The 230686-nt window shown below is 71.9% G+C and carries 169 protein-coding genes and 3 pseudogenes (2 of these 172 running past the window's edge); 100 read left to right on the top strand and 72 right to left on the bottom strand.

Translation table 11 applies throughout. The features are described 5' to 3' along the window. Both NQZ70_RS28310 and NQZ70_RS28305 read left to right on the top strand, forming a co-directional pair. On the top strand, positions 1-638 hold the 3' portion of the coding sequence (locus NQZ70_RS28310; protein WP_129576983.1) for an ankyrin repeat domain-containing protein. Its footprint begins 130 nt before the window's first position; the window shows 638 of its 768 coding nt (coding positions 131-768); its start codon lies beyond the left edge, outside the window; the stop codon is at positions 636-638. Positions 639-647: 9 nt separating this feature from the next. Beyond that, the gene (locus NQZ70_RS28305) at positions 648-1289 is read left to right on the top strand and encodes a hypothetical protein (protein ID WP_129576982.1); all 642 of its coding nucleotides are present in this window, start codon (positions 648-650) and stop codon (positions 1287-1289) included. Positions 1290-1523: 234 nt separating this feature from the next. Here NQZ70_RS28305 and NQZ70_RS28300 read toward each other — a convergent pair whose 3' ends face one another. Beyond that, positions 1524-1865, bottom strand: a complete 342-nt coding sequence (locus NQZ70_RS28300; protein ID WP_129581631.1) for a cupin domain-containing protein — start codon at positions 1863-1865, stop codon at positions 1524-1526. A 151-nt stretch (positions 1866-2016) separates the two neighbouring features. Here NQZ70_RS28300 and NQZ70_RS28295 point away from each other — a divergent pair, with 151 nt between their 5' ends. Next, the gene (locus NQZ70_RS28295) at positions 2017-3210 is read left to right on the top strand and encodes a BMP family ABC transporter substrate-binding protein (RefSeq protein ID WP_237244127.1); all 1194 of its coding nucleotides are present in this window, start codon (positions 2017-2019) and stop codon (positions 3208-3210) included. 21 nt (positions 3211-3231) lie between these two features. Here the strand turns inward: NQZ70_RS28295 and NQZ70_RS28290 are convergent, their stop codons facing one another. The 5 genes from NQZ70_RS28290 to NQZ70_RS28270 form a co-directional block, all read right to left on the bottom strand. Beyond that, a complete protein-coding gene (locus NQZ70_RS28290; RefSeq protein ID WP_129576981.1) occupies positions 3232-3906 on the bottom strand; it encodes a cysteine hydrolase family protein in 675 nt (224 codons plus the stop codon). Then, positions 3903-5516, bottom strand: a complete 1614-nt coding sequence (locus NQZ70_RS28285) for an ABC transporter ATP-binding protein (protein WP_129581629.1) — start codon at positions 5514-5516, stop codon at positions 3903-3905. The genes NQZ70_RS28290 and NQZ70_RS28285 overlap by 4 nt, the downstream gene beginning before the upstream one ends. Then, positions 5516-6214, bottom strand: coding sequence for a cysteine hydrolase family protein (locus tag NQZ70_RS28280; RefSeq protein ID WP_129576980.1), 699 nt, complete (start codon positions 6212-6214; stop codon positions 5516-5518). Before NQZ70_RS28280 ends, NQZ70_RS28285 begins: the two co-directional genes overlap by 1 nt. A 73-nt stretch (positions 6215-6287) precedes the next feature. Beyond that, on the bottom strand, positions 6288-7217 hold the full coding sequence (locus NQZ70_RS28275) for an ABC transporter permease (protein ID WP_129576979.1): 930 nt from the start codon (positions 7215-7217) through the stop codon (positions 6288-6290). Further along, entirely contained in the window at positions 7217-8317 is a 1101-nt protein-coding gene (locus NQZ70_RS28270) for an ABC transporter permease (protein ID WP_129576978.1), read from the bottom strand. Before NQZ70_RS28270 ends, NQZ70_RS28275 begins: the two co-directional genes overlap by 1 nt. A 200-nt stretch (positions 8318-8517) precedes the next feature. Here NQZ70_RS28270 and NQZ70_RS28265 point away from each other — a divergent pair, with 200 nt between their 5' ends. The 5 genes from NQZ70_RS28265 (at position 8518) to NQZ70_RS28245 (ending at position 14850) form a co-directional block, all read left to right on the top strand. Next, positions 8518-9516, top strand: coding sequence for a hypothetical protein (locus NQZ70_RS28265; RefSeq protein ID WP_129576977.1), 999 nt, complete (start codon positions 8518-8520; stop codon positions 9514-9516). A gap of 332 nt (positions 9517-9848) precedes the next feature. Continuing rightward, positions 9849-11144, top strand: coding sequence for a kelch repeat-containing protein (locus tag NQZ70_RS28260; RefSeq protein WP_237244126.1), 1296 nt, complete (start codon positions 9849-9851; stop codon positions 11142-11144). 180 nt (positions 11145-11324) lie between these two features. Further along, a complete protein-coding gene (locus NQZ70_RS28255; RefSeq protein ID WP_129576976.1) occupies positions 11325-11639 on the top strand; it encodes a hypothetical protein in 315 nt (104 codons plus the stop codon). A gap of 413 nt (positions 11640-12052) precedes the next feature. Further along, a complete protein-coding gene (locus NQZ70_RS28250) occupies positions 12053-13132 on the top strand; it encodes an AraC family transcriptional regulator (RefSeq protein WP_129576975.1) in 1080 nt (359 codons plus the stop codon). Between the two features lie 518 nt (positions 13133-13650). Further along, positions 13651-14850, top strand: coding sequence for a calcium-binding EGF-like domain-containing protein (locus NQZ70_RS28245; protein ID WP_129576974.1), 1200 nt, complete (start codon positions 13651-13653; stop codon positions 14848-14850). 105 nt (positions 14851-14955) lie between these two features. Here NQZ70_RS28245 and NQZ70_RS28240 read toward each other — a convergent pair whose 3' ends face one another. The 6 genes from NQZ70_RS28240 to NQZ70_RS28215 all read right to left on the bottom strand — a co-directional run bounded on the left by NQZ70_RS28240 (position 14956) and on the right by NQZ70_RS28215 (position 23741). Then, complete coding sequence (locus tag NQZ70_RS28240) at positions 14956-16377, bottom strand: PEGA domain-containing protein (RefSeq protein ID WP_165374208.1); 1422 nt, start codon at positions 16375-16377, stop codon at positions 14956-14958. 11 nt (positions 16378-16388) lie between these two features. Beyond that, positions 16389-17138: a hypothetical protein gene (locus NQZ70_RS28235; protein ID WP_165374207.1), complete on the bottom strand. Its 750-nt coding sequence runs from the start codon at positions 17136-17138 to the stop codon at positions 16389-16391. Further along, positions 17135-20695 carry a protein kinase gene (locus NQZ70_RS28230; RefSeq protein ID WP_129576972.1) on the bottom strand — a complete coding sequence of 1187 codons (3561 nt, stop codon included), beginning with the start codon at positions 20693-20695 and terminating at the stop codon, positions 17135-17137. Before NQZ70_RS28230 ends, NQZ70_RS28235 begins: the two co-directional genes overlap by 4 nt. Next, positions 20692-21684 (bottom strand): hypothetical protein, encoded by a 993-nt coding sequence (locus NQZ70_RS28225; protein WP_129576971.1) that lies wholly within the window; start codon positions 21682-21684, stop codon positions 20692-20694. Before NQZ70_RS28225 ends, NQZ70_RS28230 begins: the two co-directional genes overlap by 4 nt. 56 nt (positions 21685-21740) lie before the next feature. Continuing rightward, complete coding sequence (locus NQZ70_RS28220) at positions 21741-22169, bottom strand: hypothetical protein (protein ID WP_129576970.1); 429 nt, start codon at positions 22167-22169, stop codon at positions 21741-21743. A 213-nt stretch (positions 22170-22382) separates the two neighbouring features. Beyond that, on the bottom strand, positions 22383-23741 hold the full coding sequence (locus tag NQZ70_RS28215; RefSeq protein ID WP_237244125.1) for an ATP-binding protein: 1359 nt from the start codon (positions 23739-23741) through the stop codon (positions 22383-22385). A 320-nt stretch (positions 23742-24061) separates the two neighbouring features. Between NQZ70_RS28215 and NQZ70_RS28210 the strand changes: the two genes are divergently transcribed. From NQZ70_RS28210 to NQZ70_RS28110, 21 genes are all read left to right on the top strand, one after another. After that, entirely contained in the window at positions 24062-24640 is a 579-nt protein-coding gene (locus NQZ70_RS28210) for a DUF4255 domain-containing protein (RefSeq protein WP_165374206.1), read from the top strand. After that, positions 24637-25449 carry a hypothetical protein gene (locus NQZ70_RS28205; protein WP_129576967.1) on the top strand — a complete coding sequence of 271 codons (813 nt, stop codon included), beginning with the start codon at positions 24637-24639 and terminating at the stop codon, positions 25447-25449. The genes NQZ70_RS28210 and NQZ70_RS28205 overlap by 4 nt, the downstream gene beginning before the upstream one ends. 24 nt (positions 25450-25473) lie before the next feature. Next, on the top strand, positions 25474-26805 hold the full coding sequence (locus NQZ70_RS28200) for a phage tail sheath C-terminal domain-containing protein (RefSeq protein WP_129576966.1): 1332 nt from the start codon (positions 25474-25476) through the stop codon (positions 26803-26805). 3 nt (positions 26806-26808) lie between these two features. Continuing rightward, on the top strand, positions 26809-27282 hold the full coding sequence (locus tag NQZ70_RS28195; protein WP_129576965.1) for a phage tail protein: 474 nt from the start codon (positions 26809-26811) through the stop codon (positions 27280-27282). A gap of 9 nt (positions 27283-27291) precedes the next feature. Then, positions 27292-27741, top strand: a complete 450-nt coding sequence (locus NQZ70_RS28190; RefSeq protein ID WP_129576964.1) for a phage tail protein — start codon at positions 27292-27294, stop codon at positions 27739-27741. 102 nt (positions 27742-27843) lie between these two features. After that, positions 27844-28320 carry a phage tail protein gene (locus NQZ70_RS28185; RefSeq protein ID WP_129576963.1) on the top strand — a complete coding sequence of 159 codons (477 nt, stop codon included), beginning with the start codon at positions 27844-27846 and terminating at the stop codon, positions 28318-28320. Then, on the top strand, positions 28317-28487 hold the full coding sequence (locus NQZ70_RS28180) for a DUF5908 family protein (RefSeq protein WP_207217499.1): 171 nt from the start codon (positions 28317-28319) through the stop codon (positions 28485-28487). The genes NQZ70_RS28185 and NQZ70_RS28180 overlap by 4 nt, the downstream gene beginning before the upstream one ends. Positions 28488-28489: 2 nt before the next feature. Next, positions 28490-29206, top strand: coding sequence for a hypothetical protein (locus NQZ70_RS28175; protein WP_129576962.1), 717 nt, complete (start codon positions 28490-28492; stop codon positions 29204-29206). An 8-nt stretch (positions 29207-29214) separates the two neighbouring features. Next, complete coding sequence (gene vgrG / locus NQZ70_RS28170; RefSeq protein ID WP_129576961.1) at positions 29215-30879, top strand: type VI secretion system tip protein VgrG; 1665 nt, start codon at positions 29215-29217, stop codon at positions 30877-30879. Further along, complete coding sequence (locus tag NQZ70_RS28165) at positions 30876-31064, top strand: hypothetical protein (RefSeq protein WP_129576960.1); 189 nt, start codon at positions 30876-30878, stop codon at positions 31062-31064. The genes vgrG and NQZ70_RS28165 overlap by 4 nt, the downstream gene beginning before the upstream one ends. Further along, entirely contained in the window at positions 31054-31470 is a 417-nt protein-coding gene (locus tag NQZ70_RS28160) for a GPW/gp25 family protein (protein ID WP_129576959.1), read from the top strand. The genes NQZ70_RS28165 and NQZ70_RS28160 overlap by 11 nt, the downstream gene beginning before the upstream one ends. A 7-nt stretch (positions 31471-31477) precedes the next feature. Further along, a complete protein-coding gene (locus NQZ70_RS28155) occupies positions 31478-31939 on the top strand; it encodes a hypothetical protein (protein ID WP_129576958.1) in 462 nt (153 codons plus the stop codon). A 15-nt stretch (positions 31940-31954) separates the two neighbouring features. Then, positions 31955-36169, top strand: a complete 4215-nt coding sequence (locus NQZ70_RS28150) for a baseplate J/gp47 family protein (protein ID WP_129576957.1) — start codon at positions 31955-31957, stop codon at positions 36167-36169. A 69-nt stretch (positions 36170-36238) separates the two neighbouring features. Next, positions 36239-37540, top strand: coding sequence for a tail fiber domain-containing protein (locus NQZ70_RS28145; RefSeq protein ID WP_129576956.1), 1302 nt, complete (start codon positions 36239-36241; stop codon positions 37538-37540). Positions 37541-37562: 22 nt separating this feature from the next. Beyond that, positions 37563-39545, top strand: coding sequence for a hypothetical protein (locus tag NQZ70_RS28140; RefSeq protein ID WP_129576955.1), 1983 nt, complete (start codon positions 37563-37565; stop codon positions 39543-39545). 4 nt (positions 39546-39549) lie between these two features. Next, positions 39550-41142 carry a hypothetical protein gene (locus NQZ70_RS28135; protein ID WP_129576954.1) on the top strand — a complete coding sequence of 531 codons (1593 nt, stop codon included), beginning with the start codon at positions 39550-39552 and terminating at the stop codon, positions 41140-41142. Next, positions 41139-42614 (top strand): contractile injection system tape measure protein, encoded by a 1476-nt coding sequence (locus tag NQZ70_RS28130; protein ID WP_129576953.1) that lies wholly within the window; start codon positions 41139-41141, stop codon positions 42612-42614. Before NQZ70_RS28135 ends, NQZ70_RS28130 begins: the two co-directional genes overlap by 4 nt. 78 nt (positions 42615-42692) lie before the next feature. Further along, positions 42693-44522 (top strand): DUF4157 domain-containing protein, encoded by a 1830-nt coding sequence (locus NQZ70_RS28125; protein ID WP_129576952.1) that lies wholly within the window; start codon positions 42693-42695, stop codon positions 44520-44522. Between the two features lie 111 nt (positions 44523-44633). Continuing rightward, positions 44634-46547 carry a DUF4157 domain-containing protein gene (locus NQZ70_RS28120; protein WP_237244124.1) on the top strand — a complete coding sequence of 638 codons (1914 nt, stop codon included), beginning with the start codon at positions 44634-44636 and terminating at the stop codon, positions 46545-46547. Between the two features lie 772 nt (positions 46548-47319). Then, positions 47320-48120, top strand: a complete 801-nt coding sequence (locus tag NQZ70_RS28115) for a hypothetical protein (RefSeq protein ID WP_129576951.1) — start codon at positions 47320-47322, stop codon at positions 48118-48120. A 1216-nt stretch (positions 48121-49336) separates the two neighbouring features. Further along, the gene (locus tag NQZ70_RS28110; protein ID WP_129576950.1) at positions 49337-50179 is read left to right on the top strand and encodes a hypothetical protein; all 843 of its coding nucleotides are present in this window, start codon (positions 49337-49339) and stop codon (positions 50177-50179) included. Positions 50180-50282: 103 nt separating this feature from the next. Here the strand turns inward: NQZ70_RS28110 and NQZ70_RS28105 are convergent, their stop codons facing one another. Further along, positions 50283-50864, bottom strand: a complete 582-nt coding sequence (locus NQZ70_RS28105; protein WP_129576949.1) for an RNA polymerase sigma factor — start codon at positions 50862-50864, stop codon at positions 50283-50285. Between the two features lie 220 nt (positions 50865-51084). Here NQZ70_RS28105 and NQZ70_RS28100 point away from each other — a divergent pair, with 220 nt between their 5' ends. The 3 genes from NQZ70_RS28100 to NQZ70_RS28090 are packed head-to-tail and all read left to right on the top strand — an operon-like array spanning position 51085 to position 55378. Then, positions 51085-52185: a hypothetical protein gene (locus tag NQZ70_RS28100; protein WP_237244123.1), complete on the top strand. Its 1101-nt coding sequence runs from the start codon at positions 51085-51087 to the stop codon at positions 52183-52185. 17 nt (positions 52186-52202) lie between these two features. Next, a complete protein-coding gene (locus NQZ70_RS28095; RefSeq protein ID WP_129576948.1) occupies positions 52203-53795 on the top strand; it encodes a hypothetical protein in 1593 nt (530 codons plus the stop codon). Between the two features lie 38 nt (positions 53796-53833). Next, on the top strand, positions 53834-55378 hold the full coding sequence (locus tag NQZ70_RS28090; protein ID WP_129576947.1) for a hypothetical protein: 1545 nt from the start codon (positions 53834-53836) through the stop codon (positions 55376-55378). Positions 55379-55553: 175 nt separating this feature from the next. Here NQZ70_RS28090 and NQZ70_RS28085 read toward each other — a convergent pair whose 3' ends face one another. The 3 genes from NQZ70_RS28085 to NQZ70_RS28075 are packed head-to-tail and all read right to left on the bottom strand — an operon-like array spanning position 55554 to position 57417. Next, on the bottom strand, positions 55554-56117 hold the full coding sequence (locus tag NQZ70_RS28085; RefSeq protein ID WP_129576946.1) for a hypothetical protein: 564 nt from the start codon (positions 56115-56117) through the stop codon (positions 55554-55556). Further along, a complete protein-coding gene (locus NQZ70_RS28080; RefSeq protein ID WP_129576945.1) occupies positions 56114-56881 on the bottom strand; it encodes a hypothetical protein in 768 nt (255 codons plus the stop codon). The genes NQZ70_RS28085 and NQZ70_RS28080 overlap by 4 nt, the downstream gene beginning before the upstream one ends. Beyond that, positions 56878-57417 (bottom strand): hypothetical protein, encoded by a 540-nt coding sequence (locus NQZ70_RS28075; protein ID WP_129576944.1) that lies wholly within the window; start codon positions 57415-57417, stop codon positions 56878-56880. The genes NQZ70_RS28080 and NQZ70_RS28075 overlap by 4 nt, the downstream gene beginning before the upstream one ends. A gap of 692 nt (positions 57418-58109) precedes the next feature. On the opposite strand from NQZ70_RS28075, the gene NQZ70_RS28070 reads away from it, so the two are divergent. The 5 genes from NQZ70_RS28070 to NQZ70_RS28050 are packed head-to-tail and all read left to right on the top strand — an operon-like array spanning position 58110 to position 64709. Continuing rightward, positions 58110-59825 carry a peptidoglycan-binding protein gene (locus NQZ70_RS28070; protein WP_237244122.1) on the top strand — a complete coding sequence of 572 codons (1716 nt, stop codon included), beginning with the start codon at positions 58110-58112 and terminating at the stop codon, positions 59823-59825. Continuing rightward, positions 59822-61042, top strand: a complete 1221-nt coding sequence (locus NQZ70_RS28065) for a hypothetical protein (protein WP_129576943.1) — start codon at positions 59822-59824, stop codon at positions 61040-61042. The genes NQZ70_RS28070 and NQZ70_RS28065 overlap by 4 nt, the downstream gene beginning before the upstream one ends. Positions 61043-61083: 41 nt before the next feature. Beyond that, positions 61084-62427, top strand: coding sequence for a metallophosphoesterase (locus NQZ70_RS28060; RefSeq protein ID WP_129576942.1), 1344 nt, complete (start codon positions 61084-61086; stop codon positions 62425-62427). Between the two features lie 12 nt (positions 62428-62439). Then, a complete protein-coding gene (locus NQZ70_RS28055; RefSeq protein WP_207217498.1) occupies positions 62440-64131 on the top strand; it encodes a hypothetical protein in 1692 nt (563 codons plus the stop codon). A 2-nt stretch (positions 64132-64133) separates the two neighbouring features. After that, positions 64134-64709: a hypothetical protein gene (locus NQZ70_RS28050; RefSeq protein WP_129576941.1), complete on the top strand. Its 576-nt coding sequence runs from the start codon at positions 64134-64136 to the stop codon at positions 64707-64709. Positions 64710-64735: 26 nt separating this feature from the next. Here NQZ70_RS28050 and NQZ70_RS28045 read toward each other — a convergent pair whose 3' ends face one another. Continuing rightward, on the bottom strand, positions 64736-66004 hold the full coding sequence (locus NQZ70_RS28045) for a hypothetical protein (RefSeq protein WP_129576940.1): 1269 nt from the start codon (positions 66002-66004) through the stop codon (positions 64736-64738). Positions 66005-66183: 179 nt separating this feature from the next. Between NQZ70_RS28045 and NQZ70_RS28040 the strand changes: the two genes are divergently transcribed. Together NQZ70_RS28040 and NQZ70_RS28035 are read left to right on the top strand one after the other, a co-directional pair. Next, positions 66184-68178 (top strand): CHAT domain-containing protein, encoded by a 1995-nt coding sequence (locus NQZ70_RS28040; RefSeq protein ID WP_129576939.1) that lies wholly within the window; start codon positions 66184-66186, stop codon positions 68176-68178. A gap of 118 nt (positions 68179-68296) precedes the next feature. Next, positions 68297-69988: a hypothetical protein gene (locus tag NQZ70_RS28035; RefSeq protein ID WP_237244121.1), complete on the top strand. Its 1692-nt coding sequence runs from the start codon at positions 68297-68299 to the stop codon at positions 69986-69988. A 429-nt stretch (positions 69989-70417) separates the two neighbouring features. Here NQZ70_RS28035 and NQZ70_RS28030 read toward each other — a convergent pair whose 3' ends face one another. Both NQZ70_RS28030 and NQZ70_RS28025 read right to left on the bottom strand, forming a co-directional pair. Then, positions 70418-71047 (bottom strand): response regulator transcription factor, encoded by a 630-nt coding sequence (locus NQZ70_RS28030; RefSeq protein ID WP_129576938.1) that lies wholly within the window; start codon positions 71045-71047, stop codon positions 70418-70420. Beyond that, on the bottom strand, positions 71044-73260 hold the full coding sequence (locus NQZ70_RS28025; protein ID WP_129576937.1) for an ATP-binding protein: 2217 nt from the start codon (positions 73258-73260) through the stop codon (positions 71044-71046). The genes NQZ70_RS28030 and NQZ70_RS28025 overlap by 4 nt, the downstream gene beginning before the upstream one ends. A gap of 366 nt (positions 73261-73626) precedes the next feature. Here NQZ70_RS28025 and NQZ70_RS28020 point away from each other — a divergent pair, with 366 nt between their 5' ends. From NQZ70_RS28020 to NQZ70_RS28005, 4 genes are all read left to right on the top strand, one after another. After that, the gene (locus tag NQZ70_RS28020) at positions 73627-79395 is read left to right on the top strand and encodes an Ig-like domain-containing alpha-2-macroglobulin family protein (protein WP_129576936.1); all 5769 of its coding nucleotides are present in this window, start codon (positions 73627-73629) and stop codon (positions 79393-79395) included. Between the two features lie 3 nt (positions 79396-79398). Continuing rightward, the gene (pbpC, locus tag NQZ70_RS28015) at positions 79399-81954 is read left to right on the top strand and encodes a penicillin-binding protein 1C (RefSeq protein WP_129576935.1); all 2556 of its coding nucleotides are present in this window, start codon (positions 79399-79401) and stop codon (positions 81952-81954) included. Between the two features lie 2003 nt (positions 81955-83957). After that, a complete protein-coding gene (locus tag NQZ70_RS28010) occupies positions 83958-84317 on the top strand; it encodes a HAMP domain-containing sensor histidine kinase (protein ID WP_129576934.1) in 360 nt (119 codons plus the stop codon). Further along, positions 84314-85294 (top strand): Shedu anti-phage system protein SduA domain-containing protein, encoded by a 981-nt coding sequence (locus NQZ70_RS28005; protein WP_165374203.1) that lies wholly within the window; start codon positions 84314-84316, stop codon positions 85292-85294. Before NQZ70_RS28010 ends, NQZ70_RS28005 begins: the two co-directional genes overlap by 4 nt. Before the next feature lie 57 nt (positions 85295-85351). Here NQZ70_RS28005 and NQZ70_RS28000 read toward each other — a convergent pair whose 3' ends face one another. Next, the gene (locus NQZ70_RS28000) at positions 85352-86626 is read right to left on the bottom strand and encodes a DUF1501 domain-containing protein (protein ID WP_129576932.1); all 1275 of its coding nucleotides are present in this window, start codon (positions 86624-86626) and stop codon (positions 85352-85354) included. Between the two features lie 8 nt (positions 86627-86634). Further along, positions 86635-88980 (bottom strand): DUF1588 domain-containing protein, encoded by a 2346-nt coding sequence (locus NQZ70_RS27995; RefSeq protein WP_129576931.1) that lies wholly within the window; start codon positions 88978-88980, stop codon positions 86635-86637. A 391-nt stretch (positions 88981-89371) separates the two neighbouring features. Here NQZ70_RS27995 and NQZ70_RS27990 point away from each other — a divergent pair, with 391 nt between their 5' ends. Further along, a complete protein-coding gene (locus NQZ70_RS27990) occupies positions 89372-90673 on the top strand; it encodes a sigma 54-interacting transcriptional regulator (RefSeq protein WP_129576930.1) in 1302 nt (433 codons plus the stop codon). Between the two features lie 279 nt (positions 90674-90952). On the opposite strand, the gene NQZ70_RS27985 is transcribed toward NQZ70_RS27990, so the two are convergent. From NQZ70_RS27985 to NQZ70_RS27975, 3 genes are read right to left on the bottom strand one after another with little or no spacing between them, the layout of a single operon-like run. Beyond that, the gene (locus NQZ70_RS27985; protein ID WP_272825866.1) at positions 90953-91627 is read right to left on the bottom strand and encodes a hypothetical protein; all 675 of its coding nucleotides are present in this window, start codon (positions 91625-91627) and stop codon (positions 90953-90955) included. 59 nt (positions 91628-91686) lie between these two features. Continuing rightward, positions 91687-92847 carry a GNAT family N-acetyltransferase gene (locus NQZ70_RS27980; protein WP_129576929.1) on the bottom strand — a complete coding sequence of 387 codons (1161 nt, stop codon included), beginning with the start codon at positions 92845-92847 and terminating at the stop codon, positions 91687-91689. After that, positions 92837-93976, bottom strand: a complete 1140-nt coding sequence (locus NQZ70_RS27975) for a quinone-dependent dihydroorotate dehydrogenase (protein WP_129576928.1) — start codon at positions 93974-93976, stop codon at positions 92837-92839. The genes NQZ70_RS27980 and NQZ70_RS27975 overlap by 11 nt, the downstream gene beginning before the upstream one ends. A gap of 277 nt (positions 93977-94253) precedes the next feature. Here NQZ70_RS27975 and NQZ70_RS27970 point away from each other — a divergent pair, with 277 nt between their 5' ends. After that, positions 94254-95549, top strand: a complete 1296-nt coding sequence (locus tag NQZ70_RS27970; RefSeq protein WP_129581623.1) for a M18 family aminopeptidase — start codon at positions 94254-94256, stop codon at positions 95547-95549. A 14-nt stretch (positions 95550-95563) separates the two neighbouring features. On the opposite strand, the gene NQZ70_RS27965 is transcribed toward NQZ70_RS27970, so the two are convergent. Next, complete coding sequence (locus tag NQZ70_RS27965; protein WP_129576927.1) at positions 95564-96622, bottom strand: agmatinase family protein; 1059 nt, start codon at positions 96620-96622, stop codon at positions 95564-95566. A gap of 401 nt (positions 96623-97023) precedes the next feature. Here NQZ70_RS27965 and NQZ70_RS27960 point away from each other — a divergent pair, with 401 nt between their 5' ends. Further along, complete coding sequence (locus NQZ70_RS27960; RefSeq protein ID WP_129576926.1) at positions 97024-97968, top strand: fatty acid desaturase; 945 nt, start codon at positions 97024-97026, stop codon at positions 97966-97968. Between the two features lie 215 nt (positions 97969-98183). Here NQZ70_RS27960 and NQZ70_RS27955 read toward each other — a convergent pair whose 3' ends face one another. Then, positions 98184-98648 carry a KGG domain-containing protein gene (locus tag NQZ70_RS27955; protein ID WP_237244120.1) on the bottom strand — a complete coding sequence of 155 codons (465 nt, stop codon included), beginning with the start codon at positions 98646-98648 and terminating at the stop codon, positions 98184-98186. A gap of 367 nt (positions 98649-99015) precedes the next feature. Further along, a complete protein-coding gene (gene serC, locus NQZ70_RS27950) occupies positions 99016-100101 on the bottom strand; it encodes a 3-phosphoserine/phosphohydroxythreonine transaminase (protein WP_129576925.1) in 1086 nt (361 codons plus the stop codon). Positions 100102-100306: 205 nt separating this feature from the next. Between serC and NQZ70_RS27945 the strand changes: the two genes are divergently transcribed. Both NQZ70_RS27945 and NQZ70_RS27940 read left to right on the top strand, forming a co-directional pair. After that, positions 100307-101269 carry a ferritin-like domain-containing protein gene (locus NQZ70_RS27945; RefSeq protein WP_129576924.1) on the top strand — a complete coding sequence of 321 codons (963 nt, stop codon included), beginning with the start codon at positions 100307-100309 and terminating at the stop codon, positions 101267-101269. A 17-nt stretch (positions 101270-101286) separates the two neighbouring features. Further along, positions 101287-102486 (top strand): 1-aminocyclopropane-1-carboxylate deaminase/D-cysteine desulfhydrase, encoded by a 1200-nt coding sequence (locus NQZ70_RS27940; protein WP_129576923.1) that lies wholly within the window; start codon positions 101287-101289, stop codon positions 102484-102486. Positions 102487-102516: 30 nt separating this feature from the next. On the opposite strand, the gene NQZ70_RS27935 is transcribed toward NQZ70_RS27940, so the two are convergent. After that, the gene (locus NQZ70_RS27935; protein WP_129576922.1) at positions 102517-103149 is read right to left on the bottom strand and encodes a hypothetical protein; all 633 of its coding nucleotides are present in this window, start codon (positions 103147-103149) and stop codon (positions 102517-102519) included. 152 nt (positions 103150-103301) lie between these two features. Here NQZ70_RS27935 and NQZ70_RS27930 point away from each other — a divergent pair, with 152 nt between their 5' ends. Beyond that, positions 103302-104513 (top strand): hypothetical protein, encoded by a 1212-nt coding sequence (locus NQZ70_RS27930; protein ID WP_129576921.1) that lies wholly within the window; start codon positions 103302-103304, stop codon positions 104511-104513. Positions 104514-104522: 9 nt separating this feature from the next. Here NQZ70_RS27930 and NQZ70_RS27925 read toward each other — a convergent pair whose 3' ends face one another. After that, the gene (locus tag NQZ70_RS27925; RefSeq protein WP_237244119.1) at positions 104523-105575 is read right to left on the bottom strand and encodes a rhomboid family intramembrane serine protease; all 1053 of its coding nucleotides are present in this window, start codon (positions 105573-105575) and stop codon (positions 104523-104525) included. A 224-nt stretch (positions 105576-105799) separates the two neighbouring features. Between NQZ70_RS27925 and apaG the strand changes: the two genes are divergently transcribed. Beyond that, positions 105800-106183: a Co2+/Mg2+ efflux protein ApaG gene (gene apaG / locus NQZ70_RS27920; RefSeq protein ID WP_061627952.1), complete on the top strand. Its 384-nt coding sequence runs from the start codon at positions 105800-105802 to the stop codon at positions 106181-106183. A gap of 121 nt (positions 106184-106304) precedes the next feature. Here apaG and clpA read toward each other — a convergent pair whose 3' ends face one another. The 3 genes from clpA to NQZ70_RS27905 all read right to left on the bottom strand — a co-directional run bounded on the left by clpA (position 106305) and on the right by NQZ70_RS27905 (position 111805). Further along, positions 106305-108629 carry an ATP-dependent Clp protease ATP-binding subunit ClpA gene (clpA, locus tag NQZ70_RS27915; RefSeq protein ID WP_129576920.1) on the bottom strand — a complete coding sequence of 775 codons (2325 nt, stop codon included), beginning with the start codon at positions 108627-108629 and terminating at the stop codon, positions 106305-106307. Continuing rightward, positions 108626-108949, bottom strand: a complete 324-nt coding sequence (clpS, locus tag NQZ70_RS27910; RefSeq protein ID WP_020737250.1) for an ATP-dependent Clp protease adapter ClpS — start codon at positions 108947-108949, stop codon at positions 108626-108628. Before clpS ends, clpA begins: the two co-directional genes overlap by 4 nt. 285 nt (positions 108950-109234) lie before the next feature. Next, a complete protein-coding gene (locus NQZ70_RS27905; RefSeq protein WP_129576919.1) occupies positions 109235-111805 on the bottom strand; it encodes a glycogen/starch/alpha-glucan phosphorylase in 2571 nt (856 codons plus the stop codon). A gap of 180 nt (positions 111806-111985) precedes the next feature. Between NQZ70_RS27905 and NQZ70_RS27900 the strand changes: the two genes are divergently transcribed. Beyond that, on the top strand, positions 111986-112567 hold the full coding sequence (locus NQZ70_RS27900; RefSeq protein ID WP_129576918.1) for a hypothetical protein: 582 nt from the start codon (positions 111986-111988) through the stop codon (positions 112565-112567). A 51-nt stretch (positions 112568-112618) separates the two neighbouring features. On the opposite strand, the gene NQZ70_RS27895 is transcribed toward NQZ70_RS27900, so the two are convergent. Beyond that, positions 112619-113485, bottom strand: coding sequence for a hypothetical protein (locus NQZ70_RS27895; RefSeq protein ID WP_129576917.1), 867 nt, complete (start codon positions 113483-113485; stop codon positions 112619-112621). 580 nt (positions 113486-114065) lie between these two features. Between NQZ70_RS27895 and NQZ70_RS27890 the strand changes: the two genes are divergently transcribed. The 9 genes from NQZ70_RS27890 to NQZ70_RS27850 all read left to right on the top strand — a co-directional run bounded on the left by NQZ70_RS27890 (position 114066) and on the right by NQZ70_RS27850 (position 128139). After that, the gene (locus NQZ70_RS27890) at positions 114066-120581 is read left to right on the top strand and encodes an FG-GAP-like repeat-containing protein (protein ID WP_207217497.1); all 6516 of its coding nucleotides are present in this window, start codon (positions 114066-114068) and stop codon (positions 120579-120581) included. Next, positions 120581-121024, top strand: a complete 444-nt coding sequence (locus tag NQZ70_RS27885) for a hypothetical protein (RefSeq protein ID WP_129576915.1) — start codon at positions 120581-120583, stop codon at positions 121022-121024. Before NQZ70_RS27890 ends, NQZ70_RS27885 begins: the two co-directional genes overlap by 1 nt. Positions 121025-121309: 285 nt before the next feature. Next, complete coding sequence (locus NQZ70_RS27880; protein ID WP_129576914.1) at positions 121310-121504, top strand: hypothetical protein; 195 nt, start codon at positions 121310-121312, stop codon at positions 121502-121504. Continuing rightward, positions 121504-121722: a hypothetical protein gene (locus tag NQZ70_RS27875; protein WP_129576913.1), complete on the top strand. Its 219-nt coding sequence runs from the start codon at positions 121504-121506 to the stop codon at positions 121720-121722. Before NQZ70_RS27880 ends, NQZ70_RS27875 begins: the two co-directional genes overlap by 1 nt. Positions 121723-121947: 225 nt before the next feature. Next, positions 121948-122361, top strand: coding sequence for a helix-turn-helix domain-containing protein (locus NQZ70_RS27870; RefSeq protein WP_129572567.1), 414 nt, complete (start codon positions 121948-121950; stop codon positions 122359-122361). Then, a complete protein-coding gene (tnpB, locus tag NQZ70_RS27865; RefSeq protein ID WP_165373740.1) occupies positions 122358-122702 on the top strand; it encodes an IS66 family insertion sequence element accessory protein TnpB in 345 nt (114 codons plus the stop codon). Before NQZ70_RS27870 ends, tnpB begins: the two co-directional genes overlap by 4 nt. Positions 122703-122958: 256 nt before the next feature. Further along, positions 122959-125001 carry an IS66 family transposase gene (tnpC, locus tag NQZ70_RS27860; protein ID WP_165373741.1) on the top strand — a complete coding sequence of 681 codons (2043 nt, stop codon included), beginning with the start codon at positions 122959-122961 and terminating at the stop codon, positions 124999-125001. A 534-nt stretch (positions 125002-125535) separates the two neighbouring features. After that, entirely contained in the window at positions 125536-125937 is a 402-nt protein-coding gene (locus tag NQZ70_RS27855) for a hypothetical protein (RefSeq protein ID WP_129576912.1), read from the top strand. Between the two features lie 552 nt (positions 125938-126489). Continuing rightward, on the top strand, positions 126490-128139 hold the full coding sequence (locus tag NQZ70_RS27850; RefSeq protein WP_129576911.1) for a lipopolysaccharide assembly protein LapB: 1650 nt from the start codon (positions 126490-126492) through the stop codon (positions 128137-128139). Positions 128140-128219: 80 nt separating this feature from the next. On the opposite strand, the gene NQZ70_RS27845 is transcribed toward NQZ70_RS27850, so the two are convergent. Next, the gene (locus tag NQZ70_RS27845; protein WP_129576910.1) at positions 128220-129200 is read right to left on the bottom strand and encodes an AraC family transcriptional regulator; all 981 of its coding nucleotides are present in this window, start codon (positions 129198-129200) and stop codon (positions 128220-128222) included. A 126-nt stretch (positions 129201-129326) separates the two neighbouring features. Here NQZ70_RS27845 and NQZ70_RS27840 point away from each other — a divergent pair, with 126 nt between their 5' ends. Beyond that, a complete protein-coding gene (locus tag NQZ70_RS27840; RefSeq protein WP_165374672.1) occupies positions 129327-129917 on the top strand; it encodes an ATP-dependent Clp protease proteolytic subunit in 591 nt (196 codons plus the stop codon). A 36-nt stretch (positions 129918-129953) separates the two neighbouring features. Here the strand turns inward: NQZ70_RS27840 and NQZ70_RS27835 are convergent, their stop codons facing one another. The 3 genes from NQZ70_RS27835 to NQZ70_RS27825 form a co-directional block, all read right to left on the bottom strand. After that, the gene (locus tag NQZ70_RS27835; protein ID WP_129581620.1) at positions 129954-130268 is read right to left on the bottom strand and encodes a hypothetical protein; all 315 of its coding nucleotides are present in this window, start codon (positions 130266-130268) and stop codon (positions 129954-129956) included. A 74-nt stretch (positions 130269-130342) separates the two neighbouring features. After that, a complete protein-coding gene (locus NQZ70_RS27830) occupies positions 130343-131746 on the bottom strand; it encodes a VPS10 domain-containing protein (RefSeq protein WP_272825841.1) in 1404 nt (467 codons plus the stop codon). Between the two features lie 165 nt (positions 131747-131911). After that, entirely contained in the window at positions 131912-133678 is a 1767-nt protein-coding gene (locus NQZ70_RS27825) for an RICIN domain-containing protein (protein WP_165374201.1), read from the bottom strand. Positions 133679-134300: 622 nt separating this feature from the next. On the opposite strand from NQZ70_RS27825, the gene NQZ70_RS27820 reads away from it, so the two are divergent. The 3 genes from NQZ70_RS27820 (at position 134301) to NQZ70_RS27810 (ending at position 137650) form a co-directional block, all read left to right on the top strand. Continuing rightward, positions 134301-135398 carry a Nif3-like dinuclear metal center hexameric protein gene (locus NQZ70_RS27820; protein ID WP_129576907.1) on the top strand — a complete coding sequence of 366 codons (1098 nt, stop codon included), beginning with the start codon at positions 134301-134303 and terminating at the stop codon, positions 135396-135398. Positions 135399-135741: 343 nt separating this feature from the next. Beyond that, on the top strand, positions 135742-136104 hold the full coding sequence (locus tag NQZ70_RS27815) for a hypothetical protein (RefSeq protein WP_237244117.1): 363 nt from the start codon (positions 135742-135744) through the stop codon (positions 136102-136104). Positions 136105-136189: 85 nt separating this feature from the next. Beyond that, positions 136190-137650, top strand: coding sequence for an MATE family efflux transporter (locus NQZ70_RS27810; protein ID WP_129576906.1), 1461 nt, complete (start codon positions 136190-136192; stop codon positions 137648-137650). A gap of 6 nt (positions 137651-137656) precedes the next feature. On the opposite strand, the gene nudC is transcribed toward NQZ70_RS27810, so the two are convergent. Further along, on the bottom strand, positions 137657-138493 hold the full coding sequence (gene nudC, locus NQZ70_RS27805; RefSeq protein ID WP_129576905.1) for an NAD(+) diphosphatase: 837 nt from the start codon (positions 138491-138493) through the stop codon (positions 137657-137659). A 294-nt stretch (positions 138494-138787) separates the two neighbouring features. Between nudC and NQZ70_RS27800 the strand changes: the two genes are divergently transcribed. Beyond that, positions 138788-139834, top strand: a complete 1047-nt coding sequence (locus NQZ70_RS27800; protein WP_129576904.1) for a hypothetical protein — start codon at positions 138788-138790, stop codon at positions 139832-139834. Positions 139835-139921: 87 nt separating this feature from the next. Here NQZ70_RS27800 and NQZ70_RS27795 read toward each other — a convergent pair whose 3' ends face one another. Next, positions 139922-141427, bottom strand: coding sequence for an FAD-dependent oxidoreductase (locus NQZ70_RS27795; protein ID WP_129576903.1), 1506 nt, complete (start codon positions 141425-141427; stop codon positions 139922-139924). A 132-nt stretch (positions 141428-141559) separates the two neighbouring features. Between NQZ70_RS27795 and NQZ70_RS27790 the strand changes: the two genes are divergently transcribed. Continuing rightward, positions 141560-141988 carry a MarR family winged helix-turn-helix transcriptional regulator gene (locus NQZ70_RS27790; protein ID WP_207217495.1) on the top strand — a complete coding sequence of 143 codons (429 nt, stop codon included), beginning with the start codon at positions 141560-141562 and terminating at the stop codon, positions 141986-141988. Between the two features lie 144 nt (positions 141989-142132). Here the strand turns inward: NQZ70_RS27790 and NQZ70_RS27785 are convergent, their stop codons facing one another. After that, on the bottom strand, positions 142133-144709 hold the full coding sequence (locus NQZ70_RS27785) for an ATP-binding protein (RefSeq protein WP_272825835.1): 2577 nt from the start codon (positions 144707-144709) through the stop codon (positions 142133-142135). A 12-nt stretch (positions 144710-144721) separates the two neighbouring features. On the opposite strand from NQZ70_RS27785, the gene NQZ70_RS27780 reads away from it, so the two are divergent. The 12 genes from NQZ70_RS27780 (at position 144722) to NQZ70_RS27725 (ending at position 157087) form a co-directional block, all read left to right on the top strand. Further along, complete coding sequence (locus NQZ70_RS27780; protein ID WP_257792726.1) at positions 144722-144850, top strand: hypothetical protein; 129 nt, start codon at positions 144722-144724, stop codon at positions 144848-144850. Beyond that, on the top strand, positions 144847-144978 hold the full coding sequence (locus NQZ70_RS27775) for a hypothetical protein (RefSeq protein ID WP_257792725.1): 132 nt from the start codon (positions 144847-144849) through the stop codon (positions 144976-144978). Before NQZ70_RS27780 ends, NQZ70_RS27775 begins: the two co-directional genes overlap by 4 nt. Positions 144979-145308: 330 nt before the next feature. Further along, complete coding sequence (locus tag NQZ70_RS27770) at positions 145309-147504, top strand: tetratricopeptide repeat protein (protein WP_129576900.1); 2196 nt, start codon at positions 145309-145311, stop codon at positions 147502-147504. Between the two features lie 212 nt (positions 147505-147716). Then, positions 147717-147935 (top strand): hypothetical protein, encoded by a 219-nt coding sequence (locus NQZ70_RS27765; RefSeq protein WP_129576899.1) that lies wholly within the window; start codon positions 147717-147719, stop codon positions 147933-147935. Next, entirely contained in the window at positions 147928-148551 is a 624-nt protein-coding gene (locus tag NQZ70_RS27760) for a nucleotidyl transferase AbiEii/AbiGii toxin family protein (RefSeq protein ID WP_129576898.1), read from the top strand. Before NQZ70_RS27765 ends, NQZ70_RS27760 begins: the two co-directional genes overlap by 8 nt. Positions 148552-148885: 334 nt before the next feature. Next, entirely contained in the window at positions 148886-151201 is a 2316-nt protein-coding gene (locus NQZ70_RS27755; protein ID WP_207217494.1) for a lipopolysaccharide assembly protein LapB, read from the top strand. Positions 151202-151438: 237 nt separating this feature from the next. Then, a complete protein-coding gene (locus NQZ70_RS27750; RefSeq protein ID WP_165374199.1) occupies positions 151439-152707 on the top strand; it encodes a toll/interleukin-1 receptor domain-containing protein in 1269 nt (422 codons plus the stop codon). Positions 152708-152847: 140 nt separating this feature from the next. Beyond that, on the top strand, positions 152848-153480 hold the full coding sequence (locus tag NQZ70_RS27745; protein ID WP_129576895.1) for a hypothetical protein: 633 nt from the start codon (positions 152848-152850) through the stop codon (positions 153478-153480). Between the two features lie 520 nt (positions 153481-154000). Further along, positions 154001-154231: a DUF433 domain-containing protein gene (locus NQZ70_RS27740; RefSeq protein ID WP_129576894.1), complete on the top strand. Its 231-nt coding sequence runs from the start codon at positions 154001-154003 to the stop codon at positions 154229-154231. Between the two features lie 4 nt (positions 154232-154235). After that, on the top strand, positions 154236-154553 hold the full coding sequence (locus tag NQZ70_RS27735) for a DUF5615 family PIN-like protein (protein WP_237244116.1): 318 nt from the start codon (positions 154236-154238) through the stop codon (positions 154551-154553). A gap of 273 nt (positions 154554-154826) precedes the next feature. Next, positions 154827-156734 (top strand): serine/threonine-protein kinase, encoded by a 1908-nt coding sequence (locus NQZ70_RS27730; RefSeq protein WP_272825832.1) that lies wholly within the window; start codon positions 154827-154829, stop codon positions 156732-156734. A gap of 29 nt (positions 156735-156763) precedes the next feature. Continuing rightward, complete coding sequence (locus NQZ70_RS27725; protein ID WP_129576892.1) at positions 156764-157087, top strand: hypothetical protein; 324 nt, start codon at positions 156764-156766, stop codon at positions 157085-157087. 47 nt (positions 157088-157134) lie between these two features. Here the strand turns inward: NQZ70_RS27725 and NQZ70_RS27720 are convergent, their stop codons facing one another. Together NQZ70_RS27720 and NQZ70_RS27715 are read right to left on the bottom strand one after the other, a co-directional pair. Beyond that, positions 157135-157461, bottom strand: a complete 327-nt coding sequence (locus NQZ70_RS27720) for a rhodanese-like domain-containing protein (protein WP_129576891.1) — start codon at positions 157459-157461, stop codon at positions 157135-157137. Between the two features lie 79 nt (positions 157462-157540). Continuing rightward, positions 157541-160339: a PAS domain S-box protein gene (locus NQZ70_RS27715; RefSeq protein ID WP_129576890.1), complete on the bottom strand. Its 2799-nt coding sequence runs from the start codon at positions 160337-160339 to the stop codon at positions 157541-157543. Positions 160340-160665: 326 nt separating this feature from the next. Between NQZ70_RS27715 and NQZ70_RS27710 the strand changes: the two genes are divergently transcribed. The 5 genes from NQZ70_RS27710 (at position 160666) to NQZ70_RS27690 (ending at position 168322) form a co-directional block, all read left to right on the top strand. Beyond that, the gene (locus NQZ70_RS27710) at positions 160666-163215 is read left to right on the top strand and encodes an RNA helicase (protein ID WP_129576889.1); all 2550 of its coding nucleotides are present in this window, start codon (positions 160666-160668) and stop codon (positions 163213-163215) included. A 101-nt stretch (positions 163216-163316) separates the two neighbouring features. Continuing rightward, positions 163317-164651: an AAA family ATPase gene (locus NQZ70_RS27705; RefSeq protein WP_129576888.1), complete on the top strand. Its 1335-nt coding sequence runs from the start codon at positions 163317-163319 to the stop codon at positions 164649-164651. Between the two features lie 68 nt (positions 164652-164719). Continuing rightward, on the top strand, positions 164720-165229 hold the full coding sequence (locus tag NQZ70_RS27700; protein ID WP_237244115.1) for a hypothetical protein: 510 nt from the start codon (positions 164720-164722) through the stop codon (positions 165227-165229). Positions 165230-165301: 72 nt separating this feature from the next. Further along, positions 165302-167608, top strand: a complete 2307-nt coding sequence (locus NQZ70_RS27695; protein ID WP_237244114.1) for an alpha/beta fold hydrolase — start codon at positions 165302-165304, stop codon at positions 167606-167608. Positions 167609-167773: 165 nt separating this feature from the next. Beyond that, on the top strand, positions 167774-168322 hold the full coding sequence (locus tag NQZ70_RS27690; protein ID WP_129576886.1) for a DUF892 family protein: 549 nt from the start codon (positions 167774-167776) through the stop codon (positions 168320-168322). A gap of 273 nt (positions 168323-168595) precedes the next feature. On the opposite strand, the pseudogene NQZ70_RS27685 reads toward NQZ70_RS27690, so the two are convergent. From NQZ70_RS27685 to NQZ70_RS27660, 5 genes and pseudogenes are all read right to left on the bottom strand, one after another. After that, positions 168596-169246: pseudogene (locus NQZ70_RS27685) on the bottom strand (DNA alkylation repair protein); the annotation flags it as partial. 25 nt (positions 169247-169271) lie between these two features. Continuing rightward, positions 169272-169601, bottom strand: coding sequence for a hypothetical protein (locus NQZ70_RS27680; RefSeq protein WP_257792800.1), 330 nt, complete (start codon positions 169599-169601; stop codon positions 169272-169274). After that, positions 169590-169694: pseudogene (locus NQZ70_RS27675) on the bottom strand (chemotaxis protein CheB); the annotation flags it as partial. The pseudogene NQZ70_RS27675 and the gene NQZ70_RS27680, both read right to left, overlap by 12 nt. 74 nt (positions 169695-169768) lie before the next feature. After that, positions 169769-170119 (bottom strand): annotated as a pseudogene (locus tag NQZ70_RS53475) (chemotaxis protein CheB); the annotation flags it as partial. Positions 170120-170322: 203 nt separating this feature from the next. Further along, positions 170323-170811, bottom strand: a complete 489-nt coding sequence (locus tag NQZ70_RS27660; protein ID WP_129576884.1) for a hypothetical protein — start codon at positions 170809-170811, stop codon at positions 170323-170325. A 163-nt stretch (positions 170812-170974) separates the two neighbouring features. Here NQZ70_RS27660 and NQZ70_RS27655 point away from each other — a divergent pair, with 163 nt between their 5' ends. Further along, a complete protein-coding gene (locus NQZ70_RS27655) occupies positions 170975-171388 on the top strand; it encodes a hypothetical protein (RefSeq protein WP_129576883.1) in 414 nt (137 codons plus the stop codon). 7 nt (positions 171389-171395) lie between these two features. Here the strand turns inward: NQZ70_RS27655 and NQZ70_RS27650 are convergent, their stop codons facing one another. Next, positions 171396-171797, bottom strand: coding sequence for a hypothetical protein (locus NQZ70_RS27650; RefSeq protein ID WP_129576882.1), 402 nt, complete (start codon positions 171795-171797; stop codon positions 171396-171398). 30 nt (positions 171798-171827) lie between these two features. Between NQZ70_RS27650 and NQZ70_RS27645 the strand changes: the two genes are divergently transcribed. After that, positions 171828-172073 (top strand): hypothetical protein, encoded by a 246-nt coding sequence (locus NQZ70_RS27645; RefSeq protein ID WP_129576881.1) that lies wholly within the window; start codon positions 171828-171830, stop codon positions 172071-172073. A gap of 390 nt (positions 172074-172463) precedes the next feature. Here the strand turns inward: NQZ70_RS27645 and NQZ70_RS27640 are convergent, their stop codons facing one another. Then, positions 172464-173057, bottom strand: coding sequence for a hypothetical protein (locus NQZ70_RS27640; protein ID WP_129576880.1), 594 nt, complete (start codon positions 173055-173057; stop codon positions 172464-172466). Between the two features lie 648 nt (positions 173058-173705). On the opposite strand from NQZ70_RS27640, the gene NQZ70_RS27635 reads away from it, so the two are divergent. Further along, positions 173706-174971, top strand: a complete 1266-nt coding sequence (locus NQZ70_RS27635) for a toll/interleukin-1 receptor domain-containing protein (RefSeq protein ID WP_207217493.1) — start codon at positions 173706-173708, stop codon at positions 174969-174971. Positions 174972-175375: 404 nt separating this feature from the next. On the opposite strand, the gene NQZ70_RS27630 is transcribed toward NQZ70_RS27635, so the two are convergent. The 3 genes from NQZ70_RS27630 to NQZ70_RS27620 form a co-directional block, all read right to left on the bottom strand. Further along, positions 175376-176524 carry a hypothetical protein gene (locus NQZ70_RS27630; protein WP_165374195.1) on the bottom strand — a complete coding sequence of 383 codons (1149 nt, stop codon included), beginning with the start codon at positions 176522-176524 and terminating at the stop codon, positions 175376-175378. Between the two features lie 139 nt (positions 176525-176663). Further along, positions 176664-177785: a hypothetical protein gene (locus tag NQZ70_RS27625; RefSeq protein WP_237244113.1), complete on the bottom strand. Its 1122-nt coding sequence runs from the start codon at positions 177783-177785 to the stop codon at positions 176664-176666. Then, positions 177782-179014, bottom strand: a complete 1233-nt coding sequence (locus NQZ70_RS27620) for an RNA polymerase sigma factor (RefSeq protein ID WP_129576877.1) — start codon at positions 179012-179014, stop codon at positions 177782-177784. The genes NQZ70_RS27625 and NQZ70_RS27620 overlap by 4 nt, the downstream gene beginning before the upstream one ends. A gap of 972 nt (positions 179015-179986) precedes the next feature. Between NQZ70_RS27620 and NQZ70_RS27615 the strand changes: the two genes are divergently transcribed. The 5 genes from NQZ70_RS27615 (at position 179987) to NQZ70_RS27595 (ending at position 188074) form a co-directional block, all read left to right on the top strand. Further along, positions 179987-180931, top strand: coding sequence for a hypothetical protein (locus NQZ70_RS27615; protein ID WP_129576876.1), 945 nt, complete (start codon positions 179987-179989; stop codon positions 180929-180931). A gap of 192 nt (positions 180932-181123) precedes the next feature. Beyond that, positions 181124-182596, top strand: coding sequence for a hypothetical protein (locus NQZ70_RS27610; protein ID WP_129576875.1), 1473 nt, complete (start codon positions 181124-181126; stop codon positions 182594-182596). After that, positions 182541-183467 (top strand): hypothetical protein, encoded by a 927-nt coding sequence (locus NQZ70_RS27605; RefSeq protein WP_207217492.1) that lies wholly within the window; start codon positions 182541-182543, stop codon positions 183465-183467. The genes NQZ70_RS27610 and NQZ70_RS27605 overlap by 56 nt, the downstream gene beginning before the upstream one ends. After that, entirely contained in the window at positions 183464-186808 is a 3345-nt protein-coding gene (locus tag NQZ70_RS27600; RefSeq protein WP_129576873.1) for a CHAT domain-containing protein, read from the top strand. The genes NQZ70_RS27605 and NQZ70_RS27600 overlap by 4 nt, the downstream gene beginning before the upstream one ends. Positions 186809-186910: 102 nt before the next feature. Next, positions 186911-188074 carry a trypsin-like peptidase domain-containing protein gene (locus NQZ70_RS27595; protein ID WP_165374194.1) on the top strand — a complete coding sequence of 388 codons (1164 nt, stop codon included), beginning with the start codon at positions 186911-186913 and terminating at the stop codon, positions 188072-188074. 104 nt (positions 188075-188178) lie between these two features. Here NQZ70_RS27595 and NQZ70_RS27590 read toward each other — a convergent pair whose 3' ends face one another. The 4 genes from NQZ70_RS27590 to NQZ70_RS27575 are packed head-to-tail and all read right to left on the bottom strand — an operon-like array spanning position 188179 to position 193998. Then, entirely contained in the window at positions 188179-189006 is an 828-nt protein-coding gene (locus tag NQZ70_RS27590) for a hypothetical protein (protein ID WP_129576871.1), read from the bottom strand. Continuing rightward, positions 189003-191156 carry a hypothetical protein gene (locus NQZ70_RS27585; protein WP_129576870.1) on the bottom strand — a complete coding sequence of 718 codons (2154 nt, stop codon included), beginning with the start codon at positions 191154-191156 and terminating at the stop codon, positions 189003-189005. Before NQZ70_RS27585 ends, NQZ70_RS27590 begins: the two co-directional genes overlap by 4 nt. Continuing rightward, entirely contained in the window at positions 191147-193276 is a 2130-nt protein-coding gene (locus tag NQZ70_RS27580) for a hypothetical protein (RefSeq protein ID WP_129576869.1), read from the bottom strand. The genes NQZ70_RS27585 and NQZ70_RS27580 overlap by 10 nt, the downstream gene beginning before the upstream one ends. Next, entirely contained in the window at positions 193273-193998 is a 726-nt protein-coding gene (locus tag NQZ70_RS27575; protein WP_129576868.1) for a hypothetical protein, read from the bottom strand. The genes NQZ70_RS27580 and NQZ70_RS27575 overlap by 4 nt, the downstream gene beginning before the upstream one ends. 969 nt (positions 193999-194967) lie before the next feature. On the opposite strand from NQZ70_RS27575, the gene NQZ70_RS27570 reads away from it, so the two are divergent. Next, on the top strand, positions 194968-195753 hold the full coding sequence (locus NQZ70_RS27570; RefSeq protein WP_129576867.1) for a hypothetical protein: 786 nt from the start codon (positions 194968-194970) through the stop codon (positions 195751-195753). Between the two features lie 48 nt (positions 195754-195801). Here the strand turns inward: NQZ70_RS27570 and NQZ70_RS27565 are convergent, their stop codons facing one another. The 13 genes from NQZ70_RS27565 to NQZ70_RS27505 form a co-directional block, all read right to left on the bottom strand. Further along, a complete protein-coding gene (locus tag NQZ70_RS27565; RefSeq protein ID WP_165374193.1) occupies positions 195802-197247 on the bottom strand; it encodes an NAD(P)/FAD-dependent oxidoreductase in 1446 nt (481 codons plus the stop codon). Next, a complete protein-coding gene (locus NQZ70_RS27560) occupies positions 197244-201014 on the bottom strand; it encodes a serine/threonine-protein kinase PknK (protein ID WP_129576865.1) in 3771 nt (1256 codons plus the stop codon). The genes NQZ70_RS27565 and NQZ70_RS27560 overlap by 4 nt, the downstream gene beginning before the upstream one ends. Further along, positions 201011-204937 carry an NAD(P)-binding protein gene (locus tag NQZ70_RS27555; protein ID WP_207217491.1) on the bottom strand — a complete coding sequence of 1309 codons (3927 nt, stop codon included), beginning with the start codon at positions 204935-204937 and terminating at the stop codon, positions 201011-201013. Before NQZ70_RS27555 ends, NQZ70_RS27560 begins: the two co-directional genes overlap by 4 nt. Beyond that, a complete protein-coding gene (locus NQZ70_RS27550; protein WP_129576864.1) occupies positions 204934-205338 on the bottom strand; it encodes a hypothetical protein in 405 nt (134 codons plus the stop codon). The genes NQZ70_RS27555 and NQZ70_RS27550 overlap by 4 nt, the downstream gene beginning before the upstream one ends. Then, positions 205331-206341 (bottom strand): hypothetical protein, encoded by a 1011-nt coding sequence (locus NQZ70_RS27545; protein WP_129576863.1) that lies wholly within the window; start codon positions 206339-206341, stop codon positions 205331-205333. The genes NQZ70_RS27550 and NQZ70_RS27545 overlap by 8 nt, the downstream gene beginning before the upstream one ends. Then, on the bottom strand, positions 206338-206658 hold the full coding sequence (locus NQZ70_RS27540) for a hypothetical protein (RefSeq protein WP_129576862.1): 321 nt from the start codon (positions 206656-206658) through the stop codon (positions 206338-206340). The genes NQZ70_RS27545 and NQZ70_RS27540 overlap by 4 nt, the downstream gene beginning before the upstream one ends. Beyond that, positions 206655-207485: a hypothetical protein gene (locus NQZ70_RS27535; protein ID WP_129576861.1), complete on the bottom strand. Its 831-nt coding sequence runs from the start codon at positions 207483-207485 to the stop codon at positions 206655-206657. Before NQZ70_RS27535 ends, NQZ70_RS27540 begins: the two co-directional genes overlap by 4 nt. A 4-nt stretch (positions 207486-207489) precedes the next feature. After that, entirely contained in the window at positions 207490-208680 is a 1191-nt protein-coding gene (locus NQZ70_RS27530; protein ID WP_237244112.1) for a polyprenyl synthetase family protein, read from the bottom strand. Between the two features lie 16 nt (positions 208681-208696). Beyond that, positions 208697-210250, bottom strand: coding sequence for a sigma 54-interacting transcriptional regulator (locus tag NQZ70_RS27525; protein ID WP_237244111.1), 1554 nt, complete (start codon positions 210248-210250; stop codon positions 208697-208699). 785 nt (positions 210251-211035) lie between these two features. Continuing rightward, on the bottom strand, positions 211036-211800 hold the full coding sequence (locus NQZ70_RS27520) for a 1-acyl-sn-glycerol-3-phosphate acyltransferase (RefSeq protein WP_237244110.1): 765 nt from the start codon (positions 211798-211800) through the stop codon (positions 211036-211038). 20 nt (positions 211801-211820) lie between these two features. Continuing rightward, on the bottom strand, positions 211821-215591 hold the full coding sequence (locus tag NQZ70_RS27515) for a serine/threonine-protein kinase PknK (protein WP_129576858.1): 3771 nt from the start codon (positions 215589-215591) through the stop codon (positions 211821-211823). Positions 215592-215954: 363 nt separating this feature from the next. Beyond that, entirely contained in the window at positions 215955-217253 is a 1299-nt protein-coding gene (locus NQZ70_RS27510; protein WP_237244109.1) for a hypothetical protein, read from the bottom strand. 268 nt (positions 217254-217521) lie between these two features. Further along, a complete protein-coding gene (locus NQZ70_RS27505; RefSeq protein ID WP_129576857.1) occupies positions 217522-217866 on the bottom strand; it encodes a DUF433 domain-containing protein in 345 nt (114 codons plus the stop codon). Positions 217867-218099: 233 nt separating this feature from the next. On the opposite strand from NQZ70_RS27505, the gene zwf reads away from it, so the two are divergent. The 5 genes from zwf (at position 218100) to NQZ70_RS27480 (ending at position 223481) form a co-directional block, all read left to right on the top strand. After that, on the top strand, positions 218100-219677 hold the full coding sequence (gene zwf / locus NQZ70_RS27500) for a glucose-6-phosphate dehydrogenase (RefSeq protein WP_129576856.1): 1578 nt from the start codon (positions 218100-218102) through the stop codon (positions 219675-219677). After that, entirely contained in the window at positions 219674-220750 is a 1077-nt protein-coding gene (locus NQZ70_RS27495) for a glucose-6-phosphate dehydrogenase assembly protein OpcA (protein WP_237244108.1), read from the top strand. Before zwf ends, NQZ70_RS27495 begins: the two co-directional genes overlap by 4 nt. A 29-nt stretch (positions 220751-220779) precedes the next feature. Further along, positions 220780-221502, top strand: coding sequence for a 6-phosphogluconolactonase (gene pgl, locus NQZ70_RS27490; RefSeq protein WP_129576854.1), 723 nt, complete (start codon positions 220780-220782; stop codon positions 221500-221502). A 150-nt stretch (positions 221503-221652) separates the two neighbouring features. Then, complete coding sequence (locus NQZ70_RS27485) at positions 221653-222327, top strand: B12-binding domain-containing protein (RefSeq protein ID WP_129576853.1); 675 nt, start codon at positions 221653-221655, stop codon at positions 222325-222327. Next, positions 222318-223481, top strand: coding sequence for a PAS domain-containing sensor histidine kinase (locus NQZ70_RS27480; protein ID WP_129576852.1), 1164 nt, complete (start codon positions 222318-222320; stop codon positions 223479-223481). Before NQZ70_RS27485 ends, NQZ70_RS27480 begins: the two co-directional genes overlap by 10 nt. A gap of 42 nt (positions 223482-223523) precedes the next feature. Here the strand turns inward: NQZ70_RS27480 and NQZ70_RS27475 are convergent, their stop codons facing one another. Further along, positions 223524-224633 (bottom strand): glucokinase, encoded by a 1110-nt coding sequence (locus tag NQZ70_RS27475; RefSeq protein WP_237244107.1) that lies wholly within the window; start codon positions 224631-224633, stop codon positions 223524-223526. A 141-nt stretch (positions 224634-224774) separates the two neighbouring features. Between NQZ70_RS27475 and NQZ70_RS27470 the strand changes: the two genes are divergently transcribed. Genes NQZ70_RS27470 through NQZ70_RS27460 form a run of 3 tightly spaced genes read left to right on the top strand, consistent with a single transcriptional unit; the run spans position 224775 to position 229671 of the window. After that, positions 224775-226874, top strand: a complete 2100-nt coding sequence (locus tag NQZ70_RS27470) for a mechanosensitive ion channel family protein (RefSeq protein WP_261344322.1) — start codon at positions 224775-224777, stop codon at positions 226872-226874. Next, the gene (locus NQZ70_RS27465) at positions 226871-228175 is read left to right on the top strand and encodes a cation:proton antiporter (RefSeq protein ID WP_129576851.1); all 1305 of its coding nucleotides are present in this window, start codon (positions 226871-226873) and stop codon (positions 228173-228175) included. Before NQZ70_RS27470 ends, NQZ70_RS27465 begins: the two co-directional genes overlap by 4 nt. Before the next feature lie 11 nt (positions 228176-228186). Continuing rightward, positions 228187-229671, top strand: coding sequence for a cation:proton antiporter (locus tag NQZ70_RS27460; RefSeq protein WP_129576850.1), 1485 nt, complete (start codon positions 228187-228189; stop codon positions 229669-229671). Positions 229672-229699: 28 nt separating this feature from the next. Here NQZ70_RS27460 and NQZ70_RS27455 read toward each other — a convergent pair whose 3' ends face one another. Further along, positions 229700-230314, bottom strand: coding sequence for a Uma2 family endonuclease (locus NQZ70_RS27455; RefSeq protein WP_165374192.1), 615 nt, complete (start codon positions 230312-230314; stop codon positions 229700-229702). Between the two features lie 115 nt (positions 230315-230429). Continuing rightward, a protein-coding gene (locus NQZ70_RS27450; protein WP_129576848.1) for a hypothetical protein crosses the window boundary here: on the bottom strand, positions 230430-230686 show its 3' portion. The gene runs 385 nt beyond the window's last position; only the last 257 of its 642 coding nucleotides appear in the window; its start codon lies off the right edge, out of view; it ends in the stop codon at positions 230430-230432.

Here is a 230686-nt window from a genome sequence, read left to right as displayed (position 1 = left end):
TGAACGCGCCCGGCGCCGAGGACATGACGCTGCTCGTGTTCGCGATGCGCTGGGCGTCGGGGCAAGAGCCCGCGCGCCTCCGGATCGTGACCGAGCTCGTGCGCGCGGGCGCCGACGTGCACCGCGTGGTGCCGCTCCTCTCGAGCGCGCTCGACCTGGCGATCCTGGCGAAGAGCCCGGCGTTCCTGCGGGCGATGCTCGACGGCGGCGTGTCCCCCGACGCGCGGGTCGGCCGCGGCCACACGCCGGCGCTGTTCCATGCGGCCTCGGAGGCCACGGTCGAGAGCATGCGCCTCCTGCTCGACCGCGGCGCGGACGTGAACGCCCGCGACTCGCTCGGGACGCCCGCGATCACGTACGCGCTGCGGGCGCTGCAGCTCGACCAGGTCGAGGAGCTGCTCGACCGCGGCGCCGATCCCCGCGCGGTCAACCGCCTCGGGCAATCGTTCGCGCGCGTGCTGGAGGAGCTCATGGCGCGGCAGCTCCCGGGGTCGGCCGCGCTCCGGAAGATGGCGGCGCTCCGCGACCGGCTCGTGCGGGCGGGCGTGCGGTGGCCGCCCGACCCTCCGGAGGTGGAGCGCGAGCGGATGCGGCAGCGCGGCGAGGAGCCGATCGTCCCCGCCGGCCAGCCGAGGTGAGGTGAGACCATGGGATCCGGCAACACCATCGGACGCATCGTCGGTCAGACCCCCGCGCGCGCGGTCCCCGTGGAGCTGGCCAACCCCGTCGTGCAGCTCTTCCAGGGCGTCGAGCGGCTCGCGCCGATGTGGCGGCAGCTCGAGGGGCTCGTGCAGCAGCTCGGGGGCGGCGGGCGCGGCGGCGCGCCGGCGGCGCGCGGCGGAGCGAGCGGGGAGGGGACCGGCGCGCGGGGGGCCGGGGACGTCGCGTCGCCGGAGGAGCTCGCCGCGCGGCTCACGGCGCTCGGGCGCCTGGTGCGGACCCCGGCCGAGGCGATGGACGGGCCCGCGCGGCCGGATCAGATCCGGACGCGGCGGATCACCGAGGAGATCCTGCGGCAGGCGATGGAGGTGTCGGGTCCCCGCGGCCGGCCGGTGCACGCGCTCGCGCTCGGCGCGGCGCGGGAGCGGATCGAGGCGCTCGCGGGGACGGCTCCGTCGCCGGCGCAGGCGGCGCAGGCGGTGGAGAACGCCGCGACGATGGCCCTGATGCGCGGCGCGAACGGGCCGGTGCTGGAGATGCTCCGGTCGGTGCTCGCGGGGCTCCAGCAGGCGCTGCGCCTGATCCAGGGCATCCCGGGCAGGAACGACGGCGCGCAGATCCGGAGGTGAGGGGACCCGGGTGTCCGGATGCGCGGCCGGGTGTCCGGATGGGCGGTCCGGTGTCCAGATGGGCGATCCGGATGTCCAGATGGGCGATCCGGATGTCCAGATGGGCGGCCCGGTGTCCAGATGGGCGGCCCGGGTGTCCAGATGCGGCCCGGATGTCCAGATGCGGCCCGGGTGTCCAGATGCGGCCCGGATGTCCAGATGCGGCCCGGATGTCCAGATGCGGCCCGGCGGGCGTCAGATAAAGACGACGGGCTGCTCCCAGATCGCGAGGACGATGCAGCCCTCGGCGCTCGACACGCTGTGACGGGTGCCCGGCGTGTTCACCACCAGCGTGCCGGCGCGGTGGTGCCCGCGCTCGTCCGACTGCGAGCCCGTGAGCACGAAGATGTGCTCATGGCCGCGATGGACGTGCTGCGGCACGGACGCGCCCGGCGCATACCGCAGGAGCGCCGCCGAGGCGCCCGCGTCGCCGCTCCCATAGAGCTGGTGGATCTCGACGCCTTCCCGGAACCGACGCCACGGGATCAGATCCGGATTGGCGGTGAGCGCCGTCACATCCGAAACGATGAACGGCAGCTGCACAGGTGCTGCATCTCGCGTTGCTGCTGGATTCGTGGACATCATCGCGAATCTCCCGTGTTGAGGGGACCATGCCACAGCGCGCCGCGCGCGCTCAATGGCAATCGCGTGAGACGCGAACAATTCATGGGCGGGAAAACTTTCAGAAATGAAAAGGCGCGTACAGATCCAGGGAGTGAAGAGCACCCTGAGAACTCCGCGCCTCGCCGGCGGGGCCGACGCGCCACGCCGCCGGAGCTTCCTCGCCCTCCTTGGCCCTCTGCTCGTCTCGCTCTCGTTGCTGCCGGCGGTCGGTTGCAGCAAGGAGGCGCCTGGCGATCAGCCGCTCACGGTGGGCTTCATCTATGTCGGCGCCCGGGACGATTACGGCTACAACCAGGCGCACGCGGAGGGCGCCGCCGCGGTCGCCAAGCTGGCCGGCGTGAGGACCCGCGAGGAGGAGAACGTCCCCGAGACGGTCGCCGTGCAGAAGACGATCGAGAGCATGATCAACCTCGACGGCGCGGCGGTGATCTTCCCGACGTCCTTCGGCTACTTCGATCCGCACATCCTCAAGGTGGCGGAGAAGTACCCGGACAAGGTCTTCCTCCATTGCGGCGGCCTTTACGACGCGTCGAAGCACCCGAGCAACGTCGGGAGCTTTTTCGGATACATCGACGAGGCAGAGTACGTGTCCGGCATCGTCGCCGGGATGACGACGAAGAGCGGCAAGCTCGGGTTCATCGCGGCCAAGCCGATCCCGCAGGTGCTCCGCAACATCAACGCCTTCACGCTGGGCGTCCGGAGCGTGAACCCGACGGCGACGACGGCCGTCATCTTCACGGGCGACTGGTCGATGCCCGTCAAGGAGGCGGAGGCGACGAACAGCCTCATCGACCAGGGCGTCGACGTCCTGACCGCCCACGTGGACTCGCCCAAGGTGATCATCGAGCTCGCCGAGCGCCGCGGCGCCTTCAGCACCGGTTATCACACGGGCCAGGCGACGCTCGCCCCCAAGGGGTACCTGACCGGGGCCGAGTGGAACTGGGCCAAGGTGTACACCGACTACCTGGCGTGGATCCGCGAAGGGAAGCCGTATCAGCACCTCCTGCGCGGCGGCTTCAAGGAGGGGTTCATCAAGCTCTCGCCGTATGGCCCCGCCGTCTCCGAGGAGGCGAAGAAGAAGGCCGAGGAGGCGAAGGCGGGGCTCACGGAGGGGACGCTCGTCATCTTCAAGGGGCCGATCAAGGACAACGAGGGCAAGGTGGTCATCGCCGAGGCCGCCGAGCAGAAGCAGACCGACATCGTGCTCGAGAGCATGAACTACCTCGTAGAGGGCGCGATCGGCTCCGTTCGACAATAGAGCGATGTGGCCCTCCAGCGCTCAGAGCGCCTTGAGGACCGCGGCGGACGGCGCGGTCCAGCCGACGATGGCGCCCTGGGCGCGGACCATCTCCAGGGTGGCCACCTTGAACTCGGGGAAATAGCTCTCGGTGGCGTCCTCGATGAGCAGGCACTCGTAGCCGCGATCGTTCGCCTCGCGCATCGTGGTCTGGACGCACACCTCGGTGGTCACGCCGGCGATGAGCAGCTGCGAGACGCCGAGCGCCGCGAGCCGCGCGTCGAGCCCCGTCCGGTAGAAGGCGCCTTTGCCCGGCTTGGGGATGACGAGCTCCCCGGGAGCCGGCGCGAGCGCCGGGACGAAGTCGTTGCCCGGCTCGCCCAGCACGAGGATGCGGCCCATCGGCCCGACGTCGCCGATCCGCATGCCCGGCGCGCCGCGGCTCCGCTTGGCGGGCGGGCAGTCCGAGAGATCCGGCCGGTGACCCTCCTTGGTGTGGAGGACGGTCAGGCCGCGCTCGCGGAACGCGTCGAGCAGCAGGCGCACCGTCGGCACGATGCGCTGGAGCCTGCGGACGTCGTTGCCGAGCGCCGCGCCGAAGCCGCCCGGCTCCAGGAAATCGCGCTGCATGTCGATGACGAGCAGCGCCACGGCGTCCGGCTCGGCGAGGCGGAACGGGTACGGCTTCGCCGCGATCTCGAGGGCGCGCGCCGTCATCGGTGCCCCGCCATCGCGCGGCCGATCTCCGCGACGTCCGCCGAGGCGGCCGTCGACTCGTGGACGATGCGGCCCTCGCTCATCACGAGGATCCGGTCGGCCATCGCGAAGATCTCGTCGAGATCCGCGCTCACGAGGAGCACCGCCGTCCCGCGGTCGCGCGCCCCGAGGATCCGGGCGCGGATCTCGGCCACGGCCGCGAAATCGAGCCCGAAGCACGGGTTCGCGGCGATGAGGAGCTCGATGCCCTCGTCCGAGCCCGTCCCGAGCTCGCGCGCGAGCACCGCGCGCTGCACGTTCCCGCCGGAGAGCCTGGCGATCGGCGCGTCGACCGAGGGCGCCTTGATGGCGTACTCCCGGGCGAGGCGCTCGGCCGACCGCCGCAGCGCGGCGCGGCTCACGCCGAAGCGGAGCGCGGTGAACGGCGGCCGGTCGAAGACGCGGAACCCGATGTTCTCCGCGACCGACATCGCCGGCACGCACGCGTTGCGCAGCGGCTCCTCGGGCAGGCACCGCACCCGGTGCCGCCGGGTCTCGTCGCGCCCCGCGCCGTACGGCTCGCCGTGGACCAGCACGCGCCCCGCCCGCGCGGCGCGCTGCCCGGCGAGCACCTCGACGAGCTCCTCCTGCCCGTTGCCCGAGACCCCGGCGATCCCGACGATCTCGCCGCGGCGGACCGCGAGCGTCACGCCGTCGAGCGCCGGCCGCCCGCGATCGTCGGCCGCGGCGAGCCCCTCGACGCGCAGGACCGCATCCCCGGCGGGCGCGTCGCCGCGCGCGCCGCCACGTGCCGCGGAGACCTGCGGCGGCTGCGCGCCGACCATCATCTCGGCCATGGCCGCGGGCGTGAGGTCCTCGATCTTCCCCCGGCCCGCGACCCGGCCGCGCCGCAGCACCGTGACCTCGTCGGCGAACGCCATCACCTCGCGGAACTTGTGCGAGATCATGAGCACGCTGATCCGCTGCTCCTCGACCATGCCGCGGAGCGTCCCGAGCACCTCGTCGGCCTCGGCGGGCGTGAGCACCGACGTCGGCTCGTCGAGGAGGATGATCCGGCTCCCGAGATAGAGCTGCTTCAGGATCTCGAGCTTCTGCTTCTCGCCCGCGGACAGCTCGCGCACGGTCCGGTCGGGGTCGAGCCGGAAGGGCATGCGCGCCATGAACGCGCGGATCGCCTCGCGCTCCTTCCGCCAGTCGATCACGAGCGGGAGCGACGGGCGCGCGAGCACGAGGTTCTCGGCGACCGTCATGTTCATCACCAGGGTGAAGTGCTGGTAGACCATGCCGATCCCCAGCGACCGCGCCTCGCGCGGGCTCCTGATCGACAGGGCGGCGCCCTCGACCCGCACCTCGCCCGCGTCGGCCTGGTGGTAGCCCATGATGCACTTGACCAGCGTGCTCTTGCCGGCGCCGTTCTCGCCGAGGAGCGCGTGGAAGCTCCCGGGCGCGACGCGCAGCGACACGTCGTCGAGCGCGAGCAGCGGCCCGAACCGCTTGGTGATGCCCGCGGCGGAGAGCGCCGGCGGGGGCGTGGGCGGGCCGGGCTCGCGGGGCGTCGCGGCGGCGCGGATCGGCCTCGCCGCCCGGCTCGAGAGGGCGCGCGGGTCCATCACGACGCGATCGCCTCCAGGAGCGCGGCGGAGGTCGAGACCGCGCCGAACACCCCGTTCTGCATCGTGATCATCTTCAGGGCCGCGGCGTGGTTGCCGGGATCCGTGGCCGCGCAGCAGTCGGAGAGCAGCAGGCACTCGTAGCCGCGGTCGTTCGCCTCGCGCATCGTCGTGTGCACGCAGACGTCCGTCGTGATCCCCGTGAGGATCAGGTTCTCGACGCGGCGCTGGCGGAGGATGAGATCGAGATCCGTCGCGCAGAACGAGCCCTTGCCGGGCTTGTCGATGATCGGCTCGCCGGGCAGCGGCGCGAGCTCCGGGATGATCTCCCAGCCGGGCTCGCCGCGGACGAGCACCCGCCCGCGCGGCCCCGGATCCCCGATGCCGACGCCGGTGCCGCGCCCGCCGTCGGTCCGGCGCGAGCGCCACCGCTTGTTCGCCGGCAGATCCGAGAGGTCCGGCCGGTGCCCCTCGCGCGTGTGCAGGACGTGGTAGCCGCGGCGGCGCGCCTCCGCGAGCACGCGCTGGATCGGCGCGACGCAGGCCCGCGTGAGGGCGATGTCGTAGCCGAGCAGGTCGATGTACCCGCCCTTGCCGCAGAAGTCGGTCTGCATGTCGATGACGATCAGGGCCGTCGTCGCGGGGCGGAGCGCCCCGTTGTACGGCCAGGCGTAGGGGTCAGCGGCCACGTAAGTCATGCGTCGGGTCCTCCTGTCCTTCAGCGGTTCGCTCGGGGTCGTCGTCGTTCGGGTCGTTCGGGATCCTCGGGGCTCATCGGGCGAGCGTGAGCTCGGCGGGCTGGTCGCGCAGGGTCCGGGTCGCGGAGCTCGCGGCGACCATGATGGCCAGCGTCACGATGTACGGCGCGGCGTTGAAGAGGTGGTAGCCCCAGGTGATGCCCACCGACTGGAGCGCCGGGCCGAGCGCGCTCGCGCCGCCGAAGAGGAGCGAGGCGGCGAGGCAGCGGACCGGGTTCCAGCGCGCGAAGATGACGAGGGCCACGGCCATGAGGCCCTGTCCGCTCGACAGGCCCTCGTTCCAGCTGCCGGGGTAGAAGAGCGAGAGGTACGAGCCGCCGACGCCGGCCAGGAAGCCGCCGGCCATCGTCGCGCGCCGCCGGACGAGGTTCACGTCGACGCCCATCGCGCGGGCGGCGTCGGCGCTCTCGCCGACGGTGCGGAGCACGAGGCCGAGGCGGGTGCGGCTCAGCATCCAGAGGAGGAGCGGGGCGAGCGCGGCGCCGACGAGGAAGAGCGCGTTCACCTGGAGCGCGGCGCGGATCTGCGGGAGATCGCTGAAGGAGCCGAGCGGGATCGCGGGCAGGCGGGGCGCCGTCGGCTTGATGAGCGGCTTGCCGAGGAAGAAGGCGAGGCCGACGCCGAAGAGCATGAGCGCGATGCCGACCGCGATGTCGTTGACCCGCGGCTTCGCGCACAGCCAGGCGTGGAGCGCGCCGAGCGCCGCGCCGAGGAGGCCGGCGGCGAGGACGCCGAGCCAGGCGGAGCCGGTGAGGTACGAGACGCCGTAGCCGCCCATCGCGCCCATGACGAGCGTGCCCTCCAGGCCGAGGTTCACGCGGCCGCTCTTCTCGGTGAGGCACTCGCCGAGGCTCACGAAGAGGAACGGCGTGCTGATGCGGATGGCCCCGGCGGCGACCGCGAGGGGGATGCCCCAGAGGCCCAGCGCGGCGGCGTCGCTCATCACGCCACCGACGGCGCGGGCGCCGCCTGCCGGAGCTCGGGCTCGCGGGCGACGCGGGCGCGCCCGTGGAGCGCCTCGCTCGCGAGGATCGCGATGAACAGGATCCCCTGGAGCACGCTCACCGCGGCGTCGGGGAGCTGCGCCGTGCGCTGGAGCAGGCCGCCGCTCGCGCCGATGCCGCCGAGCAGGAGGGCGACCGGGATGATCGCGAGCGGGTCGTGGCGCGCGATGAAGGCGACGAGGATGCCGGTGTAGCCGTAGCCGCTGACGAGCGACGCGTTCGCCCGGCCGTGGACGGCCGCGACCTCGACCATCCCGGCGAGCCCCGCGCACGCGCCGGCGAGCATGCAGGTGATCACGACGAGGCGCCTGACCGGCAGGCCGGCGAGGAGCGCCGCGCGGACGTTGCCGCCGCTCATCGCCGCGGCGAAGCCGAAGGTCGTCCGGTGCATGAGCGCGTAGCAGAGCGCGCAGGCGAGGACGCCGCAGGCGAGGCCCCCGTGGACCTCGACGCCGGGCAGGTTGCCGAGCGCGTAGTCGGCGCCGATCGGGGCCGTCGACGGCTTGTTCAGGCTCGCCGGGTCGCGCAGGGCGCCCTCGACGAGGTGGTTCAGGAGCGCGATCCCGATGTAGTTGAGGAGCAGGCTGCTGATCGTCTCGCTGACGCCGCGGTAGACGCGCAGCGCGCCGGCGAGGCCGATCCAGAGCGCGCCGGCGGCGAGCCCCGACAGGGCCATCGCGGCGAGCGCCGCGGCGGGCGGCGCGCCGAGCGCCCGCGAGGCCAGCGCGGCCGACGCGGCCGAGAGCCCGCCCACGACGACCGCGCCCTCGCCGCCGATGACGATGAGGCCGAGGCGCGCCGGCAGCGCCGTGCAGAGCGCCGTCAGCATGAGCGGGGCGGCGCGCAGGAGGGTGTTCTGGAACGAGAACCACGTGCCGAAGGCGCCGCGGACCATCTCGTAATAGACGCTCAGCGGGTTCGCCCCCTGGGCGGCCACGAAGGCGCCGAACGCGAGGAGCGAGGCCGCGAGGGCCCCGACGGGGATGACGATCGCCTCGGCTGTCTCGCGCCCGAGCAGCCCTTGCGGGAGGAGCTTCACGCCGCCGAGGATAAGGGGTCCAATATTTCCTCTCTTTTTCGGGGATCTTGCGGGTCGGCGACGGTGGTCGCGAGGGCTGGTGCGATGTGGTGGCCGCGGCGACCGCGAACGATCCGCACAGCGCGCCCGCTCCCCTTCGGGTCCCGGCCTTGCACGCCGCGCACCTCGGCCTGGTGACCCCGACCGGAGGTGTCTTTGGCATGCGGTGCGGCGGATCGTTTCTGCTTGTCCTGGGCACCAGCGTCTCTCTGGCGATGGTCCCGACGCGCGCGGCGGGCGCCGTCGACCTGACCTGTGCGTCGAGCGCGACCCTGGAGGCGCTCGTCTCGTGCATCCGCGATCATCTGCCCGGCAGGGGCTCACGCAGGTTCGTCGCCCCGAGCTTCATGGAGATGAGCGCCTGGCGGAGCGTCGCCTTCGCCATGCTGCGCGGCGATTGCGGCTTCGCGCTCCCTTACAGCCTGTCGCCTCTGGCGCAGAACCGGCGATTCCACGACGCCGAGACCGGCCGCAGCTATTGCGTGCTCATGGAGACCGCCGACTGGGACGGGGACGGGATCTTCGATCGGGGCTTCGGCGCCTTCATCGTCGACGCGAGCGCGGAGCGGGAGCTCAGCCATCAGGTGGCGCACCCGATCTCCGACACGGGGACGGAGACGCAGGCCGTCACCATCTTCAAGGAGACCCGATCTCGCACATTTCTCCTGGCCGGCGCGCACCGCGATGCGAGCCCGGGCGAGGGCGGACTCCTCGGATCGTCGGCGAGCTGGGACGCCGCCCACAACACGGCGACCATGTTCCACGCGACGCACATGGAGATCATGGCGTATTACGGGGAGAAGCCGTGGTGGGCCATTCAGTGGCACGGCATGGCGGAGGACACGTGCGAGAGGGTGGATGTGCACCTCTCTCACGGCGTGGATACGCCCCCCGCGGCGGGGGACAAGATCCTGGAGCTCAGGGCTCACCTGCTCGCCCGCGAGCCGACATGGCGGATCAGCGTCGCCGGCAGCGGCCTGTGCTCGCTCGACGCGACGAGCAACGTCCAGGGGCGGCTCCTCAACATCGCGCCGGCGGGGGGGAGCTTCGGTGCTCTCGCGGCGCCGCTCTCCACCAGGCGCTTCGTCCACATCGAGCAGCACGCCGGGTTTCGAGATCCGGACAGGTGGGTCGACGCGGTGCTGGCCACCTGGCCGTGAGGCCGTCCGCCGTCGCGTGAGGAATGCCGACCTCCTGTACCGGCACGCCAAAGCAGGAGCGCATCGCGTCATTCGTAGGGCTGGAACGCCCTATTCCTCATGGGGCCGGAACCACGAACGATGTCGTGAACGGGGCCGGCCCTCCGCGAGGACGCTCGACGACACGCGCACAAAACGAAGCATTTTACCATGATTCGCCCTCGCTCCGCAATACGACGAACGTGCGTCTATCGCCGGCGTGTGCCCCGTCGTAGCGTCCCCGTCGCGTCTCGGCGCGTCTCGGCGCGGTCCGAGCCTGCCGCGGGCGCCCTCACTGGAGCCGGAGAACACCCATGACCCGTAAAGGTACGCTCATCCCGATCGCCTCCCTCCTCCGTATCCTCGTCCCGATCAGCTTCGCGCTCCTCGCGGGCGGCTGCTCGCAGGCGCCGGCGGAGATCCACGAGCGCCCCGGCGGGGACGAGGCCGCGCTGACCGACGCGCAGCGCCTCGCCGTGCATCGAGGGGGAGGCCGCGTTCACCCCACGAGCTGCGGGGACCGCCCGAGCGAAGCCCCGTCGAGCTTACCCTACTGGACCGCGATCGCGCAGAACGGAGCCATCCCCGACGCCCTCTGGGACGGTTCGAGCGCGTATCAGGACGGCCGCTTCTACATCTTCGGCGGGTTGAACGGGACCTACCCGGACGACGAGCCCGTCGCCGATTTCAGCGTCTTCGACGTCGACACGCGGACCTGGCACGATCTCGGCCAGTACACGGGCGGGCCCTCCGCCCGGGCCGAGGCGATGATGTGGAGCGTCGCCGAGGACGACGCCCTGTTCGTCTCCGGCGGGAGAGGTCCTTTCCGGCGCGGGCTCGATCTCACGCACCAGGACACGTTCCGGTTCGATCGGGCGCACGGGTGGACGCAGATCGCGCAGAAGCCGGCCGAAGTCCGGCTCGCGAATCGCTCCACGGAGGCGGTCGCCGTGCGAGGGAAGGGGAAACGCAAGACCGTCGCGTACGCATTCTCAGGCTCGTCGTCGACGTTGTCGGCCTTCATCAACCGCCCGGACGGCCTCCAGCACGACCTGGTCCGCTACAAGAACGGCTGGAAGCAGGTCGCGACCGGCTCGCCTGTCCCGCGCGCTCGAGCCCATCATCCGCTCGTGTACTCCGAGGGCTGGAACGCGCTCTTGCTCTATGGCGGATACACGAACGACGCCGTGAACGGGACCGGCCTGTTCACGCCGGAGAACTACCTCGGCGATCTCTGGATGCTCGACGTCGACACGGAGACCTGGGAGCAGATCGCCTTCGACGAGGACAGCGGACCGGGCCACCGCGACAACGCGAAGCTGATCGCCGACGAGCGCCGCCATCGAATCTGGCTCTTCGGGGGCAGCCAGTTCGACGGTACCACCCTGTCCGACGTCTGGTACTTCGATCTCGACACCGGGGATTGGACGCGCGTGGACACCGCGATGGCGGGGCCGGCGCCGGCGCCGAGGTTCGGCCAGTTCTCCTTCTCTCGCAGGACCGCCACCGCCTACGAGCTCTACATCTTCGGGGGAGCGACCGCGGAGTTCGCGCCGGTGCTGCTCAACGACATGTGGAGGTTGACGATCCCCCTCGCCGGCGACGGCTGAACGAGCAGGAAGTCGGCCACGGCCAGGAGGCGTTCTTAGGAATGATTAAGGCGACATCGGACGAGCTCGGCGTTACCAGTCGTGGGGCAGCGACATGAATCGCGTAGGAGGTCACAGGGCCTTGCTGGTCCTGGCCTCCACGGGCGCGCGCGTCGCTGACAACAAGATAGGAGAAGAGAAATGGCAACGTCCGTAGTGTTTGGTTCGGTGAGGCAGTCTGACGGCGGGATGCTGAACCCCGGCTCCGGGGGCTGGTCTTCCACGAGGGTTTCGACGGGGAGGTACAAGATCACCTTCAATGCCACGTCGTCGCAGGCTCCGATCGTCGTCGTCACGCCGGTCGACGATGCCGGCAGACAGTCCGCCGACAACCAGTTCTCGACGTACAACCACGAGCACAGCCCGCCAGCGGTGTATGTCTGCTCGGTCGACAAGGCTAGCGGTGCGCTGGAAGACGCGAACTTCTCGTTCGTCGCCTACGTCGTTCAGTCGTAGGGCGCATCCCGCCCGGCGGCTCTCCTCGGGTCGTCGGTGGCGACGATCCTCCTCCCTCCGTTGAAGACCACGCCACGCCCCTCACACCCCTCCACGGCCGCGACTCCCGACGTGATGTGCGGACCGCGCTCTCCCCACCCGGGGTGGATCGCCGCTCCCAGCCTGCACCTGCCGTGACGACCGCTCCTCCGGCGGCCGGAGGGGGGAGGTCTGCCCAAAAAAACGTCCGGCGAGGCGCGCACGATGCTCAGCGACCGGCAAATTCAGTATCTCGGCACAGCCACCCACGACGGCGAGGTCGTCTTCTTCGGCACCAGTACCCGACCCAGGCGCCGAAGAGCGCGCCGCGGAGCGCTGTCTGGCTGGCTCCCAAAATTTCACATTCTCTGACGTTTGTGCTCCCTTCTCCTCCAATGCCGGGTCGTGCGCCTCGCTTTGTCCAGACAAGCCATAGGGGTGAAGGGCCCTCCCGCGCCGCGCAGGCGCGGGGGGCGGGGATTGCGCGGGCTCAGCTTGTGTGCACCAGCGACGTCGGCGAGGCTCGGGAGGCCTTCCGCCGCGTTTACGTGGACGCGACCCTCGAGCCCAGGCGCGGCACATCGTTCGGCTGTGCGATGGAGGTCGCCTCCTTCGGCACAATCCGTGTCGTGACGGGCGACTGGCCCGGCGGAGGGCGGGCCTTCGTGCCGGCAGTCGGGGAGCAATACATCCTGTCTCTCTCGGCCGAGGGCGAGAGCGCCGGCGACCACGCGGGCGAGCCCTTCCGCATCGTGCCGGGCCGGCGGGGCGCGCTGCTTTCACCAGGGCGATCCTGCTCGCTCGATGTCAGCGGGGAGTTTCACGGGCGGACCCTCGTGATCGACCGCGGAGCGCTCGACGCCCACTTCACCACGCTCACCGGCGCTGCGCTGCGCGGCCCGATCCGGTTCGGTACGGCGCTCGACATCGAGGACGGACCGGGCCGCACGGTACACGACGTCGCGCAGCTCTTCCGCCGCCAGATCGAGCAGTCATGGGCCTCGCCGATGCTGCTCGCCGGGCTGCGTGGTGCCCTCTTCACGAGCCTCCTGATACACACCCGGCACAGCCTATCGGAGGTCCTCGATGCACCGCCGCCGCGCGTGGCCCCGGCGTGCGTCCGGAAGGCTGAAGAATACATGGCCGCGCACGCTGCGGAGCCCATCACGCTGGCCGACATCGTCGCCGCTGCGGGCGTGCCGGAGCGGTCCCTGCGAGCAGCCTTCGTGGCGAGCCGGGGAATGCCACCGATGGATTTCCTGCGGTGGCGCCGGTTCGAGCTCGCGCGCCGCCAGCTGGCCGAGCCCTCGGCCGGGACGTCGGTGGCGGGCGTCGTGGCCGCGCTCGGGCTCGGTAACCCGGGGCGGTTCAGCGTCGACTACAAGCGCCGGTTCGGGGAGAGCCCCTCCGAGACGCTGTCCGTGGGGCGCGCGGCCGCGGGCCTGCCGCGCCTCCAGTCGCGACGCCGGCCCTGAACGTCACGAGCGCTGGCACCCACGAGCAACAACTCCGGCGACAACGCCACCCCGGGCCAACCGCCCGCAGCACACCATGGCGTACCCGCAGCCGGGTTCGACCTCGACGTATCGCACAGATCGCTACCGATCGCGTGCGCGAACGATGTCGCCTGTCCAGAAACGGCAGCGAGCTGTCCACGAACGGCAAGACAAACGCGCGGACGAGCTCGTCGCTGTTGCATCCTCGCCTGAACCTATGGTGGAAGATCGCTCTGTCATCGGACTCGGCAGGGTCGCCGCGGTCGGTCACGGCGGTGCGTCGTGGTGTCCGCAGGTGAGGCATTCAGGCAGCAGCAGGCGGCGGCGCGCGACTGGACCTGGGCGACGGGAACCGGCGGAGCGCACTCACCGAATGCCATGCAGGGGCCTGCGTCAACATCACCTCGGCAAGCGCCGATTCGACACTGGCATCTAACTTGAATATACCGGCCGACCCTCCTCCAGCCAGCGCAAGCACAACCTTGAAAGGATGACCCATGCGGTATCTTGCAGGTTCACTTCTCCACGCTCTGACGATCCCGGCTCTCTCCACCCTGCTGCTCGCAGGCTGTACCAGCGCCGGCCCCTCCGCGGCCGACGGCGACGAAAACGGGGACGCCGTGGGCGGGGGACATGACGCGCTCACCCCCGAGCAGTGCACCTATTTCGATCCCGGCGGCACGGTCCAGATCTGCCACCACACCGGCTCCGCGACGAAGCCGTACACGATCCTTCGTATCAGCGACAAGGCGTGCATCAACGCGCACAGCGCCCACGACGGTGACTACATCACCAGCACCGACCCGAGCTCGCCGCTCTACGACCCGACCTGCAACGGCCAGGGCTGCCTCCCCGTGAACGCGCCGTGCGACGCCACCCTCCCGTGCTGCGATGGCCTGCTGTGCCAGAACGGTACCTGCACCGACCCCTGCGCCTCGGCCCCCTGCCAGAACGGCGGCGCCTGCGCCGCGACCGAGAGCGGTTACACCTGCACGTGCGCGCCCGGCTGGACGGGGACGAACTGCGAGACCAACATCGACGAATGCGCGCCGAGCCCCTGTGTCCACGGCACGTGCAACGATGAGGTCGACGGGTACACCTGCACGTGCGCGCCCGGCTTCTCCGGGACGAACTGCGAGACCAACATCGACGACTGCGCGTCGGGCCCCTGCGTCCACGGCGCGTGCAACGATCAGGTCAACGGGTACACCTGTACGTGCGCGCCCGGCTGGACGGGGACGACTTGCGAGACGGCCGTCTGCGTCCCCACCACCTGCGACGCTCAGGGAGCGACCTGCGGCTCGATCGCCGATGGCTGCGACGGGACGCTCGACTGCGGCTCGTGCGGGTCGGGCTTCACCTGCCAGAGCGGCACCTGCCAGCCCACGGGGCCCACGGGGCCAGCGTGCCCGTGTGATGGCATGCCCGGGTGGGGTCCCCCTGCTCCCCCCGTCCGGTGCATCAACTACTCGGGTTTCATGGGCCCCGGCAGCATCTACTACTATCTGAAGAGTGACGCCAATGGCCACGAGGGCCCCTTCGTCGAGTTCGCTGTCAACGGCCAGTTCGGTCCGGAGCCCGACCAGTGCGGATACGTGTCGGTGGCCAACACCCTCACCACCATGCCGCTCACCAGCCAAGCTCAGGCGGACCTCTGCGTGCAGAGCTTCCTGAGCTTCGCCGGCAGCTGCCCCTGAGCTGGGCGACGCTGCGTCAACATCACCTCGGAAAGCGCCGCAAGGCTCCAACGTCATCGTGGGATCTCCACCCGCGCGCGGCAGTGCGCCGGAGGCTGGTCGGCCTCAGTAGAAGTCGTACCTGGCGCTCAGGGCAGGCATGAAGAGCGGGAAGAGCGGGGCCGTGAGGGGCTCGGCCGGAAACCAGGCCGAGGCGGCGTGATCGACCCCAGCGGCGGTGTCGACGAACACCCGCTGGCTCGACGCCGGCCTCGGCACGGCGATGAGCAGGGGCACCGCGAGCCCCAGGGTGAGCTCGACCCGCCTGGCCAGCCGGACGCCGGCGCGCACCTCGGGCGCGACGTACACGAAGCGCGCCGCCGCGCTCCGCTCGAGCGGGCCGAACGACGGCGCGCCGCTCGTCGACGCCCGCGCGCTCGCGCGCGACCCCGCGACCGCGCCGAACAGCCCGCCGGCGCCCAGCCGAGCGTGGAGCAGGAGGCGCTCGCCCGACGAGTACCCGACCCAGGCGCCGAAGAGCGCGCCGCGGAGCGCCGTCGTGTCGTCGACGCGCACCGAGTACGACGCCCCGCCGGCGGCCTCGAGCGTCGCGATGCGCCCGCGGACGGCTTGCTGCACGCCCAGATAGCCCGCGGAGGCGCCGAACGAGAGATGGTCGATGCCGTACCCTCCGTGGACGAGCAAGCTGACGCCAGAGCCGAGGGGTTCGCTGCAGGACCCCACGCACCCCGTCGGCGTGTCTTCGCCGAGCGACACCACGAGCGGCGCCGCGGCGCTCACCTCGGCGAGCAAGCGGGGCGTACGGCGCGGGCCGCGCGCCTCGCGGTCGTCGATGGCCCCGGCATCTCGCGCCAGCCGGATCCGGCGTGCGTCCGGCCCCTCCCTCGGCGGCTCGGCGATCTCGAGCGTGCCCGTCTCCTGGAGCCGGATCAGCCGCGCCGTCACCGGGACCGTCTCCCCGCCGTCCACGTCGAGGCGCTGCTCGAACGGCTGGTACCCCGCCTTGACCACGCGGACGGTGTGGGGGCCGCGAGGCACGCGCAAGGGCGCGCCGAGCGGGAGCTCGCCGCGCGGCACGCCGTCGAGCAGGACCGTCGCGCCCGGCTCGGCGCCCACGATCGCGATGGCCCCGACGGCATTGTAAAGGAGCTTTACTACCAGCAGGATATCGCGCTTGTCCTCGCCCTTGAGCCGCTCGGAGAAGTCGCGCAGCGCGCTCTCGTACAGCTCGATGGCCTCCAGGTAGCGCTCGAGCTGGATGAGACACGCGGCGGCGTTGGTCGTCCCGTTCAGCGTCATGAGCAACGCGCGCGATGTCTGGAACTCGGCGAGCGCCTCGGCCCAGCGCTCCTGATCGCGCAGCGCGATGCCGCGCTGGAAGTGCGCGCGCGCATCCTCGCGACGCCGGACCTCGCCGGGCCCGCCCGGCTGCGCGGCGGCGAGCGAGCCGAAGGGCAGCGGCGCCAGGAGCACCGCCGCGAGGAGGAGGCCGCCGTGCGCGGAGCGTCGGCGCGTCGTGCCCGGCATCGCGCGCGCCCTCATTCGAAGGCGTCTCCGGCCAGCACGCCGCTGCGCGGCTTCGCGTGCGCCTCCGCGGCCGCGCCGGTCGGGCACCTGGGGGTGACCTGCGCCGCCGGGGGACATACGCACGCCGGACCCTCGCTCGGCCGCGCGGCGCCGAGCGCAGCGCCCATCGCGGATCCGGACGGCGATTCCATCGCCAGGTGACCCGCCAGCACGTCGTGCTCGGCGGCGACGCCGGGCAACATGGATTCGAGCGCCGGCTCCGGCGTCTCGGCGAGCTCCGGCGCGGCGGAGTCGACGGCTCCGGCGGCCGGCGGCTCGGCGGGCGCGGCCGGGAGGAGGCCGCGCCCGGGGCGGCGCGCCGCCCGCGCCAGCGCGGCGAGATCGAGCGAGGGCGGCGAGGCGCCGGCGTCCGTGAGGGTCACGGTGGTCTCGCCGTGCCGTGCCCCCCTGGAGACGCGCACCCGGTACGTCTGCCCGACCTTGCCCGAGAGCTCGATGACGCCGTCCCGCCGCCGCACCGGGACGCCGTCGACCTCGACCACGGCGTCGGCGGGCAGGACGAGCAGCTTCACCCGGCGCTCGCCGGCGCCGAGCCTGTGCACCGCCGGCCGCGCCGCCGCGGGGGCGCGGGTCTCGACGGCGATCTCGCCGGCGGACGTCGCCGGCTCGGCTCCGCCCTCCTCGACGCCGGGCTGCCCGCACGCGCCCAGAGCCGACACGAGCACCAGCGCCGCCGCCGCGGCCGTGTCGCGCGCCATCATCGCCCCCGGCCCTCCGCGAGGAGCGGCGCGCGCTGGTACGAGCGCTCGCACGCCGCGTGCCGATCCCGGGCGGCGGACGCGGTCTCACCGAGGTAGGTGACGCGCATGTACGGCGGCAGGCAATCGGTATGCGCGGTCAGCAGGCGTTTCTTCAGGGTGTCCACGTCGATGCTCCAGGTGTGAATGCCGTTGTCCATGGCGACGGTCATCAGCCGTTGCCCTCCGTCGAGGAAGGCCAGCGCGATGACCGGCGCCGACGCTCCGAGCACGATGGGCGCGCCCTCGCCGGCAGCGCTCCAGAGGCGGACCGTGGCGTCGGCCGACGAGGTGACGACGCGCTCGCCGTCGGGGCTGAAGAGGGCGCGGAGGACCGCGCCGTCGTGCCCGCGCAGCACGACGGGCTCGCCCTCGCCGCGCGCGCTCCACACCCGCGCCGTCCCGTCGTCGGACGCCGTCACGACGCGCTCGCCGTCAGGGCTCCACGCGCCGGCGTGGACGCCGCCGCCGTGCCCGCGCAGCACGACGGGCTCGCCCTCGCCGTCGGCGCTCCACACCCGCGCCGTGTGGTCGAGCGACGTGGTGAGCACGCGGGCGCCGTCAGGGCTCCACGCGGCCGAGGTGAGCCAGTCCTCGTGCCCGCGCAGCACGACGGGCTCGCCCTCTCCGTCGGCGCTCCACACCCGCGCCGTCCCGTCGTCGGACGCCGTGACGACGCGCTCGCCGTCAGGGCTCAACACGGCGGCGCGCACCTCGGCCTCGTGGCCCCTCAGCACGACGGGCTCGCCCTTGCCGTCGGCGCTCCATACGCGCGCCGCGCGATCGAACGAGGCCGTGACGACGCGCGTGCCGTCGGCGCTCGGCGCAGCGCTCGCCACCCACCCCTCGTGACCCCTGAGCACGACGGGCTCGCCCTCGCCGTCGACCCGGAAGACGCGCGCCGTCCGGTCCTCGTGCGCCGCGACGACGCGCTCGCCGCCTTCGACGATGGACGCCGCGTGGAAGAAGCCGAGGTCGCGACGCCGGTGCGGCATCGCCCGGAGCGGCTCGGCGCTCCACACCCTCGCGGTGCGGTCGGACGAGCGCTCCCACGGATCGGACGCCGCGGTGACGACGCGCGCGCCGTCGGGGCTCCACGCCGCGGAGCGGAGCGGCGCGCGGTGCCCGACCAGGACGAGCGGCGGGCCGCTGCCGTCCGCCGGCCAGAGGCGCGCCGTACGGTCCGCGGAGGCGCTGGCGACGTACTCGCCGTCGGGGCGCCATGAGACGAAGGTCACGGCGAGCGCGTGGCCGGAGAGCACGACCGGCTCGGCGTCGCCGGCGGCGCTCCAGACGCGCACGGTCCGATCGGCCGAGGCGGTGGCCACGCGCAGGCCGTCGGGGCTCACGGCCGCGTGCAGGACGCTGTCCTCGTGCCCGGCGAGCACCACGGGCGCGCCGGCGCCGGCCAGCGTGAAGACGCGCGCCGTCCGGTCGCGCGAGCCGGTGACGACGCGCGCGCCGTCGGGGCTCATGGCCACGGCGATCACCTCGCCGGTGTGCCCGCGGAGGACGCGGCTCCTGCCCTTCGCGATCAGCCAGACGCGCGCCGTCCGGTCGTCGGAGGCGGTGACGACGCGCGCGCCGTCGGGGCTCCACGCGGCCGCGTTGATGCGGCCTCGGTGGCCCGTGAGGACGACCGGATCGCCCTCGCCGCCTATGCGCCACACGCGCGCGGTGCCGTCGGCCGAGGCCGTGAGCACGCGCGCGCCGTCCGGGCTCGCGGCCACCGCGGTGACGGCGCCGCGGTGGCCCCTCAGCACCACCGGCTGACCGGCGCCGTCGGCGCGCCACACGCGCGCGGTGCCGTCCTCCGAGCCCGCGAGCGCGCGCTCGCCGTCGGGGCTCCACGCGGCCGCGAGGATGGCCCCGCCGCCGCCCTCCAGCACCACGGGCTGGCCGGTGCCGTCGGCGCGCCACACGCGCGCGGTGCCGTCGGCCGAGGCCGTGAGCACGCGCGCGCCGTCGGGGCTCCACACGGCCGCGGCGAGGGCGCCCGCGTGCCCGCGGAGGGTCGCGCGGAGCGCGTTCGCGTTGAGGGCGTCGCTCGCCAGCTCGATCCAGCCGCGGCGCGCGCTCGGCAGCTCCGCCTCGGGCAGGAGCTTCATCGCCAGCGGGAGCTGCGCGCGCACCGCGAGCTCGCGGAAGCCCGCGAGGATCCTGGCGTCGTGCGCCTCGGAGCGCCGCTCCTCCGCGACGTCCCGCTGCCGGTCGGCCTCGCGTCGAGCCCGGACCTCCTCGACGCGCAGGCGATCCGCGCGGAGCTTCTGGCCGTACGCCACCGAGCCGAGCGCCGCCGCGCCGGCCGCGACCACGAGCGCCGCCGCGGCGACGGCGGCGGAGCGGCGCCGCCGCGCGCGCTCCTCGGCGAGCCTCGCGTCCGCCTCGGCCCGCTCGCGCCGCCGCGCCTCCAGGTGCTGGCGCTGCCGCCGCTGATCGAAGACCTCGCGCGCCAGCCAGTCGTGGCCGATCTCGAAGTACCGGCTCCCCTGGTGCTCCGCCGCGTGGAGGATGGCCGCCCCCTCCAGCGCCCTCAGCGCCGGCCCGAGCTCGTCCGCGGGGAGGACCCGGAGCAGCTCCTTCTCGGTGCGCAGCGTGCGGCTGCCGTCCGCCGTCACCAGGTGATCCTCGAGCAGCCGCTCGGCCCCGCCGCGCAGCGCGCCGAGGCCGGCGAGCGTCGCCTCCAGGTACCGGCGCAGGATGGCCTCGGCCTCGACCGCATAGGCCGCCGCTCCCCCCTCCGCGCGCTGCTCGAAGAGCGCGCGGCACACGATCTGCGCGTACGCGGCCTGCGCCTCGGCGTCGTCGCCCGCGGCCTGGCCGGGCACGCGCACCTGGAGCAGGAGCGGGCGCATGTCCGCCGGCGCCCACGCCTGCGGCGGCTCGCCCGCGGCGGCCGCCTGGCAGACGGCCTCGCAGAGCTCGGCGACCGTGAGCGGGCCGACGCGGAAGCCGTGATCGAGGAGCCGGCGGTGCTCGCGCAGCCGATCGCGGAAGCGGCCGAGGTAGTCCTCGCGGAGCGACAGCACCAGGCGCAGGTTGCGGGTGGGCAGCCCGGCGAGGCGGTCCACGCAGTCGAAGAGCGCCTCGGCCTCGGCCGGGCCGCGCGTCGCGTAGAGCAGCTGCTCGATCTGATCGAGGTAGACGACGGCGAGCCGCGGCGATCCCCGCGCCGCGCGCTGCGCCGCCGTGAGCAGCGCGTCCGCGGGCGAGGCGCCGGCCGGCCGCTCGCCGAGGCCGAGGGCGCCGTACACCGCGTCCGCGAGCCAGCGCGTCGGGTCCTGATCCTCGGGCCAGGCGTCGACCCGCGCCACGCGGATCTCCTGCTTCTCGATGAGCGACGGGAGGACCGCCGCCTGCACCAGGGAGGACTTGCCCGCGCCGGACGGCCCGAAGACGGTGACGCAGCGGTTGGCGAGGATGGATGCCTCGAGCCGGTAGGCGAGGTCGCCTCGCCCGAAGAAGCGATCGCGATCCGAGGCGCGGTAAGGCTGCGGGCCTGGGAAGGGGTTTCGGTTCAAGGGGCGTCCTCGGGCGCGGAGGCGGCGGGGGCAGCGCACCTGTCGGGCGACTCCGAGCGGGTCACCCAGCGCCGGAGATCGACGCTCACGGTCCCCAGGCGGGCGCCGTTCAGCACGCGGACGTTGTAGGACACGCCGGGCGCCGTCTTCTGCGCCTCTCCCCACGCGCCGAGCGCGCCACCGAGGTCGCGCGCCGCGCCCCCCTCGCACGAGAGCCGCCCCGTCCAGGCGCCGCCGCCGGTGTCGAGCGCCGCGACGTTGAACGAGCACGCGCCGAGATCGCAGGTGTTGCCCGGCCCCACGGCCGCGTCGGCGCAGTCGCTCTTCTGGTAAGCGACGCTGAAGCACTCGGGATAGTCTGCGAAGAAGAGGGAGGTCCCCTGGAGCCTCCGGCCCGACGAGCTCGCCGCGCTCAGGGAGGCGCCGCCGGTCGCGGGCGCGAGCACCGCGACGGTCACGGCGCCCGCCTCCTCCGTCGCCACGTCGATCGTCGCCGCCTTGATCGCGCGCGTCAGCACCTTCACGTAGGTCGTACCGGTCTCGGCGAACAGGCTCGCGCACGCGCCGCTCGCGTTCAGGTAGACCGCCGAGAGCCTGCTCTCCTCGAGGTCGGTCAGGGTGATGGTCGCGCTCCGCTTCGAGGACGCGCCGAGCGGGGGGGCGATGCTCACGGCGGGGCCGAGGTCGGCGCGGAGCTTCCCGTCGAGCGCGTCCTCGTAGTGGAGCACCACGGCCGACCAGCTCGGGGCCGCGGTCCCCGGGTCGCCGTCGAAGCACGCGTTTGTCTCGGGCTGGTCCCCGAGCAGCCGGCGCCCGAGGCCCGCCGAGCCGCTCACGGGCGTCCGCGCGCGGTAGTCCGGCGCGAGCTCCCGGACCGCCTTGTCGATCGTGACCGTCGCGGCGCTCGCGCACGCCGTGAGCGGGAGCGCTACCAGCGCGGCGACCGCGGCGCGGGCCGGCGAGGGCGTTCTGTCGTCGGCGAACTTCACGGTGGACCTCCTTCGAGCGCGGGATGGCGCGCCCGCGATGAACGTGCGCTGCGCGGCTACGGCGAGACCGACGAGAGGGCGTCCTCGATCTCGCCGGCGAGCCGATCGACGTCCGCCGACGCGTCGCGGGCCAGCCAGTCGACGTCGCCCCTCCGGCGGTAGATCTCGGCGCGGATCCGCGGGACGACGACGAGCGCTCCATCCCCGTCGAGCTCGTCGGCGAGCAAGGTCACCGAGACGTCGCACACCTTCGTGCTGCCGGCCGGCTCGGGGATGCGCAGGGTCGCCGTCGCGGTGGCGCGCTCGACGTCGAGGCGCGCGGTCGCGCGGCCCTCGAAATGGGCCGACAGGGCCTCGCCCACCGATCGCAGCAGCCGCTCGATCGCGCGCCTCGGCGTGTCGCCTTCGCCGAGGGGAGCGCGAAAGGAGACGCCGACCGTCACCGACGACGAGCCGCCGAACGGGAGAGGTTCGTTCTGGTCCATAGGATCTTCCGTGGTCATGGGCGCGGTCCTCGGGGCGGCCCCCTCGCTCGCGCAGAGATGCCCTCATGAACCGGACGGCGCCGACTGTCAGCTTAAGAAAAATTCATGAGAGCGCGGCTGGCGACGGGGCGACCGGGAGATCCCTGCTGAGGCGGGCGACGCCGAGCTCGTCATCTCAAGAGAAATCAAGGCGAGCACCGCGCGGGCGTCCGCTCAACCCGCCTTCCCCTGCTTGGCATACTCCTTCCGGATGCCCTGCAGGAGGTCCTCTACCGTGAGGGGGCGGCCGCGCTCTCTCAGGGCCTGAAGCGAGGCGTAGCGGATCACGTTCATGATCGCGCCCCCCGCGAGCGCGTGCTCGCGCGCGATCTTCTCCAGGTCCACGGAGCCGTCGAGCCTCGCCTTGGGCGAGAGCCCCTGCCGCCACAGCCGCGCGCGCTCCTCGGCGCGCGGCATCGGAAAGTAGATGATCGACTCGAACCGCCGCGCAAAGGCGTCGTCGAGGTTGTCGCGCAGGTTGGACGCCAGGACCGCGAGCCCGTCGAACGTCTCGATGCGCTGGAGGAGGAAGGAGACCTGCTGGTTGGCGTAACGGTCGTGCGCGTCCCGCGTCTCGCTGCGCTTGCCGAAGAGCGCGTCGGCCTCGTCGAAGAACAGGATCCAGCCCCTGCGCTCGGCCTGGTCGAAGACCCGGCCGAGGTTCTTCTCCGTCTCGCCGAGGTACTTCGACACCATCAGGGAGATATCCACCTTGTAGACCTCACGGCCGGTGGACTTGCCGAGCAGGCAGGCGGTCATCGTCTTGCCCGTGCCCGGCGGGCCATAGAAGAGGCTGCGGTAGCCGGGGCGCAGCTTCCCGGCCATGCCCCAGTCCGCCATCAACGTCGCTCCGTGCTCGATCCATGTCTCGATCTCCTCGAGGTGCTTGCGGGTGCTGGGCTGCAGCACCACGTCCTCCCAGCCGAGGCGCGTCTCGATCCGCTGGGCGGGAAAGCCGGGCCCGCAGCCGAGCCGCCGCGGCTCGCCGGTGGTGAAGAGACAGAGCAGCTCCTCCGAGATCCGGAGGGGAGCCTTCATCGGCGTCACCTCGTCGCCGCCCCCGAGCCTGAGGACGTCGTGCCTGGCGAAGAGGTGCTCTGGATCCAGGAGGAGCTGCGCCGAGAACCGGACCGCGAGGTCGTCGCCGCCGAGGATGAACGCCAGCGTCTCGGCCGTGGGCAGGAGCTCGCCGTCGGCGCCGAGCTGGGCGCCGCCGAACTCGGTGAGCCTCCGATCCACGGCGGCGTCGCGGCCGAAGCAGACGTCGAGGAGCTGGGGCCGCAGGTGCGGGACCAGGGCGAGCACCAGGGCGAGGCGCTCGACGAAGGAGAGCTGATGGCGCCGCACGAAGCCGGCGTACTCCGAGCTCGACCCGCCGAGGTCGGGCGGCGCGATGTCGAGCACGCTCCCCCCGGTCGCATCGTTGCCGAAATGGATCTTGATCCGCGCCTCGAGGACGCTGCGAAACCAGAGCAGCTCCCGCTCGAGATCGGCGGCGTTCTCCACGATCTTGGTCATCCTTGCCATACCCATCGAGCCGCGGCGCTCCTCCTCGCTCCAGAACCGCTGCGGGAACGGTGGCACGACACGCCCCGGTCACGCCGCTAAATACGAGGCCTCTTAAAATGGCTTAAGTTGTCAACGCGGCCGGCCGCGGGTACTACCGATGTCGAGCTCGGCGCCGGCGGGGGACCCACGACCTCGCCCGCGGGCGTCGATGCGCTTCCATCGTGGCGATCCGCTCGACGCAGCCTGACGCTCAGGCGTCGCGCCGCGGATGCGCTGACCCAAGACCTTCAAGGATGAGAGCCAATGAGAGCGGGACAAGTTCAGGGCTCCAGGAGTCGTCAGCCGTGATCAGCGACATCCTCGTCCTGCTCAGGAACACGGTGAACGAGCACTTGACCGCGAACTCGGGCTGGCGCGGCCCGGTGCCCGACCAGGGGCCGGTCGTCTTCCTCGACAGCGAGAAGGTGGACAGCCTCGAGCTCAAGCTCGGAGCCGTCACGCTCCTCCTGGTCAACCTCGAGGAGGATCACACCCTGCGACCGGCCGACCCGTTCCGGTTGACGCTGCCGGACGGCACCACGCAGCGCGTCCAGCCGGCGATCCAGATGAACGCTTACGTCGTCTTCGCCGCCCGTTTCAAAGAGTACGAGCAAGGCCTGCGGTGCATCTCGCTGATCCTGCAGTTCTTCCAGGGCCGCCGGGTCCTCGACCACGAGAACACGCCGGCGCTGAGCGACAGGATCGAGAAGCTCACCATGGAGCTCTTGACGCCCCCCCTCTCCGAGCTGAACCAGCTTTGGGGCATGCTTCGGAGCGCTTATCAACCTTCGCTCCTCTACAAGGTCCGGATGGCCGTCTTCCAGGACGAGAACGGCCTCGGCGCACCGCAGATCAGCGATCCGGTGCTGAGGATCCACCAGTGAAGCACGTCGCGATCATCGAGGTGCTCTTGAAGCACGCGTTCTACACCGACCTCCGGTGTCCGGACCTCTCGATCGAGCCGAGCGACGCCACGGCGCGACTGCTCCGCGATCATCGCTGTCTTGTGCGATCGAGCGCTCAGGGCGTCCGGGTCCTCTCTCCGCTCGACCCCATGGGACAACCCTTCCTCCCGCTCCCGGGGGACGCGGCGCTGCTCTTTTACATCGCGGTCCGGGGTGGCGATTTCGCCGTCGTCACCGACCTCACCGGCCTCCGCGGGCACTCGGCGCCGGTCTTCACGGACGCCGGCGCTGGGACCGACGGCGAGCTGCGGCTAGCCCCCGCCGACCCGGCCCGGCCGCGGCTCCCGCCGGGCGTCTTCGCCACCGTCGAGATCCGCCCCGGGAGCGCGCCGCAGCCCGCCCGCTTCCAGGTCAGCTTCCCGGCCAGGCAGGCGCGATGGGCCTACTACTGCGTCACCGACCTGGCGCCGGCCGGGGGCGAGCTCACCGTGGTGGACGCCTCGCCCGCCGGGGCCATCGACGCGCTGCGCTTCAGCGCCGTGACCCTCGACCCTGTGGACCCGGTCGCGGCGCAGATTGCCAGTCGGTATCCCGGGATGCGCTGCCTGTGCTTCGTCTCCGATCAGCCCGTCGCCGCTCGCGCAGAGCCGAGGAAGAGCCTCGAGCTCCGGCTCGGCCCCGACCGCGTGGCGGGCCCGCTGCCCAATCCGTCGATGCAGAGCGCTGCAAAGGAGGATGTGCTGTTTCAGATCATCAAGTATCGAGCGCAACCGTTTCAAACCCCCTGAGATCGAGGAACAATGCCTGCTTATATGACGCCCGGTGTCTACGTGGAAGAGGTGTCGACCCTGCCGCCCTCTGTGGCGGAGGTCTCCACTGCGATCCCCGCCTTCATAGGATATACCGAGAAGGGCCCGAAGAGCCCGTCGATCGCCCAGGTGAGCACGATGCTCGAGTACGAGCAGCTCTTCGGCGGGCCCAATCTCGCGAGCTTTACGGTCACGGTGGACGCCGCGTCCCAGGTGACCGGGGTGACGCGGAGCTCCGATACCAAGTTCTTGCTGTACTACGCTGTGAGCCACTACTTCAAGAACGGGGGCGGGAGATGTTATGTCGTCTCCGTCGGAGACTACACGTCACCGCCCGCCAAGGACAAGATCGCCGACGGCCTTCTGCTGCTCGAGAAGGAGGACGAGCCGACGCTGATCGTCTTGACCGACGCCGTGAGCCTCGTCGCCGCGGACTACCACGAGCTTTGCCAGGCGGCCCTTGCCCAGTGCCACAAGCTGGGTGATCGCTTTGCGATCTTCGACGTCAAGAAGGACGCGGCGCCGGACAAGAAGGACATCGACGTGTTCCGCGACGAGATCGGGACGAGCAACCTGGCCTACGGCGCCGCCTACTACCCGTACCTCCAGACCTCCCTGAGCTACGCGTACGCCGACGCGGACGTCACCGTCACCATCCAGGGCGGGGCGGCGACCGGGGGCACCCTCGCCACCATCAAGTCGAGCCAGACGGCGACCTATCAGCAGGTCAAGGCTAGGCTGACGGCCGAGCGGGTCGTCCTCCCGCCGAGCGCGGCGGTCGCGGGCATCTACGCCAGCGTCGACCGGGATCGCGGCGTATGGAAGGCTCCCGCCAACGTCAGCGTCGCGGCCGTCATCGGCCCGGTGCTGAAGATCACCAACGACGCTCAGGATGCCCTCAACGTCGATCCGACGGCGGGTAAATCGATCAACGCCGTGCGCGCGTTCACCGGCAAGGGGACCATCGTCTGGGGGGCGAGGACCCTGGCCGGCAACGACAACGAGTGGCGGTACATCCCCGTCCGGCGGCTCTTCATCATGATCGAGGAGTCGGCCCGAAAGGCGACCTCCTTCGCGGTCTTCGAGCCCAACGACATGACGACCTGGCTGAAGGTCAAGGGGATGATCGAGAGCTTCCTCTACAGCCTCTGGGAGCGCGGCGCCCTGGCCGGGCCCTCTCCGGCGGCGGCCTACTTCGTCAACGTGGGCCTGGGCAAGACGATGACCAACCAGGACATCCTCGAGGGGCGAATGATCGTCGAGATCGGGATCGCGGCCGTGCGACCGGCCGAGTTCGTCGTCCTTCGCTTCTCCCACAAGATGCAGGAGGCCTAGGCCATGGCACTGACCAAGAGCGAGATCATGACCGCGTATCCTCTCCCTTCGTACAACTACCGAGTCGAGATCGCGGGCGCCGCGGTCGGCTTCTCGGAGATCTCCGGGCTCAGCATCAAGCGCGAGACGACGACCTACAAGGAGAGCCCCATCGGCGGGGCGGCGCCCGGTCCGGTGGTGATGAACATGCCGGCGCAGCCCACCGCGCCGACGCTCACGCTGAAGAAGGGCATCGTCAAGAAGACCAGCGTCGCCACGCTCTACGCCTGGATCAGCGCCATCCAGGTGAACCAGGTCGAGAAGAAGGACATCTACGTCCGCCTCTGCGACGAGAAGGGCGACGCGGTGATCAGCTGGAAGGTGCTGAACGCCTTCCCCACCAGGCTCGACGCGCCCACCTTCACGGCATCGTCCAACGAGGCCGCCATCGAGAGCATGGAGCTGATGGCGGACGCGATCCTGATCGAAGAGGCGTAGAGCGGCGCGATGGCCCAGTCGACGGACAACCAGCGGACGAGCTACCCGCTCGCTGCGTACAACTTCCGCGTGAAGGTGGACGAGGCCTCGATGAGCTTCACCGAGGTCTCGGGTCTCGCGGTCGAGCGCGAGCACGTGACGTACGCGCACGGCCTGAGCTTCCAGGAGGGCCCCGTGATCATGACGTTCAACTCCAAGCGCTTCACGCCTATCACCTGCAAGCGCGGCACCGTCCTCGGGGCAGATCCGCTGTTCCTGTTCAACTGGCTGGACAAGCGGGACAGCCGGAGCATGGAGGTCAGCCTCTGTGACGCGACGGGCGCGGCGGTGCTCGCCTGGAAGGTCGCCGTCGCAGTACCCGTCAGCCTCAAGGCGCCGACCTTCAGCGCCACCGCGAACGACGTCGTCGTGGACACACTCGAGCTGCAGGTCAGGGAGGTCTCCGTTGTCAGGCTCTGACATTCGCGACAACGGCGGTCCCTTCGGCCGAGATCCGGGGCCCCGCGCGGACCCGCCGCGCGGCGCCCCGGGCCCCGGACCGAAGGGGTGGAGGTCAGGTTCATGAGCGCTGCCATCCCGGAGCTCGTTCCGCAGAGCGAGATGTTCGTAAACTTCCGCTTCGGCGTCTTCTTCTTCGCCGGCGGCGTGGTGCCAAACCCGCTCGACATCCGCTTCAAGAAGGTGACTGGGCTCTCGGCGACAGTGAAGACGACGCCGCTCGAGGAGGGCGGACAGAACCTCTACACCCAGCCGCTGCCCTCGAGGGTCGACTACGGCAACCTGGTGTTGGAGCGCGGCATGGTGGCGAGCTCGCGGCTGCGCCTCGACTTCGACGCCGCCATGTCCAACTTCAAATTCGCCCCCTCGAACGTCCTCGTGACCCTCTTCAGCGAGGCGTACACCCCGGTGTCGGCGTGGTTCTTCTCCAGAGCCTATCCGGTCAAATGGTCGATCGCCGACCTCAGCGCCGAGCCGAAGGAGCTGCTCATCGAGTCGCTCGAGCTCGCCTACGCCCGGATGCAGATCATGAAGGTATGACCATGCCTGTGGAGATCAAAGAGCTGGTGATCCGCGCCGTCGTCGCGCCCCCGGAGGGGGCGCCGCGCGCGCGCGCCGCCGCGCCCGACGCCGCCGGGCAGGAGGCCGTGATCGAGGCGGCGGTCAAGGAGGTCCTCCGGGTCCTCAAGGCGTCGAAGGAGAGATGATCGTGGGACTGAACCTCTTCAAGCTCGAGAAGCTCAAGATCACGGCGTTCAAGGACGTCGGGCGCCGGCAGCCGAGCGGGGCGCCGTTCGAGGCGATGTTCAACCCGGCGTCGTTCTCGCAGCGCTACGCGATCGCCTGGGGGGCCAAGCAGGGGGTGGGCTCCAGCGGGCCGCAGCTCTCGTACAGCCAGAGCAAGCCGAGCGAGCTCACGCTCACCCTGGTGGTCGACGGCACCGGCGTGGAGTCGATGGGAATCGTCGCGCCGGTGCGGAAGAGCGTGAAGGATCGCGTGAAGACGTTCCTCGACGTCACCTTCCGTTACAACGGGGACATCCACGAGCCCAATTACCTCCTCGTGGAGTGGGGCTCGCTGAAGTTCTCCTGTCGTCTCTCCGCGGTCGACATCAAGTACACCGCGTTCGAGCGCGACGGCACCCCGCTCCGGGCAGAGATCGAGGTGACGCTGATCTCCGACAAGGCCGCCAAAGCGCGCGCCAGGGAGGAGGGCAAGACGTCGCCGGATCTGACCCACAGCCGGATCGTGCGCAGCGGGGACACGCTGCCGCTGCTGACCAAGGACATCTATGGCTCGTCCGCCCGCTACCTGGACGTCGCGCGGTGGAACCGCCTGGACGACTTCAGGAGCCTGATCCCCGGCCAGGAGATCTTCTTTCCGCCGCTCGCCAACCTGGGCGCCGGCACCTCCGGGGAAGGGTAGACGGCGCCATGCCCGCGGTGACTTCCACGATCCTCAGCGACGGCAAGCCGATGGACCCGGCCTGCGAGCTCATCTCCATCGACATCCGGAGAGAGGTCGACCGGATCCCCCGAGCGGAGCTGCGCGTGCTCGACGGCGACGCCGCGCAGCAGGCGTTCGCTATCAGCGATACGGGCTTCTTCGCGCCGGGGGCGAAGATCGAGATCAAGCTCCGGTACGAGGGGGAAGAAGACCGGTGCGTCTTCAAGGGGGTGGTGGTGCGGCACGGGGTGGAGGCTGGCGACGACGGCTCCGTCCTGGTGATCGGGCTCAAGGACGCCGCGGTCAGGCTGACCGGAGCGCGGCGGAGCGCCGTCTTCCGGAAGATGACCGACGGCGCGATCGTGAAACAGCTGATCGAGGCGGCGGAGCTCGAGGTCGGCACCATCGCCGAGACGAGGCCGGAGCACGCGGAGATGGTGCAATACCACGCCACGCCGTGGGACTTCATCCTCTCACGGGCCGGCGCGCTCGGCCTCCTCGTGGTCGTCGAGGACGGCAAGATCTCGCTCCGTAAGATGGAGATCGAAGGCGCGCCCAAACACTGCTTCTCTTATGGCATCAGCGAGATCTTCGACGTCGAGATCGAGGCCGACGCCGAGCACCAGTACGAGGCCGTGGAGAGCGTCGCCTGGGATCCCAAGGAGCAGAAGCCCACGCCGGCCCGCAAGGCGAAGAGCGCCCACGCCACCCAGGGGAACCTCGACGGGGGCAAGCTCGGCGGGGCGGTCGGCAACGGCACCTGTACGCTCTCCCACCCGGTCCCCGTCGTCGCCGAGGAACTCCAAGCCTGGGCCGACGCCCGCATGGCGAGGAGCCGCATGGCGCTGCTCCGCGGGCGGATCGCGGTGCCGGGCTTTGGCGACATCGGGCTCCTCGACGTGATGGAGGTCGAGGGGATCGGCAAGCGCTTCAACGGCAAGACGCTGGTGACGGGGCTCCGCCACCGGGTCGACGCGTCGGGCTGGCGGACCGACGTGCAGTTCGGGCTCTCGCCCGAGGAGCTCTCCCGCAAGGAGGATATCCGCGAGGCGCCTGCGGCCGGGCTCCTGCCCGCGGTGAGCGGGCTGCAGATCGGCGTCGTCGCAGAGTTCGAGGACGATCCCGACGAGGAGCTCCGGGTCAAGGTCATCCTCCCCGGGGTCGACGCGAAGCAGGACAAGGCCGTCTGGGCCCGGCTCGCCGCGCCCGACGCAGGCAAGGCGCGCGGGTACTTCTTCCGGCCGGAGCCCAAGGACGAGGTGGTGGTGGGCTTCTTCAACGACGATCCGCGCCGCCCCGTGATCCTGGGGGCCCTCTTCGGGTCGAAGAACGCGCCCCCGAAGGTGATGGGAAAGCCCAGCAAAAAGAACGACAAGAGCGGGATCGTGACCAAGTTCGGGACGACGATACAATTCCTCGACCCCGACGACGGCGCAAAATCGATCGTCCTCTCCGACCGGCACGAGAACTCGATCTCCATGGGTGAGGGTGGGATCGAGATCAAGAGCAAGAGCAAGGGGGATCAGGACTCGATCACTCAGAACTCGATCACCATGGGTAAGGATGGGATCGAGATCACGAGCAGCAAGCATCTCAATCTCAAGATCGACGGCAACGTCACGATCAGCGGCAAGGAGGTCGACATCAAATGAGCCAATCGAGGCAGGAGGTGAGAGAAATCCATCTCTCGGTGACGGTGGACGAGGCGAACCTGATCCTGGAGGGGGTGGGGCTGCTCCCGTTCGCCAAGGTCTACGCGCTGGTCGCCAAGGTGCAGCAGCAGGCAAGCGAGCAGCTCGCCGGCAAGCCCGACCGGGAGGAGCCGGATGCAACCTGAGAGCTCTTTCCTCGGTCGAGGCTGGGCCTTCCCGCCCTCGTTCAGCCGCGGCGGCGCTGACGTGGAGATGGTCTCCGGCCCCGCCGACGTCCAGCAGAGCCTGCAGATCCTGGTGGGGACCTCGCCGGGCGAGCGGGTCCTTGCGGAGACGTTCGGCTGCGACCTCGCGAGCCTGGTGTTCGAGGAGCTGGATCAGGGGCTGATCAACACCATCGAGCGGCTCCTTTCGGACGCGATCCTCGAGCACGAGCCGCGGATCCAGGTCGATCGGATCGACGTCGCGGCGAGCGACACCCAGCCGGGCTGCGTGCTCATCGCGGTCAACTACACCATCAGGGGTACGAACTCGCGCTTCAACATGGTCTTCCCGTTCTATCTCACGGAGGCGACCCTCCCCGGGTGGTGAGAGCGCCATGAAAAAAAAGCTCAAGAGCCCCGAGGAAGAAAGACTCATCCTCGTCGACGGCGACAAGGCGATCTTCCTGCCCAGTTTCACGCCCGCGCTCGTCCATCCCAGGCCCGGAAAGCTGGAGGGGAGCGGCCCAGGGACGCTGAACGGGAAGAAGCTCTGCGTCGAGGGTGACGAGGGCAAGGTCTCGGTCGCCAATTGCTATTACGTGATTCCGGGGTACTCCATCCCGGGCAAGGGGACGCTGAAGATCGCCGCCCTCGGGAGCGATCAGAAGGCGGAGAAGACCAAGACCGGCGACAATGCTGTCCTCCTGAAAGGGACCACGTTCACCGCGACGTTCGAGGTCCAGAACCCGGCGAAGCAGCCGCCGAAGGGGCCGGGGCCGCCGATCCCGGACTCGACCCTGAAGTACCAGGGCAAGGGCATGTTCACGACGACCAACAAGATCTTCAAGGGAACCTGAAAGGCAAAGCCATCCATGTCGAGCACGTCGAGAGAGCCTGCGGGCGCAGAGCGCGACGGTACGAGCCAGGCGGGGCGCGCGCTCGCCGCGCTCGATCCCGGCTACGTCTCGGTGGACGAGCGAACGTCCGCGGAGCTCCTTTCGTTCGCGCGCGCCTACGGCAAAGAGCTCACGTACTACGGCGCCGGCGGTGGGCCGGAGGGCGACTGGAGCGGATTCGTCGACGCGAAGCTCCGGCCCGAGGACGTCGCGGCGTTCCTCCGGGAGCCCGAGAAGTTCACCCCCGAGGCCGCGCCCGAGCTCTACCGGCCACATTTCGTCCTCTTCCTCGCGTTCCTGCAGCTCTTCGAGAAATCGCGGGCCGAGCTCAACACGCTGACAGGACGGCACCTCGACTTCTACTATCGCCAGGTCCTGCGGATGGCCCGGAGGCCGCCCGTCCCGGATCGGGTGAACCTGATCGTCGATCTCGCCTCCCGCGGCCGGGAGGTCCTGCTGCCCGCTGGGACGCTCCTCGACGCGGGCCCGGACAGCCTTGGACGAGCCCGGATCTATGCGACCGATCGGGATCTCGTCGTCAACCGGACGCAGGTCGAAAAGGTAAGCTCCCTCTTCATCGATCGACGGCGCGTGGGGCTCCGCGAGATCTCGAGCCGCCACGCGAACGACAAGCAGCGGGCCAGCGAGGCGATGTTCGCGCTCGCGATCGGAGATGCGCTTCCGCCCTATCCCGGCTCCGCTCAGCCGGTCGACTTCGCCAAGCTGACGAGCCTTCGCGTCCTCGCGAAGCGCTCGGACAGCGACTTCTTCATGTCGCCCCCCACGCTGCGCGATCTCATGGAGCAGAGGAAGGAGCGCGCGGAGACGCCCTCCGAGTGGGGCGAGATCTACGCCGCGCTGGAGCTCGCCGGCACCATGAAGAGGGGCGCTCCGTTCGCGCTCGCCCGGAGCTCGCGGGACCTGGAGGCGAACCTCCAGGAGGCCGTGGGGCCTTTCACCTACGGCACGCTCGCCCAGGTGAGCACCGTCGACGATCTCTACGAGCACCGGGCGCGCGGCGACGTGCAGGCGTTCATCCAGGGGACGCTGTACTTCGCGCTCGCCGACTTCGAACGGATGATGCAGCTCAAGAGGCGGTTCGACGCCGCGTGGGGCGAGATCAATCGCATCCTCGAGAGCGCCGGGCAGAAGCGGCGGAACGACCCCGACTACCGGCTGTTGCCCGCCGACGTCACGGCCTTCGCCGACAACGCGAAGGCTGCTGTCGGCACGGACGGCATCGAGGCGTACTGGGGAGAGGTCCTCGTGCTCGAGGGGTACTTCTACATGCCGGTGGAGAGCTTCGCCATGGCCATGGGCGAGGTCCTCGACACGCCGCAGGACGACTGGAGCCAGGTCTTTTCGATCCTCGAAGAGGCCCACCGGGAGAAGCTCCGCAAGGACCGCAGAGACGAGCTCCGGCGGCTCCACGAGGCCACGCCGCCGGCGCGCCTCGTGGACCTGATCCGGTACGTGCTCGGCGAGGACCCGAGCTCGGAGGACGACCCCGCCGCGATGGAGCGCCTCGAGCCCTACCTCGGCAAGCCGGATCTCGCCAAGCTCCAGGAGTCCGCGACGACGAGCGACTGGGAGGGGATCTATGCCCTCCTGGAGATCGCCCAGCGCAATCGGCTCGGCGAGCCGCCGGCGGAGAAGGAGGAGTGGTTCAACCTATTTCCGGCGGAGGACGCCACCACGGTGTCCATCCGCCCGAAGGGCACCGCGGGAGGCGCTCCCGCATGGGCCACCTTCGGGGCGGCGCGGCCCTCCTCGAGCACGGACCCCGCTCCCGAGCCCGTCCTCGGCTGGGCCCTCTGCTCTCCGCTGCTGGTGCTCGGCGAAGGCCAGCGCGTCATCACCCTCACCCTGGGGTTCAGCCCCGCGCGCACCCCCCTCGAGGATCTCTTCCTCAAGGGCGGAGAGCATCCGCTGCTCTTCCAGCTCAGCACCGCCAAGGGCTGGGTCGAGTGCACTTCCGTCGGGGTGCAGATCGGTTCGTACAAGGTTCTGACCGGCACGACGTCCGAGGGCGACCCCCTCGGAGCTCGATTCACGTTGACCCTGCCGCCCGGCGTCGACCCGATCGCGGCGCCGCCTGCGGGGCTCGCCGGGATGGACAGCCCGTGGCCCATCTTGCGGCTCATGCTCCGGCCGATCTGGAGCGGGGCAGACCAGAAGTACGTGGTCCGCTACCGGGAGCTCGGCGACCTCCTGATGGTGTCGGCACACCTCAAGGTGGAGGTCCAAGGGCTCAGGGCCATTGCGCTCCAGAACGACGAGATGACGTTGGATGCGAAGAAGCCCTTCGAGCCATTCGGCAGCGCGCCGGCCGTCGGATCGCGCCTCCTCATCGGACACCCCGAGATCGCAGGCAAGAAGCTCGACAGCCTGGCCATGAGCTTCCAGTGGATGGGAGCGCCGGCGGACCTCGCGTCTCACTACGCCAACTATCCGGCTGCCCCTTTCGCCTTCACCGCCAAGGTCAGCTTGATCGACCGACGCGGGGCGACGGAGCTCGTCAAGGCAGCGCCGCTCTTCGGCGCGAAGAGCTCCGATCCGACCTCGATCACCGTCACCACCGCCCTCACCGCGGCCGCGGCGGCCGACCCCCAGGCGCTCGTCGAGGGCTCGATCGACGAGGACCTGTCGGCCTCGGGGCGCACCCTGCAATGGGAGCTGAACGCCCCGGATTTCCAGCACGGGAGCTACCCCGTGGTGGCCTCGAGCAAGGCGCTCGCCCTGTCGGTTGCTGTCGCCAGTAACCCCGCGGCGGTCAACGCCGCGCAGTACCAGATAAACCCGCCTTACACGCCGAAGCTGAAGAGCCTGACCCTCGATTACGCGTCCTCGCTGGAGCTCCGCTTCGACGGCGCGCCGCGGGCCGCGGGCGTCGATCGGGTGTTCCACGTTCATCCCTTCGGCGCCTGTGACGGGGAGAGAGAGCGATCGAGCGCCGGCCTTTCCTTCCTGCCCAGATACGAGAACGACGGCGAGCTCTACCTCGGCCTGCGCGACCTCTCCCCGCCCCAGACCGTCTCCATCCTCTTCCAGATGGCGGAGGGCAGCGCCAACCCGGATCTGCCGCCGCAGCCCGTCAGCTTCAGCTACCTGAGCGGCGACCGCTGGATCCCCCTCGGGCACCGTCTGATCTCGGACACGACCCGTGGCCTCACCAACTCCGGCATCGTCGAGCTCGCCCTCGACCCGGCGGAGCCCAGCACCCGCCTGCGCGGCGATCTCTACTGGATCCGCGCCGCCGTGGAGCGGGACCCACGGAGCCTCTGTGACACCATAGCGGTTCACACCCAGGCGGTGACAGCCACCTTCGTCAACCACGACAACGCGCCGGATCACTTCAGCGAGCCCCTCCCCGCCGGGACCATCACCAAGCTGAGCTCGGCGATCCCGGAGATCGCGGGCGTGCGCCAGCGCTACGCGTCCTACGGAGGCCGGACGGCGGAGGGCGCTGACACCTGGGCCACGCGCGTCAGCGAGCGCCTCCGCCACAAGCAGCGCGCGCTCACCGTGTGGGACTACGAGCGCCTGGTCCTCGATCGGTTTCCGGAGATCTACCGGGCCAAGTGCGTCCCGCCGACGCTCGGCGAGCCCGGGAAGGTAAAGGTCGTCATTATCCCCGATGTCCGGAACAAGCTGCCGGCCGATCCCTTCGAGCCCAAGGCGCCGGCGAGCCTGCTCACGGACGTGCGGGAGCACCTCTCGGCGCGGGCCCCCGCCTCCGCCTCGATCGCGGTCGTGAACGCCCACTACGTGGCCGTCCGCGTCCGCCTCGGCGTGCGCTTCCGGGCCGACAGCAACGACGCCTACTACACCCAGCGGCTCAACGACGATCTCAACCGCTTTCTCGCTCCCTGGGCCTACGCCGAGGGCGCTGAGCTCGCCATCGGCGGGAGGATTTACGCCAACAGCATCGTCGATTTCGTCGAGCGCCGCCCTTACGTGGACTTCGTCGCTGGCATCAAGCTCTTTCGCAGCGACGATGGAGAGAGGTTCCAACTGGTGTCGCCCCCGGCCGACGGGAGCGGAGCCTTCGTTGGGACGATGAGGCCTGACGAGGTCCTCACCTCGGCCAGAGAGCACCAGATCGATATTCTCCGCGAAGGTTTGTACGAAGAAACGCGAATGACGGGCATCAACTTCATGACGCTCGAGCTCGATTTCTTCATCCACTAAGAGCCTGGGATCACGCTCAGGCGCCCGAGGCGACGTGTCGGTCGCTCGGTGAGAAAGGCAATCGCACACATGGAAATCAACAAGAAGAGCCGTTCCGAGCTGAAGGCATACTTCGTCAAGAACGCCCTGCCGACGGAGGGCAACTTCAGGGATCTCATCGACGCGGGGCTGAACCAGAAGGACGACGGCCTCGTCAAGTCGGCCGATCAGCCGGCGCAGATCGCGGCGTCGACGGCCGGCGACAAGCCGGCGATCCACCTCTACGAGAGCTTCGCGACGGACACCAAGCCCGCCTGGGCGCTGAGCCTGCAAGCCGGCGGCAAGAAGGGACTCGGCATCGGCGACGGCGACGGCCAAAACCGCCTCTTCATCGATGCCACGACCGGCGGTGTGGGCATCGGCACGGCCGATCCGGCCGGCAACAAGCTCCGGGTGGCGGGGAACGTCCTCGTCGACGGCGCCGACGGCGCCGCGATGCTCGTGCTCAAGGACGGCAACATGGGCATCGGCACAGCCGATCCGGCCGGCAACAAGCTCCGGGTGGCAGGGAACATCCTCGTCGATGGCGCCGACGGCAAGGCGCGCATGAGCTTTGGCTCCACCACTCGCCAGATGCTCAACCTGTGGGCTGAAAGGTTTGGAATCGGCATCCAGAACGGCACCATGTACTTTCGCACCGACAACCATTTCGCCTTTCACAAGGGCGGCGTGCACGCCGACGGCGCGCTCGATCCCGGCGCCGGCGGCGCTGCGATGCTCGTGATCAAGGACGGTAACGTGGGCATCGGCACAGCCGATCCGGGCAGCTACAAGCTCAACGTCACCGGCAACGTCAAGGTCGGGGGGGCGATCACGCCCTCGGTCGGCAACTCCGCGAGCAACGGCATCATGTTCCCCGCCGATCCCGGCGGTGGCAGCGGCGATGCGGCGTGGATTCGTTACATGGTCGTCAGCGGCGAGTCGACCCAGCTCCAGATCGGCACCAGCAACGACCCCGACGACACCGTTTCCATCTGGCAGTATGGCGCGGAGAGGCTGCTCGTCTCCAACGGCCAAGTCTACCTTAACGGCATGGTGCCATTTTTTTCGGATCGCCGGCTGAAACGCGACATTGCGCCGCTTGGCCCCATGCTCGGGCGGGTGCTCCAGCTCCAGGGGGTGCACTATCGCTGGATCGACGAGAAGATCAGCTCCGGCTTGCAAATCGGGCTCATCGCGCAGGACGTGGAGGCTGTCTTCCCCGAGCTGGTATCCGCGACCCACGAGGGCACGAAGGGCATCGATTACGCGCGCCTCGTGGCGCCGCTCATCGAGGCGGTGAAGGAGCTCGCCGCCGAGGTCGAGGCGCTGAAGCTCGCGCGCACCACCTGAGCGCGCCACCTGGAGCCATACGATGGACTACGCTCTTCTGCGCCAAGAGGGAATCCGTCAGCTCGAGCGGATGACCGGCGGGCAATGGACGGACTTCAACGCCCACGATCCGGGGATCACCATCCTGGAGCAGCTCTGTTATGCGCTCTCGGATCTCGGCTACCGCGCCGGGTATGAGATCCCGGATCTGCTCGCCGACGGCGGAGCCGATCCGTACCAGAGCCTCCACCTGCCGGCGGAGATCCTCACCTCGCACCCGGTGACGCCAGCCGACCTCCGCCGGCTCGTCCTCGACGTGGAAGGCGTCAAGAACGCCTGGGTCGAGCCGGCCACGGCGGACGCGCTCCAGCTCTACTACCTCCCCGTGGAGCGGGAGATACGCCTCGCGCCCAAGGACGTCGCCTCCGAGCCGGTCCGCCTGCGCGGCCTCTACCGCGTCCTCATCGAGGCGTCGGAGCACAGCCAGGGCACCCAGGTCCGGGCCAGGGTCGCGCGAAGGCTCCACCAGAACCGCCCCCTCTGCGAGGACTTCGCCGAGATCACGGTGCTGGAGCCGCAGCTCATCCAGGTCGAGGCCACCGTGGAGATCACGCCGGTGGACGACCCCGCGGCGCTGCTGAACGAGATCGGCCGCGCGATCGCCGACGAGATCTCGCCGCCCATCCCCTTCGCGACGCTCTCGCAGAGGCTCGGCGCCGGCGCCAGCGTCGAGGCGATGTTCGAGGGGCCCCGGCTCGAGCACGGGTTCCTCTCCGACGAGGTGCTGGCGAACGCGACGCGGCGGACCGTGATCCACACCTCCGATCTGATGCGCGCGATCACGGACATCGCGGCGGTGCGGGCGGTGAGCCGGATCCGCGTCTCCACGGGCGGCGCCAAGGAGGAGTGGTCCCTGCCGGTCGACCCCGATCGGGTCCCGAGGATGAACTTCGATGCATCCGTGATCACCCTGATGAGCGCCGGGAGGGTGATCGCCCAGGCGAAGCCGGCGAGGGCGCCGGCCGCCCCCCGGGGCGCGGGCGACAGCGCGCTCGCGGTGCCCGCGGGGCGCGACCGGAACGTCGGCGCGTACACCTCGGTGCAGCAGCACCTCCCGACGCTCTACGGGGTCGGCGAGATGGGGCTACCGGACTCGGCGACGCCCGCGCGCAAGGCGCAGGCGAGGCAGCTCGCGGCGTACCTGATGTTCTTCGATCAGCTCCTCGCCAGCGCGTTCGCGCAGCTCGCCAACGTCAAGGATCTGTTCTCCCACGGCGACGGCACGCGGACGTACTTCACGCAGGTGCTGGACCAGCCCGGCCTCCGGCTCGAGGAGATCCGCGCGCTCGACGACGGGCACCGGGCCCGGCTCAGCGACCTCGTGGAGACCCCAGAGGAGGTCGCCTCCCTCGAGCGGAAGCACCGCTTCTTGAACCACCTCCTGGCCCGCTTCGCCGAGCCGATCGGCGGACACGAAGCGACCATCTCGCCGGCGGAGCGAGCGCGGCGCAAGCAGCGTCTCTTGCAGCGATATCCCCGGATCAGCAGCGCGCGGGGGACGGGGTTCGATGGCCTCGCGCCCTTTGGCCCCGCCAACATGTCGGGGCTGGAGGAGCGGCTCCGCGTCACGCTCGGGCTCGCCGGAGGTGAGGAGATCACCGTCGTCGAGCACATCCTGCTCCGACCGATGCCGGGCGACGAAAAGCAGGAGCGCCCCGGGCCGACGGACGCGCCCACGGACAGGCCGCCCGCGCTGCTCTCGGCCGCGCGGGAGAGGGACCCCTACTCGCTGCGATTGACGTTCGTCCTCCCCGACGGGGTGGGGCGATTCAGCGATCCAGCGTTCAAGCAGCTCGTCGAGAACACCCTCCGCGCGGAGACGCCGGCCCACCTGACACCGTATGTGCTCTGGATGGCGGCCGACGCCTGGGCGGCGTTCCGGACGGCTCACGGGCAGTGGTTGCAGAAGCGGCGGGAGGTCCTCGCCGCGACGTTGGGCGTACACCTGGAGGAGCGGAGCTCGTAGAACCATGTCCACCGCGAGACCTATCGACGTGCGCTGCGCCCGGGACCGGCTCATCGATCTCCTCGGGCTCGGGGAGACCACCCCGATCCGGGACGTGGACGTTCAAGAAGCGCAGCTTACCGTCAACGTGGGCGCCCCCTGCGAGATCACCATCGATCCCGCCCAGGCGGGCGTCAGGTACGAGCTGTTCGACGGAGACGCGCCGGTGGTGCCCGCCTGCTCCGTGGACGGGACCGGGGAGAAGGCGGTCCTCAAGGGGCCGATCATCGACAGGGAGGACAAGACCTTCCGGATCCGCGCGAAAAAGCTCGATCCGTTGACGCGCGAGACCTTCCTGTTCCAGACCGCGACGGTGAAGGTGGGGCTTGCCACGGATCTCCCTGTCTCGACGCCCGAGATCGCCGAGGTGCCTCGCCTCGTCGACTACGGGAGCCGCGTTCTGGTGAGCATCACGGGCAGCCAGGCGGGCGCGACGTACGGGCTGATCGACGCCGCGGGGAGCCCGATCCCCATGACGCCCCCCGAGCGCGTGAGCGGGAACAAGGACGGCGCCATCACGCTGACGGCCAGCCGGGTGACCGAAGACACGGTGATCCGGGTCGACGTCCAGAGGACGTTCGACGAGGGCGAAGGGCGCGCCCCGCTCCACGCGGTGCTCACCGCGGAGCTGCCGATCGCGGTCCGCGCCGATCGGGAGCTCGTGGTGTCGGCCGTCGGATCACCGGTCCTGCCGCAGGGCAGCGCCACGATCACCATCGCTGGGAGTCAGCCGAACGTGCGTTACAGCGCCCACGTCCGCGCGCTCTCCACCGTGGACTTCGTGCCCGACGCGGGGTCTGCCCTCGTGGCGATCGCCGTCCCCGGCACGTCCGGCGTCGAGGTGTACACCCCGCGGCCTCCCGCGCTCTGGCAGGCGCCGGCCGGCTCCGTGCAGCACGGGGACGCGATGCCGGGCAACGGCGGCGTCGTAGAGCTCGGCGTGGGGCCGCTCCTGGACGACAGCATCGTCGTGGTGCAGGCACGCAAGATCCACACGGCGGCCGGCGCGTCGCTCGAGTCCGCGGTGCAGCTCGAGCAGGCGGCGGTCGTCCTGGTGAGGCCGGAGCCGGCGCCCCCGCTGGTGCTGCAGATCGCGGCGAACGCCGACGGCGCGAGCGGCACGCTGCTCGTCTCGGGCGGCCAGCCCGGGGTCTTCTACCACTTCTACCCGAGCAACGAGGCCAGCGAGCTCGGCCTGCCGGCGTATTTCCACCGGCTCGACGAGCGGGACCCGTCGATGAACAAGGGCATCGCGGCGACCGAGCCGGAAGCGTCCGACAAGGTTCCGCGTCGGGGGCTCCGGGTCGAGATGGATCTCGTGATCACGCGCGATCCGCCGGCGCCTGCGGCCTTGGATCCGGCGCACGTGCGCCCGCTCGATCCCCTGGTGGACATCGCGCCGCTGCCCCTCGGCGGCGCGGTCGACGTGATGGCCATCAAGGCCCGCACCGGGATCGGGTGGGTCGCCAAGCGATCGGTTACGGTGACCCCGGTCGCCGAGGAGGGCCCACCCAGCGAGCTCGGCGCTGCCCCCGAACCCGCGGCGACAGAGCCGTGACCGCGCCGCGCCATCAGATCCGCCGGCAGATCCTGGAGGTGACCGTCCAGGATCGCGAGGCGGCGTGGCGGCTGCAAACCGAGCTCAGCCGCATCCACGCCCAGCGCCTCGAGGCGGTCATCGATCGGTGTTGCACCGAGCTCGGCGCTCCAGATCGCCTCCAGCGGATCGCGCTGGTCGAGGTGGATCTCGGGCGGATCGATCCCGACCACCTGGAGCGCGATCTGGTCGACAAGCTCAGCCCGCTGCTGCGGGAGGCGCTGGCCGCGCGGATCCGCGAGGAGGACGAGAAGACCGCGCTCCGGGGCTTCGATCCCGAGGTGATCTCCCGGCTGGAGCTCGTGGCGTTCTTCGCCCGCACCGGCGCGCTCCCCTGGTGGGCGGACAGCACGCGACCGCGGCTCCTGGACGAGACCCTGGGGCTGCTCCTGAAGCGCGCGGCGCGCCCGCTCGCGGCGCTGATCCGGGCGCTCGAGCGCGAAGGCGGCGCGCTGACGAGGATCGTCCGCCACAGCCGCGACGCGCAGCTCTGGGCCCTGTTCGACGCTCTCGTGGCGTCCTCGCAAGCCGACCTCCCTTCGATGCCGGTGGAGCTCGTCGCCCTGCTGCGCGCGCACCGGGCGGTCGCTGGGGCCACTCCGGACGGCTTCCGGGCGTGCGTCTGGACGGGCGCGCTGCGGGCGGCGTGCGTCGAGGAGAGCCCGAGCGACGGGCGGGTGGGCTTCTGGCGTGACGCGCTGGCCCGGATCGCGCTGGAGGCCGGCGTGACCCTCGGGTCCCTCCTCTCGGGGCTCCACGGGCCCCTGGGGCCGAGCCCATCGGCCTGGCCGGGCGCGCTGGGGGCGGTCGGGCAGAGTCCCGGCGCGGTCGTAGAGAGGCCGATCCGCGAGACGCGGGGAGAGCATCCGTCGAGCGATCCGGGGGCCGCGGCTGCGGACCAGGAGCTGTCCGTCGATCCAGCGTACAGCGACGCCGACGAGGTCTACGTGGACAACGCCGGGCTGGTGGTGCTCTGGCCCTTCCTCGGGCACCTGTTCGAGCGCCTGGATCTCTTTGCCGACACGCAGTTCAAGGATCGGCGCGCCCTCCACCGCGCTGCCGGCCTGCTCCAGCACCTCTGCACGGGGGATCTCGAGCCGGCCGAGTACCAGCTTCCCCTGACCCGCGTGCTCTCTGGCATGCGAATGACAGAGGTCTTCGACTTCGGTCCTCCGGTCACCGAGGCAGAGGCCGAGGAGTGCCTCAACCTGCTCGCGGCGGCGATCGCGAGCGCGCCGATCCTGGGGGAGATGTCGATCGCCGGATTCCGTGGCTCGTTCTTGATTCGCAAGGGCGCGCTCTCTGCCCGTGACGGCGCGTGGCTCCTCCGCGTGGAGCGGGCCTCGTACGACGTGGTGCTGGATCGGTTTCCCTGGGGGATGAGCTGGGTGAAGCAGCCCTGGATGGAGGCGCCGCTCTCTGTGGAGTGGTGACCGCGGCTTCGTTGAACGCACGCTTGGCGGTGACGCGCGGGGCCGCCTCGTTTCTCCGCCCGCGCCGAGGAGAGTCTCATGCAAATCGCTGTTGACCGGTCCACTCCGAAGATCTCGCAGAGCGCCACGCGCACCTCGCGGGCCCGCTCTCCGGCGCCGCCGCTCGTGCAGCGGAGAACGACGCCGCCCGCACGACCGCCGGCCGAGTCGACCCGAGCGGCGCTGGAGCAGGCGTTCGGGGCTGAGGTCTTTGCGGCTGCGGGCCGCGGCGTCAATTCCACGGGGATCCCGTCGCCGGTGAAGGCCAAGATGGAGGCGGCGTTCCGGGCTGATTTCTCCGGCGTGCGGGTGCATCAAGGCTCGACGCGGGCGGCGGCGCTGGGGGCGGTGGCGTACACGCAGGGGAGCGACATCCACGTGGCGCCGGGGCACTGGTCGCCCGAGACGCGGGCGGGGCAGGCGCTGCTCGGGCACGAGCTCGCGCACGTGGTCCAGCAGCGAGAAGGGCGCGTACAGGCGACGGCCCAGTACAAGGGGGTGGCGCTCAACGATGATCCGGCGCTGGAGGCGGAGGCGGACACGCTGGGAGCCAGGGCGGCCGCAGCAGGGGAGCGCGCCGTCCAGCAAGACCGGAGCCGCGCGGAGCTGCAGCCCGGACCATCGCGCGGCACAACCGCGCCGCTCGTCCAGAGGGCCATCACGGGAGTCATCCAGCGCGTGAAGAGGAAACCGGAAGTAGAGGGTCTGAAAGAAAAGATGGACGAGCTCCTCGAATCGATCAAGGAGCAGTTGAAAAAGATCACCGCGCACACCGAGCAGGTTAGCCCGACCCTCGACAGCGATGACGATAAGGATGATCTCGAACAGCTCAATGAGTGGGTCGAGGCTGCCAAGGACGGCTTCGATGCCGCGAAGAACCTTCGCGACGACGCCGCGAACGTAGCTGAGCGCCCTCAGGGCCAAAGGCCCTCCCGCCACGTGAATCAAGCGAGCGCTCACGGTCAGAGCTCGCACACGTACAAGGAAGACTACTGGGACGAGATACAGGAAAAGGCACGAGAAGTCAATCGTCTACTCGTTAACATCAAAACGAGTTTTCCCGTCAACGCCGGTGGTTTCAGCGCCGCCGGTCGCGCCCACGCCATGGATGTCGAGGTGCTCAACGCTGGCACCGCGAGCGCCGGGAAGCAGCAAGACAACAGCTTCATCGAGGACATCGAGATCGACACCGAGCGACTGACCGACGCCAATGCGGTGTTCAAGGCCGACTCGAGAGTCAGGACCGAGGCCGCGGGGAGCAGGGTCGTCTTGGGCAACAAACAGGCCGGAGCTCTCCCTGGGTCTGGGTTGCTCACCCAGGTGGAAAACAACTTGAAGCCGCTCGGCGCTCCCAACTGGCGCGCGAATTTCAAGGACACGCCGGTGCCGAAGGACCGGGGACAGGGTCAATACGCCAACATGGCGAACACCAACGCCACGGGCTACGCCTGGCTGGCCGAAGTGCCAGGCTACCAACAGCAACGCTGGGAGTGGCTCCACGTCCGCGGCGCAGGGCTCGGCGGCGCCACCGACGGCACCAACCTGGTGGTCGGCACCCGCGACGCCAATACCCATATGATCCCTTTCGAGTCTAACGTCCGAATCTTGGCCACCGAGGCCGGCAAAAACGATAACTACGACCATCTCGAGGTAGACTGGTCGGTCGGAAATCCCGACAGCGACGCAAAGCACAAGGTCGAAACGATCCAGATGGAATGGAAGCTCGTCAAGTCCGCGGGTAAGAACGTCCCGGAGCCCCAGGGGAAAGCCATGTTCAAACCCCTGGAGACAGGCGCCAACATCTCCAAGAAGGAGGTGCAGTACATCGAGGAAGCGATCAAGAGATCCCGCGACACTATCCAGCCGTAGCAAGCGCGTGCACGTGGAGAAGACGCCGCCCCTCGACAAGTTCAAGGTCATCAGGAACGGCGGTGACGCGCGGGGCCGCCTCGTCTCAGTGCCCGCGCCGAGGAGAGTCTCATGCAAATCGCCGTTGACCGGTCCAGCCCGAAGACCTCGGGGAACGCCACCCGCACGTCGGGGGCCCGCGCTCCGGCGCCGCTGCTCGTGCGGGGGAGGGCGATGCCGCTGCTGCCCCGACCGCCGGCCGCGTCGACCCGAGCGGCGCTGGAGCAGGCGTTCGGGGCTGAGTTCTTTGCGGCTGCGGCGAAGGCGGCTGGGCCCGGCGTGGGGACCGGGAGCGGACCGGGCCGCGGCGTCAATTCCACGGGGATCCCGTCGCCGGTGAAGGCCAAGATGGAGGCGGCGTTCGGGGCCGACTTCTCCGGCGTGCGGGTGCATCAGGGCTCGACGCGGGCGGCGGCCCTGCGGGCGGTGGCGTACACGCAGGGGAGCGAGATCCACGTAGCGCCGGGGCGCTGGGCGCCGGAGACGCGGGCGGGGCAGGCGCTGCTCGGGCACGAGCTCGCGCACGTCATGCAGCAACGGGCCGGGAGGGTCAGGCCCACCAAGACGATCGCGGGGGTGGCGATCAATGATGACCCGGCGCTCGAGACAGAGGCCGATGCGCTGGGGGCCAAGGCGGCGCGGGGGGACCAAGTCCCTGCATCGGGCACGCGCGCCCCGCAAAGCAGCCTGGCCTGTAGCTCTCTGCAGCGCTCGCCGCTGGTCGCGCAACGAACTCCGGACGAAGCCACCGGCCCCAGGGAGCCAGGCAATTACCACATCAACGGAAGGCAGCGGAGGTTTTACCGCGATTACGGCAAAGTGGCCTGGGGGCGCACGGATCCCGAGAAATGGCCTCAGGATCCGAAGAAGCAGCGAGCGATCTTGTACGAAGCCATTGCGATCCCGGGGCAGGGGTTCAACGATCTCGTTGTGCGCTTCGGCGGCACCGAGGCGGACCCTCACGACCTCGGCCTCACGGTCATGCTCAACAAGCCGTATGAGGGGAACAGGCACGAACCGGCCGAGAAGGATCTGGACAGGATCCGCGCCGGCGTCTTCAACAGGTGGAGCGGGCCGCCCGTCAGCATCGGGACCCTGGTGTGGGATCGAGGGACAGAGGGGAACATCCGAGAGGCGGTGCCGTTCGCCACCTTGCGGAAGGAGGCCGCGGCGAGCCCCGAGGCTGGCAACATCAGAGATAAGCTGGAGAAGAATCACAACTTTGTATGGCGAAAATTGGGAGACGACGACATGCCGTTCGTGGTCCCGAACGATGTGAATAGCGCGGCCATGAAGGCGCTGGGCGAGGAGGAGTCGAAGCCCGAATATGAGGGGATCGAGGCGCATTTCGTGACCTTCGGCTACAACCTGACGACCGGCGGTGTGACGGACCTGATGCGCAGAGTCCTGAAAGCCGTCTACGGAGCAGAGATGCAGCTGCGCGACGAGATCGCCGAGGACCCGCAGATCCTCACGAGCTATCCCATCGAGCCAAATACATTTTATCGCCTCCCGCGGGACACGGAAGGCACGATCTACAACGAGATGGTCGGCACCCTTGAGGGGGTCGGCGGCGGCGGACAGATCAAGGAGGGCCTTCGACTGCTGGCTGCCGCGCGAAGGACATTGGGCCCCGTCCCGCACTCGGGCCGCCACACGACATCAGAGAACACCGCGGCCGGAGGTCGGAACGATGAATTGATCAATGTGCTGACGCCGCTCGTCAATGACGCGAACGCGGGCAACGCCCCTCCCGTCGACCGCAAGATCGAGGTCAGGGCGCGGATCGAGCGGCTGGATCAGAGTTACTTCGGTGCCGGTGTCTGGCAGCGAAACGTGAGAGAGATCACGGGTAAGGATGTCGATCCTGGCACCGTTCAAAGGATCAATGCGCTCGTGGAGAAAAAACTGGTTGCCATCGTCAATTTGATCTTCCGATTCCTGAATCAAGAGGCAGCGACGCACAGGGAGGGTGTACCAGCCTGATGAAACCACGCCTCGCCCCTCCCGAGCACAGCCGAGCGTCCGCCCCACCGGCCCGCGTGAACGCCCCCGCGCCACGGCGGCGCAGGAACGCGATCTGACCCCCGTGCGGCCGGGGCGTGCTCGACGCGCGGCCATGAAAAAATCGACGCTGACCTGTGAGCATCCGGCTGCGCTCCGGGCGCTCGTCCTCGATCCGCAGAGGCGCGACCGCGGCTTCGTTGGTCGCAGGATTGGCGGTGACGCGCGGGGCCGCCTCGTTTCTCCGCCCGCGCCGAGGAGAGTCTCATGCAAATCTCCGTTGACCGGTCCGCTCCGAAGACCTCGGGGAACACCACCCGCACGTCGGGGGCCCGCCCTCCGGCGCCGATGCATCTGCCGCGGAGGGCGCCGCCGCTGACCCGACCGCTGGCCGAGCCGGTGCGCGCATCTCTGGAGCGGGCGTTCGGGGCTGATCTGTTCGCGGATCGGGAGGGCGCCGCGCGGGCGCCGCGTTCGAGCGCGCCGCCGGCCGGAGCGCCGAGGGTCGACACGGCCGCGTTCCGAGGCGCTGGCGCAAAAGCCGGCGGAGGGGGCCGAGCGGCTGCTCGAGGCGGCCTCCTCCCTCGCGGCCGCGCGGCCGGGCTCCGCCGGGAAGGCTGCGCCACCGGAGTTCGACTGGGAGACCCACCCGGCCAACCTCCGCCTCTCGGCGCGGGTCGCCGTCCTGGAGGAGCGGTATCCGGGCCTGAAGCTCCGCTGGGTCATCGACTGGGCGCGCCGGTTCATCGAGCAGGTGGTCGCCAAGGCGGACGCCACGCCCGCGGGCAAGGGCGTCTTCGACGGTCGCCTGGAGCAGATGGCCAAGGAGCTCGCGGCGAGGATCGACGCCACGAACCCGCAGCTGCGGGCCGGGGGCGGGGCCCCGCAGAAGGGGATCTCGGGCGGCGCGGGCACCCACCTGTGGACGGGCGGGATCGACTACAAGGCCGCTCAGGCTGCCGCCCGGCGGGCCGCCGAGGCCGAGAGCCAGGGCGGCAATCAGGACGCGGCTTCGGTGGAGATGACCCTCGCCGGGGAGCTCCTCGACAGCATCAATTTCTCGGGGAATGGGATCGACTACGCGCCCGAGGCGGACAAGCTGTGGAACGAGCTGTCCCGCGCCTTTGCCGGAAACGCTCGGGGGGCGGTCCGCGTCCACACGTTGTACGGCGTCCGGAGCCCGAGCATCTTTTACTCGGTGGAGAGCCTGGCGCTGCTCCTGGTGCTCGAGGCCCAGGAGGCGCGCGAGAAGGTCGGTAAGAAGCAGGACGGCCCCGTGGTCGACGAGATCCGGATGGTGATCTACTTCCGCAAGGGCGAGATCGACCCGGAAACGGGGCAGCTTGCGGTCCCGAAGGACGAGAGCGGCAAGATGAAGGAGGAGCTCGTGAAGCAGCGGGAGGACCGCGTGACCACCTCCTACCAGCTCGAACGGGCGCGGGCGAACGCGTGGGACAAGGCGCTTGCCTGGGAGCCGACCTTCGCTGTCGCCGGCTCGGTGAAGCACCGCGCCGCGCTCCTCGACGCGCGCCGCGCAGCGGCCTCGCCGCGCTGACCGAGCGGGAAGGAGCACCCCGTTTAATTTCTCTCAAGATGACGACGCCAGGTCTCGTCGGTTTCATTCGGAGACGTCACCGCCGAAAGGGACCTGCCATGTCACGGAACGTCTTCCTTTTCGATATCGCCGTCACGCGGGGCGACGCGGAGGAGGTCGAGCGAGCCCTGCTCTCGCGCACCTCGGCCTTCGCGCTCGGAGCCTTTCCCACGCTCGATCCGGCGCTCTTCGCGCACCGGATCCTGCGCGGGAAGGGCGCGTCGTACACCTGGGAGATCGGGCTCGACGAGATCGAGGAGGCCCGGCGCGCGGAGCTCCACGCCGCGCTGCTGGAGCAGATCCAGGCGTCGCTCGCGGGCGTGGCCGAGCTCCGATCCTCCGCGGCGTACGTCGACCTTTCGCTCCCCGCGCCCGGCCCCGACATCGCTCCGGCCAGGGGGGCCCGGGCGGGGCGCTCTCGTTCGCAGGCGGCGATCTCCCGGTCTGGGAGGATCATGCGCGCGGCTCGGGCGCGGTGGAGGCCGGGAGCACGCTGCCCGAGGATCTCACCGCCGAGATCGCGCAGCGCCGTGGGTCGAGTCCCCCTGCGACCAGGCCCAAGGCCAGGCCGGACGGGGGTCGAGTCCCCCTGCGACCAGGCCCAAGGCCAGGCTGGAGGGGGATCGAGCCCCCCTGCGATCAGGTCCAAGGCCAGGCTGGACGGAGGTCGAACCCCCTGCGATCAGGCCCAAGGCCAGGCTGGACGGGGGTCGAGTCCCCCTGCGACCAGGCCCGAGGCCAGGCTGGAGGGGGATCGAGCCCCCCTGCGATCAGGCCCGAGGCCAGGCTGGACGGGGGTCGAGTCCCCCTGCGACCAGGCCCGAGGCCAGGCTGGAGGGGGGTCGAACCCCCCTGCGACCAGGCCCGAGGCCAGGCTGGAGGGGGGTCGAACCCCCCTCGAGCAGATTGTACGAGCGGAGCCCTGGTAACGCTCCCCTGAGCTACAGGCCCCTGCTCCCGGTGGACTGGAAACAGGGGCCGGATCCTCGTCGAGCGCTACGCTCGCCCGGCGATCGGGCAGCGAGCCGAAAGCGCCATGGTGAGCGGCGCCGGCTCGATGGCGCGCTGGGTCGAGCGCGTCGACTCCGTGCTATCCGCTCACCACTCCGTGCTTTCCGCTTGCCGGCCGTGGGCTCCTTCCGTGTACGTTCGCCGCTTCCCCCGAAGGGAGGATTCCATGGATGGTACACTCGAGTCGATCTTCAACCTGCATGTCCTCACCACCGGGCGCCGGCTGTTCGCGCTCCGTCAGGTCCGCGCCATCGCCAAGGAGCAGCGCTTCACGGAGCTCGTGAAGCACTGCGATGCCGCCATCGAGCACGACCTCGCCACCCGCGCGCTGGAGCGCCGCTGGGCCGGCGAGCCCGTGGCCACGGGGGCGAACCCCGCCGCCCAGCGCATCGACGTGCTCGTCGACCGCACCCTCGGCGCGATCCGCGATCATGTCGTCGCGCAGACGCAGGGCGCCGCACCCGACGATCCCGTCCACAAGGAGGTGGCGGCTTTCCTGAAGCCGATCTTCCCTGTGAGCGTGCAGGCGATCACCTCTCTGCCTTATATCGATGAGCTCGCGGCCGTCGACGATATCGTCGCCCTGCTCAAGGGCGAGCTCGCCCCGGCCGTGAAGGAGTTCGGCCTGGGCCGCCTGGTCACCCGCCTCGCGGATCTCGCCGTCCAGTACCGCGAGGCGCTGGAAGCGCCGCCGCCGTCGCTCATCGACTGGGGCCGGGTGCGCGCGGCGCGCGCCGAAGGCCAGGGGCTCCTGCTCGAGGCGCTCGCCATCATCCTGGGCAAGCACCACGAGCGCACACGCGAGGGGACCGAGGCCCGGCTCGCGCTGCTCGCGCCGATCCTTCAGCAGGACGAGGCCATCGGGCAATACCTGCGCTCGCGGCGCGCGATCGCGGACGTGAACCCGGAGACCGGCGAGGACGAGCCCGCCGCGCCGACGCCGGCGGCAGCCGCGACACCGCCGCCGGCCGCGGCGCCGGGCGCGCCTGAGCAGCCGCCGAGCGCGTGACAGCCGGACCCCACCGGTTTGATCATCAAGAGAGCGTCGATTGTCCGCTCGGCCTCGTGGTCGTCCAAGTCGCGCCGGAAGTGAACAACCAGGCCTTTGATGGTCATTGCGGCCCCACTCTCCGGGCGAAGTCCTCCATGTTTTCCCGAAGTCCGATGATGTCGCGCAGCGCGCCGATGGCCTTGATGCGTTGCTTGTAAACCACAGAGAGAGGCAGCCCCGCGTCTTCGGCGATCTGGGCCATCGAGACTCCGTTCAGATCGTGTGCCACGAGAACAAGGCGCAGCTTCGGATCGAGCGCGTTCACCGCGTCGATGGTGGCCGTCCTGATGCTGTCGGATTCCATCGTAGCAGCGGCGTCCGGCGCTGGATCGGCCACATCGATCCAATCGACGAGCATCTCCTCCGGGGTCGGGCGCTCCGCGTGAAGCTCGTGATCGTCGAACGGGGTCAGGACCTCCCCCCGACGGCGTGCGTTCCGGACGTGGTTCCGCGCCAGGTTCAGGACGATGGTGGCACCGTAGGCCGCTCGGGCCTCCCCGAGCTCGACCCGCTGATCCGCTTCCAGTTCCCGTAGCAAGGCGTCCTGCGCGAGGTCCTCCGCGTCTCGCGCAGGGACACCGAAACGCCGCGCGAGGCGCCGGAAGAACTCGAAGCCGGTGGGGGGGCTGCCTGGCTCGCCCATAACCGGTAGAACACCTGAGCCGTCTGGAGGGCTTCAAAAAAATGCAGGGCCGCCCCAGCGTCGGTCGGACAAGGTGCGACGCGTGGACTTGCGCAGCACGCGACTGCACGCGTAGCGTGCAACATTCCACGAACGGACGGGATTTTCTCGTCCGACCGTTCACCTCATGAAATTTTAACCGCCGTTGACGCCCCACGGTTGGCGCGAGTACCGTTCGCGCATGCGTTTTGTTGCGCAATCCCTCTGGATGTGCCTGACGCTCGGCGTCGCGATCGGCACCACGCATCCGGCCCGTGCGGAGGACCGCAATCCGGCATCCGCACGAAGCGACGGTTCGATCGTAAAGGACCATCTTCGCCGCGCCCGACGAGCTCGGGCATCGGGCAAGTGGACCGAGGCACACGCCGCCTACAAGGCGGCCTTCGAGGCGATCGACGCGACATCCGTCACAGAGAGAGAGTCCGCCGAGATCGCTGGAGAGCTGGGCCTCTGCGAGCTCGATCTGCGCAAGTTCCGTGACGCGGCGGAGCACCTGGCTTGGAGCCTTGAGCGGCGCAAGGCGCTCTCTCCTGAGCAGCAAAAAGGATTCGCGGACGGACTGGCCAGGGCCGTTCCGTTCCTCGCCACCCTCTATCTGTCGGTGGATCCGCCGGATGCCCAGGTGTTCGTCGACGGCAAGTCCATCGGCCAACCCAGGCGGACCTACACACTGTTCTTCGAGCCTGGCAAGCACATGGTGCGGGCCCAAGCACCGGGCCGTGAGGAAGGATCCCAGGGGCTGGACGCGCGGGCGGGGACCGAGCCGGTCATGACGATCCAGTTGCCGCGCTCGGCCGAGAGCAGCGCAAACGACGAGGCGCCCGCGGTACCCGAACCCGTGAGCGCAGCGCCCCCTGCGCGCGCGCAGGCCCCCGGGCCGGCGCCATCGTGGCCGAGGGCGGCGCGCATCGCTGGCATCGGCCTGACCACGGCGACGGCCTCTCTCGGCGTCTTGTTCATGGTCCGCGCGAGCGCATCCGACGGCGATCTCAAGGAGCGCAACAGCAAGCTGGATGCGCTCGGCTTCACGCCGTGGGCGTGCCGGGAACCGTCGCCGCCTTCGGCGTGCAACGAGCTGGCGGTCCTCCGGCGAGAGCGAGATCGGTTCGCGGCGCTCGGCACGGCGATGATGGTGGCGAGCGGCGTGCTCGGCGCCGCGACCGTCGCCTCGTTCTTCACGGATTTCTCCTTCCTGGAGTCCGAGCCCACGGGAGCCAGCGTCGCGCTCTCGCCGGCCGCAGCGCCAGGGCAGATCGGCCTCGTGGCGCACGGGGTGCGGTGATCCGAGGGGCCAGGGACATGCACTTTCTCCAGGGACGACACGTGCGGCGGCTGTGCGCCGTCGCCGCCCTCTCGACGAGTGGCGCGGGAGGGCTCTCCGGCTGCACGTACACCGAGGATTGCGGCGACGAGCGGATGTGCTTCGCTCCCCCGCCGTCGCCGTGCGAGGTGAACGAGCCGAGCGCAGGGCCCGTGATGGACGAGTGCGGGGTGTTCGCGAGCGCCAGCGCTCCCGGAGAGGGCGCGCGCTCGGGCACGCGCCTCGATCCGTTCGGCTCGCTGCAGACCGCGATCGTGGAGGCGCAAGCGCGGGGCTGGCGCCACGTCTATGCGTGCGGCGAGACGTTCGAGGAAGAGGTCACGCTGGTCTCGGGAATCCACGTCTGGGGTGGCCGTAGCTGCGATGACGGCGCGTGGTCGTTCGATGGCGCCAACCACCCGACGATCATCGCCCCGCCTTCGGGGGTCCCGCTGCGGGTCGTGGGGGACGACGGCGCGACGTCGGTGATCTTCGGCGTGCGCGTCGTGGCGGCGGACGCCTCCGCGCGCGATGGCAAGTCGTCGATCGCCATGATCTTGAGCGCGGGGGCCGGGGCGATCGTGCGGTCGAGCGCGATCGTCGCGGGCGACGGCAAGGACGGGGAGCCGGGGAAGGACGCGGATAGCGAGCGGGCGCAGGACGGCGTGGAGGGGAACGACGGCGCGTCCGCCTGCACGGAGGACTTCCCGATGGGTGCCCTTCCGGTCGTGACGGTGTGCGACGACGGCACCGAGTCCACCGGAGGATACGGGGGCGACGGTGGGCTCGACGCGGGGGGCGATGGCGCGCCGGGGCAGCCGAGGCCGGCGGGGAACCAGGACGAGGAGAAGACGGGTCTCGGGGGCCGAGGCGCGGATGCCCTCACGAGATGTAAGGAAGGGGCCCCTGGCCCCGACGGCGCCGACGCCGGTCGCGCTGACGGCGCGGTGGGGATGGGCTACCTCACCGAGGACGGATGGGTCGGCACTCGCGGTCGGGACGGGGAGAGGGGCGGCGTCGGCCATGGGGGGGGCGGCGGGGGCGGCAGCAAGGGGCGAGGCGACATGGTCGCGTGCCGAGCGGGCAGTCCTCGGGGCGGCGCGGCCGGCGGCTCGGGCGGGAGCGGCGGCTGCGGGGGCCGGGGGGGCTGGGGCGGCGGCTATGGAGGGGCGAGCATCGGCGTGGTCGCGTTGCCAGGGAGCTCGGTGACCCTCGAGGCGACCACCGTGACCGCGGGCAAGGGCGGCATCGGTGGGGTCGGCGGAACGGGCCAGCCGGGCGGCGTCGGACGACCGAGTGGGTACGGTGGACAGGGATTCGATGACCTGTGGGCTGCGTGCCCCGGCGGCCGTGGCGGCCGTGGCGGCCTCGGGGGCGATGCCGGCGGCGGCCTCGGGGGCCCCTCGTACGGCGTCGCATCGATCGGCGCCTACGTGGGCATCGGCCCGGATGCGTCTCTCCACCCTGGAAGCGCTGGCGAAGGCGGTCCCGCGGGCAATGCGGCTCCCGGCGACCTTGTGGGCAAGGGAGAGTCGGGCCACTCATTTCCCTACGTTCAGTTCGATGCACCCGACCCTGAGCCGCCCCGCTGAAGGGCCCGGAGCACGCCGCGTCACACCGAGGGAGAACCATGCGCATCACAGCAGCGATCCACCTGTCCCCCGTGCTTTTGCTCGTCGCGGCCGGCTGCGGCACCGCACCGGGACCGAGCGACGCTGGCGGAGCGGCGTGCGACGGCGCCTCGTGGTGTCCAGGTGACGCGCCGCCGGAGTCGGTCTGTCTGGAGCGTCTCGCCGCCGGCGTGCTGGAGAATGGCTGCGGGGTGTTCGTCGCGGGGATGTTCGGCAACGGGGACGACACGAACCCGGGCACGACGAGGGATAAGCCGGTGCGCACGCTGCAGCGCGGTGTCGAGCTCGCGCGCACCGGACGAGGGCGCGTCTTCGCGTGCAACGACGGATTCTACGGCCCCCTCGAGCTGCCGTCCGGCGTGGACCTCATCGGCGGATACCACTGCCTGGGCTTCGCGCGTGATCCCGGCGGGCTCCCGACGCTTCAGATCGTCGACACCTTCGAGCCCATCCTGACCGTCGTGCCCGCGGGCCCCGGAGATACGGGAGCCGCGGACGGGGTGTCGACGCTCGTCGACATGCGGTTCTCTTCGCACGGCCCGATCGGGATGCTCGTCCAGTCCGGCACGGCGGTGGAGCTCCTCCGGGGCCGGATCAGCGCCTCCTGGGGCTGGGGGGGCCGCGATGGCGAGAAATGGCCCTATCCGAATATGGCAGCGGAAGGGCCCGATGGGCAGTACGGGGGCGACGCGTGCTCGGCCGCCGTCGTCGCTGGCGCCCCTGCGCCGGTGAACCCGTGCGAAGGAGGGATCCCGAGCGTCGGCGGGAAGGGAGGGGACGGGCTCCCCGACGGCGCCGGCGACGGCGAGGACGGGCTGCCGTTCGTTGCGTCCAGCCCGACGTCCGGGCGGGGGGGAAGCGGGGACGTGCCGGGCGTCAATTGCGTAGATGGAGCGGTTGGGCGCAGCGGCGCGCAAGGTGCCATCGGTGCAGCCGGCAAGGGCATGGGGCGCATCACCGAGGCAGGCTGGGAAGGAGACAAGGCCGGCGACGGGAGCAGGGGCATGCCCGGTCAGGGCGGCGGCGGCGGTGGCGGCCGTCGGGGAGGGCTCTCCGCGTGCGGTGCGGCGTCGAAGGGAGGCGCCGGCGGCGGCTCCGGCGGTGCTGGCGGCTGCGGTGGTCGAGGCGGCCAAGGGGGCGAGAACGCCTGGCCGTCGATCGCCATCGTCGCGCTTCATGCCAAGCTGACCGTGCGCGATACCGAGATCGTGACAGCCGGGGCCGGGCAGGGCGGCGACGGCGGCCCCCCCGAGCGAGGCGGTCTAGCCGGCCGGGGCGCGCCGGGAGGCGCCTTGGGGGACGGCATGTGGTCCTGTCAGGGTGGCAACGGGGGCGAGGGCGGCCCCGGCGGCTACGGCGGCCCCGGGCGCGGCGGCGACTCGATCGGCATTGCCTACCTCGACGAGGACCAGCTCACGCTGGAGGGCGTCTCCTATGAGCTCGGACTGCCGGGCAAGGGCGGCGTGAGCTGGGATATCTGGACCGGCGACGAGGTCACGGGGGAGGACGGCATCCAGGTCGAGACGCAGCGTTTCCCTGAATAGGATCACGACGACACATCAGGCGAACCCTGGTTCTAACCTGGAGCAGATGATCCCTGCCGAGGTGCGAGCCGCCTGAGCTCCCCCCGGCGCATAGCGCCGCCGAACTCGCCTCGAGCGCCTCGACGGCGAAGCGCCCGAGTTCGGCCAAGTGGACAGCGGCCACCCAGGAGAACGGCTACGGGTCCACCCAAGTCCACTTGGGCGAGAAGAGGCACATGTAGATCGTCGCCTCGCCCATCCACACCGCATCCATGTCCACATCCGGCACCACCTCGTTCCCGAGCTCCGGCGGGATCGGCTCGTAGCCGGGGTACGTGGCCTCGATCTCTTCTGCAACCGCCGCCGGTATCTCGTCGGGCTCGCCCGTATCGTGGATCCCATAATAAGGCCCGAGGAGGCTCACGTGGAAGCTGAGCGAAGCCCTGCTGTTGGGCGAGGGAACGGGCTCCAAGTCCTTGCGGCGGTAGATGCGGGCCGAGTACGCCGGCTCGCCCCCGTCCCCGAACAAGCTGAGCGACTCGTTTTGAAGGCGGTATCGTTCGTACATGCGGTGGATCATCGCTTCCCACGTCGGGTACTCCGCTCGCCCGCGGTTCGCGGCTTCCACCAGGCGGCCGTGCTCCTCCGTGTCCTCCCAGACGGGGTCGCCCGGAGGCACATAGATGCGCTGGATTTTATGCACGCCCCGCGGGTAGAAGCGGTAAACGACGTCGAGCAGTTCAGAGAGAGTTGTCTTCATGGATTCGTCACCGAGGCGCCGAGCCCCTTATACTTGAACTTGAACGCAGCGTCCGCCGCGCCGGCAAACTGTTTGCAAAAGATCCCCGGCGGGAGGTTGTAGTCCATGACGTTGGCAACATCCTCCGTGATCTCTTCGCTGAGTTCGGCTGCACGGAGGTGATCGATTTCCCCCATCAACTCAGTCCGTAGCGGCATTTTGATGGTGACAGCGCAGGACCACTCGGTGGTGCCGCCTGAAAATACGTGCTTGAAATTCAGGTTTGTCTTGGCCTGTTGGTACCCGCCCGCATCCCCCCGGCCGTCATCCTCGACAATGGTAACAAACGTAAAGAACGACGAATCGAAATCTATCCAGACAAAGTGGGCCATTCCTGGCTTCGGACACTTCGAGCTGCATGCACCGCTACAGCTCAAGAAGGTCGCTCCGGCTCCCGCTACATCGCCGGCTCCGGGGCACTGGTCTCGCGGGCTCTCCGGGCTGTATGTCGTTGGGGTCTCCGAGCTGTCGCTTGGTGTCTCCTCTTCGTCTTCGAGCTCCCACTCGTTGCACGCGATCTTGCGCTCGCGACCACCTTGCGGGTCGGCCCCGAAGTCACCGGATGCGGCGGAGGTGTAGATGGGTCGGGGCTCCGAGCCTGGACCGGCACCTGCACCCGAAGTTCTTTCCCCGACAGGATAGCAGTCTCCTATCGTCCAGTTGCACGCCGCCAGCGCCCAAACCGATATGGGCACGATCAATAACAGGACTCTTCTCGCGTTCATTTGGCACTCCATCGAAGCACAGGACCAGCAACAACGACGACGGACACGTAGCCCGGCATCCCCAGACTGCCCTGACCGACCCAATCCACGTTGGCGCTCACCGACACCCCCAGCGGTCCAGCAACGTACGCGTTGGTCTGCACGTGGCCGCCTACGGCCAAGCCATCGACGCGGCCGCACAAGGTGATGCCACACGCCGGCATGACGTAGAACGCGACCGATGGCCCCGCGCTGACGTTGCCGTCCTTCCACGCGTACCCGAGGTCAACCGAGGTCTGGTTGTAGACCCCGGGCCCGTCCTCCTGGGTCGGGGGTAGGATCGTGCACAGGTCGTGCACCGTGAACAGGAAGTCTCGCTGGATAGGCCACGCGATGCCCGCGTGCGGCCCCACCGCGAGGCGCGGAACGGTACCGGCCTGGAGCCACCCGAGGCTCACACCGGCGCTCAACTCGGACGCCTCTCCTTGCGCCGGTACGACGACGAGCGGGGCGACGACCAGGACCGCCCATGGGATCCGCCGGCTTCTTGTGCGCATCGTCCCCCTCTCCTCTGTCCGCAACACGCAAGCAATGCGGCGACGCGGGCCATTCTTCTGATCACAGGATCGGCGTCAAACGGAATCTAGACGAGACCACTACACGGACCAGAGGTCGTACCGTCCAGAGCGTGCGCCAGTGCGCAGCTGCCTGCGCGGCTCGCGTGCTCGTCAACCTGCCGGCGCCGGAAGCCCGTCCACGTCGCGTCAGAGCGCACGGACAGCCTTGCGCCCCGGGGTTGCACGACGTCGCCCGCGTGCCGCGGCCACGACCCACCGCGACACCCTGGGCAGGCCGCCGCCGCGGTTGACGGGCGATGGGGCCGCCACGAGAGGTGGCCCGGGCTGAATCACGCACCCGACGGGGCGCACGGCATCTACAGCGGGGATGCGTGCTCAGGAGCCATCATCGCCGGCGGGCCCGCAGTGGTGAACCCGTGCGAGGGCGGGATCCCGAGCGCCTTTGGCAAGGGAGGCGACGGGCTCGCCGACGGCGCTGCAGATGGGGAGGCCGGCGAGCCCGTACCCGCGCCGGACCTCGGCCACGATGGGCAAGGAGGAGGGTGACCGTGCGCGACGGCCTCGCCACGCTGACCGAGCGGGAAGGAGCACCCAGTTTAATTTCTCTTAAGATGACGGCGCTCGGTCTCGTCGGTTTCATACGGGGACGTCACCGCCGAAAGGGACCTGCCATGTCACGGAACGTCTTCCTTTTCGAGTTCGCCGTCACGCGGGGCGACGCGGAGGAGGTCGAGCGAGCCCTGCTCTCGCGCACCTCGGCCTTCGCGCTCGGAGCCTTTCCCACGCTCGATCCGGCGCTCTTCGCGCACCGGATCCTGCGCGGGAAGGGCGCGTCGTACACCTGGGAGATCGGGCTCGACGAGATCGAGGAGGCCCGGCGCGCGGAGCTCCACGCCGCGCTGCTGGAGCAGATCCAGACCTCGCTCGCGGGCGTGGCCGAGCTCCGATCCTCCGCGGCGTACGTCGACCTTTCGCTCCCCGCGCCCGGCCCCGATCCCGCCCGAGCCAGGGGGGGCCCGGGCGGGGCCCTCTCGTTCGCGGACGGCGATCTCCCGGTCTGGGAGGATCACGCGCGCGGCTCGGGCGCGGTGGAGGCCGGGAGCGCGCTGCCCGAGGATCTCACCGCCGAGATCGCGCAGCGCCGCGCCGCCGTGCCGGTCGAGCCGGGGCTCAAGCCCTGGGGCGCAGGGCACATCTACACAGGCGGCGCAGACAAGGCTCATCTCGCCTACCTGCACGGGTATTTCGACGCCCGGGCAGCGAAGGCGAGCCCCGCCGATCGGCGGAAGATCATGGCCTTTCGCGCGTTCCAGGCGCGCGAGGGCAGCACGGCCGCCATCAACACCTACGATAACCAGATCGTCACCTGGGGGACGGGCTGGGGCGGCCTCGGCTGGCTGGGCAAGGTGATGGAGCGGGCGACCGCGAACGACGCCGTGCGCAAGGCGCTGGGCGCCGCCGGCGTCCGCTACCGCGGCAGCAACGTGTACGACGTCGTCGATCTCGACTCCGGCATGGTCGTCACCGGAGGCAAGGAGGCGCTCGAGACCCTGCGCCGCTCCGTTCCGCTCCTCCACCTGCTGATCGATCTGGCCAGGAACCCAGCCACGCGCGACGCGGTGACCGAGGCCCAGCTCCGCACGTTCATGGATGGCTCGGGCAACATCTGCGGCGCCGACGCGATCGCGACGCAGGCGCTCTTCAACCTGATCGCGCACCTCAAGCACTGGGCGCCCGGGTACGTGATCGGGTGTCTCGAGTGGGCCGTACCGCAGCTCGGCCCCGGGTCGCCGTCGGAGGAGCGCGACCGGCGCCTCGCCGCGCTCGTGGGCCGCTACTTCTATGGCAAGGCGCGCAAGCACAGGTGGATCCCGGACTTCAGGCAGTTCCGGCTCTACTTCCGGCACATGAAGGACGACGGGCTCGATTGCCTGGACGAGCCCTTCCTCCAGGCCGCGGGGCCTCCGGCGGATGACCCGTTCGCCGCCGCGATGGGCGCGCCCGCGGCGGCGCCCCCGCCGGAGGCGCCGAGCCCGCCGAAGGCTCCGCGCCTCACGCGCGCCGCCCTCGCCGGGCGACCCGATCTGGAGAGCGTCGCCTCGGGTCGGGGCGCGCTCCGGAGAGGGGCGAGGGGACCAGGGGTGAAGGCGCTGCAGGAGGCGTTGATCGCGCTGGGCGAGCGCGTGCCTGGCGGCGCTGACGGCGCGTTCGGCCCGGGCCTCGAGGCGGCCGTCAAGCAGTTCCAGGCCGAGCGCGGCCTCGCCGCCGACGGCGTGGTCGGCGCCGCGACGCTCGCGGCCCTCGACGCGGCCCTCGTCGCGAGCGCGGCGACCCGGGCGACAGGCGCGGAAACATCAACTCGAAGAGAAGAGGAGGAGCACCGATGACCGCAGAGAAGAGCGATGAAGGCGCCCCGCCGCGGGCGAGCGTCCCCGCGTGGGTGGACATGGACCCGGCGCCCGCCGAGCCGCCCGCGGAGTGGCTGGCTCGCCCGGTCGCGTTCGCCGACGACGAGCCGCCACCGCAGCTCGTCCGCACCGTGAACCTGCTGGACCCGCCCGAGCACGGCCTGCGCGGGCCCGAGGACGCCGAGGGACTCGCCGAGCTCATCCTGTCCCGCGCCAGGGAGGGGATCGGCGACATCTTCTCGCACCCCGATTACGACACCGCCTCCGGCGACCGCGAGGACTGGGCGCGGGCCATCGCCGAGCACCAGACCGGCATTCCGTACACGATGCCCGCCTTCTTCTACGGCGCGCAAAGAGGGGTCGCGAAGGCGATCGCGGGCAGCGGGCGGTACCCGATCGTGGGGCAGTGCCAGCAGTCGGTGACCACCGCGCTCTGCATCGGCGGCTGGGACGGCGGCCCGTACGGCGACGTCGGCTGCGGGACCGACGCGCTGCCGGCGGCAGCCCGGCTGGGCGACGGCTGGACCTCCGTGCCGAAGGTGCTCGCCGACTGGCCCGACGATCTCTGGGAGAAGGTCACGGTCGGCTCGTGCCTCTTCTGGTCGGCGTCCGGCGCCGCGGGCGCCGGGAGCGGGCACGTGGCGATGGTGATCCGCAAGCACCCGGTCGAGCGCAAATGGCAGCTCTGGGACACCACCACCTCGTTCAACGACCCCGCGACGCACGCCGCCGCCGGAAGGGGCGCGCGCATGCTCTGGGAGTCGCACTGGTGGCCGTTCATCCCGCCGGCGCTCTCCGGCGGTCGGTGGTCGTTCCGCGGCATCGCCCGGATCGACGGCCTCGGAGAGGTCAAGAGCGATCTGAAGCCGCGCGGGCGCGCCCGCCTGCTCCTCCGGCGCCGCGGCGACGGCGCGCTGCTCTATCGCTCGGAGTGGATGTCGATGGAGGACGAGGGCCTCCCCATCTCCTGGCTGCTCCGTTCGCTGCGCGGCGCGCCCTTCCACGACCGCATCGAGCCCACGTGGTGCGTCAACTCGAAGTCCGACGCGCCGAACAAGCTCGCCCCGGACAACCGGCCGCTGCTCGACGTCTTCTGCGATGCCAGGGGCAACGCGAAGATGTCGTGGAGCCCGGCCCAGGGCCTGCACAACCGCCCTCACCAGGCGATCTGGGCGCCGCCCGCGGCGCTCCGCTGAGCCGCGGCAGCGGGCGCCCCAGCAACCGGGAGACAACCTTCATGCGTACCCTCATCATCAGTGATCTGCACCTCGGCAACGGGGGTGACTACGACGTCTTCGCCGGGGGGGAGGCGCTGCCCGCGCTCCTCGACCGGATCGCGGGCGAGCCCGCGCGCGTCGTGGTCAACGGCGATGGCGTCGACTTCCTCATGAACGAAGACCCGCTGGAGCTCGATCCGGCGCGCGCCGCCGCGCAGGCCCGCGCGATCGCCGCCGCGCCCGCGAGCGCCGCCGTGCTGGAGGCGTTCGGGCGCGTCCTCGCGCGCGGCGGTGAGGTCATCGTCCGCCTCGGCAACCACGACGTGGAGCTCGCCGTCCCGGAGGTGCAGGAGATCCTGCGCGCGGCGATGGATCAGCCGCCCGAGGTCGCCGAGCGCCTCACGTTCCAGCTGGGCGACGCCCCCGCGATCCTCGACGTCGGCGGCGCCCGGATCCTCGTCACCCACGGCGAGCACAACGACAACTGGAACAAGGTCGATTACGGGCGCCTGGCCCGGCTCGACCGGTTCAGGTACGCGGCCGGCTCGGTCCTCGTGAAGCAGCTCATGAACCCCATCGCGCGCCGGCACGGCCTGCGCTTCGTGAGCCTGCTCAAGCCCGATTTCCAGGGCGCGGCGCTCGCCGCGCTCGCGGTCGCGCCCGGGATCGTGAAGCAGCTCTTCAGCGCGGCCTCGCTCGACATCGCCTGGCAGCTCTTCAAGAAGGCGGGGTCGGCGGCCTCCTTCGCCGAGGAGGAGGAGGATCTCGGGCTCGCCGAGCGGTTCGCCGACGCCGGCCTCGAGGCCGAGGAGGCGGCGGCGCTCGAGGCCACGCTCGGCGACGGGCCCGCGGCGTTCGCCGATGAAGAGACGATGTCGACCGCGAGCCTCAAGCTCGCGCGCGCCGGCCTGAAGCTCTACGCGGGCATGCAGAAGAGGCTCGCCGGCACCCTCGGTGACGAGTACTTCCGCCTCGAGCCCGACGAGGCCGAGTGGGCCGACGCCCGGCGCCTGGCGAAGAAGTTCGACGCCGGCGCGGTGGTGCTCGGCCACACCCACGCGGCCCGGTGGAAGGTGGCCGACGGCATCGCCTTCGCCAACACGGGCACGTGGATCTGGCTGATGCAGCTCCCGCGCTCGGACGCCGGCGACGAGGCGTGGGCCGAGTTCCTCGAAGAGCTGCGCAATAACCCGAGGCTCCTGCCCGAGCGGCAGCGGGCGGCGAAGACCGTCCAGCGCCTCACCGCCGTGCTGCTCGACGCGCACCCGGACGGCGGCGCGACGATGCGGCTCGTGCAATGGGACGATGGCAAGCTCCACGCCCTGGGGGCCGCGCGCGTGCCTTCGGGCGACGTGGCGCGCTGAGAAGGAGGAGTCATGTCCGACATCGAGCTGCTCCTCTGCCACGCCGACGATCAACGACCCGTCCTCGAAGAGGGGTTGCCGCTCGAGTCCGCCGCGGACGAGCCGCAGCCCGGCGGAGAGGAGCTGATCCACGATTTCGCCGACTTCTCCGACGATCCCAACGATCTCTCGCTCCAGCGCTGGTCCGTCATCGCGCCCGAGGGGCCCGCGGGCGACGCCCTCCTCGCGCTCGTCGAGCCCCTGATCCGGAAGCGGGAGCAGGACCAGGGCGCGCCCGTCGTGCCCTACCGCGTCCCCGCCGGCATGGACGCGGACGCGGCGATCCGGTGGAGCAAGAGCGTCTATCATGACGAGTCGGTCGCGCTCGAGGATCTGCCGCGGTATCTGCTCGTGCTGGGCGACCTCGACGAGGTCTCGCTCGAGCTCCAGCAGGCCATGGCGAGCGAGGCGCTCGTCGGTCGCCTGGTGTCCCGGTCCGCCGCCGGCTACGCGGCGTACGTGGACAAGCTCCTCTCCTCGGAGCGCGCCCCTTCGAGGGAGGCGCGGGCGCGGGCGCTCTTCTTCACCGCGCAGGACGGCACCGCGGCGACCACCATCGGCCACAGGGCGCTCGTCGCGCCCAGCGTGGCGCGGTGCCGCGACACCCGGCAGAGGGGCGGCTTCAAGGCGAGGGACATCGAGGAGATCGGGTACGACGGCGCCGAGGCGGCGAGGAGCGCGCTCCTCGAGCAGCTCGGGCGGCCGGAGCCGTCGATGCTGTTCACCATGAGCCACGGCCTGGGCGCGCCCCGCAGGGGATGGACGTCGGCGGACGAGCAGCGCGCCGTGCAAGGGGCGATGAGCCTGGGCTCCGGCGTGCGCATCGCGGCCGAGGACCTCGGCGACAGGCCCTTTCTGCCCGGCGGGATCTGGTTCTTCCTCGCGTGTTATGGCGGCGGGACGCCGGCGGCGAGCGCCTATCACCACTGGCTCGCCCGCCTGCGCGACGCGGGCGGCTTCGGCGGCCGGGTCGACGGCGTGCTCGCCGGCCTCCCCAGGCCGGGCGATCGGCCCTTCATCGCCGCGCTGCCGCAGGCCGCGCTGGCGAGCCCGCGCGGCCCGCTCGCGGTCATGGCCCACATCGATCTGGCCTGGACCTACAGCTTCCAGGACATGGGGCCCGACGGCAAGGACAGGGCGTCGCGGTTCGAGGGCGTCTTCAGCTCGCTGGTCAAGGGCGCCCGCGTGGGCAACTCGTACAACGAGCTCCTCCGTTACCTGGGGAACGCCAACCACGAGCTCGCCGCGATGTACAACCAGGAGGCGAGGGCCGAGACGGCGGGCACGCCGCTCGCCCCCGACCAGGGTCGCGCGAAGCGGCGGGCGAACCTGTGGATGCTGCGCGAGGATCTCGCGGGGTACGTCCTCCTGGGTGATCCGGCGGCGCGGCTCGCGATCGACCGCGACAGGGGAGCCGTCAAGGCCACGCCCGCGCCGGCGGAGGTGCGCTCGCCCGTCCCGCAGCTGCCCGCCGCTCCGCCGGCCCCGGCGGCGGGGCGCGCGCGGGACGCGGCGCGCATGCAGCGCGCCGTCCACGAGAAGATCCTCGGGGAGGAGGGCGACAGGAAGATCGCCGAGAGATACGGTATCACGCGCGAAGAGCTCCAGCGCTGGTACGACGCCTATTGCGAGGCCGGGCTCGAGGCGCTGGGCGAGCTGCCGTAGCGGTGCGCACGCCCGAAGAGGAGCCCGACGCCCCGCCGGCCCTCCCCCCCGCCGAGCCCGCGGGCGAGGCGCCGCCACGCAGGGCCCGGCGGCGCCTCGTCCTGCGGTCACGCCGCCGCGATCGCGTCGACAGCGTCAACACCAGCAGCCGGCTCCTCAGGGAGCAGCTCTGGACGCTCGCGCTGCTCGCCCTCCTCGTCCTGCTGCTCCTCGTGGCGCTCACGGCCACGGCGCGAGCTCCCGTCCAACAATGGCCTGCCTGGGGAGTTCGGACCCTCCTCGGCGTCTTCTCCTTTGGCGCCCTGGGAGCCACCTTCAGCGCTGCTCGATCGCTCAAGGGTTCTTCCCTCCGGGCCAGGGCTCACGCGCAGGTGTCGGACGCGCGGGTCACCCTCTCGCGCGCCGTCCTCGGGGCGCTGCCGGGGCTCGCCGCCTACGCGTTCCTCCAGTCGAGGGTGCTGAACCTCGGGGACGCCGACAACAGCAAGGCTTTCGCGATCGCGTTCATCGCTGGCTTCAGCGAGCGGCTCGTGCTCAAGGTGGCGGAGACGTTCGCCGGGGAGCAGAAGGCGAGGTAGCGACGCCGGCGGACGCGCCGCGCCCGTCACGGGGCAGAGCGCGTGTCCTGAGGTCGCGCGTGCTCGGTCCGAGGCGAGACGAACCGGACGACGGCGCGCGGCGCGAGGCGATAACCGTGCTCATGGCGCTCGATGACGTCCCTGAGCCCCATGCGGCGGAGCTGGGTCAGGGCCACGTAGACGCGGTTGGCCCCCGCGTTCGCCACCGGCCGCTCGCCGGGCCAGCCGGCCTCGAACAGGTCCTGGAGCGAGAGCGCGGCGTCCGGCGCCTCGTCGTGCCGGTCGACGAGGGCCGTCACGATGCGGCTGAGCGCGTGCCCGAGCGTGTGCTTCTCGCCGTCCTTTGCCGCGATCCAGCGCACCTCGCAGCCGAGGACCAGCGTGGGCGGGCAGGCCGGCGCCGCCTCCGCTGCGAGCGGCAGCGGCCGCCCGGCGAGCAAGCTGGCCACGAGAGACGCGAACGCCTCGGGATCAGGCGCCTCGCTGCAGGGCGCGAGGTGGTGGAGGAGGTCCGCCTCCTCGGCGCGCCTTCGCGTGTGCGCCGGCGCGAAAGGGGCGCGCCGCTCCAGCTGCTCGGGCCGATCGAGGTCCATCGAGCGGATGTTCCGGTCGGCGCCGCGCGCGCTCGCCGCGCTGCCCTGGACCGCATGCCGGAGCGACCGCGCGAGGAGCGACAGCGCGAGCTCGTCGCCCGCCGGGGTCGGCTCGCCGCCGGCCGCCACCTCGGGCGCCTGGAACTCCAGGACCCTGTCGATCTGCTGTTCTCCGGCTCTCTCGAGCGGGGCATCCCTGCCGTAGCCGACGAGATAGAAGCGCCCTTCGCGTGAGAAGAGGACGTCAGCACACGAGACGCGACCGATGCAGACGGGCCGCCCGTGCTTCGGATCGACCACCGCGTGGGCCGCCCGCATCGCCTTACGGAGGCTCGCGACGAGGCCGGCCGCGCTCCCGGGCGGCACCTTCCAGCCGGCGTCGTTCAGGAGGCTCGTGAGGTCGACGCCGTCGATCACGGCGTCACAGGCGAGCTCGATGTACGGCATGCCGTCGGCGACCCCGCGCGCCGCGACCTTCGGGATGAGCGGGTGATCGAGGAGCGCGTGGACGCGCTCGATCTCGGCAAATACGGTGTTCGCCCGCGCCGCGCTGGCGGCCGGCCCGGGCACGATGACCACGCAGGGCTCCGCGTCCCCGGCGCGCGTCGCCGCGACGACGTGGAGGCCGTCGCGACGGCGGATGGAGCGCGGGGTTTCATATCTGCCGAGCCATCGTGAGCGAGAATCGTCCGTGAGTTCCATGATTGTGTCCGTTCTTCAGTCGCGCACGCCTGCCGGCACACATCATTAATCACGTCCCAAGGACGTTCCCGCCGATGGGTTCTTAATAGTTTTTAAGGTGAGAATTCCTCCTGCTGCGGTCTACAAAGCCACGGAGTCAGGCACGGCAGGCAGCACAACCTAGCGAGGCTTGTCTTTCGATGTGGCTGGAGATCGAGCTCGACATCAGCGGTGATGAGGTGCGCGTCAGCGCGCGTGGCAGCCGGGGAGAGCGCCCCGCGGGGCACGCGATATCCTCCGAGCAGGGCCTCGGTGCCCTGCAGACCTTCGCCAACAAGATCGGGAGGGCGGTCCGGGGCGCTAAATCGCTCGATCCAGCGGCGGTGAGCGACTCGCAGGCGCTCCACGAGGAGGTCTTCAAAGGGGAGCTGCGCGACGTCCTCGTGCGGCTCGGCGAGGCGTCGAAGGGCGGTCCGCTCCTCTTGCGGCTCTTCGCCCGAGATCACGCGCTCCAGGCCATCCCCTGGGAGGCGCTCTGCAGGCCGGGGACGTCCGAAGGGTTTTTGGGGACCGACCCCAGGGTGCTCTTCGCGCGCGGCGTCACCTCGTCGGAGCCGTGGGAGCCGCGCGAGGTCAAGGGCGCCGTCCGGGTGCTCGGGATCGCGCCGGGCACCGGCGAGCGGGCCCTCGACGTGCTGCGCGAGGCGCTCGCCCCGTCGATCGACGCCGGCGAGGTGGAGTGGCTCGATCCGATCGCCGGGCCGGAGATCAGCGCGCGGGCCCTCTTCGATCGGCTCCGTCGCGGCAAGAGCCCGCACGTCGTGCACTGGCTCGGTCACGGCGGCGTGGATCTCTCGGGCAAGCCCGTCCTGCGCGTCTCGGACGACGAGGACGGCGAGGAGGCCTGGATCACCGCCGAGGCGCTGGGGCGCGAGCTCTCCGCCGCCTTCTGCGAGGAGCTGCGCCTCGTGATCCTCGAGGCCTGCGAGGGCGCCAGGGCCGGCGCGCTCGGCAGCGCGGCGGAGATCCTGGCCAGGGCGGGCGCGGACGCCGTGGTGGCGCACCTCTGGCCGGTGAAGGCCGACGTGGCGCGCGCGTGCTCGACCGAGCTCTACCGCGCGCTCACGGGCGCCTCGCTGAGCCAGGGCGACATCGGCGCGAGCGTGGCGGCGGCGCGGCGGACGCTGCTCTCCCAGAGCGCCGAGGCATTCTCGCCGATCCTGTACCTCCGCGGCTCGGACTCGGTTGTCTTCAACTTCCAGGGCCGCCGCGTGACGAGGCCGGGGAAGAAGGGCCGATCGAGGGCGCTCGCGCCCGCGCTCCAGGGCCTGCTCGAGCGGCCGTTCACGATGGTGCTCGGCGATCTCGAGGACGATCGCGCCGCGCTCCAGCGGGAGCTCGAGCAGTTCATGCAGGAGAGCGGCGAGCCGGCGGCGCAGGGGATGTCGCTGAGCGCGCTCACCCAGCGCTGCGTGCTCCGGTTCGGGCAGGAGGTGCTGCACTCGCTCTTCCAGCAGGCGCTGACCGCTTCGCCCGCCGCGACGGCCCCGCCGCTCGTCGAGGCGCTCGCGCGCTTCGTCCGGCCGGGGGTCCACGTCACGCTGCTCTGGCGGCCCTGCCTCGAGCACGCGATCGCGCAGAAGCTGCCGCAGCGGACCGTGTACGCCATCCAGCCGTCCCTCCTGGGCGCTTCCGGCAAGCCGCGCGTCGTCAAGCGCGCCGCGGGGGCGGCGACGTGGAAGATGGATCCCGTCATGCCCAGGCGCTTCGATCTCGACAGCGAGATCGTCGTCCTCCGCCTGTACGGCGGCTACTCGGCCGAGCCGCGCCCCATCTTCTCGCCGCCGCTGCTCACCGAGGACGATCACATCCACGGCCCCCTCGGCGCCGACGGCGCCCGGCCGCCGCTATGGATGGAGGAGCTCCTGGCGCGGCCGCGCGTCCAGCCCGGCCTCTTCGTCGCGCTCTCGAGCCTCGACTTCCGCCACCGCATGCTGCTGCGCTGGCTCTACGATCAACGCCCGGCGCCCCCGGACAGCCTGGCCGTCCTCGCGCCTGGGGTCGAAGGGAGCGAGATCGAGATCTGGGGCAACGGCGGCGGGCTGCCAGGCACGGGCCACATCGCGGCCACCACCGGAGATCTGGTGGAGCTCGCGGAGCAGCTCGACGCCTTCGCGCTGGAGGACGCCTCGTGACACACCCTCCCTTCCAGGCGAGTCCCCTCCGCGATCCCGCCGGCCTGCGCCGGGGCAGGGCGCGCGCCGCGGCAGACATGGATCCTGTCCACCCGGGCTCCGGGCCATCGAGGAGCCAGTGACCACGATCCCCCGCGAGGACCGGCTGGACCTCCTGCTCGCCGACGCCGACGAGCGCCGCCCCGTGCTCGACGAGGGGCTGCCTGACGACACCGCCCAGCGCGCGCCGAGGCCCAGGAAGGCCCGCGATGCGAACCACTGGCGCCGCACCGACGCCGATCGCAACGACCTCACCCTCCAGCGATGGGCGGTGATCGCGCCCGAGGGCCGTGAGGGCGACCGGATGCTCGAGGCCATCCAACCGCTCGTCGCGCTGCGCGAGGCCGAGCAGGGCTCGCCCGCGCGCGTGTACCGCGTGCCGCACGGGATGGACGCCAAGCGATCGGCGGATTTCCGGAGAGACATCTACTGGTCCGAGGAGGTGGCGGAGGAGGACAGGCCCCTTTACCTGATGATGCTCGGCGATCTCCATCACACCTCGGTGGAGCTCCAGCACGCGCTCGCCAATGACGCGCTCGCGGGCCGCGTCCACTTCGCGGACGGCGCGGGAGAGACGGATCTCGCCGGCTATGCCGCCTACGCCGAGAAGGTCGTTCGCTACGCGCAGCGCGGCACGTCCGAGACCTCGCCGGAGCTGCTCTTCTACGCCGCGCCCGACGGCTCGGCGGCCACGGCCACGGGCAAGCTCAGGCTCGTCGGCCCGAGCCTGGCCACGTCGATGGAAGCGCACGCCAGGGGCAAGCTCCCCGCGGCCGCGGTGCGCGAGATCTCCGCCGGCAGCGTGGACGATCTGCTCGCCGGGGGCGGCGGCGCGCGTCCCTCGGTGCTGCTCTCGGTGAGCCACGGCCTGGGCGCGCCCCGGCGCGGCTGGCGCCGGGAGGAGGACGCCTGGCGGCGCCAGGGGGCGCTCGTGATCGCCCACGACGAGATCCTCGACGCCGAGCGGCTGCGGGGACAGGCGTTCTTGCCGGGAGGCATGTGGTTCTATCTGGCCTGCCTCGGCGCGGGCACGCCGGCGGAGAGCGTCTATCACGCCTGGCTCTCGCAGCTCGCGCAGGAGGATCGTTATGGTGGCAGCCTGAAGGCCGTGCTGCACAGCCTCCCCGCGTCCGGCCAGCGCCCCTTCGTCGCGGCCCTGCCGCAGGCCGCGCTGGCCAACCCGGCGGGGCCGCTCGCCGTGATCGGCCACGTCGACCTCGCGTGGACGTACAGCTTCTCGGGCACGAAGAGCCTGTCGGAGAGCAAGAAGTCCCGTATCTATCGCCCGCTCGAGGTGCTGGTCCGCGGCAGTCGCGCGGGGATCGCGCTGGAGGCGCTGATGGAGTTCTACCGCGGCGCGAACGACGATCTCGCGCAGAGCTATCAGCTCGAGGCCGACGCGCGCGCGGCGGGCCGCGCGGATCCCACCGATCGCGCCGATCGCGCTCACCTGTGGATGCTGCGCAACGATCTCCGCGGCTACGTGCTGCTCGGCGATCCGGCGGCGCGGCTGCCGCTCCAGCAGCTCGCGCTGCGCGCCGAGGCGCCCGCGCCCGCGCCCGCGCCTGCCGAGGTGGAGTGTAACCCGCCGGAGGGGCCGGCCGCCGACGCCGCGCCCGCGGCGCCGGCGCGGGAGGCGGCCGTGCTGGCGATGATCCGCGGAGACGAGGCGCCGCGCGCGATCGCGGCGCGCGCGAGGGCGTCGCTGGAGACGTTGTGGAGCTGGGTCGACGCCTATCGCGCGGGCGGCCGCGAGCGACTCGGGCGGTGAGGGAGCTCCGCGGGGTCGTGCAACCCACATCATCGATCAGGCAGCGTTTGCCGGCATCTGCACGTCGAGAACGTGTGCGAACCACACGAGCCGGCGCGACGCAGCGGCCCCGGCGCCATGAGACGCGAAGTACATGAGGTCTCTCTGGTGTCATGGCGCGCTCTCGCCGAGGCGGTCCATCACCGCTCAGGAGCGTGCGGCCACGTACCTAACGCCGGCGCAGGCGTGCGCGCCATCGTCCCTTCGGACAGCTTGACGCGCGACGGAACCCGTGATGTCGCTCTGCGTTTGAGCTCAGGAAAGCGGGCTGTTCGCCACGCCCGGATCCAGCGCCCGCCGACATCGTCGATCCCGAGGCCGTATCCGCTCTCCACGCGTTCGGTCCTCGGCCAGACCTCGCAGGTCGAGAGACCCTCCCCGTCGCGGCGCTCACCCGTCGCGCCCGCGGCTCCGCTCCAGCAGCGCCGCGAGCTCCGCCGCCGACGCCACCCCGAGCTTCGCCGTCGCGCTCGCCCGGTGCTGCTTCACGGTCGACTCGGCGAGCCCCAGCTCCGCCGCAATCTGCTTGTTCAGCTGCCCGCGCGCGATCCGGTCGCACACCTGCCGCTCGCGCGGCGTGAGCGCGTCGAGCCGCGCCGCGAGCGCCTCGCGTTCCTCCCGCGCCGCCCGCGCCCGCGCGTCGAGGTCCATCGCGCGCCTGACGGCCGCGAGCACCTCGTCCGCCTCGAGCGGCTTCAGCAGGAAGTCCACCGCGCCCTCCTTCATCGCCTGCACCGACGCGCGCACGTCCCCGTGTCCGGTGATGAAGATGAGCGGCAGCCGGCACCCGGACGCCCTGAGCGCCGCCTGGAGGTCGAGCCCGCCGAGCTCCGGCATCGCCAGGTCGACGATCACGCAGCCGGCCCGCGCGTCCGGCGCCGCCGCCGCGGACGCCAGGAACGCGCGCGCCCCCTCGAACAGCTCCACCTCGTAGCCCGAGGCGCAGAGCAGCCGGCCCACGCTCCGCAGCACCGCGCCGTCGTCGTCGATCACCACGACCTTCGCCGTCACGCCCGTCATCGTTCCTCCGGCGCCGCCTCGCCCGGCAGCTCGAGGCGCGCAGCCACGCCGCCTGCTGGCGCGCGCTCGGCCCACAGCCGACCGCCGTGCGCGGCCGCGATCGACCGGCTGATGCAGAGCCCGAGGCCCAGACCCTCCGACTTCGTCGTGAAGAACGGCTCGAAGAACCGCTCGAGATCGTCCATCGCGCCCCCCTCGCCCGAGTCCTCCACCACGAGCGCCACGCGCCCGTCGGCGCGCGCCGTCCTCACGATCACCCGGCGGTCGCCGTACGGCCGCCCGGAGACGGCGTCGAGCGCGTTCGAGATCAGGTTCAGCGCCACCTGCTGGAGCTGGACCGCATCGCCCCGCACCGCGGGCAGGTCGGGCGCGAGCTCCAGCGCGATCGTCGCCCCGCGCAGGAGCGCGTCGTTGCCCACGAGCTGCGCCACCTCGCGCGCCGCCTCGTTGAGATCGCACCGTTCCCTCTGCGCCTCGCCCTTCTTCAGCAGCACGCGCATCCGCCGGATCACCTGGCCGGCCCGCCGGGCGCCGGCGACGATCTCCTCGACGGCAGCGCTCACCTGCGCGACGTCCGGCGCCGCGCGGCGCAGCAGGATCTCCGCCGCCTGCGCGCTCGTGAGCACCGCGGAGAGCGGCTGGTTGATCTCGTGCGCGATCGAGGACGCGAGCTCGCCCATCGCCGCCACGCGGTTGAGGTGCGAGAGCGCGCTGAGCGACTCGCGCGCCTGGCTCTCGGCGCGCTTCCGGCCGGTCACGTCGAAGTGGGAGACGACCGCCCCGCCGTCCTTCCACGAGAGCCGCCGCGCCCGCACCTCGGTCCAGCGCTCGGCGCCGTCGTGACGGTACTCGACCGTGCCCTCGACGTCGCGCCCAGCGAGCACCCCCTCCACGAGCTCGATGACCCGCCCGGCGCCAGCGTCGCCCGCCGCCGCGGCCCGCCGGAACGCGCCGAGGTAGCTCTCTCCCTCGGCGACACGGTCGAGCGGGCCCGGCGCGCCCGCGCGCGACGCGCGCGCCCACGCCCGGTTCGTGCGGTGCATCACCCCGGTCTTGTCCACGACGGCCACGAAGCCGACCATCGAGGCGAGCACGGCGTCGCTCATCGCCTGAGCGCGCCCGCGCCGCCGCCGCTCGATGACGAGCCCGGCGATCAGGGTGGTCTGGAGCGTGACCGCGATCGCGGCGCCCGCCGCCCACCGGCGGTAAAGATCCCAGAAGGACGGCACCCGGAAGTGGACCTCGGCGCCGGGCGGCAAGCGGTCCTCGGGGATCCGGAAGAGAGCGAGCTCGCGGGCATCGAAGGCGAGCGCGTTCGCGTCCGCGGCGCGGATCGGGATCGACGTCGCGGACTCGCCGCCGAGGAGCCGCAGCGTGAGCCCGCCCAGGTCGCGCCCGACCCGCCGGTAGTCGACGATCTCCCCGCCGACGATCCCTTTGCCGAGCCCGACGCCGTGGACGGAGAAGAACGGGCGCTGGGTCTGCGCTCGGACCCGCTCGAAGGCCTGTAGCCCGACGAAGCGGTCGCCGGCGCCATCCATGTAGAACGTGTCGAACAGGACGATGGCGTTCTCCGGGAGCGCGGCGAGGCGCCGATCGAGCTCGGCGAGCGGCAGGCGCGCGAGGTCCAGGAGCGCGACGCGGTCGGCGAGGGGGCCGAGATCGCGGGCGATCCCGTCGTGGCGCGCGCGTTCCCAGGGGCTCGCGCCCATGACGAGCGCGACCTCTCGCGTGTCGGGGAGGAGGCGCAGCGCGCTCTCCGCCGTCCGGAGCCACGCGTAGTCGAGCCAGATCCCGGTGACGTCCGGCGCGGCGGGCACCGCGAGGGCGGCGCTCCGGTCCTCGCTCAGGAAGAGCACGGGCACGCCGGACCACAGCTCGCGCCGCAGATCGAGCACGACCCGGAGCACGTCGAGCCGGAGCGCGACGATCACGCCGGGGTGATAGCTGCTGTATTTCGCCCGATAGAAGCGGCGGAGCTCGCGCGCGTAATCGGGGGTGTCGAACCACGACAGGTCGAGGAACTCGAGCTTGAAGGTGACCGGCCCGCTCCACCCGACGCGCACCGATTCCCGGAGCTCGCCGGTGATCGAGGACATGGCCGGCGCGGTCGGGTCATCCGACTGGAAGACCAGGACCTGCGCCGGCGCGTTGTCGGCCAGCGCCGGCGCGGGCGCGCCGAAGGCGATCGCGAAGGTCGCGATCAGGAGCACGAGCGCCGAACAGGAATTCCGTGGATGCCTCGACGGCGCCGCAGATCGCTCCCGATCCATTCGTCGCGCTGGTGTCGGTAACAAGAGAGATGAACTTATCACGGCTGTTTCGGCGTTCTCATCATGTCCAAAGGGGGTTACCGAGGCGCGCAGACGACATGCGCCGAGCTGGCCAGCGCGCGCCTCGACCTCCACGGCCGCCTGGCCGCGCAGCCCGGATGAAGGGCACGGTCGAGGACGCCGGGGCGGGGGGCCGCGCGTCACCGCCGCTCGTCGGGTGTGTCTCGCCTGCCACATCGCGCTCCCGACTTCCGCTGCCGACGTGCCTCTTGCGCCCGCGGCACCCCCATTGCTGAGTCGCGGGCCATGTCCGCCGCTTCGCGCCTCCGGTTCGCGCCCGCCGCCCTGGCGGCCATCGCCCTCAGCCTGGCGTGCGTTCAGGGCGCGCGCGCCCCCAACGTCCCGCCCCGCGGGACCCTCGCCCCCGGCGCGCTCGACCCCGGCGGAAGGCCCGCGGAAGGCCCGTTCGCCGTGGTGTTCGGCGCGCCCCGCGGGCAGACGACGAGCCCCGCCGAGATCAGCCTCGTCTTCAACCGGCCGATGCGGCCGCTCGACCTCGCCGGCGGCGAGGCCGCCGCGCCCGCGATCCTCAAGCCGCCCGCGCCGGGGCGCTGGCGCTGGGTCGGCACCAGCGGCCTCACGTTCGCCCCCGACGGGCGCCTGCCGCGCGGCACCGCGTTCACCGTCGAGGTCCCGGCCGGCACCCGCGCGCTCGACGGCAGCGCGCTCGCCGAGCCGTACGTGCTCACCTTCCGCACCGAGCTGCCCAAGGTCGCGCGCGTCGAGCCGTGGTCGGGCAGGGACGACCTCCGGCCGGACGCGCGCTTCGAGCTCCGGTTCAACCAGCCGGTCGACACCGCCGAGGTCGCGCGGAGCGTGTCCCTCACGTCGGGCGGCCGCGCGGCCAAGGTGGCGTTCGACGTCCGGCGCCCCGACCCGAAGAACGAGCTGCTCGCCGAGATCGTCCCGCGCGCGCCGCTGCCGCGCGACAGCGAGATCGAGCTCGCCCTGGCCGCGAGCCTCCGCGGCCGCGAAGGGCCGCTGCCGGCCGGCGAGGAGCAGCGGTTCTCGTACCGCACCTACGGGCCGCTCCGGGTGGTGCGCACCGACTGCGATCGCGACACGCCGCAGGGGGCGTGCGCGGCCGAAGGCGGGTTCTCGCTCGCCTTCTCGAACCCCGTCCGCCTCGCCGACGCCAAGCGGGCGATCTCGGTGGAGCCCGCCGTCAAGCTGAGGTGGCCGACGTGGCTCGAGGACGACGCGCTCACGAGCCACATCCACCTCGGCGGCGCCTTCGCGCCGGGGCGCAGCTACCAGGTGCGCGTCGCCGCCGGCCTGCGCGACCAGCACGGCCAGGCGCTCGCCGGCGCCGTCACCGAGCAGGTCGCGTTCGGCGACCGCTGGCCCGAGGCGCAGATCGGCCTCACCGGGAGCGTGTTCGAGCCGGCGCAGCGGCGCGAGATCCCGGTCATGTCCGTGAACGTGCGCGAGCTGTCGCTCGCGGTCGGCGCCATGACCGAGGAGGCGGTGCTCGCGCTGGAGGCCGACCCGCACAGCCCGGGGCGGAGCCCCAAGATGGACGAGATCGCGGCGCTGCCCGCCGGCAAGCGGTCGGTCCTGCGCCCGGCCGCCGCGACGAACACGCCGGCGACGCACCTCGTGCGGGCCGGCGAGGTGCTGGGCGGCGAGGGCAAGCGCGGGCCGCTCGCGATCGGGATCAGCTACACCGCCCGGCCCGGGACGCGGCACGCGCGCACCGCGTCCGAGGCGGTGATCGCGCAGGTGACCGACCTCGGGATCAGCGCGAAGGTGTCGCCGAACGGCTCGCTCGTGTGGGTGACGCGCCTGTCGACGGGCGCGCCGGTGCCCGGCGCCAGCGTGTGGATCCGGACCCCGGACGCGCGGTCGCCCGCGGCGGTGGTCACCGACGCCGACGGGTTCGCGGTCGTCCCCGCGGCGGCGTACCGCCCGTCGGCCTCGTCGGGGCCGGAGCGCGGCGTGATCTTCGCGCGCTCGGGCGACGACTGGACGTACCGCCGCGTGGCCGACGCGCTCAGCGGGTGGCGCTTCGGGGCGCCGTCCGACTTCGGCGAGGCGCGCCCGTTCGGGATGGTGTTCTCGGACCGCGGCATCTACCGGCCGGGCGACACCGTGCGGGTGAAGGGGATCTTCCGCGAGGAGGCGGCGCGCGGGACGAGGACGCCAGCGGGCAGGAGCGTCGCGTTCAAGGTCGAGGGGCCCGACGGCGAGGCGCTCGTCACGCTCTCGCCGTCGCTCAGCGCCTTCGGCACCTTCTCCGCCGACGTGAAGATCCCGGAGACCGCGCGGCTCGGCACGTACAGCCTCGCCGCCACGGTCCAGGGGGGCGACGCGGGGTGGCCGGACGTGACCGGCAGCGTCGAGGTCGCCGAGTACCGCCCGGCCGAGTTCAAGGTGAGCGTCGAGAGCGACCGGCCGAGCTACGTCCGCGGCGACAAGGCGCGCTGGATCGCGCGCGGCGACTACCTGTTCGGGGCGCCGATGACGAACGCGGAGGCCCGGCTCTCGATCACCCGCGCGCCGGCCTCGTTCTCGCCGCCGGGGATCGAGGGGTTCACGGTCCGCGAGGACGAGCTAACCGACGCGCTGCCGGACCGGGCGCCGCGCGAGTTCGAGGTGCAGAGCGGGCGCGAGAAGCTCGACGCGGCCGGGCAGGCGGCGATCGGCGCGGCGCTCGCCATGCCCGGGCAGCGCGGCACCGAGTCCGTGACGTGCGAGGCGGAGATCACGGACGTGTCGCGGCAGGCGATCGCCGGGAGCTCGACGGCGCTCGTGCACCCGGCCGAGTTCTACGTCGCCCTCAAGGAGCCCGATCGCTTCGCGAAGGCGGGCGACGTGCTCCGGCCGGAGATCCTCGCCGTCGATCCGAAGGGGGCGCGCGTCGCGCAGGTCGCCGTCCGGGTCGAGCTCGTGCAGCGGACGTGGACCCTCGCCCGCCAGGAGAGCGGCAGCGCGTACCGCAGCGTGAGCGCGCCGGTCGACAAGGTCGTCGCGCGCTGCGGCGTCACGACGGCGGCGGCGCCGCGGAGCTGCGAGCTCACGGTGCCGTCCGGCGGCTACTACCTCCTGCACGCGACGGCCAAGGACCGCCGCGGCAACCCCGTCGGCGCCGCCGCCGGGGTCTACGCGCTCGGCGAGGGCGGCGGCGGCTTCGGCGACAGCGACCAGCTCCGGGTCGAGCTCGTGCCCGACCGCGACAGCTACGAGGTCGGGCAGACGGCGCGCGTGATCGTGAAGTCGCCGTTCGCCGGCGCCGACGCGCTGGTCACGGTCGAGCGCGCCGGGATCGCCTCGCACCGGCGGGTGAAGCTGTCGGGCGCCATGCCGGTGATCGACGTGCCGATCACCGACGACCTCCGGCCGAACGCGTTCGTCTCGGTGCTGCTCCTGCGCGGGCGCACGAAGCCGCCGCCCGCGCCCGGGAAGGGCGGTACCCCGGGGCCCGACGTCGGCGCGCCGGCGTTCCGCCTCGGCTACGCGCCGCTCCGCGTGAACCCGGAGGCGCAGCGGCTCGCGGTGCGCGTCGTCCCGGACAAGACGGACGCGCGCCCCGGCGATCCGATCCGCGTGGACGTCGACGTCCGCGATCGCGCCGGCCGGCCCGCCCGCGCGGAGGTCGCGCTCTACGCCGTGGACGAGGGCGTGCTGTCGCTGACCGGCTACGAGACGCCGGATCCGATCCCCGTCTTCGGCGCGCCGCGCAGCCTGCGGGTGGCGACCGTCGAGACGCGCGAGGCGCTCGCCCGCGTGCGCAACCCGTTCGCCGACCTCGGCGCCGACAAGGGGCGCGCGGGCGGCGGCGGCGCGCAGGGCGGCACGGGCGTGCGCCGCGACTTCCGGCAGAGCGCGTACTATCACCCCGCGATCGTCACCGACGCCGCCGGGAAGGTGAGCGCGAGCTTCAAGCTGCCGGACTCGCTCACGACCTACCGGGTGATGGCGGTCGTGGCCGCCGAGGACGATCGCTTCGGCTACGGCGAGTCGCGCGTGACGGCGAGCCAGCCGCTCATGGCCCGGCCGGCGCTGCCCCGCTTCCTCCGCGCCGGCGACGCGATCGACGCGGGCGTGGTCGTCACGTCGAAGGGGCTCGGCAAGCCGGCGACGGTCGAGGTGGAGGTCGCCGCGTCGGGGCTCACGCTCCAGGGCGCCGGGAAGCGCGCCGTGGAGCTCGCCCCGGGCGCTTCGGCCGAGGTCCGCTTCGCGCTCTCGGCGCCGCGGGCCGGCCCGGCGACGCTGCGCTTCCGCGCGAGCGGCGGCGGCGCGTCGGACGTCGTCGAGGTGACCCGCGAGATCAAGGCGCCCACGTCGCCGGAGGCCGTCGCGCTCTACGGCGACACGACCACCGCGAGCGCGGAGAAGCTCGGGGATCTGTCGGCGATCCGCGACGACACCGGCGGGCTCACGGTGAGCCTCGCGCCGACGGCGCTCGTGGGCCTCGGCGGCGGCGTGGAGCAGCTCCTCGAGTACCCGTACGGGTGCACCGAGCAGCTGACGAGCCGCATGGTGCCGCTCCTGTCGCTGCGCGATCTCGCGAAGGCCTACGGGATCGCGCTGCCGAAGGACCTCACCGCCGTGATCGGCAAGACGGTCCGGGAGATCCTCTCGCACCAGCGCGGGGAGGGGGGCTTCGGCTTCTTCGCCGAGTCGGACAGGGCCGACCTGTGGACCACCGCGTACGCGCTGTGGGGCCTCGCCGAGGCGAAGCGCCACGGGGTCGCGGTGCCGGCCGACGCGATGGAGCGCGCGACCTCGTTCGTGCGGGCGCGGCTCAATGAGGCCGGCGACGACCCGCTGCGCCGGGCGACGGCGCCGTTCATCCTCGACGTCCTCGCGGCGAACGGCGCCCCGGATCCGGGGCGCGCGAGCCGGCTGTTCGACGAGCGCGACAAGCTGCCGCTCTTCTCGAAGGCGCTGCTCGCGCACGCGATGGTGATCGGCAAGAGCGACCGGGCGGCCGTCGACCAGCTCGTGGGCGAGCTCGAGGGCGCGCTGCGCCTCGACGGCCCGATCGCGCGGGCCGTCGACAACCACGGCGACGCGTACGCGGTCCTCATGGACTCCGAGGCCCGCACCTCGGCGCTCGTGCTGCGCGCGCTGCTCGCGGCCCGCCCCGCGCACCCGCTCGCCCCGCGGCTCGCGGCCGGCCTGCTCGCGGATCGCCGCGGGGGCACGTGGCGCAGCACGCAGGAGACGGCGTGGGCGCTGATCGCGCTCGACCAGTACCGGAGGGCGCAGGAGAAGGCGGCGCCCGACTTCGACGCGCGGGTGTTCCTTGGCCAGGCGGAGCTGTTCTCCGCGCCGTTCCACGGGCCCACGACCGAGCAGGTCAAGACGTCGATCCCCGCGGCGCGGCTCGCGAGCGCCGGCGGCGCGCCGCTCGCGTTCACCGTCGACGGGCGCGGCCGGCTCTTCTACGAGGCGCGGCTCCGCTACGCGCGCAAGCAGCTCCCGACGGCGGGGCTCGACCGCGGCTTCTATATCGAGAAGTCGCTGCGCGCGCTCGCGCCCGAGGACCTCGCCGCGGCGCTCGGCGGCGGCGCGCCGCCCGGCGCCGCGGCGGGCGCGGCGCCCTCGTCGCTCGCCTTCGCCGGCGGCGACCTCGTGCTCGGCGAGATCCTCGTGGTGACGCCCTCGCCGCGCGACTTCGTGGTCATCGACGACCCGCTGCCGGCCGGCCTCGAGGCGATCGACGCCCGCCTCGCGACGTCCGCGCGCTCGCTCGACGTCGACGCGGCGGAGGCCCAGGCGGACGACGAAGGCGCCGACGCCGACCAGGACGACCTGCGCGCGACCGGCCGCGCGTACGAGCCGAGCCGGTTCGTCCGCGAGGTCCGCGACGATCGGGTCCTGTTCTTCGTCGACCACATGGCCGCCGGGATGTACCGGTACCGGTACCTCGCGCGCGCCACGACGCTCGGCGCGTTCGTGGTCCCGCCCGCGCGCGCCGAGGAGATGTACAGCCCCGAGGTCTTCGGCCGCACGGGCGCCCTCGCGGTCAAGGTCGGCAGCCGGGACGCGGCGCCGCGCCCGCGCTGAGCCGTGGGCGCGCCCTCCTCGCCCGGCCCCGGCCGCGCGCGGCGCTGGCTCGCGGCCGCCCGCCCGCGCCTGCCGCTCCTCCTGCGCCGCGCGGCGCGGATCGCGCTCGCCCTCGCCGTCGCGCCGTGGCTCCTGCTCGCCGTCGCCGCGGCCCTCACGAAGCTCCCGCCGGAGCTCGCGGCCCCCGAGGAGCGCGCCGTCTCCACGGTGCTGCTCGACCGCCACGGCACCGTGCTGCGCGAGCTCCGCGCCGGCGACGGCGCCCGCGCGCGCTGGCTGCCGCTCGCCGAGGCCGGCGACCGCATCCAGCGCGCGCTCCTCGCCGCCGAGGACCGGCGGTTCGCGGTCCACCCCGGCGTCGACCCGATCGCGATCGCGCGCGCGCTCGGCCAGCTCGCGGCGGAGCGGCGCGTCGTCTCGGGCGCGTCCACGATCACCCAGCAGCTCGCGCGCGCGCTCGTGCCGCGCCCCCGCACCGTGCGCGGCAAGCTCGGCGAGATGGCGCTCGCGCTGCGCATCGAGGCGTCGCTCTCGAAGCGCGAGATCCTCGAGCAGTACCTGAACCGCGTCGCGTTCGGCCCGGGCCTGCGCGGCGTCGAGGCCGCGAGCCGCTTCTACTTCGACAAGCCCACCGCGGACCTGTCGCTCGCCGAGGCCGCCGCGCTCGCCAGCATGCCGCGCGGCCCCGCGCTCTACGATCCGCGCCGCGGCGCCGGCCCGCTCGAGCGCCGCCGGAACCGCGTCCTCGACCGCATGCTCGCGGGCGGCCTCGCCGGCGAGTCCGAGGTCGCCCGCGCCCGCGCCGAGCCGATCGCGCTCGCCCCGAAGGGCAGCGGCCTCGGCGCGCCGCACCTCGTCCGCGCCGTGCTCGGCGGCGCGCTGGGCCCGGGCGCCGGCCCCGCGGCGGGCGGCGCCGGCGCGGCGCCGCTGCGCGGCCGGGCGAGCTCGATCACCCTGACGATCGACCGCGGCCTCCAGCGCGAGATCGAGGTCCTCGCGCAGCAGACCGTCCGCGGCCTCTCGGACCGCGACGTCGGCGCCGCGGCCGTGGTGGTGCTCGAGAACGCGACCGGCGAGATCCTCGCGTACGTCGGCTCGCACGACATCGAGGACGCCGCCGGGCTCGGCCACAACGACGGCGTCCTCGCGCTGCGGCAGCCCGGCTCGGCCCTCAAGCCGTTCGTCTACGAGCTCGCCATGGAGCAGCTCGGGTTCACGGCCGCGACCGTCCTGCCCGACGTCGAGCTCTCGTTCCCGACCGCGGACGGCAGCTACGCGCCGCGCAACTACGACGGGCGCTTCCACGGCCCCGTCCGCCTGCGGGACGCGCTCGCGAGCTCGTACAACGTCCCGGCGGTCTGGACGGCGGCCGCGCTCGGCCCCGAGCGCGTGCTCGCGCGGCTCCGCGAGCTCGGCCTCGGCTCGCTCGATCGCGAGCCGTCGCGCTACGGCGTCGCGATCGCGCTCGGCGACGGCGAGGTCCGCCTGCTCGATCTCGCGAACGCCTACGCGACGCTCGCGCGCGGCGGCGTCTACCTGCCGGTGCGCGCCGTGCGCGCGCTCTCACTCGCGTCGCCCGCGGTCTCCGACGTGGCGCCCGCGCGCGGCGCGGGCGACGCCGCCACCGAGCCCATCGATCCGCCCGGGCGCGGCGCGCGCGTCCTCGACGCCGCGCGCGCCCGGGTGATCGTCGACATCCTCGCCGACGACAAGGCGCGCATCGCCTCGTTCGGCGAGGGCAGCGCGCTCGACCTGCCGTTCCCCGTGGCCGCGAAGACGGGCACCTCCAAGGGGTTCCGCGACAACCTCGCGGTCGGCTTCACGCCCGACGTCACGGTCGCCGTCTGGGTCGGCAACTTCGACGGCTCGCCCATGGGCGGCATCAGCGGCATCACCGGCGCGGGCCCGCTCTTCCGCGACGCCATGCTCGCCGCCGCGCGCGTCCGGCCGCCGCGCCCCTTCGATCCGCCCGATCCCGAGCTCCTCGCCGAGGTCGAGGTCTGCAGCCTGTCCGGCATGACGCCGATCGCCGTCTGCCCGCACCGCCGCCGGGAGCTCCTCCCGCGCGGCGACGCCGCGGCGCTCGCGCCGTGCGACATGCACGAGGCCGTGCGCATCGATCGCAGGAACGGCCTGCGCGCCGGCGCCTGCCCGGACGCCGCGGTCGAGGAGCGCGTCTTCGAGCGCCACGACGCGGAGCTCACCGCCTGGGCGCGCGCCGCCGGCCGCCCGATCGCGCCCGAGGAGGCCTCGCCCCTCTGCGGCCCGCTCCCGGGCGGCGACGGCGTCCCTCCTGCCGGCGCGCGCGTCCGCGTCGCGTACCCGCCCGACGGCGCCCGGTTCGTCCTCGACCCCTCGGTCAACTCGCAGCAGGCCATCCGGCTCCGCGCCGACGTCCCGCCGGGCGTGCGCCGCGCGCGCTTCGTGCTCGACGGCCGCTCGATCGAGGTCGGCCCGCCGTTCTCGCTCGACTGGCCGCTCGTCGCCGGCGCGCACCGGCTCCGCGTCGAGGCGGACGGCGCGTCCGCCGGCGAGGAGATCGCGTTCTCGGTGGAGTGAGCGGCGGGCGAGGGGAGGATGACGTGGTCGGGATCCAGCCGAGGTCGCGGTGCTCCTCCTCGCTCCTCGATCTGGAACGAGCGCTGCCGGGCGCCGCCTGGGGTGGAGGTGCCCGTCCCCTCCGTGAGAAGTGAGGTCCCCGTGGGGTCGCTGGACGTGGGGTCGCTGGACGCTGGGTCTGCGCTTCGCTAGCTCTACGAGCGGAAGGGATCGGTCGATGGAAGAAGATAGGCGCACGCCGCCTTCCCTGGAGGCGCGGGTTACCGAGGTCCTCGAGGCTTGTGATTACGAAGTTCAGCAAGCGGTCGGGCTTGAACAGGGGGTGATCGACTGGTTTGCCACGCCTCGCAGCGGCTTCATCCGCCCTCGCACCTACTTCCGAGTGCTCCCTCGCTCTCCCGAAGACCTGAACGAGACGCTCGCCGAGCTCGAGTCGGCTCGTGTGGCACGGAAGGCCGATCGCGCTGTCGCGATCGTGATGAGCGAACGACTGCCCGGTGGTTACGCCCCGGATCTCGTGGGGCGAACCAGCAACGTGCTGACCTTCCGGCGCTGGCTGCTGGAAATCTCCGGAATCGCCGAGCATGCCAGGCAGCGGGCGCAGCCCAGCAAGCAGGAGCGGAGGGGACAGACGTACCTGTCCAGGCGCGGGCGGCTCGCCGACGGCGCGGTGGTGCCGCTGGAGCCCTTCATCGAGGCATGGGTGGATCGGCCGGACCGACCGATGCTCGTCATCGAGGGACCACCGGGCTCCGGAAAGCAAGCCGCGTTGGAGCATGCGATCGATCGAGCGGCCGTTCGCTTCTCACACGATCCGGAGCAGGCCACCCTGCTGCTCATGCATATCCCTGATATGTCCCTCACCGCCGTCATGCAGATCGCGCTCGACGCCGGCGCATTCGTGCCGGTGATCACGCGATCCCCGCTATTGAGAGCCGCGCCGATGCAAGAGCAGGCCTGGCGATGTCTGCTGACGGCGAGCGAGGCTGACACGCTCGGTCTGCCTCCACCAGGGATAGGCGTCGTCCGCATCGCTCTCGTGCCGCCGTCATCCGAAGAAATTACCTCGTGGTACCGTGAACGCTTGGGCTCACAGGAGCTCGCCGGTCAGCTTGTGCGCGCCCGCGCTGAAAACGATAGCTTTCGCTCCTTGTCGGACGCATTGCCAAACCTGGGGCGCATCGTGTCCGCCATCAAGAGCATCGAACTTGCGGACCGACCTGCGTCGATCGACGCATGGATCGCCTCCGTCGTCGTTGCCTATGTGGATGCCATGAAGCTTGAGGAACGACCGCTCCCGCCTTCGGGGATGGAAGGGGAGGATGCGCTGTCGCGGTACCTCGAAGACATTGCGCTCGAGCAGTTCGCCATGGGGCTGCGTCGATCGGGTCGGTCCTCGGTGCCCCAGAGGCTCTGGAGGAGGAGAGGTACGCTGGACTCGCTGCTGACATGGTATGATGTCGACGAGGTCGAGCTCAAGAACCCCTTGCTGCGCGACTACTACATCGCTCGGAAGATCGCTCGCGAGGTGAGCGCCGGCAACTCCGAGATTCTGCTTCGATATCAGTTTCCGCCGTTCGTGTTCCTCTTCTTAGCGCTCGTCGCCCCCGAGGTCTCCGCGCAGGTGACTCAGGGCCGAGTCGCTCAGCTCGACGAGAAAATCCGGAGTGAGGTGGAGCGGAAGCTGCAGCTGACCTTCGCGCACCTCCTCAACCGCCCGGTGGGCATGGTGCGCGCGCGCCTCCGCGAGATCCGCGATGGCATCGACAGGGAGCGGGCGACCGCCCTGGCCCGGTCCTTCGAGCAGATCGAGGAGGAGCTGCGCTTTATCCAGAGCCTAGCGGACCGCACTCGACTCTGGGAGACGGCGCCCGACGAACCCATCGAGGAGGTTGCCGTGCGGCCTGTGATCGAGGAGATCGGAAGGGAGCTCAACGCGCGCCACCCGGCCGTGACGCTCGTCATCGACGTCGAGTCGTCGGTCCGCGTGCGCGCGATGCGCGATGCGCGAGGCGCTCCGCGAGGTGATGCAGTGCCTGATGGAGAACGCCTTCCACGCCGCCGTGACGGACAAGAGCGGCCCAACGTCGCGGGTCAGGGCTGTCGCCCGCCAGGTCGGCTCGGTGGTCCGCATCGAGATCCGCGACACGGGATGCGGCGTGCCTCCCGAGGATCGGCAGCGCATCTTCGAGCCGCTCGTCACGACGAAGAAGGGCGGGGCAGGGAAGCCGCGCGGCACCGGCCTCGGTCTGCCCATCGCCCGGCGCTATGCCGAGCACATGCATGGGCACGTGGGGCTCGATGAGGCGGCGTCCGAAACGTGCTTTTACATTGACCTCGTGGCATGGAGGGACGGCGAATGAGCAGCAGGCAAGCCAAGCGGGTCCTCATCGTGGAGGACGACGAGACGAACGCCGAGGCGGCGGTCGAGTGGCTGCGGGAGCAGCACTACCAAGTCGAGCGAGCTTCGGCCGTGGAGGACGGCCTCGCCGTTGCCGAGCGCTTCCAGCCCGACGTCGTCGTGCTCGACCTGCAGATCCCATCGAGACCAGCACGGGCGGACGAGCACACCGACAACGGCTTCCGCATGCTGGACGCGCTCCTCCGTGCCGAGCCGTTCCGACCGGTCGTGGTCGCGACCGCCCACAGCCGGAACCGCGAGCTGATGCGACAGGTGATGCAGCGCAACCGCGGCGGTCACTTCCTGTTCAAGGACGACCAGGACCTCCGCGCGGCGGTGCTCCGCGCCGTCGCGGTGGCGGTGGAGAGCCCTGCCTATGTCGCGCACAGCACGGTACGAGCCTTCGAGGAGCTGATCGCGCGGAACCCCCGGGAGGAGGAGATCCGGATCTTTCTCCGAAAGAGCTGGCGCGTCCTCCTCGGACCTCGGTACCGGGAATGCCACTCCCCGTACGAGGTCGATCGCGGTGTCAAGGTGGATCTGCTCTTCGTCCGGCACGACGGCTTCCCCGACATCTGGGAGCTGAAGCGCCCGGATCAGCAGATCTTCAAGGAGTACGGCGACCGGCTGCACCACAGCGAGGAGTGCGCGCGGGCCGTCGGGCAGGTTATGGAGTACATCGACCTCGCCGAGAAGCAGACCGGAGGGCAGGTGAGCTACGAGGTTCGCAAGAACGTGCGCGTGTCGCTGCACCGGCCGCGCGGCTTCGTGGTCATCGGCAGGACCGGAAGCCGAAGGGAGCGGGACCGCCTGGCCCTCGACAACAGCTTCATGGCGGGCATCACCTTGATGACCTACGACGATCTGATCGAGGAGGCGCGGGAGGTGCTGGTGTTCCTGCGCGACTACCGCAACGGTGGGGAGGCCCCCTCCGTGTGAGCGTGGCCTCCCCGCGCGGGCGAGGGGAGCGGCCCGCCCTCCGCCCCGCGGCGCGCGTCAGCCGAAGAACGGCAGGTCCTCTTCCTCGGAGAGCGGGAACCGCTGCGCGAGCGGGTCGTCCGCGATCTTCGCGAGCTTGCGCAGCGCCTTGTGAACGTGCCCCGGCTTGATCCGCACGCCGCCCTGCCTGGGCTCGAGCGTCACCGGATCCACCTCGAGCGGGTTGTGCCGATCGTCCGTCGCGCCGATCACCCGGTTCCCCGGGATGCCCGCGCCGACCATCATCATGCTCGTGATGTTCCAGTGGTCCTTGCCGTTGCCCTCGTTGTAGCCCGGCGTCCGCCCGAAGTCCGAGCCCACCACGATGACGATCCGGTCGGCGATGCCCTGCTCCTCCGCGGCGGTCAGGAGGAAGTCGATGCCGTCGCAGATGTCGGTGAGCCGCGGGATGTGGCTATCGTCGTGGTTGCCGTGGGTGTCGAACCCGCCGATCGTCAGGTTCGCGCTGACGCAGATGCCGGCCTGGTAGGCCGCGAGCGCGACCTGCGCCTGCCGCCGCAGCGACGCCCGCTCGAACTCCGCGGGCAGGAACTGGATGAGCTGCTTGAGCTCGTTCTGCCCGACGCGCGAGGTGAAGAGCGTGCTCATCGCCTGCTTCACGTGGGGCAGGCGCTGCTGCTCGAGCTTCGCCATGTGCCGCGCCTGCCGCGCCTCGAGGATCCGCGTCATCGTGGCGTCGGTGTGGTACTGCTCGCGGTTCTCGCTGTTCGACGGATCGGTCCTGTTCGGGTAGGCGAGCCGCTGCAGGAGGCCGGTGTCGGGCACGCGGGTGACGGCCACGACGTTCGCCGTCGTGTCGTAGCCGCCGTTGCTGATGAACCCCATCGGCAGCGCGCCGCCGTGGACGCCCGCCACGAGCGCCGCGAAGCCCGGCTTGCCCTCGCGGAGCGTCCCGGACCACGTGTTGCGCACGCCCGCGTCATGGCTGTTCGTCGACGTGTCGATGCCGTTGATGACGAGCAGCCGGCTGTAATGCTTCTTGAAGAACTCGGCGTTGCCGCCGACCGGCGCGAACTTGATGTTGCCGGCGGTCCCGATCTCTTCGTGCAGGTAGCTGCGGTTCATCGCGTCCCGCGTCTTCTGCTCCTCGACGCTCATGGCGCCCTTCGGATCGCAGAGGCTCGTCGGGTCCCAGCCGCCGCTCGCGTGGAGGTTGATCCAGAGGGGGCCCTCGTAGGGGCCGGCCGCCGCGGCGTCCCGCGACAGCGCGCCCGCCGCGACGACGCCCAGGCCCGCCATAGATGCCAGTTTGAGGAAATCTCGACGTTCCATGGCTGCTCCTACTGGTAAAGAAACCTGAAGTCCGACAGGAGATAGGTCATGACGCTCATCCACGCGCGGACCGTGTAGTTCGCGTCCCGCTGGAGCCTCTCCTCGTCGGGCAGACCGTCGCGGGTCCAGTAGTCGTTGTTCACCTGGCAGGGGCCCGGCAGCCACGTCGAGAGCCGGCCCTCCTCGCCCTCCGGCTTCTTCATGCCCGCCTTGCCCTCCTCCCACGTCTCGACGAAGATCTTGTACGTCCGCTCGATCTCCGGATCTCCGATCTCGAGCGACTCGCCCAGCACCCGCTTGTGCAGGTACTGGATGTTCTTCTTGATCGCCTCGACGGCCGGCAGCACGTCGAAATCGTTCGTGTCCCGCGGCTCGAACGTCGTCTCGACGAACGGGAAGAGCAGCCGCTCCTCCTGCGGGAGCCAGAGATCGCGCGGCACCGAGATGCACGCCATCTCGTTCGCCATCCGGTCGGCGACGTTGGCCATGATCCCGTTCGGCTCGGTGATCCGCTGGATCACCTCCTCCGAGTCGATGCCGCCGTACAGCAGGCGGTAGGCGTCGCGCCGGAGCAGGTAGTCGTAGCGGTTGCCGTCGTCCTCGAACGCCCTCGGCCGCCACGGATACCCGGTCACCGCCCAGATCTTCCGGTGCAGCTGCTCGGGCCCGAGGAACCGCGTGCCGCCGAGCTGCGCGAGCGGATCGCGCTGGGACGACGCCTGCGCGACGTTGCGCGCGCGGAAATAGGGGCTCTTGACGATGGCCTTGACGACCGTCTTCAGGTTGTAATCGCTGTCGGCGAAGTCGTGCGCCATCGCGTTGAACGCGTGGTACTGGGCGAGGTACGCCCGGAACTTGGCGCTGAACTCCGGATCGTCGTTCGTCGGCGCGACGAGCGGCTTTTGTCCGGTGAGGCCCGTGTACATCGTGTAGACGGCCGCGAGCGCGAAGCGCGGGTCGTCGGCGACGCGCTTCGCCACCCACGAGAGCGCGCTCGGGAACTCGCTGAACGGCACCGACGCGGCGCCGAAGCCCGGCGGCCGCATGTCCTCGTACCAGGTGTCGTCCGGCTTGTAGCGGCCCGAGGAGTCGAAGCTGTGGAACCCGCCGGACAGCGGGTCCAGGGCGGCGTGGCAGACGGTGCACGCCGCGTTGTTCATCGTCGGGTTGAAGTCGGTGATCTTCGTCTGATCGAGCGGCTGCTCGGCGGTCTTCAGGATGTCGGTGCCGAGGAAGAACTGATAGACCATCCTCGCCCGGTGGCGGTTCCTGTTGGTGCTCGTCGTCGGGTGCCTGTTGAGGAAGACCGGCGAGGTGAGCACGCCCGCGAGCGGGATCGGATCGCGCTTCGCCGGGACGAACTCCTCCGGATCCGCGTCGTTCTCGAACTCGGCCGTCACGCCGTACGCCTTCGCGGAGAACGGGTTCACGACCGTGTAGTCGGCCGTGAGGACCTCCTTGAACGACCGGTCGTTCCGCACGATATAGGCGATGAGCTCGAGCGGCTCCCGCCCGACGCCCCGGTTCGTCCAGCTCTTCAGCTTGTTCGTGACGTCCTCCAGGTCGCGCGCGCCGTATTTCTCGACCAGCGCGGGATCCTGCGGGAGGCTGTTGTACCACTTGGCGTCGTACGCGTCGTTCTTCAGCAGATCGACGGCCGCCTCGCCGTTCAGGTAGCGGTCGGTGAGGAAGAGATCGTTGTAGATCTCCTTCAGCCGCACGTAGAACGCCTCCTCCGTGAGCATCTGGTCCAGGATCGGGTCCAGCGCGTCCATGCCGCTCTGCGCGACGGCCTGCTCCTCGGCCTCGGTGGGCAGGCGGCCGGCGATCTCGAGGCTCGCCGCGCGGAGCGTGTCCTCCGGCCCGCTCATCACCACGCCGGCGAAGGACGCGTTGACGTCCGTCTCGCAGGACGACGGCTCCTTCGTGCGGTCGACCATCTCCCGGAGCGCCTCGTACTCGGCGCCGTCCGCGTCGATCACGTGCCCGCCGCCGTGCTCGATCCTCTTCGTCGGCTTGAGGAGCACGTACGACTCGCCGCTCAGCTCGAGCCCCGCGAGCGATTTGAACGTCGCGAGGTTCTTGTCGAGGAAGCCCGCCTCGCTGCTCCCGGCGAGGATCAGCTTCGACTCCGCGGCCTGCCCCTGCGGGTTATGGCAGCCGATGCACTTCGTCGAGAGGATGGGGACCCACACCTTCTCGGCGAAGAACTGCTCGTCGGAGATGCACGGGCCGCCGGCGTCGCCGGTGCAGCCGCTCGACCCGGCCGCGAGCGCGCCCGCGCCCGCGGTGAGCCCGAGGAGCCCCAGGGCCGTCGCGGCGCGCTTCCGGAGGTACCATCCTGTTCTCGGCATAAGCATCCTCGCCGGGGGCGCCTGCGCGCGCCCCCGCGTTGAGGGGACCGGGGGTGCGGACCCCCGAACCTCGTTGATCGACATACCGTCGAAGCACCCAAGGAGGGCTGTCGTTCAACGACGCCCGATGGAGCGAACTGGACAATCGCCCGCTCCATCTCCTGCGTAGCCACGTAGTCTAACCTCTCTAGGGGTTCTCCCGCCATGCGCTCCGTACATCGCTTGATGTGAATTTTTTCCTGATACCTCTCGTGATTGTGAAGTTTTTCGACGCGACGCTGCGGGTCCTCCGGAATGCGCGTACCCGGTGCGCCCAGGTGGGCGCGGCCATGTGGTGGCGGGGGCGTACGTGGATGTGGTCAAGTCCGGGGAAATCGAATAACCGTTGGATATGAGCTCGTCGAGGGATGCGACCCGCGCTCGCGCGGTGCAGTGGTTCGTGCGCGGCGGCACGCTGCGGGCGGCTGGCCGGGATCCTGTCAAGATCGGCATCGCGCCGGTCGTGGTGGGGCGCGATCCCAGCTGCGATGTGGTCGTCGACGATCCGGAGGTCAGCTCGACGCATTGCGAGCTGCGCGCCGAGGGCCCCGGCGTGCTCGTCCGCGATCTCGGCAGCAAGAATGGGACGTTCGTGTCGACGGTGCGCATCCGCGAGGCGATCCTGACGGCCGCGTGCGCCATCCAGGTCGGCGGCTCGGTGCTGGGCTTCGAGCCGCTCGACAAGGAGCGCGTCGACGTCGGCTTCGACGAGAGCTTCGGCCCGCTGATCGGCGCCTCGCCGCGGATGCGCCACCTGTTCCGCCTGCTGCGCGAGGTGGCCGCGACGGAGCTGTCGCTGCTCATCACCGGCGAGACCGGCACGGGCAAGGAGCTCGCGGCGCAGGCGATCCACGACAGCTCGAGCCGGCGCGGCGGTCCGTTCGTCGTCGTCGACTGCGCCTCGCTGCCCGGCGCGCTGGCCGAGAGCTTCCTGTTCGGGCACGAGCGGGACGCCTTCCCCGGGGCGACCGAGCGCAAGGGCGGCGCCTTCCACGAGGCGAACGGCGGGACGATCTTCCTCGACGAGCTCGGCGAGCTGCCGCCCGAGCTCCAGCCGAAGCTGCTCCGCGTGCTGTCCGAGCGGAAGCTCAAGCGCGTCGGGTCGCGGGTCTACGAGCCCGTCGACGTGCGGATCATCGCGGCGACGCGGCGCGATCTCGGCCGCAGCATGAACACCGGGCGCTTCCGGAGCGATCTCTTCTTCCGGATCGCCCAGATGCGCATCGAGCTGCCGCCGCTGCGGGAGCGGCGCGAGGACATCCCGCTGCTCGTCGAGAGCGTCTGCGTGCGCCTCGGCTGCCCGGAGCGCTCGGTGGAGATGGTCAATCTCATCACCACGACGCTCGGCCAGCACGATTTCCCGGGCAACGTCCGCGAGCTCATGAACGTGACCAGCGTGGCCGCGAGCCTGCCGCCGGGGGCCGAGGCGATCGCGGCGATCCTCCCGCTCGAGGGCGGCGGCGACGTCGTCGCGCCGACGTCGGCCTTCGGCGAGGCGAAGCGGAGCGCCGTGGCGGCGTTCGAGCAGCGCTACTTCAGCGAGCTGATCCGCGCCACGGGCGGCAACGTCAGCGAGATGGCGCGCCGCGCCGGCATGGAACGCCACCACGTGCGGATGTTCTTGAGGAAGCACGGGCTGACGGCGAAGCCGTGAGGCCGCCAGCGCCTTCCGCGGCCTCTCTGTTTTTTTCTAGAGCACCGAATAGGTTGAAAGTCAGTTAAGTTCAACAGGTTACGGCACCCGCCGGATCCGTCGAGGAGCAAGCGGGGAGAGCACGGCATGCAGCAAGAGGAGAGGCCGCAAGGGCGCAAGGGGCGCAAGGAGAAGGGGACAGAGATGGAATGATATCCTTCTCTTCCCCTTGCGTCCCTTGCGCCCTTGCGGTCCTCTTCCCATGAATCGATTTCGCGGGAGCTCCACGCGATCGGCGTTCTAGGCGCCGCCCGCGCCGCCCGTCCCGGGGGCCCCGCCGCTGCCGGCCGGGCCGCCGCCCGCGCCGCCCGCGCCGGTGCCGGCCGGGTCGCCGCCCGCGCCGCCGCCGCCGCCCTCGCCGCCGCCCGTCGTGGCCGCGGTGGTCGTGGCCGGACCGCCGCCGCAGCGCTCCGCGGAGCGGCAATCGGCGCAGGAGCAGCCCTCGAAGTACGGCGCGCACGAGCCGTTGTCCGTGCAATGGTCCGTGCACCGCGGCGTGTCCGTGCAATCGGGGCAGGTGCAATCCTCGTTGGCATTGCACCCCATGTCGCTGTTGCACCCGCGCGACGGGCTGCACTCGGCGACGCTGTTCGCGCAGTCCTGGCAGGTGCAATCCTCGCCGTCCGGAGCGTCGGGCCGCAGATCGCAGACGCCGTCGTCCTTGCAGAAGCCGAGGCAGCTCGCCGAGTCCGCGCAATCGGGGCAGCCGCAGCCCTCGGAGACCTGGGCGAGGATCGTGCACCGCCCGTCCGGGCTGCCGCCGAAGCAGCCGAAGCCGAGCGAGCCGCCGGCGCCGGCGACCGTCGCCGCCGTGGCCGTCGAGGTCGCGTCGGTCGCCGGGCTGCTCGAGCAGCCGCCGCTCGCGGCGAGCCCGAAGACGATGGAGGAGGTGAGGAGGGCAAGAAAGGCACGCATGTCCGACAGCATCTCTCCCGGGAGCACGCCACGTCAACACCGCGCGTCGAGAGGCGCGCTCAGCGGAATGCCACGCTCTTGTCCGCCGTCTTCGCGCGCACGACGGCGCGCTCGCGCACCAGGAAATCGCGCACGGCCGCGTCGAGGCGCGGGTGAGCGAGGTGGTGGGCGCTGTGGGTGATGCTCGGAGCGAATCCGCGCACGAGCTTGTGCGACCCGCCCGCGCCCGGCTCGAAGCGGCGCAGTCCGCGGGCGATGCAGTCCTCGACCGGGTGATAATAGCAGACGTTGAAATGCAGGAAGGGGCGCTCCTCCGAGGCGCCCCAGTAACGGCCGTAGAGCGTCGTCGGCCCGGCGATGTTGAACGCGCCCGCGATGGGCCGTTTGCCGTCGCGCGCGAGGACGACCTCGACGCCTCCCTTGCCCCCGGCGCGCTCCCCGGACGAGCGGAGCCGGGCCGTGATCTCCTCGAAGAAGGCGCGGTTCAGGTACTGCCGGCCCCAGGCGAACTTCTCCACCGTGGAGACGTAGTAGCCGAACATCACGTCCACGATCTCGGGCGTGATGTCCGCGCCGCGCAGCGTCTCGATCGACAGCCCCTGCTTCGCGACCTCGCGCATCTCGCGCCGGATCTGGTGCCGCCGCTTCGCGTTGAAGCGCGCGAGGAAGTCGTCGAGCGACCCGTACCCCTCGTTCTCGAACTGGAACTGGATGCCGCAGCGGTGGGCCATCGCCGCCTCCGACAGGGCGGCGGCCTCATCCTCGGTCGGGAACAGGACGTGGGCGCCCGAGATGCGGCTCCGCGCCACCAGCTCGCGGAGCGTCTCGGCGAACACCGCGAGGAGCGCCGGGCGATCCTCGGGCCGGCGCACGAGCAGGCGCGGCGACGTGGCGGGCGTGAACGGCACCGCCACGACGAGCTTCGGGTAGTACGGCGCGCCGAGCTGGTGGGACGCCGACGCCCAGCCGTGATCGAAGACGAACTCCCCCTCGCTGTTGTCCTTCAGGTACGCGGGCGCGGCGGCGAGCAGGACCCCCTCGGCACGGAGCGTGATGTGGTGCGGCAGCCAGCCCGCCGCCTCGCCCACGCACCCCGTCCGCTCGAGCGCGTCGAACCACGCCCACGAGAGGAACGGCGCCTCGCTCGCGCCGTCGAGCGCGTTCCACTCGCTCTCCGGGATCTCGCGGATGGTGCCGTGGACGTGCGCTTCAAGCTCCATGGCCGATCATAGCAGCGCGCGCAGCGCTGCCCGTCCGGCCTCCGACGAGGTCCTGGATCGACCGCGCGCCGGCGCGCGCCACGAGCTCCGACAGCCCGTGCGCGATCGCGGCGGGGAGGAGGGGGCCACCGTAGATGAAGCCCGTGTAGAGCTGCACGAGGTCGGCGCCCGCCTCGATCTGGTCCATCGCGTGCTCCGCCGACTCGACGCCGCCGGCGCCGATCACCGTGACGCCGCCCCCGAGGCGCGCGCGGATCCGCCGCACCATCGCGAGCGAGCGCTGCCGGAGCGGCGGACCGCTGAGGCCGCCGGCGCCCATCGCCTCGACGGCCGCCGGGCTCGTCGCGAGCCCGTCGCGGCGCACGGTCGTGTTCGTCGCGATGACGCCGGCGAGGCCGACCTCCTCCACGACGGCGAGCAGCGCCTCGAGCTCCTCGTCGCCGAGGTCCGGGGCGACCTTGATGAGCAGCGGCAGCGGCCTCCCGGCGCCGCGGTTCTCCCGCGCGATCGCCGAGAGGAGCGCCCGCGCGATCGCCGGCCCCTGCATGGCCCGGAGGTCCTTCGTGTTCGGCGACGAGACGTTGATCACGACGAAGTCGGCCGCGCGCCGCACCTCCCGGAAGCTCGCGAGGTAGTCCTCGATCGCGGGCTCGATCGGCTCGAGCGGCGCGACGCGGGACTTGCCGATCGACATGCCCACCGGCACGCCGACCGCCGCGGCGCCGCCGCGGCCGAGGAGCCGCTCGGTGACGCGCGCCGCGCCCTGGTTCGGGAAGCCGAGCCGGTTGATGAGCGCCCGGTCGGCCGGCAGGCGGAAGAGGTTCGGCGGCGGGTTCTCGGCCTGGGGCTGCGCCGTGACGGTCCCGAGCTCGACGAAGCCGAAGCCCAGGGCGGCGAGCGCGCGGGCCCGGCGGGCGTCCTTGTCGAAGCCGCCGGCCACGCCGAGCGGGGAGGGGAAGTCGAGCCCCATGGCGCGCACAGCGATGCGCCCGTCCCGGGGCGCGAGGCGGGCGCGCACGAGGGCGCGGAGCGGGGCGGCGTGCTCGAGCGGGGCGAGCGCGAGCATGCCGAGCTCGTGCGCCAGGCGGGGCGGCAGCGCGAAGAGGAGCGGTCGGACGAGGCGGTACATCGGGGCGCGTCTCCGTGGCGGCGCGGCGCCAGAGGGTCCGGCGCGGCGCGGCGGTGGGCGATACCATGGCGCAAAGGCCGCGTGGGCCGCCATCTCGGCGCCCGCGCGCGCGACGGCCGGGCGCGCGCGGGCGAGCGCGCGCCCGGCCGTCGCGCGCGGCGGCTCTGCTAGACTCGGCGCCCCCACCTCCATGACGACCCCCGAGATCCTCGATCGCCCAGGCGATCCAAAGCCATCGACCGACCTTGGCGAGCGCTTCGCGAAGAGCGCGGACGAGATGTCGGCGCTGCGCGAGCGCGGCGCCCTGGCCGCGCGCGACCTCTGCGCCTTCATCGATCGCTCGCCGACGCCGTACCACGCCGTCCGCGAGGTCGCCTCGCGGCTCGCGGCCGCGGGCTTCTCGGAGCTCGGGGAGCGCGACGCATGGGCGCTCGCGCCGGGCGATCGCCGCTACGTCATCCGGGGCGGGTCGACGATCGTCGCGTTCGTCGCCGGGGCCGAGCACCCGGCGGTCGGCGGCTTCCGCGTCATCGGCGCGCACACCGACTCGCCGAACCTCCGGGTGAAGCCGAGCGCCGAGCTCTCGCGGAGCGGCTACCAGCAGCTCGGGGTCGAGGTCTACGGCGGCGTGCTGTACTCGACGTGGCTCGATCGCGACCTCAGCGTGGCCGGCCGCGTCCACGTCCGCAGGGACGGCCGGGTCGAGCGCCACCTCGTCGACCTCGGCCGCCCCGTCGCGCGCGTCCCGAACCTCGCGATCCACCTGAACCGCGGGGTCAACTCCGACGGGCTCGTGCTGAACGCGCAGAAGCACCTCGTCCCCGTGATCGGCCTCGGCCGCGAGGCCGACCTGAACGCCATGCTCGCGCGCGCGGTCGACGCGCCGCGCGACGCCGTCCTCGGCTTCGATCTCTGCCTGTACGACACCCTCAAGGCGTCGATCGGCGGGCTCGCCGACGAGTTCATCTTCGCGTCCCGCCTGGACAACCTCGCGAGCTGCCACGCCGCGACGGCCGCGCTGATCGGCGCGGGCGCCCCCGGCGCGGCGACGCGGGTCATCGCGCTCTACGACCACGAGGAGTGCGGCAGCCGCAGCGCGGTGGGCGCGGCGGGCAGCGTGCTGCGCGACGTGCTCGCGCGGATCGTCGACACGTACCCGGCGCGCGAGCCGCAGGCGTTCGCCCGGGCGATGGCGGGCTCGCTGCTCGTCTCGGCGGACATGGCCCACGCGGTGCACCCGAACTACGCGGACCAGCACGAGCCGCGCCACGCCCCGCAGATCAACCGCGGGATCGTGATCAAGTCGAACGCGAACCAGTCCTACGCGACCGACGGCGCGACGGCGGCGGAGCTCGAGGCGCTCTGCCACGACGCGGGGTACGCCCCGCAGCGCTTCGTCGTGCGCAGCGACCTCCCGTGCGGCAGCACGATCGGCCCGATCACCGCGGCCGCGCTCGGCATCGCCACGGTCGACGTCGGCGCGCCGATGCTGAGCATGCACTCCTGCCGCGAGATGGCCGGCACGCTCGACGTCCACCTCGCCATAGAAACCTACCGCCGCGCGCTCGCCTGACCGCCGGGCCTTGCCTAGCGATTGGTCTGTGCGTTGTCCTGGGAGAGGAGCGTGAAGCCGATCAGCTTGTAGAGGAGGCGGGCGCCGACGTTGCCGTCCCACTCGTCGTGGTCGTCCTTGGGGGCGACCTCGTTCAGGTCGAAGCCGACGATGCGCCGGCCGCTCCTGTGGATGCGGCCGATCAGCGCGACGGCCTGCTGGAACGACAGGCCGCCGGGCACGGGCGTGCCGGTGCTCGGGCACAGCGTCGGATCGAGCCCGTCGATGTCGAAGGTCACGTAGACGTCGTCCGGGAGGTCCTCCACGATCGCGTCGGCGATCAGGTGGAACGGCTCGCCCTCGAAGAGCCGATCGGCGATCGCGGCGTCGACGTGGGCGACCACGCGGCCGTTCGACTCGCGGATGAAACGGAGCTCGTCCTCGCTCATGTCGCGCAGCCCGACCTGGACGATCCGCGAGATCTTCGGGTGCCGGGTCGCGACGTTGCGCATGATCGAAGCGTGGGAGTCGGTGAACCCCTCGTACGCGTCGCGCAGGTCGGCGTGCGCGTCGACGTGCAGGATCCCCATCCCGGGGTAGCGCTCGGCGTGCGCCGCGATCGTGCCGTAGGGCGCGGAGTGGTCGCCGCCGACCACCCCGACCAGCTTGCCCCGCTCCATCCACCGCTTCGCGATCTCGGCGACGCGCTCGTTCAGCCGGCGCGACAGCGCGTTCACCGCGGCGAGCCGCGCCTCCAGGTCGCGGTCGCCGGCGACCTCGCCCTGCGCCGCGATCACCGGCTCGGCCGCCGCGCACGCCTCCGCGTTCCAGCGGACGATGTCCGGGTCGACGTCGAGCATCGTGATGCCCTGCTCGTACGGCCGGCCCGTGTGCAGGTCGAAGAGGTCGACCTGCCGGCTGGCCCGCAGGATCGCCGCCGGCCCCTTGGCGGCGCCGCGGCGGTAGGACACCGTCGGCTCCCAGGGCACCGGGATGAGGACCACCCGAGCGTCCTCGGCGGCGTGCGGCAGCCCGTAGATCCCGTGGCCGACCGCAGGACCGTTCGGATCGAAACCGAGAGGGGATGAGCTCACGCGGCCACGTTGGCGGTTCGCACTGAGGTCGTCAAGCGCGAGCCGCGCCCGCCGAATGCGCGCCGGAGCGCGGCGAGGCGCGCTGGAGCGCGCCGGAGCGCGCCGCCGCGCTCCGCAGAGCGCCCGCGGAACCGCGTCCGCGCCCGCGATCTCCGGCGCGAGGTGCGTAGAGGCGAACGCACCGCGCGCGCGCGACATCGGCGTGAAACACGGGTGTCGCGCGCGACGGCGTGCTGCGCCCGTCGGAATGCAACTTCGGGGCTTCCAGCTGTGACGAAATGCGGTACGAAGGGTGCCGAGACGATGGATGACGGGCCGCCGCGCCCGTTCGGACCGGCCAGCGCCCGGCGCGCTGCCGGGTCGGTCCGGCGCGCGGGGTCCTCGCACCGTGAAGAACAGCCATGCTCCGCTACCGCGCCGACATCAAGACGCTCCTCTTCGTCGCGACCTATTTCGCCCTCGTGGCGGTGCAATGGGTCTATGCGCCGCGCGCGCTCTGGCTCGCGATTCCGCTCCTCGCGATGACCTGCGTGTTCTCGTTCCTCGGCGCCGTCGCGACCCACAACTCGGTCCATTGCCCGGTCTTCCGGCGGCGATGGATGAACCGCGCGTTCCAGGTCGTGCTCACGCTCACCTACGGTCACCCGGTCAGCGCCTACGTGCCCGGCCACAACCTCAGCCATCACAAGTACACGCAGTCGCGGCGCGACGTGATGCGGACCACGAAGGTGCGCTATCGCTGGAACCTGCTGAACGGGCTCCTCTTCATGAGCCGCGTGGTCCGGGACATCCTGCCCGCCGACATGCGCTACTTCAAGGCGATGTACCGGCGCAACCCGCCGTGGTTCCGGCAGATGCTCCTCGAGTCGGCGGTGTTCCTCGGCACCATGGGCGCCCTGCTCGCGCTCGACTGGAAGAAGTTCCTCCTCTACGTGCTGATCCCGCACCAGTACGCCGCGTGGGGGATCGTGACCATGAACTACCTCCAGCACGACGGCTGCGACGAGGACAGCGAGTACAACCACTCGCGCAACTTCGTCGGCCGGCTGGTCAACTGGTGGACGTACAACAACGGCTTCCACTCCATCCACCACATGGAGCCCGGCCTCCACTGGAGCCTCCTGCCGGCCGCGCACGCGCGGCGCGTGGCGCCGTTCATCCACCCGAACCTCGATCAGCCCTCGCTCCTCGCGTACCTGTTCCGCACCTTCGTCTGGCCCGGCAAGCGCCTGCGCTACGACGGCGCGCCGGTCGTGCTCCCGCAGGAAGAGCCGGACGAGGAGTGGATCCCCGGCCCGAAGGAGACGCCGAGCGACGTCTCGCTGGGCGCGATCGCGCCGAGCTGACGACGCCCTCCTGCCGCTCGCCGCGCCCTCGCGCCGGGCGGAGCTCTGGCGCAGGCGAGGGCCGCGGGATCGCGGCCTCGCCACCTCGCTGGACGCTTCTTGGATGCTTCTGAAGACGCAGCTTGCGGCCACGACCGGGAGCCCCGGGCCGTGGACCGCGCAAGCGTGCAGAGGGCTGGCCCGGCGCCACGGCGCCGGGCCGCTCGCCTCCCCGATCAGCGCGGCTGATTCTCCCGCGGCTGATCTCCCCGCGACTCGCCGCCCCGGCGACCGATCTCGGCCATGTGCTGGCGATCGCCGCTCACGGCCTCGCCACCCTTGCGCCCGATCTCGGCCATGTGGGCCCGGTCCTGGCTCACGCGCTCGCCGCCCCGGCGACCGATCTCGGCCATGTGCTTGCGGTTCTGGCTGACGACCTCACCGCCCTTCTTGCCGGCGGCGCGGGCCTCGTCGCGCGTGAACTCGTGGGCCGTGCCTTTCTCGTGGGCTGCCTTCCCGCCCTTGCTGGCGATCTTGCGCTGACGCTCCTCATCCATGGCGGCAAACCCACGCTGCTGCCGCTCATTTGCCTGCTTCTGCGCCGCTGAAGAAGGCGGGGGCTCGCTCGGCGAGGCCCCGCTCTCCTCCTGGTCCTCCTCACTCCTGGAAATCATCCCACGATCATCCATGCTCGCCATCATCCTCTCCTTACGGTTGGCTCGCTCGATTCAGGTCTCCGAACGGGGCCTCTGAGCCGGGAGGGGGCGGCGCTCGCCGTCCCCTCCCGGGCGGGTCGAGGCCGGCGATGGCCGTCCCCTCCCGGGTTCGGTCGGGGATCCAGCGTTCGCCATCCCCTCCCGGCGCCGAGCGGGAAGCGGCGTTCACCGCCTCCCTCCCAGCTGCGGAAAGGCCGACAGGCCCTTTCCGCGGGGGCCTGTTGTACCGGGCGGAACAACGTCAAGCGGGCTGAAGGTTGGGACGCGACGAATTGGGGGGAGGTTCGCCGGAGACGCAGGTGGAAACCTGGGCGAACCTGGAATTACCGAGAATGTCGTGTTCCCAGCGCGGTCAAGCCCTCTTGGCGAAGTCCCGCATGAACGCCGTAAGGCGCTCCACCGATTCAACGGATACTGCGTTGTAGATCGAAACCCGGATACCCCCGGTCGACCTGTGTCCGGCGAGCCCCACCATACCCTCCTTTGCCGCCTCGGCGACGAAGCGTTTTTCCATCTCCTCGCTGGCCAGCCGGAACACCACGTTCATGAACGAGCGGCTCTCCTTCTCGACCGGGGCCCGGAACACATCCGGGTGCGCGTCGAGGGTTTCGTACAGCAGCTCACCCTTCTTGCGATTCCGTCGCTCGACCTCCTCGAGCCCACCGATCTCAAGCGTATACGCGAGCACGTTGCGCATGAGGTAGATTGCGAATGTCGGAGGTGTGTTGTAGAGCGAGTTGTTGGCAGCGTAAGTGGCATAACGGAAAATGACGGGAATGTCTTTTCGCCCGCTGTCAACGATGTCCTTGCGGGCGATCACGACCGTGATCCCGCTCGGCCCGATGTTCTTCTGGGCGCCCGCGTAAATCAGGGCAAACCTGGAGATATCCATCTTGCGCCACAGGATGTCGGACGACATGTCCGCGATGAGCGGCACGTTGCCTGTCTCGGGCAGCCAGTGCCATTGCGTCCCGAACAGCGTGTTGTTCGTCGTCATGTGGACGTACGCGGCGTCCGGGTCGAGCGAGAGCTCGCTCTGGTGGGGGATGCGGGTGTAGCGCTTGTCGACCGCGGTGCTCGCGGCGACGCGGACGGCGCCGACGCGCTTCGCCTCGTCCAGGGCCTTCTCGGACCAGCCGCCGGTGAGGATGTAGTCGGCGCTCCTGCCGGGCGGCAGGAGGTTCATCGGCACGACGGCGAACTGCATCGCCGCGCCGCCCTGCATGAACAGCACGTGGTAGTCGTCCGAGAGGCCGAGCAGCTGCCGGAGCAGCGCGATCGCCTCCTTGTGCACCGCCTCGAACGCCTTGCCGCGGTGGCTGTGCTCCATGATCGACATGCCCGTCCCCTCGAAGTCGAGGAGCTCGCGCTGAGCGCGCTCGAGGGCGGGGAGGGGGAGCCCGGCTGGGCCGGCGTTGAAGTTGTGGACGCGCGCCATGGTGCTTCTCCTGAGGTTCAAGTCGGCGGTTCCAGATGCCGCCGCCGCGGCCGTATACCACGGCGGGCGCCGGCTCCGCCCGGGCGGGCCGAGCAGGAGCCGGGGCGGCGGGGGCTCGGACGGGGGCTCGGGCGCCGGGCCCGCGCGCCTCGGGCCTGCCCGGGGCCGCGATCTGGGCTAAATTCACCGCTCTGGAGGCCGATCGATGCTGGTGACCCGCGAAGAGATGGCGTTCGATTTCCAGGGCGCCAAGCTCGATCCCGTCAAGGACAAGGACGTCATCGTCTGGGCCGTCCAGCAGTTCCTCTACGGCGAGATCACCGGCGTCCAGATCGGCCACTGGCTCTACAACGCGCCGGATCTCGAGTCCGCGCGCTTCCTCGCGCGCCAGGCCGTCGAGGAGTTCCAGCACGTCGGCAACTTCCTCCGCATCCTCGAGATCCTCGGCGCGCCGCCGGAGAAGGCCGCCTGGAGCGTGCGCTTCCTCGCCACCGGCCTCATGGGCGGCGACTGGGCCGAGCACGTCGCCCTCGAGATGGCCCTCGGCGAGGGCCTCGTCCTCCAGGCGTTCTACGCGATGATCGACACCGTGGACGAGCCGGAGATCGTCGCGATCCTGAAGCGCGGCGTGCGGCAGGAGGAGCGCCACGTCGACTTCGGCGAGCAGCAGACGAGGAAGGCGATCGCGGGGCGGCCCGCGCTAAGGCGGCGGCTGCTCGGCCTCGCGCTCGTGTCGCTCTGGGGCGTGTCGCGGCTCGAGGCGTTCATGAAGAAGCGCCTGCCGATGGACCACCCGGCGCTCCGGCGCCTGCCCGATCTGGTCCGCCACTCGGTGCGGATCGCGGAGCTCCGGCTGATGCGCATCGGCCTGACCGACGCGCCGATCTCGTCGATGTCGGCCGCCCGCAAGCTCGCGCTCGTGGCGGAGGCGTACGCGGGCAAGCTCGCGCTCGGCCTCGCGTCGTGGGTGCTCTCGGTGCTCCTCTTGCCGCTCCGGCTGCTCGGCCTCGCGGGGCCGAAGCGGCTGACGGACACGTACCTCCGCGATCCGCTGGTCGTGCGCGGCGGCCGGCTCGGCGCCGGGGCGGAGGACGATCCCGGCGACGCCGGCGAGCAGGCGGGGCCGGGCGGCCCTCCGGCGGGCCACGGCGCGGCGGCGCGCGCCTGAGCGCGAGGGGCGACGGGGTGGCGGGCGACGAGGAGGGGCGAGCCGCCCGCGCTGGGGCGGCCGGCGCGGCCGGCGCGGCGGGCGCCGCCGGCGCGGCGGGCGCCGCCGGCGCGGCGGGCGTCGCCGATGCGACCCCGGGCTTCCTCCCCGCATCGCGCGAGCTGCCGCTCTTCGCCGAGCTACCCGAGCTCGCGGGGCAGATCCCCTGGCGTCCGCTCGCGCACGCGCCGACGCCGGTCGTCCCCTGCGCCGCGATCGAGGGCTACCTCGGCCGCGGCGGCGTCTGGGTCAAGCGCGACGACCGGATCTCGCCGCTCTACGGCGGCAACAAGGTGCGGCGCTTCGAGTTCTTGCTCGCGGACGCGGAGCGGCGCGGGGCGAGGACGCTCGTCACGGTCGGCGGGCTGGCGTCGACGCAGGTCATGGCCACGGCCCTCTTCGGCCGGGCGCTCGGCTTCGCCGTCACCGCGGTCCTGTTCGACCAGCCGATCACCCGCTTCGGCCGCGACGCGCTCCTCGCCGGCGCGGCGAGCGGCGCCGAGCTCGTCCACGGCGGCGGGTACGCGACCACCGCGATCCGGGCGCTCCGGGCGCTGCGCCGGGCCGATCGGCCGTACTTCATCCTGCCCGGCGCCTCGGCCGCGCTCCCGTGCCTCGGCTACGTCGACGCGATGCTCGAGCTCGCCGAGCAGGTCCGGCGCGGCGAGGCGCCGCGCCCCGATCGCATCGTCGTCCCCTCGGGGACGGGCGGGACGCTGGCGGGGCTCGCGCTCGGCGCGGCGATGCTCGGCTGGCCGACCACGATCGTCGGCGTGCGCATCACCGAGCGCGTCGCCTCGAACCGCGCCGTCGTCCGCTACGAGGTCGGCAGCATGAAGCGCCTCCTCGCCCGGCGCGCGCCGCGCTTCACCCGGCGGCGGCTCCCGCCCGTCCGCTTCGCGATCGATCACCGCGCGATCGGCCCCGGCTACGGCGCCCCGACCCCCGCGTCGATCGCCGCGATCCCCGAGGTGGAGCGGCTGATCGGCGTCCCGGGGGAGATCACGTACAGCGCCAAGGCGCTCGCCGCGCTGCGCGAGATCGGGCGCGAGCACCCCGGGGAGACGATCCTCCTCTGGCAGACGCTCTCGAGCGCGCGCCCGCCGCTCGCCGAGGGCGGCGCCGCGGCGCTCCCGCCCGCGTTCGCGCGGTTCTTCGAGGGCGACGTCGCGTGCTGAGGGCGCGGCGCGCGGCGGCCGCGCGGCCGATCACTTCAGCCGCAGGCTGTTCACGAGCTTGTCGAAGTCGGCGCGCGCCCCGGTGACCGTCTTCTCGGGGCCGGTCAACTTGAAGAACCAGAGGTCGCCGGAGGGCGTCTCGGCGATCGCGCCGAGCATGGCGTAGCTCGACTTCGGCTCCCCGGCGGGCATGCCGGGCATCCCGGAGCCGGCGAACGTCCCCTTGATCTCGACGACCGCGACCTTGATGTCGTTGACCTTGAGGTCGGCGCGCTTCGGGGAGTCATCGCTCTTCTGCGAGAACTGGCCGACCCAGCGCGTGATGTTCGCGTCCACGCTGCCGCCGGCCTGGCTCACGCTGAGCTCGGCGTCCTCGGTGTCGCCCGCGGCGCGCTTGATCTTGTAGGTCGCCTTGCGCATCGCGTTGGGATTCGGCGCGCTCTCGAAGCTCGCCGGCGCGTCCCAGGCGAGCTCCGCCCCGACCGCCTGCTGGCCGCCGGGGTGCGCCGGCTTCGGCGCCTGGGTCGTCGGGGCGGGGGTGGCGCCCGTGTTCGTCGCGGGCGGCTCGGGCGCCGACGTGGCCGTCGGCTCGGGCGTCTTCGAGCACGCCGCGGCGAGCGCGGCGACGAGCGGCAGGACCATGGCGGAGCGGAGCTTGATCATCGTGGGTGCCTCGGCGTGGGTTCGCCGCGACTGTAGTCGCCGTACCCGGAGCCTCAAGCCGGATCGGAGCGACGCGGACGCTTCCCCGCGCTCCGGCCGGCGGCGCCGTCGGTCGTGCAGCCGCGCGCGCCGCCGTGGTACCACCAAAATTCATGGAGCCCACCTTCCGGCGCGCCTTCAACGCGGCCTTCGGCCCGTCGACCTACGCGGAGATCCTCGGCCGCCTCGAGCGGCGGCTCGGCTGCGCGATCCCGTTCCGCGTCGCCGAGACGCCGCTGTTCCTGCCGGCGCGCCTGCGCGAGCGCCTCGCGCGCTCCGCGACGGAGATCGTGCGGCAGATCTCGAGCCCCGCGCTCATCGCGCAGATGAAGCGCGCCATCCCCGCGCACCTCGACGCCCCCGGCATGGACGCGCTCCCTAACTGCGCGCAGGTGGACTTCGCGATCGTGCGCGGCCCGGACGGCGAGCTCGACGCCAAGGTGGTCGAGCTGCAGGCGTTCCCGTCGCTCTACGCGCTCATGCTCGTGCAGACCGAGATCGTGGCCGAGGTGCTGGCCGGCATGCCGGGGCTCGACCGGCGCTGGACGTGCTGCTTCGGGGGCCGGAGCCGCGACGATGTCGTCGCGCACCTGCGCCGCGCGATCCTCGCGGGCGAGCCCGAGGAGTCGGTGGTGCTCCTCGACCTCTCGCCGGAGAAGCAGAAGACCTACCCGGACTTCGTGGCGACGAAGCTCCTCGTCGGCGTCGACGCGGTCTGCCCCACGGCGCTCGTCCGCGAGAAGGACCGGCTGTTCCGCCGCGTGGGCGGGCGGCTCGTCCCCGTCCGCCGGCTGTACAACCGCGTCGTGTTCGACGAGCTCGAGGCGAAGCGGGTCGAGCTCCCGTTCCGGTACGACGAGCCGCTCGACGTCACGTGGTGCTCGCACCCGAACTGGTACTGGACCTGGTCGAAATACACGCTCCCTTACCTCGATCACCCGGCGGTCCCGCGGGCGCGGCTCCTCAGCGCGCTCGACGAGGTGCCGCCGGATCTCGAGCGCTACGTGCTCAAGCCGCTGTTCTCCTTCGCGGGCTCCGGGGTGAAGGTCGACGTCACGCCCGAGCACCTCGCCGCGATCCCGGAGGCCGAGCGCTCGCGGTGGCTGCTCCAGGAGAAGGTCGCGTACGAGCCGGCGCTCCCGATGCCGGACGGGGGCGGGGTGAAGGCCGAGGTCCGGATGATGTTCCTGCGCGCGCCGGACGAGCCCGAGCTCTCGCTCGCGCTCGACCTGGTGCGGCTGTCGCGCGGGAAGATGCTCGGGGTCGATCAGAACCGCGATCTGACCTGGGTGGGCGGGACGGTGGGGATCTGGCCGGTCGACTGAGCGCGCGCGTCAGGCGCGGAGCGCGAGCTGCCACGCGCCGAGGACGAGCCCCGTCGCGGTCGCGCCGAGGGCGACCTGGACGAGGGGGCGGCGCGGCGCGGGCCGGCTCCGCAGGAACAGGCCGGCGACGAGGCCGATCGCGGCGCCGCTGAGCAGGCCGAAGGCGTGGGCGCCGAGATCGGCGCGCGGGCTCGCGCCGAGGGCGCCGAGGAGCGAGAGGCCGCCCACGAGCGGCGCCGCGAGCTGGAGCAGGTGTCGCTTCTCGCCGCTGTCCTTGTCGTGCGCGCGGTCGAGCATGAGCTGGGTGGTGGCGAGCAGCCCGATCGCGCCGAACACCGCGGTGGAGGCGCCGATCGACGCGTGGTGGTGGCCCAGGCCGTGGTGCCAGAGCGCGTTCGCGAAGTTCCCGATCGCGCCCGAGGCGACCACGGCGAGCGCGGCGCCGCCGGGCCCGAGGCGGCGTTGCACGGCGGACGCGAAGACCGTCCCCGAGATGACGTTGCCCATCACGTGGGCCGAGTCGGCGTGCAGCGTGAGCGCGGTGATGGCGCGCCACGGCTCGGGCCCGACGACGAGGTCGGCGACCGAGGCACCGCGCTGGAACAGCCGCCCGCCGCCGCTCGCGGGGCCGGTGACGAGGAAGAAGAAGAGGGCGAGGGCGACGAACGCGACGCCGGCGGCGATGGACGGCGGGTGGCGCGGGCGCTCGCGCGGGCGGCGCGGGGGCCAGTCGCGGTTCTCCGCTTCGTACCGATCGATCGAGGTCGCGGCGAAGTCGTAGTCCTCGTCGCGCACGAGGAGCACCCAGCCTGCCGGGGTGTACTGCACGGCGTGCCAAAGCTCGCTCGACTGCAGCACGAGGGCCCATTCGCGGACCTTGCGTTCCGGCATCACGGGCCCGATGGCCGTCAGCCCGGGCCCGGGCCCTTCTCCCACGCCTCCAGGGGCATCGCCGTTCAGGACCATCGCCGCCCTCTCGCCGCGCGCCGGCGGCAGGATCGCGATCGGGACGAACCGTTCGCCTTCAGCACATCGAGCACCGGTACAGTCATGTTCGCCCACGGCGGGTTCCTCCACGGATCGTTGACCCCAGGTTCGACGAAACCTGCGGATGAGGCCGGAGGCTGTCAACGCCGCCTCTCGGGGAGCCCGGCCGTCTCCGTCCCGGCGTCTCCTGGCCGTCTCCCCGCGTCTCCCCTCGTCTCCCCTCGTCTCCCCTCGTCTCCCCTCGTCTCTTGCGCGGCCGGGCCCTTGTGCGCGCGGCGCAGCGGTGGCAGTGCGTGGTTGTGTCGACGGCCATCACGCAGGGCATCCGGGTCACCGTCTCGACGGTGTACGTCCCCACGCAGTCATCCCCGACGGAGCACCGCTACGTCTTCGCCTACACGGTGCGGATTGCGAACGAAGGCACCGAGCCCGCCCAGCTGAGGACGAGGCACTGGATCATCACGCATGGCAGCGGGAAGGTGGAGGAGGTGCGCGGCCCTGGCGTGGTCGGCCAGCAGCCCTCGCTGAAGCCTGGCGAGCACTTCGAGTACACGAGCGGCTGTGTGCTCGAGACCCCGCGCGGCTCGATGCGCGGCACCTACCAGATGCACCGCCCGGACGGCCGCGTCTTCGACGCCGAGATCGCGCCGTTCACCCTCGCGATGCCGCACTCGCTGAACTGATCCAGCAGCCCACGAATCCGCCCGTCATCCCCGCCTGTCATCCGGAGAGAGCCAGCGGGGAGGGGTGCCCGTGCGCGCGGGCACCCCTCCCCGCTGGCTCCGTTGCTACCCGAGAGGGGTTCTACCCGACGGCCGCCGGCTCCACCGCCGCCCCGTTCGCCTTCGCCTTCTCCGCGTCCCCCCCGCTCCCGCCCGCCGCCGCGAACTTGAACGTGAAGTCGTCCCCCTCGAAGTCGACGGTGACGTTCCCCCCGTTCTCGAGGGCCCCGAAGAGCAGCTCATCCCCGAGCCGCCGCTTGATCTCGTTCTCGATGACACGCCCGAGCGGCCGCGCCCCGTTCGCCGGATCGTACCCGCGCGTCGAGAGCTCCGCCCGCGCCCGCTCGGTCACGTCGATGGTGACCGACCGGTCCGCGAGCATCGCCGCGAGCTCGCCGATGAACTTGTCGACGATGCTCCCCATCACCGACGGATCCAGCGACCGGAACATGATGCGCGCGTCCAGCCGGTTCCTGAACTCCGGGCTGAACGTGTTCTTGTAGGCCTTGTCGTCGTCGCCCGCCGACCCCCGCTCGCCGAAGCCGACCCGCGCCTGCGCGAGCTCCCGCGCGCCCACGTTGCTCGTCATGATCAGCACCATGTGGCGGAAGTCGCTCTTCTTGCCGTTGTTGTCGGTCAGCGTGCCGTGATCCATCACCTGGAGCAGCACCTGGAACACGTCCGGGTGCGCCTTCTCGATCTCGTCGAGCAACAGCACCGCGTGCGGCGTCTTCGCCGCCGCCTCGGTCAGCAGGCCGCCGCGATCGAACCCGACGTAGCCGGGCGGCGCGCCGATGAGCCGCGAGACCGTGTGCCGCTCCTGGTACTCGCTCATGTCGAACCGCAGGAAGCCGATGCCGAGCGCCTTGGCGAGCTGCTTCGCGAGCTCCGTCTTGCCGACGCCGGTCGGGCCCGAGAACAGGAACGAGCCGATCGGCTTCTCCGGCGCGCGCAGCCCCGCGCGCGACAGCTTGATCGCGGACGAGAGCTGCTTCACCGCCTCGTCCTGGCCGAAGATCACCGAGCGCAGCGACTGCTCGAGATCCTTGAGCTGCGCCTTGTCCGACGTCGACACCTGCCGCGGCGGGATCTGCGCCATCTTCGCGATGACGAGCTCGATGTCCGCGGTGTCCACCGTGTACCCGTCGCCGTGCTTCAGCCGCGCCGCCGCGCCCGCCTCGTCGAGCAGGTCGATCGCCTTGTCGGGCAGCCGGCGGTCCTGGAGGTAGCGCGCCGACAGCTTCGCCGCGGCCTCGAGCGCCTCGGGCGTGTACGTGATCTTGTGGAACTCCTCGTAGCGCTTCTGCAGGCCCTTCAGGATCTGCGTCGTGTCGTCGACCGACGGCTCGGTCACCTCGATGCGCTGGAACCGCCGCGCGAGCGCGCTGTCGCGCTCGAGGTGGCCGCGGTACTCCTGGAACGTCGTCGCGCCGATGCAGCGCAGGCGGCCCGACGTCAGCGCGGGCTTGAGCAGGTTCGAGGCGTCCATCGTCCCGCCGCTCGCGGCCCCCGCGCCGATGATCGTGTGGATCTCGTCGATGAACAGGACCGAGCCCGGCTGCTTCTCCAGCGCGCGCAGCACCGCCTTGAGGCGGTTCTCGAAGTCGCCGCGGTACTTCGTGCCGGCGAGGAGCGCGCCCATGTCGAGCGCGTAGACGGTCGCGTCCTTGAGCGGCGCGGGCACGTCCTTCTTCTCGATCCGCTGCGCCAGCCCCTCCACGATCGCCGTCTTGCCGACCCCGGCGTCGCCGATGAGCAGGGGGTTGTTCTTGCGCCGCCGCGCGAGCACCTGGATCGTCCGGGCGACCTCGTTCTCGCGGCCGACGAGCGGGTCGATGCGCCCCTCGGCCGCCTCCTTGTTGAGGTTCATCGTGAACGCGGCGAGCGGATCCTTGATCGGCTGCGCGTTGCCGGGCTCGCCGCCCTCGTCGGACGACGACTCCTCGCGGAGGCTGTCGTCCTGGCCCGTCTTCGAGATGCCGTGCGAGATGTAGTTCACGACGTCGAAGCGGCTGATGCCCTGCTCCCCGAGGAGGGTCACGGCCGGGCAGTCGCGCTCGGCGAACATCGCGACCAGCACGTTCGCCCCCTTGAGCTCCTTCTTGCCCGAGGACTGCACGTGCATCGCGGCGCGGCCGACCACGCGCTGGAACCCGAGCGAGAGCGTCGGGCTCGTGTCCGCGTCGTCCGGCAGCGCCTCGATCTCCTCGTCGAGGAAGCGCTCCAGCTTCTTCTTCAGGAGCGGGGTGTCGCCCCCGGCGTGCCGGAGGACCTCGGCCGTCTCCTCGTCGAAGAGCAGCGCGTAGAGCAGGTGCTCGATGGTCACGAACTCGTGCCGGCGGCGCGAGGCCTCCCGGGTGGCGAGCGAAAAGGCGATCTCAACTTCGGGGCTGATGCGCATGGTCATTCCGGCTCGGCGGTCAACCGAAGGGGCATCCCGTGCTCCTTGGCGAAGTCCTGGACTTGGGCGACCTTGGTCTCGGCGACATCCTTGGTGTACACGCCCGCGACCCCGTGGCCGCGGTGGTGCACGCTCAGCATGATGTGCGTGGCCTCCGTCTCGGTGCGGTGGAAGAACTTCATCAGGACGAGGACGACGAACTCCATCGTCGTGTAGTCGTCGTTGTGGAACACGACCTTGTAGCGGCGGGCCTTCTCGACCTTCCGTTCCCGCTCCGTCGCGAGGTCGCCCTGCCTGTCTTCTCTCTCCTCAGGATCGTTCGGCATAAATCCGTCGGGAAGGATAGCAAGAGCCCCGCCCCGGCGAGCGGCCGACGGAGGGAGCTCACGCCCCGGAAGCATGCTCCGGCGGGGCGTGTTCCGCCACGCGCGCGCCGGGATTTTTCCGTCCGTCACGGCGCCCAGGTCCTGGAAGCGAGCTGAAGAGGCGTCGGGTCTGCCCGGAGGCGCCCGTCGGGTCCGCCCGGCGTCGCGCCGCCGCCTCTAGGCGGGCGCGCGTCGCCGTCCCCCGGCGGGCGCGGGCGCGCCGGCCGGGGCGGCGGGGTCATGCGGTCACAGGAGCGACCTGGCGGCGCCGACGTCGATGTCGACGGGCGTGAGGCCCCAGATGTCGCGCGCGTACTCGCGCACCGTGCGGTCGGAGGAGAACTCGCCCACGCGGGCGATGTTGAGCGCGGACTTGCGCAGCCAGCCCTTCCGGTCGGCGTAGGCCGCGTCCACCTCGCGCTGGCAGGCGGAGTAGGCCTTGAAGTCGGCGAGCATCATGTACTCGTCGCGGCCGAGCAGCCGGTCGAGCAGCGGCTGGAAGAGCTCGCGGTACTCCGGCGAGAAGAAGCCCGACGAGATGAGGTCGATCACCTCGCGGAGCTCCGAGTCGGCCGCGACCGCGTCGCGCCCCTCGAAGTGCTCGTTGCGGCGGGCGATCACCTCGTCGGCGGTGAGGCCGAACAGGAAGAAGTTCTCCGGGCCCACGGCGTCGCGGATCTCGATGTTCGCGCCGTCGAGCGTGCCGACGGTGAGCGCGCCGTTCAGCGCGAGCTTCATGTTGCCGGTGCCCGACGCCTCCATGCCGGCGGTCGAGATCTGCTCGGAGACGTCGGCGGCCGGGATGATGCGCTCGGCCAGCGAGACGCGGTAGTTCGGCATGAACACGACCCGGAGCGCGCTCTGGCGCCGGTCGCCGTTCACGACGTAGGCGACGGCGTGGATGAACTTGATGATGAGCTTCGCCTGCCGGTAGCCGGGCGCCGCCTTGGCGCCGAAGATGAAGGTCCGCGGCGTGATCGGCTCGCCGCGCTTCTGGCGCAGGTAGAGCGCGACGATGTGGAGCGCGTTGAGCAGCTGGCGCTTGTACTCGTGGAGGCGCTTGATCTGGACGTCGAAGATCGAGGCGGGGTCGACCTGGATGTCGAGCTCCTGCCCGATGAACCTGGCGAGCGCCGCCTTGTTGGCGCGCTTGACGTCGGCGATCCGCTCGATGAACTCCGGGTCGTCGAGGTGGCGCTCGAGCTCGCGCAGCCGCTCGAACTCCGTCACCCAGCGCGGGCCGACCTTCTCGGTGACGAGCGCGGCGAGCGCGGGGTTGCAGGCGAGCAGCCAGCGCCGGAAGGTGACGCCGTTCGTCTTGTTGTTGAACCGCTCGGGCCAGAGGTCGTAGAAGTCGCGGAGCAGGTCGCGCTTGACGAGCTCGGAGTGGAGCTTGGCCACGCCGTTCACCGAGTGCGAGCCGACGACGGCGAGGTACGCCATGCGCACGTGGCGCTCGTGCCCCTCCTCGATGAGCGACATCCGCGCCACGCGGTCGTGGTCCTGCGGGTGGGCGTCCATGACCTCGCGCAGGAAGCGCCGGTTGATCTCGTAGATGATCTCGAGGTGCCTCGGCAGGAGCCGCTCGAAGAGCGCGACGGGCCAGCGCTCGAGCGCCTCGGGCAGGAGCGTGTGGTTCGTGTACCCGAAGGAGGCGACGGTCTGCTTCCACGCGTCCTCCCAGGTGACGAGGTGCTCGTCGATGAGCACGCGCATCAGCTCGGCGATCGCGATGGCGGGGTGCGTGTCGTTCAGCTGGATCGCGTTCTTCTCGGCGAAGCGCGAGAAGTCCGGGTGGACCCGGTTGTAGCGGTTCACGATGTCGGCGATGGAGCAGGCGACGAAGAAGTACTCCTGGCGGAGGCGCAGCTCCTTGCCCTTGTCGAAGTTGTCGTTCGGGTAGAGGACCTTGGAGATGACCTCCGACTGGTTCTTCTCGTGGACGGCGTGCACGTAGTCGCCGGCGTTGAAGAGCTCGAAGTCGAACTCCTCGCCGGCGCGGGCGGACCACAGCCGGAGGGTGTTCACGGTGTTCGACTGGAAGCCGGCGATGGGCGTGTCGAAGGGGACGCCGATGACCTGCTCGGAGGGGCGCCAGATGACGCGGAAGCCGCCGCGCTTGTCGGGGACGCGCTCGGTGTAGCCGCCGAACGAGACCGGGACGGCGTGCTCGGGGCGCTCGACCTCCCACGGGTTGCCGAAGCGGAGCCACTCGTCGGCGCGCTCGACCTGGTAGCCGTCGCGGATGACCTGCTCGAAGATGCCGAACTCGTAGCGGATGCCGTAGCCGTAGGTGGGCAGGCCGATGGTGGCCATGGAGTCGAGGAAGCAGGCGGCGAGCCGGCCGAGGCCGCCGTTGCCGAGCCCGGCGTCGGGCTCCTGATCGACGAGGTCGTCGAGGTTGAGGCCGAGCTCGCCGAGGACGGTCTTGTAGCTGTCGTAGATGTCGAGGGCCTGCAGGTTGTTGACGAGCGCGCGGCCGAGGAGGAACTCCGCGGAGAGGTAGTAGGCGCGCTTGACGTCCTGCTCGTAGTAGGTGTGCTGGGTCTTGGTCCACCGGTCGACGAGGCGATCGCGCACGGAGAGGGCGAGGGCGACGTACCGGTCGAACGGCGTGGCGGACAGGGATTCCCGGGCGCGCGAGTAGTGGAGGTGGTCCGCGAAGGCGCGGCGGAGCGCGACCGGGTGCATGCCGGTGCGGGCGTCGGGCGCCTGGTTTCCGCGGAAAAAAGCGGCAGGGGTGTCTCGCTGGGAGGGCTCTCGCTGGGCGGGGGTTTCTCTCTGACGGTTGGGATCGACGTCGATCGGGTTGGCCATGGCGGCGCACTTTAGACGGATCCGGCCCAACCTGGTGGGCTGCGCGACGTGGCCGGGTGAGGTTCCGTGGGTCGGAGGTTGGCGATCGCACCAGGCCGCCGGTGTGCTAGGAGCGCAGGCGGCCCGGCGGCCTGGTGCGCCAGGGGAGCGTCGCCCGCCGGAGCCTCGGGAGGTCGGCGGATGATCCACGGCGGGCGGGCGGTGCGAGGCGGCGCGGGGGGCGGGGTGCTGGCGCGCGGCGGGGCGCTGGCGCGCGGTTGGGTGCTGGCGCTCGCGGGGGTGCTGGGAGCGCTCGGCGCGGGTGCGGGCTGCGAGGAACGCGCGGGGGTGGGCCCGGCGGCGAAGAAGGGGGTCGGCGAGGCGTGCGCGGACGGCGCGGAGTGCGCGTCGTCGGTGTGCGCGGCGATCGGGGGCGTCTGCTCGAAGGGCTGCCGGGTCGACCGGGAGTGCGGCGCGGGGTACGTGTGCCGCTCCCGCGACGACGGTCCCGACGGCGTGTGCAGCAAGCCGCAGGGCCGGGCGCCCGGCGAGGCGTGCATGACGGCGGTCGAGTGCCAGCACGGGCGATGCCTGCACCGGGCCGGCGCCCTGGATCAGCCGGGGCACTGCTCGGCGTACTGCGAGAGCGCCGACGATTGCCCGGCGGGTCTCAAGATCTGCGAGGAGATCGCCGACAGCGCGGGGCGGAAGATGTGCCTCCCCGGCGAAGGCGGGGCGGGGACGGCTGCGCCCGGCTCGCGGGGCAAGGCCTCCGAGCGGTAGGGCGGAAGCGCGGTCGGCCGGGGGGCGCGGGGCGCAGCGCGCGTCCGCGCGTCAGGGCTCCGCGGCGAGCTCCGGCGCTGCGGCGGGCGGGAGGGGCCCGGCGCTGCCCGGCTTCGCCGTCCCGCTCGGCTGCGTGGTCGAGGGCGCCGGGGTGCGGGCGCCGATCGGGGGCACGTGGGCGTCGAGCTGGCGTAACCCGAACACGGCGACGCCGGCTTCGCGCAGGTGCTCGTAGCGCTGGTGGATGACGGTCCAGAACTGGTCGCGGACGATGGCCTCCGGCGAGCGCTCGGAGGGCTTCTGCTGGGCGCCCCGGGGCCTGAGCTGGACGAGGAGCCAGCTCGCGTGCTCGGCCATCTCGGCGAGGTAGTCGCGCGAGAACGGGTGTTTGCCGTCGAGGGCGCCCGCGAGCTCGTCGAACATCCCGGCGATATCGACGCCGTCGCGGGCGCTGTCGACCGGCCCCGAGCCGCGGCGGATCGCGGCGACGCGCTGCTTGGGGACGAGCTTCAGATCCGCGAAGATCTCGAGTTGCCGCAGCGTGAGATCGCGCATCGGGCGGAACTTCTCGAGGCGCGCCTCGATCTCGCGCTCGCTCGCGGCCGTCGCGACGCGCCCCGCGGCCGCGACGAGCCCGAGCGCGAGGCTCGGGAGCTCGAGCACGTCGTCGATCGGGCAGAGCGGCAGCTTCTCCCGGACGCGGCCGAGGTGCGGGAGCACCGCCTGGACGCCGCGGTCGACGTTGGCGCGGACGAGCTCGATCGAGAGCCGGCAGACCTCGGCGCGCTCGGCCGGGACCTCCGCCTGCACCCGCGGCAGGAAGTGGCGATAGGCCTCGTTCGCGTCCGAGGTGGTGAAGATCTGGCGTGCTGACACAGACGGCTTGGTGTTCTTCGATGTCGATCGGGTCTTGGTCATGGCCATTGTCGCAACCTATGCACGGCGCGCGCATATGTCATTGGGAATCTGCTCCCGGGAAGGAGGAGGCATGATTCCGACGGTGGGGAGGTGAGGTGAGGGAAGAAGGTTTCACCATGAAGGCAATACGGAGGGCGGTCTCGAAGGGAGGGTGAGGTCTCGCCGGGAGAGGGGAGGTGGTCGCGGGGGGAGACGGGACCCTTCGCCGCGAGACCGGAGGTGGTCGCGGAGGGAGAGCAGGATCTCGCCGGGAGAGGGGAGGTGGTCGCGGGGGGAGACGGGACCCTTCGATCCGAGACCGGAGGTGGTCTCGAAGGAAGGGTGAGGTCTCGCCGGGAGACCGGGATCGATCTCGACGGAGAGTCGAGCGTAAGAACCGGATTGACTCGCCATCATGACCATGGTGTTTGCCATGCTCCCCGGCGAGCTGCTCTTCATGGCAGCGGATCGAACCTGAGTTGGCGGGAGTGTGTCGGGGGGGAGCCCCGCTCCACGGGTGGACGATATGAAGAATGAACCTCGGCGCGCGGCCGCGCGGGCGGCCTCGCAGCGTCCTCGGCGATCTCTGGTGCATGCATCGATGGCGGTGTCCTCGCGGGCGTCGTCTCTGGGCTGGTTTCTATCCCTTCTCGTGCTCGTCCTCGTCGCCTGCGGCACGCACGAGCGGCCGGGGGCCGAGCGGCTCGGCCTGGCCGCCGCCGCGTCGACGGGCGGTGCGCGGCCCGCGCTGCCCGAGCCGCTGGATCTCCCGCAGTCCCCGATCCTCAGCGGCGACGACGTCGGATACCTGCCCGGCGCCGGGCAGGTCACCGCCGACGGGGCCTATAGCTATACGATTCCGCTCGACGTCCCGCCGGGGCTCGGGGTGACGCCGGAGCTCGCGCTCCGGTATTCGAGCCGCGGCGGCAACGGTCCGGTGGGGCGCGGGTGGAGCGTCGCCGGCAGCTCGTCGGCGATCGCGCGCTGCGACGCGACGATCGCCACGGAGGGGCGCGCCGACGGCCCGGACTACGACGCGTCCGACAGCTACTGCCTCGACGGCAAGAAGCTCGTCCCGGTGGCTGGGTTCGGGGGGCGAGCCGAATACCGCACCGAGGACGACGAGATGTCGATGATCCGCGCGCTCGGCAGGACCAACGAGGGCGCGCCGGGGGCCTTCGAGGTGCGCACCAAGGACGGCCGGATCCGCATCTACGAGGAGACCTACGCCACGCGCGTCGCGGCCAGCGTCGAGGCCGAGCAACCGGCGGGCGTGGTGACGCCGCTCTGGCTGCTCGCGCGCGAGCGCGATCGTTCGGGGAACGAGATCGAGTACCTCTACGAGAAGCACGGGGCCTCGGCGCCGCCGTACTCGCACGAGTTCCTGATCGAGACGATCGCGTACGGGCCGGGGTCATCGCCTCGCCGGAAGATCGTGTTCGCGTACGAGGATCGCCCTGACCCGAGCATCTCTTACGCGGGCGGGATCGGCTGGCGATCGACGAAGCGGCTCAAGACGATCGCGATGTGGGCCCCGAACCCGGTGTCCACGCAGAAGGTCTGGGAGTACACGCTCGACTACGAGATGGGGCAGCTCGGCCGGAGCCTGCTCTCCTCGGTGCAGAAGTGCGGACATCAGGGGACCTGCCTCTGGCCGAAGCGGCTGCACTGGATCCACGAGGATCCTTTGCTGTTCGCCGGCGGTCCGGTGCTCCCGATCTCCGGGGAGATCACCTCGGTGCGCGTCTTCGACGCCAACGGGGACGGGCGGGACGACATCCTCCACGCGGTCGACGTGCCGACGCCGTGGTTCCCAGACCCTAGGCCCGGGCACCCCAATCCTCCCGTCCCGCCGGAGCCGCCGGACCAGCTGTTTCTGAGCCTCTCCGAGCCCGGCAGCGAGGTCTCGTTCCGGACCGTGCGCGTCAACCCGTCGGGCTCTCCGCTGGAGGAGGTCAACCTGAAGCACAGCCGCCCGGTGGACATCGACGGGGACGGCAAGGTGGAGCTGCTCGCCTACGACACCGGAACATGTCGCTACAGGCTGGTTGCTTGGAGCGACAAGGAAAAAGCGTTCGTCGCCACCGGCGCGACGGTCTCTGGGGGCACGTTGCGCTTCTGCTCGCGTCGTTTCTCCGCGTCCCCGCCCGAGCTCGAGCTGGTCGATCTGAACGGCGACGCGTTGCTCGACGTCGTCGTCGAGTTCGCGCAGTCGTTGGACGAATCGTTCTGGAGCATCCAGATGAACGAGGGCGGCCGGTTCGGCGAGCGCATCGTGACCGGCGTGCGCTCCGCGCCCTGGCAGTGCGAGGCGGTCGGCGGCGATCTCGACGGCGACGGCCGCGGCGAGCTGATCGTGGGCGAGGACGATTGCGAGGCGGGCGTGGCGATCGGGCTCGACGACGCCGGGGAGGTGACGACCTGGCCTGCGTTTCCGCTGAAGCGCGGGGGCGCGCCGGTGACGCTCGCGGACGTGAACGGCGACGGGCTGAGCGACGCGCTCTGGGTCGACGTCGACGCGGGCTCGGTGGAGCTCAGCGTGAACACGGGCAACGGGCTCGGCCCTGCCGTGACGCTCCCGGATCCCGGGCTCGAGGAGGCGCTGGCGCTGGAGGCAGGGGGCCTCGTGGTCGAGCCGTTCGACCTGAACCGCGACGGGCGCGACGATCTCCTCGTGTCGATCTCCGACTGGTTCAGCCCCGTGCCGCCCGGGGGCCGCTTCACGGACCTGATCCTCGCCTTCCTCTCGCGCGGCGACGGCACGTTCCTGCGCCAGGAGATCGGCTGGGAGGAGCCGGAGACGGGGACGCACTATTCGCCGCTCCCTGCGGGGGGCGCGATGTGGCACGGCGACTTCGACGCGGATGGCCGCGCCGACGTGCTCACGCGGCGAGGGAGGGCGCTCGAGGTCACGCGCGCGATCGGAAAGGATGTGGAGCTCCTGAGCGGCGTGTCCGACGGCGACGAGCCGAGGGCCTACCGCGCGCACGTCCGGTATGGCCGGACGAACCCGTCATCGTCGCCTCGGGAGGTGTGCACGTATCCGCTGCGATGCGTGTACCGTGGGGCGCCGGTGGTGGCCTGGGTGGGCGGGCTGGAGCGGCCCGGCGGGACGAGCTACCGGTTCGAGGATCCGCGGGCGGACCTGCTCGGGCGCGGCTCGCTCGGGTTCGAGCGGATGATCGAGTGGAGCAGCGCGTGGCCCGTGGAGCGGATCACGGTGTTCGACAACGAGACGCGCGTGGGGACGGCGTATCCGTTCGCGGGCCGACCGCGGTGGATCCGGGAGGTCACGCCGATCGTGCCCCACGGCCCGCTGGGCGCGCGCGGCTGCGACCCGCTGACCGACGGATCGTGCACGGTCGAGGAGGGCCCCGCGAGCGCGAGGGCGCGGGTGGTCGAGCAGGACATCGACTACCGGGTCGTCGGGCTCAACGACGGTCGCAGCTACCTCGTCTCGGTGAAGGGGACGTTGCGGCGCGAGTTCGAGGATCCCGAGGTGAACATCGACTGGGCCGAGGGGGTGCGCCTGCACTGCCGGGACGTGGAGGACCCCGGGGATGCCGCGCCGATCCGGCAGAGCGCGGCGTACGAGGTGGATGACTACGGCAATGTGCGGGGCGAGACCCTCGAGACGGCGGGGGGCGCGCGCCGCGAGGTGACGAGGACGTTCGACGTGCGGCCCGACGAGTGGCTCGTCGGGCTGATCGACACGCACGCGGAGCGCGTCTACGAGGCCGGCGACACCCCGCCGGCGAAGCTGCATGTCGACTACCACCACGACGAGCGCGGGCTGCTCGACGAGGTGAAGATCGAGCCGGACAGCACGGATCCCGACGTCCGGGAGACGATCTCGTTCCAGCTCGACGAGGCCGGGCGGCTGATCGAGGAGAGGCGCGAGGCGGCCGGGGAGTCGCCGCGGATCTGGAGCTACGCGCACGATGATGTGTCGGGCGAAGGGATCTTCGTCAGCCAGGTGTGGAACGGGCTCGGCGTGTCGCACTGGACGTATACGCACCCGGCGTACGGCGTGCTGATGGGGGAGATCGACGTGAACGGCGCGTGGTCGACGCGCGTGCACGACGACCTCGGGCGGCTGAAGCGCGCGAGGTCCGGCGCCGGCGCGTCGAGCGAGACGACGATGGCCGCGTGGGTGGAGGCGGGGGAGACGGCCGGGCTCCTGGTGGAGACGACGCTGGCGAGCGGCGGCCACGCGGTGGTGACGCTGGACGAGCGCGGTCTGGCGGTGAAGGAGGCGGAGCGAGCGTTCGACGGGCGGATGAAGGTGCGCGCGAGGTCGTACGACGTCTTCGGCCGGCCGCTGTCGGTGAGCCGACCCGGGTTCGACGCGGCGGCGGGGGAGCGGGCCGAGCGGACCTACGACAGCCTGGGCCGCGTGCTGTCGGAGACGGGGCCGGACGGGGCGCGGCAGCGGTACGAGCACGAGCTGTTGCAGACGATCCGGATCGATCCCGAAGGGCGGCGGAGCCGGACGATCGTGGACGTGGAGGGGCGGCCGAGCGAGACGGCGGTGGAGGTGGACGGGGCGTGGCAGTCGACGCACTTCGCGTATGGGCCGCACGGCAAGCTCTGGAGGGTGAACGACCCGAAGGGGAACAAGACGGCGGTGGAGTACGACGTCCGGGGGCGGCGCACGATCCTGCGCGACCCGGACACCGGGGTGCGGCAGACGCGGTACAACGGCTACGGGGAGATGCGGGAGGAGGTGAACGCGCTGGGGCAGAGGACGGTGGTGGAGCGGGACGCGATGGGGCGGAGGCTCCGGGTGACGAGCGCCGACGGGGTGACGACGTACACGTGGGACAAGGCGGAGCACGGGGTGGGGCGGCTTGCGTCGGCGCTGAGCCCGGATGGGACGGAGGTGTTCAATACGTACGACGCGCAGGGGCGTGTCTCGCAGGTGTGGACGGCGATCGAGGGGGAGGCGTTCGCGGTGGGGGTGACGTACACGCCCGACGGGCTGCGCGATGAGCTCTTGTACCCGAAGGTGCCGGGGCGGGACCGGTTCCGTGTGAAGCACGTGTACGAGGATGGGTCGCTGTCGGAGCTGCGCGCGAGCCAGGAGGACGGGACGACGCGGTCGCTGTGGAAGGTGAACGCGCGGAACGCGGACGGGGCGCTGCTGGAGGCGACGTTCGGCAACGGGGTGCGCGCGGAGCGGACGTACGAGCCGATGACGGGGCGGCTGGCGACGGTGGCGGCGAAGACGAACGCGCCGCTGCAGGCGCTGGCGTACGGCTACCACGACGACGGTCGGGTGCGGGAGCGGCGCGACGGGGTGGCGCTGCGGGTGGAGACGTTCGGGTACGACGAGGCGGGCCGGCTGGAGCGATGGGAGCTGGCGGCGCCGGGCGGGGCGCGGGGGACGACGTACGGTTACGACGAGCTCGGCAACCTGCGCACGGTCGCGGTCGACGGGGTGGTGGCGGAGGAGAACCGCTACGAGCCGGGGGGAAGACCGCGGATCGTGGCGGGGCGCGATGGGGTGACGTTCGGGCATGACGCGGCCGGGCGGCTGGTGGGCTCGAGCGCGGGGCTCGCGATCGCGTACACGGCGTTCGACCTGCCGAGGCGGGTGGAGAAGGAGGGAAAGAGCTGGGCGTTTCTGTATGACGCGTTCGGGGCGCGGGTGAAGAAGAAGCACGAGGGGGAGGAGACGGTCTACGTCGGCGGGCTGTACGAGCGGCGGACGGACGCGGGCGGGACACGGCACGTGTTCCGGGTGGGGTCGCCCGAGGGGGAGATGGCGCAGGTGGTGTACGCGGGTCCGGGGGAGGAGCGGACGCTGTACGTGCACGCCGACCCGCTGGGGAGCGTGGGGCTGTTGACGGACGAGGCGGGCGAGGAGGTGGAGCGGCTGCACTACGAGCCGTTCGGGAGGCGGGTGGACGCCGACGGCAATGCGCCGGGGGTGGCGAAGAGCGAGGTGAAGCACGGGTTCACGGGGCACCGGCACGACGATGAGCTGGGGCTGATCGACATGCGCGGGCGGGTGTACGACCCGAGCCTGCGGCGGTTCTTGACGCCGGATCCGCTGGTGACCGACCCGCTGTGGGGGCAGAGCTACAACCGGTACAGCTACGTGATGAACGACCCGGTGAACCTCGTGGATCCGACGGGGTTCTACTGGAGGCTGGTCTCGTTCGACAACGGCGGTTCGGGGTGGGTCGAGTACGACGACACCACCGGAGATCTGATCGGAATGATGGGAGAAACGATCGAGGTCGGAGCGCCGTCCGATGCGTTATCTTCCGGCGAGGTGAGGCCGCCACAGCCTCCCGGTGGGGCGGAGGAGCGAGGGAATCCGGAGTTCGAGAGCGACTGGGCGTCGTTCATCCATGCCGGAGACGAGTACTTCGAGCAGCGCGGCGGCTCGTCGGTGGGCGACGACTACTCGGGCGCCGGGGAGACGCTGGCGGCGGTGCTGGAGCGCGGGGTGCGGCTGTCGGACCTGACCGGCGAGAAGCCGACGCCCGGGCTGGTGAGCGGGTCGGTGATGGGGGACCCGGTGATCGTGCCGCGGTTCAACTGGTCGGCGGCCGTGGCGCGGGACTTCCACGAGGCGCTCGAGCTCGGGGCGCTGGCGTGGCACGCGGGCAACGACGCGGAGGCGTTCATCCAGGACCTCCGGGCGGCGATGGATGTGCTGGCGCTGGTCGGCGCGGTCGCCCTGGAGAGCGGCATCGGGCCGGCGATGGTGCTCGGCGCCGTGTTGCCGAAGCTGGGGGGAGGGGCGGCGGGGGCAGATGCCGCAAAGGGTGTGACTCGCGACCTTCACGGAGAAGCGGTTGCTGCGCGGGATGCGCTCGCGGCAGAGTTGGCCCAAACACGGCATCCGCCTGCAACCGTGGTCGGCGCATATTCTCCATCGATTGGGCGGGCGATAGCGGGAGCGAATCGGGGTGGCGGACTTGGTTGCGCAGAGGGGGTCTGCTCGGAAGCTCTCGGGCATCCGCCTGACATCCGTTTCACACCTGCCGTGAGGCCCCGCACGGGGCAACCGGTTGATGTATGTCGAATCTGTGAATCGACGTACGGCCGCGGTGCGTTTCCGGATCCGGCCACGCGTTTTCGATCCGACCGAGGAGGGCAGTGATGTCTACGATAGGAGCAAAATCCGCCGACGATATTCTCGGACTGGAGTTCGATTGGTTAGCCAGTGACGCTGATGGGTACGTTGCCCTGTTCAGTACCGCGGGCGGTGGCTACGCCCCGGATGAATTCCTACGAGACACTGATGCACACGATGCGGCGATCGATGCTGTCCTTGCGTGGCCCGCTTCGACCGTGGCGCGGTTCGCGCCAGAGCTACCCCCGGGCTTGAAGAACACGTGGCGGCTGGTGGCGGAGCGCGGGCTCTTCGCCTTCGACTCAGACCCCCATGGCGGGCCCTACCGCATGGTTGCAGCGCCAGCCGATCCCGTGCGGATTTTCGAACTGCCCAGGATCGCGATTGATATTGTCGAATGTCTCAAGCTTCGCCAGGTGCGATTCGCACGCCAGTCGGTCATCCCGGCGGAACTCCTTCAGGAGAGATAGTAGCCCGAAAACTATGGCGTCGATCTCGTCCATCACGAGCACGCAGGCGTGCCCAGGTCCCGCCGCTTGCCGGGCTTCGTCCGCATGTGGACACGGCGACTACATAACCGAACTCCGGGCGGAGCGCCATGTTCAGCCTTGATTTCAGGATTTCCTTGCTCCGCCGGATTTGTCACGCATCGGATTGGCATCGTAGAGGCGGGATCTGCGTTCCGTATCGATGATGCACCCTGGCGCGCGACGCTTCTCGTTGTGTGACATGATAATTACGCGGATCTCGCCGGAATGCGTGCACGCATTCCGGCGAGATCCGCCAATAAATCCGTCGAGCGTGTAGTGCGGCAAGCATATCGCTACGGAGAAAAAATTGGTGGTCAGGGCGAACGGGTGCTGATGCGGGGCCAGTACGACAGTCTCACTATAGAGATGTGGGTGAACACTACAACGAAGACCGTCGAAACCGCCTATCCGGTGTTCTGATGCAAACCATCGCGCTCAAGATCAACCCCAAGTACGCAGGGCGCTCGCAGGCAGGCGTTGTGTGGGCTGGACTGTGCCTGGACTTTGGCGACCGAGCATTTCCGGATCCCAGATGGAGCGATTTTGTAGTCGTCGTGCTCACGTGGTGGCTTAATGCGTTGATGATCCTTCTGCGCGGAAATTCGCAGCGGCAGGAGGTGATGTTCATGGAGGGGTAGCCGCTCCGCAGAGCGCGTTCTGAAGCGAGCTTGTGGAAGGCGGCCCCGTGCGTAGAGTCGCGGTGCGATGGCGAAGCGACGGAGCGGGGAGGAGGGAGTCGAAGTCCCGAGCCTGATGACGGGTAGCCGCTCCGCTGACCGCGTCTTTCCCCTGGCCAGATTCGGTTGCACGCTACGCGACGCCAGATGAGGGCCGTGCCCTCGCCGAGCGAAGAGGAGCGAGCGATGCCAGGAAGCAGGGAGCTGGTACAGCTGCGTGCAGAGCTGTCGAGGTATCGAGAGCAGAAGAGCCGTGGGAAATTCCCGAGCGAGCTGCGGGAGCGAGCCGAGGCCTACGCCAAGGCGCGCTCCCGCTCGGGGGCAACACCGACCGAGATCGCCACGGAGCTCGGTGTCCACAAGATGACTGCCGACCGATGGGTGGCTGACGGTGAGCGCGCAGACGAGGGTGCGTCGCCAAGAGCCCCCAAGGCGGCTCAGCAGATTCCGTTCCTACCCGTCGTGGTGCGCCCGGAGCGCCGCGAGGCGCCGCCTTTGCGGCTCAACGTCGCGTTTGCCGACGGGACGCGGATGCAGGTATGTGGGATAGGCGCGCGCGAGCTCGTGGAAGCGCTCGAAGCGTTGCGGAGGGGACGGTGACCCCCGCGACTATAGCCGTCTATCTGGCGGTCGGTCCAGTGGACTTGCGTGGTGCGTTCGACCGGCTCGCCGCGATCACCCGGCAAGTGCTGTGCCTGGACCCGGCCAGCGGCGCGCTGTTCTTGTTCCTCAACAGGAGGCGTAACCGGCTCAAAGCCCTTTGGTGGGATCGCAATGGATACACGATCTTGTATAAGCGTCTCTCGAAGGGTGCATTTGCTCTGCCTTCGTTCACCGAGGCCGACGGCAGGTGTATCGAGCTGTCAGCACAGGACTTCGCGCAGCTGCTCGCCGGTCTGCCTGTAGAAGAGCTGGCAAGCCGCCGCCGGCTGGTCCACTGAGGCGTCTGCGCCGGCGCTCGTTCACCGCGCTGCCGGCGCCAGCGCGGCCCGATGGCGGCCGGCGCAGCCGGATGCGGAGATGGAGCAGGGCGCGCGCTGCATCGCGCCCGAAGACCTCGCGAGAGCGCGCCGCCGATGGCGCACCATGGCGGCCCTGCATTCCCGCCTTCGACGAGAAATTCTCATCGAAAACAGCGAATTTTCGCTGCATAAGGTACTTGTCAAGAGCAAGCGCAGGGGGCATCCATGGCGCGCCTTGACCTCGACGACACGCCCCGGTGAGACCGCGCTGCCGCAGTCGACGGAGGCAGAGCGCCTTGACGGCGCGGCGCTCGTGCTCGGCTATCTCCAGGCCAGGGGACAAGGACAGGGGAGCCCCGCCGGCCCCGCGTCGGTGGTCGACGCGCTGCTCCGGCGGGTGCAGGAGCTCGAGGCGAGGCTGGCCGAGCTCTCGACGGCGGAGCAGCAGGCCCAAGAGCTCGCTCGCACCGTCGCGTCGCTCAAGGCGTACAATCAACAGCTGCAGGAGACGATTCGGACCCTGGAGATCGGATTCCGGCGCCACGTCTCCGAGCAGGTCTCGCCTGACCAGCTGCGGCTTTCGCTGGCCGGAGAGCCAGATGCCTGTCCGGCTCCGACTTCGTCGCAGGCCGAGAGCGTCGACGCCGCGCCCGAAGTGGACCCGGGCGAGGCCAGCGGCCCGCCGCCGGGCTCCGCGAGCCCACCGGAGCACGCGGGGACGGCAGAATCCTCCTCCGGCTCCGATCCCGGAGGTGGCAAGCCAGTCAAGCGCCACGAGCACGGGCGCCGCCGCATCGGTGTCATTCCGAGGGTGATCATCGAGTCGCTGCCGCAGGAGGTGCTGCTCAAAGGCCTCGAGCGCTTCGAGCGTGTGGGCGCCGAAGACAGCTCGAGCATCGGCTACCGGCGTGGCGGCCTCCTCGAGCTCGTCACGCGTCGCCTCAAGTACGTGGCCAAGGCGGAGGCACCGGCGGCGAGCAGCGCAGCTGAAGAGGCGCCGGCTCCTTCGCCAGCCGCCGGGCCGGCCTTGAATCACGAGCGCGGCGAGCCGCTCGTCGTGCGGGAGCACGAGCTCCTGGGGATCCCCGCGGACACGTCCTTCAAGCAAAGCCCCTTCGTCGACGGCGTCCTTGTACGCTACACGCCCGAGTCGGACGCTGCGGAGGACAGCGGACCGGTGAAGATCGCGTCGCTGCCGGAGCGCCCGATCGACAGGTGCCTTGCCGATCCGAGCCTCTTGGCCCACCTGTTCGTCCACAAGCTCGACTACCACACGCCCTACTACCGGCAAGAGGTGGAGTCGGATCGCCACGGCTTCCGCATCGGCCGCGGCAACATGACCCGCTGGCAGTACGATTGTGGTGGCATCGCGATGCGCATCGCCGATGCTATCTGGAGCGACGCGCTCTCGAGGTCGTGGTTCGCCATGGATGCGACGGGCACCGCCATCCGGGCCAAGGACAAGCACCGCTATGGGCATGTCTTCGTCCTGGTCGCGCCGGGCGATGGGGTGCTGTTCCGCTATACACCGACGTACGACGGGCCCACCGTCGCGAAGCTCTTCGGCGGCTACCAGGGGACGCTCGTCGCCGACGCCTCGGCCAACCACAACGTGCTGTTCGGGCCGGGCAAGGCGCGTGAGGCCGGCTGCTGGAGCCATGCACGAAGGCGCTTCTTCAAGGCGTTCAAGGCCGGGGCGGGCAAGGAGGCGGCGTTCGCGCTCCAGACCCTCCAGGCGCTCTTCCGCGTCGAGCAGGAATGCGCCCTGTGCAGCCCGGACGAGCGCCTCGAGATCCGGCAGCGCAAGTCCGCACCGCTGATTGAGAAGCTCTTCGCCTGGGTCGAGGCGCAGCGGCAGGTCGTCCCCGAGCATTCGCCGTTGCGCGAAGGGCTGGTCTATCTGCACAACCAGAGGGAGGCGCTCTGCGAGTTCCTCTCCAACGGGGAGATCCCCATCCACAACAATGCCTCCGAGAGGGCTCTGCGCCGCGTCGTCAAGGGACGGCGCAACTGGCTCTTCCACGGCAGCGACGAGCACGCTGTCCGGTCTTGTGCCATCACGTCGCTCATCGCGACTTGCCAGATGCACGGGTTCGACCCCGAGCTCTACTTGCAGGAGATCCTGACCGTGGCTCCGAGCTATCCGCTCAGTCGCATCCTCGACCTGAGTCCCAAGAACTGGGTCGCGACGCGACAACGCCTCATCGCCGAAGGGCGGCTCAAGTACCTGGACCTGGCTCGGATCACCGGCTCGCGGCTCGCCTTCCGCGACCGCTGATCGCGCCGCGTCGCCCGCAGCCGCCGCGCCCACAGCGCTCGTCGCGTCCGGAGCGGTCGAGGCCGGCGCGCGTCCTTTCCGCGCCGAGGTGCGTCGGCTCGTCGAGCCGGTGCTGTCGTCGCTTCGCCCGGCCGCCGTCGAGCTCGTCGTGGCGGGGCGCCTCCGGGTCGCTTCGCTTCGGCGCTGCTTGTCCGCGCCTCGGGTCGGCCGCCGTCCGCCCTCCTGCTCCGCGGACGGCTGGGCGGCGCTCTTGCGGCGCCCCACGCCTGCGGGCTCGGCTGCTCCCGCGCGCTCTTCCTGGCCGGCCGCGCGACGCGGGCGCCCCTTCGCGCGGGCGGGGACGTCCTCGCGGCCTTGCCACGCGACATGCGGCGCGGACAGCTTCAGCACCGCCGTCATCAGGCTCGGGACTTCGACGCCTGCGTCCCCGCTCCGTCGCTCCGTCATCGCACCGCGACTCTACGCACGGGGCCGCCTTCCACAAGCTCGCTTCAGAACGCGCTCTGCGGAGCGGCTACGCGCGGCGGCTCGTCGGTGGGCGACGACTACTCGGGCGCCGGGGAGACGCTGGCGGCGGTGCTGGAGCGCGGGGTGCGGCTGTCGGACCTGACCGGCGAGAAGCCGACGCCCGGGCTGGTGAGCGGGTCGGTGATGGGGGACCCGGAGATCGTGCCGAGGTTCGACTGGTCGGCGGCCGTGGCGCGGGACTTCCACGAGGCGCTCGAGCTCGGGGCGCTGGCGTGGCACGCGGGCAACGACGCGGAGGCGTTCATCCAGGACCTCCGGGCGGCGATGGATGTCGCGGCGCTGGGCGTCACGGTCGCCCTGGAGAGCGGCATCGGGGCGGCGATGGTGCTCGGCGCCGTGTTGCCGAAGCTGGGGGGAGGGGCGGCGAGTGGAGTAAAGATCGGCGGCAAGGCTTGGGAGGAAGGATGATGTCAGTATTTGAAGTGCTCGATGAAATTCGCAAACGACCCGGAATGTATGTTGGTGGCGATGAATCTCAACGCGTGACGCAATTGCAGAACTTAGAGCAACTTCTGTGCGGGTACTCTCTAGCGTTGCGTCATCGCCGCATTCAAGAACGAGTTGTGGATTTTAATCGATAGTTCGGCGCGTTCCTCTGGGAGGCACGAGGATGGAGTGCATCGTGTGGGCCCGTCGCTGCGATTCGTGACACGGCCAAGAGCGACGCAGAATCATGGGAGCTATACTGGAGACTGGCCGACGAATTCCGTGCCACCGTTGATGCACGGTAGCGATCTGCGTCGCAGACGTGAAATCCCAATTCTGTATGGTTGATGCCTCTGGCGCGAGGCTTTTACGTGGTATGATGATAGGCCGGTCCTCACCGGAATGCGCTTCGCATTCCGGTGAGCTCTAGCATCAGGCAGGCCGACCCTCGATGACACCTGGACGGATGCGCGGCGATGGTGTACGCCTCGCCGGGGCTCGCCCATCCACGGCGACGGGCATCAGGGAAATCGTATGTTGACTTCCATCCTCGCACGGTCCCTCAGCGCTGCCGCGCTCGCGCTCTGCGCCGCCAGCGGGCTCGGTTGTGCTCAGTTCAAGCCACCGCTCACCTGCCCGTCCCAGGGCGGTGCTCCGTGGGTAGAGCTCTCCTCGCCGCACTTCGTGATGTGGACAGATCTCGACCGCGCCGAGGCGCGCGACGCCCTCGCGGAGTTCGAGAGCTCGTACAAAGCTCTCGAAGACATCTGCTTCCCGAGCGACAACCCCGATCCGTTTCGCATGCAAATCATCCTGTTCGCGCGCGAGCGGGATTTCCGTCAGTTCGGTTCAAGGTTCGCCGTCGGCTATTTCATGCATAAGCTGCCGAGCGACCTCGAGCCGGCGCCGACCATGGTCATGTACGGCTCGCTCGAGGATCACGTGCGCCTCACGTTCCAGCACGAGCTCGCGCACCACTTCGTCGCGCAGAGCATCGGGCCGGCGCCAGCGTGGCTCAGCGAAGGCCTCGCCGAGTTCTACTCGACGTTCCGCGTGCAGGATGGTTATGCATACGTCGGCTCGCCGCTGCCCCATCGCAGCTTCCTGAAGAGGACCTCCTGGCGCGCCGTGAGCGATGGCTCGTTCACACGCTGGCTGATCCCCGTCAGCCAGGCGAGACCCGCCACGGAGCTCATCCACCTCGGCCGACCCGGCTTCTACGGCCGCTCCGACGATACGTCGGGGGCCGCGCGGCGCCGGGTCGTGCTCAACTACCTGAGCTCATGGGCGCTCGTGCACATGCTGATCAATGGCCCCGAACCCTACGTGCGGCGCTTTGCCAGCTTCCTCGAGGCCGCCTCGCGCGGCGCGCCGGTGCGGCAGGCGTTTCAGCAAGCGATCGGGGACCTCTCGCCCGAGCAGCTCGAGCGGGATTATCGGAACTACCTCGTGGGTCCGAGGATGATCAAGAAGGTTGGCCCCTACACGGCCCCGCCGCCCCCGCCGCCACAGGTCGAACGCGCGATGAGCGACGCAGAGGTGCACGTGCTCTGGGCTCGCCTCAAGAGGTGGCAGCGACATGAGAGGGCGTGGGCGGCAGCGCACCTCGAGAAGGCGCTCGCCCATGAGCCGGGCAACCCCGAGGTCCGCTTCTGGCGCGGGCGCCTGTGGACGGTCGAGGCCCGCCTCACGGAGGCGGAGCAGGAGCTCGCGGCGGCGCTCGCGGCGAGGCCGACGGATCCTCGATATCTCATGGCGAATCTCATGTTTCTCTCCACGCTGTGGCGCAGCCACGCGATCACGACGGACGAGGCGATGGAACGAGCCGCGCCGCTCGTCGATCGTCTGAGCCGCACTGCATCCACGGCGGCACAGCTCAACGGGGTAGCCCGATACCGCATCGCGTTCCGCGAGCTCGACGAGGCGCAGACGTTCGTGAAGCGCGCTCTGAAGACAGACCCGAGCTGCGCGTCCTGCTATGATACGTACGGCATATTGCTCGTCCTGCAAGGTCGGGTCACGGAAGCCATCAGCGCGGCGTCGCGCGCGCTCGACCTCCTGCCGGAGGGAGTCGAGAATCCGTTCATCGAGGCTCGTCTCCGCTGCTTCCGCGCGCACGAGCAGGCGCTGCGCGACGGCGCGCCGACGCACCCGGAAGATTGCTTCAAGCTGCTCATGGAGTGACGCCGGTCAGGATCCCGCCCCGCCCCCCGGTCGCGCGCCACGTCGGCACACCCGCTCCCGCGCCGCCCCCGCGATCGCCCTCACGCCGCCGCGCGCACCGGCGGCAGCCGGAACGCCGCCCCCTCGGACCGGCTGCGCCGGCGGAACGCGCCCGGCGCCTCGCCCGTGTGCCGCTTGAACGCGCGGCTGAACGCGAACTCCGAGTCGTAGCCGACCTCGGCCGCCACGGCGGCCAGCGAGCCGTCGCCCTCGGCGAGCAGCTCGGCCGCCCGCTGCATGCGCAGCTCGGCGAGGTAGCGGAGCGGCGGGACCCCCAGCTCGGCCAGGAACCGCCGCGCCAGCGCCGCGCGGGAGAGGCCCGCCGCCTTCGCGAGCGCCTCGAGGGTCCAGCGCTCCGCCGGCCTTTCCTGCATGAGCCGGAGCGCGCGGGCGACGCGCCGGTCGAACGCGCGCGCGACGCGCCGGCCCCGCGCGCGCCCCGCGCCCACCTCGCCCGCCCGCTCGTGGCAGTGCAGCGCGTAGGCGAGCAGCGGCTCGAGCAGCGAGCGCGCCAGCGCGGCCTGCCCCGGGGACGGATCCGTGAGCGCGGCGCGCAGCAGGCCCACCACGGCCGAGAGCCCCGGCGCTCGCCGCACCTCGCCGGCAGGGAGGTGGACCACCGGCGCAAGCGAGGCGAGCGCCCCGCCGGGCGCAGCGGCGTAGGTCGCCGAGATCAGCTCCGCCTCCGCGGGAGCGGCGCCGGTCGACGGCGCAACGCAGCAGAGGCTCCGCTCGCCGGACCCCGCGCCGCGCGCGCCGAACCCGAGGAGCACGAGGTCGCCAGCGTCGAGCTCCAGGGCGCACGCCCCGTCCAGCGCGCGCGCCCCGTCCAAGGTGCATGTCCCGTCGTCCTCCGACTCCGAGCATGTCCCGTCGTCCTCCGAGAGGCGAAACGCGCCCTGCACGACGACGTGGACGCTCGGCGAACCCCCCGCGCTCGCACGCCAGAGCGCGCCAGGAGGGCCGTGATGCCGGGAGACCGCCACGCCGCGGGGAAGCTGCCGCTCCATCTCGTCCGCCATGCCCCATGGTTGCCCGCTCCGAGGCCGCTCGTCCAGCGCTCCCTCGAGGATCGAGACGCGCGAGCATGACTCCGCGCCTCGCGGTCATGGCGCGCGGGCGGGGGCGGCCGGAAGCTCGGGGCCATGATGCGCCTCGATTCCACGCCAAACGAAGAACAGCCGCTCCCCCGCGCGCTGTCCGAGAAGGTCCAGAGCAGCCTGCTGAGGAGCCGGACCGTCCTGATCTTCGGGGAGATCACCAGCGAGCTGGCGCAGGCCACCACGGCGCAGCTCCTCGCCCTCGCGAGCGACAGCGAGGAGCCGATCCGGATCCTGATCCACTCGCCGGGCGGGCACGTGGAGTCGGGAGATACGATCTACGACGTGATTCGCTTCATCCGGCCCGAGGTCAAGGTGATCGGCACCGGATGGGTCGCCAGCGCGGGCGCGCTGATCTTCGTCGCCGCGCGGCGGGAGAACCGGTTCGCGCTCCCGAACACGCGCTTCCTCTTGCACCAGCCGCTCGGCGGCGTGCGCGGCCCCGCGTCGGACATCGAGATCGAGGCGGCCCAGATCCTGGCCGCGCGCGAGCGGCTCAACCGGATCTTCGCCGCGGCGACCGGGCAGGATCCCGCGAAGATCGCCAAGGAGACCGAGCGCAACCTGTGGATGACCGCGCGCGAGGCCCAGGAGTACGGCCTCGTGCATCGGGTCATCGAGAGCGCGCTGGAGGTCTGAGCGCCGCGCGAGCCCTCCGGGGCGGCCCCCCTCCGGTCAGCGCTGGCAGCCGGCGAGCGCGGGCGCCCCGAGCAGATCGAGCTGCTCGACCGCGCGCTGCGGCCGGCGCGCGCCGAGGCCCGCGTCCGCCGACGGGGCGGCGCCCCGGAAGGCCGCTCGCCGGAGGAGCTCCTCGCGGAGCGCCCCGAGCTCGCGCGCGGGAAGGGTGCTCGTGTCCGTCACGAGCCGCGCGCCGTCACGGTAGCCGGTCCACACCGTGTAGCCGTTCCGCGTGACCTCGATACCGAATCTGGGGCCATAATCCGTGATTTCGTAGCTGCGTCCCAGGGCGAGAAAGCTCCACGTCTTCATCGTGACCGTCTCGCCAGTGTCCATCGGGGCGGCCGGAGCGGCCAACAAACCCGCCTCCGGTCATCGAATCCCGATCATCGCCCAGGGCGGCTCCGCCGCCGCCGCGCGCGCAGGAGCGCGCCGCCGGCCGCGACCAGGCAGCCCGCGAGCGCCCCGGCGCGCCCCCCGCCCGACGCCTCGCAGGAGCAGCCGCCGCCGGCGCTCGCCCCGCTTCCGCCCGCGCCCGCGCCGGCCGCGCCCCGCCGGCCGCGCCCCGCCGGCCGCGCCCCGCCGGCGCCCGCCCCGCTCCCGCCCGCGCCCGCGGCGCCGCCCGACGCCGCGCCGGCCTCGCACGAGCGCGCGGCGCCGACGAAGCTCGCGGTCGCCGGCCAGAGGTCGGGGCAGGTCCGGCCGGTCGAGCCCTCGGCCCCGCAGGCCGCCGGCGGGCCGCAGAGGCGATCGAGCGTCATCAGCGGCGAGAACGTCGCGCCCCCGTCCGTGGAGACGCCCGCGGAGAAGCCGTCCACGGGCTCGTCGGCGCAGGCGAAGAGGCCCCGCGCGGTCCAGGTCAGGCAGCGGACGCCGAGCTGCCCCACCTGCGTGAACTCCAGCGTATCCGTCGGCGCGACCCACAGGCCATCCATGTCGCTGCCGGCCGCGATCCTGGTCCCGTCGGGCGAGAGGGCGAGGCCGAGGAGGCTCGCCGCCTGGAACACCTCGCGCCAGGTGGCGCCCCCGTCCCGCGAGACCAGCAGGGTGTCCGCGCCGTCGCCGTCGCGGCGCACATACACCACGTCGGGGTCCTCCGGGTCCACGGCGCCGAGGTAGGGCAGGTTGCGATCGTCGCTGCCAGGGACGTCGAACTCCTCCCAGGTCGCGCCGCGATCGTCCGAGCGCCGCACGATCCCCTGGAACGTGGGGCCGTTGCGGCGCCCGCTCACGTAGATGCGCCGGGGATCGCTCGGCGCGCTGTCCAGGGTCACGCCGAGGAACGTGCTCGGGAAGTCGGCCCCGGCCTGGGTCCACGTCCTCCCGTCGTCCTTCGACTCCCAGACCTGGGTCAAGATCGCGTCGCTCGCCATCACGCTGGAGCCGAGCAGGAGGACGCTCGCGGGGTCCGCGCGGTCGATCGACAGGTCGACGATGTTGCGCTGGGCGAGCGCGCCCTCGGCGAACTGCCAGTCGCAGCCGCCGTCGTGCGTCGCGCTGAGCCCGTCGAAGAGCCCCGCGAGCATCGAGCCGTCGGCGGTGACGACCATCATGGGATCCTCGAAGCCGCTGTAACCGACCGCCGCCTCACAGATCCACGACCAGCGCTCGCCGCCGTCACGGGTGGTGAGGACGCCGTAGGTCGCGCGGACGACGATGTGCTCCGGATCGGCGGGATCGACGAGGATCTGGCCGGCGGTGGGGTATCGACCGTTGGCGAGCGCGGGCGCCGCTGCGGAGAGGGCTAGGCTCGCCGCCGCGGCCGCGAGCCCGAGAGCGATGCGGTTCATCGAGGGGAGGTACATCGATCCTCCTGCACGGCGCAACGCTTCGACAGGAGGCCGCGGGAGCGGCGCCGGGCTTGGGAGATCCCTGGCCCGACGCCGGTCACGATCCGCCGCTCTGGGGCGCGCCGGCGGGAGCGGCGCCCCCGGTCGTCGCGCCCCGGAAGCGCGCTATTGCCGCCGGAACCGCTGGTTCGTCCCGGTGCTGCACGTGTACTGGATGTACCTGGCGTTGTCGGCGGTGCTGACCCCGTTGACGTCCACGCACTTGCCGCTGTTGACCGAGCGCAGCGAGACGACCCCGTCGCCGCGATCGATGATCTCCCACTTCTGGCTGTTCCTGCTGCTGTTGCAGTCCGCCTGCGTGATGTTCGCAGAGTTGTTCAGGCTGGCCCCCTGCACGTCGAGGCACTTTCCGCTGTTCACGTTCTTCACGGTCGCCGTGGCGCCGCTGATCGTCTCGATCTTCCACTGCTGATCGCTCGCCCCGGTGCACGGCCGCTGGATGATGGTGGCGCCGTTGTCCTGGCTCGCCGCGTTGACGCTCATGCACTTGCCCGAATGGACGGCCGCCAGGCTCTGGCCGCCGGTGCCGCCGGTGCCGCCGGTGTCGCCGCCGGTGCCGCCGGTGTCGCCGCCGGTGCCGCCCAGGCCGGAGATCTGGACCTGTGCGCCCGTGGCCGACACCGAGAGGACCTTCACCGTCGCGTTCGTCCCGAAGAGCTGATGAGAAGCGCCGACCACGAGCGGCGCGTCCCTGAAGTTCCCGCCAGGGACCATGTCGAGCAGGTGCGCCCGGCCGCTCTCTCGCGACTGCGTGAAGAACGCATGGATGAGGACGCCCTTCGTGGAGAGGTTGCGCGAGTCGACGACGTTCGTCGCCGCCGGCTGGCGGAACTCGATCTGGTACATGATGTCGTTCGGGCCCTTGACGCGGAGGAGCTGGGTCCCGCTGCTCGCCTCGGTCATCGGCGCGAGCGTGTAGGTCCCGTCGGCGGTCGCCGTCACGGCCTGCGTCGACGGGATCCACCCGAGGTTCACCTTGTAGTTGGCGTTGAAGTGCTGCTTGCCGCCGTTGCCCATCGGGTCGAACACGTCGCCGTACTCGTCGAAGGTGCAATCGTTGCTCATGGTCACGGTCGCCCCGTTGCTGCGACAGGTGCGCGAGGAGGCGTGCCACAGGCCGAAGTTGTGGCCGAGCTCGTGCACGACGACCTCGGGCCAGAGGCCGGCGATCCAGGTGGCGCTGCCGGGCTGCGCGCCCATGCCGGCGTACCCGCAATCCAGCTTGCCCATGATCATGTAGTGCTGGTACGCGTTGAGATCGAAGCCGGCGTTCCGCGCCGCGGCCTTGGCCTCGTTCTGCCACCGGTTGTAATCGTCGCACTTGCCGAAGGCGATGTTGAACGGGCCGGCGACGTCGTACTGGAGCTGCATCTTCCCGAATGACGAGCCCGCCAGGTGGGTCGCCGCTCCATCCATGGTGTTGCGCACGTCCTGCTCCGTGCCCAGCGTCTGGCCGCCGTCGAACTGCACGCGCAGCACCAGGACGCGCTTGGCCCCGGTCGTGACGAGCGCGCTCGTCAGCTCGCCGATGCCCTCGGCCGGCCGGATCGCGTCGACGATGATCGTGCCGTCGTCGGCCTCGGTGCCGAACACGTCCACCGGGGAGCCGCTCGCCGTGCGCCAGTCGATCGGCGCCTCGGCGCCCTGCGGCGCCTCCGTCATCGAGTCCAGGTTCAGGCGCACGAACTCCCCGTCTTCCCGCTCCAGCATGTACCGCGCCTCGCCATTGGCGACGGCGACGGTCAGCGTCCCCGAGGCGGTCGGGGGCGGCCCCGCTCCCTCGTCACCGGCGTCGATGCTCAGGCAGCCGGACGCGAACGCGCACGCTGCGGTGAGGGCAACCGTGGTGAGGCGTGACTTGAAGCGCTGCATGGGATCTTCCTTTCCTGGCTCGGTCCGATGCGCCCATCTCCCCCCGTGTCGGAGAGCGCCGCACCGTTCCCCCTCAGGAGCCCAGGCGCGGCGCGACGGAGCGCTGCCAAGGAGAGGCCGCAAGCGCCGCCAGCCTCTCCGCTGCTGATGTAACTTGACGGTCAATCCGCTCTTCCGCGGCGCGACCATCGCTCGCGATCGTCGCGCCGCAGCGCCGTCTCGCGGGTGCCTGGGCCTTCAGAGCAAATTCGTGGCCACAGCCGTGCTCTCGGCTTGACTCGGGGAGCTCGCCTGTCTCGGCGGAACAATCACGTGCGAACGGCCAGTGATCCAGTCCGATGTTATGTTTGCGCGACTGGCATGGATCGCGAGAGATCCTGAATGGACATGAAAACACCACCCCAGATCCATCATGTGAGTTGGCGAAAGGGCGCTTGTGCTCGTCCGCTCGAGCGCTTTCGGCCGGCGTTCTGCGCTATTTGATGCGAGGGTGGCAATCCGTGCTCGGGGGTGAACACGTGAGTTCTCCGGTGAGGGCGAGGGCGGCGATGTGGGTGGCTCGGCGCGCTCGCGGTGCGCCGCTGGCGCTGGTGCGGCCGCCGCCGCTGGTATAGATGCGCGTATGACCCTCCTCCAAGACGTCGTGGCCGCGCTGGAGTCGATCGCCCCGCTCCGGTTCGCCGAGCCGTGGGACAACGTGGGCCTCCTGGCGGGCGACCCCGCGCGGCCCTCGTCGGCGGCGCTCCTCGCCATCGATTACACCCCCGAGGTCGCCCAAGAGGCGCGCGAGCTCGGCTGCGATCTCGTCGTCGCCTACCACCCGCCGCTCTTCGAGGCGGTGAAGCGCGTGGTCGCGCCGAGCCCCATCTTCGCGGCGATCCGGGACGGCATCGCGCTGTACTCGCCCCACACGGCGCTCGACGTCGCCGAGGGCGGCACCAACGATGTCCTCGCCGACGCGCTCGGGATGTCCGGGGAGCGCGCGCCGCTCCGGCGGGCGCCGTCCAAGGCGTGGCAGCACAAGCTCGTCGTCTTCGTCCCGGAGGAGCACGCCGACGCCGTGGCCGACGCCCTCGCCGCGGCGGGCGCGGGCCGGATCGGCCGGTACTCGCGCTGCAGCTTCCGCACGGTCGGGACGGGCACGTTCTTCGGCGAGGAGGGCACGAACCCCACCGTGGGCGAGAAGGGCCGGCTCGAGCGCGTGACCGAGGTGCGGCTGGAGATGGTCTTTCCCCGCGATCGGACCGAGGCGGTCCTGCAGGCGATGCGCGCCGCGCACCCCTACGAGGAGGTGGCGTTCGATCTCGTCGAGCTCGCCGTCGAGCCGCTGCGCGTCGGTATCGGCCGCATCGGGCCGCTCGGCGGCGCGGCGCCGGTCGGCGACCTGCTCGGCCGCGTCAAGGCGGCCCTGGGGGTCGACGCGCTGCTCGTGGCCGGCCCCGAGCAGCGCGCCGTCGCGCGCGTGGCGACATGCGCCGGCGCGGGCGGCGCGCTCCTCGAGGACGCGATCGCCCAGGGCGCCGAGCTCTATCTCACCGGCGAGCTGCGCCACCACGACGCCCTGCGCGCGGCGAGCGCCGGCGTCACGGTGGTGTGCGCGCTGCACTCGAACAGCGAGCGCGCCGCGCTGAAGCGCCTGGCCGAGCGGCTCCGCGCCGAGGTGCCGTCGCTCCGCGTCGAGCTCAGCGCGCGAGATCGGGATCCGTTCACGATCCGCTGAAGATGCGGTGATCCGAGGTGGAACGAGGAGAGACCACCATCGAAGTCCAGGTAGCCCGGCGCAGACGGGATGGAGGCTGTCGGAGGCGTCCGAGCGCACGACGGAGGCGGTGAGGGGGTAATTCTGGCCGCGACCGCGGAAGGGGTGGCGCAGGCCGGCGAGATGGCCCCGGCGGTGGCGGCCCAGGCGACCGCGCCGTAGGGATGGATATGCAGTGAGGCAGTGAGATCGAGCGGAGCGCCCATGGTGCGACTCACCGCCGGCACCCCGGACAGCAGCGCAGCGCCAGAGCTCCCGCGCTCGCCTGGATCTCGCAGGGCACCGCCGCGTCGAGGGCGAAGCGATGACATTCCCGAAGGACACGCCGAGACGTCCGCCGCCATGGGCCGAGCCAGTCCGGAGCGCGAGCGCGCCGGAGGCGTGGCAGGAGCGGCTCGTCCACGCGCGCGTCCGACGCCTGATGATGGCTCACGGGGTCGACGACCCCGACGTGGAGAGCGCGCTCGTGAAGGTGGCGGCCTGGGTCGAGGAGCTGGTCGCCGCCGAGCAGGCGGCGCCGCAGGAGGAGATCGAGGCGTGGGTGCGTGCGCTCCCGGCCGAGGCCCAGGCCCACGGGCGCAGGTCGCGCCTGGCGCTGCGCGGCGCTGTCATTTTCGTGCTCGGCGTCCTGTGCGGCGTGGCGCTCGCCGCCCTGCGCCTGCGCTGAGTCGCGGCCCGGTCACCCGGACGGACGCGCGGGCCCGCAAAGGCGCTGGACTGGACGGGCGCCCGCGATCAGCCTGCTCGCCCCCATGCGCGACCACGCCACGCCTCCTGTCCCCGACCTGCGCGCGGAACCCGATGCGCCCTCGCCCGGCCTGCGCCGAGGCGCCGGCGTCTGGTCGACGCTCCGCGAGGCGGTGGGCGGCAGCGGGCACGACTTCACCCAGGGCTCCATCGACCGGGCGATCGTCCTGCTCGCGATCCCCATGGTCATGGAGATGCTCATGGAGTCGCTCTTCGTCGTGGTCGACGTCTTCTGGGTGTCGCGGCTCGGCGCCGACGCGGTCGCCGCCGTCGGGCTCACGGAGTCGCTCCTCGCGGTGGTGTACGCCCTGGGGATGGGCCTCTCGGTCGCCGCGTCCTCGACGGTCGCGCGGCGGATCGGCGAGGGGCGCCCCGAGGAGGCGGCCGCCATGGCGGGGCAGGCGATCGTGCTCGGCCTGCTCGCCTCGCTGCCGATCGCGGTGGCCGGCGGGCTGCTCGCGTCGCGGCTGCTCGCGGCGATGGGGGCGAGCGCCGGGGTGATCGCGACCGGCGCGCCGTTCGCCTCGACGATGCTGCTCGGCAACGGGACGATCCTGATGCTGTTCGTCATGAACGCGGTCTTCCGCGGGGCCGGCGACGCGGCGCTGTCGATGCGGGTGCTGTGGCTGTCGAACGCGCTGAACATGGTGCTCGGCCCGTGCTTCATCTTCGGCCTCGGCCCGTTCCCGGAGCTCGGCGTCACCGGCGCCGCGGTGGGGACGACGCTCGGCCGCGGGACCGGCGTCGCGCTGCAGGTCTTCCTGCTCGCGCGCGGCGGCGGTCGCGTGAAGGTGAGGGCGCGGCACCTCGTGCCCGACCCGAGGGCGCTCGCGGCGCTGCTCCGCCTGTTCGCGAACGGCGCGTTGCAGGCGCTCATCGGCACGGCGAGCTGGATCGGCATGGTGCGCATCCTGGCCCCCTTCGGGAGCGCGGCGCTCGCCGGCTACACGATCGGGATGCGGGTCATCGCGTTCGCGATCCTGCCGGCGTTCGGGCTCGCGAACGCCGCCGCGACGATGGTGGGGCAGAACCTCGGGGCCGGGCGCCCCGAGCGGGCCGAGGCGGCGGTCTACCGCGCGGGCGTCTGGAACACGGTCATGCTCGGCGCGATCGGCGTGGTCTTCGCGGTGGGCGCGGGCGCCATCGTCGGCGCGTTCACGGGCGACGCCGAGGTGCTGCGGTCCGGCACGGAGACGCTGCGGATCGTGGCGTGCGGGTTCCTGTTCTACGGGTTCGGGATGGTGTTCACGCAGGCCTTCAACGGCGCGGGCGACACGTGGACGCCGACGATGCTGAACTTCGCCTGCTTCTGGCTCTGGGAGATCCCGCTCGGCTGGGGGCTCGCGCGCGCCGCGGGGCTCGGGTCGACGGGCGTGCCCATCGCGATCGCGGTGGCGTTCTCGACGCTCGCGGTCGCGGGCTGGCTCATGTTCCGCCGCGGGGCGTGGAAGCAGCGCCGCGTCTGAGGGGAGCTACCGCGCCGGGCGCGCGAGCCAGGCGTCGACGAGCTTGCGGGCGATGCTGAGCGGCGGCGGCAAGAGCGGCAGCGCGTCGCGGTGGAACCAGCGCGCGTCCTCGAGCTCGCGCGTGTCGACGCGGAGCTCGCCGCCGGCATAGCGCGCGGTGAAGCCGACCATGATCTGGTGCGGGAAGGGCCACGGCTGGCTGCCGAAATAGGCGATGTCCGCGACGTCGACGCCCGTCTCCTCGTGGACCTCGCGCGCGACGCACGCCTCCAGCGTCTCGCCCGGCTCGACGAAGCCCGCCACGAGGCCGTACATGCCCGCGGGGAACCGCGCCTGCCGCGTCATGAGCACGCGCGGGCCGTCCTCGACGAGCACGATCGTCGCGGGCGTGATCCGGGGGAAGTAGTTGCTGGCGCAGCGGACGCAGCGCTTGACCCGCTCGTCCTGCCCCGCCTCGAGCGCGGCGCCGCACGCCGCGCAGTACTGGTGCGCCCGGTCCCAGTGCTGCACCTGGTACGCGGTGCCCGCCACGTCGAACAGCTCCGGATCGATGCGCCCGTGGAGGCGCCGCAGCGAGACGTAGGCGTGCCCCTCCGGCGCCGGGGAGCCCTGCGCGAGCTCCGCGGAGCGGCAGGGGCGGCCGTCGAGCTCTCCGAGCGGCTGGTCGCGCACGGCGACGACGCCGAGCTCCGCGAGATCGGCCGCGACGGGGACGTCGAAACGATCGCCGCCGTCGCGAGGCGCGCGGACGAGGAGCTCGTCGCCGCGGAACGCGAACCACGCGATCCCGGGGGCCGGCGCGCTCGGGCGGCCGAGCCCGGGGCGGAAGCGGGAGGGCGGCATGGGGTCACGCCCGCCCGCGGGGCCGCGCGGCCTCCGCTGCGAGGGCCTGCGCTGCGCGACGTCCGCCGGAGGGAGAGCCGATCGGGGGCATGCGGGGGGAGCTTAGCGCCGATTCCGTGCGTCAGTAGCCCCGCCAGAGGCGGCGAGGGCGGCGGCCGCGAGCGGGCCCGCCGCGCCCGGGCGCGAGGCGCCGCTGCCGCCGGGGAGCAGGGGGCGCCAGGTCGAATTTCAAATGGGGACCACGGCTCGTCCCCACGTACCCGTAGCGCTTCAACCCCGCGTCGAGGAATCGATATGCTGCAGTCGTCTCCTGGTCTGATCTTTGCCGGCGTGCTCTCTCTGTCGCTCGCCGCGTGCGCGAGCGGCACCACGCTCGATTCTTCCGCCGGAGCGCTCCCTGGCGAGGGCGGGGGCGGCGGCGTCGGGGGCGGCGGCGTCGGGGGCGGCGGCGTCGGGGGCGGCGACGGGTGGATCGACCCGACGTGGGTGAACCCCGGCCCGCCGGCCGTGTGGAACCCTCCGTCCGTCACCGTCCCCGGCGCGTGCTCCGAGCTGACGTCGCACCACATCTACACGGTCTCGTCGTACAGCGAGCTCTACTCGTTCCACCCGGCCACGCTGGACTTCCGGTTCATCGGCCAGTTCAAGTGCGCGTGTCCCGTGGAGCTCTGGCAGATCGAGGCCGTGTCGCCGCTGTCGATGGCCGTCGATCGGAGCGGCGTTGCGTGGATCGAGAGCCATAGCGGCCGGCTCGCGCGCCTGGATATCGAGACCGGCGTCTGCGAACCGGTCATGAGCACGCCGGGGGACCGCCCGCCCTGGAGGTTCGGGATGGCGTTCGCGTCCGACGGCGTCCCCGGCGAGGAGACCCTCTACTTGCGCGAGGCGCTGGTCGGCGGGACGCCCGACGAGGTGGATCCCGTCCGGGCGCTCGCCACGTTCGATGCGCGGAGCCGTACCATCCGTCCGCTCGGCGTGGGCGAGGGAAGGGACGCGGACCTCACCGGCACGGGCGACGGCCGGCTCTTCGGCTTCGTGAGGGGGGCGCCGGGGGAGCCGGCGTCCCTTAGCGAGTACGACAAGAGGACCGGCGCCACGCTCTCCCAGACACCGCTCTCCGGCGTGAGCATCCACGACAGCGCGAGCTGGGCGTTCGCGACCTGGGGAGGCGCCTTTTACTTCTTCGTCCTGAACCCCGACCCCGTCGACAGGATCACGTCGAGCGTCTATCGCTACGACCCCTTGTCGGGCGCGCCGCCGGAGCTCCTGCGGGACGACCTCCCCGCCGAGATCATCGGCGCGGGCGTATCGACGTGCGCCCCGACCGTCATCCCCCAATAAATTCCGTCTGAGTTTCCGCCGAGCAGGGCTCCAGTGTGGCCCAACCCGGGCCCAGCGCGGCGTGACGAGAGCGCGCCCTCGTCCTCGTCATCCCCGCGATGGGAGGCCGACGCTGGCAAGGTAGGCTTCCAGCGCCGGCGCATGATCGGACGACACGATGGCGCCGATATATCCGTCCGGCCGGACGAGCACCCAGTCGCCGGGCGACACGCCGTAGGCAGCGCGGAGATGGCCGCCATCATCGACGATGTCGCCGTGCGGCCCGACGGCGTGGATGTGAAGCCCGGGGCGCGGCTCGACGGCCGAGAGCCGGTCCACCCCGTAACCCAGCAAGGTCCAATGCGGACCCTGGAAGAGCTTGAAGAGCCGTGTCGGCATCCCCGCCACGCCGCGGACGGGCGCGTCCGGCGCCCGGTGGCCCGCGAGGATGCCGCCGCTGCGCTTCGGCGTTTCCATGGCCAGCGACGACTTCGGGTATCCCAGATCGAGCTGATGCACCTCGCGACCGCGGCGCATGACGCCTCGCTTGGCCGCCTCCAGCAGCTGCGTCGTCAGGCCGAGCACCTCTGCGGCGATCGGCCGGCGCTCCTCCTCGTAGGTCGCGAGCAGCGCCTCCGGCGCACCCGCCAGAACGGAGGCGAGCTTCCAGCCGAGGTTGTAGGCGTCCTGCACGCTCGTATTGAGGCCCTGCCCGCCCGTCGGCGGGTGGATATGCGCGGCGTCGCCGACGAGGAAGACGCGCCCGTCCCGGTAACGGTCGGCGAGGCGCGCGTTCATGGTATAGGCGGAGGCCCAGGACACCGAACGGATCACGATGTCGCCTCGGCCCGTGCGGCCCGCGACCATCGCTGTGAGGCCTTCCGCGGAGAGATCGACATCGCCCTCCAGAGGAATCGGCGCCTGCAACTGGAACATGTCGGTGCCGACGAGCGGGCACAGCGACATCTGCTTTTCCATCGACTGTTTGTTGAAGCGATGCCAGGCGTCCCTGCTGAGCCCATCCAGGACGACGTCGGCGACGACGGCGCGCACCCCCATGGTCTTGCCTGGAAAGTCGATCGCGAGCGCGTGCCGTACGACGCTGCGGCCGCCGTCCGCTCCGACGAGATAGCGGGCGCGGACGGTCTCCTCGCCCCTCGGGCCAGCGACGCGGGCGGTGACGCCCTCGCCATCCTGCTCGAGGCTCTTCAGCTCGCGGCCGAACTCCGGCGCGCTCCCGAGCTCCGCCAGACGCTCGCGCATCGCGGCCTCGGTCAGGAACTGGGGCACGAGCAGCGGCAGAAGATAGGGCTCGCCAGGCGTCGGGTCCTGAGGCTCCATGAGCGGCGACTCCTCGTAGCCTCCGTCGTCGCGATACTCCCGCGGGGGTGGGTACATGCCGCCGGCCGCAACGACGCGGTCGAGGATGCCCAGATCCTCGAACACCTCCTGGCTGCGCGGCTGGATCCCTTTGCCGCGCGAGCCGGGAAACGGCCCGTCCAGCCTGTCGATGAGCCGGAGCGCGACGCCCCGACGGGCGAGCTCAATGGCCAGGGTCAACCCGGCAGCACCTGCGCCAACGATCAGTACATCCGTCGAAAAATGAGGTTCCACGGCGAGCCCCGCTTTCTTGAACCGCGTTTCAGATACGTGTATAATGCATATGTTCGCGCCCCCGAACCGTCAAGAGAATTTGTGCAAACTACACGCATCTCAAAAAAGAAGCTCCGCGAGCTCCACGGAGCCATGGTCGATCTGATCGCGGTCATGAACCTGCCGCAGCGCGATCAGGCGCTGCTCGCGGAGGCGGGCCTCTCCCTGGATCGAGCCCTCTTTCAGCTGCTGGTGGGGATCGAGCGCTTCGGGCCGATCGGCGTGGTCGAGCTCTCGGACCGAGCCGGGCGCGATTACACGACCGTCAGCCGCCAGGTCGCGAAGCTCGAGAGCCTGGGGCTGATCGAACGTCGACCCAGCCCAGCCGATCGCCGCGTCCATGAGGCGGTGATCACCGACAACGGGCGGCAGATGACGGACGCCTTGGACGCCGCGCGTCAGAGGCTCGCGGCCCCGATCCTCGCCAAATGGAGCGAGGAAGACTTCAGTGACCTGGTGCGCCTGATGCGCCGGTTCGTGGACGACTTGATGGCGTCGTCGCGCGGAACGGACAAGCCCTGAGGGGCAGACCTCGGCGGGCGGCGCTGCGAGCGGGCGGGCCGCTCCCCGACGACGCCCGCGGACGCCAGGATCTCGCTCTCTTCGTGGCGTCCTTGGCGGTTCAGCTCTCGGTCGGTCGACGTGACCGATGCGCTCGGGGAGGGCTCACGCCGTGCCGGCGAGCGTCGCGGCCCACGCGAGCGCGACGAAGGCGACCTCGACGTCGTTCTTCCTGGGGACGAGGCGCTTCGTCTCGATGCCCTCGGCGGCGCGGTGGGGGAGCTGCTCCAGCGCGGAGAGCTCGGCGGCCTGGGCGGCGTGGAGGTCGCGGAGCGCGGCGTCCGCCTCGGTCCACTCCGCTCGCGCGCGCTCGAGCTTCGCCGTGGCCCGGTCGCGCTGGGTCCCGGCGCGCCGCGCGGTCTCCCGGCCGGCGACGAGCCCGAGCAGCGCCGCGCCCACCGCGCCGGGGAGCGCGGCCACCTCGGCCTCGGCCTGGTCGTACCGCGCCTTCGCGGCGGCGATGCGCTCGCCGAGGCGCGCGATCCTGGGCGCGAACCGGCCGATCACCTGCTGCCGCTCGGCCGCGGCGAGCCGGGCCGCGGCGGCGCGGCAGCGGGCGGCGAACGCCTCGAGCGGCTCGCCCTCGGCCTGCGCGAGCCCGAGCTCCCGGTGGACGGCCACCGCGGCCTCGGTCGTGCGGTAGGCGTGCTCCCGGAGCGCGCGCGCCGCGGCCTGCGCGGCGGCGCGCTTCGCGAGCGGGGCGGGCAGCGCGGCGAAGCGGGCGCCCGCCGCGGGCGAGGGGGACAGCAGCGCGGGGTCGAGCCGGGTGACGCGCGACAGATCCGGCCGGCCGTCGGGCAGCAGCGGGGCGGCGAGGAGCTGGGTCTGGTTGAGGGCGATGCCGAGCTTCGCGTCGCGCAGGTGGGCGACGACCGAGCACGCCACCCAGGGGATGTAACGGAAGCCCTCCGGGGCGGCGGCCGGGGCGTGCGCGTAGAGGCTCCGCCAGCCTTCGGGCGGCGCCGGCGGCGCGGCCGGCGACGCGGGGGGCGGCGGCGAGGCCGGCGCCGCGGCCCCGGCGCTCGCGCGGGCGGCCTCGCCGCGCCGCGCGGCGTGCGAGGCCGGGACGGGCGGCGCGCGGCGCGGGTCGAGGACGACCGTGCCGCCCGGGCCCACGGGCGGCGGGGGCGAGAGCGGCGCGGGCGACCTCGCCGCGGGGGCGCTCGCGGCCGGGGGCGCGGGGGCGGCGGGCGGCGGTCCGGACGCGGCGTGCGGCGCCGGCGAGGCGGACGGCGGCGCGGCCGGCGGCGGCGCGGGCGGGGGAGGGGACACGCCCCGGACGAGGCGGCCGATCTCGCGCCGGGTGACCGGGCCGCGCAGCCACGACAGGCTGAACCGCGTCTCGGCCAGGAACGACGGCGGCTGCATGTGGACGTCGCGCACGAAGAACGTGCGCGGGGGGAGCGCCTTCAGGGTGGCCGACAGCGCCGCGGCGTCGACGCCGCCGGCGCCCCCGTCCGCGCCCGAGAGCCCCTCGACGACGCGCTCGCGGTCGGCGTCGGTCTGCAGCCGCCCCACGAACCACGCGCCGGCGTTGGAGAGCGCCTTGTAGTCGAGGTCCATCGGGTTCTGCGTGGCGAGGACGACGCCGACCCCGAAGGCGCGCGCCTGCTTCAGGAGCGCGAGCAGCGGCCGCTTCGTGGGCGGGTTCGCGGGGTGCGGGGGCAGGAACCCGAACACCTCGTCGAAGACCACGAGGGCGCGCAGGTCGCTCGTGCCGGAGAGGCCGCGCATCCACGAGAGCAGCTGATCGAACAGCAGCCCGAGGACGAGGAGCCGCTCGTCGTCCTCCAGGTGCGCGACGCTCACGATCACCGCGGGCGTCTTGCCGCTCTGGGCGTCCGGCGCGAGCCACCCCGCGACGTCGAGCGGCGCGCCCTTGCGCCACGTCGCGAACGTGGGGGAGGCGAGCAGGGTGTTGAGCTCGCGCGCGAGCGCCTGCCGCTCCTTCGGGGCGAAGAACTCGTCGACGTCGAGGGCGCCCACCGCGGCGATCGGCGGCGCGGCGAGGTCGGCGAGCAGCTCCTCGAGCCCCGCGGCCCGGCGCTCGCGCAGCCGCCGCTCGGCGAGGTGCGCGAGCAGCACGTGCTCGCGGCTCCGCGCCGGATCCGGGTCGCGCCCGACGAGCCGGAGCAGGAGCGACAGCGAGGCCGAGAGCGCCTCGCGGGCGGCCTCCTCGTCCTCGTCCCAGAGCGACGAGGGCGTCTCCAGCGCCGACAGCACGTGGATCGGCTCGCCCGCCGTGGTGCCCGGCGTGAGCAGGCGCGGCGCCATGCGGGCGCGGAGCGCGGCGACGTCGGCCGGCCCGAGCCCCGAGCCGGCGAGCCCTGCGCGCCACCGCGCCGCGAGCTCGGCGGCGACGTCGGCCGTGCCGCGGCCGTCGCGCGCGGCCGCCGCGGGGTCGACCCAGGGCTCGAACTCGACCGGGGAGAGCTCCGGGAAGGTGAAGAGCAGGTTGGGCAGGTCGCCCTTCACGTCGACCATGAGCACCGGGACGCCCGAGCGCAGCGCCTCCTCGACGAGGACCATGACGAGCCCGGTCTTGCCGCTGCCGGTCATGCCGACGACCACGCCGTGGGTCACGAGGTGATGCGCGGGGAGCTCGAGCGGGCGCGCGGCGGCGGCGCCGGGATCCCCCGAGAGTGGGCGAGAGCGGCCCAGGGCGAAGGGGCGGGTCGGCATGAGGGCGCGCTCGTGCCACGGCGGGCGCGACGTCGCAATGCTGGAGGGGGCGGGGAGGGCGAGCGGGAGCGGATCGACGACGTCGAGCACCTCGTACGGATCGCGAAGGCGAACACCACGCTGGAGCTCAAGGACGGGTGATCCCGACGCAACTCCCGGCCGCCTTGCGGCGGCTCGTCGGCGAGCGGGCTGGGGACCACTGCGAGCACTGCCTCATCCCGGAGCAGGTGACCCTGGCGGCGCACGAGGTCGATCACATCGTCGCGTGAAGCATGGTGGCGCGACCCTACCTGAGAATCTCGCCCTCTCTTGCGTCCTGTGCAACGAGCACAAAGGGCTGTTGGTCGCGGCAGGCTTGCTCCCGGCGGCGAGCTGTCAGGAGCGATCGCGCGACGGCGGTCGCGGGAGGCGCCGGCTTGCTTGTTGAGCCCGGTGGGCCGCAGGCGTAGGCTCGTGTCCACGGGAGCCGGTGCATGAAGACGAAGCGCGTGCGCGGCGTTCGGCGGAGCTGCGCGGGGCTCGCCATGGGGGTGGTGGTTGCGTTGGGCTGCGCTGGGTCGGCGCCGGTGCAGCCTCCCCCGTCGAGGACGCCTGCCGCTGTGGCCACGTCGCCCCCGCTGTCGTCGTGCCCGGCGGCGGCGGGCAAGCCGGTGTTCTGCCTGCCGGCCGAGGGCGGGCAGTTCGTGGTGGGGCTGCCGCGGGGCCACGGCTGGGAGCGGGGCGACTGGGTGCTGCTGTCGCAGGCGCAACCGGGGTTGACGGTGGCGCGGCCGGTCGCGATCGCGGTGCTCGTGGAGGCGCTCGCGGATGTGGCGCGGGTGATGGTGCTGCACCAGACCGACGCGCGGCTCGACGGAGCTGGCGCGCGCAAGATCGGCAAGGAGGAGCGGCCGCAGCTCGGGAAGCACGTGGGCCGGGTGCTGCGGGGTGACGGCGGGCGGGTGCAGCTCGGCGTGGGCAAGGCAGACGGCGCGGTGGAGGGCGACGTCTACACGGTGCGGTCGGCGCGGGACGCGAACGAGATCGTGGGCCGCGTGCAGGTCAAGGAGCTCGGGGAGCTGCACGCGTGGGCGGTTGCGCTCGACGGTGACCCCGCGCGGGAGGGGCAGCCGGTCGTCTATCTCCGCGCGGCCGACGCGGGGGTGCTCGGCGCCGGCGCGCCGGTGTCGATCCTCGTCGTGAACTTCGATCCTGCCGACGAGCAGGACACGCGGGAGGCGAAGGCGGGGAGGGGATTTGCGAAGCAGCTCGCGAACGAGCTCGGGAATGCGGCGGCTGGGCTGGAGGGGCTGACGGTGCGCTACGAGGGCAGCCAGCGGGTGCGGGTGGACCGGTCGGACGAGGAGGGGCATGCGGAGGCGCGGGCGATCGGCAAGCGGTTCGGGGCGCACATCGTGGTGTGGGGCTCGATGCGCTGCGACAAGATGGGCTGCGCGCTGCCGCGGTTCACGGTGGTGGATCCGGAGCGGCTGGAGCGGGCGGCGTACAGGGGCAACGAGGTGTGGGGGAGCTTCGACGACGCCGGGTTCACCCTGAAGGGCGCGCGGCCGGTGGAGCCTGTGGCGCTGGCGGCGGCGATCCTGGGGTCGGTGGCGTACGACGCCCAGCGGTATGCCGACGCACGCGTGTACCTCGGCAAGGCGCTGAGCCAGGGGGTGCTGCAGGGCGAGGACGAGCTGCGGGGGCGAAAGTCGCTGGCTCATGCTCTGTACACCGAGGGGCAGACGGTGGCGGCGCGGGAGCAGGCCAGCGTGCTGATGAAACGTGCGCGGACGCTGGGCGCAGCGCGCTGGGAGCAATCGGGGCGCGCGGCGCTGGCGCGCATCGACTTCCGGGAAGGCAAGGTCGACGCGGCGCGGGCGCACCTCGGCGCAATACGGCAGTGGTCCGAAGCGGCCGGAGACGAGGGGATGCTCGGGTTTGCGCTGCACGAGCTCGCGGTGCTGGAAGCGCAGCAGGGGCGAGTGGACGAGGCGCGCAAGCAGTACGAAAAGTCGCTGGAGCTCGAGCGGCGCATCGGGGATGTGCAGGGGGAGGCGGCGACGCTGCACCAGCTCGCGGTGCTGGAAGCGCAGCAGGGGCGAGTGGACGAGGCGCGCAAGCAGTACGAAAAGTCGCTGGAGCTCAAGCGGCGCATCGGGAATGTGCAGGGGGAGGCGGCGACGCTGCACCAGCTCGCGGTGCTGGAAGCGCAGCAGGGGCGAGTGGACGAGGCGCGCAAGCAGTACGAAAAGTCGCTGGAGCTCAAGCGGCGCATCGGGAATGTGCAGGGGGAGGCGGCGACGCTGCACCAGCTCGCGGGGCTGGAAGCGCAGCAGGGGCGAGTGGACGAGACGCGCAAGCAGTACGAAAAGTCGCTGGAGCTCGAGCGGCGCATCGGGGATGTGCAGGGGGAGGCGGCGACGCTGCACGAGCTCGCGGTGCTGGAAGCGCAGCAGGGGCGAGTGGACGAGGCGCGCAAGCAGTTCGAAAAGTCGCTGGAGATCGAGCGGCGCATCGGGAATGTGCAGGGGGAGCTCGCCACGCGCATCAACATGGCCGTGCTCGACTTCCGTGGCAGGCGGCACAACGAAGCCCGGCAGCACCTCGAGGAGACCCTCGAACGAGCGCGTGCCCTCCGCCACGTCGAGTACGAGGCCCGGTGCCTCGACTGGCTCGGTATCGTCGACCGTGAGGTGGGCAAGCACGCGAGCGCTCGCACGCGGTGGACCGCGGCCATCGCCCTCTACCGTGGTCTCCGGATGCCCCGCGAGGTGAAGGAGCTCGAAGAGCAGCTCGCCTCGCTCCCGCCCTGAAGATCAGGCCGCTGCGGCCAGTCCCGCGCGTCTCGGACCGTCGCCGCGTCGTGCATGGCGCCCTTGGCTCCGTGGCCAGCACAGCGCGGCCGATCGCCGAGAGGGCGCGCGTCCCGTGCGGGCGGAGCGGGCGCAGCCTGCGCGCGGCGAGCGAATCTGGAGAGAAATCGACGATCTGACGTCGAGCGTGTCTCAGGTGGTAGGATCGACGCATGAACGCGGACGACATCCGGGCCTATAAGAAGCGCTGGGAGATGGTCGTGGAGGTCGAGCAGGCAGAGCTCGCGGCGATGTCTCCGGCCGAAAAGTTCCGCGACCTCGCCATGCTCATGGGCGTGGCCCGCGCGCTGGATAGCTCGATCGACGCGGACAAAGACGTGGAACAGGTGCGCCGGCGCTGGACCCTGCTCGCGGAGCGCCTTGGTGTCTGAGCGGCGCTCGCTGGCGGAGCTCGAGGGCGCGGTGCGCGCGCTCCTCGCGTGGTCGGAGGCGTCCCGCGTCCCCATGCTGATCATCGGCGGGGTCGCGGTGTCGATCCTGAGCAAGCCCCGCACGACGAGAGACGTGGATGTCGTCGCGTGGCTTCCGAACCAGGACGAATGGCCCGCTTTCCTGGCCCATGGGGAGCGGCATGGAATCGTTCCCCGCATCCCGGATGCGCTGGGGTTCGCCCTCAGCTCCCGCGTCCTTCTCCTTCGACACGACCGCTCCGGCGTTCCGATCGACCTCTCGATGGGCGCCCTGCCGTTCGAGGAGAGCGCGGTTCGTCGAGCGGTTCCGACGGATCTAGGCGCCCTTCGCGTTCCGCTTCCCATGCCCGAGGATCTCCTCGTCATGAAGGCCGTAGCCCATCGCTCGCGGGACATGGTGGACATCGAATCCATCCTGAGCGCGCATGCCGATGTCGACGAGAAGTGGGTTGTCTCGACGGTTCGTGAGTTCGCCGAGGCGCTGGACTCGCCGGAGCTCGTGACCGATCTCGTGAAGTTGCTCCGCCGGCGGACACCGACGAAGGTGAAAAAGAAGACTCGCCCTCGCAAGCGATGATGCGTCGCGGGGACTCGATGGAGCGCAGCTCCGGCAAGCTCGTCGATCCGGAGGCTGCGCTGGCGACCGCCGAGGTCGACCGCCGCCAGGGTCGTTCCTGGAGCGGGGCATCCTGAGCGACCGTGGCGCTCCAGCTGCTTCGCTCCGCAGGTTGCTTGTTGAGCCCGGTGGGCCGCAGGCGTAGGCTCGTGTCCACGGGAGCCGGTGCATGAAGACGAAGCGCGTGCGCGGCGTTCGGCGGAGCTGCGCGGGGCTCGCCATGGGGGTGGTGGTTGCGTTGGGCTGCGCTGGGTCGGCGCCGGTGCAGCCTCCCCCGTCGAGGACGCCTGCCGCTGTGGCCACGTCGCCCCCGCTGTCGTCGTGCCCGGCGGCGGCGGGCAAGCCGGTGTTCTGCCTGCCGGCCGAGGGCGGGCAGTTCGTGGTGGGGCTGCCGCGGGGCCACGGCTGGGAGCGGGGCGACTGGGTGCTGCTGTCGCAGGCGCAACCGGGGTTGACGGTGGCGCGGCCGGTCGCGATCGCGGTGCTCGTGGAGGCGCTCGCGGATGTGGCGCGGGTGATGGTGCTGCACCAGACCGACGCGCGGCTCGACGGAGCTGGCGCGCGCAAGATCGGCAAGGAGGAGCGGCCGCAGCTCGGGAAGCACGTGGGCCGGGTGCTGCGGGGTGACGGCGGGCGGGTGCAGCTCGGCGTGGGCAAGGCAGACGGCGCGGTGGAGGGCGACGTCTACACGGTGCGGTCGGCGCGGGACGCGAACGAGATCGTGGGCCGCGTGCAGGTCAAGGAGCTCGGGGAGCTGCACGCGTGGGCGGTTGCGCTCGACGGTGACCCCGCGCGGGAGGGGCAGCCGGTCGTCTATCTCCGCGCGGCCGACGCGGGGGTGCTCGGCGCCGGCGCGCCGGTGTCGATCCTCGTCGTGAACTTCGATCCTGCCGACGAGCAGGACACGCGGGAGGCGAAGGCGGGGAGGGGATTTGCGAAGCAGCTCGCGAACGAGCTCGGGAATGCGGCGGCTGGGCTGGAGGGGCTGACGGTGCGCTACGAGGGCAGCCAGCGGGTGCGGGTGGACCGGTCGGACGAGGAGGGGCATGCGGAGGCGCGGGCGATCGGCAAGCGGTTCGGGGCGCACATCGTGGTGTGGGGCTCGATGCGCTGCGACAAGATGGGCTGCGCGCTGCCGCGGTTCACGGTGGTGGATCCGGAGCGGCTGGAGCGGGCGGCGTACAGGGGCAACGAGGTGTGGGGGAGCTTCGACGACGCCGGGTTCACCCTGAAGGGCGCGCGGCCGGTGGAGCCTGTGGCGCTGGCGGCGGCGATCCTGGGGTCGGTGGCGTACGACGCCCAGCGGTATGCCGACGCACGCGTGTACCTCGGCAAGGCGCTGAGCCAGGGGGTGCTGCAGGGCGAGGACGAGCTGCGGGGGCGAAAGTCGCTGGCTCATGCTCTGTACACCCAGGGGCAGACGGTGGCGGCGCGGGAGCAGGCCAGCGTGCTGACAAGACGTGCGCGGACGGCGGGCGCAGCGCGCTGGGAGCACTTGGGGCGCGCGGAGCTGGCGCTCATTGATGTCCGGGAAGGCAAGGTCGACGCGGCGCGGGTGCACCTCGGAGCCCTACGGCAGTGGGCCGAAGCGACTGGGAACGACGGAGGGCTGGCATTTGCACTCAACGAGTTCGCCTCACTGGACGCGCAGCAGGGGCGAGTGGACGAGGCGCGCAAGCAGCTCGAAAAGTCGCTGGAGCTATCGCGGCGCATCGGGGATGTGCAGGCGCAGGCGGCAACGCTGCACGCGCTGGCGGTGCTGGGAGCGCAGCAGGGGCGAGTGGAGGAGGCGCGCAAGCAGCTCGAAAAGTCGCTGGAGCTCAAGCGGCGCATCGGGGATGTGCAGGGGGACGCGGCGACGCTGCACTTGCTGGCGGTGCTGGACGCGCAGCAGGGGCGAGTGGAGGAGGCGCGCCAGCAGTACGAAAAGTCGCTGGAGCTATCGCGGCGCATCGGGGATGTGCAGAGCGAGGCGATGACGCTGCACGCGCTGGCGGTGCTGGGAGCGCAGCAGGGGCGAGTGGACGAGGCGCGCCAGCAGTACGAAAAGTCGCTGGAACTATCGCGGCGCATCGGGGGTGTGCACGGCGAGGCGGCGACGCTGAATGCGCTGGCGGCGCTGGAAGCGCAGCAGGGGCGAGTGGACGAGGCGCGCCAGCAGCTCGAAAAGTCGCTGGAGCTCAGGCGGCGCATCGGGGATGCGCCAGGGGAGGCGGCGACGCTGCACAACCTCGCGGCGCTGGAAGCGCAGCAGGGGCGAGTGGACCAGGCGCGCAAGCAGTACGAAAAGTCGCTGGAGCTCAAGCGGCGCATCGGGGATGTGCAGGGGGAGCTCGCCACGCGCATCAACATGGCCGTGCTCGACTTCCGTGCCGGGCAGCGTGACGAAGCCCGGCAACGCCTCGAAGAGACCCTCGAGCGGGCGCGTGTCCGCCGCTACGCCGAGTACGAGGCCCAATGTCTAAGCTGGTTGGGTATCTTCGACCGCGTCGAGGGCAAGCACGCGAGCGCCCGCGCGCGTTTGACCGCAGCCATCGCCCTCTACCGCGTTCTCCAGATGTCCCGCGAGGAGAAGGAGCTCGAGGAGCAGCTCGCCTCGCTCCCGCCCTGAAGATCAGGCCGCCGCGGCAGTCCCGTGGGCCTCCGACCGCCGCGAAGCCACGCCCACCGCCCCCGGGCTCCGCGGCCAGCCCAGCGCGGCCGATCGCCGAGGCCGCGCGTCCCTGCGGGCGGCTGCCGGCGCCAGGTGGCGCACTTCACACGCTCCAGAAGGTCGGTTAGCCTGCTCTCCGCTGCCCGGATAGCGCAGGAGCGCGCCCGGTCGCCGGACCCTCCTCTGGACCGCCACGTGACCGACGTCCCTTCCCACCCGACGCCCGCCGACTCGCCTTCTCCTGTGCACGGCAACGCCACACCAGGCGAAGCGGGACAGCACGCGTTCGACGCCTTCCTCTCCTATAGCTGGGCCGACAAACCCATCGCCCGCGCGCTCCACGAGCGGCTGGTCGATGCCGGCCTCCGCGTCTGGATCGACGAGCAGCAGATCCCGATCGGCGCCAACATCACGGCGGCGATCGAGAAAGGCCTCGAGAGCAGCCGGCACCTCATCGTCCTCGTCTCGCGCGCCTCGCTCGATTCCGGCTGGGCCACGGTGGAGCGCCACGTCGCGCTCTTCTCCGACCCAGACGCGCGTCACGGCGTGATCCTGCCCGTCCTGCTCGAGGACATCGCCCCGCTCCCGCCGGCGCTGCGCATCCGCCGCTGGGTCCGATTGCACGGCGAGGCCGGCCTCGACGCGCTCGTCCCCGAGCTCCTGGCCGCGATCCGCGGCGCGGCCGGCACCCCGGCGCCCGCGGCCGCCGCGAAGCCCGCGCCGAAGGCGGCCCCGGCCGCCGCGCAGCCTGCGCCGGAGCCGCGAAGCAAGAGCGCGCTCCTGTGGACCGCGCGCGCCCTGGCCGCGGCGTCGGCGCTCGCACCGCTCGTGCACTACAGCCACCCTGACCCGATCGCCCGGCAGTGTGCCTCGCTCGTCGCGCCTGCGGTCCTGGCGGCGACCATCGGGATCGAGCTCACGTTCCACCATTACCGCCTCGCGGTGGCGGAGCTCGCGGCGCTGGCGCTCGTGCTGCTCTATGCCGCGCGCATGCCGGAGCCCCCGCCTCCACCGAAGCCCGCACCGGAACTTCCGAGCACGCCCGCACCGTCCGCAAGCCCCAGCGGGGGTGACCTCGCAGCCGACGCCGGGACCGATGCCGCTGCGCTGGATTCCGGCGCGCCCGGCCAGCCGCTCAAGCCGGGAACGACTCCACCGCGCCCGAAGGGTACCAGCGCCCTGGCCAGCGCCGCGGACGCGGGGGGCACGGTGGATCCCATGAAGCTCGCGACCTCCGGGCCGGCGACCTGCCAAGGCCAACGCTGCAGGCTGGACCTCGGGAATCGCCGTCTCCCGCAGGGCGCCAGCCGAGCGTGCCTGTCGCCCGCGAGCCCGCAATCCGAGCTCGCAGGCCATCGGGCGACGTGCCGTATCGAAGGGTCAGGCCCCGGCTGCATCCGCGATGACCGGGTGGCGACCGTGACGTTGAAGACGCCCATCACGTGGTCTCTCTGCTCCCCATGACCTCGCGCGCACCGCGGATATCGCACCTGATGCATCCCACGCGGACCCCTGCTCTCCTCGCCATTGCGCTCCACCTCGCCTGTGCAGGAGAGCCCTCCGGCGCCACCGTCCCCGCGACCCCATCCGCGCGGCGACCTCCCGTGCTGGCGACCGCTCCTGTGGCCGCGCCCGCCCCGGCCGCCGCCGAGCCGAGCCTCCGCGCGCGCGGCGACCATCTCTTCCTCACGGCGCCTCCGGACCGCTTCAAGCGCGGGGAGCTCCTCTACGTGCTCGACCCCCAGCCCCTGCACAACGACACGCGCCTGCGCATCGGCCTCGTCCAGGTCGTCTCGGCGACCGAGAACACGGTGACGTGGTATTGCCGTCCCAGGAGCCCTGTCGACGCAGCGCTCGCTGGACAGGGCCTGCCCGTCGCAGAATTCAAGTCCGACACGCGGCTCCGCGCGGGCAAGTGCTGGGGCGGCTACGACGCGCCGGGGAGCGCGGCCCAGGCAGGCACGGTCGTGGACCTATCCCTCCACCTCGGACCGGGCGACGGCGTTCGTCCCCACGACCTCTACGAGGTGCTCGGCGAGCCGGTCGTCGACCGTGACGGGCGCGCCGTGCTCGGGTTCGAGCCGCTCGGACATTGCACGGTGCTGCCGTTCGAGGGCACGACGCTCACCTCGCTGTGCCGCATCGACCGCGCGGTCTGGCCGAAGTTCGACGCGAAGGCGATGGCGCGCCCCGGCTTCGTGAAGCTCCTTCAGGAGGCGCCGCCGGACGCCCCCTGAGGGCCTGGAGCCGATCCGCGACAAGCGGTAGACCAGCCCCGCGTTCCCCGCGCGCGGGTAGGTCGTGCCAGATCTGGATGTACGAGCCTGTGATCTAGAAAATCGGCGGTCATACCTGGATGATTGGTCCGAATCGAGAAAATCGACTGTCGGACCTGGATGATTGGTCCGTGAATCGAGAAAATCGACCGCGGAAACTGGATGCTTGGCCCTCAAATCGAGAGAATCGTGTGTCGGATCGGGTGCGGGCGGGGGAGGGGACATGCCGCGGACGAGGCGGCCGATCTCGCGCCGGGTGACCGGGCCGCGCAGCCTGGACAGGCTGAAGCGCGTCTCGGCCAGGAACGCCCCACGAACCACGCGCCGGCGTTGGGGAGCGCCTTGTCGTCGAGGTCCATCGGGTTCTGCGTGGCGAGGACGACGCCGACGCCGAAGGCGCGCGCCTGCTTCAGGAGTGCGAGCAGGGGCCGCTTGGTTGCGCCGGTTTCATGCGTGCCGTATGCGTGGTGAGGGAACCATCATGAAATTCTCGCGAATCACGGTTCATCCTGGGCAGATGGGCGGCGCCCCCTGCATCCGCGGCCTTCGCATCCCGGTCGCGACGGCGGTCGGCATGATGGCGGACGGCCTGACCGTGGAGGAGATCCTGGAGGCGTACCCGGATCTGGAGCGGGAAGGCGTGCGCGAGGCGCTGCACTACGCCGCAGAGGCGGTGCGTGACGGCGAGCTGCCGCTCCGCGCAGCTTCATGAGATCGTGCATGTGCGGGACTACGGGATGGCGGCGGCGCCCGACGAGCAGGTGATGGAGTGCGCGGCTCGGGAAGATCGGGTCCTCGTCTCGGCGGACGCCGACTTCGGGACGCTGCTCGCGGTGCGCGGGACAGACCGGCCTTCGGTGATCCTCTTCCGCCGAGGCACCGACCGGCGGCCAGATCAGCAAGCGGCGCTGCTCCTCGCCAACCTGGAGCCGAGCGCGCCGCTCCTCGCCCAGGGAAGCGTTCTTGTCTTCGAGGATCGCCGCCTCCGTACGCGGCGTCTTCCGATCGGCCGCAGCGACGGCCGTGACGAGTGAGCCCGCGCGCCCGGCGCCGGCTGCGATCGGTCGCTTCACAGGCGGCGCATGCTCCTCGGCCTCGCCCGAAGATCGTGCTGCCCTCCGCGCGCAGCCTCCGGTGGTCCGGCGCAGGGCGTGCGCCACGCGCCGGCGCGACCCACGCAATCCGTGCGACCGCAGCGCACGCGCTGCGCCTTCCCCGTATGCCGCCGCCTGGCGTCGCCTGACGCCCGCATCTTCGCGTCAAAATGGACGCCGGTGCGGCTATAGTGAGCCGATGGAGGTCGGGCCATGAAGCCGGATGCGCCCGCATCCGCCGCAGGCATCCCAAGAATAGGTGAGGTCTTCGCGCAGAGATACCGCCTCGAGCGCAGCCTGGGCCGAGGATCCATGGGCGCCGTCTTCGTCGCAGAGCACGTCTCGCTGCGCCAGCGCGTCGCGGTCAAGTTCCTCCTCCCGCGGGCCAAGGACTTCCCGGGCGCGAGCGCCCGCTTCCTGCGCGAGGCGCGCGCCGCCGCGGCGATCCGGAGCGAGCACGTCGCCCGCGTCATCGACGTGGGCACGGCCGAGCTGGGCTTGCCGTACATCGTCATGGAGCACCTGCGCGGCCGCGACCTCCAGCAGGTGCTCGACGCCCGCGGCCCTCTGCCCGTCTCCGAGGCGGTCGACTACGTGCTCCAGAGCTGCGAGGCGGTCGCGGAGGCGCACGCGCGCGGCATCGTCCACCGCGACCTGAAGCCGGGGAACCTCTTCCTCACGTCCGGCCCGAGCGGCGTCCCCGTGGTCAAGGTGCTCGACTTCGGCCTCTCCAAGTCGGCCGAGGACGCCGCCGAGGAGGACGGGAAGCTCACGGCGTCGGAGATGATGCTCGGCTCCCCCTGCTACATGTCGCCCGAGCAGGTGCGCTGCACGAAGGACGTCGACGCGCGCACCGACGTCTGGGCGCTCGGGATCATCCTCTACCAGCTCCTCACCGCGCGCTTCCCCTTCGACGCGCCCTCCGTCTCGGCGCTCTTCGTGGCCATCGTCACCGACGCGCCCAGGCCGCCGCGCGTGCACCGGTGGGAGCTGCCCGTCCACCTCGAGGAGGTCATCCTGCGCTGCCTGGAGAAGGACGTGCAGCAGCGCCTCCAGAGCGTCGTGGAGCTGTCGCGCGCGCTCGCCCCGTACGGCACCGAGCACTCGGCGCGCGCGCTCGACCAGATCGAGGCGATCGCCGCGGGCAAGGCCTTCCCCTCGCTGCCGCCGCCCCCGCCCGACCCCGCCGCCAGCACCACGCCCGCCGGCGCGGCGCGCTTCCAGGGCGCCACGGTGACCTGGCCGCGCCCGGGCGCCGACGATGAGCCCGACGGGAGGTTCAGCCGCCGCGCCACCGTGGTCGCTCCCGGCGGCGGCGACCCCGTGACGACCCTGCCCAGCCCGGGCACGGCGGCCGACGCCCTCCGCACCCGCGACGCCGCGCCGGCCGAGCGCACCTCGGTGCCCGTCTCCAGCGACGAGGGGCCCACGCTGATGATGGCGCGCGAGGACGGCCCCACGCTGACGATGGCGCGCGAGGACGGGCCCACGCTGACGATGGCGCGCGAGGACGGCCCCACGCTGACGATGGCGCACGACGACGGCCCCACGCTGCCCTGGCCCTACCGGCTGCTCGCGGCGCGCCCGCTGGCCAACGGCGAGGAGAGCATCGGGAGCGTGCCCGTCGTGACCGAGCGCCGCCCCGGCCAGCAGAGCTCCCTCATGCTGCGCAAGCGCCGCCGCGCGGCCGCGCGCATCGCCGCGGCCGCCTCCCTGACCGCCGCGGTCGCGGTCGGGGTGACGCTCTGGTCCCGCCGCCCCGAGAGCTCGTCGAACGTCGGCCTCCCGTCCGGCCCGGCCTCGCAGGCGCCGGCCCACGCCTCGTCGCTCGACGCCGCGGGCGAGCCCGAGGCCCCGGCGTCGGTCGGCGAGGCGCTGGAGGGCGCGGCGGGCACGGCGGCTCCGGCGCAGCCCCCCGGCTCCGCCGCGGCCGGCGGGGCGGGGCCGGGCGCGGCTCCCTCGTCCGCCGCCTCCGGGCCCAAGGCGCCCCTCGACCCCCGGCTGGACGGGGCGCTGCGCAAGCCGGCGCACCCTCCGGCGCGCCCGCCGGGCAGCGCCGCGCGCGACCCCAGGGCGCCGGCCCTTCACGACCCCGCGCCCGCGATCCGCGACGACCGGTAGCTGGTAGACCCGGAGCGCAGGGAGACCCCATGGCGAAGAAGAAGCTCTCGGCCCGCGCCGCCCGGCGCGCGGGCGACCGCGCGGCGGAGAAGCTCACCCGCGACATCGAGCGGCTCGCGCTGCTCGAGCCGGGCCACACCCCGGAGCGCGCCATCGCGCTCGACGCAGCCTCGCAGGTCGAGGTGGCCGCGCGGTCGATCCCGTGCCCGCGCTGCCGCGGCGTCTTCCGCGTGGAGGACCACACGGCCGAGACGCTGGACGGCATCCGCCTCCGCGTCGCGCAGGTCGCCTGCAGCGCGTGCGGCGCGCGCCGGAGGCTCTACTTCCGGCTCGGCGCCGCCTCCCTCAACTAGCCCTGCCCGCGCGCCCCTCGGGCGCGCCGCGACGCTCGGCCTCCGCGTCAGTACCGCGGGACGCTCTCGTCGATGTGGACCGACCACGCGTCGATGCCGCCCTGGAGCGAGGCCACGCGCGCGTGGCCGAGCTTCTCGAGGATCGCGGCGGCCGAGAGGCTCCGGACGCCGTGGTGGCAGTACGCGACGATCAGCGCGCCCTCGGGGGCCGCGACCTCGTCCGCGCGCTCGGCGAGCTCGGTCAGCGGGATCAGCGTGCTGCCCGGCAGCGCCGCGATCTCGTGCTCGCCGGGCGTGCGCACGTCGAGGAGCATCACGGGCTCCCCCGCCTTCAGCTTCAGAAAGAGCTCTTTCACGGAGATCTGCTGGACCATGGCCTGCTCGCGATCGCCCCCGGCACGGCGCCGGAAAGACCCCTACCTATCCGAAGCGCTCCCCAGGAACAACCACGTCTCACCCCGTCGCCCGCTCCCTGGCGAGCGCCCTGGCGAGCGCCGCGACCACGCTCACGAGCTCCGCCGGATCCAGCGGCTTGGCGACGTGGGCCTGGTAGCCGGCGCCGAGCGCCCGCGCCCGGTCCTCGGCCCGCGCCAGCGCGCTGAGGGCGACGGCCGGCGTCGCGCCCCCGCGCGCGGGGCCGAGGTCGCGCACCCTGCGGATGAGCTGGAAGCCGTCCTCGCCCGGCATGCCGAGGTCGCTGACGAGCACGTCGGGGCGCTCGCGCTCCAGCATGGCGATCGCCTCGGCGGCCGAGCCGGCCGTGGTGACGCGCGCGGCGCACTCCTCCAGCACGCGCTGGGCGACCTCGCGGGCGTCGGGCTGGTCGTCGACCACGAGGACGCGCACGCCGGTGAGCTCGTCCGCCGGGTAGACGGCCGCCGCCTCGGTGCGGGCCGCGGGGGACCGCTGCGTCGCGCCGGGCGCCTGGGGCGAGACGCCGGCGAGCGGCAGCTTGACCGTGAAGGTCGCGCCCCGGCCCTCACCCGGGCTGGCGACGTGCACGGTGCCGCCGTGCAGCTCGACCAGGTGCTTGACGATGGAGAGCCCGATGCCGAGCCCGCCGTGCTTCCTCGTCGAGGACGCGTCCGCCTGGCGGAAGCGCTCGAACAGGTGCGGCAGGAACTGCGGGGCGATGCCCGGGCCGGTGTCGGTCACCGACAGCTCGGCGTGCGCGCCCGCGCGCCGCAGCGCGACGTCGATCCGCCCGCCGGCCGGCGTGAACTTCGCCGCGTTCGACAGGAGATTCCAGGCGACCTGCTGGAGCCGGGCCGGGTCCCCCTTGAGCGAGAGCGACTCGGGCTCGACGCTCGAGACGACCGCGAGGCCCTTGGCCTCGGCCGCGAGCTTGACCGCCTCGAGCGCGCCCTGGAGGACCGCGGGCAGGTCGACCGGCTGGACGTCGAGCCGCAGCTTTCCCGACACGATCCGGCTCATGTCGAGCAGCTCGGAGACCATGTCGGCCTGCAGGCGCGCGTTGCGCTCGATGACCTCGAGCCCGCGCGCGAGGGCCTGCGGCTCCGGGGGCCGGCTGCGCAGGATGCGCGCCCAGCCGAGGATGGCGTTGATGGGCGAGCGCAGCTCGTGCGAGAGGGTGGCGACGAAGTCGTCCTTGACCCGGCTGACGCGCTCGGCCTCGTCGCGGGCGGCGCGCTCGCTCTCGAGCAGCTTCTGGCGCTCTTCCTCGGCCAGCCGCTCCGCGGTGACGTCCTCGCAAATCCCCATGAACGACTCCACCGCGCCGTCGGGACCGAGCTCGGGGATGAAGCGCGTCCGGTATCTCCGCCCGCCCATGGTGAACTCGATGCGTTGCTGCTTGCCCGTCCTCTGCGCCTCGCGGCACGCGGTCTCGCTGGCCTCGCACATATTCCTCGGAAGGAGGGTCTCGAAGCCGTGTTTGCCGAGGTAGTACTCGGGCGGGAACCCGGTCACCGCCTCGACGGCGGACGTCGCGAACGTGCACCGCATCTCGGGGTCGAGCCGGAAGATCACGTCGGGCGAGTTCGTCATGAGCGACGTCAGCTGGCGCTCGCGCCGGCGGAGCTCGTCCTCCAGGCGCTCGCGTTCGGCGAGGACCCGCTTCGCGTCGTCGAGCGCCGCCCGGAGCCGGCGCTCGCTCTCGCGCAGCGCCTCCTCCGTGCGCTTGAGCCGGCCGATGTCCAGGCACAGGCCGACCCAAGCGGTGATCTCGCCCCGCTCGTCGCGGATCGGGACGGCCCGGTTGAGGGCCGGGTGGACGGCGCCGTCCGCGCCGAGATAGCGGAGCTCTTTCTCGTACGGCTCGCCCGTCTGCAGGCACCGCCAGAAGGTCGCCACCTTGTGCCGGTCGTCGGGGTGGATCGCGTCGAGCCACCCGCCCTCCGAGCAGTGCGCCTGGGTCAACCCCGTCATGCGCAGGAACGCCTCGCTGGCATAGGCGCTCCGGCCCTCGCGGTCGGTGACCCAGATGCCGTAATCGATGGAGTCCCCGATGGCGCGGAAGACCTGCTCGCTCTGCCGGAATGCCGCCTCCGCGCGCCGGAGCGCCGTCATGTCGAGCGCGAGCACGAAGCCGCCGTCCTCGAACCGCCCCGCGGGCAGCAGACAGCCGCTCACGAGCATCCTTATCCGCGTCCCGTCGCGCCGCACATACGTCCGCTCGAACGGCGCGAACGTCCACCGGCCCGACAAAAGCTCCGCCCGCGCACGATCGCCGGCGGGGCGCTCCTCCTGCATCACGTCGGAATCCCAGCGGACCAGGCCGGCCGCGAGCTCCTCCCGCGTGCAGCCCACGAGCTGCAGATACGCCTCGTTCGCCTGGACGATCCGCCCATCGGGCATCCAGAGCGCCATCGGCGCCATGTTGCTGTAGAACAGCCGCTGCATCCTGGCCTCGCTCTCGGCCAGCGCCTGCTCCGCCGCGAGCGCCCGCTCCTCGACGCTCCGCTCGGTGATGTCCTCGACGAACACCACCACGCGATACGGCCGGTCGCGCGCATCACCGACGGAGACGCCCGTCAGCTGGAGCGAGCGGACGCCGCCGTCCTTGCAGCGGCAGCGCATCTCGAACGTGATCTCCTCCTCGCCGGCCTCGAGCAGCGAGCGCCATGCGGCCAGCGAGCTCGTCCGGTCCTCCGGCAGCGCCAGGTCGAGCAGCCTCTTCCCGAGCAGCTCCCGCTCCGCGTAGCCCAGCAGCCGGCAGAGCGAGCCGCTGATCCGCAAAAGCCGCCCGCCCGGCGCGTCGATCTGCGCGTACCCCCTGCCGGATGAGCGCATCGACCCGGCTGGCTGTCCGGCGGTCTCCCCCATCGCTGTCCGTCCGCTCTCCCGGTCACCGGCCCGCTCCACGTACCCCCCGGACGTGCGCGTGCGGCGTCCCCCCGCTTGTCCGGCCAGGCTATCACGAACCCGCCATGTTACGGCAGCGTGGCAGCCGGATCGAGCGCGCCTCATCGGCTCACCCGGGCTGTCCTCGGAGCCCTTTCCGTCCGGGTCTCGCGCCAGGCCCGGCGATCCGACCGGGACACGGAGGAGTTTGCTTGCATTTTCCCTGAAACCAGGCTTCTGCATGGTGCGCCCCCTCGACGGGCGTCCCAGCCGCCATGGATCAAGCCGCCGCTCCGCTCCTCGCCCGCCTCCCGCCGTCGCCCCACGATTTCACGGCCGACGACCTCTTGAACGGCTTCCTCGACTACGTCGCCGAGCGTGGACTCGAGCTCTACCCGGCGCAGGAGGAGGCCATCCTCGAGATCTTCGGCGGCAAGAACGTCATCCTCAACACCCCGACCGGCTCGGGCAAGTCGCTCGTCGCCGCCGCGATGCACTTCAAGGCGATGGCCGAGGGGATGAAGTCCTACTACACGTGCCCGATCAAGGCGCTCGTCAGCGAGAAGTTCTTCGCGCTCTGCAACGATTTCGGCCCCGAGAACGTGGGCATGTTGACCGGCGACGCGGCGGTGAACCGCGACGCGCCCATCATCTGCTGCACGGCCGAGATCCTCGCGAACATCGCGCTCCGCGAGGGCGAGAAGGCGCTCTGCGACTACGTGATCATGGACGAGTTCCACTACTACTCGGATCGCGACCGCGGGGCGGCCTGGCAGATCCCGCTGCTCACGCTGCCGCAGGCGAGGTTCTTGCTCATGAGCGCCACGATGGGAGGCACCGAGTTCTTCCAGGAGGAGATCGCGCGCCTCACCGGCGAGCAGACCGCCGTGATCAAGTCGACCGTGCGCCCGGTGCCGCTCGACTTCGAGTACCGCGAGACGCCGCTGCACGAGACGGTGGCCACCCTCGTCAAGAACGGCAAGGCGCCGATCTACATCGTGAGCTTCACCCAGCGGGCCTGCGCCGAGGAGGCGCAGAACCTGATGAGCCAGGACTACTGCACCAAGGAGGAGAAGCGGGCGATCACCGCCGCCCTCGCCGGGGTGAAGTTCTCGAGCCCTTACGGCCGGGAGGTGCAGCGCTTCGTCAAGCACGGCATCGGGCTGCACCACGCGGGGCTCCTGCCGAAGTACCGGCTCCTGGTCGAGAAGCTGGCCCAGCAGGGGCACCTCAAGATCATCTCGGGCACGGACACGCTCGGCGTCGGCGTCAACATCCCGATCCGCACGGTGCTGTTCACGAAGCTCTGCAAGTTCGACGGCGAGAAGACGGCCATCCTGAGCGTCCGCGACTTCCAGCAGATCAGCGGCCGGGCCGGCCGCAAGGGGTTCGACACGCAGGGCAGCGTCGTGGCGCAGGCGCCGGAGCACGTCATCGAGAACATGCGCCTCGAGGCCAAGGCGGGGAACGACCAGGCCAAGCGGCGGAAGATGGTGAAGAAGAAGCCGCCGGAGAAGGGCTATGTGCACTGGGATCGGCAGACGTTCGAGCGGCTGATCCAGTCGCCGCCCGAGCCGCTCGTGTCGCGGTTCCAGGTCACGCACGGCATGCTGGTCAACGTGCTCGGCCGCGAGGAGGGCGGGTGTCAGGCGATGAAGCGGCTCATCCGCAGCACGCACGACCGGCCCGCCGTCCGGCGCCAGCACGGCAGGACGGCGATGCTCCTGTTCCGCTCCCTCGTGGAGGCGCGCATCATCGAGTTCGTCCCCAAGGAGGACGGGCCGGGCAAGCGCATCCGCATCAACGCGGATCTCCAGGAGGATTTCTCGCTGAACCACGCGCTCTCGCTCTACGTGCTCGAGACGGTGGACAAGCTGGATCCCGACAGCGGCACCTATCCGCTCGATCTCTTGACGCTGGTCGAGTCGATCCTCGAGAACCCCGATCTCATCCTGCAAAAGCAGCTCGATCGGCTGAAGACCGAGAAGCTCGCGGAGCTCAAGGCGGCCGGCGTGGAGTACGAGCAGCGGATGGAGGAGCTCGAGAAGCTCGATTATCCGAAGCCGAACGCGGAGTTCATCTACGGCACGTTCAACGACTATGCGCGGCGGCACCCCTGGGTCGGGCAGGAGAACATCCGGCCGAAGGGCGTCGCGCGCGAGATGTACGAGCAATACCTGTCGTTCGGCGAGTACATCCGGGAGTACAACCTGGAGCGGGCGGAGGGGCTCTTGCTCAGGTACGTCTCCGAGGTGTACAAGGCGCTGGTCCAGACCGTCCCCGACTACGCGAAGGACGCCGACACGAGCGACATGATCGCCTATTTCCGGGCGCTCATCCGCGGCGTGGACTCGAGCCTCCTCGACGAGTGGGAGCGGCTGCGCGACCCGTCGTACCAGCCGCGCGCGGCCTCCCCCGGCGGCGCCGTGGAGCCGTCCGCGTTCGACATCACCCGCAACGCGAAGGACTTCACGGTGCTCGTCAGGAACGAGCTGTTCTTCTTCCTGCGCGCGCTCGCCCGCCGCGACTACGAGGTCGCCGCCGAGATGGTGGAGGGCGAGGACGCCCCCTGGACGGCGGAGCGGCTGGACGAGGCGCTCCGCGGCTTCTACGCGGAGCACGCCGCCATCCGCACCGACCCGGCCGCCCGGAGCCCGAGCAACACGATCATCCACCCGGCCGAGGACGGCGGCTCGTGGGGGGTGGAGCAGATCATCGCCGATCCGGACGACGACAACGACTGGATGCTCGACTGTAAGGTGGATCTCGATCGCTCGCGTGAGGCCGGCCGGCCGGTCATCGTGCTGCGGCGGATCGCGAGCTGACCGGCCTCGGGAAGCCTCGGGAAAATGGACAGGGGGTCGACATTCCAGGAGGACGCTCCAGAGCGGAGGCGGGGCGACGCGCGGAAGGGTAGGATTGGGCGATGCTGAGGCGGATCCGCCTGGTGCAGTTCAAGAACTTCGAAGACGCGACGCTCGCGCTGGGTCCGTTCACGCTGCTCGTCGGGGCCAACGCGGCGGGCAAGAGCAACGTGCGCGAGGCGCTGCGTTTCCTGCACGGCGTCGGGCGTGGCTACACGCTGGCAGAGATCTTCGGAGGCAAGTACGCGGCCGGCGAGCGGCAGTGGGAGGGGCTGCGCGGGGGCGTGCGGGAGGCGAGCTTCCGGCGGGAGGGGAACCTTCGAGGGGAGGGGAGCTTCGTCATCGAGGCCGACGTCGGTCCGGCCGCCGGCGAGCTCCCTGGTTTCGAACGTCGGTACCACATCGAGGTGGAAACATCCCCGGCGCCGCGGGTGGCAGCAGAGTCGCTCCACGCCGGTGGACAGAGCCCGAGCCTTCTCTACGGAACGCGCCCAGCCCGCGATCCATCGTCAAGCGAGGCGTTTCACGGGCTGATCGAGGCGCTCGAAGGGCCAACCGAGCCGCCCCAGCCCACGGAAGTTTTCTTTCGATCGGAGCGCCCGATAGTCTCCCGAATCCTATCATATCTCGAGGGCGACCCCGAGGAACGGGAGGCTTTTCACGACAAAATCGAGCTCGACGTGAAGGCCACTGTCAGCGCGTTCGCCTCGATGCGCTTCGTCGATCCTGTCCCGGACGCCATGCGCCAGCCGAGTGTGCCGGGGCAAAGGACCCTCTCCGATCGCGGGGAGAACCTGTCCTCGGTCCTGCAGACGATCTGCTCGCGCGAGGACACCAAGGCGGAGCTCCTGCACTGGCTCCGCGCGCTGACGCCGATGGATGTGGTCGATCTGAAGTTCCCAGCAGATCTTCGCGGGCAGGTGCTGCTCGTGCTCGTCGAAAAGGACGGGACCGAGCTGTCCGCCTACAGCGCCTCGGAGGGTACGCTGCGTTTCCTCGGCATCCTCGCCGCGCTCCTCTCGCCCGAATCAGCCCTCTTCTTCTTCGAGGAGATCGAGAACGGCCTTCATCCGAGCCGCCTGCGGCTCCTGCTCGATCTTATCCACGCGCGCACGCGCGACGGCAGGATCCAGGTCGTCGCCACGACGCACTCCCCAGCGCTTCTCGCGCAACTCGACGACGAGCTCCTCGCGCATGCCTGGCTCGTCTACCGGCTGGAGGGGGAGCGATCGGGTCGTACCGTGCGCCTCGTCGATGTCCCTGACGCCGAGCGCGTCCTCCGCTCTCACGATCGCGGAGATCTGCTCGCCTCGGGTTGGTTCGAGGATATGCTGGAGTTCGCCGCGTCCCCGAGGGAGCGCATCAAGCGGGTACCTCGCGAGGAGGGCGCTCCGTGAACGTGCTTGTCATCCCCGAGGATTCACGCCGGGACAAGGATCTGCTCAAGCCCATCATTCAAGCGCTCATGGCCGAGATCGGCAGACCCAGGGCCAAGGTCCGTGTCTGCGAGAAGCCGGTGCTCGGCGGTGTCGCGGAGGCGCTCAAGTGGGAGCGCATCAGCACCATCCTCGATCTCTGGGGAGGCCAGACCGATCTATTCCTGCTCATCGTCGACCGCGATGGTGCACAGAACGCGGGCCGGAGAGCCGCGCTTGATTCGCTGGAGCAGCGGAGCGCCTCGCTCCCAGCCGGCGACCGGGTGCTGCTCGGTGAGCTCGCCATCGAGGAGATCGAGGTCTGGGTGCTTGCGGGTCACAACCTCCCCTCGGGGTGGAAATGGCGCGACATCCGGACTGATCCTCATCCGAAGGAATCCTACTTCGCGAGCTTCCTGACAGAGCACCGGAAGCTCTCATCCGATGCAGCCGGCCGGGCCATCGTCGCCGAAGAGGCAGCGCGCTCGATACGGCGCGTCCTCCAGCTTTGCCCGGAAGACCTTGGGCGCCTCGCCGAGCGGATCCGCGCGCGTCTCTGATCCGACCGCCGCGCCTCTCGTCAGTCGCGGCGTCGTTTGACATCCCCCGCGGCGTCGGGCGAGATCGCGGCCATGCGAACTCCGCCGCGCTCCGCAACCTGGTGGGTGCTCCCCGTCGTCCTGGCCGCCTGCGCCCCGCCGGCCGGCTCGCCGCCGGTGAGGGCGGGCGCGCCGGCCGCGGCCTCGCCGGGCGGCGGCGCGGCGCCGAAGGTGAGTGACGCGGGCGGCAAGACGGCCATCGCCGGGCCGGAGGCGAGCCGGGTCACGTTCGCGCACCTCGGCCGGCAGCCGCCGCTCGGCGCGCGGCTGCCCAGGGGGGTCCAGTACGCGCCCGGCGGCAAGCTGGTCACCTACCTCCAGCGGCAGCCGGACGGGCCGGAGCAGGCCCTCTTCGCCTTCGACACCGCGTCGCGCGAGACACGGCAGCTCGTCGCGTCGGGCGACCTGCTGAAGGAGTCGAAGCCGCTCTCCCGCGAGGAGGAGCTCCGCCGCGAGCGACAGCGCATGTTCTCGCGGGGGATCACCGCGTATTCGTGGGCCAAGCGCGCCGCGGTGATGCTCATCCCCTTCGGCGGCGACATCTTCCTGCGCGACGCGGCGGGCGCGATCGCGCGGCTCACCAGCACGCCCGAGCCGGAGATCGATCCCCAGGTGTGCGACGGCGGCGAGCGCGTCGTGTTCGTCCGCGGGCGCGAGCTCTTCATGATCGACGTCGCCTCGCGCCGCGAGACCGCGCTCACCCGCGGCGCGCCCGAGGGCGTCTCGCGCGGCCTCACCGACTTCAACGGCCAGGAGGAGTTCGACGAGCCGAGCGGGTTCTGGATCTCCCCCGGCTGCGACCGGGTGGCCTACCTCGAGGTCGACGAGCGCGAGGTCGAGCGGGTGCCCGTCTTCGGCGTCCGCGACGGCAAGGAAGATCTCCAGATGGTGCGCTATCCGCGCGTCGGCGGGAAGAACCCCCGCGTCCGGGCGGGCGTCCTCGACCTCGCGACGCGGAAGACGACCTGGCTCGCGTGGAAGGGCGGCCAGGAGGAGCGCTACCTCGGCCGGTTCGCGTGGGCCGACGGCGGCAAGGCGCTCTGGTTCCAGACGCTGTCGCGCGACCAGAAGCGCCTCGCGCTCCTCCGCGCGAACCCGCGCTCGGGCGAGGCCGCCGAGGTCGTCGTCGAGACCTCGCCGACCTGGGCGGACTTCGGCGAGATGCGGCCGCTCGAGCGCTCGCCGAGGTTCCTCTGGGCGACCGCCGCGGGCGGCCATCGCCACCTCGCGGTGCGCGACGCGGACACGGGCGCGGAGCTCGCGAAGCTCACCGCGGGCGACTGGGACATCACCGCGCTCGCCGCGCCGGACGAGGAGCGCGGCGAGGCGCGCTTCGTGGCCACGAAGGACGGCCCGACCGAGCGGCACCTCTACACCGTGCCGCTCGCGGGCGGCGAGGTGAAGCGGATCACGGCGGAGCCTGGCGTGCACTTCGTCACCGTGGAGCCGAAGGGGCCGGGGTACGTGGACGTCCACTCGGCCCTGGGTCGCCCGTGGGAGGCCGTGGTCCGGGGCGAAGGCAGCGCCGAGCTCGGCGCGATGCCGGCGCCGGTCGACCCCGAGCTCGCGGACCTCGGCCTGCGCGCCCCCGAGATCGTGCAGGTGCGCGCCGAGAGCGGCGACACGCTCTACGGCGCGCTGCTCGCGCCGCGCACGATCGAGCCGGGCCGCCGCTACCCGGTCGTGGTGAGCGTGTACGGCGGGCCCGGCGTCCAGACGGTCTATAACTCCTGGTCGCCGCTCCTCCTCTGGAACCACCTCGCCGACCGCGGGGTGGTGGTCTTCCAGCTCGACAACCGCGGCTCGGCGAACCGCGGGCGCGCGTTCGAGGCGCCCATCTACGGCCGCCTCGGCGAGGTCGAGCTCGCCGACCAGATCGCGGGGCTCGAGTTCCTGAAGACGCTGCCGTACGTCGACGCGGGCCGGGTCGGCATCTACGGCCACAGCTACGGCGGGAGGATGGCGCTCTCGGCGCTCCTCAAGGCGCCGGACCGCTTCCACGTTGGCGTCGCGGGCTCGCCGGCGACCGACGATCGGCTCTACGACACGGGCTACACGGAGCGGTACATGGGCCTCCTCGACCAGGCGGCCGCGCGGTACGAGGCGACCGATCTCTCGAAGCACGCGGGCAACCTGCGCGGCAAGCTGCTCCTCCTGCACGGGCTCATGGATGAGAACGTGCACGTCGCGCACACAGCGAAGATGATCGAGGCGCTCATGGCCGCGGACAAACGGTTCGACATGGTCGTGTTCCCGGGCGAGCGGCACGGCTACCGGTCGCCGGTCGCGAGCCATTTCGCGAACCGCACCATCGTGGAGTACCTGACCGAGCACCTCTGATCGGCGCGCCCCCGCCTCGCGCGCGCCGCGCGCCTGCCCCCGTGCGCGGCGCGCTCGCCGCCGCGCCTCGCGCTCGCCGCTGCGCCGCCGCGCCGCGCGCACCGGCCGGGCGCGCGTTGCCGCTCGACGGCCTGCGAATCGCATCTGCCCCGGCCGGAGGCATCCATGCAGAAGCTTGCACAGGTGAACAAGGACAAGGCCATCGACCTGCTCAACGAGCGGCTGACATTCGAGCGCGCGAGCGTGAAGCTGTACGACTCCATCATCCAGAAGGTCGGCCGCACGGCCGATCCCGGCCTGCTGAACCTGCTCGGCCAGCTCCGGGAGCACCGGAATCAGGAGAAGGAGCACGAGGAGTGGCTCGAGGCGCAGATCCGCGCGCTCGGCGGGGACGCGCACGCCGAGACCGAGATGTCGCGGCTGATCGAGATCGAGTCGCGGGGCCTCGAGCAGGTGGTGCTCGACGGCGACCAGAACCCGGCCCACCTCTTCCACGCGCTGCTCACCGCGGAGCTCGTCGACAACGCCGGCTGGCAGCTGTTGCTCGAGCTCGCCGACGAGGCGGACGACGCCGAGGCGAGGGAGGCGTTCCGGTGCCGCCTGCACGAGGAGGAGGACCACCTCGTCCTCACGCGCCAGGTCGTCGAGCGGCTCACGCGCAAGGAGCTGCTCGGCTCGTCGGACGAGGCCGTCGCGGCGGCGCATCCGACGTGATCCGGCGCCGGGCGGCGCGTGCCCCCGTCAGCCCCGGCGCGGCGCGACGCGGCGCGACGCGTCGCCCTTCGGCGTCTCCGCGGCCGGGGCCGCCGCCTCGCCGCCGCGGCGCGACTTTGTCGCCCTGGCCGGCGCGGCGGCGGCCGGCTTGGCGGCGGCCCTGGCCGGCTTGGCAGCGGCGGCCGGCTTGGCAGCGGCGGCCCTGGCCGGCTTTTCGCCCCTGGCCCCGACCGCCTTCGCCGGCGCGGCGGCCGGCTTCCGGCCGGCCCACAGCTTCAGGATGTGGGCGGTCGCGTCGGGCGTCTTGCAGCTCGTCTCGCCGTGGTCGACCTCGACCTTGCCAATGCGCCGCGCCGCCGAGAGCGCCTGTCCCCGCAGCGGCTCGTTCCGCGCGCCGATGCTGATCACCGCGCCGTTCATCGCGTCGCGGGCGCGGTTCTTGGCCCGGTGGATCGACGCCTCGATCGCCTCCAGCCGCTCCTCGAACAGGCTGTCGGGCAGCGACGGGTCCTCCTCCGCGAGCGCGCCGCAGAGCTTCCAGCCCGCGCGGCCGATCCACTCGTCGTCCGAGGCGGTCCAGCGCGCCATCGCCTCGCGGGCGAACGGCGTCTTCACGGCGATGCGCTTCACGATCAGGTCGATGAGGAGCGGCGAGCGCAGGCCGTGGAGCCACGCCTCGATCTGGTCCCGGGTGAAGCGCCCCGGATCGGCGATCGCCGCCGCCAGCGTCCGCGCGTCGGAGTTGCCGGTCGCCCAGAGCGCCTCGGCGAGCTCGTGGTCGCGCTTGATCCGCTTCTCCAGCGCGTTCATGTGGGCGAAGCTCACGCCGAAGAGCGGCTCGGTCGCGCCGTGGCGCAGGTAGACCTTCCGGTTCTGCTCGGTGCCGAGCCGCTCGAGCTCGCGCATCACCTCGGTGAAATGCATGGCCTTCACCTAACCATGCTGCCCATTACGCGCTCGCACGAACTTTTTTCGCGCAGATCGTTCCCGCGGCGCGCACGTCGACGCGGCCCGGGGTGATCAGCCGCTGGTGCTCCTCGGGGTGCTCGGTGAGGTAGCGGATGTAGTCGTCGATGGTGTCGGTGTCCGTGGCCGCCATCCTGCGCCGGAGCCTGCGCAAGATGGTCGCCTGCTTGTATTTCTTGAAGTCGATCCCGCTCCGCTCGCGCACGAGGTCGAGGAGCGACTGGAGCCGCTTGTCCTCGTCCGGCGGCGGCTCGACGTACGCCCCCGTGAGGAGCTCGCCGACGATGCCTCCGATGCGATCGAGGTCGGCCACGATGTCCACCGTGGTCGGGGCCAGCGACTCGGGCATGCCCCGGAACTTGGCGGTGTCGGGGTTCTCGATGATGACGGTGCCGCCGCACTTCTTGACGTGGCGGGCGCGAGCGTGCCGTCGGAGCCGTTGCCGGTCAGGACGATGGCGATGAGGTTCTCGCCGAAGACCTCGGCCGCGGTGCGGAAGAGCGTGTCGACCGACGGCTTGGGTCGCGCGCTGCTCTCCGGCTGGAGCCGGAGCTCATGGTCGGTGATCTCCACGTCGCGGCCCGGGGGCACGATGTAGACGACGCCGTCCTCGAGCGGGGCGGCGGAGGCGACGGTGCGGACGGGCAGCTCGCTGCGGCGGCGCAGGACGTCGCCGAGGTGGCTCTCCCGCCTGGGGTCGAGGTGCTGGGCGATCACGATCGGGGCGGGGAACGGGGCGCGCAAGGTCGAGAGGAGCGTGCAGAGGGCCTCGATGCCCCCGGCCGAGCAGCCGACGACGACGAGCTGAGATCTGGAGCGGGCTTCGATCATGAAACGTTGCGTGCCTTTACATGTAGAGCAGGGAGCGACGCTGGGGGGGTATGTGCGGCGATGGACAGCCTTTCAAGAGAAAGCGGGGCGCTCAAGAGAAAGCGGTCGCTCTCCCGAGCGGCGGGCGGGCTGCGCAGAGGACGGGCTGCTGTCGAGGAGCTCCCGGGAGCGACGCCGTGGCGGGCCCGGCGCCCTCCGGGGGCTCACCGTGGTTTCCCGGCTCCGGCGAGCTCCCGGTCGATGATGGCGACGAGGTCGACCCGACCGATGCTGCGCCACGGCGCGGCCGCCGCGTCAGGTGCGCGTGCCGGCTGGCGGGCGGGGCCGCGATGGCGGCGAGGTGGCGGTGGGCGCTGCCGATCGGCCAGAGGGCCCAGCTCCTCGGCGAGCCGGCCGTAACGATCCATCGCCTCCTCGGTCGACGGCGGGAACGCCGCCGCCACGTACGCGCGTACGAGCGCGGGCATCCGCACGCGATCTCCAGCGAAGGTTGCCAGACGGACCTCTGCCACACGGCTCGCCATGCTGCTCCCCAGCCCGTTCACGAACGCCGCGAGATCGCTCCGCGCGATCCCATCCGGGAGCACGCCCAGCAACGAGACGGCCAGCGCGGCGACGGCGGACTCGGCGTCCGTCGCCGACGACCTACCCCCTTGCCCCTTCGGCCGCACCGGTGGCGTGGGCCAGTCCAACTACCCTTGACGGTCTCCAACATTACTCCTGGCTGCTGTGGGTCGGGCCTACTAATCCGGCGACGATCTGCATCTGGTCTGTTCTTCGCATGCGCAAGTCCAGTGTGAACCACATGGACCTATGGTCGGTGGTGTGACGCGAGAAGTTGAAGGAGAAGTGGCCATGAAGTCGGCTGTTGCCATCGTGTGCGTAGTGCCGCTGGTGGTCTTGTTCTACGCTGCTTGCAGCGTCGCTCCAGAGACGGAAGCGGTGGACAACGCCATTGTGGAAGAATCGCCCGCAGATGCGACGGAGGAGGAGCCGGTTGCAGTGGATGCGCAGGAGTTGCATTGGCTGGTGTACTGCAAGAATGAGAGTTCTGCGGAATGCATGGTCAGGTGTGCTGAGGCGGGTGTTACGTGCCGACCATCGTACAAGCATCCGTACAAGAGCAACGCAGGTAGGGGCAACCTTACTGGCTGCATAAAGAAACCGAAGGAAGTCTGCGTGTACCACTATCCATCGAACGGCGACGGATGCTTCGTCATGTGCAACACAGGGCGTGCGTACTGTGTATACGTGGGTGGCAGGAGATGACCGTCGGCTAGGGAGAGTTTGCTTGTTCCTGCTCGTTGCCGAACTTGGCGATGAGCTGTTCAGCAAGCATCGCGACCTCTGATGGTAGATCGCTACCGGGGGTCCAGGTCTTCAGCAGGGTCTTGAGGCGATTGGCCCGAGCGATGTCGTCATCGCCTACGGGGGGTCCTCCTTCCATTTCCCCGCTTGCAACGCCTTCCTTTAGTTCTGATAGTGCGCTCTCGAACGCCTCTACTCGACGGCTCAGCGTTGAAGGGTCGACTGCCAAATCCGCTATAGAAGAGGCGCCGGATCTGATCCAGTTCAAGAGCCCTTCAATGCATGCGATGCCTTCGAAGAACCCATCGCCCCACCGCATGAGCCGAGCTATCGTCGGCGGAGCATCCTCGTCCCCGTTGTTCTGTGTCATTGTAAACAAACATACCTGGCCGCTGCCCTTGTGCCACTCCGCTGCCGCGCCGACGATGATAAACGTGACGAGTGCGCCCGCCGCCGTGATTCAATATCTCGGAATTGCGGTAGATCGAGACCAAATGTCAGCGAGCTCGACGAGCGCGCCGGCGTCGAGGACCACCCGGGCGAGCTCGACGAGCGCGCCGGCGTCGAGGCCCTGGGGCGCGAGCTGGTCGAGCGCGCCGGCGTCGAGGTGAACATGGACGAGCTCGGGATCGCGCCGGCACCCTGACAAATCCAGCGTGGCCGTGGTGTCGAGGCCATCTCTTGCGGGGGCTTCTACCTGGAGGAGAGGACCCCGCGACCAGGACGAATTGCGCGGGCATCGAGGAGGATGCCGGCGAGCTCGGGGCCGTCGATGCCCTGGCCGGGCGCGGAGCGGCCGCGGCGTCGAGATGGACGCTGGCTAGCGCGGGCAGCGACGGCATGAAGAGGCCCCCCCCACCGCGAGCATCCTGGCGAGGATAGCACGCGCAACGCCGTTCCGACGGTCAAGCATCAAGGCGCGGGTGGTCGATCCCGGCGTGGACCGACCAGCGAGGCGCGGCGCGCCGGCGCGGGCCGACCAGCGAGGCTCAGCGCGAAGGGGTGAACGAGCCCTGTCCAACGGGACTGGCGGCGCTCAGCGCATGTATGCCCCTACATCGATGGTCACCGGCTGAAACGTCTGAACGCCGAAGTCGTCGCGCCATGCCTTGGCCGACACGATGTACTTGCTGTAATCGTCGGCTTCCCACGCCCGAACACCGACGCTGACCTCGCACTCGTTCCCATCCCATGTCCCCCTCGCGGTCGCCCCACCGGCGATGAGCTCCCATCGAGCGTCCGACTTATGATAGCCGTGAACATCCACGTACACATAGGACGTGAGACAGGTGAGCGCATCGGGGAGCTCGTTCTCCCAGGACGCATAGACATCGAGGATGGCGAATGCGCTGGCGATGTCCTGATTGAACAGCTTGACGACGTAGCCTCCGGTACAGTTGGAGTTGTGATAGGCGCCCGACGGCGACTGATACTCGAGGCTTTCGAACATCCAGATCCCATCGCTCACGTGCGGAACGACGGCGCCGACGTCGCACAGGACGGGTTGCGCGGAGTCGAGGACGGCCTCCTCGGCGACGGGGGCATCCACGCTCTCCGCGGAGCACCCGGAGAGCGCGATCGTGGCCACGGCTGACAGGAAGACGAGCGATGCACGGCCGAGCTGGTTCATAAGATCAAGATCTCCCGTAGGTTGAAGCAGCGCTGGCTTGCCCTTCGGGGGTGCGCTGCTGGCGGCTGCATCTGCGACGCAGCCCGTGGTGATGACCTCGCGGCGAGGAGCGTCCTGGAGGAGCGCCCCGAGAGGCACCTCGCGTCGCCGAAGGACGAAGCAACCGGCGGGCCAGTCGCGTCTCCCCGGGAGCTCGCCTCCGCGGCAGCGCCAGGCCCCGGCCCTCGCGGCGCTCAGGGGCCCGCATCCAGCGGGAGAGCGCCTCGACGCGTCGACATGCACCCGGAGCCGGGCCTCCGCGGCGCTCGCTGCGCCGGCGTGACATGTCCCGATGCGACCGTGACAAGTCACGGGCGCCCGTCACGGCGCGCCGTGACCTGTCACGCCGGTCTTGGTCCTTCGTCCCCGGCTTCACGGCCGAGCAGGAGAGAGTAGGATCCGCCCATGGGGGAGGAGCGGTGCCCGCATTGCGGGTGGATGCGGTGGGTGTACCGAGAGGGGCAGCGCAGCTGCCTCTACTGTCGCGGCGTGCCCGCACGGACCAATACGGCGCCGATGGCCGCGTACGTACCGCCGCCCCCGCCGCCGCAGCTCGACCTCCGCCTGATTCCCGGCGCCCCCGACGCTTCCGTCGCTGCGCCGGGGCCCGTGGAGGTCTTCATCTCCCACGCGCCGGCAGACAGGTCGCACCGCACGCGGCTCGAGGTCCACCTGGGCCTGATGGTGCGGCAGAAGCTGATCCGCACCTGGCATCGGGCGCACGTCGAGCCCGGGGAGGAGCCGTCGCGGGAGACCGCCGCGCACCTGGACGCCGCGCGCATGGTGTTGCTGCTGGTCAGCGCCCATTTCCTGGCGCAGGACGACTGCTACGAGGAGGAGATGATGCGCGCGCTCGAGCGGCACGACGCCGGCGAGGCGCGTGTCGTCGCGATCCTCGTTCACGAATGCGACTGGCAAAGCGCCCCCTTCGCCAGGCTCGACCCGCTCCCCACCGGGGGCAAGCCGGTGTCGAGCTGGCGCAATCGCCATGAAGCCTGGGCGGCCGTGGCGCGCGGCGTCCGCACGGCGGCCGAGCAGCTCCGCGAGCTCGACGAGCGCCGTATGCGAGACCGCGCGCTGAGCTGGATCCCGGGCGGATTCGTACCGCCGCCGCAGGGCCTCCCTGGTTTGGGGGCGCCGCCGTCGCAGGCCGCGCAGTGCCCGCCACCCGGGGGATTGGGAGCGCCGCCGTCGCAGGCCGCGCAGCGCCTGCCACCCGGGGGATTGGGAGCGCCGCCGTCGCAGGCCGCGCAGTGCCCGCCGTTCGGGAGAGTTGGAGGGTCGGAGATGGGCGTGCCAGGCGCTGCCGGAGTGGGCACGAAGCCGGCGCCCGGGCCGCGAGAGAGAGCGCCGGCGATACCCGCACCGGAGCCGGTGGACGACAGCACTTCGCTCGACCGGGAGGAGGAGCTCGTGCTCCTTCTCGATCGGCTCGCGCAAGGGCCGGTGCTGATCTGGAGCCCCGACCCCGTTGGCAACGCAAGCCTGGCGCACCACCTCGCGCAGGAGCTCGCCCCCCACTACGGGCCGGAGGTCCATGTGGATCTACGGGGCGCGGCGCGGTGGAAGCCATCCTGGAAAACCGCGATGCGGTCCGTCATCGAATGCCTGAACCAACGTTCTCGGGTTCACCCGCCGCATCTGGACAACGAAGCGCTGCGCGACCGGTATCGCGCGGCCATCGCGATCCATTCCCCGATCCTGATCTTCACCAACGCCCGCAAAGCCTCGCAGATCGAGCCGCTCCTCCCATCGACCGGCCACATCGTTCTGATCACCTCGGAGCGACCGATCCACCTGGCTTCCGTGTACACGCGGCAGGTCGATCCGCTCGCCCTCCTGGGCGAGGCGGAGCCGCAGGGCGCGGCCGGCTGAGCGCCGAGAGCGGCGGGGCTCCTCCGCGGGCCTGCGAGGTGTGTGCGGCGGCAGATGAGGCGCTGGCAGGCGCGGGCCGCTTCTGCATCGCCGCCCTGGCACGCCTCGGCATAGGCGGCCACGAGCTTCTGGACGGCGCGACATGCATCGCGTTCCGCCGCCGCGGAGTCCGTGTGCTCGAGGCCGAACAGCGCGGTCATCGCCGCAGCATCCGCGCCTCCGTTCACGATGATCTTGAGGAGCTCGTCGGGCATGTGCTCGGCGCGCTCGCCGCTGCCGGACGCCGGCAGCCGGATGAGGCCCTTCCGCCGCCCGGCCGAGCCTCTCTACACTACCTCGCCCGCGGGGCGAGGGCGCCGCCCATCCTGGCGCGTCGTCTGGCCAGCGGCGATGCCCGCGCCGCCTCAGGCCAGGCAGCAGAACGTCGACGGCGCGGCCGGCGCCATCTCGCCGATCGGCTCGCCGCCGGTCGGCGCGCAGGCGCCGGGATCCACGGCGACGACCTCCGCCGACTTGCTGCCGAGGCCGACGCCGGGCGGCGTGACCCCGCAGAACGGCGCCATGGAGCTGACGAGGGTCGACGCGACCTGCTCCGCGCACGCGCCGTCGCTGTAGACCGAGGCCACGATCGTGCACGACGCGCCCTCCGGCGCCCCGCAGCCGCACTCGGAGCAGCCGCGCGTGTCCTCGGCGCCGTCGTAGAAGACGTGCCGGTCGAGGTACGGCTCCCCGCAGGTGACCTCGCCCTCGTGGAAGATGCACGTCAGGAAGCCGCCGGACGGCTGGCCCCCGGGCTCGCCGGCCGACGGCATGCAGGTGCTCCGGTCGTCCGGGCACTCCGTGTAGGCGCCGGGCAGGCAGGCGAGCGCCCGGGTCCGCCACGGATCCTCGCGCGCCGGCGGCGGCGGCTCGTCCACCCTGGGCGTGCACGCGGCGGTCACCAGGACGGTCGGCGCGTCGACCGAGAGCGACTGCACGCACGGCTGTCCGCCGCAGCCCTGGCCCGCGGGGATCGCGTTCGCGGCGGTGCAGGCGCCGTCCCAGCCGTCGGGCGCCGCGAAGGCGGTCTCGACGCTGCCGGGGATATCGGCGGGGCACGCCGCGGCCGTATGCGCCGACCAGCCCAGCGGGAGCTCGCACGAGGCCGACGCCGGCGGGTCGCAGAGGCAGGCCGCGCAGGCGAGCGGCGCGGGCGCCAGGTCGGCGAAGCCCTGGTAGCCGACGTTCGGCGCCGCGGCGGGGCAGTCGGGCGCCCGGTCGGGCGGGCCGTACCAGAGGAGCGCCGGGCCGAACCAGCCGAGCGGCGCCGGCGGGATGCAGTCGCCGGCGCAGGCGCTCTCCTCGCCGCCGCCGGTCCCGCCGCCGCCCGCATCGCCCTCGCCGCCGGCGCCGCCGCCGCCGCCCTCGCCGCCGGCGCCGCCGCCGCCTTCCTCGGGCCACGGGCAGCCAGGGTGACCGTACTCCTGGGGCTGACACGGACCGGTGACGATCGCGTCGCCGGAGCAGCCCACCCACGAGAACAATCCAACGAACAACCAGGGGAAGACACGCATGCCGGACAAGCTACCTGACGGTGCTCCACGCTGACAACGGAGTTCGAGGATGAGATCGTCGATGATATGGCTCATCGCGGGTTCCATTTGAAAATTATCATAGTTGGTGTCGGAAGATTCCGTGGTCCTCCGAGCTCGCTCAGTAGGTTGCCGTGACACCGAATCCGAACGCGGCGCCGATCGCGGGGGACGACCAGCTGACGGGTGCAGGCGGCTCACGTCCATCTTTCTGGCGTCGAAGGACCGCGTCCGCGACGATCCAGACGGCTTCGGCGTAAGTGGACGCGGACCACCGGTCTGAGAGGGGCCACCCGGCGCCGAGCCGTGGGCCGATGCCGAGCAGCGGCTGCGTGGGGGAGAGGACGTTCCACGGATCTCGGGGGACGAACCGGACCACGCCGGCTGTCACGACGCCGCAGGCGAACAGGGTTCGGCCGCGATGACAGGCCAGGGCAGCCGCCGTGAAGGCGCGCTTGCCGAGGGGCATGGCTTCGACCTCCGGCGCCAGGGAGACGAGCCCGCGCCCCTCGACCGCGATCGACCAGTCGGACCGGCGCACGCCGAAGGAGAGCGTCATGCCCGCCGCGGGCCCCGGCGTGATCCCGAGGCCCAGGGTGGCGCCGAGCCCCGCTTCGATCTGCGGCCGCTCGGCCGGAGCCGGCGCCGCCTCCGGCTGCGAGCGCGCCGGCGGCAGCGCGGGGCGGGGAGGTGGCTCCCGCGAGGCGCGCTGCGCCTGCGGAGGGGGCGGCGAGGGCGCGGGGGAAGGCGCGGGCGCGGGGGAAGGCGAGGGCGCGGAGGCGGGCGAAGGCGCGGGCCCTGGCGAGGCGTCGGGCGGCGGCGCCTGCTCCGGCGCGCTCAGGAGCTGCGCCACGATCGCGAGGGCCACGCCGGAGAGCAGCTCCTCGCAGCCGCTCCGGGTGCTGAACGCCTCGGCCCACTGGGTCTCGCCCTGGGGGTCGCGCAGCGCCAGCGAGGCCGTGAGCTCCGGCCCCTCCTGCGCGACGCGGACCGAGAGCACCCGCGGCGCGCCGTCCTCGAACGGGTCGGCGCCGAGCGCGCGCGCCACCTCCGCGCGCAGGAACGCCTCGCCGGGGCAGGCGTCGGCCCCCGGGCCTCGCGCGAGGTCGAGCCGCACCGCGGCCCGGGGCGGCGCCGGCGCGGCGTGCGCCGCCGCGATGCAGCCCAGGCCCGCGGCGAGCAGGCCCACGGCCGTTGCGACGGCGCGCGCCTCGCCCTCCTGTCTGGCGCTGGGCGCGCTCATCGCGACGGCTCTCCTGCCGGCGCGCTGGGCGCGCTCGCGGCGGGGCGCGTCCGGGCGACGGAGCGGAGCTGCTCCCGCACGGATTTCAGCCGGCCCGCGGGAAACCGCGCCTCGTGCGCGGCGAGCTGCCGGAGCGCCCCGGCGGGGTCGCCGGCGGCGAGCCGCGCCTGCGCCTCGGTGAGCAGCCGGCGCTCTTGCGCGAAGGTGTCGTCCCGCTCGCCCGCCGGCGGAGCGGCCTGCGGATCGCGCGGAGCGGCGGGGCACGGCGGGGGGAGCGCCTCGGCCAGGGGAGCGGCGGGCCGCGGCGCCGGCATTTCTGGCGACTGCGGCGGCGGGGCCGCTGCGGGGCAGGCGCCGCTCGCGGGCGGCAGCTCGGGCAGCCCCGGCCCGAAGCGGCGGGCCCAGAGGGCCGGCGGCGCCGCGAGGGCGAGCAGCACGGCGACGGTCCCGGCGACGCCCGCCGCGGCCGACCCGAGGGCGAGGGCGAGCTGGCGGAGCGTCGGCTGCAGGCGCGGAGGGCTCGCGCCGCCGTCGCGCACCAGGAAGTCGGACGCCAGCGGGAACACGAGCCAGCCGGCGCGCAGCGCCTTCCGCTGCTCCGGGCGCAGCCGCGCCACGGCCGCGCGGTACTCCTCGCGGGCGAGGCGCAGCCGGTTTGTGGCGGTGTTGTAGTTGATGCCGAGGGCGCGCGCGATATCGACGATCGGCACCTCGTACGCCTCGTGCAGGACGAGCAGGATGCGCCGGTTGGGGGCGATCGTGCCGAGCACCTCGACCGCGAGCGCGAGCCGCTCTCGTCTGGCGAGGCGCTCCTCGCTGTTCGGCGCGGGGTCGGCGGCCTGGTGGTACGGCCCGGGGTGCAAGCCGTTCGGCACCTCGCGGCGGCGGTAGGCGCGGTCGAGGTAGTGGCTGACCTTCCGCCAGGCGATCCCGTACACCCAGCGGGCCGCCGCGTCGCCGTGCTGTCGCCGGGCGTCCCGCGGCGGCAGCTCGCCGGCCGGGCCGGCCTCCTGCGGAGGCGGCGGCGAGGCGGCGGGGTAGGCGGGATCGAACCGATCCAGGCTCTCGTACGCCGCGAGCAGGACTTCCTGGGCGAGATCGTCGACGTCGGGCTCGGCGACCCCCAGGAGCCGGAGCGAGCGGGGAAGGAGCTCCATCGCGGCGGCGTGAACGGAATTCCAGCTGGGGGCGCGGGAGGGGTCGTCGGTCGGGGAAAGGAGTGTGCTCATGCCCAGATTTGCGGGGAGCTCACGGGGGGCGTTCGGAAATCGACCGTCGCCAACGCCGGCGCGGCGGTCGTGGTACCCGCCGCCGCAGGCCCGTGAGGCTCATGGGGAGAGCGGCGGACACGGGGGGCGGGGCGGTGGAGGCGCCGGGGGAGTCCGCGCGGAGCCCGCGGTGTGAGAAAGCCAGACAGGGCGCCTTCCCCTCGGAAACGAAGCGCCGGCAAGCGATCTGCGCGGGTCTCATAGCACGGAGATGCAAGAAACGCGTGGCGCCGTCGTGCTCGGAGGAGCGCTGGGCCCTGCGCGCCGGAGAGCGCTCGACGCGCGAGCGCTCGCGTGCCGCGCGCCCTCCGGGACCGGAACAGGTGCGGTCGGGGTAGCCGAGCGTTCCCTCCGGAACCGGAAGCGGTGCGATCGGGGTAGCTGAGCATTCCCTCCGGGACCGGAAGCGGTGCGGTCGGGGTAGCTGAGCATTCCCTCCCGGACCGGAAGCGGTGCGATCGGGGTAGCCGAGCATTCCCTCCGGAACCGGAAGCGGTGCGATCGGGGTAGCCGAGCATTCCCTCCGGAACCGGAAGCGGTGCGATCGGGGTAGCCGAGCATTCCCTCCGGAACCGGAAGCGGTGCGATCGGGGTAGCCGAGCATTCCCTCCCGGACCGGAAACGGTGGGATCGGGATTGCTGAGCATTCCCTCCGGACCGGCACCGGTCCCCGGGCATGGCTGGGCTACCCTCCGGGACCGGAGACGGTCCCGCCCCGGCAGCTGAGCTCCATGCGCAAGATCACGACGCCAGGCCGCCTGTCGTCGCATTCTTGCCAGCTCCGTTGACGCATGGAGACAGGTGCTTACCCCTGGCCGGCACGTCCGGTACGCACCGGACGCTCACAGCACGTCCAGCGCCGGGGGGCAGGGAGCATGGCGTTCGTGTCCCTCCGCCGTCCGGCGAGGGACATCAACGAGAGGTGTTCCCCTCATGACCAAAAGTTCCACTCCGGTGACCAAGAAGAAGCCCGCTCCCAGGAAGCCCGCGGCCCCGCCGCAGGCGGCGGCCGCGTACGACAGGGCGCTCCCCGAGATCGAGGCGCTGAGCCCGGAGCAGCTCATCGCCATCAAGCTCGATATCCCCCGCGCCGTCTCGCAGGTGCTCGGCGTGCTGCCTGGCCTCCTCGCGCTGCGCCCCGCCATCGCGGAAGCGCTGCACAAGCACGATATCGCGCTGCTCGACCGGCTCGAGACCTACGCGCTCGCCGCCTGGTATGCGCACCTCCTGTGGCTGTCCACCGGAGCCGCCGAGAGCGCGCTGAAGCCGCTCCTCGCCGAGGCGGCCCCGCTGCGCGAGAACCTGCTGGGCGACGCCGAGGCGCTCGCCCGCCGCGGCCTGCTCGACGCGGACGCGGTCGCGGAGATCCGCGCAGGGCAGGGGCACATCGATACGGCGAACGACCTCGTCGCGCTCTCGGCGCTGTTCAGCGGGAGCTGGCCCGAGATCTCCGGCAAGACGGCGGCGACCGAGGAGGAGGTGAAGCGCGCCGGCGAGATCGGGCCGCAGCTCCTCGCCGCGCTCGGCGTGCGGGAGCACGGCAAGGGGCCCGGGCCGACCGAGGCCGCGGACAAGCGGGCGCGCGCGTTCGCGCTGCTCGCGCACGCCTATGACCAGACCCGCCGCGCCGTCGCTTACCTGCGCTGGAACGAGGGAGACGCCGAGACGATCGCGCCGTCGATCTACAAGAGCCGCGGCGGCCGCGCGACGGGGGCGAGCGATGACGGGCCCGAGCCCGACGATGCCGAGGAGGCCGCCGCGCCGACCGGCCCCGACGCGGGCACAGCGCCCGCGCCGTCTGCCGGCGCCGCGCCCGCCGCCGTACCGCCCGGTCCGGGGCCCCAGGCGCAGCCGGGGGCGGCGCCGCCCGCCGGATAGCCGCGCGCATCGCAAACGCCGCCGCACATCGCCGGCGGGTCCACGGTCGCCGGTCGCACCGCCGGCCGTAGCGTCGCGCCGCCGGCCATATCGAGGTCACCGTACCCGCCGAGGCGACGATCCTTGCTCCTTGCCCCCGTGCCGCTTCGAGACGATCATGGCGCGCCACAGCTTCTGTCAGGCACCGCGAGCATGGGAATCCTCGAGATCGAGCAGATCAAGGCCGTCCATACCGCGCTTGTATCGGCCGGCCGCATCGACCGCGATGCCCTGTGCAGCGGCATCAATGCCGAGATCGTCAACGCGCTGACGCGATCCAATGAGCCCATTGCGCAGCTGCTCATGGATCTGCAGGCGCTCAACACCCAGGGGCGGCAGAAGAACGGGAACAAGGACGGCGACTACCCCCTCGCCATCTATCTGAGCAACGCCCTCATGCTCACGCTGGCGATCCCGCAGGCGCAGGCGATCCTCGCAGGCGCTATCGAGCGCTGCAATCAGGCTGCGTTCCTTCCCCGTCCGCCAGGGGACACCGACGCACCGGACATTCCGGTCGCCCCGCACCTCCCGGTCGCCCCGGACACGACCGGCCCCGCCGAGCCCCCGAAGCGCCGCCGCTTCGAGCGACACGCGCCCGCAGCGCTGGCGATCCTCGCCCTCGTCGCCGGTATCGGCGGCCGGGTCGCCAGGGCCCCGCCCCGGCCCGTGATCGACATCGAGATCACCGCGGACACCGAGGCTCGGTGGCCGGCGCAGCCCAATCAACCGAAGTTCTCGGACTACCCGGTTCCCCTCGAGCGCGTGGCCGAGGTGCTCGACCGGCTCTCGGCCGGCAGCCCGCGCGCCGTCGCGCTGGCCATCGAGCTCGGATCCGACGGGCGGCGCCAGGAGGAGATCGATGCCCTGTCCCGGGCCATCGCCCGGGCGCGCGATCGGGCGGTGCGCGTCATCGTCCCGCAGGGCGCCGCGCGCGCGCTCGTCGACGCGGCCGGCGGCGCGGTCGGCGAGCACGCGCTCCTCCTCGGCTCGATCCTGCTGGGGCAGACGCTCACGGGCGTGCCGACGAGCGACCCGGCGCCGCTCTCCCTCCAGCTCGTCGCGGCGGAGCCGCCCGCCTTCGCGACCGAGGCCGTGCTCCCGCTGAACGAGGGGCAGTGCGGCAATACGGTGCAGTCCGTCGACGCGGGCCTGATCGCGGCGGACGGCGACGCGCGCCTCCGGGAGGCGTACGTCGTCCTCGGCGGCTCGATCGCCGAGTGGCGGCAGCAGCAGGAGCAGGGGCGCGTGCACCTCTATGTCCCGCCGCTCGGCCGGGAGTCGATCACCACCTCGCGCGCGCACGCGATGGTGGCCGCGTGCGCGGCGGGCGGGGGCCTGCGCTGGGCGCTGCCCGCGTGGCCGTGGCTCGCGGCGGGCGTCGGCGCGCTCGCCGCCCGCGCGCGCAAGGCCAAGCGCCTCTCGGCGGCGATCCTCGTGGGCATCGGCGTCGCCGCTGTAGTCGTGACGACGAGCGCAGGTTACACTGTTCCCGTCTGGCCTCTCCTCGTCGTGGCCGCGGCGAGCGCGGCGATGCAGCGGCTGAAGGGCGGTGACGATGATGTATCGGGGGATGGGCGCGGTGGTGATGCTGCTGTCGTTCCTCACGGCCGGCTCGGCCGCCGCTGAGGTCAGCGAGCCGCGCCTGTGGCGCTGCCAGCAACAGGTGACCGTCAACGGCGTTCCGGTCGACTGCAGCACGGTGGGGGGCGGGATCAAGCTCAAGGTCGACGACAAGGTGGAGGTCGTCCAAGGCGACGCGCTGGTCACCAGCTGGGGTGGCGAGCTCCTGCGCCTCGGCCCGGGCAAGGCGGTGCGCATCCCCCCGCGGCCCGCTCCGCCGGCTGCGCCTTCGGCCGTGCGCGCCATGCAGCAGATGTTCCAGCTGCTCTTCGGCGGCGTGCGCCAATCGGGGGTGATGAAGTCCGACAAGAAGCCCGGCGCCGCGGTCGCGGCGGCGCCGGCGCCGCCGCAGCCGAGGCTCGTCGCGCCGGCGTCGCTCGTCGTGACGGAGTGGAAGGGCACGGTCCGGTGGGAGAGCCCCACGAGCCGGCCGCTGGCGCTGCGCGCTCGATCCTTGAGCGGGGCCCTGATCGGCGCGCCCCGCCTCCTGGATCAGCCGGCCGTCGATCTGGAGTCGCTCGGGCTCGGCGACGCGCCGATCGTGGTCCTCGAGCTGCTGGTCCTCGATTCCCGCCCCGAAGGACAGCCGGCCTACCTGTCGCTGCCCGCGGACGCCGCGCTCCGTCAGCCCGGGCGCCCGGTGCGCGCGGTCGTGACGACCGCGCTGCGGCGCGCTCCGGCGGCGGAGCGCGCGCGCGAGCAGCAGGCGCTGGAGGCGGAGCTGGCCTCGCTGACGCCGCTCGAGCAGGCCGCTCGGCTGCTCGCGGCGGGGGAGCTCTGCCGCGCGCGCAGGGCGGCGGAGGCGGCGGTGCCCGAGGGGCTGCCCGAGCCGTGGCAGCGCTCGCTCTCGGGCGTGCGGGTGCAGGTCGCGCCATGAACCGGGCGCCTCCCGCGAAGGCGCTCGCCGGCCTGCTCATGGCCGGCGCGCTCGGCGCATGTTCGGCACCGCAGCCCGCCGCGCCCGCAGCGCCCGCGGCGTCCACAGCGCCCGCGGCCGACGCCGGGCGCGCCTGGGAGAGCTTCTGGACGGCGATCGGCGACGGCTTCGTGCCCGAGCTGCCCCTCGCCGACCTGCCGGCCGCGAAGAGCGCGTCCGAGGCGCTCGGCCGGGCCGAGCCCGCGGGATGGCGCAGCGGGCTGGCCACGGCGCAGCTCGAGCTGCTCGGCGGGTCGCTCTCCGCCGCGCGGGCCGCCGTGGAGAGGGCCGCCTCCCGGTGCGGGGACGCCGGGTGCGCCGCGGCGACGGCGGTGCTGCGCGCGCTCGTGATCACCGAGCAGCACACGACCTTCGAGCGGGCGGTGCACCTCGACGCGCTGCGGAGCAAAGGGCTCGACGTCGACGTCGAGGGGCTCGGCAAAGGCGCCCGCGCGGCCCTGCCCCGCGTCCCCGCCCCGCTGCGCCGCGCCGCGTGGGCCTGGCATGCGGCCTCGAGGGTCCGCTTCATCCGCGCCGGCTTCCGCTCGCTGCACTACTTCATCACGCCGGGCGACGCGGACCGCTTCGACGCGGAGGCCGCGAGGCAGCTCGACGTGGTCGGGGACGATCCCGTGGTGCGCGTGCTGCGCTGGTCGCTGAACCCGGCCGAGCCGCCGCCCGAAACGGAGGGCAGGCTGCGGGCGGCGGCGGCGCTGCTCCGTGCCGAGTGGCTGCTCGCGCCCAACGGAGGGGTGATGAGCGCCGACGTCCACGTGCTCGGCGGTCCCCCCGACAGGATCACCTGGTACACGGAGGGCTTGCCCCCGCCGCTGGAGCGGGCGCCGAGCGCCGAGGAGATCGCCGCGGCGCGCGCGCTGCTCGCCGACGACGCGGCCTTCGGCGCCGGCACGCTGCTCGAGCCGCAGCGCGCCCTCACCCTCGCGTTCCTCGATCTCGACGAAGGCCGCACGGCCGACGCGCGCGCGCGCATCGACCGCGCCGAGGCGCGCCTGCGCGGGCCGGGCGCGCCCGCGACGGCGGCCGGCGCCGCCGTGCTGTCCGCCGCCGCGCACCTCGTCGACGGCCGGGTAGGGCCGGCGATGACCGAGTTCCAGCGCGGGCTCGAGCTGACCGAGCGCGCCGGCGCGTTCGGCCGGAGCGTCGCGGTGCTCGGGGCGATGGCGGCGCTCGCGGAGCAGGTGTTCCACCTCGGCCAGCGCTACGCGGACGGCGTCGCGCTCACGGAGAAGGCGACCGATCTGGCCATCGAGCACGGCTACCTCGATCAGGCGGTCCGCCTCGCCACGACCTCGGTGGATCTCGTGGACGCGCTGTCGCTCCCGCAGGAGCAGCTCCGTCTCGCGCCGCGGAGCCACCGCGCGCTCGACGCTGCCGTCCAGGGCTATCAGCGGTACGGCGCCGCGCAGAAGCTCAAGGGCGGGGCCGCCGCGAGCCTCGTGGATCAATCGATCCTGTCGATCAGCTCCGTGCGGGCGGGGCTGGCTTCCCAGGAGGCTGCAGCGATGGCGCAGCTGGGCGCGCCGTGGAGCGAGGTCGAGGAGCGGCTCCAGGTGTTCTCGGAGCAGGCCGCCGCCGGCGGCCTGCTCGGCGTGGGCGGCGCTTCCAGCGCGCTCGTCGATCGCCTCCGGGTGACGCTGCGGATCTTCTCCTACGTGGCCCAGGGGGACGCGCCGGCGGCGATCGCGGCGGCGCGGGGCGATCGCGAGCTGCGCGAGCTCATCGCCGCGGCCCAGGGGTACCCGGCGGATCCGGCCGTCCTCGAGGCGCAGCTGCGCGAGCGCGAGCAGGCGCTCGCCGCCGCGACGGCGGGGCAGGGGCCGCTGGTGGGGCGTTACCTCGACGCGATGCTGCACCGGCAGGATCTCGCCTCCAGGCGGGAGCGGTACATCGGCGCGTGCGAGCGCCTCCGGAGCGCGCGCGAGGCGCGCAGGGTCCTCGAGGCCTGGCGCGCGGATCCGTTCTCGTCGGCGATCGCCCGGAGCCAGCCCTACCGCGCGCAGATCCTGGAGGCGCAGGTGCTCGCCGCCGAGGGCAAGCGCGGCGAGGCCGCCGCCGCCTACGAGCGGGCGATCGGCGTGCTCCGCGCGCGGCTCGGCGAGGGGCAGCGCCGCGATCGGCACCGGGCGACCATGAGCGCGCTCGCCGAGGGCTACGGGGGGCGGGCGCGCGTGGCGCTGGAGGCTCGCGACGCCCTCACGGCGCTGGATCGCGTGGACGAGCTGCGCTGGCTGCGCGACGAGCAGGAGGGCGGGAGCGGGCGCCCGCTCGCGCCGCCCCCGCTCGAGCTCGACCGGATCGCGCAGAAGCTCGGGGGCGAGGCGGCCGTGGTCATGCTCGCGGACGTGGGGATCCCGGGCTCGGTCCAGGGCTTCGTGTGGTCGCGCAGGGGCGGCCTCCGCACGCGCGCGTTTCCCGCGGCGGCGAGCGGCATGGGGCTGAGCCGCGCGCTGGAGCTGGTGTCCAGCGGAGGCGCGCCGGAGGGGCCGGCCCGGTCGCTCGCCGAGTGGCTCGGCCGCGAGACCCAGCGCGATCGTCCGCTCGTCCTGGCCGTGTCGGCGAACCAGCGCGCCGCGGGGCTGCACCTGCTGCCGGTGGCGGGCGAGCCCCTTTCGCTCCGCAATCCGCTCCTCTACGCGCCCTCGCTGCGGGCGCTGGGCGCGCTGTTCGGCCAGCAGCCGAACGCCGGGGGGGATCGCCTCGTCGTCGGGGTCCCGGTGACGGCGGACACGTCGCGGACCGCGATCGGCGAGGTGGTCCCGGTGGGCAGCGAGGCGGAGCTGCGCGCGCTCGCGGCCGAGCGCCTGCTGTGGGACCAGGACGCGACGGTGCCCGCCGTCTCTGCGGCCATGGCGCGCGCGCGGCGCATCCACGTCTCGTCGCACGGGCGGGCGAGCTGGCTCGACGCGGCCGGCACGGGGCTCGTCCTGAGCGGCGGCGAGGTGCTGAGCCCCGGCGCGGCGAGCCAGCTGTCGCTCGCGTCGCCGCTCGTGGTGCTCTCCGCGTGCATGAGCGGCCTCCAGGTGCACCCGTCCGCCTCCGGGGTCCCCGCGCTCGATCGAGCGTTCCTGTTCGCCGGGGCCCGCGCGGTGATCTCGACGCCCTGGGAGGTGCCGGCCGACGCCGCGGCCGCGTGGATGCGCGCGCTGCACGACGGGCTGGACCGCGGCCTCACGGTGATGGAGGCCGCGCGTCGGGCCTACGCGAGCACGCGGAAGGGCTTCCCGCAGGCCACGAGCTGGGGAGCGTTCTCGATCGTGGGCGCCGGGGAGGGCCCGGCGTGACGCGGCGTCTGGGGGAGCGGTTCATGTCCAGCGCAGCGGCAGGGCGCTGCCTTGCAGGCGCGGTGATGCGCGCGAACGATGCCCGAAGGTGAGCCAGGAACGATGACCTTTCACTACCTCCCGCAGCCCCGCATTCACGAGCTCTTCGCGGCGCTCACGGACGCTGGGATGGTCCGATCGAGCGTGCTCGATTCGCTGCTCGAGGGCCTGTTGCCGGCGTTCGCCAGCAGCTTGCCCGACGGCGGCCAGGCCAACGCTCGCCTCCTCACGACCTTGCAGAAGCTCAATGCGGTCGAGCGGCTCACCGACGGCTCGGTGCCGTTCTCCGTGTGGCTCCAGAATGCGGCCTCGCTCGCGGTCGCGCATCCGAAGGCGGCGGCGGTCCTGCATCGAGCGCTCGCGGACGTCAGCGCGCGCGCGGCCGGCGCGGCGCCGGCGCCCGGGTTCCGCGACGCGCTGCCGGGCAAGGAGGAGCGCATCGTCCACCAGGACGACATGCTCCCGTTCGCGTTCCTCCGGGGCGGCGTGGAGGCCGGGCGGGCGGTGGCGCGGGTCGTGGTCACGCGGTACGAGGGCGGCCAGCCGGCGCTCGACGCGGCGGGGGAGCCGCGCCGCTACCGTGGCACGGGCTGGTTGCTCACGCGGAGCCTGCTCATCACGAATCACCACGTGATCCTCGCGCGCTTGGCCGAAGAGCCGCCCGCGTCGATCGGAGATCTCGAGCTCCAGGCCAGGAGCGTCGTGGCGGAGTTCGACTACGACGAGCGAGATGCGGTCCCTTCGGCGGCGAGGGTCGCCAGGCTGGAGGCGTTCTCGCCGTCCACGGGCCCGCTCGATTATGCGATCCTCCGCCTCGAGGCGCCGGTCGACCGCAGGCCGTTGCGGGTCTCGCGGGCGCCGTTCGTGCTCCCGGCGGATCCTGGCCAGTACCCGGCGGTGAACATCATCCAGCACCCGGAGGGCGCGCCGAAGCGCGTCGCGTGCCGCAACAACCTCGTGACCCGCGTCCGGGGCACGGATCTCTGGTACTTCACCGACACGATGGCTGGCTCCTCCGGCTCGCCTGTGTTCGATGACAGGTGGCAGGTCGTCGCGCTCCACAAGAAGTGGGACCATGTCGATGACGTCATGTACCAGGGCAAGACCACGGCGTGGGCGAACGTGGGCACGTTGATGTCGGCCGTGCTCGAGGATCTCGGGAAGAGCGGGCGGCAGGAGGACCGGGGGCTGCTGGACGAGATCGTGCGAGACAACCAGGGCGGGTAGCGCTCCTCAGCGGCCTGTGCGGAGACGCCGGGACGCTCGCACCGCGCGGTCCCCGCTGAGCGGCGTTCACGTACCCGAAGGGCCCTTCTGCGCTCCGCCGCGACTCAGCCGCCGCGGCCCCCCGCCTCGCCGCTGCCGTCGGCTCCGGCCCCACTGCCGCCGGCTCCCTTCTCGCTGCCGCCGGCTCCCTTCTCGCCGCCGCCGCCGCCTGCTCCGCCGCCGCCCCCGCCAGCGCCCGTCAGGCCGGTGACCGCTGCGCACTCCGGGAGCGAAGCGCAATCGGCGCAGCCGCAGCCCTCCCGGGAGACCACGCAGAGGCCATCGTCGTCGCACTGCTGCGGGTCGCTGCAGACAGGGTCGTCAAGGCACTTGTCGCAGTAACACGGATCGCTCACCGTACAGTACGACACCGAGGAGCATCGAGAGCATCTCGGCGAGCCCAGGCACTCGATGCAGCCGCACCGATCGTCGTCGCCGCAGATCCCGTCTGTCGGCTGCCCGCAGCCGGAGAATGCGTCTTCGCACTCCGGCCGAGCCTTGCAGTCCTCGCACCGGCAACCCTCGAGGAACGCATCGCAGACGCCATCGTCCGTGCAGTTCGATCGGCTCGGATCGGAGCAGTCGACGTGCTGATGACAATCCGCGCACGTGCACGCGTCCTCCAGCCCGCAGACGAGATCGTCGCTGCACTGGAACGGCGTGCACCACGCCGTCACGGCGCAGTCCCTGCACGCGCAGGTCTCGCCGGCGAGCCGATCGCAGATGCCGTCCGGAGACGATTCGCAGGATGTGTCCGCGACGCCTCCGCTCGACCCGGCCGCGGGCTCGTCTTCCTCCGGCAGAGCGCCGCCGCCGGGGCAGCCCAGCGCGGTCGCCGCGAGCGCGAGCGGCAGGAAGATCGTGACAGCGACGCGCCACCTGCTCGAACTCATAACGCGATCCTCAGGCCGAGCTCCAGCTGCACGGGCAAGCTCGCGGTCGTGCTCCAGGTCGGAGCGCCCCTGAAATCGGTGGAAAAGGTATAATTCAGATCTCGATAGATGAAGCGCTGGCCGAGCTCGACCGACGTCCGTCGTGTGAAGAGATACCGGCCGGCGAGCCCCCACGTGAGCGCCGGCTGTGGAGCTCCGGCGCGCCGGAAGTCATCGCTCCAGATCGGCGCGCTCACCGCGAGCCCCGCCGACCCGCCGAGGTGGACCTTGGGCCACGCGATCCAGAAGACCCCGGCTTCCAGCATGGAGCGCGAGAAGAGCACGTCCTCGCTGTGCGGCGCGGCGGCGAGCTCGCCTGGAGCACGCAGGGGATAATAGAGGTGGCTCCCGAGCATGAAGCTCGCTCGCAGCTCGATCTGAACCGCGGTCCCGCGAGGGCGCAACCCGACGACGCCGCGCACGAAGCCGAACCAATCGAGCTCCCACTCGTCGCCGGCCGGGAACGCGGGGTTGCGGCGCGCGAGGTCGGCGATGCCTCCGAGCGCGATGTCGCGCAGAAATATGATCTCCTGACTCTCCGGGTGCGGGAACTCGATCACCCCCTCCGTCACCTTGACCTCGTCGTCGTGGTAGGCTCGCTCGCCGACGATGCGAAACGAGAACACGTCTCCGCAGCTCACGCCGGGGATCCAGAGCCGCGCGGCGCTGTCGGGCTCGGGGCGGACGTAATGCTCGGTCCCCGTCGGCCCGCGCACCACGAGCCACTCGATACCAGCGGCGCGTCGATGGAGCAGCCGACTCACCTCCTCGCTGGTTCCCCAGCGACGCAGGCTGACATCCACGCGGCGGTCCGCCGCGCTGACGAAGCCGGAGAGCAGCTGGTTCCCGTAGGCCAGCGTGTCTTCCCAGGCCTCATCGCTCTTCGGCCGAGCGAAGCGCAAGCGCGCCGGCATCGAGAACTGCGGTTCGTACCGGGCCGCCCGCCCTCCGGCGCCGGGCCGCTGCGCGCGGCGTGTCTTCCCTGTCTCCACGGAGCCGCACACGTAGTCGCAGACGTCAGGAGCGCTCCCGCTTGGAGCGGACCTGCAGGCGAGCCCGGTCGAGACGACCGTGACCGCGGGGCAGCTCACGGTCTTGGGGTAGAGGCAGTCGCGCTTCCACGAGAACCGGACCATCGTGTGCTTGAGCTCGATGGCCGGCGGCGGCTCGAAGTCGATCCACGTCCCCGTGTAGCGAGCGCTGGTCGCCCCTCGGTCGTCGCTCGCGACCACCACGACGCGCTTCGTGGTCCGCTCCGCGACGTAGGGGATGCGCATCTTGAACTGCCGCGACGTGTCGAGATGGACGTCGCAGGAGAACGGCTCGCGGCCGGTCTCCAGGTGCGCCCTGGCGCTCACCTCGCGCGTCCCCGGCGGCAGCACGATTTCGTGGGTGCGGCACCGCGGGATCAGCGGGAGGCGCATGATGCCCCTGACGCTCGGCGCGGCCTCGCCGAGCGCGATCTTCGCCGAATCGGTCTCCATCGGCCGATAGCTGCTCTCGGCGTAGTGGCCTCCGATGACGGCGCCGACCAGATCGATCGTCTTCGCCTTCGAGATCACCGAGCGGACGCTCAGCGTCACGACGTTGCCGTCGAGGCGCGGTTGATCGATGGGGCTCAGGTTCGCCGAGGCGGTCCCGCCGTCGTACCGCACCTCGCGCAGGTGGATCACCGCCACGCGCCAGGGCTGCTTCGTCTCGCGCGTGTTCTTGGCGCACACCAGCCTGTGGTTGTCGGTGTCGCGAGGGATGCTGATCTTCGGCTCGCACGGCCCACGCTCGTCGAGGCAGCTGACGCCGATCGCCTCGCCCCCCTTCGGTCCGCGCTGGTCCGGCTCGCCGGTCCGACTTCGTATTTCCGGCTCCGGGACGCTCAGCGAGATCTGCGAATCCCTGTTCCTGTCGAGGGTGATGCCCTCTCGCGCGACGGAGATGACGCACACGTGGCTCGGAAAGTCTCCCGGGTCTCCCTCGAGGTTGAGCGCGATGCGAAACCCCGTACCGGGGCCCTTGTTGTCCTGAGCGCTCGCGGAGCGCTCCAGCGCGAGCCCGAAGAGCAGCGCGAGCGCAGCGCAGCGGCACACGATCAGACAAAGTCGGATCACCTGCATTCGAAGCACCTGCCGCCAGCGCACTCCCGCGCGTAGGCGTGGTCAGAGGAAACATGGATAGGCACCGGCTGCGGGCACCTGGCGCAGTCGACAGGCGACCACCCCGGCATCGTGAAGCAGCGCCGAGGGCCGCCGGGCCGGTCCTCCTCGATCAGGGTCGCGGCCTCGAGATCGGCCCGCAGCGGATGCTCGCGCTGCGCGGCGCGTCCGGTGCCGGCGAAAGAGAGCTCCCCCGCTGGCACACACGCCCATGCGTGCGTGGTCTTGGCCCCGACGTCGATGAGCGCGGCGCGCGCGCCGGCGACGTATACCTTCTCGTACCGGGTCGCCTTGAAGCGGGCGCGCAGGAGCACGAGCATGACGTCGGTGCCGCCGGACGTGGGACAGTCCACGGACAACACGTCATCGATCCTGAACCCCACGATCTCCGTGCCAGCGGGGAGGGTGAGGCGCAGCCCCGGCTCGGGCCGATCGGACGTGACCCGGACGCGCGCGCCTCCGCCGGCCCAGGAGAGGGTGAGCCCGAGCTCCGAGCCCTCACCCGCGCTCCGGGGCTGATGGTCATCAGGGACGGTCGCCTGGCAACGGACTCCATGGCTCTCGGTCGAGAGCTCGCGGATCCCGCGGCCCAGGAGCCCGGCGCGCGCCGTGTTGATCTCCGGGATCGAACCGGCGTCCCTGCACGTGACGGGCAGCGCGCCGGGGAGCTTCACCCGCTTGTCCAGGAACACCTGCGACGGCAGCGGCCACGCGCGGCGCGCGAGCGCGTCCACCTCGACGACGAGCGGCTCTCTGCACGCCTCCGGCACGCAGAGCCGCACGTCGTCCACGTCGGAGCTCTCGAATCTGGACGCGAACGCGCGGTCGTCGCACGCGAGATCGACCCGACGCACGCCTGGAATGCTCACCGGCGGTGGAAGGACGAGGCTGGCCTTGAGGCCCGCATGGCAGGTCAACGTCGCGTCCTGACCGCGCTCACGGAGGCGCCACTGGGCGATGCCCGGGAACGGCTTGGGCATGAGCTCCACGGCGCGCTGCGGATCGAGGGTGCGCCAGTCGAAGCGCTGATCCTCGCGCGGCGCGCACGCGCCGTCGAGCGTCAGCGGGAGCGGCGCCCCCGTCGCCTGTCCCTCCGGCGCGCGCCGCCCCCACGCTCCTTCGCAGCGAACGCCGACCCGCCGGGCGTCGAGCCCGAGGAGGCCGCGCCATGCGCCCTCCGCCTTGCAAGCCGCGTCGGCTTCGCGGCACGCAGGCGCGCTCTGACACAGCGGATCGCTCAGGCAGAACATGCCCGTTCCGTCGGCGAGCCTCGGGGGCTCGCCCACGCCGAGCAGGCCGCCGAAGCGCACCGCGTGCTTGCGGCCCTTCACCTCGCCGTCCACGAGCTTGGCTTCGGCCTCGGTCGCGTTGTCGATCCGCGTGATCGCAGCGGGCGGACCGACGGCGGCGACGAGCGCGATGGCCGCGTTCATGGGGACGGGGAAGCGCAGCAGGGGCACGGCAGAGCCCGCGCCGTCCTCGTGCTTCACCGCGGCCACCAGCTTGGCGAGCGCCCGCACGAGCTGGTCGAGGATCGGGACCCCCCCGGCGCCCGTGAGGAGGCTGATCACGGCGAGGATCCACGGCTCCGCGTCGGCGAAGGCCGGGAGCGACAGGGGCCGCAGCAGCTCCAGCCGCCAACGGATGCATGCGAAGCACAGGAGCGCCGTGGCGACGTAAACGAGCCATCGATACGTCGTGGAGACTACGTGCAGCTCATGCAGCGAGCGCTCCGTCGCTCCGCTGCCGCGGTGCGCGGTGATCGTGAGCGTCACCCGCGCTATCTTCAGAGCGCGGAGGGGAGCTGCCGGGGGCTTGTAATTATAGCAGAGCAGCGCGTCGTCGCCCTCCTCGCCCTTGTCGTGCTTCGGTCGCTCGAGCGAGCCCCGGTCCTTCGTGCAGCGATCGACCACGTGCCCGGCGTCGGCATCGACAGGCGCGGCGTGGTACTCGATGTCCACCCTCACCGTGTCCTCGGCGAGGCCGACGATCTTGATCTGCGGCTTCCATGCGGCGCCTTGGATGGCGAGCCACTGCCCCGCGGCCGCTTGTTTCCCCTGGAAGAAGAAGAGCGCGTTCATTCGCCTCCCTCCGCTCGGCTGCACGTCCTGCCGCAGGCGCCGAGGTACTGTCGATCGCTCGTGTGGATGCACGTCGCGAGCGGCTCCGGACACGACTTCGTCGGCGTTCCGTTGAAGCAGTCCCGCGCCGTCACGCAGCGCGCGACGCACTCTCCTCCATGGCACACGCCAAAGCTCGATCGCCCCGGACCGGGCAGATAGCAGGACGAGCCGTCCGATAGCCGCGGGTCGCCTCCGCTGCAGGCGGAGATCAGGTCCGGGTAGTCCGATGCATGCTCGGGAGGGACGGGCGCGATCCGGGTGGCGCCGATGATCCCGACGTCATCGTACGCCCAGCATCCGACGCCGAGGAGCGTCAGCTGCTGGCTCCGGGTGGCCTCGAGGCCGTTCTCCCGGCCAGCCGGCGGCGCGCACGACTCCCGGGAGCGGGCGAGCCTGGACGGCTGCGCGCGCGCCACGAAGATCTGGTCCGGCGAGTCGAAGATGCTGACGTCGGAGAGCGCGCATTGCTCCCAGTTGGCGATGGCGCCCAGCGGGGCGCCGCTCACGCCCTCGCCCGACGGCACGACCTCGGGCGCGCAGCCGAACAGCGCGCAGGCGACCACACGGGCGCCCTCGGGCGCGCGCCAGGAGAACGCGGCGGGGCGGGTGTCCTCCACGTGCGAGAGCGCGAACTCGGGGACGGCATATCCATGGATCAGGGAGCGCTCGTTGGGTTGCACGACGCGGCACGACCTCCGCGCGCGCTGATCGGGATCGGCTGCGACGCACGCCGCGAGAGGGCCTTTCAGCTGCACGGGCGGCTCCGGATGCGCGTCGACGCAGATCGCGCCGGCGGGGCACTCCGCGTCGGATTCGCATCCCTGAAGGCGCACGCAGTGCGTGACGGGATCGCTGATCGAGCACGGGCAGTCGCACTCCCCTGCGTCGAGCCCGCCGCTCCGCGCCTGGCACCCGAGCGAGGCGCCCCCCCACGCCAGCGCGCTCGATGTGAGCGCGGCGATGGCTACCCGCGATCGCAGGACAGCCCACCTCCCAACGTTCGGAGTTGTGCGTCGGGCCGTGGGGGAAGAGGACCCCTCCGTCGTGTCCCGTGGAGTGATTGAGATCATCGGGCTTCTCGTGAGCCGCTCGCCGGTGTCAGGAAGAACCCCAGGTCCGTCCCGGCGTGCGCGGACGATGGCGCCAGCGTTTGAAGCAAGCGCTGCACCAGGAGGGGACGGCCGCCTGCGGACGCGGTGACGAGGCGGCGGGTTCGCGCCGGCTTCCGGGTCGGCCGGCGAAGCGCCGCCGGCGCGCGCGGGGCCTCTCCGTCGAGGCCCGGCGCACGCTCGCTGGAGCGATGGCCGCGACGCGACAGTCCACTGCATTGGACCGGCTGTCCACTCCAGTGGACACCCCACGGCGCCTCGAGCGCTGGGCGGCGGCGTCGCTCGCGCCGGGGCTCGACGGCATAATGCGGGGCTCGCGCCCGGGGCGCTGGCCTGCGGCGGCCGCGCGGAGCCCGCGCCCACGCCTGGCACGCCAGCTGCTGAGCACGCCGAGCGAGGTGGACAGGTCGCCGCCCCCTCCTCTGCGGGCTGTCACGCCGGCGCGGGATCGCCCGGCGCCCGCGGGAGGGGGCATCGACGGTTCTGGGCGGCCGCACCCGCAACAGCAGTGCACCCGGTCACGCCAGGGAGGAAGAAACCATGTTCATGCACTTCACGATTCACGGGATCAAGGCGCACAGGGTCCAGGATCACCCCTTTGATCCGCTCAACACGAGCGTCGAGCTCTACCAGACGTGGCACCTGTCGAACATCGACCCGCTCGTCCCGATCGCCGACAAGCCGGCCTCGAGCTTCACGCGGCTCGGCTTCAGCACGCGCGGCGGGCCGGATGACGGCGTGAGCTTCCGGGAGAAAGAGGCGAGGACCGTGGTCGATCCGCAGATCATCTTCGGCCTGCCCGACGATGTCTTCGTGAGCGGCAAGAAGACCCGCTTCGTCATCGACTACCATCACTGGGAGTCGGACGGCTCGACGGCGAAGGTCCGGGCCGCCTTCTCGAACGGCACGCTGGCGTTCCTCCTGAAGGTGTGGAAGGAGTCGCACGGCGACCAGGCCGCTTCGCGCGCCCGGCTCGAGGGGTGGCTCAAGGACAACTGGCAGCAGGTGCTCAAGGGGGCGATCGCGGCCGCGGGCATGGCCTCGTCGCCGTGGGTGGCCGTGGGGACGAGCATCCTGCCGGTCGTCGAGCTCCTCGTCGACGTCGCGAGGAACAACAGCGACGATTACATCGATATGCACCGCTTCGTCGTCGAGCTGAGCGGCGAGGGCGCGCCCGGCCAGATGAAGTGGCGCGTGATCCCGCCCTCGGGCGCGACGCCCGACTGGGTCGCCGGGCAGGGCAAGCAGGAGCTCGTCGTGCGCGCGGAGGACGGCGGCGGCGACAATCTGTTCGATGTCCGGTACGTCTTCCGGATGATCGACTAGCCCCTCCAGGCGCCGGCGCGCGAGCCCAGCCCCGCGCGCCTCGGGGGCTCAGCGCCCCCCGAGCGTCGCCCCTCGAAGCGCGGCGAGCCCGAGCTTCTTCTGCTTCGCATGGACCTCTCTCGCCCACCCGTACAGCCACGCCCCGTCCTCCCGGATCGCGCGGGCCAGCGACGCCTGGAAGCCGAGGAGCGCGGCCCCGCCGGCGAGCCAGCCCGAGGCGCCGCCGGGCGCAGAGGCGCCGAGCGCCTCGCGCCAGAAGCCGGGCCCGTGCGCCAGCGTGCGCACGAACATCTCGGGGGTGATCCCCTCCCGCGCCGCGATCACGCCGCCGAGGATCCCCCCCGTCACCTGCGCGTAGCGCGCGTCCTTCTGGGCGGTGAGGCTCATCGTCCGGAACATGGCGAGCCACACCGGAAGCAGGTGCCGATTGCGGATCATGGTGACCGCGAGATCGCTGATCCCGAGATCCGGGTCGAAATGCGCGCGGAAGTCGGCCTCGTAGCGCGCGAGGAAATCCCTCCCGAAGCGCCCCTCCCGGAACGCCGCGCGGACGGTGCGCGCCGCCACGTGCGCGCTCGAGAGCGCGAGCGGGATCCCCTCTCCATTGATGGGATCCACGAAGCAGCCTGCCTCCCCGATCAGGAGCCCGCGCTCGAAGTGGTTCCTCGTCGCGCCGCCGTAGCTCCGGATGGGCCACCCGCGCTGGGGCCCGATCTCCACGCGCGCGCCCTTCGAGCTCGCCAGGTGGTGGATCAGCCTCGTGAGCTTCGCGTAGAAGTCGCCCAGCTTGAGGCCGCTCCTCACGAGCGGCTCGCTCACCATCCCGACGCCGATGTTGCAGAGCCCCGGACGCACGGGGAACACCCAGCCGTACCCGGGGAAATACTTCTCGTCGAAGTACATCAGCGTATGATCGAGGGTCAGGCCGCGCGCGTACGCGCGGATGGAAGCGAGGGTGTAGCGGGGGTCGTTCATCCGCAGGCCCGCCGCGTTCGCGACCGCGCTCGTCGCCCCGTCCGCCCCGACGAGGAGCCGGCCCTCGATGCGGCACGCCTTGCCCTCGCGCGTCGCGCTCACGAGGACCCCGCGCGCCGTCGCCTCGAACCCCGTCACCCGGCACGACTCCCGGGCCTCCGCGCCCGCCCGGATCGCTCGCCGGAACAGGAGGTCGTCGAGCTCCTTGCGCGGAATGGCGTGCCCGTGCGCCGGCAGGCCGGCGACGCGCGGCAACACCCCGGAGACCAGGTGATCCCGGTTCAGGTAAAGCCGCGATTTGCGGATCGGGAGGCAGTCGAGCCGCCGGATCGCCTCCCCGCAGCCGAGCGCCTCGAGGCGCGCGAGGCCCCTCGGGCTGACGTAATCTCCACACGGCTTGTCCCGGGGGAAGCGGGCGGCGTCGCAGAGGAGCACCGCATACCCCTCGGAGGCCAGCTCGATCGCGAGCGCGCTCCCCGCGGGCCCGGCGCCGGCGATGACCACGTCATAGACCGTCACGCGACCCCCGGGCCGCCGAACGCCCGCTCGACCCCGGGGGCGATCGCCCTCGCCAGAGGCGTCATGTCGGGGACGCCTTCCGACGACATCCAGGCCCCCGCCTCGTCGATGTGGCGGGCGCCCTCTCGGCCGCCGGCGACCCTGCCGAGCGCCCAGCGGGCCACCTCCCGGTGAATGGCCATCCTCGCCGCCGTGTACCCCGCGAGCGCCGAGCGGAGGTGAGCCTGCGCCTGGCCGCTCCGCCCCTCCGTCGCGGCGAGGCCCGCGAGGAGCAGCGACGCGTGCGGGCGCGACGCGAGCACCGTGGCCCGGCCGATCGCCCGGACGAGCTCCCTCACCCGGCGGAGCAGCGCCCTCCGCGCCGACCCGCCGCTCTGCCCCGCGAGCGCGAGCGCCGCGCGCGCCCGCGTCCACCGCAGCTCCATCGCGGGCAGCTCCATCCGCAGGAACAGGCCGTCGCGCAGCTCGGGCCAGTCCCCCTCGATCCGCGCGACGGCCGATCTCGGATCGCCCACGTAGAGGTCGAGCGCCACGCCGGAGAAGACCCGGTGATACGCGTGCATCTGGTAGAACCCCGACTTCCAGGTCTCCACCACTTTGCGCAGATCGGTGGCCACCTCGTCCACCCGCCCGGCCGCGAGCCGCCCGACGCCGTGGAACCCGCCCCGGTAGTTGTTGGCCGCGAAAAGATCGCCGCGCGCCTCGGCCTCGCGGATCGCGGCGGGGATCCGCGCGACCAGCTCGCCGACGCGGCCAGCCTGGCCGAGCGCCTGCAAGCTGAACACGATCGCCACCGCGGCCTCGTACTCGGCCCCCCGGCACTCCGCGCGAAACTGCACCGCGGCGGCGTCGCAGAGCCTCGCCGCCCGGTCCCAGTCGCTGTGGAAGAAGGCCGAAGAGCCGGCGCCGAGCAGGTAGAAGGCCCGCTCGTAGGGGGCGGCGCCGCCCTCGAGGGCGCGCTCGTTGCGCCGCACGAGGTCCCGCGACCTCGCGCGCAGGAAGCCGCCGCCGATGAGCGCCGCGAAGGCCGCCTCGTAGCCGAGCGACCGCGCGATGTGGGCGGAGTCTCCCTCGCGCAGCGCTTCGAGGAAATGCAGGAGGCCGACCCCGTCCGCGCGGACCGGGTCCATCATCGACAGCGCCGTCGTGGCGGCCCACAGGTCGTCGAGCCGGCGCCGGGTGCTCGGGGCGATCGCGCCGGGCGGCCGCGCCTCGAAGTCGAAGCCCCTGAGGTACAGCCGCAGCCGCTTCCCGGCCGACACAAGGAGCGCGCCGTTGCCCGACGTCGGCAGCCGCACGCGCGACTCCCCGAGGAACGCCTCCATGAGCCGCAGGCCCTCGTCGAAGCGCCCCGCTTTCAGGTACTGCTCGCCCGCCCGCCGCCGGTAGAGCCCTCTCCGCTCGATCTCGCGCGGAGACTCCTCGGCGAGCGCGCGGGCCGCGCGCTCGAACGCGGGGGCCGCGTCCGTGCTCCGTCCGGCGTTGGCCAGCGCCTCGGCGAGCAGGGCGTGGAGGTCGGCGCAGGGCGCCTCTCCGGCGGTGTGCTCCAGCGCGACGCGGTAGAGGCGCGCCGCCTGCTCGAAGGCCAGCGCGGCCTCGGCGCGCCGCGCCGCGGTCATCGCGTGGCGGCGGGTCCGGGGCCGGTCGCCGGCGGCCAGCGCGTGGGCCATGAGCTGCTCCGCGTCGTCGGAGCCCGCGGCCTCCATCGCCGACACGAGCGCGGCGTGGTGCCGGGCGCTCACCTCCTTGGGCAGCGCGCCCGCGACGAACTCCCGCAGCCGATCGTGGTAGATCTGGAGCGTCTCCTCTTCGCCCGCGCCCGCCCACCGGAGGAGGCGGAGCAGGCACAGGTCCCGGAGCCGCCGCCGGTCCCGGCTCCCCGCCGCCTCGAGCAGCACCGCGGCGCGCTGGGCGGCCCCGGAGAGCGCCGCGACCTCGACCAGCGCGCGGTCCTCGTCCGAGAGCGCCTGGAGGCGCTCGTGCAGGAGCGACGTCGCCGTCGTCGTGAGCCCCCGGGCGCCCTCCGCGGTCCGGGCTGCCGCCGCGAAGTGCGCCAGCTCGGCGACCAGGTAGGGCACGCCGCCGGCTTCCTCCACGATCTCGAGGACGGCCTCCGCGCCGGCGCCTGCGCGGGCGGTGATCGCGCGCGCGAGGGCGACGGCCGAGCCCGCGCCGAGGGGCGCGAGCTCGATCTCGACCGATTTTCCCCTGGATCGGGCCATGGAGAGGGCCTCGAGCAGCGCCGGTTGAGGCGTCTCGCCGGCCGGGCGGCGCGACAGGACGAGCGCGACGTGGGGCGGATCCTCGCCGCCGAAGACGCTCTCCACGAGGGCGACGCTGTCGGCGTCCGCCCACTGCGCGTCGTCGACCCAGAGGACCACGGGCTGCCGCGCGGCCGCGTGCGCGAGGACGACCCGGAGCGCGGCGAACCCGGACTGGCGCAGGGCGCGCGGGTCGCCGCGGGCCGCGCCGGACCGCGCCTTCGCGTCGACGACGGGCACCCGCCGGAGCTCGGGGAAGAGCAGCGCCAGCGCCTCCGCGCCCTCGGCGGGGCAGAGGGCCGCGGCCGAGGCCTCGTCGAGGCCGACCCAGTACCGGGCCAGATCGTCGATCGCCGCGTCGAACGCCTTGTACGGGATCGACTCGTACGGGTGGCACCGCGCCTCCAGCACGAGCGGCGGGGCCGGGCCGGCGCCCTCCAGATCGCGCAGGAACCGCCGGACGAGCACGGTCTTCCCCATGCCCGAGGGCCCCACGACGTCCACGGTGACGAGCTGGCCTTGCTGGGCCGCGGCGAAGGCGTCGCGCAGGGCGCCGAGCTCCGCCTCGCGGGCCACGAAGTCGAGCTCGGCCTCCGCCGCGAGCGGGAGCCGGCTGGCGCGGGCGCGGGGCGCCTCGGCGTCCTCGCGCGGGGCGGCGTGCTCGCGCAGGGCGGCCAGCGCCTCCGGGGCGGGCATGCGCCGGCCTGGATCCGGCTCCAGCAGGCCGAGCACGAGCCGATCGACCGCGGGCGGGACCGAGGGCGCGAGCCTCGACGGCGGGGCGGGCAGGCGGTGCTTCGCGTCGATCTCCTCGGAGGGGTCGTCTCCGAACGGGAGCCGGCCCGCGAGGGCCTCGTAGAGGACCAGGCCCACGCTGTACCAGTCCGAGGCGGGGAGCGGCTTCGGGTCCCAGTACTGCTCGGGCGCGAGGTAGGGCAGGGTGCCGAGCACGACGCCGCGGGCCGTGTCGAGCAGCCGCGCGCGGGAGACGGGGGTGGCCATGCCGAAGTCGAGGAGGGTCACGTGTCCTTCCTCGCTCACGAGCACGTTGGTGGGCTTCACGTCGCGGTGCGATTTGCCGGAGGCGTGGACGGTCGCGAGCGCCTCGGCGAGCTGGAGCCCTGCCTGGCAGATCCCGCGGATCGCGGCGGCCTGCTGCTCCTCGGGCGCCTTCGGGTCGAGGCCGAGCCGGTCGGTGAAGGGGAGCCCGCCCGGGACGACTTCCATCGTGAAGAAGCACCGCTCGCCCTCGATGTGGAGCTCGTGGAGGCGGACCAGGTTGGGGTGGACGATGTCGCGCAGGGCCCTGTATTCCGCCTTGAGCCACTGCCGTCCTTCGGGCGTGGTGTCGAGGAGGGTCTTGAGGGCGACCTCCTGGTCCCACCGCCGGTCGAGCACGCGGTAGACGATCCCGAAGGCGCCCGAGCCGAGGACTTCCCGGACGACGTAGCGCCCTCCGGCGTCGAACGGCCCGCCGACGGGCGCGGCGACGCGCGCGGCGTTCACGGCGCCTGCTTCCCGGGGCCGGCCTTGACGGCGCCGAGCAAGGAGAGGAGCTTTTGCAGGTTCGGCGGGTCGCCGCCGAGCGAGCCCGCGAGGTCCTTGCCGGCGCGGACGATCTCCATGAGCCCGTTGAGGCCGCCGGCGAGGTCGTTGGCGTCCGCGCCCCAGTCGTTCTTGAGGGTGGCCCCGAGCGCGGCGAGGAGCGACTGGCCGGGGCTCGGGTCGGGGTGCGCGACGTCGGCGAGCTTGTCGAACTGGAGGATGTCGGCGATGTGCGGCTTGCCGGCGCGGAACAGCATCTCGTCGACGCGCTTGAAGAAGGCGAGATCGTCGAGCTCGTGCTCCTCGATGTCCCAGATGTCGCAGTAGTCGCCGGTGATGCCGGCCCTCTCGAGATCCTCCGACCTGTGTGTGGAGGCCATGTGATCGAGGATGGCGTTGACGGCGTGCCGCCCCGACTCGTTGGCGGCTTCCATCGTGTTCATGCGGGTGAACGTGCGCATGTACGAGCCGCAGAACACGACCTTGTCCTCGTGGACGCGGTAGCCGCCGTGGGGAGCTTGCCAGAGCCCGGTGCCGTCGGTCCGTTCGCCGTTCCCGAGCTTGCTCCTTCCGGGCACCCACGGCATGCAGCGCGGCCGGTTGTCCCAGTCTCCGACTCTGTTGATCAGGAACGGGGTGCGGTTGGCGCGCAGCGCGCTGCCCGCGAACACGAGGTTCGAGTCCAGATGATAGTAGAGCGGCTCCGGGAGCGGAAGGCTCGTCACCGGCGCGGCCGCGCCGCGGATCGTCCGCAGACTATCCTTGATCTGGCGCCAGACCTCTCTCTGGATCTCGTCGGGAGAGGAATCCATGAGGCTCTTTCCCGTGAAGGAGGAGCGCCGGCAGCAGCTCCCGATGTCCACCGACAGGACGCCACGGATGCGCGGGGTGATGCCGTCGAAATGCTTCCCTACCCAGAACTGCGACTGCGACACGGCGGAGAGGCCCCACTCGGTGTCCGGAAAATAGACGTGTCCACGTACGAGCTTGAAATCCTGGTCGAAGTAATACTGGACTCCCGTGAACGTCTGGAGCCGATCGCCGGGCGCGTCGCCGTACCGCTGCCCGGGCAGGCGCGGTGTCGTCACGCGCACCGCCTGCGGGAACTGCTGTGCGCTCTCGCTGGTGAGCCGCACGTCTTCCGCAGGGCGCGCCCAGCGGCGGAGGACATTTTCGAGGATCTTCACCTCGTGCGGGCCGACCCTGCGGTCGAACCAGAAATGGAGGCGCAGCTCCGGTACGCCCTCCGGCTCTTGCACGGTCTGGCCGGTCGAATACGTCGCCGAGCGGAACACGGATCGTTCCCGTTGCTCGAGCGATTCATCGTCCTCGGCGGCCTGGACTCGGCGGAGGAGGCTCCGCAGCTTGTCGTCGGCCTCCTGCGGCGAGAGAGGGCTCGTGTAGGTGACCGCGATCTCGTAGCGTCCCAGCCCGGCAGGCAGCTGGGTCGTGATGTAGCTGGTGAACCCTCGAAGCTCCCGGGGCACGCCGTCGTGTGGGAGGGTGCTCATCTCGCTGGAGTTCCACCACCGAGTCACCCGCTCGGCCGCGACGGCGTCGAGCGCGACGACATGGTAGTCGGCGTCCGGGAGAGCTAGGCGCTGCCCTCGGACCAGCACCTCCAGCTTTTTCCCGGTGCCCGTGATGCTCAGGAGCTCACCCTGGTGGAACTTGACATCGAGATTCTCCTCCAGGTGCTTGCGCCACGGGACGAGCCAGGCGTGGCTCGTCGGGCCCGAGAGGATGCAGTCCGTGTACTGTCCGCCGAGCACCTGATCGAGGAGGAGCTGCAAGTACACGTTGGCCTGGGTGCGCGCGTCGCAGTGCTCTGCATCCATGGCGACCAGCGCCTGTGGCGCGGCCCGGATCGCCTGGATGAACGGCTCGGAGTAGCAGCCTTTCTGATCTGCGCCGAAAAACGTGAACAGCGATACTCCCTCGTATTCTTTTTCCCTCCTCGCGCTGCACGTCATCAGGTAGCGGACGAGCTTGAAGAAGAAGCGCGTGAGATCCCGGCGGCCGAAGCCGAGCCCCTGCGTGAGGCGCATGTACTCCGTCCTGAAGGCCTCCAGGCTGCGCGGGCGCTCCCGGCTGAGCGGGACCAAGCCCTTGCGCGCGGCGAACACCTGGCGGAAGGTGGGCTCGAGCTGATCAAAGGCCGTGGGACGGTGGCCGGGCCCTGGGTTTCCGACGGGCGTACGCTTCATGGTATCGAAGATGTGCCGATAGAAGCTAGGAAAGAGGCGGTACCCGTGCTCCCCCGGAACTAGCTTGCCGCGAGCTCCTTGTGCGCCTGCTCTGCGAGCTCCTTGTGCGCCTGCTCTGCAAGCTCCTTCGTCTGCTCTGCGAGCTTCTTGTGCCTTGTGCTCATACAGGGCGTCCCATTGAGTCCGAGCCATGCCGCCCACCTGGAGGTCGGGCTCGACCTGGAAATCAGGGTCCTGCCACGTGATTTCTCGCGGGTCGGGCGAAGCAGGCTCGATGACGTGGACCTGGAAGTTGCGCTCTGCGAGCTCGTGGGCTGCCGTGAGCCCCGCAATCCCGGCCCCGTAGACCAGCACGACGGTGCGACCGCCTCGACCGGCCTTCGCGCCGATCGGCTTCGAAATCGTCCAGCCGTCTCGGAGGGTCCGATTGCACCAGCGCGCAAGGCGCTCGGGTGCCTCCTTCTTTTTCTGAAATATGAACGACCTCCACCAAACGCGCTCTATCGCTGAGCGTTGGTCGAAATATTGCCTTCTGTTCGTCTCCGTCGGCTTCTGGCCGAAGATGCTCCGATAGCTTGTCGGCGTGCGTTCCTGCTCTTCCGGCTCCTCCAGGCAAGCGTTGGTAAATAGAACCAGCTCCTGCTCGAGGATGTCCGCCGACCTCGCGTCCATTTCGGCATCCTGCTTGCCGGCGTAGGCGCGACGGGGCGCTCCCAGCGCGTAACGGGCCGCGTTGAGAAACTTGCAGACGCGGTCCGGATCGTAGAACCAGGGCGACCCTTCCACAGGATGTATGCAGGGAATTGGTCTGTCGCCGGCGGCCTGGAACAACGCCATGCACCAGGCCACGAGATCAGTCGCCCCCTTTTTGCCCAGGAGCTCTACGATGGAGTCGAGGATGGATCTCGGTTTCTGAAGGAGGTACCAGTAAGGGCTCGGCCGGTCTACCGACGAGTAGAAGGCGGAGTCCAGCAGGCGTTCGAGCTCGCGGCGGGCTGGCACCTTCCGATCCTGTTCCTTGGCCGCCGTCAAGTGAGCGCTGTGCTCGCTGCGCGTCCTATTGAGGTTCGATTGGTACACGGACGCACCCATGTCCCCCGCGAGCCGTCGATCCGCCAGGAGCTCGAGCAGCGCAGCGTCGTAGAACGCGAGCACCTCGCTTGGAATGGCAGCGTGCCACGTGCGGAGCTGCTCGTCGACGACCGTCGGCCAGACGTCCTTGTCCGCGACCGCATCCGTGTGCCGCGGGGCCGCGTACTTGCACTGGCAGAGCAATAGATACATGAGCTGCTGCCGTACGAAACGCTTCACGGAGTCCTGCGCACGGTTGGCTGCCCGCCCGAGGTCGAGCGCCTGCAGGCGATCGTGGGAGCCGTCTCCATCAGGCGTGCTGTTGAGCCACCTCGACTGGCTGCCATAGTCGACCAGCTCACCGTAGAATGGCTCTTTGGGATTGAAGTTCGCGAGCGAGCGCAGGATGATATCCTGCCAGTCTTCTCGGCGGGAGATGTCGGACAGCAGTTTGTATGGCTTGCGATCTGGAGTTGGGAGCGCCTTGGTTCGCGCGCAGAACTCCAGGAACTCGGATCGCTTGTGGAGTTCCTCCCTCAGCTTTACGCGCTCCTTGTGCGCCGGGCCCCGCCTCCGGCTTCCGCCCCGCTGTCTCTCGTCGCTCATTCCCCGCTCTCCAGCTCCAGGCGGAGCTCCTCCGCCTCGTCGATCCGCAACAACGCTCCCACGAAGATCTCGAACGCGCGGAGTCCCCGCGAGAGGTCCTCCACCTTCCCGGCGAGGCCCACCGCCCCGCCCCGCAGCGACTCGCTCAGCGTCCGCTCCCCCGACAAGAGCGCCCGGATGCTCTTCCGGTCCGTCGAGATCCGGACCGCCGCCCGCTCCGCCAAGGGCACCTCGACCACCTCGCGCCCGACGCCGCCGAGCCCCACCGCCGGCTCGGACGCGACGTCCACCGACACCGTGAGCCCCTCGAGGCAGCCCGCCATCGCGGCGCTCGCCTCCGGCTGCCGCGCCGCGATCAGGCGCAGCGCCCGCCGCAGCGTGCGCGTCACCGGCTCAGCCACGGACCACCTCCAGGAGGCACGGGCCGTCTAGCTCGACCGCCTCTCCGGCGCAGACGCCGCGGATCCGGGCGCGCGCGTGGGCCTCGTTCAGCCGCACCACGCGGCGGACGTCGGTCTCGGAAGGCACGAGGATCTGCCCGCGCACGCCCGCCTCGATCTCCCCCGACAGGGACTCTCCGCCCCGGCTCGCCTCGAATCTCGTCCACCGCGGCACGTCGCGGTCGTGGTCCGGCAAGAGCAGCGCCGCCGCCGCGGGCACGCGCCCCGAAGGCCGCGCATCCACGGCGCCCTCGGCCGTGAAGCGCGCCTCGGTGTTCCGGAAATACCGCACGATCGCCCCGCCCCGCAGGAGGAACACGCTCGTCGCGGTGGTCCGGGTGCGGGCGCGATCGTTCATCCTCGAGAAGACCACCGTCCACGGGACGGCCGGATCGCTGGGCACCGCGCAGCCCCATTCCCAGGAGAAATCGCCGCCCCAGCGGAATCGACCCCAGTTGTGGTCGTGGTACGCAGGCCTGTCCTCGAACGAGCGCCGCTGTCCCTCGATCTCCACCCAGCCCGACGCCAGGAGCCGCGGCACGAGACACCAGCTCAGGTGAGCCCCGGGCCCGAGGCGGATGTCGTGGCTGAGCGAGGGCACCGACGCGGGCGCGAGGACGACCTCCATCCGCGCGCCGTCGCCGTGGTTCACGATCTCGTACCGGCCGCCGCGCCACCGCATCGCGGCGCGATCGAACGTCGCGTCCATGCGGCCCGGGCGCACCTCGGGCCTCGGGCACCGCGCCACGTGCCCCCGCCACGCTTGCCGGCAGACGACCGTGATCGCCTTTCCCGCGCCGCCGCCCTCCAGGCTGAGGTTGAAGAGCGACGTCCAGTCCTCGCCGAAGACGACGAAGTGCTGCCACTCCTTGTAGTCTCGCCTCGCCTCGAGCTCGAACGGCAGACCGCGCCACGGATCGGCGTCCGCGGCGAGGGCGCTGAGCCGCGCGGCAGAGAGGCTCACCGGAGGAGATCTTCCACCGGCCGGACGGGCACCCCTGCGGGGGGCGGCCCCTCCGGGGGCGACGCGCCCTCGGCCCACGTCTCCGCGATCCGCTGCACGCGCCCGCTCAGCGACAGGACCCCGAGCAGCGCGAGCAGCACCGCGTCCTCCGCCTCGCCGTCCCCGGAGACTGGCCCGCCGTCGCCGCCGGGTCGGCCCGCCGCGGCCGCCAGGCCCGCGAGCGACGCGATCTCCCGGCTCGCGCCGAGCAGCCCGAGCACGGCGTGCAGGAACCCGTCGTGCGTGTCGAAATCGAGCTCGGGCGCGGTGACGCTCACGGCCGTTCTCCGGCGCCGGCCAGGTCCGACAGCACGCCCTCGAGATCGCGATCGAGGGCGCGCACGAAGGCATCGACGTAGGCCGAGGGCACCGCGCCGCCTTCCTCGCTCACGATCCCGCCGGACAGGCCCTCGAAGAGGGTGCGCGCGCGGGCGAGCAGCGGAGAGCCCGCGAGGCGCCGCTTCCAGGAGCGACCCTCGTCGGTCTCCGAGAACCGCCGGCCCTCCCGGACGAGCGCGTGGAAGGCCGCCTGTCCGGCGAGAGGGTACTTGACGAGGAGCGCCTGGGCCGCGCGCAGGCGCTCCAGCACGGCGTCGCCGGCCTCCGCCTCGCCGCGGGCCCGCCGCGCGAGCGCCTCGTCGAACTCCCGGCTGTAGCGGACCAGGAGGCGCTGGTAGTCGCCGAGCGCGCCCAGGAGGGCAGCCAGGATCGCGTCCCGCTCGCCGCCGGGCGGGGCGCCGGCGCCGGGATCGAGTCCGCGGTCGGCCCGGGGCTCGCGGCCGAACGACGGCTCCGCGGGCATTTCCAGGGGCTCGGCCACCGGCGGATCGACCGAGAAATCCGGGAAGTCGTCCTCGCCGTCGCGCGCGCCGCGGGCGGCCGCGGGCGCGCCTGCCTCGCGCGCGCCGCCGGCAGCCCTGGGGGCGCCTGCCTCGCGCGCGCCGCCGGCAGCCCCGGGCGCGCCTGCCTCGCGCGCGAACCTCGCGAGCCGCGCCTCGGGGCCGTCGTTCGCGCTGGCCCCGCTCTGAACGCGGCAGAGCGCCTCGAACATCGCCTGAATGTCGACGGCCTGGGCCTCGGCCAGGCCGTCCTTTCGAACCGACATCGCTTCACCACGTCCGCTGGACGACATAGTCCTTGAGCCAGCCGATGAACCGCTTGTGAACGGAGTCGGCCAGCACCTCCGCGAGCTCTCGCCACCGCACCTCGGCCGACGCCGCGTGGCGCCCCGCCACCCCGCGGGCGTGCTCGATGCCGCCGTGATCGTCGATCAGCCGCCACAGGAACCGCACGTCGTCCTCCGTCTTCTCGCCCGACGACGCGGCCCGGCGGTCGAGATACCGCATCATCGCGGCGCGACCGGCCTCGTCGATGATCCGCTCCTCCACCATCCCTCTCAGCAGATCCGCGAGCCCGGCCTCCGGCGATCCGGCGGCCGGCCGCGGCTTGCGCAGGATCCGTAACGCCTCCTCGCGGTCGGCCTCCCGGGCGGAGCGGAGCGCGTGCAGCAGCATGAGCGTTCGCTTGCCCTCCCAGAGATCGCCGGCGAGCTCTTTGCCGTAATCGGCGCGCCCCTCCTCGAGGTTGAGGAGATCGTCCTGGATCTGAAAGGCGAGGCCGAGGCTCTCCAGGAACGACACGAGGAGCGCCTCCAGGCGCGGCTCCGCCCCGGCCACCGCCGCCCCCACGAGGCCCGGCGCGACGAAGCTGTAGCTGCACGTCTTTCGCCGCACCATCGACTCGTAGTCCGCGTCGGTGAGCTGCCATGTCCCCTCGTCGATCCACGAGAGCTCCTGCGCCTGCCCCTCGAACGACTCGATGACGGCGCGGGCGTAGACGTCGAGGATGCGCAGGGCCCGGCCGAGGCCGAGCCGGTCGGTGTTGGCCAGCAGGGGACCGAGCGTGAGCGCGAGGAGGCCGTCACCGCAGTTGACCGCCGCGGGGACGCCGTGGGTCCGGTGGAGCGCGGGCCCGCCCCGCCGGGTGAGCGAGCCATCCTCGATGTCGTCATGGATGAGAAAGGCGTTATGGTACATCTCGACCACCGCGGCCGACGGGAGGACCTCCTCGAGCTCCCCGCCGAGCGCGCGGCAGACGGCGATGCACAGCGCGGGACGCAGCCCCTTCGCGCGGCGCAGCGGATAATCCAGCATCAGCCGGTAGGCCCGATCGTCCCCCGGGGAGCCCGCGCGGATGATGCGGCGGATCTCCTCGAGGACGAGCTCCCTGTGCTCCTCCAGGTACACCGCGCCGAGGTCCGGCTGCGGGCCGGGCGCCGCCCCGGGGGAGGAGCCCTGCACGGAGAGAGCCGCCGCGCTAGACACCTTTCGGTCGCTCCAGCCCGAGCCCTCGAATCAGGTTGTAGACGTGCGACCGCGCGATGTCGAGCCGCGCCGCGGCTTCAGAGACGTTCCAGCCGCCCTCGTCCAGCACGCGGCGGACGAAGCGCGCTTGGAACGCCCGCGTGGCCGCCTGGAGGGTCGGCTGTCCCGTGAGCCAGTCTCCGCGCTCTCCGGCGTCGCCGCGCTCTCCGGCGTCGCCGCGGGCCGGCTCGGGCTCGGGGAAGAAATGCCGCTGCTCGACGCGCAGCACGCCGTCCGCCGCGGCCCGGATGACGGCGGCCTCCACCGCGTGGGCCAGCTCGCGGATGTTGCCGGGCCACTCGGCGTTCTCGACGGCCCGCAGCGCGCCGACCGACAGCTCGAGCCGCGGGAGGTTGTACGTGCGCACGGCCTGCTCGCAGAAGTGGGCCGCGAGCTCCGGCACATCCTCGCGGCGCTCGGCGAGGGAGGGCACCCGGACCGGGAGCACCTGGAGGCGATAGAACAGGTCCTCTCGAAAGGCCTTCTTCGCCGCGGCGGCGCGCAGGTCGGCGTTCGTGGCGGCCACGATGCGCACGTCCGCGCTCACCGCCTTGGACCCGCCGAGCGGGAAGTACTCTTTCGACTGGAGGAGCTGGAGGAGCGCCGCCTGGGCCGTCAAGCTGAGCTCCGCGACCTCGTCGAGGAACAGCGTCCCCCCCTCGGCCGCCTCGACCTTGCCCGGGACTCTGCGGCTCGCCGTCGAGTGCGCGCCCGGCATGGCGCCGAAGAGCTCGCTCTCGATGAGCGCCTCCGGGAGGGCGCCGCAGTTGATCTCGACGAAGGGCCTGCCGGCCCGAGGGCTGTTGTCGTGGAGGACGCGGGCGACGGCGGTCTTGCCGCTCCCCGTGGGCCCCGTCAGGAGGACGCTCACGTCGAGCGGCGCGACGAGGGCGAGCTGCTGGAAGAGCCGAGCGAGCGCGGGGCTCCTCCCGCGGATTCCGTCCGCGCGCAGCTTCTTTCGAAGAGGCAGCGTGGGGTCCGCCGACTCGGCGGTTCGCCGCCGCAGGAGCAGGCGATCGGCGAGCGTGGCGACGTGGCGCGCCAAGAGCTCGACGTGCGCCCGGTCCTCGTCCCGAAAGGGCCCCGGCTGCATGCGATCCTGCAGGTAGAGGACGCCGAGCGGCGGGTCGGCGCCGATGGGCGCGCAGAGCACCGCCTCGATGCGGTTCGCGCGCACGCTGCCCCGGTCGCGAAAGCGGGGGTCGTTGAGCGCCGAGCTGGTCACGATCGTCTGCCCCGAGGCGATGGCCTGCGCGATCACGCCGCGCGAGATCGCCGCGCGCACGCCGGCGACGTCCTCTTCGGTGCAGCCGCGGGCCATCCAGAACGGCGCCCCCCCGGCGTCGGCGCCGTCGTCCCGGATCTCCAGGTAGCCGCGGCGAGCGCCGGCGATGTCGACGATCAGCGCGAGCGCCTCCTCGAGAAAGGGCTCGATCTCGTTGTTCGCGCCGAGGTCCAGGAGCTTCCGGTAGAGGTCCCGCTCGCGCCGCACGCGATCCACATCCACTGGCTCTGATACAGCCGCTGGTGGACCGGAACCCTGGTATGCCATTTCGACAATCTACCGGACGGCCGACGCGCTTGGAAGCCCCGCCGTGGGCGGGAAGCGGCGGCGACGGCGGTGATGGCTGCCTGGGTAGACCCGGCGCTTCCCGTACGCCCGGCGGCGCGGGCGAGGGCCGCTCGCCCGCAATTTCGCGCAATTCCCGCGCAATTTCCGGACGAGCGGCGGGAGCTCCAGGTGGGGCGCCAAGCTTTGGGCACATTGAAAGCGGTCGGGGCGCAGGGGCCGATACCCGAGCGCAGCGCCTGCTGGCCCCGCTCGCGGCGCGGTGTGAGGCGCGTCATGCGAAGGCGAGCCTCCGAGAAGATCGAATCGAGTCGTTCTCGATGGACCATGATTGTCCTCTGATAGCCGCGCTCACTCGACGCGCATGACGACGAAGGAGCGCTATGGTGTATCGGACATCCATTGTGGCCGCTATGCGTGGAACGATTGAAACATCGCGCCGAGAGGCAGGTCCTGGAGCACCAGGTTGGTGAATCTATCCCTCGGCCTTCGGCTGTCGTTCGACGCCGAGGTGAATCTCGGTGGGGCCGTGGCGTCATGCAACGTGTCGCCGCGCTTCCTTCGGCTGGGCGTTCGCTCCGGACACGAGCGTCGCCGTGCTGTAGCGGTGTCTCGCCTCGCGCGCTCCTCGTCGCGCCCCGCCGCGCGACGACATCCCTGCTGCGGTGTATCCACGCACGCTCAGCCAGCGTGGACGCCGCTCATGCATGCCCCCCCGCGGCTCACCCGCCCCCCGTCTCGCCCGCCCCGCGGAGCGCCGGCGGCAGCGCCGACGCCACCGCGGCCCGGCACGCCTCCATCGAGGCGCGGAGCTCCTCGAGCGACGGCCCGGGCGGATCGAGCGGCGGGTGCACGACGACCCGCACGACGCCGGGCGCGGCGGCGTAGCGGCCCTTCGGCTGGAGCGCGCCCGCGCCAACGATGGTGACCGGCAGCACGCGCGCGCCCGCGGCCCCGGCGACCCGGAAGGCGCCCAGCCGGAAAGGCAAGAGCCCGCCGGTCGCGCTCCGCGTGCCCTCGGGGAAGAACACCGTCGACCACCGCTGCATCAGGTTGCGCTGCGCCGCGCCGAGATCCGCCACGGCGCCGCGGGCGCGCCGCCGATCGACCGGCGTGTGGCCGTAGAGGCGCATGCCCCAGCCGAGCACCGGCACCCGGAACAGCGCGCGCTTCGCCAGGAAGCGGAACGGCGCGCGCGCCTGCAGCGCCACGAGCAACGCGAGGATGTCGAGCGTGCTCTGGTGGTTCGCCGCGATCACGTAGCGCTCGCCCGGCCGCACGTGCTCGACCCCCTTGGCCTCGACGCGCACGCCGACGAGCCAGAGCGCCCCGGCCGCCCACACCACCGAGAGGCGGTCGTGCATCCGCTGCCGGGGATCGAAGGGGAAGCAGAGCAGGCCGACCGGGAGCAGCACGACCAGGAACAGCATCGCCCAGGCGTGGGCGAGCGCCGTGCGCGCGACCTCGATCGGACCGGCCGGCGCCACGGCGGCGCCCCCCTCCGCGATCACTTCGCGACCGGCGGGGCCTCCGGCCCGTCGAAGCGCGGGACGAAGCCCTCCACCGAGGCGAGCGTCTCGAGCAACGTCACGTGGCGCAGCCGCGGGATCGCCACGTGCGTCCGCGCGCCGAGGTCGTCCTCCGTGATCGCGAGCGTCGCCGCCGCCGCGAGCTCCGCCACCGTCGCGCCGACGATCTGCGTCGTGCCCAGGCTGCTCGGCGCCGACGACCGGACCTCGCGCGGCGCGTCGGTCCAGTACGCCCGCGGGTGACCCTGGAACGCCGCCTCGGCCGGAGGCCGCGGCCAGAACGTCGGGTCGACGAGGCCGAGCTCGTCGACGAGCACCTCGCGCTCGGCGCGGACGTCGCGCGCCTCCGCCTCCTCGCCCAGCGCGTCGAACGCCTCGGCGCAGCGTTCGAGCGCCGTGACGAGCTGCGTCCGGTTGCCGGAGGCGCGGATGAGCTCGAGCGTCTCCCTGGCGTACGCCCGGAGCTCGCCGGCGTCGCGGCCGAGGAGCGCGAGCGCGTGCACCCGGCCGACCCGGCCGAGCCCCACGGCGTACGCGTCGCCCGTCCCCGCCGAGCCGATCTCGATCGCCCGATCGTAGGCGGCGAGCGCCTCGCGGACCTGGCCCTGCACGAAGAGCACGTCGCCCAGGTACCCCTCGGCCCAGCCGCGCCCCATGCCGATGCCGAGCACGCCGCTCAGGTTGCACGCGTTGGCGATCAGCACCCGCGCCCGCGCCAGGTGGCCCACATGGAACTGGTGCCGGCCCGCGTACATCGTGCCGACGTACAGGTAGAGCCCGCTCAGGCCGTGCTCCTCGGCGTACGAGAGGAGCTGCGCGGTCGACCGGACCCCGAGATCCCAGTCGAACCGGCCCTCGGCGAGCACCGCGTAGTAGAACCACGTGCCGAGCAGCCGCACCGGGTCGCGCAGGCGCTCGGCCAGGCGCGCGGCGTCGGCGGCGCTCTGCTCGGCCTCGGCGTAGCAGCCCGCCTGGCTCAGGGCGACGCAGAGGATGCCGCGCGAGTGGCACAGCTCGATGTACTCGCCCGCCGCCTCCGCGAGCTCGCAGCCGCGGCGCAGCGGCTCGGTCGCCGGGCCCACCTTGCCCGCCGCGCACAGCGCGCGCCCGAGGATGTTCGCGGGCAGGCACTGGTACGGGCGGAGCTCGGGGCTCGCGCCGATCGCCGCGAGGGCCTTGCGGCTGTGCGCGACGGCGTCGGCGAACTCCCCCCGGACGTAGTGCACGCGCGACAGCGCGCTGGAGAGCGCCGCCGTGACGAGCGGCGTGTCCGGCAGCGCGCCCTGCGTGCGCCGGAGCAGATCGAGCGGCTCCGCCGTGCTGCCGAGCAGGCACGCGACGCGCGCGAGCTCGTGCGCGCAGCGGGCCCGGAGCTCGATCCGCGCCGGGTCGAGCGGCAGCCGCTCGAGCAGCGCGAGCGCCTGCTTGAGCCGGCGGCTCGCGCCGTGCGGGTCCTGCAGGCGGTCGGCCTCGTTCGCCGCGAGCAGGTACGCCTCCGCGGCGCGGTCGAGCTCGCCGGCGCGCTCGACGTGGTGCGCGAGCGTCCCCGGATCGCCGCCGCGCAGCTCGATGCGCCGCGCGATGCGCCGGTGGACCTCGCCGCGATCCCCGGGCGGCACGCGGGCGGCGAGCTGCTCGCGCGCCGCGTCGTGCGAGAACGACGTGAGGCCCCCGTCCTCGCTCAGGCAGATGTGGTGCGCGGCGGCGTCGCGCAGGGCGCTGTCGACCTCCGCCGGACCGAAGAGGCCGAGCTCGACCAGATCGTCGCGCAGGAACTGGCGGCCGATGAGCGCGGCCACGCCGAGGACCTGGACCGTCGTCGGATCGAGCGCCTCGATGCTGCGGGCGAGGACGTCCGAGACCGAGGCGGGCGCGCGGTAGTGCGCGTCGGCGCGGGAGATCTCGAGCGCGCCGCCGCGGCCGCGCTGCAGGAAGCCCTCGGTCTCCATGTTGCGGACGACCTGGATGTTGAAGAGCGGGTTGCCGGCGGCGAGCAGCGGGACGCGGCGGACGAGCTCCTGCACGAGGTCGTCGCCCGCGCCGCGGCCGAGCGCGGAGAGCAGCGCCCGGTTCGCCTCGGGCGGGAGCGGGCCGAGATCGAGGCGCTCGACGCCCTTCCAGGCGAGCCACCCCGCCGAGCGCGGCGTCATCGGCGACGAGCCGGGCGAGCCGCGCAGCCCGGCCGAGGCCGGCGGGGGCAGCGTCGAGCCGGGCGCGCCGCGCCCGGGGAACGGCGGCCGGGCCGTGCCGAGCAGCAGGATCGGCCGCTCGCCGAGCTGGTCCGAGATCCGGAGGAGCACGTCCTGCGTCGCCTCGTCGGCCCAGTGGACGTCCTCGATCGCGAGGACCACGGGGATCTCCTCGGCGATCGCGCCGAGCAGCCGCAGCAGGAGATCGGCGATCCAGCGCGTGCCGCCCGGGCCGATGGCGCCGCCCTCGTCGGCGAGCCCGACGGCGCGCATGAGCTCGGGGACGAGCCCCTGGAGCAGGGCGGCGTCGTCGGCGACCACGAGGCTGACCAGCCGGCGGATGCGCGCCGCGCGGCTGTCGTTGTGCCGCTCCAGCCAGAGCGCGACCTGCGTCAGCGCCTCGCGGATCGCGGAGTAGGGGATGAGCCCGGAGAGCTCGCGGCACCTGCCGTAGGCGACGATGGCCGTGCCCGTCTGCTCGACGCTCCGGAGCAGCTCGGCGACGAGGCGGCTCTTGCCGACGCCCGTGTCGCCGACCACCACGGCCGGCCGCGGCTCGCCGCACACCGCGCCCTGGAGGAGCTCGGCGAGCCGGCCGAGCTCCAGCTCGCGGCCCATGAACGGCGCGTCGTCGAGGGCCTCGGGCGGGGCGGCGTCGCGCTCGCGCTCGGCCGCGTCGGCGGCCGGGGGCTGCGAGGTGCCGTGGAGCGTGACGTAGTAGAGCTCCTTGAGCCGGGCGCAGAGCCGGGCCGCGCTCGAGAAGCGCCGCGCGGGGTCGCGCTGCATGAGCTCGTCGACGAGCGCGACGACCGGCGCCGGCGTCTCCGGGGCCACGGTGGCGAGCGGCACGAGGGTGCCGTAGACCTTCTGGTTGATGACGCTGTCGACGGTGCCGTCCGCGAACGGGAGGCGGCCGGCGAGCAGCTCGTAGAGCACGACGCCGACCGCGTAGAGGTCCATCCGGGGGCTCGGGCGCGCGAGCCCGCCCCGCTTCAGGCACTCGGGCGCGAGGTAGGCGATGGTGCCCGCGTTGACGCGGGCGTGCTCGGGCTGAAAGCTCACCGTGAGCGTGGCCAGGCCGAAATCGAGGATCTTGAGCCGGGGCTCGTACGGATCGGTGAGGACGATGTTGCTCGGCTTGAGGTCGAGGTGCAGCACGTTGAGCGCGTGGCAGTGGGCGAGCGCCTCGGCCACGCGGCGCGCGATGCGCAGGGCCTCGATCGTGTCGAGCGAGCCCATCCGCGCGAGGTACCTGTCGAGTGTCTCGCCCTGCACGAGCTCCATCGCGAGGTAGAGGCCGATCCCGTCGAGGACGCCATACGAGGAGAGCTTCACCAGCGACGGATGGCGCAGGCGGAGCAGCGCCTCGATCTCGTTCTGCTGGGCGAAGAGCTGCCCGACGTTCTGGGCGCTCACTTCCTTGAAGATCTTGATGGCGGCGACGTTCCCAGACTCGTCGTGGCCGCGGAACACCGCGCCGAAGCCGCCCTCGCCGAGCGGCTCGTCGATCGTGTACTCGCCGATCCTGGCGCCGCGCTCGATCAAGGGACCGCCGACCATCGTACCTGCCCTTCCGAGTACCCCGTCATCACCCGCAGAAGCATCATGATACTCCGGACGCGGCGCCGTGACGGCGCGCAATGGCCACTTTTGCAGCCATCTTGCCAGCTTGCCGCCTCGCGGCGCGCCGCGCCTCGACGGCCTGCTGCATCTTGCCGGGTTCGACAAGAAACGTGCATGTCACGTTCGGGGGGAGATTCCGGTGCTCGCCTGGACGTCCGCGCGCCGCGCGGCGACAAGGAACGTGAGCCGGCACCCAGAGCTGCGCTGTCGATCTCGGATCGGGGCCGAAAATGACGACGGCGGCGGCACCCCCGGGAGGGGGTGACCGCCGCCGCGTCCGGACTCAAGCCGTTCCGGGGATCAGGTCCCGCCGCTGGCCGAGCCGCTGGCCGAGCCGCTGACGCTGGCGCTGGCCTTGATGTTGACATCGATCGAGGCCGTCGCGCTGGCCGACGCGTCCACCGCGGCCGCGACGCAGGCGACCGCCTTGCCGCCGGCCTTGAGCGCCGCGTCCTTGACCTCGACGCCCGCCTTGCCGACGCCGGACACGGCCGCCGCCAGCTTCTTGCCGGTCCCGAGCTGGACCTTGGCGATCGCCGGGAGCGACGCCCGGAGCGCGGCGACGAGCTTCTGCGCGTCGGCGTTCACCTTGCCGTTCGCCACGATGCGGACGTTCGGCGCGTCGCACTTCGCCTCGCCGGCCGTCTTCGCGGTGCACTGCATCTGGCAGCTCGGGTCGACGCTCGGCGGCTTGAACTCGCCCGAGCACTTCGGCTCCTTGATCTCGGCGCTGCAGCCGCCCGAGCAGGACCCCGAGCACTTGGCCGAGCCCTTGATCTCGCAGGAGCCCGAGCAGGAGCCGTCGCAGGTGCCGGTGCAGCTGCCCTCGGCCTTGGCGTCGCACTTGCCCTCGCAGGTGCCCGCGCACGCCGCGCCCTTCGAGTCCTTGCCGTCGCACTTGCCGTCGCACTTGCCGCCGCAGGTGCCCTTGAAGCCGGCTTCGCACTTGCCCGAGCAGCTCGCGTTGCAGGTGCCGGAGCACGCCGCGCCGGCGTCGACGGTGCACTTGCCCTTGCACTCGGCGTCACACTTGCCGCTGATCTCGCCGCCCTCGCAGCTCGCCTCGAGCTTGCCGGGCTGCACCGGCGAGCCGCAGTCGCCGAGGCACTTCTGCATGGCCTCGACGTCGGCGTAGCACTTCGGGGGATCGATCTGGACGGCGAGCTTCGCCTCGGCGTTCGCCTTGACGGCGGCGTTCACCTTGGCCGAGACCGCGTTGCAGACCTTCTCGGCGCCCTTGCCGCCGCTCGGCTCGGCCTTGAGCTCCGCTTCGCTCATGCCGAGATCCTTGCCGAGCTTGCCGCACGAGGCGATGAGGTCCGCCTCCAGGTCCGCCGTGAGCTTGTCGAGCGAGGCAGCGGCCTCGAGGAAGCCCTTGATCTTGCCCTCGACATCGGCGCCGCCCTCGAACTTGAGGTTGGCGATGCCGCCGTTCTTCAGCTCCTCGCATCCGCCCGCGGCGGACGCCAGGTCACCGGCGGGCCCCGGCAGGCTGTCTGCGCCGGGGATCCCCTTGCCGCCACAGTTCACGAGGAGAGGCGAAGCCAGCCCGAGCAGGGCAAGGGGCATCGCAACCAACTTCCATCGATTGACGCTCATCTCAGAAACCCTCCGGCACCTCGACGGGTACCCCATGGGGCGCGGACCCTACACCAATGGCCGCCACCTTGAAAGCTGGGACAGCCGCGATCCTGCGCGGCCGTCGCTCGCGATGCCGAGCAGCCCGCACGTCGAGCCCCAGCGATGGAGCGCCCTATTGCCCTAAGTCACGATGGCTGTAAAGAAACAAGCTGAGCGCGCCGAGCGGGGATGTGCGGCGGAGCGGCGCGCCTCGCGCGCCTTACGCGCCTCGCGCGCCTTGCCCTGATTACTCGTCGCCTTCGTCGAAGGGGAGGTTGAGCTGCGCGAGCGGGCGCGCGCCGACCGTGGGCCCGCCCTTCTTCTCGAAGAGCGCCTGCTCGCGGGCGATGTCGGCCTCGATGAGGTCCTGGTTGTCGTAGGCGAACGCGAGCGCGTCGAGCACGCGCGCGGGCCCGAGGTTCGGGTACCGCTTGAGCAGCGTCTCGACCGACGCGCCGCCGCGGTGCCACGCCCAGAGCCGCCGCACCGGGACGCGCGACCCGGCGACGTGCGGGCTCCCGGCGAGCACCTGGCTGTCGCACCGCACGTGAGGGTGGGGGACGCGGATTCGCGGGAGCACCGGCGCGGCCATCGCGCGGGGGAGCCTAGTACCGGTCGCGATCGGATGGAAGGGCGCCGCGAGCCGGCGGACACGCTCGGCGCCGCCGCGCGCCCGGCCCGCACGCCCGCGCGAAGCCGTCGACGCGGCGGCGCGGCGACGGCGGCGCGCGTCGTTCCGCCTTCCGCCGGCGCGATCGGAGCTACCCTACGCCGCGGAGGCGCGCGGGCATCGTGCCCGTCGTCGCCGATCGGAGCTCATCCACCATGACCCAAGCCGAGAAGAACCCGCTTCGCGAAGGAATGCCCGAGGAGCGAACCGCCTCGCCGGCAGCGCTCGTGATCTTTGGCGCCTCGGGCGACCTGACCCGTCGCAAGCTGTTGCCCGCGGTCTACAACCTGGCGCTCAGCCGCCTGCTGACCGGCGGCTTCGCCGTGGTCGGCGTGGCGCGGCGCCCGAAGCCGGACTTCGCCGAGGAGATGCGCGAGGCGGTCGGGAAGTACTCGCGGCGCCCGCTCGAGGAGGCGTCCTGGAGCGAGCTCGAGAAGGGCATCAGCTACGTCCAGGGGTCGTTCGATGAGCCCGAGACGTACACCCGGCTCGCCGCGGAGCTCGAGCGGCTCGACGCCGAGCGCGGCACCCGCAAAAACCGCGTCTTCTACCTGGCCGTCGCGCCCGACCAGTTCGCGCCCATCGTGCGCGGCCTGCGCGCGGCGAACCTCGTCGCGCCGCCGTCGCACGAGAAGGACGCGCCGTTCCAGCACGTCGTCGTCGAGAAGCCGTTCGGCGAGGACCTGGCGAGCGCCCGCGCCCTCAACCGCGACCTGCTCGCCCACCTGGCCGAGTCGCAGATCTACCGGATCGACCACTACCTCGGGAAGGAGACGGTCCAGAACCTCCTCGTCCTCCGGTTCGGCAACACGATCTTCGAGCCGCTCTGGTCGCGCCAGCACGTCGACCACGTGCAGATCACCGTGGCCGAGGAGATCGGCGTCGAGGGTCGCGGCAAGTTCTACGAGAAGGTCGGCATCACCCGGGACATCGTGCAGAACCACGCGCTCCAGCTGCTCACGCTCGTCGCGATGGAGCCGCCGTCGTCGTGGGACGCCGACGCGGTGCGCGACGAGAAGGTGAAGGTGCTGCGGACGCTCCGGCCGATCGAGGGGCCGGACGTGCTGGCGTCGACCGTGCGCGGCCAGTACGCGCCTGGCATCGTGCGCGGCGAGAAGGTGCCCGGCTACACCGAGGAGCCCGACGTGGCGAAGGACTCGATGACCGAGACCTACGTCGCGATGAAGCTTCACCTCGACAGCTGGCGCTGGGGCGGCGTGCCGTTCTACCTGCGGGCCGGCAAGCGGCTGGCGAAGCGGGTGGCCGAGGTGGTGCTGCACTTCAAGCCCCTGCCGCACGGCCTGTTCAAGGGCGCCCCCGGCGCCACCGAGGAGCCGAACGCGCTCGTCATGCGCCTCCAGCCCGACGAGGGCATCTCGCTCCGGTTCGCGGCGAAGATCCCGGGCAGCGGCATCGCGATCCGCGGCGTGACCATGGATTTCCGCTACGGCGCCGCGTTCGGATCGAGCACGCCCGAGGCGTACGAGCGGCTCCTGCTCGACGCGCTGCGCGGCGACGCCACGCTGTTCACGCGCGCCGATGAGGTCGAGGCGCAGTGGGGCTTCGTCGATCCGATCTTCGAGGGGTGGCGGACGCAAAACGCGCCGATCGCGCGCTACGCCGCGGGCACGTGGGGCCCGCAGGAAGCCGACGCCCTGGTCCAGCCGTCCGAAGGCGCCCGCGGGGCGTGCGGCGAGCAGCGGCCGCCGGAGCGGGCCTGGAGGCGGCCGTGAGCGCCGGGCGCATCGCCGAGGTGATCAAGCGGGTCGAGTCGGAGCTCGCCGAGTTCTGGTCGTCGCCCGACGAGTCGCGGCCGGAGCCGGCCCCGAAGACGCGCGCGTCGACGATGAACTTCGTCGCGGTGGGCAGCCGCGCCGAGGTCGAGCGCCTGAAGGAGCAGACCGAGGAGCTCGCCGAGACGCACGCGGGCCGGACGCTGCTCATCACGCTCGACGACCGGCTCGATCCGCTGAGCGTGCAGGCCGACTGGTCGGCCACGTGCCGCCGCGCCGGGGAGGTGCCGATCTGCTACGACCGCGTGGAGCTCACGTTCGGGGTGGCCGCCGCCGAGCGCGTCGCGTCGGTGGTGAGCGCGCTGACGATCTCCGACGTGGCGGTGATCGTCGAGCTCGCGCCGGGCGCGCCGAACGTGCTCGGCGACGCGCTCGCGCCGATCTGCGATCGGCTGGTGTTCGACTCGGCCGAGACGTGCATCGAGCGGATCGCGGAGGTGGCGCGCGGGACGAGGGCGCCGCTCGCGGACCGGGCGTTCGTGCGGACGTTCTCGTTCCGCGAGCTCGTGGCCCGGTTCTTCGACGACATGCCCGAGGCGTGCCGCGCGATCCGGCGGGTGGAGATCGCGCGCAGCGCGGGGCCGAAGCCGGATCCGGCGGCGCTGTTCCTCGGCTGGATGGCGTCGCGGCTCGGCTGGACGTTCGAGTCGCGGGGGCCGGCGCAGCCCGGCGGCGCCGGCGTCGTGGGCCGCGCCCGCGCGGCGGACGGCGCGCCGATCGAGATCGCGCTGGTCGACGGGCCGCCGGCCGGGGAGCAGGCGCAGCGCCGGATCGACGGCGTGCGCCTCTTCACGACGCTGCGCGGCGAGCCGCTCGCGCTCGGGTGCGTGCGGCTCGACAAGGCGCCCGCGACGGCGCGGTGGACGATGGAGGGGGCGCGGTCGGCCGACCACCTGCACCCGCTCGGCTACCGGGACGAGACGTGGGTGCTGACGAAGACGATCGACTCGCTGGAGGGCGATCGGCTGCTGCGCGAGGCGGTGCTCGCCGCCGCGGCGTGGAGCGCCCTCTGACGAGGCCGAGAGGAGGGAGGAGGACCGAGATGAACGGTGGTGAAGAGACGCTCGTCGCGGCGGACGCGGCGGAGCTCGCGCTCCTCGGGGCGGAGCTCATGGCGCGCGCGATCGCGGAGGCGATCGAGGCGCGCGGCGTCGCGCGGATCGCGCTGTCGGGCGGGGGCACGCCGTCTCCGGCGTACCAGCGGCTCGCGGCGCTGTCGCTCCCGTGGGCGCAGACCGAGTGGTTCTGGGTGGACGAGCGCGCGGTCGCGCCCGACCACCCCCGCTCGAACTACGGCGCCGCGCGCCGGGATCTCGCGGCGGCGCGCATCCCGGAGGACCGCTTCTTCCGCATGGAGGGGGAGGCGGCCGATCTCGCCGGGGCCGCGGCGCGCTACGAGGCGCTCCTGCGCGCGCGCTTCGGGGTCGCGTCGGCGGTGGCGTTCGACCTGATGACGCTGGGGATCGGCGACGACGCGCACACGGCGTCGCTCTTCCCCGGCACGGGGGCGGTGGCCATCGAGGATCGCCTCGTCGCCGCGATCCCGGCGCAGCCGGACAAGGGGCTGGAGGCGCGGCTCACGCTGACGCCCCCGGTGCTCCGGGAGGCGCGGGTCAAGCTCTTGCTCGCGCGCGGGGCGAGCAAGCGCGCGGTCGTGGAGCAGGCGAAGCGGCCGGGGCCGGCCGACGAGGTGCCGGCGCGCGTCGCGCGCGGCGGGGCCGGACGGCTCGTCTGGCTGCTCGACGCGGCGGCGCGGCCCGCGTAGCGAGCGCGCGGCCGCGTCCCCTCGCGCGCCGCGCGCCAGCGGCCGCGCGCCAGCGCGCGTCGAGCCGCTGGCGCGCGGCCGCGGCGATTCCGCGCGGCGCGAGGCTTGACGCCACGGCTCCTTGCGCCAGAAGCCACGACACGCGCGCAGATGCCGTCGGGCGAGGGAGGAGCTGCAAGCCGAGAGCCGCGGATCGCCGAGGGCGACGACGCCGAGGCGCGCCTGTTCACGGCCGCGATCCTGACGGGCAACTACGTCGCCGCGCGGAGCGTGCTGCACGCCGCGATCGGCAACGGGCTCGGCTACGTCTACGAGCGCGTCGTCGTGCCCGCCATGGAGGAGGTCGGGCGCCGCTGGTACGAGAACCGGATCAGCGTCGCGGACGAGCACCTCGCCACGGCGGTCGCGCAGACCGCCGTCGCCTCCATCTACCCGCTGATCCGATGGCCGGCGGGGGGCCCGCGGGCGGTGGTCGGCTACGTCGAGCCCGAGCTCCACGGGTTCGGCGCGCGCATGGTCGCCGATCTCCTCGCCCTCGACGGCTGGCAGACGACGTTCGCGAGCGGGGGGATCTCGCTCGCGCGCGGGCTCGAGGGGCTCAGGCGGAGCGAGGTGAAGCTCTTCGCCGTCTCGGTCACCCTCGTCGAGCACCTGCCGGCGGCGCGCGCGCTCATCCAGCGCGTGCGCGAGGACGTGCCCGGCGTGAAGATCCTCGCGGGCGGCCGCGCCGTCGCGGCGCTGCCCGACGCGATCCAGCTGCTCGGGGCCGATGAGGTCGCGGCGTCGGCCTCGCGGGCGGTGGAGGTCGCGCGGGCATGGCGGTGACGCAGCCGGACGCCGCGGCGCTCCTCGGCGCCCTCCTCGCGAGCGAGGACGACCTCCTGCTCGTGGTGCAGCGCGGCGAGATCACCCACGCCAGCGCGGCGGCGGAGCGGCTGCTCGGCGGCGCCGCCGCGCCGGGCAGGGACGTCGCGTCGCTCTTCCACGGGGAGAGCCGCGAGAAGCTCTCGGCTGCGCTGGCCCACGAGGCGCCCGCAACGTGGGAGCTCCAGGTGTGCCGCGAGGGGGAGGGGCAGGCGCCGGTGAAGTTCCTCGTGGTCCCGACCGCGGGCGGATCGCGCATCCTGCTCGGGCGGGCTCCCGCGCGGGGCGACGCGGTCCGGATCGAGGAGACCGCCATCACGCTGACGACCGCGCTCGCGGACATCGCCCGCGAGCTCGCGACAAAGGGCGCCGAGATCGAGGCGGCGCGCGCCGGGCTCGAGGAGCTCGGGCGGCACCGCGACGAGCTCCTGTCGATCGTGTCGCACGACCTGAAGGCCCCGCTGCACGCCATCCGGCTCCAGGGGTCGCTCATCGAGCACGCCGAGAGCCCTCCGACGGCGGCGCAGCGCGCGACGATCGCGGGGCGGCTGCTCCGCAACGTCGACAGGATGACGTCGCTCATCTCGGACATCCTCGACGCCGCGCTCGCCGACGCGGGGGAGCTGCGGATCGAGCCGCAGCGGTTCTCGCTGGGCGACGTGGTCGCCGAGGTGGTCGACACGGTGGCCCCCATCGCGGCCGAGGCGCGGGTGCAGCTCCGCCGCGAGGCCGCCGGCGCCGCGCTCGTGGACGGCGACGCCCGGCGGCTCTACCAGGTCGTCCTGAACCTCGTGGAGAACGCGATCCGGCACTCGCCGCGGGGGGCCGAGGTCCTCATCGCGCTCGAGGCGCAGGGCGCGCGCGCGCGCTGCTCGGTCGAGGACGCGGGGCCCGGCATCGCGCCCGAGGAGCGCGCCGCGGTGTTCGAGCGCTTCCAGCGGCGGGGCGGGCGCGCGGGCCGGGCCGGCCTCGGCCTGTACATCGCGCGGCGGATCGTCGCGCTGCACGGGGGCTCGATCTGGGTCGAGGCCGGGGCGCGCGGCGGCGCGCGCTTCGTCTTCGAGATCCCGGCGCCCGGGGGCGCGGGCGGGGCGGAGGACGCGGGCGCGCGCTGACGCGGCGTCGCGCGCGCGGGGCGCGGTGGGCGCGCGCCTCGCTCAGGACCTGCGGGACGGCGCGCGGCGCCGGGGCGCGTCGTCGTCGTCGTCGCCGCGCGCGGTGAGCTCCCTCGCGAGGGCGAGCGCGCCGCGGACGCCGACGAGGGGATCGGTGACCACGGCGACGGGCACCCCCTCGAGGAGGGGCGTGAGGCGGCCCTTCTTCAGGAAGGACTTCATGAACAGCTCGCGCCGGGCGGTGACGAGGTTCCTCGCGATGTTGCCGAGGACGAAGACCCCGCCGAGCGCGAGCTCGCGCAGGGCGAGGTTGCCCGCCTCGGCGCCGTAGATCTCGACGAACAGGTCGACCGCGCGCGCGGCGGGCCGGAACGCGCGCGCGAGCCCGAGCTCGGCGATCGCCGCGTTGCGGTCGCCCTCGGAGAGGCGGCGCTCGATCGCGCGGGGCACGCGGGCGGCGCGGGCGGCGAAGAAATCGAAGAGGGCGCCGAGCCCGTCGCCCGAGAGGACCCGCTCGTAGCTCACGTGATCCGGGTGGCGCTCGGCGAGGAACTGCCACAGCTCGACCTCGACGGCGGAGCGCGGGGCGAAGTCGGCGTGGCCCCCCTCGGTCGGGAGCGTCAGGTGCCGGGCGCCGTCCCAGATGAGCCGGGCCTCGCCGAGGCCGGTGCCGGCGGCGATGACCGCCAGGTTGCTCTCCTTCGGCCGCGGCCGGCGCTCGGTGAGCGGCGCGATCGAGGCGCGGGGGACGTGCAGGCAGCCCCGGGCGCCGACCACGAGGTCGTTCGCGAGCAGGACGCGCGCGATCTTGAGCCGGCGCGACAGCTCGCGCTCGGCGAGGCGCCAGGGCAGGTTCGTGATGGTGGCGACGTGGTCCTTGATGGGGCCGGCGACGCCGAGCACGGCGACCGCGGGGTGGGGCGCGTCGCTGCGGACGAGGAACGGGAGGGCGATCTCCTCGAAGCTCGCGTGCTCGCGGCTGCGGAAGACCGCCTCGGAGAGGGGCCTGTCGCCGGAGGCGTCGTAGAGCGCGAGCCGGGTGTTCGTGCCTCCGATGTCGCCGACGAGGAGCGACGGGGCCACGGATTTCTTGGTCCTTGCCACGCGGGCGCCCTGCCAGCGCCCCGCGGCGGCGGCAAGGCGATCCGTCATCGGGCGGGCGCCGGCGGGGCGATCGTCGGCGCGGCCCGCGGCCTCGACCGCCGCGCTGGCGCGGGCGCCCGTGGTTCCCGCGAGCGGCCTCGTCGCTATCCTGCCTTGACCGGCGCACCGCCTCCGGTCGAAAGTGCCGGCGTGCAGCGGCTGTTCCCCGCGCTTCTGGCCGCGCTCGCCGGCCTCGTCTCTCTCGCCGGCCCAGCGTTCGCCGACGCGGCGCAGGGCGCGCTCGCGCAGGCTGCGCCCGCGCCGCAGCAGCGGGCGCCCGCGCCGCCTTCTCAGCACGCGCCCGCGCCGCCGCCGCCCGCACCGATGCCCTCCGCCTCGGGGGCCGCGCCGCGATCTGCGCGGGCCACGGCGGCGCCCGCTCAGGCGACCTCCGCGCCGTCGGCGCAGCACGCGCCCGCGCCGGCCTCCGCCCCGCCGGCCGTGTCGGCGCCGGCCGCATCGGCGCCGGCCGCGTCGGCACCGGCCGCTCAGTCCGCCTCCGCGCCGTCGGCGCAGCCCGCGCCCGTGCAGGCCGCCTCGGCGCCGCCCGCCGCCGCGCCGGCGCCGTCCGCCGATCCGCCGCCCGCGGCCGATCCGCCGCCCGAGCAGGCCGCCGCGACGCCGCCGGCGCCGCCCGCGGCCCAGCCGCCGCCCGTGCAGCCGCCGATCGTGCACGTCGCGCCGTCGCCCGCGCCGGCCCGGTCGGCGGCCGCGCAGGTCGTGCTGGCGCCCGCGCCGCCGCAGCCGACCGCCGAGCAGGCCGAGCCGCGCGCGCCCGATCCCCCGCCGCCCCCGACGGTCGAGCAGCCCGAGGCGCGCGTCGAGCTGCTCGGCCGCACGGTGTTCGCCATCCGCGTGCACCGCGGCAGCCTCTCCCCCCCGGAGCGCGCCCGCGAGGCGGCGAAGGTGCTGGAGCGCGCCGCCCAGGAGAAGCAGGTCCCCGAGGTCCGCGTCGACGAGCAGGCGGGCGTGGCGGTGATCTACGTCGGCGAGAGCCCGCTCATCCACATCGGGCCCGAGGACGCCGTCGCGGCGGGCACCACCACCGTCTCGGTCCACGCCGCCGCGATCGCCGCCACGGTGCGCGACGTCCTCGCCAAGGAGCACAGCCGGAGCCGCCTCGCCACGAGCGTGTTCTCCTTCTCGCTGCTCGTCTTCTCGGGGCTGATCGCGCTGCTCCTGCTCCGCAAGGTCGGCGAGCTCGTCGAGCGGGCGCGCGCCTGGGTCGCCGAGCACCCGGAGCGGCTCCCGGCGCTGCACGTCCGCGGCATCGAGATGCTCCGGCCCGCCGCGTCCCAGGGCGCGCTCTCCGTCGCGCTCGGCGCCGCCGGCATCCTCGTCCGGGTGGGCATCGCCTACATCTGGATCCTCTTCGCGCTCTCCCTGTTCGAGTCCACGCGCAACTACAGCCAGAAGCTCACCGGCTTCGTGCTCGCGCCGATGTCGGAGCTCATGGGGCGCATCGCGCGGAGCGTCCCCGTGCTCGTGCTCGCGATCCTCGCGACGCTCGCGGTCATCGTCCTCATCCGCTTCGTGGGGCTGTTCTTCGGGAGCGTCAGCCGGGGCGAGACGTCGCTCGGGTGGCTCCCCTCGGATCTCGCGGTCGCGACCGGGGTCCTCGTCCGCTTCGGCATCCTCGTGGCCGCGCTGCTGCTCGCGGCGCCGCTCATCACCGGCACCGACGAGGGGGCGCTCACGCGGATCGGCTTCGTGGTGCTCGCGTCGGCCGGGCTCGCCGGCACGCCGCTCATCGCCTCGGCGGGCGTCGGCCTCTCGGTCATCTACGGGCGGCGCCTGCGCGTCGGCGACGTCGCCGACGTGGGCGGCCGGTCCGGGCGGGTCCGCGAGCTGACGCTGATCGAGGCGCGCCTCGAGGACGAGGACGGGTGCGTCGTGCGCGTGCCCCACCTGCTCAGCCTGTTCCACCCGACGCGCGTCCGCGGCCGCCCCCCGCTCGTGTCCCTCGAGATCAGCGTCGACCCCTCCGCCGATCTCGACCGGGTGCGGGAGCTGCTCCTGAAGACCGGATCGAGCCTCGGCAGCCGCGCCCGCGCAGCGCTCGTCGCGATCGACGAGGGCGGCGCGCACTTCCGGGCCACGATGGCGTGCGACGGCGACGACGTGCGCAGCCGCTGGCTCACCGCCGTGGCGCAGGCGCTCGTCGCCGCCGGCATCCCGCTCGGGCGCGCGCCGGCGCACTCCGGCGGCGCGCCGCGCCGCGCGCCGCCGGATCGGGGCGCGGCCTCGTGAACGCCGTCTGGCTCCTGATGGGGCTGCTCGTGCTGTCATACCTCGGCAGCTCGCTCGTCGGCGGCCGCGTGCTGCGGGGCATCGGCCTCCCCTCGGGCGCCGAGTACGTGGTGCTCGGCTTCGTGCTCGGGCCCTCGGCGCTCGGGCTGCTCGAGCCCTCGTCGCTCGCCGCGTTCGAGCCCGTGGCGGGCGTCGCGCTCGGCTGGCTCGCGCTCGTGGTCGGTCTCGATTTCGGCTTCGTGGGCAACCGCCGCGTCCGGCCGTCGCGCATGGCGCTCTGCGTGCTGATGAGCCTGCTCACCGGCTCGGCGGTGGCCGCCGCGGTGTGGTTCGCGGCGGCGCGCGGCGCGCCGTCGCTGGAGCGCGGCGACCGGGTGCTGCTCGCGGCGGGCGTGGGCGCCGTCTCGGCCGAGACGACGCGGCACGCCGTGCTCTGGGTCACGCAGCGCTACAGCGCGAGCGGCAAGCTCTCGGACCTCATCGCCGACATCGCCGACTGCGACGACCTCGGGCCGCTGCTCATGATGGGCGGCGCCTTCGCGCTCGTCCCGCAGGCGACGGGCCACTGGCCGCTCTCGTTCTGGGGGTGGACGATCGTCACGGCGCTCATCGGCGTGGTGCTCGGGCTCATCGCGGTCGTGCTCCTCGGCAGCGATTTCCGCCTGATCCAGAGCTGGGGCGTGCTGCTCGGCACGTCGCTGCTCACGATGGGCACGAGCGCGCGGGTCGGCCTGTCGCCGCTCTTCGCGACGTTCGCGCTGGGCGTGACCATCGCCGCGCTCTCCCGGCACCGCGAGGAGATCGTCGCGATGGTCGCGCCGACCGAGCGGCCGATCATCCTGCCGGCGCTCCTGCTCGCGGGCGCGCAGGTGAACCCGAAGGCGGCGCCGTTCCTGCCCTGGATCGTGGCGATCGCGCTCGCGGCGCGGGTCCTCGGCAAGCTCGCGACCGGCCTCGTCTTCCGGGTCGCCTCGCCGGACGCGCGCGACACCTCGCCCTGGCTCGGCCTCGGGCTGCTCTCGTCGGGCGCCGTCGCCATCAGCGTCGGGCTCGCCTTCGCGCTGCGCTTCCCGGGCCCGGTCGGGCACACCGTCCTCGTCGCCGCGGCGGCGGCGGCCGTGTTCGGCGAGCTCGTCGGGCCGCAGGCGCTGCGCGCCACGCTCCGCAAGGCCGGCGAGCTGGCCGCGCCCGAGCGGGAGTCGCTCTTCTTCGGCCGCGGGCTGGCCCGCGCCGCGCGCGACGCCGCGCCGGGCGACGGCGATGTCCCGCCGCCGCCGGTGGCCGAGCGGGGCGAGGGGTAGGAGGTGTCCCCGTGAGCGCTGCAGCACTCCCTGACATCGCGCCCGACGCGCCCGCCGGCGCGGCCGCGCCCGCCGGCCCGCCTGGGCCCGCGGCCGCCCCCGAGCCGCACGGCCCGCCCCCTTCCGGCCATCACGGGTCGGCCCCCAAGGGCCCGCTGAACCACCTCACGCACGCGGTCGCGCTGGTGATCCTGTTCGGCGTGCTCTACGCGACGACGCGCGCGGTCCCGAACGACAACGGCCCGGCGGGCACCATCGCCTCGATCGGCTTCCTCCTGCTCGCGGGCACGCTCGCGAGCGAGCTCGTCGAGCCGCTCCGCCTGCCGCACCTCTCGGGCTACATCCTCGCGGGCATCGTCGCGGGGCCGCACGTCCTCAAGCTCGTCGATCACCACGCCGTCGAGGAGATCTCGCGGGTCAACGCGCTCGCCCTGGCGCTCATCGCGCTCGCCGGCGGGGCCGAGCTCCGGCTCGAGATGGTCAAGAAGAGCCTGAGGAGCCTCCTCTTGCACAACCTCGTGCAGACGGTCCTCGTGTTCGTGGCGATGACCGGCGTCTTCTACGCCGCGCGCTCGCTCGTCCCGTTCGCGGCCGACCTCCCGATCGCCGCGGCGTTCGGCGTGGCGGTCCTCTGGGGCGTCATCGCGGTCACCCGCAGCCCCTCGGCCGTGCTCGGCATCCTCTCGCAGACGCGCGCGACGGGGCCGGTGGCGATGAACACGCTCGCGTTCGTGATGACGTCGGACATCATCGTCATCGTCGTGACGGCGGTCGCGCTCTCCACGGTGCGGCCGCTGATCGAGCCGGGCACGACGATGTCGATGCACGAGATCGAGCTGCTCGGCCGCGAGATCCTCGGGAGCATCTCGATCGGCACGACCCTCGGGCTCGCGCTGGCGGCCTACATGCGGCTCATCGGCCGGCAGCTCATCCTCGTGTTCGTGGCGCTCGGCTTCGGGGCCACGGAGGTGCTGCGTTACCTCCGCTTCGACGCGCTGCTCGTGTTCGTGGTCGCCGGGTTCGTCGTCGCGAACCTGTCGAAGCAGGGCGAGAAGCTGGTGCACGCGGTCGAGGACGCCGCGAGCGTGGTGTTCGTGCTGTTCTTCGCGACGGCGGGCGCGCACCTCGATCTGCCGCTGCTCAAGATGATGTGGCCGGTCGCGCTGCTCTTCGGCGCGTCGCGCGCCTTCGTGACGTGGGTGGCGAGCCGCATCGGCAACCGGCTCGCGGACGACCCGCCGGTGCTGCGGAGGTGGGCGTGGTGCGGGCTGATCTCGCAGGCCGGGCTCACGCTGGGCATCAGCCTGACGATCGAGCGCGCATTCCCGAGCCTGGGCGCCGGCTTCCGCGCGCTCGTCGTCGGGTGCGTGGCGCTGAACGAGGTGGTCGGCCCGATCCTCTTCAAGTACGCGCTCGACCGCGCCGGCGAGACGGCCGTGGAGGCGTCGCGCGGGTCGCTGCCGAAGTCGCTGCCGGACCTCGGGCGCCCTGGGTGAGCGGCGGCCGGTTCGGGACGCGTGGCCGTCAGGTGTCGTCCTTCTCCGGCTCGCCCGCCTCGTCTTCGTCCCCGAACAGCTCGCCGACGTCGAGCTCGATCGCCTCGAACGGCTCGCCGCGCACGCGGTCGCCGCGCCCGCCGGCGGCTACGAGGAGATAGCCGCCCTCGGTCCAGCGCAGGATCGTCAGCGTCTCGTGGAGCGGGTCGAGGATCCAGTAGTGTGGCACCTGACAGCGGTGGTAGGTGCGGAGCTTCTTCACGGTGTCGTTGCTGGCGTTGCTCGGCGAGAGGACCTCGCAGACCCAGTCCGGGCGCGCGCGGACCGGGAGCTCTGTGGGGGGCGCGGCGAGGCGCTCGCGCCGCCAGCCGGCGATGTCCGGGCGGTAGACCTGATCCGGCTCCAGCGCGATCTCGACCTCGGTCACGAACCACCACCCGCCCGGCCCGCGCCGCCCCGGGGGTCGGTCGTAGGGGTCGCTGACGCGCGTGGTCATGCGCGCTTGAGCGCGTCCATGAGACCAGCTCGGCGTCGCCTTCGGGACGAGCTCGCCGTCGATGATCTCATGGAACCGCTCGGCTTCCGGGATCGCGAGGAGATCGGCCGCGGTGGCGTGCCGCCGCGGGCGTGCCGGGAGGGTCATGGGGGCGATGGTGCGCCGCTCGCCGGGCGCGCGCAACGCCGCGCGACGAGCCCGCGCGCGGGCCTCGCGCGGGTCGCTGCCGAACCTCGGGCGCCGCGGGTGAGGTGCGGCCTGCTCATGGCGTGAACCGGAGCGAGTAGCTCACCACGGTGGGGCCTCGCCTCGGCTTGAGGAAGTCGATCCGCTCGAAGACGCCGACCACGCATTTCGTGAACGCCGCGCCCTTGAGCGCCGTGCGCGGCTTGCGCACCTCGGCCTTGCCGCCGTCCTTCTCGATGCGCAGGTCGATCCCGAAGTCGCCGCCCTTGGTCGGGTCCTCCGCGAGCGCGAAGCAGCGGCGGAAGTCGTCGAAGTGGGGCGCGACCGAGCGTT

The sequence above is a fragment of the Sorangium sp. So ce836 genome (assembly GCF_028553905.1).
Classification (GTDB): Bacteria; Myxococcota_A; Polyangia; order Polyangiales; family Polyangiaceae; genus Sorangium; species Sorangium cellulosum_D.
This window is presented reverse-complemented; position numbering and strand designations above follow the sequence as displayed.

Coding starts and splice junctions, on each gene's coding strand:
- NQZ70_RS28030 (WP_129576938.1), bottom strand. CDS start 71,047: ATGACGGGCGTGACGGCGAAGGTCGTGGTGATCGACGACGACGGCGCG.
- NQZ70_RS28150 (WP_129576957.1), top strand. CDS start 31,955: ATGTCGAGCACGTCGAGAGAGCCTGCGGGCGCAGAGCGCGACGGTACG.
- NQZ70_RS27720 (WP_129576891.1), bottom strand. CDS start 157,461: ATGGTCCAGCAGATCTCCGTGAAAGAGCTCTTTCTGAAGCTGAAGGCG.
- NQZ70_RS27825 (WP_165374201.1), bottom strand. CDS start 133,678: ATGCAGCGCTTCAAGTCACGCCTCACCACGGTTGCCCTCACCGCAGCG.
- NQZ70_RS28045 (WP_129576940.1), bottom strand. CDS start 66,004: ATGGAACTCACGGACGATTCTCGCTCACGATGGCTCGGCAGATATGAA.
- NQZ70_RS28105 (WP_129576949.1), bottom strand. CDS start 50,864: ATGGGCGAGCCAGGCAGCCCCCCCACCGGCTTCGAGTTCTTCCGGCGC.
- clpA (WP_129576920.1), bottom strand. CDS start 108,629: ATGACCATGCGCATCAGCCCCGAAGTTGAGATCGCCTTTTCGCTCGCC.
- NQZ70_RS28280 (WP_129576980.1), bottom strand. CDS start 6,214: ATGACTTACGTGGCCGCTGACCCCTACGCCTGGCCGTACAACGGGGCG.
- NQZ70_RS28005 (WP_165374203.1), top strand. CDS start 84,314: ATGAGCAGCAGGCAAGCCAAGCGGGTCCTCATCGTGGAGGACGACGAG.
- NQZ70_RS27580 (WP_129576869.1), bottom strand. CDS start 193,276: ATGAACGCGCTCTTCTTCTTCCAGGGGAAACAAGCGGCCGCGGGGCAG.
- NQZ70_RS27515 (WP_129576858.1), bottom strand. CDS start 215,591: ATGGTCGGCGGTCCCTTGATCGAGCGCGGCGCCAGGATCGGCGAGTAC.
- NQZ70_RS27955 (WP_237244120.1), bottom strand. CDS start 98,648: ATGATGGCGAGCATGGATGATCGTGGGATGATTTCCAGGAGTGAGGAG.
- NQZ70_RS27535 (WP_129576861.1), bottom strand. CDS start 207,485: ATGTCGGTTCGAAAGGACGGCCTGGCCGAGGCCCAGGCCGTCGACATT.
- NQZ70_RS28220 (WP_129576970.1), bottom strand. CDS start 22,169: ATGGACCAGAACGAACCTCTCCCGTTCGGCGGCTCGTCGTCGGTGACG.
- NQZ70_RS27935 (WP_129576922.1), bottom strand. CDS start 103,149: ATGATCAAGCTCCGCTCCGCCATGGTCCTGCCGCTCGTCGCCGCGCTC.
- NQZ70_RS28165 (WP_129576960.1), top strand. CDS start 30,876: ATGAGCCAATCGAGGCAGGAGGTGAGAGAAATCCATCTCTCGGTGACG.
- NQZ70_RS27585 (WP_129576870.1), bottom strand. CDS start 191,156: ATGCAGGTGATCCGACTTTGTCTGATCGTGTGCCGCTGCGCTGCGCTC.
- NQZ70_RS27820 (WP_129576907.1), top strand. CDS start 134,301: ATGACCCTCCTCCAAGACGTCGTGGCCGCGCTGGAGTCGATCGCCCCG.
- NQZ70_RS28075 (WP_129576944.1), bottom strand. CDS start 57,417: ATGCGCACAAGAAGCCGGCGGATCCCATGGGCGGTCCTGGTCGTCGCC.
- NQZ70_RS27610 (WP_129576875.1), top strand. CDS start 181,124: ATGGGAATCCTCGAGATCGAGCAGATCAAGGCCGTCCATACCGCGCTT.
- NQZ70_RS28110 (WP_129576950.1), top strand. CDS start 49,337: ATGGATGGTACACTCGAGTCGATCTTCAACCTGCATGTCCTCACCACC.
- NQZ70_RS28010 (WP_129576934.1), top strand. CDS start 83,958: ATGCGCGAGGCGCTCCGCGAGGTGATGCAGTGCCTGATGGAGAACGCC.
- serC (WP_129576925.1), bottom strand. CDS start 100,101: ATGGCGCGCGTCCACAACTTCAACGCCGGCCCAGCCGGGCTCCCCCTC.
- NQZ70_RS27880 (WP_129576914.1), top strand. CDS start 121,310: ATGCGTGCACGCATTCCGGCGAGATCCGCCAATAAATCCGTCGAGCGT.
- NQZ70_RS27975 (WP_129576928.1), bottom strand. CDS start 93,976: ATGTACCGCCTCGTCCGACCGCTCCTCTTCGCGCTGCCGCCCCGCCTG.
- NQZ70_RS27650 (WP_129576882.1), bottom strand. CDS start 171,797: ATGACACAGAACAACGGGGACGAGGATGCTCCGCCGACGATAGCTCGG.
- NQZ70_RS27980 (WP_129576929.1), bottom strand. CDS start 92,847: ATGGAGCTTGAAGCGCACGTCCACGGCACCATCCGCGAGATCCCGGAG.
- zwf (WP_129576856.1), top strand. CDS start 218,100: ATGACCCAAGCCGAGAAGAACCCGCTTCGCGAAGGAATGCCCGAGGAG.
- NQZ70_RS27835 (WP_129581620.1), bottom strand. CDS start 130,268: ATGAAGACGTGGAGCTTTCTCGCCCTGGGACGCAGCTACGAAATCACG.
- NQZ70_RS28295 (WP_237244127.1), top strand. CDS start 2,017: ATGAAAAGGCGCGTACAGATCCAGGGAGTGAAGAGCACCCTGAGAACT.
- NQZ70_RS27830 (WP_272825841.1), bottom strand. CDS start 131,746: ATGAACCGCATCGCTCTCGGGCTCGCGGCCGCGGCGGCGAGCCTAGCC.
- NQZ70_RS28200 (WP_129576966.1), top strand. CDS start 25,474: ATGACGCCCGGTGTCTACGTGGAAGAGGTGTCGACCCTGCCGCCCTCT.
- NQZ70_RS27625 (WP_237244113.1), bottom strand. CDS start 177,785: ATGAGCGCGCCCAGCGCCAGACAGGAGGGCGAGGCGCGCGCCGTCGCA.
- NQZ70_RS28020 (WP_129576936.1), top strand. CDS start 73,627: ATGTCCGCCGCTTCGCGCCTCCGGTTCGCGCCCGCCGCCCTGGCGGCC.
- NQZ70_RS27485 (WP_129576853.1), top strand. CDS start 221,653: ATGCCGTCGGGCGAGGGAGGAGCTGCAAGCCGAGAGCCGCGGATCGCC.
- NQZ70_RS27615 (WP_129576876.1), top strand. CDS start 179,987: ATGACCAAAAGTTCCACTCCGGTGACCAAGAAGAAGCCCGCTCCCAGG.
- NQZ70_RS27740 (WP_129576894.1), top strand. CDS start 154,001: ATGAAATTCTCGCGAATCACGGTTCATCCTGGGCAGATGGGCGGCGCC.
- NQZ70_RS27875 (WP_129576913.1), top strand. CDS start 121,504: ATGCAAACCATCGCGCTCAAGATCAACCCCAAGTACGCAGGGCGCTCG.
- NQZ70_RS28240 (WP_165374208.1), bottom strand. CDS start 16,377: ATGCCGGGCACGACGCGCCGACGCTCCGCGCACGGCGGCCTCCTCCTC.
- NQZ70_RS27455 (WP_165374192.1), bottom strand. CDS start 230,314: ATGACCCTCCCGGCACGCCCGCGGCGGCACGCCACCGCGGCCGATCTC.
- NQZ70_RS27620 (WP_129576877.1), bottom strand. CDS start 179,014: ATGAGCACACTCCTTTCCCCGACCGACGACCCCTCCCGCGCCCCCAGC.
- clpS (WP_020737250.1), bottom strand. CDS start 108,949: ATGCCGAACGATCCTGAGGAGAGAGAAGACAGGCAGGGCGACCTCGCG.
- NQZ70_RS28085 (WP_129576946.1), bottom strand. CDS start 56,117: ATGAAGACAACTCTCTCTGAACTGCTCGACGTCGTTTACCGCTTCTAC.
- NQZ70_RS27765 (WP_129576899.1), top strand. CDS start 147,717: ATGAACGCGGACGACATCCGGGCCTATAAGAAGCGCTGGGAGATGGTC.
- NQZ70_RS27810 (WP_129576906.1), top strand. CDS start 136,190: ATGCGCGACCACGCCACGCCTCCTGTCCCCGACCTGCGCGCGGAACCC.
- NQZ70_RS27845 (WP_129576910.1), bottom strand. CDS start 129,200: ATGGCGGACGAGATGGAGCGGCAGCTTCCCCGCGGCGTGGCGGTCTCC.
- NQZ70_RS27710 (WP_129576889.1), top strand. CDS start 160,666: ATGGATCAAGCCGCCGCTCCGCTCCTCGCCCGCCTCCCGCCGTCGCCC.
- NQZ70_RS28120 (WP_237244124.1), top strand. CDS start 44,634: ATGCAAATCGCCGTTGACCGGTCCAGCCCGAAGACCTCGGGGAACGCC.
- NQZ70_RS28265 (WP_129576977.1), top strand. CDS start 8,518: ATGCGGTGCGGCGGATCGTTTCTGCTTGTCCTGGGCACCAGCGTCTCT.
- NQZ70_RS27990 (WP_129576930.1), top strand. CDS start 89,372: ATGAGCTCGTCGAGGGATGCGACCCGCGCTCGCGCGGTGCAGTGGTTC.
- NQZ70_RS28000 (WP_129576932.1), bottom strand. CDS start 86,626: ATGGAACGTCGAGATTTCCTCAAACTGGCATCTATGGCGGGCCTGGGC.
- NQZ70_RS28190 (WP_129576964.1), top strand. CDS start 27,292: ATGGCCCAGTCGACGGACAACCAGCGGACGAGCTACCCGCTCGCTGCG.
- NQZ70_RS27885 (WP_129576915.1), top strand. CDS start 120,581: ATGTCTACGATAGGAGCAAAATCCGCCGACGATATTCTCGGACTGGAG.
- NQZ70_RS28260 (WP_237244126.1), top strand. CDS start 9,849: ATGACCCGTAAAGGTACGCTCATCCCGATCGCCTCCCTCCTCCGTATC.
- NQZ70_RS28275 (WP_129576979.1), bottom strand. CDS start 7,217: ATGAGCGACGCCGCCGCGCTGGGCCTCTGGGGCATCCCCCTCGCGGTC.
- NQZ70_RS27505 (WP_129576857.1), bottom strand. CDS start 217,866: ATGGCCGCGCCGGTGCTCCCGCGAATCCGCGTCCCCCACCCTCACGTG.
- NQZ70_RS28135 (WP_129576954.1), top strand. CDS start 39,550: ATGTCCACCGCGAGACCTATCGACGTGCGCTGCGCCCGGGACCGGCTC.
- NQZ70_RS28065 (WP_129576943.1), top strand. CDS start 59,822: ATGACCGCAGAGAAGAGCGATGAAGGCGCCCCGCCGCGGGCGAGCGTC.
- NQZ70_RS27905 (WP_129576919.1), bottom strand. CDS start 111,805: ATGGCCAACCCGATCGACGTCGATCCCAACCGTCAGAGAGAAACCCCC.
- NQZ70_RS27840 (WP_165374672.1), top strand. CDS start 129,327: ATGCGCCTCGATTCCACGCCAAACGAAGAACAGCCGCTCCCCCGCGCG.
- NQZ70_RS27705 (WP_129576888.1), top strand. CDS start 163,317: ATGCTGAGGCGGATCCGCCTGGTGCAGTTCAAGAACTTCGAAGACGCG.
- NQZ70_RS27970 (WP_129581623.1), top strand. CDS start 94,254: ATGTCGGCGCTGCGCGAGCGCGGCGCCCTGGCCGCGCGCGACCTCTGC.
- NQZ70_RS27850 (WP_129576911.1), top strand. CDS start 126,490: ATGTTGACTTCCATCCTCGCACGGTCCCTCAGCGCTGCCGCGCTCGCG.
- NQZ70_RS28215 (WP_237244125.1), bottom strand. CDS start 23,741: ATGGGTATGGCAAGGATGACCAAGATCGTGGAGAACGCCGCCGATCTC.
- vgrG (WP_129576961.1), top strand. CDS start 29,215: ATGCCCGCGGTGACTTCCACGATCCTCAGCGACGGCAAGCCGATGGAC.
- NQZ70_RS27985 (WP_272825866.1), bottom strand. CDS start 91,627: ATGCGTGCCTTTCTTGCCCTCCTCACCTCCTCCATCGTCTTCGGGCTC.
- NQZ70_RS27695 (WP_237244114.1), top strand. CDS start 165,302: ATGCGAACTCCGCCGCGCTCCGCAACCTGGTGGGTGCTCCCCGTCGTC.
- NQZ70_RS27930 (WP_129576921.1), top strand. CDS start 103,302: ATGGAGCCCACCTTCCGGCGCGCCTTCAACGCGGCCTTCGGCCCGTCG.
- pgl (WP_129576854.1), top strand. CDS start 220,780: ATGAACGGTGGTGAAGAGACGCTCGTCGCGGCGGACGCGGCGGAGCTC.
- NQZ70_RS28060 (WP_129576942.1), top strand. CDS start 61,084: ATGCGTACCCTCATCATCAGTGATCTGCACCTCGGCAACGGGGGTGAC.
- NQZ70_RS28040 (WP_129576939.1), top strand. CDS start 66,184: ATGTGGCTGGAGATCGAGCTCGACATCAGCGGTGATGAGGTGCGCGTC.
- NQZ70_RS27900 (WP_129576918.1), top strand. CDS start 111,986: ATGATCCACGGCGGGCGGGCGGTGCGAGGCGGCGCGGGGGGCGGGGTG.
- NQZ70_RS27790 (WP_207217495.1), top strand. CDS start 141,560: ATGGTCGATCTGATCGCGGTCATGAACCTGCCGCAGCGCGATCAGGCG.
- NQZ70_RS28235 (WP_165374207.1), bottom strand. CDS start 17,138: ATGATGGCGCGCGACACGGCCGCGGCGGCGGCGCTGGTGCTCGTGTCG.
- NQZ70_RS27870 (WP_129572567.1), top strand. CDS start 121,948: ATGCCAGGAAGCAGGGAGCTGGTACAGCTGCGTGCAGAGCTGTCGAGG.
- NQZ70_RS28255 (WP_129576976.1), top strand. CDS start 11,325: ATGGCAACGTCCGTAGTGTTTGGTTCGGTGAGGCAGTCTGACGGCGGG.
- NQZ70_RS28140 (WP_129576955.1), top strand. CDS start 37,563: ATGGACTACGCTCTTCTGCGCCAAGAGGGAATCCGTCAGCTCGAGCGG.
- nudC (WP_129576905.1), bottom strand. CDS start 138,493: ATGCCGCCCTCCCGCTTCCGCCCCGGGCTCGGCCGCCCGAGCGCGCCG.
- NQZ70_RS27475 (WP_237244107.1), bottom strand. CDS start 224,633: ATGACGGATCGCCTTGCCGCCGCCGCGGGGCGCTGGCAGGGCGCCCGC.
- NQZ70_RS27815 (WP_237244117.1), top strand. CDS start 135,742: ATGACATTCCCGAAGGACACGCCGAGACGTCCGCCGCCATGGGCCGAG.
- NQZ70_RS28090 (WP_129576947.1), top strand. CDS start 53,834: ATGCGCATCACAGCAGCGATCCACCTGTCCCCCGTGCTTTTGCTCGTC.
- NQZ70_RS28250 (WP_129576975.1), top strand. CDS start 12,053: ATGCCGGGTCGTGCGCCTCGCTTTGTCCAGACAAGCCATAGGGGTGAA.
- NQZ70_RS28305 (WP_129576982.1), top strand. CDS start 648: ATGGGATCCGGCAACACCATCGGACGCATCGTCGGTCAGACCCCCGCG.
- NQZ70_RS27800 (WP_129576904.1), top strand. CDS start 138,788: ATGCTGCAGTCGTCTCCTGGTCTGATCTTTGCCGGCGTGCTCTCTCTG.
- NQZ70_RS28195 (WP_129576965.1), top strand. CDS start 26,809: ATGGCACTGACCAAGAGCGAGATCATGACCGCGTATCCTCTCCCTTCG.
- NQZ70_RS27700 (WP_237244115.1), top strand. CDS start 164,720: ATGGCCGAGATCGGCAGACCCAGGGCCAAGGTCCGTGTCTGCGAGAAG.
- NQZ70_RS27785 (WP_272825835.1), bottom strand. CDS start 144,709: ATGCCGACCCGCCCCTTCGCCCTGGGCCGCTCTCGCCCACTCTCGGGG.
- NQZ70_RS27605 (WP_207217492.1), top strand. CDS start 182,541: ATGGGCGCGGTGGTGATGCTGCTGTCGTTCCTCACGGCCGGCTCGGCC.
- NQZ70_RS28185 (WP_129576963.1), top strand. CDS start 27,844: ATGAGCGCTGCCATCCCGGAGCTCGTTCCGCAGAGCGAGATGTTCGTA.
- NQZ70_RS28290 (WP_129576981.1), bottom strand. CDS start 3,906: ATGACGGCGCGCGCCCTCGAGATCGCGGCGAAGCCGTACCCGTTCCGC.
- NQZ70_RS27595 (WP_165374194.1), top strand. CDS start 186,911: ATGACCTTTCACTACCTCCCGCAGCCCCGCATTCACGAGCTCTTCGCG.
- NQZ70_RS28100 (WP_237244123.1), top strand. CDS start 51,085: ATGCGTTTTGTTGCGCAATCCCTCTGGATGTGCCTGACGCTCGGCGTC.
- NQZ70_RS28080 (WP_129576945.1), bottom strand. CDS start 56,881: ATGAACGCGAGAAGAGTCCTGTTATTGATCGTGCCCATATCGGTTTGG.
- NQZ70_RS27600 (WP_129576873.1), top strand. CDS start 183,464: ATGAACCGGGCGCCTCCCGCGAAGGCGCTCGCCGGCCTGCTCATGGCC.
- NQZ70_RS28155 (WP_129576958.1), top strand. CDS start 31,478: ATGAAAAAAAAGCTCAAGAGCCCCGAGGAAGAAAGACTCATCCTCGTC.
- NQZ70_RS28095 (WP_129576948.1), top strand. CDS start 52,203: ATGCACTTTCTCCAGGGACGACACGTGCGGCGGCTGTGCGCCGTCGCC.
- NQZ70_RS28285 (WP_129581629.1), bottom strand. CDS start 5,516: ATGGACCCGCGCGCCCTCTCGAGCCGGGCGGCGAGGCCGATCCGCGCC.
- NQZ70_RS28070 (WP_237244122.1), top strand. CDS start 58,110: ATGTCACGGAACGTCTTCCTTTTCGAGTTCGCCGTCACGCGGGGCGAC.
- NQZ70_RS27995 (WP_129576931.1), bottom strand. CDS start 88,980: ATGCCGAGAACAGGATGGTACCTCCGGAAGCGCGCCGCGACGGCCCTG.
- NQZ70_RS27730 (WP_272825832.1), top strand. CDS start 154,827: ATGAAGCCGGATGCGCCCGCATCCGCCGCAGGCATCCCAAGAATAGGT.
- NQZ70_RS27960 (WP_129576926.1), top strand. CDS start 97,024: ATGCTCCGCTACCGCGCCGACATCAAGACGCTCCTCTTCGTCGCGACC.
- NQZ70_RS27895 (WP_129576917.1), bottom strand. CDS start 113,485: ATGACCAAGACCCGATCGACATCGAAGAACACCAAGCCGTCTGTGTCA.
- NQZ70_RS28160 (WP_129576959.1), top strand. CDS start 31,054: ATGCAACCTGAGAGCTCTTTCCTCGGTCGAGGCTGGGCCTTCCCGCCC.
- NQZ70_RS27655 (WP_129576883.1), top strand. CDS start 170,975: ATGAAGTCGGCTGTTGCCATCGTGTGCGTAGTGCCGCTGGTGGTCTTG.
- NQZ70_RS27570 (WP_129576867.1), top strand. CDS start 194,968: ATGTTCATGCACTTCACGATTCACGGGATCAAGGCGCACAGGGTCCAG.
- NQZ70_RS28145 (WP_129576956.1), top strand. CDS start 36,239: ATGGAAATCAACAAGAAGAGCCGTTCCGAGCTGAAGGCATACTTCGTC.
- NQZ70_RS27555 (WP_207217491.1), bottom strand. CDS start 204,937: ATGAGCGACGAGAGACAGCGGGGCGGAAGCCGGAGGCGGGGCCCGGCG.
- NQZ70_RS27630 (WP_165374195.1), bottom strand. CDS start 176,524: ATGCGTGTCTTCCCCTGGTTGTTCGTTGGATTGTTCTCGTGGGTGGGC.
- NQZ70_RS27890 (WP_207217497.1), top strand. CDS start 114,066: ATGGCGGTGTCCTCGCGGGCGTCGTCTCTGGGCTGGTTTCTATCCCTT.
- NQZ70_RS28125 (WP_129576952.1), top strand. CDS start 42,693: ATGCAAATCGCTGTTGACCGGTCCACTCCGAAGATCTCGCAGAGCGCC.
- NQZ70_RS27945 (WP_129576924.1), top strand. CDS start 100,307: ATGCTGGTGACCCGCGAAGAGATGGCGTTCGATTTCCAGGGCGCCAAG.
- NQZ70_RS27590 (WP_129576871.1), bottom strand. CDS start 189,006: ATGAGTTCGAGCAGGTGGCGCGTCGCTGTCACGATCTTCCTGCCGCTC.
- NQZ70_RS28055 (WP_207217498.1), top strand. CDS start 62,440: ATGTCCGACATCGAGCTGCTCCTCTGCCACGCCGACGATCAACGACCC.
- NQZ70_RS27690 (WP_129576886.1), top strand. CDS start 167,774: ATGCAGAAGCTTGCACAGGTGAACAAGGACAAGGCCATCGACCTGCTC.
- NQZ70_RS27715 (WP_129576890.1), bottom strand. CDS start 160,339: ATGCGCTCATCCGGCAGGGGGTACGCGCAGATCGACGCGCCGGGCGGG.
- NQZ70_RS27510 (WP_237244109.1), bottom strand. CDS start 217,253: ATGAGCGTCAATCGATGGAAGTTGGTTGCGATGCCCCTTGCCCTGCTC.
- NQZ70_RS27480 (WP_129576852.1), top strand. CDS start 222,318: ATGGCGGTGACGCAGCCGGACGCCGCGGCGCTCCTCGGCGCCCTCCTC.
- NQZ70_RS28180 (WP_207217499.1), top strand. CDS start 28,317: ATGACCATGCCTGTGGAGATCAAAGAGCTGGTGATCCGCGCCGTCGTC.
- NQZ70_RS28245 (WP_129576974.1), top strand. CDS start 13,651: ATGCGGTATCTTGCAGGTTCACTTCTCCACGCTCTGACGATCCCGGCT.
- NQZ70_RS27725 (WP_129576892.1), top strand. CDS start 156,764: ATGGCGAAGAAGAAGCTCTCGGCCCGCGCCGCCCGGCGCGCGGGCGAC.
- NQZ70_RS27640 (WP_129576880.1), bottom strand. CDS start 173,057: ATGAACCAGCTCGGCCGTGCATCGCTCGTCTTCCTGTCAGCCGTGGCC.